Source organism: Rhizobium sp. G187 (assembly GCF_051549525.1).
GTDB lineage: Bacteria > Pseudomonadota > Alphaproteobacteria > Rhizobiales > Rhizobiaceae > Allorhizobium.
The window spans coordinates 115,344-341,112 of sequence record NZ_JBPUGM010000003.1; the positions used below are offsets into that span (position 1 = coordinate 115,344).

At 61.1% G+C, this 225,769-nt stretch carries 214 protein-coding genes (2 of these 214 only partly in view); 107 read left to right on the forward strand and 107 right to left on the reverse strand.

What is annotated here, in order from left to right; all coding sequences use genetic code 11:
• The 4 genes from ACSV9I_RS09750 to ACSV9I_RS09765 form a co-directional block, all read left to right on the forward strand.
• Positions 1-3,639: the 3' end of a peroxidase family protein gene (locus ACSV9I_RS09750; protein WP_438328666.1), read on the forward strand. It extends 5,217 nt beyond the left edge of the window; 3,639 of the gene's 8,856 nt are visible here — the last part of the coding sequence; its start codon lies beyond the left edge, outside the window; the stop codon is at positions 3,637-3,639.
• Between the two features lie 78 nt (positions 3,640-3,717).
• Positions 3,718-5,436 (forward strand): type I secretion system permease/ATPase, encoded by a 1,719-nt coding sequence (locus ACSV9I_RS09755; RefSeq protein WP_438328667.1) that lies wholly within the window; start codon positions 3,718-3,720, stop codon positions 5,434-5,436.
• 12 nt (positions 5,437-5,448) lie between these two features.
• On the forward strand, positions 5,449-7,554 hold the full coding sequence (locus ACSV9I_RS09760; RefSeq protein ID WP_438328668.1) for a calcium-binding protein: 2,106 nt from the start codon (positions 5,449-5,451) through the stop codon (positions 7,552-7,554).
• Positions 7,555-7,598: 44 nt separating this feature from the next.
• Positions 7,599-8,903, forward strand: a complete 1,305-nt coding sequence (locus ACSV9I_RS09765) for an HlyD family type I secretion periplasmic adaptor subunit (RefSeq protein WP_438328669.1) — start codon at positions 7,599-7,601, stop codon at positions 8,901-8,903.
• Between the two features lie 60 nt (positions 8,904-8,963).
• Here ACSV9I_RS09765 and nikR read toward each other — a convergent pair whose 3' ends face one another.
• Positions 8,964-9,380, reverse strand: coding sequence for a nickel-responsive transcriptional regulator NikR (gene nikR, locus ACSV9I_RS09770; protein WP_438328670.1), 417 nt, complete (start codon positions 9,378-9,380; stop codon positions 8,964-8,966).
• Between the two features lie 114 nt (positions 9,381-9,494).
• Here nikR and ACSV9I_RS09775 point away from each other — a divergent pair, with 114 nt between their 5' ends.
• The 5 genes from ACSV9I_RS09775 to ACSV9I_RS09795 are packed head-to-tail and all read left to right on the forward strand — an operon-like array spanning position 9,495 to position 14,330.
• On the forward strand, positions 9,495-11,072 hold the full coding sequence (locus ACSV9I_RS09775) for an ABC transporter substrate-binding protein (RefSeq protein WP_438328671.1): 1,578 nt from the start codon (positions 9,495-9,497) through the stop codon (positions 11,070-11,072).
• On the forward strand, positions 11,065-12,072 hold the full coding sequence (locus ACSV9I_RS09780; RefSeq protein WP_438328672.1) for an ABC transporter permease: 1,008 nt from the start codon (positions 11,065-11,067) through the stop codon (positions 12,070-12,072). The genes ACSV9I_RS09775 and ACSV9I_RS09780 overlap by 8 nt, the downstream gene beginning before the upstream one ends.
• A complete protein-coding gene (locus ACSV9I_RS09785) occupies positions 12,069-12,932 on the forward strand; it encodes an ABC transporter permease (protein WP_438328673.1) in 864 nt (287 codons plus the stop codon). The genes ACSV9I_RS09780 and ACSV9I_RS09785 overlap by 4 nt, the downstream gene beginning before the upstream one ends.
• Positions 12,932-13,741: an ATP-binding cassette domain-containing protein gene (locus tag ACSV9I_RS09790; RefSeq protein WP_438328674.1), complete on the forward strand. Its 810-nt coding sequence runs from the start codon at positions 12,932-12,934 to the stop codon at positions 13,739-13,741. Before ACSV9I_RS09785 ends, ACSV9I_RS09790 begins: the two co-directional genes overlap by 1 nt.
• Positions 13,725-14,330, forward strand: a complete 606-nt coding sequence (locus ACSV9I_RS09795) for an ATP-binding cassette domain-containing protein (RefSeq protein WP_438328675.1) — start codon at positions 13,725-13,727, stop codon at positions 14,328-14,330. The genes ACSV9I_RS09790 and ACSV9I_RS09795 overlap by 17 nt, the downstream gene beginning before the upstream one ends.
• 25 nt (positions 14,331-14,355) lie before the next feature.
• Here the strand turns inward: ACSV9I_RS09795 and ACSV9I_RS09800 are convergent, their stop codons facing one another.
• Positions 14,356-15,372, reverse strand: a complete 1,017-nt coding sequence (locus ACSV9I_RS09800; RefSeq protein WP_438328676.1) for a LacI family DNA-binding transcriptional regulator — start codon at positions 15,370-15,372, stop codon at positions 14,356-14,358.
• 145 nt (positions 15,373-15,517) lie between these two features.
• Here ACSV9I_RS09800 and ACSV9I_RS09805 point away from each other — a divergent pair, with 145 nt between their 5' ends.
• The 6 genes from ACSV9I_RS09805 (at position 15,518) to ACSV9I_RS09830 (ending at position 21,703) form a co-directional block, all read left to right on the forward strand.
• Positions 15,518-16,561, forward strand: coding sequence for a Gfo/Idh/MocA family protein (locus ACSV9I_RS09805; protein ID WP_438328677.1), 1,044 nt, complete (start codon positions 15,518-15,520; stop codon positions 16,559-16,561).
• A gap of 5 nt (positions 16,562-16,566) precedes the next feature.
• Entirely contained in the window at positions 16,567-17,469 is a 903-nt protein-coding gene (locus ACSV9I_RS09810; RefSeq protein ID WP_438328678.1) for a sugar phosphate isomerase/epimerase family protein, read from the forward strand.
• A 60-nt stretch (positions 17,470-17,529) separates the two neighbouring features.
• Entirely contained in the window at positions 17,530-18,765 is a 1,236-nt protein-coding gene (locus ACSV9I_RS09815) for an ABC transporter substrate-binding protein (RefSeq protein ID WP_438328679.1), read from the forward strand.
• A 138-nt stretch (positions 18,766-18,903) separates the two neighbouring features.
• Positions 18,904-19,806 carry a carbohydrate ABC transporter permease gene (locus ACSV9I_RS09820; RefSeq protein ID WP_438328680.1) on the forward strand — a complete coding sequence of 301 codons (903 nt, stop codon included), beginning with the start codon at positions 18,904-18,906 and terminating at the stop codon, positions 19,804-19,806.
• Entirely contained in the window at positions 19,803-20,630 is an 828-nt protein-coding gene (locus tag ACSV9I_RS09825) for a carbohydrate ABC transporter permease (RefSeq protein WP_438328681.1), read from the forward strand. The genes ACSV9I_RS09820 and ACSV9I_RS09825 overlap by 4 nt, the downstream gene beginning before the upstream one ends.
• A complete protein-coding gene (locus ACSV9I_RS09830) occupies positions 20,627-21,703 on the forward strand; it encodes an ABC transporter ATP-binding protein (RefSeq protein ID WP_438328682.1) in 1,077 nt (358 codons plus the stop codon). Before ACSV9I_RS09825 ends, ACSV9I_RS09830 begins: the two co-directional genes overlap by 4 nt.
• Before the next feature lie 9 nt (positions 21,704-21,712).
• Here ACSV9I_RS09830 and ACSV9I_RS09835 read toward each other — a convergent pair whose 3' ends face one another.
• From ACSV9I_RS09835 to ACSV9I_RS09855, 5 genes are all read right to left on the reverse strand, one after another.
• Entirely contained in the window at positions 21,713-22,627 is a 915-nt protein-coding gene (locus ACSV9I_RS09835; protein ID WP_438328683.1) for an SMP-30/gluconolactonase/LRE family protein, read from the reverse strand.
• A gap of 157 nt (positions 22,628-22,784) precedes the next feature.
• Positions 22,785-25,985: an efflux RND transporter permease subunit gene (locus ACSV9I_RS09840; RefSeq protein ID WP_438329129.1), complete on the reverse strand. Its 3,201-nt coding sequence runs from the start codon at positions 25,983-25,985 to the stop codon at positions 22,785-22,787.
• A 47-nt stretch (positions 25,986-26,032) separates the two neighbouring features.
• The gene (locus ACSV9I_RS09845) at positions 26,033-27,007 is read right to left on the reverse strand and encodes an efflux RND transporter periplasmic adaptor subunit (RefSeq protein WP_438328685.1); all 975 of its coding nucleotides are present in this window, start codon (positions 27,005-27,007) and stop codon (positions 26,033-26,035) included.
• Positions 27,008-27,021: 14 nt separating this feature from the next.
• Positions 27,022-27,222 (reverse strand): YgaP family membrane protein, encoded by a 201-nt coding sequence (locus ACSV9I_RS09850; RefSeq protein ID WP_054156884.1) that lies wholly within the window; start codon positions 27,220-27,222, stop codon positions 27,022-27,024.
• 124 nt (positions 27,223-27,346) lie between these two features.
• The gene (locus ACSV9I_RS09855; RefSeq protein WP_054156885.1) at positions 27,347-27,664 is read right to left on the reverse strand and encodes an ArsR/SmtB family transcription factor; all 318 of its coding nucleotides are present in this window, start codon (positions 27,662-27,664) and stop codon (positions 27,347-27,349) included.
• A 128-nt stretch (positions 27,665-27,792) separates the two neighbouring features.
• Between ACSV9I_RS09855 and ACSV9I_RS09860 the strand changes: the two genes are divergently transcribed.
• The 4 genes from ACSV9I_RS09860 to ACSV9I_RS09875 all read left to right on the forward strand — a co-directional run bounded on the left by ACSV9I_RS09860 (position 27,793) and on the right by ACSV9I_RS09875 (position 30,174).
• On the forward strand, positions 27,793-28,125 hold the full coding sequence (locus tag ACSV9I_RS09860) for a TIGR01244 family sulfur transferase (RefSeq protein WP_438328686.1): 333 nt from the start codon (positions 27,793-27,795) through the stop codon (positions 28,123-28,125).
• 89 nt (positions 28,126-28,214) lie between these two features.
• Positions 28,215-29,138, forward strand: coding sequence for a MarR family transcriptional regulator (locus tag ACSV9I_RS09865; protein ID WP_438328687.1), 924 nt, complete (start codon positions 28,215-28,217; stop codon positions 29,136-29,138).
• Positions 29,139-29,288: 150 nt separating this feature from the next.
• Positions 29,289-29,759, forward strand: a complete 471-nt coding sequence (locus ACSV9I_RS09870) for a chemotaxis protein CheW (protein ID WP_054156888.1) — start codon at positions 29,289-29,291, stop codon at positions 29,757-29,759.
• Positions 29,760-29,940: 181 nt separating this feature from the next.
• Complete coding sequence (locus ACSV9I_RS09875; RefSeq protein ID WP_082352397.1) at positions 29,941-30,174, forward strand: hypothetical protein; 234 nt, start codon at positions 29,941-29,943, stop codon at positions 30,172-30,174.
• 11 nt (positions 30,175-30,185) lie between these two features.
• Here ACSV9I_RS09875 and ACSV9I_RS09880 read toward each other — a convergent pair whose 3' ends face one another.
• The 19 genes from ACSV9I_RS09880 to ACSV9I_RS09970 all read right to left on the reverse strand — a co-directional run bounded on the left by ACSV9I_RS09880 (position 30,186) and on the right by ACSV9I_RS09970 (position 52,938).
• Positions 30,186-31,274: an alginate lyase family protein gene (locus ACSV9I_RS09880; protein WP_245281379.1), complete on the reverse strand. Its 1,089-nt coding sequence runs from the start codon at positions 31,272-31,274 to the stop codon at positions 30,186-30,188.
• Between the two features lie 3 nt (positions 31,275-31,277).
• The gene (locus ACSV9I_RS09885) at positions 31,278-34,022 is read right to left on the reverse strand and encodes a tetratricopeptide repeat protein (protein WP_438328688.1); all 2,745 of its coding nucleotides are present in this window, start codon (positions 34,020-34,022) and stop codon (positions 31,278-31,280) included.
• Between the two features lie 29 nt (positions 34,023-34,051).
• Positions 34,052-34,687 (reverse strand): alginate O-acetyltransferase AlgF, encoded by a 636-nt coding sequence (locus ACSV9I_RS09890; RefSeq protein ID WP_438328690.1) that lies wholly within the window; start codon positions 34,685-34,687, stop codon positions 34,052-34,054.
• Positions 34,684-36,054 carry an alginate O-acetyltransferase AlgX-related protein gene (locus ACSV9I_RS09895; protein WP_438328691.1) on the reverse strand — a complete coding sequence of 457 codons (1,371 nt, stop codon included), beginning with the start codon at positions 36,052-36,054 and terminating at the stop codon, positions 34,684-34,686. Before ACSV9I_RS09895 ends, ACSV9I_RS09890 begins: the two co-directional genes overlap by 4 nt.
• Positions 36,051-36,836: a hypothetical protein gene (locus tag ACSV9I_RS09900; RefSeq protein WP_438328692.1), complete on the reverse strand. Its 786-nt coding sequence runs from the start codon at positions 36,834-36,836 to the stop codon at positions 36,051-36,053. The genes ACSV9I_RS09895 and ACSV9I_RS09900 overlap by 4 nt, the downstream gene beginning before the upstream one ends.
• Complete coding sequence (locus tag ACSV9I_RS09905) at positions 36,829-37,959, reverse strand: alginate O-acetyltransferase (RefSeq protein ID WP_438328694.1); 1,131 nt, start codon at positions 37,957-37,959, stop codon at positions 36,829-36,831. Before ACSV9I_RS09905 ends, ACSV9I_RS09900 begins: the two co-directional genes overlap by 8 nt.
• Before the next feature lie 13 nt (positions 37,960-37,972).
• Positions 37,973-39,421, reverse strand: a complete 1,449-nt coding sequence (locus ACSV9I_RS09910; RefSeq protein WP_438328696.1) for an MBOAT family O-acyltransferase — start codon at positions 39,419-39,421, stop codon at positions 37,973-37,975.
• Positions 39,422-39,425: 4 nt separating this feature from the next.
• Complete coding sequence (locus ACSV9I_RS09915) at positions 39,426-40,937, reverse strand: right-handed parallel beta-helix repeat-containing protein (RefSeq protein ID WP_438328697.1); 1,512 nt, start codon at positions 40,935-40,937, stop codon at positions 39,426-39,428.
• Positions 40,938-40,946: 9 nt separating this feature from the next.
• Complete coding sequence (locus ACSV9I_RS09920; protein WP_438328698.1) at positions 40,947-42,362, reverse strand: mannose-1-phosphate guanylyltransferase; 1,416 nt, start codon at positions 42,360-42,362, stop codon at positions 40,947-40,949.
• 56 nt (positions 42,363-42,418) lie between these two features.
• The gene (locus tag ACSV9I_RS09925) at positions 42,419-43,540 is read right to left on the reverse strand and encodes a pilus assembly protein PilZ (protein ID WP_438328700.1); all 1,122 of its coding nucleotides are present in this window, start codon (positions 43,538-43,540) and stop codon (positions 42,419-42,421) included.
• A gap of 21 nt (positions 43,541-43,561) precedes the next feature.
• On the reverse strand, positions 43,562-45,040 hold the full coding sequence (locus ACSV9I_RS09930; protein WP_054156899.1) for a glycosyltransferase: 1,479 nt from the start codon (positions 45,038-45,040) through the stop codon (positions 43,562-43,564).
• An 11-nt stretch (positions 45,041-45,051) separates the two neighbouring features.
• Positions 45,052-46,371: a nucleotide sugar dehydrogenase gene (locus tag ACSV9I_RS09935; RefSeq protein ID WP_438328702.1), complete on the reverse strand. Its 1,320-nt coding sequence runs from the start codon at positions 46,369-46,371 to the stop codon at positions 45,052-45,054.
• Between the two features lie 241 nt (positions 46,372-46,612).
• Entirely contained in the window at positions 46,613-47,257 is a 645-nt protein-coding gene (locus ACSV9I_RS09940; protein ID WP_438328703.1) for a response regulator transcription factor, read from the reverse strand.
• A 410-nt stretch (positions 47,258-47,667) separates the two neighbouring features.
• Positions 47,668-48,399 carry an AAA family ATPase gene (locus ACSV9I_RS09945; protein WP_438328704.1) on the reverse strand — a complete coding sequence of 244 codons (732 nt, stop codon included), beginning with the start codon at positions 48,397-48,399 and terminating at the stop codon, positions 47,668-47,670.
• 157 nt (positions 48,400-48,556) lie between these two features.
• Positions 48,557-49,039, reverse strand: coding sequence for a GNAT family N-acetyltransferase (locus ACSV9I_RS09950; RefSeq protein WP_438328705.1), 483 nt, complete (start codon positions 49,037-49,039; stop codon positions 48,557-48,559).
• A 3-nt stretch (positions 49,040-49,042) separates the two neighbouring features.
• Complete coding sequence (locus tag ACSV9I_RS09955) at positions 49,043-49,966, reverse strand: ROK family protein (RefSeq protein ID WP_438328706.1); 924 nt, start codon at positions 49,964-49,966, stop codon at positions 49,043-49,045.
• Positions 49,963-51,147, reverse strand: a complete 1,185-nt coding sequence (gene nagA, locus ACSV9I_RS09960) for an N-acetylglucosamine-6-phosphate deacetylase (protein WP_438328707.1) — start codon at positions 51,145-51,147, stop codon at positions 49,963-49,965. The genes ACSV9I_RS09955 and nagA overlap by 4 nt, the downstream gene beginning before the upstream one ends.
• Entirely contained in the window at positions 51,144-52,166 is a 1,023-nt protein-coding gene (locus tag ACSV9I_RS09965; RefSeq protein WP_438328709.1) for an SIS domain-containing protein, read from the reverse strand. The genes nagA and ACSV9I_RS09965 overlap by 4 nt, the downstream gene beginning before the upstream one ends.
• A gap of 10 nt (positions 52,167-52,176) precedes the next feature.
• Positions 52,177-52,938, reverse strand: coding sequence for a GntR family transcriptional regulator (locus ACSV9I_RS09970; RefSeq protein WP_054156907.1), 762 nt, complete (start codon positions 52,936-52,938; stop codon positions 52,177-52,179).
• Positions 52,939-52,941: 3 nt separating this feature from the next.
• On the opposite strand from ACSV9I_RS09970, the gene ACSV9I_RS09975 reads away from it, so the two are divergent.
• The 7 genes from ACSV9I_RS09975 to ACSV9I_RS10005 all read left to right on the forward strand — a co-directional run bounded on the left by ACSV9I_RS09975 (position 52,942) and on the right by ACSV9I_RS10005 (position 59,872).
• Positions 52,942-53,304 (forward strand): hypothetical protein, encoded by a 363-nt coding sequence (locus tag ACSV9I_RS09975; protein ID WP_438328710.1) that lies wholly within the window; start codon positions 52,942-52,944, stop codon positions 53,302-53,304.
• 111 nt (positions 53,305-53,415) lie between these two features.
• Positions 53,416-54,600 carry a Gfo/Idh/MocA family protein gene (locus ACSV9I_RS09980; RefSeq protein WP_438328712.1) on the forward strand — a complete coding sequence of 395 codons (1,185 nt, stop codon included), beginning with the start codon at positions 53,416-53,418 and terminating at the stop codon, positions 54,598-54,600.
• Positions 54,601-54,609: 9 nt separating this feature from the next.
• Positions 54,610-55,494, forward strand: a complete 885-nt coding sequence (locus ACSV9I_RS09985; RefSeq protein WP_054156909.1) for a carbohydrate ABC transporter permease — start codon at positions 54,610-54,612, stop codon at positions 55,492-55,494.
• Positions 55,491-56,351, forward strand: a complete 861-nt coding sequence (locus tag ACSV9I_RS09990) for a carbohydrate ABC transporter permease (protein WP_054156910.1) — start codon at positions 55,491-55,493, stop codon at positions 56,349-56,351. Before ACSV9I_RS09985 ends, ACSV9I_RS09990 begins: the two co-directional genes overlap by 4 nt.
• A 62-nt stretch (positions 56,352-56,413) precedes the next feature.
• Positions 56,414-57,634, forward strand: coding sequence for an ABC transporter substrate-binding protein (locus ACSV9I_RS09995; RefSeq protein ID WP_438328713.1), 1,221 nt, complete (start codon positions 56,414-56,416; stop codon positions 57,632-57,634).
• A 100-nt stretch (positions 57,635-57,734) separates the two neighbouring features.
• Positions 57,735-58,865, forward strand: coding sequence for an ABC transporter ATP-binding protein (locus tag ACSV9I_RS10000; protein WP_054156912.1), 1,131 nt, complete (start codon positions 57,735-57,737; stop codon positions 58,863-58,865).
• Between the two features lie 218 nt (positions 58,866-59,083).
• Positions 59,084-59,872 carry a hypothetical protein gene (locus tag ACSV9I_RS10005; RefSeq protein ID WP_438328714.1) on the forward strand — a complete coding sequence of 263 codons (789 nt, stop codon included), beginning with the start codon at positions 59,084-59,086 and terminating at the stop codon, positions 59,870-59,872.
• 35 nt (positions 59,873-59,907) lie between these two features.
• Here ACSV9I_RS10005 and ACSV9I_RS10010 read toward each other — a convergent pair whose 3' ends face one another.
• The 3 genes from ACSV9I_RS10010 to ACSV9I_RS10020 are packed head-to-tail and all read right to left on the reverse strand — an operon-like array spanning position 59,908 to position 63,007.
• On the reverse strand, positions 59,908-60,999 hold the full coding sequence (locus ACSV9I_RS10010; RefSeq protein WP_438328716.1) for a D-TA family PLP-dependent enzyme: 1,092 nt from the start codon (positions 60,997-60,999) through the stop codon (positions 59,908-59,910).
• Positions 60,999-62,480, reverse strand: a complete 1,482-nt coding sequence (locus ACSV9I_RS10015) for a M81 family metallopeptidase (protein WP_438328717.1) — start codon at positions 62,478-62,480, stop codon at positions 60,999-61,001. The genes ACSV9I_RS10010 and ACSV9I_RS10015 overlap by 1 nt, the downstream gene beginning before the upstream one ends.
• Before the next feature lie 35 nt (positions 62,481-62,515).
• Positions 62,516-63,007, reverse strand: coding sequence for a hypothetical protein (locus tag ACSV9I_RS10020; RefSeq protein ID WP_438328719.1), 492 nt, complete (start codon positions 63,005-63,007; stop codon positions 62,516-62,518).
• A gap of 112 nt (positions 63,008-63,119) precedes the next feature.
• On the opposite strand from ACSV9I_RS10020, the gene ACSV9I_RS10025 reads away from it, so the two are divergent.
• The 7 genes from ACSV9I_RS10025 (at position 63,120) to ACSV9I_RS10055 (ending at position 70,792) form a co-directional block, all read left to right on the forward strand.
• Complete coding sequence (locus ACSV9I_RS10025) at positions 63,120-63,506, forward strand: RidA family protein (RefSeq protein ID WP_054156917.1); 387 nt, start codon at positions 63,120-63,122, stop codon at positions 63,504-63,506.
• A 13-nt stretch (positions 63,507-63,519) separates the two neighbouring features.
• Positions 63,520-64,386, forward strand: coding sequence for a MurR/RpiR family transcriptional regulator (locus ACSV9I_RS10030; protein ID WP_054156918.1), 867 nt, complete (start codon positions 63,520-63,522; stop codon positions 64,384-64,386).
• 48 nt (positions 64,387-64,434) lie between these two features.
• The gene (locus ACSV9I_RS10035) at positions 64,435-65,208 is read left to right on the forward strand and encodes an SDR family oxidoreductase (protein WP_438328721.1); all 774 of its coding nucleotides are present in this window, start codon (positions 64,435-64,437) and stop codon (positions 65,206-65,208) included.
• A gap of 24 nt (positions 65,209-65,232) precedes the next feature.
• Positions 65,233-67,164: a beta-N-acetylhexosaminidase gene (locus ACSV9I_RS10040; protein ID WP_438328722.1), complete on the forward strand. Its 1,932-nt coding sequence runs from the start codon at positions 65,233-65,235 to the stop codon at positions 67,162-67,164.
• Between the two features lie 10 nt (positions 67,165-67,174).
• The gene (locus tag ACSV9I_RS10045) at positions 67,175-68,617 is read left to right on the forward strand and encodes a M81 family metallopeptidase (protein ID WP_438328723.1); all 1,443 of its coding nucleotides are present in this window, start codon (positions 67,175-67,177) and stop codon (positions 68,615-68,617) included.
• 163 nt (positions 68,618-68,780) lie between these two features.
• Positions 68,781-70,049 carry an MFS transporter gene (locus ACSV9I_RS10050; protein ID WP_438328724.1) on the forward strand — a complete coding sequence of 423 codons (1,269 nt, stop codon included), beginning with the start codon at positions 68,781-68,783 and terminating at the stop codon, positions 70,047-70,049.
• Positions 70,046-70,792: a copper homeostasis protein CutC gene (locus ACSV9I_RS10055; protein ID WP_438328725.1), complete on the forward strand. Its 747-nt coding sequence runs from the start codon at positions 70,046-70,048 to the stop codon at positions 70,790-70,792. The genes ACSV9I_RS10050 and ACSV9I_RS10055 overlap by 4 nt, the downstream gene beginning before the upstream one ends.
• Here the strand turns inward: ACSV9I_RS10055 and ACSV9I_RS10060 are convergent.
• Positions 70,779-72,791, reverse strand: coding sequence for a putative bifunctional diguanylate cyclase/phosphodiesterase (locus tag ACSV9I_RS10060; RefSeq protein ID WP_438328726.1), 2,013 nt, complete (start codon positions 72,789-72,791; stop codon positions 70,779-70,781). The two genes, ACSV9I_RS10055 and ACSV9I_RS10060, sit on opposite strands and share 14 nt — an antisense overlap.
• A 169-nt stretch (positions 72,792-72,960) precedes the next feature.
• On the opposite strand from ACSV9I_RS10060, the gene ACSV9I_RS10065 reads away from it, so the two are divergent.
• The gene (locus ACSV9I_RS10065; RefSeq protein ID WP_438328727.1) at positions 72,961-73,554 is read left to right on the forward strand and encodes a DUF922 domain-containing Zn-dependent protease; all 594 of its coding nucleotides are present in this window, start codon (positions 72,961-72,963) and stop codon (positions 73,552-73,554) included.
• A 39-nt stretch (positions 73,555-73,593) separates the two neighbouring features.
• Here the strand turns inward: ACSV9I_RS10065 and pcaF are convergent, their stop codons facing one another.
• Genes pcaF through ACSV9I_RS10080 form a run of 3 tightly spaced genes read right to left on the reverse strand, consistent with a single transcriptional unit; the run spans position 73,594 to position 76,217 of the window.
• A complete protein-coding gene (gene pcaF / locus ACSV9I_RS10070; RefSeq protein WP_438328728.1) occupies positions 73,594-74,799 on the reverse strand; it encodes a 3-oxoadipyl-CoA thiolase in 1,206 nt (401 codons plus the stop codon).
• Between the two features lie 12 nt (positions 74,800-74,811).
• Entirely contained in the window at positions 74,812-75,513 is a 702-nt protein-coding gene (locus ACSV9I_RS10075) for a 3-oxoacid CoA-transferase subunit B (protein ID WP_054156925.1), read from the reverse strand.
• On the reverse strand, positions 75,510-76,217 hold the full coding sequence (locus ACSV9I_RS10080) for a 3-oxoacid CoA-transferase subunit A (protein ID WP_438328729.1): 708 nt from the start codon (positions 76,215-76,217) through the stop codon (positions 75,510-75,512). Before ACSV9I_RS10080 ends, ACSV9I_RS10075 begins: the two co-directional genes overlap by 4 nt.
• Positions 76,218-76,353: 136 nt before the next feature.
• Here ACSV9I_RS10080 and ACSV9I_RS10085 point away from each other — a divergent pair, with 136 nt between their 5' ends.
• Complete coding sequence (locus ACSV9I_RS10085) at positions 76,354-77,109, forward strand: IclR family transcriptional regulator domain-containing protein (RefSeq protein WP_438328731.1); 756 nt, start codon at positions 76,354-76,356, stop codon at positions 77,107-77,109.
• 3 nt (positions 77,110-77,112) lie between these two features.
• On the opposite strand, the gene pcaQ is transcribed toward ACSV9I_RS10085, so the two are convergent.
• A complete protein-coding gene (gene pcaQ, locus ACSV9I_RS10090) occupies positions 77,113-78,036 on the reverse strand; it encodes a pca operon transcription factor PcaQ (RefSeq protein ID WP_438328733.1) in 924 nt (307 codons plus the stop codon).
• 96 nt (positions 78,037-78,132) lie between these two features.
• On the opposite strand from pcaQ, the gene pcaD reads away from it, so the two are divergent.
• From pcaD to ACSV9I_RS10115, 5 genes are read left to right on the forward strand one after another with little or no spacing between them, the layout of a single operon-like run.
• Complete coding sequence (gene pcaD, locus ACSV9I_RS10095) at positions 78,133-78,945, forward strand: 3-oxoadipate enol-lactonase (RefSeq protein ID WP_438328735.1); 813 nt, start codon at positions 78,133-78,135, stop codon at positions 78,943-78,945.
• Entirely contained in the window at positions 78,938-79,357 is a 420-nt protein-coding gene (pcaC, locus tag ACSV9I_RS10100; RefSeq protein ID WP_438328736.1) for a 4-carboxymuconolactone decarboxylase, read from the forward strand. Before pcaD ends, pcaC begins: the two co-directional genes overlap by 8 nt.
• Complete coding sequence (gene pcaH / locus ACSV9I_RS10105; RefSeq protein ID WP_438328738.1) at positions 79,350-80,099, forward strand: protocatechuate 3,4-dioxygenase subunit beta; 750 nt, start codon at positions 79,350-79,352, stop codon at positions 80,097-80,099. Before pcaC ends, pcaH begins: the two co-directional genes overlap by 8 nt.
• On the forward strand, positions 80,099-80,713 hold the full coding sequence (gene pcaG, locus ACSV9I_RS10110; RefSeq protein WP_438328739.1) for a protocatechuate 3,4-dioxygenase subunit alpha: 615 nt from the start codon (positions 80,099-80,101) through the stop codon (positions 80,711-80,713). The genes pcaH and pcaG overlap by 1 nt, the downstream gene beginning before the upstream one ends.
• Before the next feature lie 19 nt (positions 80,714-80,732).
• The gene (locus tag ACSV9I_RS10115) at positions 80,733-81,794 is read left to right on the forward strand and encodes a 3-carboxy-cis,cis-muconate cycloisomerase (RefSeq protein ID WP_438328741.1); all 1,062 of its coding nucleotides are present in this window, start codon (positions 80,733-80,735) and stop codon (positions 81,792-81,794) included.
• On the opposite strand, the gene ACSV9I_RS10120 is transcribed toward ACSV9I_RS10115, so the two are convergent.
• From ACSV9I_RS10120 to ACSV9I_RS10130, 3 genes are all read right to left on the reverse strand, one after another.
• Positions 81,795-81,989 (reverse strand): zf-HC2 domain-containing protein, encoded by a 195-nt coding sequence (locus ACSV9I_RS10120; RefSeq protein WP_438328742.1) that lies wholly within the window; start codon positions 81,987-81,989, stop codon positions 81,795-81,797. It lies immediately after the preceding gene.
• A gap of 2 nt (positions 81,990-81,991) precedes the next feature.
• Positions 81,992-82,618 (reverse strand): sigma-70 family RNA polymerase sigma factor, encoded by a 627-nt coding sequence (locus tag ACSV9I_RS10125; RefSeq protein WP_438328743.1) that lies wholly within the window; start codon positions 82,616-82,618, stop codon positions 81,992-81,994.
• 184 nt (positions 82,619-82,802) lie between these two features.
• On the reverse strand, positions 82,803-83,792 hold the full coding sequence (locus ACSV9I_RS10130) for an NAD(P)/FAD-dependent oxidoreductase (protein WP_438328744.1): 990 nt from the start codon (positions 83,790-83,792) through the stop codon (positions 82,803-82,805).
• A gap of 208 nt (positions 83,793-84,000) precedes the next feature.
• Between ACSV9I_RS10130 and ACSV9I_RS10135 the strand changes: the two genes are divergently transcribed.
• Positions 84,001-86,538: a methyl-accepting chemotaxis protein gene (locus ACSV9I_RS10135; RefSeq protein WP_438328745.1), complete on the forward strand. Its 2,538-nt coding sequence runs from the start codon at positions 84,001-84,003 to the stop codon at positions 86,536-86,538.
• Between the two features lie 26 nt (positions 86,539-86,564).
• Here the strand turns inward: ACSV9I_RS10135 and ACSV9I_RS10140 are convergent, their stop codons facing one another.
• From ACSV9I_RS10140 to ACSV9I_RS10150, 3 genes are read right to left on the reverse strand one after another with little or no spacing between them, the layout of a single operon-like run.
• On the reverse strand, positions 86,565-87,677 hold the full coding sequence (locus ACSV9I_RS10140; protein WP_438328747.1) for an ABC transporter substrate-binding protein: 1,113 nt from the start codon (positions 87,675-87,677) through the stop codon (positions 86,565-86,567).
• Positions 87,674-89,065: a sensor histidine kinase gene (locus tag ACSV9I_RS10145; protein WP_438328749.1), complete on the reverse strand. Its 1,392-nt coding sequence runs from the start codon at positions 89,063-89,065 to the stop codon at positions 87,674-87,676. The genes ACSV9I_RS10140 and ACSV9I_RS10145 overlap by 4 nt, the downstream gene beginning before the upstream one ends.
• Positions 89,052-89,729, reverse strand: coding sequence for a response regulator transcription factor (locus ACSV9I_RS10150; RefSeq protein ID WP_054156938.1), 678 nt, complete (start codon positions 89,727-89,729; stop codon positions 89,052-89,054). The genes ACSV9I_RS10145 and ACSV9I_RS10150 overlap by 14 nt, the downstream gene beginning before the upstream one ends.
• Positions 89,730-90,003: 274 nt before the next feature.
• Here ACSV9I_RS10150 and ACSV9I_RS10155 point away from each other — a divergent pair, with 274 nt between their 5' ends.
• The 4 genes from ACSV9I_RS10155 (at position 90,004) to ACSV9I_RS10170 (ending at position 94,274) form a co-directional block, all read left to right on the forward strand.
• Complete coding sequence (locus ACSV9I_RS10155; protein ID WP_245281382.1) at positions 90,004-90,978, forward strand: Bug family tripartite tricarboxylate transporter substrate binding protein; 975 nt, start codon at positions 90,004-90,006, stop codon at positions 90,976-90,978.
• A 105-nt stretch (positions 90,979-91,083) separates the two neighbouring features.
• The gene (locus ACSV9I_RS10160) at positions 91,084-91,602 is read left to right on the forward strand and encodes a tripartite tricarboxylate transporter TctB family protein (protein WP_438328751.1); all 519 of its coding nucleotides are present in this window, start codon (positions 91,084-91,086) and stop codon (positions 91,600-91,602) included.
• 30 nt (positions 91,603-91,632) lie between these two features.
• Positions 91,633-93,147 carry a tripartite tricarboxylate transporter permease gene (locus ACSV9I_RS10165; protein ID WP_438328752.1) on the forward strand — a complete coding sequence of 505 codons (1,515 nt, stop codon included), beginning with the start codon at positions 91,633-91,635 and terminating at the stop codon, positions 93,145-93,147.
• A gap of 200 nt (positions 93,148-93,347) precedes the next feature.
• The gene (locus tag ACSV9I_RS10170; protein ID WP_438328753.1) at positions 93,348-94,274 is read left to right on the forward strand and encodes an ATP-grasp fold amidoligase family protein; all 927 of its coding nucleotides are present in this window, start codon (positions 93,348-93,350) and stop codon (positions 94,272-94,274) included.
• Positions 94,275-94,290: 16 nt separating this feature from the next.
• Here ACSV9I_RS10170 and ACSV9I_RS10175 read toward each other — a convergent pair whose 3' ends face one another.
• On the reverse strand, positions 94,291-94,524 hold the full coding sequence (locus tag ACSV9I_RS10175) for a hypothetical protein (RefSeq protein WP_054156941.1): 234 nt from the start codon (positions 94,522-94,524) through the stop codon (positions 94,291-94,293).
• A gap of 291 nt (positions 94,525-94,815) precedes the next feature.
• Between ACSV9I_RS10175 and treY the strand changes: the two genes are divergently transcribed.
• A complete protein-coding gene (gene treY / locus ACSV9I_RS10180) occupies positions 94,816-97,461 on the forward strand; it encodes a malto-oligosyltrehalose synthase (protein ID WP_438328754.1) in 2,646 nt (881 codons plus the stop codon).
• 60 nt (positions 97,462-97,521) lie between these two features.
• Here the strand turns inward: treY and ACSV9I_RS10185 are convergent, their stop codons facing one another.
• From ACSV9I_RS10185 to ACSV9I_RS10195, 3 genes are all read right to left on the reverse strand, one after another.
• Positions 97,522-97,821 (reverse strand): DUF982 domain-containing protein, encoded by a 300-nt coding sequence (locus ACSV9I_RS10185; protein WP_438328755.1) that lies wholly within the window; start codon positions 97,819-97,821, stop codon positions 97,522-97,524.
• 73 nt (positions 97,822-97,894) lie between these two features.
• Positions 97,895-98,755: a PfkB family carbohydrate kinase gene (locus tag ACSV9I_RS10190; RefSeq protein ID WP_438328756.1), complete on the reverse strand. Its 861-nt coding sequence runs from the start codon at positions 98,753-98,755 to the stop codon at positions 97,895-97,897.
• Positions 98,752-99,780, reverse strand: coding sequence for a substrate-binding domain-containing protein (locus ACSV9I_RS10195; protein WP_438328757.1), 1,029 nt, complete (start codon positions 99,778-99,780; stop codon positions 98,752-98,754). The genes ACSV9I_RS10190 and ACSV9I_RS10195 overlap by 4 nt, the downstream gene beginning before the upstream one ends.
• A 344-nt stretch (positions 99,781-100,124) precedes the next feature.
• Between ACSV9I_RS10195 and ACSV9I_RS10200 the strand changes: the two genes are divergently transcribed.
• Positions 100,125-100,910, forward strand: coding sequence for a ThuA domain-containing protein (locus ACSV9I_RS10200; protein ID WP_438328758.1), 786 nt, complete (start codon positions 100,125-100,127; stop codon positions 100,908-100,910).
• Positions 100,907-101,965 (forward strand): Gfo/Idh/MocA family protein, encoded by a 1,059-nt coding sequence (locus tag ACSV9I_RS10205; protein WP_438328759.1) that lies wholly within the window; start codon positions 100,907-100,909, stop codon positions 101,963-101,965. The genes ACSV9I_RS10200 and ACSV9I_RS10205 overlap by 4 nt, the downstream gene beginning before the upstream one ends.
• 107 nt (positions 101,966-102,072) lie before the next feature.
• On the opposite strand, the gene iolG is transcribed toward ACSV9I_RS10205, so the two are convergent.
• A complete protein-coding gene (gene iolG, locus ACSV9I_RS10210; RefSeq protein ID WP_438328761.1) occupies positions 102,073-103,068 on the reverse strand; it encodes an inositol 2-dehydrogenase in 996 nt (331 codons plus the stop codon).
• A gap of 174 nt (positions 103,069-103,242) precedes the next feature.
• Between iolG and ACSV9I_RS10215 the strand changes: the two genes are divergently transcribed.
• The 7 genes from ACSV9I_RS10215 to ACSV9I_RS10245 all read left to right on the forward strand — a co-directional run bounded on the left by ACSV9I_RS10215 (position 103,243) and on the right by ACSV9I_RS10245 (position 110,703).
• Positions 103,243-104,061 carry a MurR/RpiR family transcriptional regulator gene (locus tag ACSV9I_RS10215; protein WP_438328762.1) on the forward strand — a complete coding sequence of 273 codons (819 nt, stop codon included), beginning with the start codon at positions 103,243-103,245 and terminating at the stop codon, positions 104,059-104,061.
• Between the two features lie 120 nt (positions 104,062-104,181).
• A complete protein-coding gene (locus ACSV9I_RS10220) occupies positions 104,182-106,122 on the forward strand; it encodes a bifunctional 5-dehydro-2-deoxygluconokinase/5-dehydro-2-deoxyphosphogluconate aldolase (RefSeq protein WP_438328763.1) in 1,941 nt (646 codons plus the stop codon).
• Positions 106,119-107,939: a 3D-(3,5/4)-trihydroxycyclohexane-1,2-dione acylhydrolase (decyclizing) gene (gene iolD, locus ACSV9I_RS10225; protein WP_438328764.1), complete on the forward strand. Its 1,821-nt coding sequence runs from the start codon at positions 106,119-106,121 to the stop codon at positions 107,937-107,939. Before ACSV9I_RS10220 ends, iolD begins: the two co-directional genes overlap by 4 nt.
• A 2-nt stretch (positions 107,940-107,941) precedes the next feature.
• Positions 107,942-108,835 (forward strand): myo-inosose-2 dehydratase, encoded by an 894-nt coding sequence (gene iolE / locus ACSV9I_RS10230; protein WP_438328765.1) that lies wholly within the window; start codon positions 107,942-107,944, stop codon positions 108,833-108,835.
• A 104-nt stretch (positions 108,836-108,939) separates the two neighbouring features.
• Entirely contained in the window at positions 108,940-109,206 is a 267-nt protein-coding gene (locus tag ACSV9I_RS10235; RefSeq protein ID WP_438328766.1) for a hypothetical protein, read from the forward strand.
• Positions 109,207-109,230: 24 nt separating this feature from the next.
• Complete coding sequence (iolB, locus tag ACSV9I_RS10240) at positions 109,231-110,040, forward strand: 5-deoxy-glucuronate isomerase (protein WP_438328767.1); 810 nt, start codon at positions 109,231-109,233, stop codon at positions 110,038-110,040.
• 132 nt (positions 110,041-110,172) lie between these two features.
• Complete coding sequence (locus ACSV9I_RS10245; RefSeq protein WP_054156955.1) at positions 110,173-110,703, forward strand: DUF3833 family protein; 531 nt, start codon at positions 110,173-110,175, stop codon at positions 110,701-110,703.
• A 3-nt stretch (positions 110,704-110,706) separates the two neighbouring features.
• On the opposite strand, the gene ACSV9I_RS10250 is transcribed toward ACSV9I_RS10245, so the two are convergent.
• Genes ACSV9I_RS10250 through ACSV9I_RS10260 form a run of 3 tightly spaced genes read right to left on the reverse strand, consistent with a single transcriptional unit; the run spans position 110,707 to position 114,107 of the window.
• Positions 110,707-111,924: a TIGR03862 family flavoprotein gene (locus tag ACSV9I_RS10250; RefSeq protein WP_438328768.1), complete on the reverse strand. Its 1,218-nt coding sequence runs from the start codon at positions 111,922-111,924 to the stop codon at positions 110,707-110,709.
• Between the two features lie 6 nt (positions 111,925-111,930).
• Positions 111,931-113,106, reverse strand: coding sequence for an aminotransferase (locus ACSV9I_RS10255; RefSeq protein ID WP_438328769.1), 1,176 nt, complete (start codon positions 113,104-113,106; stop codon positions 111,931-111,933).
• Between the two features lie 17 nt (positions 113,107-113,123).
• Positions 113,124-114,107: a LysR substrate-binding domain-containing protein gene (locus tag ACSV9I_RS10260; protein ID WP_438328770.1), complete on the reverse strand. Its 984-nt coding sequence runs from the start codon at positions 114,105-114,107 to the stop codon at positions 113,124-113,126.
• Between the two features lie 163 nt (positions 114,108-114,270).
• Between ACSV9I_RS10260 and speB the strand changes: the two genes are divergently transcribed.
• The 7 genes from speB to ACSV9I_RS10295 all read left to right on the forward strand — a co-directional run bounded on the left by speB (position 114,271) and on the right by ACSV9I_RS10295 (position 120,090).
• Positions 114,271-115,326: an agmatinase gene (gene speB, locus ACSV9I_RS10265; RefSeq protein ID WP_054157373.1), complete on the forward strand. Its 1,056-nt coding sequence runs from the start codon at positions 114,271-114,273 to the stop codon at positions 115,324-115,326.
• A gap of 80 nt (positions 115,327-115,406) precedes the next feature.
• Positions 115,407-116,495, forward strand: coding sequence for an ABC transporter substrate-binding protein (locus tag ACSV9I_RS10270; RefSeq protein WP_438328771.1), 1,089 nt, complete (start codon positions 115,407-115,409; stop codon positions 116,493-116,495).
• Positions 116,496-116,705: 210 nt separating this feature from the next.
• Positions 116,706-116,951 carry a type II toxin-antitoxin system Phd/YefM family antitoxin gene (locus ACSV9I_RS10275; RefSeq protein ID WP_438328772.1) on the forward strand — a complete coding sequence of 82 codons (246 nt, stop codon included), beginning with the start codon at positions 116,706-116,708 and terminating at the stop codon, positions 116,949-116,951.
• Positions 116,948-117,382: a type II toxin-antitoxin system VapC family toxin gene (locus ACSV9I_RS10280; protein WP_438328773.1), complete on the forward strand. Its 435-nt coding sequence runs from the start codon at positions 116,948-116,950 to the stop codon at positions 117,380-117,382. Before ACSV9I_RS10275 ends, ACSV9I_RS10280 begins: the two co-directional genes overlap by 4 nt.
• 25 nt (positions 117,383-117,407) lie before the next feature.
• A complete protein-coding gene (locus ACSV9I_RS10285) occupies positions 117,408-118,442 on the forward strand; it encodes an ABC transporter ATP-binding protein (protein ID WP_438328774.1) in 1,035 nt (344 codons plus the stop codon).
• A complete protein-coding gene (locus ACSV9I_RS10290) occupies positions 118,439-119,293 on the forward strand; it encodes an ABC transporter permease (protein ID WP_438328775.1) in 855 nt (284 codons plus the stop codon). Before ACSV9I_RS10285 ends, ACSV9I_RS10290 begins: the two co-directional genes overlap by 4 nt.
• Positions 119,290-120,090: an ABC transporter permease gene (locus ACSV9I_RS10295; protein WP_438328776.1), complete on the forward strand. Its 801-nt coding sequence runs from the start codon at positions 119,290-119,292 to the stop codon at positions 120,088-120,090. The genes ACSV9I_RS10290 and ACSV9I_RS10295 overlap by 4 nt, the downstream gene beginning before the upstream one ends.
• 9 nt (positions 120,091-120,099) lie before the next feature.
• On the opposite strand, the gene ACSV9I_RS10300 is transcribed toward ACSV9I_RS10295, so the two are convergent.
• Positions 120,100-121,695, reverse strand: coding sequence for a GMC family oxidoreductase (locus tag ACSV9I_RS10300; RefSeq protein WP_438328778.1), 1,596 nt, complete (start codon positions 121,693-121,695; stop codon positions 120,100-120,102).
• 23 nt (positions 121,696-121,718) lie between these two features.
• Positions 121,719-123,854 (reverse strand): methylmalonyl-CoA mutase, encoded by a 2,136-nt coding sequence (scpA, locus tag ACSV9I_RS10305; RefSeq protein ID WP_438328779.1) that lies wholly within the window; start codon positions 123,852-123,854, stop codon positions 121,719-121,721.
• A 112-nt stretch (positions 123,855-123,966) separates the two neighbouring features.
• Here scpA and ACSV9I_RS10310 point away from each other — a divergent pair, with 112 nt between their 5' ends.
• Together ACSV9I_RS10310 and ACSV9I_RS10315 are read left to right on the forward strand one after the other, a co-directional pair.
• A complete protein-coding gene (locus tag ACSV9I_RS10310; RefSeq protein ID WP_438328781.1) occupies positions 123,967-124,236 on the forward strand; it encodes a ribbon-helix-helix domain-containing protein in 270 nt (89 codons plus the stop codon).
• Positions 124,226-124,570, forward strand: a complete 345-nt coding sequence (locus ACSV9I_RS10315; protein ID WP_438328782.1) for a type II toxin-antitoxin system RelE/ParE family toxin — start codon at positions 124,226-124,228, stop codon at positions 124,568-124,570. Before ACSV9I_RS10310 ends, ACSV9I_RS10315 begins: the two co-directional genes overlap by 11 nt.
• A 104-nt stretch (positions 124,571-124,674) precedes the next feature.
• Here ACSV9I_RS10315 and ACSV9I_RS10320 read toward each other — a convergent pair whose 3' ends face one another.
• From ACSV9I_RS10320 to ACSV9I_RS10350, 7 genes are all read right to left on the reverse strand, one after another.
• A complete protein-coding gene (locus ACSV9I_RS10320) occupies positions 124,675-125,073 on the reverse strand; it encodes a hypothetical protein (protein WP_438328783.1) in 399 nt (132 codons plus the stop codon).
• A gap of 4 nt (positions 125,074-125,077) precedes the next feature.
• Entirely contained in the window at positions 125,078-127,102 is a 2,025-nt protein-coding gene (locus ACSV9I_RS10325) for an acetyl-CoA carboxylase biotin carboxylase subunit (protein WP_438328784.1), read from the reverse strand.
• Between the two features lie 5 nt (positions 127,103-127,107).
• Positions 127,108-127,608 carry a DUF4160 domain-containing protein gene (locus ACSV9I_RS10330; protein WP_438328785.1) on the reverse strand — a complete coding sequence of 167 codons (501 nt, stop codon included), beginning with the start codon at positions 127,606-127,608 and terminating at the stop codon, positions 127,108-127,110.
• 5 nt (positions 127,609-127,613) lie between these two features.
• Positions 127,614-128,027, reverse strand: coding sequence for a hypothetical protein (locus ACSV9I_RS10335; protein WP_438328786.1), 414 nt, complete (start codon positions 128,025-128,027; stop codon positions 127,614-127,616).
• A 4-nt stretch (positions 128,028-128,031) separates the two neighbouring features.
• On the reverse strand, positions 128,032-128,409 hold the full coding sequence (locus ACSV9I_RS10340) for a hypothetical protein (protein ID WP_054156969.1): 378 nt from the start codon (positions 128,407-128,409) through the stop codon (positions 128,032-128,034).
• Between the two features lie 11 nt (positions 128,410-128,420).
• On the reverse strand, positions 128,421-129,332 hold the full coding sequence (gene yghU / locus ACSV9I_RS10345; RefSeq protein ID WP_438328788.1) for a glutathione-dependent disulfide-bond oxidoreductase: 912 nt from the start codon (positions 129,330-129,332) through the stop codon (positions 128,421-128,423).
• Between the two features lie 90 nt (positions 129,333-129,422).
• A complete protein-coding gene (locus ACSV9I_RS10350; protein ID WP_438328790.1) occupies positions 129,423-130,955 on the reverse strand; it encodes an acyl-CoA carboxylase subunit beta in 1,533 nt (510 codons plus the stop codon).
• 134 nt (positions 130,956-131,089) lie between these two features.
• Between ACSV9I_RS10350 and ACSV9I_RS10355 the strand changes: the two genes are divergently transcribed.
• From ACSV9I_RS10355 to ACSV9I_RS10365, 3 genes are all read left to right on the forward strand, one after another.
• Positions 131,090-132,499 carry a helix-turn-helix domain-containing protein gene (locus ACSV9I_RS10355; protein ID WP_438328792.1) on the forward strand — a complete coding sequence of 470 codons (1,410 nt, stop codon included), beginning with the start codon at positions 131,090-131,092 and terminating at the stop codon, positions 132,497-132,499.
• A 181-nt stretch (positions 132,500-132,680) separates the two neighbouring features.
• The gene (locus tag ACSV9I_RS10360; protein ID WP_438328794.1) at positions 132,681-132,905 is read left to right on the forward strand and encodes an antitoxin MazE-like protein; all 225 of its coding nucleotides are present in this window, start codon (positions 132,681-132,683) and stop codon (positions 132,903-132,905) included.
• Positions 132,902-133,228, forward strand: a complete 327-nt coding sequence (locus ACSV9I_RS10365) for a type II toxin-antitoxin system PemK/MazF family toxin (protein WP_298463870.1) — start codon at positions 132,902-132,904, stop codon at positions 133,226-133,228. The genes ACSV9I_RS10360 and ACSV9I_RS10365 overlap by 4 nt, the downstream gene beginning before the upstream one ends.
• A 49-nt stretch (positions 133,229-133,277) precedes the next feature.
• Here the strand turns inward: ACSV9I_RS10365 and ACSV9I_RS10370 are convergent, their stop codons facing one another.
• The 5 genes from ACSV9I_RS10370 to ACSV9I_RS10390 form a co-directional block, all read right to left on the reverse strand.
• On the reverse strand, positions 133,278-134,351 hold the full coding sequence (locus ACSV9I_RS10370) for an enoyl-CoA hydratase/isomerase family protein (RefSeq protein ID WP_438328797.1): 1,074 nt from the start codon (positions 134,349-134,351) through the stop codon (positions 133,278-133,280).
• 283 nt (positions 134,352-134,634) lie between these two features.
• Positions 134,635-135,591 carry a D-2-hydroxyacid dehydrogenase gene (locus ACSV9I_RS10375; protein WP_438328798.1) on the reverse strand — a complete coding sequence of 319 codons (957 nt, stop codon included), beginning with the start codon at positions 135,589-135,591 and terminating at the stop codon, positions 134,635-134,637.
• Positions 135,592-135,651: 60 nt separating this feature from the next.
• The gene (locus ACSV9I_RS10380; RefSeq protein ID WP_438329130.1) at positions 135,652-136,278 is read right to left on the reverse strand and encodes a glutathione S-transferase family protein; all 627 of its coding nucleotides are present in this window, start codon (positions 136,276-136,278) and stop codon (positions 135,652-135,654) included.
• Positions 136,278-136,946, reverse strand: coding sequence for a Rieske 2Fe-2S domain-containing protein (locus ACSV9I_RS10385; RefSeq protein WP_438328799.1), 669 nt, complete (start codon positions 136,944-136,946; stop codon positions 136,278-136,280). Before ACSV9I_RS10385 ends, ACSV9I_RS10380 begins: the two co-directional genes overlap by 1 nt.
• Positions 136,943-137,224: a hypothetical protein gene (locus ACSV9I_RS10390; protein WP_438328801.1), complete on the reverse strand. Its 282-nt coding sequence runs from the start codon at positions 137,222-137,224 to the stop codon at positions 136,943-136,945. Before ACSV9I_RS10390 ends, ACSV9I_RS10385 begins: the two co-directional genes overlap by 4 nt.
• A gap of 116 nt (positions 137,225-137,340) precedes the next feature.
• On the opposite strand from ACSV9I_RS10390, the gene ACSV9I_RS10395 reads away from it, so the two are divergent.
• Positions 137,341-138,195, forward strand: a complete 855-nt coding sequence (locus ACSV9I_RS10395) for an aromatic ring-hydroxylating dioxygenase subunit alpha (protein ID WP_438328802.1) — start codon at positions 137,341-137,343, stop codon at positions 138,193-138,195.
• Between the two features lie 63 nt (positions 138,196-138,258).
• On the opposite strand, the gene ACSV9I_RS10400 is transcribed toward ACSV9I_RS10395, so the two are convergent.
• Positions 138,259-138,456, reverse strand: a complete 198-nt coding sequence (locus tag ACSV9I_RS10400) for a CsbD family protein (protein WP_054156980.1) — start codon at positions 138,454-138,456, stop codon at positions 138,259-138,261.
• A 251-nt stretch (positions 138,457-138,707) separates the two neighbouring features.
• On the opposite strand from ACSV9I_RS10400, the gene ACSV9I_RS10405 reads away from it, so the two are divergent.
• Together ACSV9I_RS10405 and ACSV9I_RS10410 are read left to right on the forward strand one after the other, a co-directional pair.
• On the forward strand, positions 138,708-139,061 hold the full coding sequence (locus ACSV9I_RS10405) for a DUF883 family protein (RefSeq protein WP_438328803.1): 354 nt from the start codon (positions 138,708-138,710) through the stop codon (positions 139,059-139,061).
• Between the two features lie 2 nt (positions 139,062-139,063).
• Positions 139,064-139,513: a hypothetical protein gene (locus ACSV9I_RS10410; RefSeq protein ID WP_438328804.1), complete on the forward strand. Its 450-nt coding sequence runs from the start codon at positions 139,064-139,066 to the stop codon at positions 139,511-139,513.
• A gap of 66 nt (positions 139,514-139,579) precedes the next feature.
• Here the strand turns inward: ACSV9I_RS10410 and ACSV9I_RS10415 are convergent, their stop codons facing one another.
• On the reverse strand, positions 139,580-139,930 hold the full coding sequence (locus ACSV9I_RS10415; protein WP_438328805.1) for a NepR family anti-sigma factor: 351 nt from the start codon (positions 139,928-139,930) through the stop codon (positions 139,580-139,582).
• On the opposite strand from ACSV9I_RS10415, the gene ACSV9I_RS10420 reads away from it, so the two are divergent.
• The 4 genes from ACSV9I_RS10420 to ACSV9I_RS10435 all read left to right on the forward strand — a co-directional run bounded on the left by ACSV9I_RS10420 (position 139,929) and on the right by ACSV9I_RS10435 (position 143,417).
• Complete coding sequence (locus tag ACSV9I_RS10420; protein ID WP_054156982.1) at positions 139,929-140,723, forward strand: response regulator; 795 nt, start codon at positions 139,929-139,931, stop codon at positions 140,721-140,723. The genes ACSV9I_RS10415 and ACSV9I_RS10420 overlap by 2 nt on opposite strands.
• Before the next feature lie 161 nt (positions 140,724-140,884).
• On the forward strand, positions 140,885-141,799 hold the full coding sequence (locus ACSV9I_RS10425) for a sensor histidine kinase (RefSeq protein ID WP_245281383.1): 915 nt from the start codon (positions 140,885-140,887) through the stop codon (positions 141,797-141,799).
• Between the two features lie 95 nt (positions 141,800-141,894).
• Positions 141,895-142,974 (forward strand): zinc-binding metallopeptidase family protein, encoded by a 1,080-nt coding sequence (locus ACSV9I_RS10430; protein WP_438328806.1) that lies wholly within the window; start codon positions 141,895-141,897, stop codon positions 142,972-142,974.
• Positions 142,975-143,063: 89 nt separating this feature from the next.
• Positions 143,064-143,417 carry a hypothetical protein gene (locus tag ACSV9I_RS10435; RefSeq protein ID WP_438328807.1) on the forward strand — a complete coding sequence of 118 codons (354 nt, stop codon included), beginning with the start codon at positions 143,064-143,066 and terminating at the stop codon, positions 143,415-143,417.
• Between the two features lie 194 nt (positions 143,418-143,611).
• On the opposite strand, the gene ACSV9I_RS10440 is transcribed toward ACSV9I_RS10435, so the two are convergent.
• Complete coding sequence (locus tag ACSV9I_RS10440) at positions 143,612-143,776, reverse strand: DUF1328 domain-containing protein (RefSeq protein ID WP_082352403.1); 165 nt, start codon at positions 143,774-143,776, stop codon at positions 143,612-143,614.
• Between the two features lie 198 nt (positions 143,777-143,974).
• On the opposite strand from ACSV9I_RS10440, the gene ACSV9I_RS10445 reads away from it, so the two are divergent.
• Complete coding sequence (locus tag ACSV9I_RS10445; protein WP_438328808.1) at positions 143,975-144,151, forward strand: NepR family anti-sigma factor; 177 nt, start codon at positions 143,975-143,977, stop codon at positions 144,149-144,151.
• Complete coding sequence (locus tag ACSV9I_RS10450; protein ID WP_054156987.1) at positions 144,148-144,714, forward strand: RNA polymerase sigma factor; 567 nt, start codon at positions 144,148-144,150, stop codon at positions 144,712-144,714. The genes ACSV9I_RS10445 and ACSV9I_RS10450 overlap by 4 nt, the downstream gene beginning before the upstream one ends.
• On the opposite strand, the gene ACSV9I_RS10455 is transcribed toward ACSV9I_RS10450, so the two are convergent.
• The gene (locus ACSV9I_RS10455; RefSeq protein WP_438328809.1) at positions 144,715-145,092 is read right to left on the reverse strand and encodes a hypothetical protein; all 378 of its coding nucleotides are present in this window, start codon (positions 145,090-145,092) and stop codon (positions 144,715-144,717) included.
• A 122-nt stretch (positions 145,093-145,214) separates the two neighbouring features.
• Here ACSV9I_RS10455 and ACSV9I_RS10460 point away from each other — a divergent pair, with 122 nt between their 5' ends.
• Positions 145,215-145,970, forward strand: a complete 756-nt coding sequence (locus tag ACSV9I_RS10460) for a Crp/Fnr family transcriptional regulator (protein WP_054156989.1) — start codon at positions 145,215-145,217, stop codon at positions 145,968-145,970.
• A gap of 92 nt (positions 145,971-146,062) precedes the next feature.
• On the opposite strand, the gene ACSV9I_RS10465 is transcribed toward ACSV9I_RS10460, so the two are convergent.
• The gene (locus ACSV9I_RS10465) at positions 146,063-146,227 is read right to left on the reverse strand and encodes a DUF1328 domain-containing protein (RefSeq protein ID WP_438328811.1); all 165 of its coding nucleotides are present in this window, start codon (positions 146,225-146,227) and stop codon (positions 146,063-146,065) included.
• 262 nt (positions 146,228-146,489) lie between these two features.
• Between ACSV9I_RS10465 and ACSV9I_RS10470 the strand changes: the two genes are divergently transcribed.
• The 3 genes from ACSV9I_RS10470 (at position 146,490) to ACSV9I_RS10480 (ending at position 149,959) form a co-directional block, all read left to right on the forward strand.
• Positions 146,490-148,061, forward strand: a complete 1,572-nt coding sequence (locus ACSV9I_RS10470) for a Re/Si-specific NAD(P)(+) transhydrogenase subunit alpha (protein WP_438329131.1) — start codon at positions 146,490-146,492, stop codon at positions 148,059-148,061.
• A 19-nt stretch (positions 148,062-148,080) separates the two neighbouring features.
• Complete coding sequence (locus ACSV9I_RS10475) at positions 148,081-149,580, forward strand: NAD(P)(+) transhydrogenase (Re/Si-specific) subunit beta (protein WP_438328813.1); 1,500 nt, start codon at positions 148,081-148,083, stop codon at positions 149,578-149,580.
• Between the two features lie 88 nt (positions 149,581-149,668).
• Positions 149,669-149,959 carry a hypothetical protein gene (locus ACSV9I_RS10480; protein WP_438328814.1) on the forward strand — a complete coding sequence of 97 codons (291 nt, stop codon included), beginning with the start codon at positions 149,669-149,671 and terminating at the stop codon, positions 149,957-149,959.
• Here ACSV9I_RS10480 and ACSV9I_RS10485 read toward each other — a convergent pair.
• On the reverse strand, positions 149,943-150,785 hold the full coding sequence (locus tag ACSV9I_RS10485) for a fumarylacetoacetate hydrolase family protein (protein ID WP_054156991.1): 843 nt from the start codon (positions 150,783-150,785) through the stop codon (positions 149,943-149,945). The two genes, ACSV9I_RS10480 and ACSV9I_RS10485, sit on opposite strands and share 17 nt — an antisense overlap.
• 94 nt (positions 150,786-150,879) lie before the next feature.
• Positions 150,880-151,614 carry an SDR family oxidoreductase gene (locus ACSV9I_RS10490; protein ID WP_082352406.1) on the reverse strand — a complete coding sequence of 245 codons (735 nt, stop codon included), beginning with the start codon at positions 151,612-151,614 and terminating at the stop codon, positions 150,880-150,882.
• A 188-nt stretch (positions 151,615-151,802) separates the two neighbouring features.
• On the opposite strand from ACSV9I_RS10490, the gene ACSV9I_RS10495 reads away from it, so the two are divergent.
• Positions 151,803-152,609, forward strand: a complete 807-nt coding sequence (locus tag ACSV9I_RS10495; protein WP_438328815.1) for an IclR family transcriptional regulator — start codon at positions 151,803-151,805, stop codon at positions 152,607-152,609.
• Between the two features lie 36 nt (positions 152,610-152,645).
• A complete protein-coding gene (locus tag ACSV9I_RS10500; protein WP_438328816.1) occupies positions 152,646-153,485 on the forward strand; it encodes an amidohydrolase family protein in 840 nt (279 codons plus the stop codon).
• Here ACSV9I_RS10500 and ACSV9I_RS10505 read toward each other — a convergent pair.
• The 7 genes from ACSV9I_RS10505 to ACSV9I_RS10535 form a co-directional block, all read right to left on the reverse strand.
• Positions 153,482-154,162, reverse strand: coding sequence for a TetR/AcrR family transcriptional regulator (locus ACSV9I_RS10505; protein ID WP_438328817.1), 681 nt, complete (start codon positions 154,160-154,162; stop codon positions 153,482-153,484). The two genes, ACSV9I_RS10500 and ACSV9I_RS10505, sit on opposite strands and share 4 nt — an antisense overlap.
• Positions 154,159-155,835, reverse strand: a complete 1,677-nt coding sequence (locus tag ACSV9I_RS10510) for an amidohydrolase (RefSeq protein WP_438328818.1) — start codon at positions 155,833-155,835, stop codon at positions 154,159-154,161. The genes ACSV9I_RS10505 and ACSV9I_RS10510 overlap by 4 nt, the downstream gene beginning before the upstream one ends.
• Positions 155,836-155,845: 10 nt before the next feature.
• Positions 155,846-157,516, reverse strand: coding sequence for an amidohydrolase (locus ACSV9I_RS10515; protein ID WP_438328819.1), 1,671 nt, complete (start codon positions 157,514-157,516; stop codon positions 155,846-155,848).
• Between the two features lie 145 nt (positions 157,517-157,661).
• Positions 157,662-158,702, reverse strand: a complete 1,041-nt coding sequence (locus ACSV9I_RS10520; protein WP_438328820.1) for an extracellular solute-binding protein — start codon at positions 158,700-158,702, stop codon at positions 157,662-157,664.
• 29 nt (positions 158,703-158,731) lie between these two features.
• Positions 158,732-159,532 carry an ABC transporter permease gene (locus ACSV9I_RS10525; protein ID WP_438328821.1) on the reverse strand — a complete coding sequence of 267 codons (801 nt, stop codon included), beginning with the start codon at positions 159,530-159,532 and terminating at the stop codon, positions 158,732-158,734.
• Positions 159,525-160,448: an ABC transporter permease gene (locus ACSV9I_RS10530; protein WP_438328822.1), complete on the reverse strand. Its 924-nt coding sequence runs from the start codon at positions 160,446-160,448 to the stop codon at positions 159,525-159,527. The genes ACSV9I_RS10525 and ACSV9I_RS10530 overlap by 8 nt, the downstream gene beginning before the upstream one ends.
• Positions 160,449-160,450: 2 nt before the next feature.
• Positions 160,451-161,548, reverse strand: a complete 1,098-nt coding sequence (locus ACSV9I_RS10535; RefSeq protein ID WP_438328823.1) for an ABC transporter ATP-binding protein — start codon at positions 161,546-161,548, stop codon at positions 160,451-160,453.
• 435 nt (positions 161,549-161,983) lie between these two features.
• On the opposite strand from ACSV9I_RS10535, the gene ACSV9I_RS10540 reads away from it, so the two are divergent.
• Positions 161,984-163,411: an amidase gene (locus ACSV9I_RS10540; protein ID WP_438328824.1), complete on the forward strand. Its 1,428-nt coding sequence runs from the start codon at positions 161,984-161,986 to the stop codon at positions 163,409-163,411.
• 112 nt (positions 163,412-163,523) lie between these two features.
• Complete coding sequence (locus ACSV9I_RS10545) at positions 163,524-164,576, forward strand: dipeptidase (RefSeq protein ID WP_438328825.1); 1,053 nt, start codon at positions 163,524-163,526, stop codon at positions 164,574-164,576.
• 25 nt (positions 164,577-164,601) lie between these two features.
• Here ACSV9I_RS10545 and ACSV9I_RS10550 read toward each other — a convergent pair whose 3' ends face one another.
• From ACSV9I_RS10550 to ACSV9I_RS10570, 5 genes are all read right to left on the reverse strand, one after another.
• Complete coding sequence (locus ACSV9I_RS10550; protein WP_438328826.1) at positions 164,602-165,795, reverse strand: alpha-D-ribose 1-methylphosphonate 5-triphosphate diphosphatase; 1,194 nt, start codon at positions 165,793-165,795, stop codon at positions 164,602-164,604.
• 89 nt (positions 165,796-165,884) lie between these two features.
• Complete coding sequence (locus tag ACSV9I_RS10555) at positions 165,885-167,063, reverse strand: acetate/propionate family kinase (RefSeq protein WP_438328827.1); 1,179 nt, start codon at positions 167,061-167,063, stop codon at positions 165,885-165,887.
• Complete coding sequence (locus ACSV9I_RS10560) at positions 167,060-168,442, reverse strand: bifunctional enoyl-CoA hydratase/phosphate acetyltransferase (protein ID WP_438328828.1); 1,383 nt, start codon at positions 168,440-168,442, stop codon at positions 167,060-167,062. The genes ACSV9I_RS10555 and ACSV9I_RS10560 overlap by 4 nt, the downstream gene beginning before the upstream one ends.
• Before the next feature lie 353 nt (positions 168,443-168,795).
• A complete protein-coding gene (locus ACSV9I_RS10565) occupies positions 168,796-169,794 on the reverse strand; it encodes a P1 family peptidase (protein WP_438328829.1) in 999 nt (332 codons plus the stop codon).
• Positions 169,795-169,895: 101 nt separating this feature from the next.
• Entirely contained in the window at positions 169,896-170,336 is a 441-nt protein-coding gene (locus ACSV9I_RS10570; RefSeq protein WP_438328830.1) for a hypothetical protein, read from the reverse strand.
• Between the two features lie 244 nt (positions 170,337-170,580).
• On the opposite strand from ACSV9I_RS10570, the gene ACSV9I_RS10575 reads away from it, so the two are divergent.
• Positions 170,581-171,261, forward strand: coding sequence for a phosphatase PAP2 family protein (locus ACSV9I_RS10575; RefSeq protein ID WP_438329132.1), 681 nt, complete (start codon positions 170,581-170,583; stop codon positions 171,259-171,261).
• Positions 171,262-171,300: 39 nt separating this feature from the next.
• Here ACSV9I_RS10575 and ACSV9I_RS10580 read toward each other — a convergent pair whose 3' ends face one another.
• The 3 genes from ACSV9I_RS10580 to ACSV9I_RS10590 all read right to left on the reverse strand — a co-directional run bounded on the left by ACSV9I_RS10580 (position 171,301) and on the right by ACSV9I_RS10590 (position 175,024).
• Positions 171,301-172,239 (reverse strand): ABC transporter permease, encoded by a 939-nt coding sequence (locus ACSV9I_RS10580; protein WP_438328831.1) that lies wholly within the window; start codon positions 172,237-172,239, stop codon positions 171,301-171,303.
• The gene (locus ACSV9I_RS10585; RefSeq protein ID WP_438328833.1) at positions 172,232-173,242 is read right to left on the reverse strand and encodes an ABC transporter permease; all 1,011 of its coding nucleotides are present in this window, start codon (positions 173,240-173,242) and stop codon (positions 172,232-172,234) included. The genes ACSV9I_RS10580 and ACSV9I_RS10585 overlap by 8 nt, the downstream gene beginning before the upstream one ends.
• A 75-nt stretch (positions 173,243-173,317) precedes the next feature.
• The gene (locus ACSV9I_RS10590; protein ID WP_054157382.1) at positions 173,318-175,024 is read right to left on the reverse strand and encodes a peptide ABC transporter substrate-binding protein; all 1,707 of its coding nucleotides are present in this window, start codon (positions 175,022-175,024) and stop codon (positions 173,318-173,320) included.
• Between the two features lie 320 nt (positions 175,025-175,344).
• On the opposite strand from ACSV9I_RS10590, the gene ACSV9I_RS10595 reads away from it, so the two are divergent.
• Positions 175,345-176,508, forward strand: coding sequence for a M20 aminoacylase family protein (locus tag ACSV9I_RS10595; protein ID WP_438328835.1), 1,164 nt, complete (start codon positions 175,345-175,347; stop codon positions 176,506-176,508).
• 44 nt (positions 176,509-176,552) lie between these two features.
• Positions 176,553-178,388 carry an ABC transporter ATP-binding protein gene (locus ACSV9I_RS10600; protein WP_054157009.1) on the forward strand — a complete coding sequence of 612 codons (1,836 nt, stop codon included), beginning with the start codon at positions 176,553-176,555 and terminating at the stop codon, positions 178,386-178,388.
• A gap of 39 nt (positions 178,389-178,427) precedes the next feature.
• Here the strand turns inward: ACSV9I_RS10600 and ACSV9I_RS10605 are convergent, their stop codons facing one another.
• The gene (locus tag ACSV9I_RS10605; protein ID WP_438328837.1) at positions 178,428-178,916 is read right to left on the reverse strand and encodes a hypothetical protein; all 489 of its coding nucleotides are present in this window, start codon (positions 178,914-178,916) and stop codon (positions 178,428-178,430) included.
• Positions 178,917-179,094: 178 nt separating this feature from the next.
• On the opposite strand from ACSV9I_RS10605, the gene ACSV9I_RS10610 reads away from it, so the two are divergent.
• The gene (locus ACSV9I_RS10610; RefSeq protein ID WP_438328838.1) at positions 179,095-179,880 is read left to right on the forward strand and encodes a carbon-nitrogen hydrolase family protein; all 786 of its coding nucleotides are present in this window, start codon (positions 179,095-179,097) and stop codon (positions 179,878-179,880) included.
• Between the two features lie 63 nt (positions 179,881-179,943).
• The gene (locus ACSV9I_RS10615) at positions 179,944-180,672 is read left to right on the forward strand and encodes a sulfate transporter family protein (RefSeq protein ID WP_438328839.1); all 729 of its coding nucleotides are present in this window, start codon (positions 179,944-179,946) and stop codon (positions 180,670-180,672) included.
• Between the two features lie 18 nt (positions 180,673-180,690).
• On the opposite strand, the gene nth is transcribed toward ACSV9I_RS10615, so the two are convergent.
• On the reverse strand, positions 180,691-181,470 hold the full coding sequence (nth, locus tag ACSV9I_RS10620) for an endonuclease III (RefSeq protein ID WP_438328840.1): 780 nt from the start codon (positions 181,468-181,470) through the stop codon (positions 180,691-180,693).
• Between the two features lie 25 nt (positions 181,471-181,495).
• On the opposite strand from nth, the gene ACSV9I_RS10625 reads away from it, so the two are divergent.
• Both ACSV9I_RS10625 and ACSV9I_RS10630 read left to right on the forward strand, forming a co-directional pair.
• Entirely contained in the window at positions 181,496-181,990 is a 495-nt protein-coding gene (locus ACSV9I_RS10625; RefSeq protein ID WP_438328841.1) for a DUF2244 domain-containing protein, read from the forward strand.
• 82 nt (positions 181,991-182,072) lie between these two features.
• A complete protein-coding gene (locus ACSV9I_RS10630; protein ID WP_438328842.1) occupies positions 182,073-182,957 on the forward strand; it encodes a methylated-DNA--[protein]-cysteine S-methyltransferase in 885 nt (294 codons plus the stop codon).
• A gap of 110 nt (positions 182,958-183,067) precedes the next feature.
• Here ACSV9I_RS10630 and ACSV9I_RS10635 read toward each other — a convergent pair whose 3' ends face one another.
• Positions 183,068-183,364 carry a hypothetical protein gene (locus ACSV9I_RS10635; protein WP_438328843.1) on the reverse strand — a complete coding sequence of 99 codons (297 nt, stop codon included), beginning with the start codon at positions 183,362-183,364 and terminating at the stop codon, positions 183,068-183,070.
• Between the two features lie 131 nt (positions 183,365-183,495).
• Positions 183,496-184,479: a sugar-binding transcriptional regulator gene (locus ACSV9I_RS10640; RefSeq protein WP_438328844.1), complete on the reverse strand. Its 984-nt coding sequence runs from the start codon at positions 184,477-184,479 to the stop codon at positions 183,496-183,498.
• 178 nt (positions 184,480-184,657) lie between these two features.
• Here ACSV9I_RS10640 and tal point away from each other — a divergent pair, with 178 nt between their 5' ends.
• Both tal and ACSV9I_RS10650 read left to right on the forward strand, forming a co-directional pair.
• Positions 184,658-185,614 carry a transaldolase gene (gene tal / locus ACSV9I_RS10645; RefSeq protein ID WP_438328846.1) on the forward strand — a complete coding sequence of 319 codons (957 nt, stop codon included), beginning with the start codon at positions 184,658-184,660 and terminating at the stop codon, positions 185,612-185,614.
• Positions 185,615-185,720: 106 nt separating this feature from the next.
• Complete coding sequence (locus tag ACSV9I_RS10650) at positions 185,721-186,113, forward strand: GFA family protein (protein WP_438328847.1); 393 nt, start codon at positions 185,721-185,723, stop codon at positions 186,111-186,113.
• Positions 186,114-186,132: 19 nt separating this feature from the next.
• On the opposite strand, the gene ACSV9I_RS10655 is transcribed toward ACSV9I_RS10650, so the two are convergent.
• The 7 genes from ACSV9I_RS10655 to ACSV9I_RS10685 all read right to left on the reverse strand — a co-directional run bounded on the left by ACSV9I_RS10655 (position 186,133) and on the right by ACSV9I_RS10685 (position 193,430).
• Positions 186,133-186,603 (reverse strand): SH3 domain-containing protein, encoded by a 471-nt coding sequence (locus tag ACSV9I_RS10655; RefSeq protein WP_438328848.1) that lies wholly within the window; start codon positions 186,601-186,603, stop codon positions 186,133-186,135.
• A gap of 153 nt (positions 186,604-186,756) precedes the next feature.
• Positions 186,757-188,181, reverse strand: a complete 1,425-nt coding sequence (locus ACSV9I_RS10660) for a gamma-aminobutyraldehyde dehydrogenase (RefSeq protein WP_054157022.1) — start codon at positions 188,179-188,181, stop codon at positions 186,757-186,759.
• A 66-nt stretch (positions 188,182-188,247) separates the two neighbouring features.
• A complete protein-coding gene (locus tag ACSV9I_RS10665; protein ID WP_438328850.1) occupies positions 188,248-189,063 on the reverse strand; it encodes an ABC transporter permease in 816 nt (271 codons plus the stop codon).
• Positions 189,053-190,003: an ABC transporter permease gene (locus ACSV9I_RS10670; protein WP_438328852.1), complete on the reverse strand. Its 951-nt coding sequence runs from the start codon at positions 190,001-190,003 to the stop codon at positions 189,053-189,055. Before ACSV9I_RS10670 ends, ACSV9I_RS10665 begins: the two co-directional genes overlap by 11 nt.
• The gene (locus ACSV9I_RS10675; protein WP_438328853.1) at positions 190,000-190,989 is read right to left on the reverse strand and encodes an ABC transporter ATP-binding protein; all 990 of its coding nucleotides are present in this window, start codon (positions 190,987-190,989) and stop codon (positions 190,000-190,002) included. Before ACSV9I_RS10675 ends, ACSV9I_RS10670 begins: the two co-directional genes overlap by 4 nt.
• Positions 190,990-191,186: 197 nt before the next feature.
• A complete protein-coding gene (locus ACSV9I_RS10680) occupies positions 191,187-192,344 on the reverse strand; it encodes an ABC transporter substrate-binding protein (RefSeq protein WP_438328855.1) in 1,158 nt (385 codons plus the stop codon).
• A 177-nt stretch (positions 192,345-192,521) separates the two neighbouring features.
• Positions 192,522-193,430: a LysR family transcriptional regulator gene (locus ACSV9I_RS10685; RefSeq protein ID WP_054157026.1), complete on the reverse strand. Its 909-nt coding sequence runs from the start codon at positions 193,428-193,430 to the stop codon at positions 192,522-192,524.
• Positions 193,431-193,614: 184 nt separating this feature from the next.
• Between ACSV9I_RS10685 and ACSV9I_RS10690 the strand changes: the two genes are divergently transcribed.
• Complete coding sequence (locus tag ACSV9I_RS10690) at positions 193,615-194,511, forward strand: DMT family transporter (RefSeq protein WP_438328857.1); 897 nt, start codon at positions 193,615-193,617, stop codon at positions 194,509-194,511.
• 23 nt (positions 194,512-194,534) lie between these two features.
• Here ACSV9I_RS10690 and arsA read toward each other — a convergent pair whose 3' ends face one another.
• The 5 genes from arsA to ACSV9I_RS10715 all read right to left on the reverse strand — a co-directional run bounded on the left by arsA (position 194,535) and on the right by ACSV9I_RS10715 (position 199,995).
• Positions 194,535-196,316: an arsenical pump-driving ATPase gene (arsA, locus tag ACSV9I_RS10695; RefSeq protein ID WP_438328859.1), complete on the reverse strand. Its 1,782-nt coding sequence runs from the start codon at positions 196,314-196,316 to the stop codon at positions 194,535-194,537.
• A gap of 140 nt (positions 196,317-196,456) precedes the next feature.
• A complete protein-coding gene (locus ACSV9I_RS10700; protein WP_438328860.1) occupies positions 196,457-197,317 on the reverse strand; it encodes a metal ABC transporter permease in 861 nt (286 codons plus the stop codon).
• The gene (locus ACSV9I_RS10705; protein WP_438328861.1) at positions 197,314-198,234 is read right to left on the reverse strand and encodes a metal ABC transporter permease; all 921 of its coding nucleotides are present in this window, start codon (positions 198,232-198,234) and stop codon (positions 197,314-197,316) included. Before ACSV9I_RS10705 ends, ACSV9I_RS10700 begins: the two co-directional genes overlap by 4 nt.
• Positions 198,215-199,108 (reverse strand): manganese/iron ABC transporter ATP-binding protein, encoded by an 894-nt coding sequence (locus tag ACSV9I_RS10710; RefSeq protein WP_438329133.1) that lies wholly within the window; start codon positions 199,106-199,108, stop codon positions 198,215-198,217. The genes ACSV9I_RS10705 and ACSV9I_RS10710 overlap by 20 nt, the downstream gene beginning before the upstream one ends.
• 2 nt (positions 199,109-199,110) lie before the next feature.
• Positions 199,111-199,995, reverse strand: coding sequence for a metal ABC transporter substrate-binding protein (locus tag ACSV9I_RS10715; protein ID WP_156318471.1), 885 nt, complete (start codon positions 199,993-199,995; stop codon positions 199,111-199,113).
• A 211-nt stretch (positions 199,996-200,206) separates the two neighbouring features.
• Between ACSV9I_RS10715 and ACSV9I_RS10720 the strand changes: the two genes are divergently transcribed.
• Positions 200,207-201,838: a hypothetical protein gene (locus ACSV9I_RS10720; protein WP_438328863.1), complete on the forward strand. Its 1,632-nt coding sequence runs from the start codon at positions 200,207-200,209 to the stop codon at positions 201,836-201,838.
• A 75-nt stretch (positions 201,839-201,913) separates the two neighbouring features.
• On the opposite strand, the gene lysS is transcribed toward ACSV9I_RS10720, so the two are convergent.
• The 5 genes from lysS to ACSV9I_RS10745 all read right to left on the reverse strand — a co-directional run bounded on the left by lysS (position 201,914) and on the right by ACSV9I_RS10745 (position 208,927).
• On the reverse strand, positions 201,914-203,410 hold the full coding sequence (gene lysS, locus ACSV9I_RS10725; protein WP_438328864.1) for a lysine--tRNA ligase: 1,497 nt from the start codon (positions 203,408-203,410) through the stop codon (positions 201,914-201,916).
• Between the two features lie 169 nt (positions 203,411-203,579).
• Positions 203,580-205,037 carry a glutamate--tRNA ligase gene (gene gltX, locus ACSV9I_RS10730; RefSeq protein ID WP_438328865.1) on the reverse strand — a complete coding sequence of 486 codons (1,458 nt, stop codon included), beginning with the start codon at positions 205,035-205,037 and terminating at the stop codon, positions 203,580-203,582.
• 445 nt (positions 205,038-205,482) lie between these two features.
• Positions 205,483-207,264 carry an SLC13 family permease gene (locus tag ACSV9I_RS10735; RefSeq protein WP_054157034.1) on the reverse strand — a complete coding sequence of 594 codons (1,782 nt, stop codon included), beginning with the start codon at positions 207,262-207,264 and terminating at the stop codon, positions 205,483-205,485.
• Positions 207,265-207,409: 145 nt separating this feature from the next.
• The gene (locus tag ACSV9I_RS10740; protein WP_438328866.1) at positions 207,410-208,180 is read right to left on the reverse strand and encodes a TerC family protein; all 771 of its coding nucleotides are present in this window, start codon (positions 208,178-208,180) and stop codon (positions 207,410-207,412) included.
• Positions 208,181-208,288: 108 nt separating this feature from the next.
• Complete coding sequence (locus ACSV9I_RS10745; protein WP_438329134.1) at positions 208,289-208,927, reverse strand: TetR/AcrR family transcriptional regulator C-terminal domain-containing protein; 639 nt, start codon at positions 208,925-208,927, stop codon at positions 208,289-208,291.
• A 212-nt stretch (positions 208,928-209,139) separates the two neighbouring features.
• Here ACSV9I_RS10745 and ACSV9I_RS10750 point away from each other — a divergent pair, with 212 nt between their 5' ends.
• The 7 genes from ACSV9I_RS10750 to ACSV9I_RS10780 all read left to right on the forward strand — a co-directional run bounded on the left by ACSV9I_RS10750 (position 209,140) and on the right by ACSV9I_RS10780 (position 217,822).
• Complete coding sequence (locus ACSV9I_RS10750) at positions 209,140-210,339, forward strand: HlyD family secretion protein (protein ID WP_438328867.1); 1,200 nt, start codon at positions 209,140-209,142, stop codon at positions 210,337-210,339.
• Between the two features lie 34 nt (positions 210,340-210,373).
• Positions 210,374-211,963 (forward strand): DHA2 family efflux MFS transporter permease subunit, encoded by a 1,590-nt coding sequence (locus ACSV9I_RS10755; protein ID WP_438328869.1) that lies wholly within the window; start codon positions 210,374-210,376, stop codon positions 211,961-211,963.
• 98 nt (positions 211,964-212,061) lie between these two features.
• On the forward strand, positions 212,062-212,709 hold the full coding sequence (locus tag ACSV9I_RS10760) for a hypothetical protein (protein ID WP_438328870.1): 648 nt from the start codon (positions 212,062-212,064) through the stop codon (positions 212,707-212,709).
• Positions 212,710-212,829: 120 nt separating this feature from the next.
• Positions 212,830-213,855, forward strand: a complete 1,026-nt coding sequence (locus ACSV9I_RS10765; protein WP_438328871.1) for a LacI family DNA-binding transcriptional regulator — start codon at positions 212,830-212,832, stop codon at positions 213,853-213,855.
• A gap of 27 nt (positions 213,856-213,882) precedes the next feature.
• Positions 213,883-215,337, forward strand: coding sequence for a xylulokinase (gene xylB / locus ACSV9I_RS10770; RefSeq protein WP_438328872.1), 1,455 nt, complete (start codon positions 213,883-213,885; stop codon positions 215,335-215,337).
• 182 nt (positions 215,338-215,519) lie between these two features.
• Entirely contained in the window at positions 215,520-216,830 is a 1,311-nt protein-coding gene (gene xylA / locus ACSV9I_RS10775; RefSeq protein ID WP_054157042.1) for a xylose isomerase, read from the forward strand.
• Positions 216,831-217,282: 452 nt separating this feature from the next.
• A complete protein-coding gene (locus ACSV9I_RS10780; RefSeq protein ID WP_438328873.1) occupies positions 217,283-217,822 on the forward strand; it encodes a hypothetical protein in 540 nt (179 codons plus the stop codon).
• 41 nt (positions 217,823-217,863) lie between these two features.
• Here ACSV9I_RS10780 and greA read toward each other — a convergent pair whose 3' ends face one another.
• Positions 217,864-218,346, reverse strand: coding sequence for a transcription elongation factor GreA (greA, locus tag ACSV9I_RS10785; protein WP_438328874.1), 483 nt, complete (start codon positions 218,344-218,346; stop codon positions 217,864-217,866).
• Between the two features lie 131 nt (positions 218,347-218,477).
• A complete protein-coding gene (locus ACSV9I_RS10790) occupies positions 218,478-219,497 on the reverse strand; it encodes a LacI family DNA-binding transcriptional regulator (protein WP_438328876.1) in 1,020 nt (339 codons plus the stop codon).
• Positions 219,498-219,673: 176 nt separating this feature from the next.
• On the opposite strand from ACSV9I_RS10790, the gene ACSV9I_RS10795 reads away from it, so the two are divergent.
• From ACSV9I_RS10795 to ACSV9I_RS10815, 5 genes are all read left to right on the forward strand, one after another.
• Positions 219,674-221,200: a sugar ABC transporter ATP-binding protein gene (locus ACSV9I_RS10795; protein ID WP_438328877.1), complete on the forward strand. Its 1,527-nt coding sequence runs from the start codon at positions 219,674-219,676 to the stop codon at positions 221,198-221,200.
• 65 nt (positions 221,201-221,265) lie between these two features.
• Complete coding sequence (locus ACSV9I_RS10800; protein WP_054157048.1) at positions 221,266-222,276, forward strand: ABC transporter permease; 1,011 nt, start codon at positions 221,266-221,268, stop codon at positions 222,274-222,276.
• Positions 222,277-222,349: 73 nt separating this feature from the next.
• Complete coding sequence (locus ACSV9I_RS10805) at positions 222,350-223,303, forward strand: substrate-binding domain-containing protein (RefSeq protein WP_054157049.1); 954 nt, start codon at positions 222,350-222,352, stop codon at positions 223,301-223,303.
• Positions 223,304-223,445: 142 nt separating this feature from the next.
• Positions 223,446-224,498, forward strand: coding sequence for a sugar phosphate isomerase/epimerase family protein (locus ACSV9I_RS10810; protein WP_438328879.1), 1,053 nt, complete (start codon positions 223,446-223,448; stop codon positions 224,496-224,498).
• Positions 224,499-224,667: 169 nt separating this feature from the next.
• Positions 224,668-225,769, forward strand: partial view of a Gfo/Idh/MocA family protein gene (locus tag ACSV9I_RS10815; RefSeq protein ID WP_438328881.1) — the 5' portion only. It continues 86 nt past the right edge of the window; 1,102 of the gene's 1,188 nt are visible here — the first part of the coding sequence; the start codon lies at positions 224,668-224,670; its stop codon lies beyond the right edge, outside the window.

A 225,769-nucleotide genomic window follows, 5' to 3' on the forward strand; every position in this document is an offset into this window, starting at 1 on the left:
ACCGAGATCATCATCACCCGTAACGGTACGACCAACGCCAACGTTATCGCGGAACTCGACAATATCGAGGAGATCATCATCAATACCGGTCCCGGCAATGACCAGGTCATTGCAATCGGTAACTTCAATCCGACGAGCCTGAACTTCAATACCATCACGATCGATGGTTCGGAGGGCAACGATACGGCCGATATTTCGGATCTGGCATCTGCACACCGCATCCTGTTCCGCTCGGCCGGTGGCCAAGATACGATCCTTGGAACCCTGCGTGCCCAGGATGTGATCGAGATCCCTGCGGGTGCAAACCCGACGGACTATGCGCTGACGGTCAACGGCAACGGGTCCAAGACGCTCTCGAACGGAACGCACTCGATCACCTTCTCGGGCGACGTGCCGCAGCTTGCGCCGCCGAGCGATCATGGTGGCAGCACCACCGTTCCAATTCTCGGTCCTAGCGGTCCATTCGAATATACGGCCCGCGATATCGAGGGGCTGACCAACCTGATCAAAGGGCTGCCTGCCTATGCAGGGAATGATGATACGGAAGGGGCTGGTGGCGTTCGCGACCTGTCCGGCGCCGGCAACAATCTTGCCAATCCGACCTCTGGCAATGCCGATCAACCCTTCATCCGTCTCACCGATGCCCGTTATGGCGATGGTGTCGTGACTGACGCCCAGAATAACATCATCAATCGGGCGCTAAACCCGATCTTTGATGGGCTTGATGCGCGCGCCATTTCCAACATCCTGGGTGACCAGGAGGACGGACTGCCGAAAGCACCGAACCAGGCCAATATCTTCTTCATGGCCTTTGGCCAGTATTTCGACCACGGGCTGGACTTCCTGCCCAAGGGCGGGGCCGGCAAGGTGATCATCGACGGTGTCGACATTCCCGGACCGACGGCTGCAAACTTCACCGACCTCACGCGTGGCTCGCTTGCCGAGCCACTCCAGTCGGCGACGGATGTTCCTGAGCACATCAACAAGACATCGCCCTTTGTCGATCAGAACCAGGTCTATGGGTCGAATACGATCGTTGGTCAGTTCCTGCGGGAAACGGACGGCCATGGTGGCGTCGGCTCTCATATCCTGATGGGGACCGCTGATCCGTCGGCACCCGGCCAGCACTTGATGTCGACCCTGCGCGAACTGCTGGACCACCACCGCGAAGCGGGCACAGTCTTCAAGGGACCGGGCCTTGGTACGTCTGGTATGACGATCGACCAGTATTACCCCACGCTGTGGAACAGCACGTCGAACAGCTATGACATGACAATTGTCCGGACACTTGCCGGCAACTTCATGGGCTCCAGCCATGCGCTGCTGCTCGATGCCAATCCGATCATCAGCCCGCTCGACCACTATATCGGTGGTGATGGTCGTGCGAACGAGAACTTCACGCTGACCTCGATGCACACCATCTGGGCCCGCAACCACAACTTCCATGTCGAGAAGCTGCTGGACGCCGGTTTTGTCGGGACGGAAGAAGAGCTGTTCCAGGCCGCCAAGATGGTGAACGAGGCCGAGTACCAGCGCGTCGTCTTCACCGAATTCGCCGATGCGCTGATCGGTGGTATCCAGGGTAATGGCGACCACGGGTTCGAGGCCTATAACGAAAATGCGACGGCGAGCATCAGCCATGAATTCGCTGCCGCGGTCTATCGCATCGGCCATTCGCTGATCGGCGACACCGTGACAGTAAAGGGACCGGACGGGCAGAACTACTCGGTCAACCTGTTCGATGCGTTCCTGAATCCAACCAATGACGTGTTCACGCCTGGGCAGCTGCAGCAACTTCAGGCGATGGGCTATAATCCACAGCCCGGATATGAGCAGCTTGGCACAGGGGCGATTCTGTCCGGGATCGTCGAGCAGCCGGCGGAAGATGTTGACTTCAACGTTGTGGATGCCGTTCGGAACGACCTCGTTCGTATCCGCGGCGACCTCTTCGCTTTCAACGTTGCTCGTGGTCGCGATGTTGGTCTCGGTACACTGAATCAGGTCAAGGCGGACCTGAAGGCTTCGACCGATCCCTATGTGAAGTTTGCGGTCGATTTCCTGGAGGCCAATGGCGGTTCGATGAACCCCTATTCGAGCTGGCAGGACTTCAAGCTGCGCAATGGCCTGACCGACGTCGTGCTCGCCCAGTTCATGGCGGCCTATCCAGACCTCGTGTTGCAGGCAGATCAGATCGCTGCTTTCAAGGCTATCAATGGCAACATCGTTGCAGTCCAGGAGGACGGCACCGGGCTGGTCAAGGGGATCGACCGCGTCGACCTGTGGGTCGGTGGTCTGGCTGAAAAGCACTTCAATGGAGGCATGGCCGGTGACACCTTCTGGGTCGTTCTGCATGAGCAGTTCGACCGCCTGCAGGAAGCTGACCGGTTCTACTACACAGAGCGCTTCGACAACTTCGATCTCTATGAGAACTTCATCGATGGCCAGAACTTCGCGGACATCGTCGCTCGCAATACCGGTCTGGCCGGTTTGCCCGAGGATATCTTCTCCTCCGACGTGGAGGACGGCGTTGGCAATGGCGACGGCGAGGGTGAAGGTGAAGACGATGGTGACGGCGATGGCGATGGCCAGACCGACCCTGACGGCGACAACGGCGACGGCGACGGTGATGGAAGTGTCGACGATGGCGACGATGAAGACGACGGCGACACGGACGGTGAAGGGGATGGCGACGGGGACTCTGACGGTGACGGCGATAGCGATGGAGAAGACGATGGCGGCGTCACGCCGACGCCGACACCTGTTCCCGTGGCTGCGCTCACCCTGATCGGCACGGCTGCTGCGGATGCACTCTTGGGGGCATCCGGGGACGACACGATCCTGGGCGGTGCCGGGACCGATGTATTGGCCGGCCAGGGAGGCTCGGACATTCTGCGCGGTGAGGACGGCGACGATGTCGTGACAGGTGGCGACGGCAATGATGTCGTCAATGCGGGTCTCGGCGATGACGAGGTCCATGCCGGGGAAGGTGCGGACATTGTCTTTGGTGGTGCCGGCGCGGACCTGATCTTCGGCGATGGCGGCAATGACGTGATCGAGGGTGGGGCCGGGGATGACCGGGTCTGGGGCGGTGCCGGCGACGACACTGTGATTGCAACGCTGTCGGATGGCAACGACGTCTACTACGGCGAAGCAGGTCGCGACACGCTGGACTATGCGGCGACCAATGCCAACCTGACAGTCGACCTTGGCAATGGCTTCAACCAGCGCGGCTCGGTGAGCGGCGGGACGACGGGCTCCGATACGTTCTACGGTTTCGAGAGTTTCGTCGGCGGTTCGGGTCATGACACGATCATCGCGTCTTCTGCAGTCAATGTTATCGACGGCGGGCTGGGCGACGACGTGTTCAAGTTCTCGTCCGCAGCGGTTGCCAATGGTGACACGGTCTACGGCTTCCAAACCGGCGACCGGATCGACTTCACCGGCATGGGCTCGATGAAGCTCGAGGCAGGCCAGACCATTGATGCGATCGGCGACGTGACCATTACGCATGAGGTGCGCGACGGCGAGGAGTTCACGGTGATCCGCGGCAATACGCAGGGCGACACGGCTTCGGACTTCGAACTCCTGCTGCATGGCCGCCACAACCTGACGGTCAACGACTTCCTCGGCGTTTCCTAAGGGCAGCGAAGACAGACTGTCCGCCCCGGGCGGGGGCGGACAGGAGCAGCGTATCTGGATTACCGATTGGGGCGCGTCATGAGCAAGTCATCGAATTACAAGCTGTCCGGCATCGGTCTTCTGACCGGTTTTGTCTTTGGACTGTCGGGGATCATCAATATCCTGGCGCTGACTGGCGCTTTCTACATGCTGCAGATCTATGACCGGGCGCTGACCAGCGGTAGCGTTCCGACACTGGTCTGGCTCTCGGTCATTGCTCTTGGACTCTACCTGTTCCAGGGCCTGTTTGACATTATCCGCTCGCAGCTTCTGGTACGTTTCGGTGCCAATGTCGATCGGCAGATCGCGCCACTCGTGCATCGCGTGGTGATGGACATGCCGCGCTTCGGCTATTCGACGGCGGAAGCCTCCGAGCGCGGGCGCGATGTCGATACGGTGCGTGGCTTCCTCTCCGGTGCCGGCCCGGTCGCGCTGTTTGACCTGCCGTGGATCCCGGTTTACCTGGTCTTTGTCTGGCTGTTGCATCCCATGCTCGGCATGCTGACGCTTGGTGGTGCCGCCTTCCTCGCCTGTCTGACGATCGCTGCCGAACTTCTTTCGCGTCGCCATGCCAAGGAAATGACGCGGGCCTCGATCCAGCGCAACACGGTTTCGGACAACAATGTCCGCAATGGCGATATCCTCTATTCAATGGGCATGACCGAACGCGCGCTCGACCGTTTCGAAAGCGCCAATCGTCGCCATCTCGATACGCAGACCGCGACCTCTGATATTGCCGGGACCTTTGCCGGGATCTCCAAGGTGCTGCGCATGATGCTGCAGTCGGCAACGCTTGGGCTTGGGGCTTACCTCACGATCCAGGGCGAGATGTCGGCGGGCGCGATCATTGCCTCGTCCATCGTGACGGGTCGCGCGCTTGCCCCCGTCGATCAGGCGATCGCCCAGTGGAAAGGCGTGATCTCGGCGCGCCGCAGTTGGTCGCGCATCAAGGATACGCTGGCCGTGCTCGACAAACCGAAGACGCAGTTCGATCTGCCCGCACCGAGCGAGGGCCTCGTGGTTGAAGGCATGACAACGGTTGCCCCGACGACGGGCACGGTGCTTCTCAGCGATGTCTCGTTCCAGCTCATGGCCGGCCAGGCGCTGGCTCTGATCGGTCCCTCCGGCGGCGGCAAGACCACGCTTGCCCGCTCACTGCTCGGCATCTGGCCGCTGCTGCGCGGTGCGGTGCGGATCGACGGTGCGGATCTGAAGCAGTGGCCAACCCGTTTCTTCACCGAGAATATCGGCTATCTGCCGCAGGACGTGGCGCTGCTCGACGGGACGGTTGCCGACAATATCGCTCGATTCGACCCGGATGCCGATGCCAAGATGATCTTCCGGGCAGCCCGGGCGGCCGGCATCCACGACTTGATCGTGCGGCTTCCGAACGGATACCAGACCCAGATCGGCCCTGGCGGACAGGCACTGTCGGCAGGTCAGCGGCAGCGCATCGCGCTTGCCCGTGCGCTTTACGGCGATCCCTTCCTGATCGTGCTCGACGAGCCGAACTCCAACCTCGATTCCGAGGGCGAGGAAGCGCTGATGAAGGCGATCGTTAAGGTGCGCGAACGTGGCGGTATCGTCGTCATCGTCGCCCATCGCCCCAGTGCCCTTCAGGCGGTCGACATGGTCGGCGTCGTCCAGGGTGGCAAGCTCGTGTCGTTCGGGCCAAAGGAAGACATCATCAAGGTCCCGGCCAACACCTCCGAGAAAAAGATGCGCCCGATGCGGGTTATGCCCATGGCGGCAGAGTGAGGAGGCGGTGCGATGTTCGGTCCGACACTCGACCAAGACGATAGCGTCAAACTCGGCCATGGCGATTTGGCGGCTGCCAAGGCGCCAGCGCGCAAGTTCGATCTGAAGCCCGAGGTTGACAGGGCGCTGGTTTCACCAGGCATATTCTCAGTGCTGGCGATCGGGGTTGGTGCCTATCTTGGGCGCCTGCGCGATGCGGTCAATCCGGCCCCCAACGCTGAGTTGGGCGATCAGGGGAAGGGAACGTCCCCGGAGGAGGACCCGATCCCTGCCGTCGAGGAGGCGCCCCTCGGACCCGGTTTCGATGTCGCGGCCTTTTGGCAGGAGCTGCAGAAGCGTTTCGAGGATGTGGTCGAGCAACTGCCGGCCTCAAGGCGGCTCTATTCGTCGATCCGTTTCAACTCCGAGGACTTCGTCCTGGAGGGGCCCTATGCCAGCCGTCCGTTTCAGGGTGTCTCCATCGATGTCGCGGCCAATGGCTTCCAGTTCTCCGTTCCGCAGGTCGTCTCGCCCCGCAACGGGCTGCCTTTCCTCACTGGCTCCCGCGGCGGTGCATCTGCGAACCCGGGCCCAGCGGAGGGCGGTCCTGATGATACGGACAGCAATGGCGGAGGTGGCACGCCGCCGGGCAATGGTGGCCCAACCACACCCCCTGTGACACCGGTCAACCGCGCCCCCTTGTCCCGTGGACCCGTCTATCTCGGTGCCGGCCTCGTCAACCTCTCCATGCTGCTTGTCTGGGCCGATTTTGCGCGGGCAGCGATCGATCCCGATGGCGACAAGCTGCAAATCTCTGCGATCCGTGCCACGTCTGGGGAGATCCGCACCCATGGCAGCGATGCCTGGATCTACGTGCCGGAACGCGACAAGCTTGGCATGGTGACGCTCACCTTCACGATTGGCGACGGCAAGACGACGATCCAGGGCCAAGCCTTTCTCGATCTTCGCCAACATCCGGACCGCGAGATCAGCGGCACTGACGGCGACGACGTGCTGATCGGCACGCCGGGCAAGGACCTGATCGATGCTGGTGCCGGGGGCGATATCGTTTATGGCCGTGAGAGCGACGATCTCGTGCTCGGTGGTGCGGGCAACGACCTCCTGATCGGCGGCGATGGCCGCGACGTGCTGCATGGCGGCACAGGCGACGACCGGATCTTCGGCGGCAATGGCGATGACGTGCTGTTCGGGGAAGATGGAAACGATGTGCTCTTCGGCGAGGCTGGCCGCGACAGCCTGAACGGTGGCGCGGGTGACGACGTGCTTTCCGGGGGGGACGGGCACGACCGCCTGTTCGGTGAAACCGGCCGCGATGTCTTGTCCGGCGAAGACGGTGACGATGTGCTGGATGGCGGCGCGGATGCCGATACGCTCGGCGGCGGTGCAGGCGCGGATGTCGTGGTGGGCGGCGATGGCGATGACGTCTATGTCGCTGGTATCCTTCCAGTGCTCAGCCTGCGCAGCCTTGGGACTGTTGACCCGGACCCATCCAAACCAGAAGAGGTTGCTCCGGCCGTGGCATCCACCTCCGACGGCGATGACGTGATCCATGGCGGCGAAGGTGCCGACACCTATGATGCGCATTCAGCCGTTGCGGCCCTCTCCATCGACCTTGAGGCCGGTGTGGCAACCGGCGCCGAGATCGGAACTGACCGCCTGACCTCGATCGAGAATGTCGTGGCCGGCGAGGGCAACGACATCATCGCGGCGAGTTCTGCGGTCAATGTGCTTTATGGCGGGAGCGGTGATGATCACTTCGTCTTCGGCTCTGTCGCTTCGATCGACAATAATGGCGATGGCTTTGACGAGATCCGCGACTTCAATGTCGGTGACAAGGTCGATCTGTCACGGCTGGAGCGGGAGCTGGGGCGTCTCTATTTCGACGATGGCGAGACTTCGCTGTCGCTTGACGAAGACGAGCACCGGACGCTGGTCAAGCTCTACAAGAAGATGATCGACGACGACGATGCTGGCCATCATGTGCTGCAGCTTGTCACCGATATCGATGGCGATGCCGATTATGAGATCGTCATTATCAGCGCCCATGATCTCAATGCCGACGATCTGATCCTCACCGCCTTCCATCTTCCCGGCTCTGCCGAGGGGCTGGTGGCCTGAACCTCTTTTTCACCCGAGTAAACTGCGTTTGAATGGAGCATGTCATGACACAGCGGCAACAAGACGGTAGCACCAATGTCTCGCTCTCGGGCACGGGATTGCGCGGGCGGATGATCACGGCCAGCCTGCTCGCGATCCTGCTTGCAGGCGGCATCGGAGGATGGGCGGCGCAGGCGAAATTTGCCGGTGCTGTCATTGCTCAAGGGGAGTTGGCGGTCACCGGTGAAACCAAGCAGGTCCAGCATGTCGACGGCGGCACGGTCGTGGCACTGCCGGTGAAGGTCGGTGATCTCGTACGGCGCGGGGACGTGGTGCTGCGGCTTGATGATACCCAGGTGCGGATCGAGCTCGACATCGTGCGCTCGCAGATCGAGCAGCTCGGTGCCATGCAGGCCCGCCTCGTTGCCGAACGGGACGGGGCAGACGCGCTGTCCTTCGACGGGCTCACGCTGACCCCGGCTGTTGCGCGCGAGGAGCGCAAGCTGTTTGACGAGAACCGCGAGATGCGCGCAAACCAGAAGCAGCAGATCGGAATGCAGATCGCCCAGCTGCGCAATCAGATCGACGGTCTCAAGGAACAGGAAAAGGCGAACCTCGCCGAAAGCGACCTGCTGGGTGAAGAGCTTGCCATGCAGGAAGGCCTGGTTACGAAAGGGCTTGCCAAGGCTTCGGAGCTGCGCGGGCTGAAGCGGCAGATGGTGCGCATCGAAGGCACTGTCGGTGATCTTTTGGCCCGTATCGCTGAAGCCGAAGGCCAGATCAGCGAGCTCAATGTGCGGCTGATGTCGATCGACCAAACCAGCCGCACCGAGCTGCAGAAGGAGATCGTTACCGTCGACGCACGGCTCATCGAGCTTGAGCAGCGCGCCCAGCAGCTCAGCCACCGGCTTGAGCGGACCATCGTCAAGGCGCCTGAGACCGGTTATATCTACGATGTTCAAGCCCATACCATCGGCGGCGTCGTCGCGCCCGGCCAGGTGATCATGGCGATCGTCCCGCAGGACAGTGATCTCAGCGTGCATGTGAAGGTGGCGACCACCGATGTCGACCGCATTTTCGTCGGCCAGGCCGCGCGCATGCGTTTCACCGCATTCAACCGCCAGACCACGCCGGAAATCGTCGGAAAGGTCGACCTCGTCTCTGCCGCCACCATCGTCGATAAGGCAAGCAATCTTCCCTACTACAAGACCAGCGTCGCCTTTTCCCCTGATGATCTCGGAGACCTCGGGACAAAACTCACCCCCGGCATGCCGGTTGAGGTCTACATCGAGACCGAGGAGCGGACGGTTGCTTCCTTCCTCGCAAAGCCCTTCACAGACCAGATCATGAAGGCTTTCAGGGAAGAGTGAGTGCTGGATGATTTCGGGAGCCGGTGGCCGGCTCCCGACAATACTTGCTTCTAGGCAGCATCACTCGTGCGGCGTCGACTGAACGGGGATGAGTTGGACCGAGCCGTGGCGCACCGAACGCTCCGCAGTGACGTGATCGGCGAAATGCTGCACGTCTTCCATGCTGCCCTTCAGGATGCCGACCTCGAGACAGTTCTCGGCGTCGAGATGCACATGCATGCTGGCGATCGTCAGGTCATGGTGATCGTGGAACGTGTTGGTCAGCCGCCGCGAAAGGTCGCGGGCGGCGTGGTCGTAGACATAACTCAAGACGCCGACGCAAGGCTGCCCGGCATTCTCCTCCCGTGTTGCCTGCTGCAGGCCGGCCCGCACGAGGTCGCGGATCGCTTCCGACCGGTTCTGGCCGCCGCGTGCCGCGATCAGCCTGTCGAGATCCTGCATCAGCTCGTTATCGAGCGTAATCGTTATGCGCTGCATTGCCGCTCCCGAGTATGATGTTTCTTTCTAGACATCATACCTTCTCGTGAATATTGTTACGCGCTCTGTCCGATGTGCCAGTGCGCGTCGTCTTTTCGATATAGGTATATTTGCATGACCAAGGCAATTCACCGCGTCGCAGTTGTGATGTCGGTGGCCTTTCTGGCCGTCTCATCGAACGCTTGTGCATCTCCCAAGACGGATCTCGTCCTCGCAATCGGTGGTGAGCCGGACACCGGCTATGATCCGCTCCTCGGCTGGGGGCGATACGGCCATCCGCTGTTTCAGTCGACACTTCTATCCCGCGATGCCGATCTCGCGACAAAGCCCGATCTGGCGACTACATGGACGTTGTCGGAGGATCGCCTTACCTGGACGATCGGCCTCAGGTCCGATGCCCGTTTTTCCGATGGTTCGGCCCTTCGCGCAAAGGACGTCGTCTTCACCTTCACCGAGGCCGCCAAGGCTGGCGGGCCGATCGATCTCACCGTGTTCGATAGCGCGCGTGCGCTTGACGACCACACGGTTCAGATCACGCTGAAGCGGCCATGGATTACGTTTACGGAGAACTTCTACGCGCTCGGCATCGTGCCGGCTGACCAATATGGCGCGGGTTATGCCCGCAAGCCGGTCGGCTCCGGCCCTTATAGGCTCCTGTCCTGGACAGAGGGCGAGCAACTGATCGTCGAGCGAAACCCGAACTATTACGGACCGGCCCCGGCCTTCGAGCGGATCACCTTTGTCTTTACCGACGAGGATACGAGCCTTGCGGCCGCGCGGGCCGGGCAGGTCGACATGGTCTCGGTTCCGGCAACGGCGGCCGATGCGCCACCTGCTGGCTTCCGGCAGCTGACCGTCAAATCCGTCGATAATCGCGGTCTTGCCTTTCCCATGTTGAAAAACGAGGGCAAGACCAATGCAGCAGATGCGCCGCTTGGCAATGCGGTGACATCGGATATTGCCATCCGCCGGGCGATCAATCTTGGCATTGACCGCAAGGTTCTGGTGGATGTGGCTCTGCTCGGGCACGGAACCCCGGCTTTTGGCCCTGCGGATGGACTGTCCTGGTCCAATGCCGAGAGTGCCGTCGCCTTTGATATCGAGGCGGCGAAGACTGTGCTCGATCAGGCGGGCTGGCGTGTCGGAGAGGATGGCATCCGCGCGAAGGACGGCGTGCGCGCTGCTTTCCCGATCAATTACCCCGCATCTGATTCCACACGGCGTGCACTGGCGCAGACGGTAGCAGAGCAGCTGAAGGCACTTGGAATCGAGGCGACGGCGACCGGTAAAAGCTGGGATGAAATCGGGCGGGTGATGCATTCCGAGCCGGTCCTGTTTGGCTGGGGCAGCCATTCGCCGCTGGAGATCTACAATCTTTACCAGTCGGGCCAGGGCGGCATCGACTATTTCAACCCCGGATACTACAGCAATCCGAGGGTTGACCGCCATCTGGCCGCAGCGCAAGGCGCGGAAAGCCTTGAGGCCTCCTTTGCTAACTGGAAGAAGGCGGATTTCGACGGCACGACAGGTTTTGGCCCCAAGGGCGATGCTGCCTGGGCCTGGCTCGTCAATCTCGATCACATCTACTACGTCAATTCCTGCCTCGATATCGGCCCAACCCAGATCCAACCGCATGGCCATGGCTGGCCGATCACCGCGATGATCCAGAACTGGACATGGACCTGTGAGTAGGCGATTCCATCGCCTCGGGCGGACGCGTATCGTTCTGGGCTCCATGCTGCGTCTGGTGCTTGTTCTCACGGCGGTTGCCATTCTTGCCTTCACGCTGGTCAAGCTTTCGCCGATTGATCCGGTGAATGCCTATCTCGGGGCCGATATCGCACGGGTCGGGCCTGAGCAGCGCGCCTTGATCGCGGAAAAATGGGGGCTCGACCAGCCAGCGCCTCTGCAATTGGCCAAATGGTTTGAGAATGTGCTGCGTGGCGATCTCGGATATTCGATGACATTCAATGCACCGGTGAGCGAGGTGTTAGACGCACGCTTCCGCGCTTCGGCGCCGCTGATGGCCCTTGCATGGCTGCTTTCCGGTGTCCTGGGATTTGCGCTTGGCGTCATCGCTGGCGCCTCTGAAGGATCGTGGACAGATAGGGTTATCCGGCTCTATGCCTATGTGCTGGCCTCGACGCCGACTTTCTGGTTGGCGATCCTGCTTCTGACGGTGTTTTCAGTCAGCCTCAATTGGACGCCGGTCTGCTGCGCATCGCCGATTGGGGTCTTGCCCGAGGATGTCACCTGGTTGCAGAGGCTGCATCATCTCATCCTGCCGCTGATGGCGCTGACGGTTCTCGGTGTGGCGCAAGTGGCGCTGCATACAAGGGCCAAGATGGCTGAGATCATGCAGTCGGACTATGCGCTCTATGCCCGGGCGCAAGGGGCTTCACGTTTCGACATTGCGCTTCGGCACGGCGCGCGCAACGCCGCGCTCCCCGCCGTTACCGTGCTCTTCGCCTCGCTTGGCGAACTCTTCGGCGGCTCGATCCTCGCCGAACAGGTCTTTGCCTATCCGGGCCTCGGCAAGGCAACGGTTGAAGCGGGCATTCGGGGGGATGTGCCGCTTCTGCTGGCACTCACCCTTTTCCTCACGAGCTTCGTCTTCTTCGGCAATACGATCGCCGATCTCCTCTATCGCCTCGTCGATCCCCGCATGCAGGCAAGGGAGCCGGTTCGATGAGCACGGCCATGGATCTGCCATCGACGCCACCGGAGCGGTTTCGTGCCGGCAACAGGCTTGCGACGCTGATGGCTGCAGCCGTTGGAATTGCCATGGTGCTGGGTATTGTTCTAGGCTCTCTGGTCCTCGGTGCCCGTGGGATCGACGCGGATTTTTCCGCGCGGCTGCTGGAGCCATCGCTCAGTCATTGGTTTGGGACCGACCAGTTCGGTCATGACATGGCGGCGCGAACGGTGCACGGGTTGAGTGTCAGCTTGTGGATCGGGCTCATCGCTTCGGCGATTTCGGTGCTGATCGCGCTTCTGCTGGCGTTGTTTGCCGTAACCTGCGGTCGCATTGCAGATGCGGTCGTCGCCTTTCTGGTGGATGCCGCGATGGGGCTTCCGCATTTCGTGCTGCTAATCCTGATTTCCTTTGCGCTTGGTGGGGGTACGAGCGCCGTGGTGATTGCGGTTGCCGTTACCCACTGGCCGCGCCTCACGCGCATCCTGCGGGCCGAGATCCTGCAGCTTCGGCAGGCGGATTTCGTGCTTGCGTCGCGCGGTTTCGGCAAATCCTGGTTTTATATCGGGCGGTATCACTTCCTGCCGCATCTCGTGCCGCAACTGATCGTCGGTCTGGTGCTGTTGTTTCCGCATGCCATCCTGCACGAAGCCGGGCTCACCTTTATCGGTTTCGGTCTCGAACCGTCGAAGCCGGCCATCGGTGTTCTGCTCGCGGATTCCCTGCGTTATCTGACCGCCGGAAAATGGTGGTTGGGCCTATTTCCAGGCATTGCCCTTCTTGCCGTCGTCCTCAGTTTCGATGCCATCGGCAATGGTCTGAGGACCGTGTTTGACCCCAGGGCGGAGCAATCCTGATGCTGCTTTCGATTGACGGATTCGGTATTGCCTTCCGACGTTATGACGGTCTGTTGCATCATCGGGTCGTGCCCGCGCTCGAGGCTGTGAGCTTCACCATCGATCGCGGACAGGTGCTCGGCCTGGTTGGAGCGTCGGGAGCAGGAAAGAGCCTCGTCGCGCACGCGCTGTTCGGCATTCTGCCGCCGAATGCCGTGCTTACCGGTAGCATTTCGATTGGTGGGATCGAGATCGGAGCTTTAGGTGCGGAAAAGCTCAACGGGTGTCGCATGGGGCTTGTGCCGCAATCGCCGAGCCACCTCGATCCGCTGGTGCGTTGTGGCCGGCAACTGGCCTGGGCGGCGACCCGGAGCGGGCATGAACTGCCGAAGGCGGCGATCGGGACTCTGCTTGAGAGCTTCGGGCTGGAGGCGGCCGTTGCTCGTCTGTATCCGCACCAGCTGTCCGGCGGGATGGCCCGGCGCTTGATGCTGGCGATGGCGACAGTCGGTGAGCCGGATCTGATCGTGGCAGACGAGCCGACAAGCGGTCTCGATCCGGACAATGCGGCAATTGTTCTGCGCCGTCTGCGGCGGCTCGCGGATGCGGGCAAAGCCGTGCTTCTCATAACGCATGATCTCGCGCATGCACTGCCCTATACCGACCGCGTTGCGCTTCTTCGCGATGGCGGCCTTGTTGGTATCGAGGATGCGCGTGCTTTTTCCGGCGATGGATCGCGGCTCGAGACGCCTTATGCCCGCCACTTGTGGCGTGCCATGCCGCAGAACGAATTCCAGCTTGAGACGGCGGCCTATGCTCGAAGCGCGTGATCTGCACTTTTCCTTCGTACGCGGCCGCGCGCTTCTCGATGGTGCGAGCTTCTGCCTTGCGCCCGGCGAGGTGCTGGGGCTTTCTGGGGCGTCCGGCGGTGGCAAGTCGACGCTTGGTCGTGTTGTTGCGGGTTATCTGGCAGCTGATCGTGGAATGGTGACAGTCGACGGCGCGGAGATGTCGCGCAATCGGGTCGCGGTGCAATATGTGCATCAGTCGTCGATCTTTGCCGTCAATCCGCGCTGGCGCATCGGCCGCGTGCTGGAAGAAGCCTGGGTTCCGGATGAGGCGATGCGGGAGGCGGTTGGGGTCTCACGCCGCTGGTATGACCGGTATCCGCACGAGATTTCCGGTGGCGAGTTGCAGAGGGTCGCCCTGCTTCGGGCGCTTGGACCGCAGACCCGCTATCTGGTAGCTGATGAAATCACGGCGATGCTTGATCCGATCACCCAGGCAGATCTCTGGAGCGTGCTGCGTGACCGCGCACACGCTGGGCTTGGCATTCTCGCGATCAGCCATGATGCCGCCTTACTGGAGCGGGTTTCGTCGCGGCGTGTGGAACTGGTGGATGGCCGGCTGTCGGGGTGATCTCGACTTCACGGAGCGCAGTCTCTCAGTCGCTTTCGCCCTCGATCAGCTCCATCGGCCACAAGCGCCGCCGTTCGGCCTCCGGATAGTGCGCGGCGAAGGCGGGCATGGTCGAGAGCAGCGTTTCGGCGAGTGCCACCCCGAGCAGACGCAGATCCGGGCGGAAGCAGGTCAGCGCCGGATGCAGGAACTGTGCCTGCGGGCTGTGCTGACCGATCACGGCGATATCGCGTCCGGGCGTGAGACCTGCTTCCTGCAGGCCGCGATAGAAGCCGACCACGGTTGCTTCGTTTAGCAGCACGATGGCCGAGGGGCGGGTTTTCGCGGCGATGACTTGGCGCGCGACGTCATAGCCGCCGGCCTCGTTGGGGCTGCAACGCAAGATGTGGGCCGGGTCCAGTTGCAGGCCGCGATCCGATAGCAGCGCCCGGCATTTGTCTTCGAACACATAACCGAGATTGATCTCGCCAAAGGGGCGGCTGATCGCGATGTGGCGATGGCCTTTGTCGATCAGTCGGCTGAGCGCCGCCTCTGCCATGCCCTCGAAGTCCAGGTCATACCAGGGCTGGCCAACATCGGTCTGGCTTCGACCGAGCGTGAGGAAGGGGATCTTTGCCCTGTGCAGCAGCTCGAAGCGCGCATCCTTGTGGCGGGTTGCCGAGAGGATGATGCCATCGGCAAAGCCGCGCGCGACAATGCGTTTCAGATAGGCTTCAGGGTCTTCCTCGGATGAGCAGAGCAGCGCGACGAGGTCGAGATTGTGCTGTGACAGCACGGTCTGCACACCGTCGAAGACGCGCATGAAGAAGCTGTCACCCTCACCGGTGATGTCATGGCCGGTCTGCATCATGAAGCCGATGATGCCCGTCGCCCCCTTGCGGAGCGAGCGACCGGCCTGGTTGGCGACGTAGCCTAGTTTTTCCGCCGCCTCCAGAACGCGCTTGCGCGTTTCGTCGTTGACGTCAGGCTTGCCGTTCAGGGCGCGGGATACCGTCCCGATCGAGATATCGAGATGCTCGGCGAGTTGTCGGATGCCTTTCATCGATTTCCCCCAGCCGATGATCTTCCGTAATCGTTTACGAAATTCTGTTGACACATGCAAAGTCTCGTTCATAGTGCCGTAAACGTTTACGACGTTCGCAGGATGTGCGGAAGAGGAGTTCCGCTCATCCTTTGGGAGGATAGCAGTGACATCAAGAGCCGTTTTATGCGGGTGCGGAGCTATGGCCAAAGGCTGGCTCCGGGCGATCCAGTCGAGCGCCGAAATTCAGGCGGCGGTGACGATCGTTGGCCTTGTCGACATCAACAGCGAAACGGCGGTCGCGCTTGCGGCCGAGTTCGGCCTTGAGAACGTTGTCATCGGGACAAGCCTTGCCGACGTGCTGATCGAAACGCGGGCCGATATGCTGTTCGATGTCGTCATTCCCTCAGCGCGGGCGGAGGTCGTCTCGACCGCCTTGCGCCTCGGCTGCCATGTTCTCTCCGAAAAGCCGCTTGCTGCCTCCCTTGAGGAAGCCAGGGATCTGCTCGCGCTTGCCGCTGCCGCCGGTCGCGTCCATGCCGTCGTGCAGAACCGCCGCTTCATTTCCGGTGTGCGCCGCATGCGGCGCGTGGTCGAGGAAGGGCTGATCGGCGAACTCACGGCCATCCATTGCGACTTCTTCATCGGCCCGCATTTCGGCGGCTTCCGCGAAGCGATGGACAATGTGCTGCTGCTGGACATGGCCATCCACACGTTTGATGCCGCTCGTTTTGTCTCCGGCAAGCTGCCACTCTCGGTCTATTGCGTCGAAACCAATCCGTCCGGCTCCTGGTATGCGCATGGCGCGGCAGCCAACGCTGTGTTTCGGCTCTCGGGAGATGCGGTATTCACCTATCGCGGCTCCTGGTGTGCGGAAGGCCGCCGGACGAGCTGGGAGAGCAATTGGCGACTCGTCGGTTCCAAGGGCATGTTGACCTGGGACGGCGAAGACGCCTTCGAGGCGACGGTCGCTGGCGACGAGCCCGGCCTGTTGCGTGGACACCATGCGCTGGTCGTGCCGGATGCACCTGATGACGAAGAGACCCATGGGCACAAAAGCGTGCTCGTCGACTTCATCCGGGCCGCACAGTCTGGTCGTGCCCCTGAAACGGCGGCCGCCGACAACATTCGAAGCCTTGCCATGGTGTTCGGCGCGATCGAAAGCGCGCGCACCGGGCTTACCGTCGATCTTTCAGCACAAGGATATTGAAGCCCGTGAGCAATCCCGCAAAATCCATTCGCATTGGAACCATGGTCAGCGCCAGTGCCGGCAAGGCAGCTGAGCGGATTAGCCAGATCGCCGATATGGGCTTCGAGAGCTTCGAACCCTTCTTCTGGCAGACGACCAACGGGCAGGATCTCGCCGATCTCGGCAAGCGCTGCGTCGAGGCGATGGGCGACCGTGACATCACGATCTCGACCATCGGTATGTTCGGCAATCCGTTGGAAGAGACCGATATGGATCTTCAGACCCTGCAGGGCTGGAAGGACTGCATCGACAATGCCCATCATTTCGGCGCCACCTGCGTCGCGGGCTTTACCGGCCGCGTCCGTAACCGTCCGCTGACGGATAGTCTGCCGCGTTACCGCGAAATCTGGAGCGAGCTTGCCAAGCGGGCTGCCGATAAAGGCGTCAAGATCGCGTTTGAAAACTGCGCCATGGATGGAAACTGGCAGACCGGCGACTGGAACATCGCCCACAATCCGGACGCCTGGGAACTGATTTTCAACGAGACGCCGGACGAGCATATCGGGCTTGAATGGGAGCCCTGCCACCAGATGGTCTATCTGATCGATCCGATCCCGCAGATCCGCAAATGGGCGCACAAGTTCTTCCATGTCCATGGCAAGGACGCAACCATCCGCTGGGATGTGATCCGCGAACATGGGGTCTTCGGCAAACATCCCTTTGTGCTGATGCGCACGCCCGGCTTCGGCGACACCAACTGGACGGATGTGATTTCCGAGCTTCGGCTCGCCGGCTGGTCCGGTTCGATCGACATCGAAGGCTGGCACGATCCGGTTTATCGCGATGCGCTGGAGATGACCGGCCAGGTCCACGGCCTGAACTATCTGAAGAATTGCCGAGGCGGGGATTTCGTCACCGACCCGCAATGAGACTGCCTGCCGGCTTGGAGGAAGTCGGCGGGATCAATGGTCAACCCCAAGGAGGAGAGCATGTCTATCAAGAATTGCCTGATGGCCGGTGCATTTGCGCTGGCCTCCGTGTCCGGGTTCGCGCTGCAGGCCCATGCACAGGAAGAGGTCACGATCACCATCTGGAGCCTCGACAAGCCCGAGCAGCCGGCCTGGAACCTGGCGCGTGAATTTGACGAGAAGGAGCCGGGCATCAAGGTCGAATACCGGCTGGTGCAGTTCGATGATGTTGTGAGCGAGGCCATGCGCGCCTACTCCACAGGCCAGGCGCCCGACATCATCGCCATCGACAATCCGGAGCATGCGCTCTTTGCCTCGCGTGGCGCTTTCCTTGATATCACCGACATGGTCGCGAAATCCGAGGTGATCAAGCCGGCCAACTATTTCCCCGGTCCGCTCAATTCGGTCACCTGGGACGGCAAGCTCTTCGGCGTGCCGAAGGCCACCAACACGATCGCGCTCTACTACAATGCCGACATGTTCAAGGAAAAGGGTCTTGATCCGGACAAGCCGCCGCAGACCTGGGCGGAGCTCATCGATGCAGCGCGCAAGCTGAACGATCCGGCGAAGAACGTCTATGGTCTCGCTTTCTCCGCCAAGGCCAGCGAAGAGGGCACCTTCCAGTTCCTGCCCTGGGCGCAGATGGGCGGCGGCGGCTATGAGAAGATCAATGCCGATGGTGCGGTCAAGGCGCTCGAAGCCTGGAAGACCATCATGGACGAGAAGCTTGCCTCGCCGGATAGCCTGACGCGCGGCCAGTGGGATTCCACCGGTACCTTCAACTCCGGCAATGCGGCCATGGCGATCTCTGGTCCCTGGGAGCTGAACCGCATGTCCGAGGAAGCAAAGTTCGACTGGCGCGTAGCGCTTCTGCCGGTGCCGCAGGAAGGCGCCGAGCGCTCATCCGCCATGGGTGACTTCAACTACGCGATCTTCTCGAACACCAAGCATCCGGAGGCCGCCTTCAAGGCTCTCGAATACTTCGCCTCGCAGGATAATGTGATGTTCGAGAAATACGGTCAGCTTCCGGCCCGCTCCGACATCACCCTGCCGGCAACCGGCAACGACAAAAAGGATGCCGGTCTGAAGGTCTTCCAGGAGCAGCTGAAATACGCCAAGGCCCGCGGTCCGCACCCGGAATGGCCGAAGATCTCGAAGGCAATCCAGGATGCGATCCAGGCAGCGCTCACCGGCCAGATGACGCCGAAGGAAGCGCTGGACCAGGCGGCTGAAACAATCAGCGCGGTCACCGGCTAAGCCATCCGTCGAGGCGCAGGTGCCGCCCGAAGAGGGTAGCCGTTGCCTCGACCAAACGAACCTCCCGGAAGGCCGCTCTCGTTCCCCAAGCTGCGGGGGCGGCCTGACCGGAGACATAATGCTTCAGCGGAGACTGCGATGCGCAAGATCCTATCCAGCCTGACCGATGGACGCGGCTTCGACATCGCCCTCGTCGCCTTTCCACTCGGCTTCCTGTTTCTCATGGCCGGGCTGCCACTGCTTTACAATGTGCTGATGAGTTTCCAGGAAGTCGACATGTTCTCGCTCGGCACCTTCTTTCGGCCGTTTGTCGGATTGAAGAACTATATCGCCCTGTTTTCCCAGCGCGAAACCTGGCCGATCTTCACCAATACCGCGATCTTCGTCACCGCCTCGATTGCCGGTCAGTTTGCCATCGGCTTTGGCCTTGCACTGTTCTTCTGGACGAATTTTCCCGGCGCTTCCTGGCTGCGCGGTCTCTTTCTCGTCTCCTGGGTCATGCCGGGCCTCGTCGTCGGCGCCATCTGGAACTGGATCCTGTCGGGCGATTTCGGCGTCTTGAACTACTTCCTGCGCGAGAGCGGTATCATCTCCGCCAACATCTTCTGGCGCTCGGACCCGAACTATTCGCTCTGGGCCGTCATCATCGCCAATATCTGGCTCGGGACATCCTTCAACATGATCCTGCTGTCCGTCGGCCTGTCGGGCATTCCGAAGGATCTCTTCGAAGCAGCCGAACTCGATGGTGCCAATGTCTGGCAGCGCTTCTTCACAATCACGCTGCCGATGATGCGCTCGACCATCGGTGCCGTCGTCTCGCTCGGGCTGATTTTCACGCTGCAGCAGTTCGATCTCTTCGCCGCGATCACCGCCGGCGGGCCGAACAATGCCTCGAATGTCGCGCAGTACTGGGCCTGGGACCTTTCATTCAAGCAGTATGACTTTGCGCGTGGGGCGACGATTTCCGTCATCATGATCGTTTTCGTGATGTTTGCCTCCCTCGTCTATGTCCGCTCCACCCGGCAGGAGGTGCGTGGATGAGCGACACTCTCCGCAACAGATTGATGCTGGCCATCGCGCTCGTCCTGGCCGCAATCTATCTCTTTCCCCTCTACTGGATGTATATCACCACGCTCAAAAGCGGGTCGGCGATGTTCGCCACGCCGCCAAGCTTCTGGCCCAGCGAACCGCAGTGGGGCGCCTATCCTTATGTCTGGGAGAGCCGAAACCTCGCCCGCTACATGTGGAATTCGCTGGTCATCGCCTTTGGCGCGGTCGCGCTCATCACGGTGCTCGGCACGGGCTGCGCCTATGTGCTGGCCCGCTATCGCAATGGCTGGGTCGATGTCGGCCTGTTCCTTATTCTCATGCTGCAGGTTCTGCCGGCGTCGCTGATGATCACGCCGATCTTTGTCGGCTTTTCGCAGATCGGCATGCTTGAGATGCCGCGTCTGGCGGTCATCATTGCGATCGCCGCGAAAAGCATGCCCTTCTTTGTCGTGCTTGTCCGAGCGACCTTCATGAGCGTGCCGATGGAACTGGAAGAGGCAGCTTTGGTCGACGGCAATTCGCGCGTCGGGGCCTTCTTCCACATCGTCCTGCCGCTTGCCCGCAACGGCATCCTCGTCTCCGCGATCCTGATCTTCATGCAGGCCTTTGGCGAGTTCGTCTATTCGAAGTCGATCATCCAGGCGGTCGAGTACCAGCCGGCCAGCGTCGGCCTGAATTCCTTCATGGGGCCGAACACCAATGAGTGGAACAACATCATGGCCTTCGCCACGATCTATGTGACCCCCATCCTTGCCGTCTTCGTTCTTCTGCAGCGCCGGATCGTGTCCGGTCTCACGTCTGGAGCCCTTAAATGACCCATCAGATCGAACTCTCCGGCGTCAACAAATACTACGGCGCCTATCACGCGCTGCGCGATATCGACCTCAAGATCCGCAAGGGTTCCTTCGTGGCGCTGGTCGGCCCCTCAGGATGCGGCAAGTCCACGCTCCTGCGTTCGCTGGCAGGTCTTGAAAGCATTTCGACGGGGGATCTTGTGATCGCCGGTCAGACGATGAATGGGGTGCCGCCGCGCAAGCGTGACCTTGCCATGGTTTTCCAGTCCTACGCTCTTTATCCGCATATGACGGTGGAGGAGAACCTCACCTATTCGCTGCGTATTCGCGGCGTGAAGAAGGCCGAAGCGCGCAAGGCGGCGGAAGCGGTGGCGGTGACGACAGGCCTCTCCAATCTGATGCATCGCTATCCGCGCGAGCTTTCCGGCGGTCAGCGACAGCGCGTGGCAATGAGCCGGGCGATCATCCGTAATCCCAAGGCCTTCCTGTTCGACGAGCCTTTGTCGAACCTCGATGCCGCTCTCCGCGTCCATATGCGCAAGGAAATCCGCGCACTGCACGATCGGCTCGGCGCCACCTCGGTCTATGTCACCCATGACCAGGTGGAGGCTATGACCATGGCCGATCATGTCGTCGTCATGCGCCAGGGCGTGATCGAGCAGCAGGGTGCCCCGCTCGACCTCTACGATCGCCCGGTCAACACCTTCGTCGCCGGCTTCATCGGCTCTCCGGCTATGAATTTCATCCCGGCCACGGCCGGTCAGGACGGACGCTCTCTCCAGCTCGATCTGGGTGGGCCGCAGACGATCCGGCTCGACCGTCCAGTGCCGGCCGTCGAACGTCTGACACTTGGCCTGCGTCCCGAGCATCTGCGGCTGGTGCCGGAGAGCGAGGCCATGCTGAGGGTACCGGTCGGGATGATCGAAAGCACGGGATCAACGACCTACATCACCTCTGCAACTGATCCTGAGGTCAATGTCGTCGTTGGGGAACGCCAGATGTTGCGTCAGGGAGACATGATCGGCATCGCCTTTGATCCGGCCCATCTGCACCTCTTCGATGATGCCACAGGCAACCGGATCGAGCCCGTTTGAGGGCAGCAATCAGGGGCGCTGCGCGCCAGTGGTTGCCGTGTAGATCGCATAGAGCGAGGTCGATGCGGTCATGAACAGCCGGTTGCGGCGTGGGCCGCCGAAGGTCAGGTTGGACACCGCCTGCGGCACCAGGATCTTGCCGAGAAGGCGGCCGTCTGGCGCAAAGCAATGCACGCCATCGGCAGCGCTCGACCAGAGGTTTCCTTCTGTGTCCGTGCGTATGCCGTCGGGAATGCCCTTATCGATGTCGACAAAGACCCGGCCATTGGCGAGCCGCCTGCCGTCTACCACGTCGAAGACGCGGATGTGGCGGGGGGCTTCCGGTGCATGGCTTGCGCCGGAATCGGCGATGTAGAGCCGCGTTTCGTCGGGTGAAAAGGCAAGGCCATTCGGCTGGAGGAAGTCGTCGACCATGATCTCCAGCGCGCCAGTCTGCACATCGAGGCGGTAGACGTTGCGCGTCGGCTGTTCCTCGGCTGCCTTGTAGCCTTCATAGTCCGAGAGGATGCCGTAGGACGGGTCAGTGAACCATATGGCGCCGTCGGAGTGGACGACCACGTCATTGGGGGAATTCAACCGTTTTCCGTTGTGGCTGTCTGCCAGTGTCGTGATCGTGCCGTCCACTTCCGTGCGGATGATCCGGCGGCCGCCGTGTTCGCAGGACACGAGGCGGCCCTGCCGGTCGCGGGTATTGCCATTGATGAAGTGGGATGGGCTTCGGAACACTGAAACGCCGCTGCCGTCGACATAGCGCAGGACTTGCTGGTTCGGGATGTCGCTGAACAGCAGATGCTGGGCGTCGTCGAACCAGACCGGGCCCTCGGTCCAGCGGCAACCGGTATGCAGCTCTTCCAGTCGGGCACTGGCGACGACCAGATCGCGAAAACCGGGGTCGAAGATTTTGTAAAAGGGATTGTCCGACATGGTCTTTTCCTGCTGACAAGGGCGGGGGCCAGATGCGCCTCGAATTCATAAGCACAGCCAGTCGCAACCACAAGGGCAGGTGGTGAGGCGTATGCACTTGGAGTGATCCCGGCCTCGACCTCCCCCGGTTCAAGGGGAGATGTCGAGGCCGTTGGCGTCAGGTTCTCAGAACCCGATAGATCGCCGGGATGACCAGAACGGTCAGCAGCGTCGAGGAGATCAGGCCGAAGAGCAGCGAGATCGCGAGACCCTGGAAGATCGGATCGGTCAGGATCACGGCGGCACCGATGATGGCGGCAAGCGCCGTCAGCAGGATTGGCTTGAACCGGATGGAGCCGGCTTCGATCAGGACGTCGGTCAGGGTCCTTCCCGAGTGTTCGGCATGGCGGATGAAGTCGACCAGAAGGATCGAGTTGCGCACGATAATGCCGGCGAGCGCGATGAAGCCGATCATCGAAGTTGCCGAGAAGGGCGCGCCGAACAGCCAGTGTCCGCCGAGGATACCGATGAACGTCAGTGGCACCGGGGTCAGGATTACCAGCGGAACCTTGAAGGAGCCGAATTGGGCGACGACGAGGATATAGATGCCGAGAAGCGCGATCATGAAGGCGGCGCCCATGTCGCGGAAGGTCACCCAGGTCACTTCCCATTCGCCGTCCCAGAGCAGGGTCGCCTCGTCTTCGCTGTGGGGTTGGCCGTTGAGCGAGATCACTGGCTTCGGCAAGCCCGTCCAGTCCTGTGCATCAATCGCTTTCTGCACGGCGAGCATGCCGTAAAGCGGTGCCTCGAAGGCGCCGGCAAGTTCCGCCGTCACCATTTCGGCGCTGACGCCGTTGTGGCGGAAGATCGGCAGCGAGGTCTTTTCATCCACCACGCGCACGACGTCGCCAAGCTCGACCACGCCCCGGTCGCCGGGGAGTGTGTTGGCCGGAATTGGCGTTGTCAGAAAGGTCTCGTCGATCACCTTTTCGCCCTTGGCCCGCTCGAGGCGGATCGGGATTGGCGGGCGGCCTTCGCCACGATGGGAGTAGCCGATCGTCTTGCCATTCGACAGGATCGCGATGGTGTCGAAGACATCGCCTTCCTCGACGCGGTAGAATTCGGCGTCATCGGTCGAAACCAGCAGCCGCTTGCGCGGAGCCTCGACGCCATAGGAGTTGTCGACGTCGACGATAAAGGGCACCGACCGGAACGCGGTTTCAACCTTAGCAGCCACTGCGCGGCGGATGTCCGGTGTCGGTCCGTAGATTTCGGCGAGCAGAGTGGCCATGACCGGCGGCCCCGGTGGCGGCTCAACAACTTTGAGGCTGGTGCCGGCCGGGACATCGAGGGTCTTGATCCGCGCGCGGATATCAAGGGCGATGTCATGGCTTGACCGGTCCCGCGCCGATTTGGGGCTCAAGTTAACCGCAACGTCGCCCTGATGGGGGGCGGCACGCATATAGGAATGGCGGACGAGTCCGTTGAAGTTGAAGGGGGCGGCGGTGCCCGCATGGGTCTGGACCGTCATGACCTCCGGCAATTGCAGCGTGATCGCGCCGATTGCCTGGGCAACGGCATCCGTTGCCTCGACCGATGCGCCTTCCGGCAGGTCGATGGTGACCTGCAGCTCCGACTTGTTATCGAAGGGCAGGAGCTTAACGGTGACGTGCTGCGTGTAGAAGAGGGTCAGCGAGCCAAGGGTCAACAGACCGACCAGCAAAAGGAAGGTCCAGCTGCGGGCCTTGGAGGCCAGGATCGGCCCGGCGACGGCTGCATAGCCGCGACCGAGCAGGCCTCCTGCATCATCACCATGACCACTCCCGGCATGGACGGGCGCATTGCCCGAGACTTTCAGCATCAGCCAGGGCGTGACGATCACGGCGACGAAGAAGGAGAAGATCATCGCGGCCGAGGCATTGGCCGGAATGGGACTCATATAGGGACCCATCATGCCTGAGACGAAGAGCATGGGCAGGAGGGCGGCCACGACCGTCAGCGTTGCAACAATCGTCGGGTTACCAACTTCCGCGACGGCTTCGATGGCGCCTCGCTCACGGCTGCGCCCGTCGCCCATGCCCCAGTGCCGGGCAATGTTCTCGATCACGACAATGGCGTCATCGACCAGGATGCCAATCGAAAAGATCAACGCGAACAGCGAGACGCGGTTCAGCGTGTACCCCATCAGCCAGGAGGCAAACAGGGTGAGCAGGATTGTGATTGGAATGACGATGGCAACCACAAGCGCTTCACGGCGACCGATCGCCAACCAGACCAGCGCGATGATCGACACGGTGGCAAGGCCCAGATGATAAAGAAGTTCATTGGCCTTCTCATTGGCCGTTTCCCCATAGTCCCGGGTGACCTCGACCTGGATATCGTCCGGAATGAGTTTGCCCTTCAGCGCTTCGACGCGTTCCAGAACGGTTTCCGCAACGACGACGGCGTTCGAGCCGGCCCGCTTGGCGATGGCGAGCGTTACGGATGGGGTGCGCTCGATCGCATCACCTTCGCGTCTCAGGGTCGAGACCCGAGCCTCGGCCGTGTCGGTCGCAAATTTGATCGAGGCCACATCTCGGACATAAACGGGGCGCCCATCCCGGGTGGTGAGCAGCAGATTGCCGATGGCGAGTGGGGTCGACAGCGTCTCGCCGGCGATCACGTCGATCTGGTTGCCCTGATCGCGAACCTGTCCGGCCGGCATTGCCGTGTTAGCGCCGCCCACCTTTCCGGCCAGCTGCTGCAGGGTAATGCCGTAAAGCGCCAGCTTTTCAGGCTGTGGCGAGACCCGGATGATTTCGCTGGTCTCCCCGACGAGATAGGTCAGGCCGACATTGTTGACCTTGGCGATTTCGTTGCGGACTTCGCGGACGATCCGGGTGATATCATTGGCGCTCACACTGGCAGCTGCGCCGGCATCCGGGGAGAAAGTCAGCGTTACGATGGCCACGTCGTCGATGCCACGCCCGACCACCTTCGGCTCGGCGATGCCGACGGGAATGCGGTCCATATTGGCGCGGACCCGATCATGGACGCGCAGCACGGCGGCATCGGCGGATGTGCCGACGAGGAAGCGTGCGGTGACCATGACCTGGTTGTCCATCGACTGCGAGTAGATGTGCTCGACGTCGTTGATGCTTTTGACGATGGTTTCGAGTGGCTCGGTGATCAGCTTTTCAGCATCGGCGGCGTTGAGGCCGGGTGCCTGAACGATGATGTCCACCATGGGCACGGAGATCTGCGGCTCCTCCTCGCGCGGTAGCGAGATGAGGGCGACGAGGCCGAAGGCGAAGGCCGCGATCAGGAAGAGCGGAGTGAGTGGCGACCTGATGAAGGCGCGGGTGAGGGCGCCGGCAATGCCGAGCTTGCCCTGCGGCATGTCCGTCAAGGGTTCGGTAGTGGTGGCGTTGGTCTTGTCGTCGCGGCTCATGGCGTCACCACGATGTCGCCGGCGGCAAGGCCGGTCAGGATCTCGACCTGTGTTTTTCCGTTGAGCTTGCGTTTCTCGCCGGTGACAACGGTCCGCTGTACGGTCGCCTCACCTTCGCGCAGAGTAAGGAAGTCGACGCCGGCCTTGCTGGTCAGGGCGTTTTCTGGAACCAGCAATGCCTGCCGCGCGCCGATCGGCACGTCCACGGGGACGCGGGCGGCGACATAGCGGGTATCCAGCCCTTGGACTTCGACATCGGCCGTTACCCGCCCACCTTCAATCGAGGGATAAACCTTGGCAAGGCGACCTGTCAGGGCGTCTCCAGCCGTTCCGATGCTGATTGATGCGCCTTCGACAAGACTTGCGGCATGGCGTTCGGGGATGGCCAGACGGAGGAAGAAACCACCACCGGCGATGGTCGCGATCGTTTCGCCGCCCATTACCACCGACTGGCGCGTGACCGGGACCGAGATGATGCGGCCATCGGCCGGAGACAGCACAGCCCCTTCTTTCGCTTGCTGCAGGAGAAGGGAGCGCTGAGCCTCAGCCGCGCCGATCTGGTTTGTCGTGACGTCGCGCTGCGTGCGCAACTGGTCCAGACGTTGGGCTGTGATTGAGCCGCTGCGCAATAGGCGCTCGGCGCGGTCCAGTTCGACATCGACATCCCGCAGCGACGCCTGGAGGCCCAATAGCTGGGCCTCCACGGCCTGGACCTGGAAGTCGATCTTGTCGTCTTTGATCCGGGCTATGATGTCGCCGGCCTTCACCTGATCGCCTTCCGTAACGGCCAACTCGATCACGGTTCCACCGATCCGGGCCCGTGCTGCAACGCTGTTGCGGGGCTGGATCTGGCCGTAGACGGCCTTGGTTTCTGCAATCTCGACCGGAGCCACCACCATTTCGGCTGCATGAGCTGCAGACAAAGCCATGGTGGTCGTGGCGAGGAGCAGCGTGATCAGGGACCTGTTCATCTTGTCTGTGTCCTTCAGAAAGCGCTGCCCGACCGCAGGCCGAGCTTGCGGAAAACAATGGCCGCCGGGCAGAAGCCGGTGAACGCCGACTGGATCAAGTTGAACCCGATAAAAGCGGTGAGCCAGACGAAACCGGGATGAACGAAGTGGGTGAGAAGCAGGGACAGGAAAATCATGACGCCTGCAAAGATGAGGATTGCGCGATCGAGAGACATGGGTTTCTCCTAAACATTCATATCTACGATATTATGTATATATTAGATCCACAAAAGTCAAGCCGCTGGACAACCGCGTCTTCGAAGGGGGGCTGTGGTCGATTACAGTGCTGTCAGGCCGCGCTCAGGCGGCGCATTCACTCGACTGGCAAAAGTTGGCGTATAGCGTGGCGATGACGGCGCGCGCTGGCTCACTTTCGATCCGATACCAGATGGTCTGGCCATCGCGCCGTCCGGAAATGACCTTCTCACGCCGTAAAAGCGCGAGATGCTGCGAGACCGTGCTGTCCCGGATTCCGAGAAATTCTGCCAGCTGGCCGACTGAGTGTTCGCCGTCCGACAGGCGGCAGAGGATCAGCAGGCGATAGCGATTTGACAGCGATTTCAACAGTTCGCTTGCCAGATCAGCGCCAGCCTTCATTGCTTCAGGATCTATCTTCATACATACGAATGTATCGGTGCCTGAACTGATTTTCAAGTCGCCGGGGTCTCTTGAAAAAATATGTGATTAATAGTATATACGAAATAACGTAGATTTATTTCCATTTTCAACCTGGAGGCTGTTTCGTCATGAGCATTCGCAGTATCGATCAGAATTTTCATGTCACGGGACAGCTTTCTCCGAGCCACCTCCAGCAGGTGGCGGAAGCGGGCTACAGGACTGTGGTCTGCATGCGACCTGACAATGAGGGGTTTGAGCAGCCGCGTTTTGAAGACATGGAGAAGGCTGGCTCCGCTCTGGGGATCGAGTTCATCCATATTCCGGTCATCCCGGGCCAGGTTTCGCTTGATCAGGCTCGCAAGCTGAAGGACGTGCTTTCTGCCAAGGATGGTCCAGTGCTGGCTTACTGCGCCTCCGGCCAGCGCTGTGCGGCCGTCTATCAGATGACCGGCCTGGTCTGATGTCTTGCCAAGACTGAATCGCGATATTTCGCACTCGACATAGGGTGCACTTTTCTCCTTCATGCGACACTAGGTTGTCGGAGGAGCGCATGGCGGATCCCAATGCAGTGCCGGACGTTTCTTCGGCGCGATCGCGATTGCTCCATTCAAGTGTCGAGCAGCATGGGGACCATCCTCTCTGGCTTCGCGCTGCACGGTTGATGGACCAGCCGAATTTTTCGCAGGTTGCCTTCGACTATTGCCGCAGCATGACGGGAGCGCAGGCTCATGCGTGGCCGAGCAACAAGATCTTTGCGCAGAAATTTCGCTATATCACCTGCTATACGCTGGTTGCCATGCATGCCCAATATCTGTCCGGGATCGCACCACCGCCCACGATGAAGAGCCTTCAGGCCGCTGTCCCCAGCAGCCCGCGGCAAGTAAGTGAGCTCATCTCGGGCTTGCGGGCCGGTGGCTATGTCCGTGCCGTCCAGAACAACAGGGATCTGCGAACGCTCCGACTTCAGCCATCAGATCTGCTGATTGCGGAAGTCGCGCGCTCGCCGCTTGCATTCCTTGAGGCGGCCGGGCAACTGGACGGGGTCAGCGCTTCCTCGGCGCAGCGATTGCGTCAGGATACGGCGACGCTCGCCCGATGCCTGGCCGTAGCCCAGAGGGCCTTTGTGGAGGCCGATATCTATCTTTCGCCGTTTCGTATCGTCTCTGAGTTTACCGACCATGACAGCGGCTATCTGGTTCTGTGCGCCGTCATCGGCGCCTCTCTCGCCAGTCATGCCGAAGACGGTGCCTGGGATCTACCCCTGACCTACCAGTCCTTGGCCATGCGTTTCCAGGTTTCCCGCCAGCATATCGGCAATCTGTTGAAACGGGCTGCCGAGCGCGACATGTTTTTAATTCGTGCTGGTCGGGTGGACACGATCGACCCGGATCTCGTCTGGGAATTTCAGACTTGGTGCGCAGGACAGATTGCTCTTTACGCGGGCCTTGCGGAGCAAAACCTCGGCAATTCCTAAGGCCCAGCATATCCAGTGGATATGCGTAGTTGTTTTAGAGATTCTTTAATTGCCCGCGGATAGAATCACCGTACCGGTTCAACAGATGGCGGGTGCAGACAGACTGCACCCCACAGAGGGTGAGCGGCTTGCTCACGGGAGAGACTGCGGATGAATTCCCATTCAAATGCTGCGGATGCACTCGAAATCATCGCTTTCCGGCTTCATCAGCAGGAATTCTGCGTGAAGACCACGTCGATCCGCGAAATTCGCGGTTGGGCTCCGGTCACGCCCATTCCGCATTCGCCTTATGAAGTACTGGGCGTCATGAACCTGCGTGGAACGGTCATCCCGATCGTCGATCTCGCGGTCAAGCTCGGCATGCCGGCTGCTCAGGCGACCGAGCGCAGCGCCGTAGTGGTCACCGAGGTCAACGGCATGACGGTTGGTCTTCTGGTAGATGGCGTTTCCGATATCCTTACCGTCGCTGGAAGCACATTGCAGCCTTTGCCTGCGGCAACCGGTTCGAGTGCAGCATTCTCGGATGGTATCATTGCCCACGAGAAGAGCATGATCTGCTTCCTTAGCCTGGAACGCATGTTCGGCGAAGATGATCCGGCCTCCTGGGGCATGGCTGCCTGATGCGAAGGGCGCGGCTGACACTTAGCCGCGCATTTGACTGGTCTCGCTCATCCTTTGTTCAACATGAGCAAAGACAGTCCGGCCCTCGGATGCAACGTTCACGCGAAATTGTGACTCCTTTAAGTCTTTGCCGCCAGAAATGGCGGCAATTCGCTTTTAAAAACGTAGTTTTCGGACCATCATGATCTTGGAGGATCCCGAGGTGCCGCAGCCAAACAATACTACTCTGACGGACGACCTGTTGAGCCGTCTGCAAGACGCCCTTGCCGGAACGCACGGGCGCGCGCTGGAATGGGATTCCGTGAAGGCGCTTGTCTCCCTCGAAGTGTCAGATTGGAAAGAAGATCAAGGCATTGCGCGCGCACCGCGCAATGTGCCGTTGATCGGCCACAAGATCCGCCTTACCTCAGAGTAAGCATCGCCCGCTCAGTTGCTGGCAGAGATGGTGCAGCTTACCTGTCGATTGGCGTAGAGATCGGTGAGATTGCCGCCGAGCTTGGAGTTGGACAGATCCCGGTATGCCGCGAACTGTCGCTCGAACATCTCGTCGCCGGTCAGGGCCACATAGGGCTCCATCCACGCGAGCGCTGACAGGTTCTCCTTGATGCCCGGTTTCACCGTCTGACTGCGACCATTGATCTTCTGGACGATTGTCGGATCCTTGACGGCTCTCACCGAGAACCTCGCCATGGTCGCGAGCTTGTCAAAGTCGGCTCCCCCCTTGCCATAACCCTGGTCACACAGGCGCGCCACCGAGGTCATCAGCGGCGACATGGCGTGAAGCTGGTAGTGCAGGGCATATTGCTTGCGGTTCATTTCCAGCGGCAGACTGCCATTGGCAGACGCACCTTCGATCATTGTGCGGTTGCTAAGGATCGCCCATTCGACGAATTCCCTGTTCTTGGTGAGGTTGCCGACTTCTCCGACGGCAAGGCTTGCCCAGGCGCGAAGATTGTTGCGGCTTGCGCCCTCAGTCGCTTCGTTGTCGAAGAAGTAGACGGTCTCCTTCGCACGACGGCTCAGCCAGTTTTCAATCACCTTCTGCTTGATCTCGAGACCCGGCACCGTGTTGCGGACCTCCGCATAGGCAATGGCAATGCCGCCGATCCGCGAGGGCACCGCCAGCTTGGCATTGAAGGTCCGCATGTCATTCAAGGCATCGGCGGAGGCCCATTTATGCACGGCGTCGATGACGCAGCGCTGATGGGCACGCTTGATGGTCGGATCATCCTTGGCTGACGCGCGGGTGACTTCGCGTGACAGATTCTGGATGAACTTGTCGATCGGCTTCAGGGCTTTGGTGACGGCTGCATCGGACTCCTCGTCGAGATCCGTTCTTGCCTTGGAGGCCGCCTCGTAGCGGCTGCCGAAACCGAGGCTCATGACCGGCTGCGGAACCGTGAAGCACACGTCTGACGCCGCTTCGGCCTCTCGGGTGGCCAAGGGCGTGAGGGACAGGGCGAGGACTGTGCCGAGGACGATGCCGCAGCCTTTTCTGGTCATGGATAGGGGCAAGGATCAGCCCTCCGTTTTTGCGGTGTTGAGCTTCAGGATAGCGGTGGCCGCCGGGTATCCGGCCTTTGCAGCCTCCGCCATCCAGTGTTGTGCCGCATCCAGCCGTGGTTCGGTACCAGAGCCAAAGGCATAGGATTGCGACAGGAGATACATGGCTTCCCCATCGCCCGCTTCGGCGGACTTCTTCAGCCATTCGAAGGCTTGCTCGGCGGATGCCTTGGCATCGGTTTCGCCACGCATCAGCTTGGCCAATTCGCGCATGGCCACCGGCTGTCCGACGGCCGCCGCCTGCTGGTAGAGATCACGAATGTCGATCTGCTGCGAGACGGCCTGGCGGATCTGCGGATCCATTTTGCCAAGCATCACGAGTTTCTGCGGTACATCCTTGATATCGGATATGCGCACCAGTTCGGTGAACATCGCAGAGGCTTTCGCGAGATCGAATTCCGGAGAGGTTTCATCGGCATAGGTGGCAATCAAGCGATAGTATGCGGCAGGTTCGCCGGCATCCTTCGCCTCGGCATAGAGCTTGGAAGCGATCTTGCGGCCTTGCTCGGTCTTCATCGAGGCATAGGTGTCGGCGATCTTCACCTTGCGCCAGCCGTCGTCGCTGGCGATGTTGGCTGCGATTGACAGCCAGCGTTCCGCGTCCTGCTTACGATGTTTCAGTGCATAGTCGGCGAGCGCCATCGTGTCGTCATAGTCGCAACGCTGGGCACTGATGGCGCGCTGGTAGTAGAGGCCCTTTTCCGTCTCATCAGTGCTCTGTTCCGCCAGAAGAAGCTGTGCCGTCATGTCACCCCGTTCCTGCATCACTGGCCGATATGTTGTAACCGGGGACGGGATGCTGGTGTCGTTCGCGTCGATTTCCATCAGCAGCTGGACTGCGCGTCCGGCACCACCCTCGGCGAGAGGCACGAGGATTTCCTTCGCCAAGACCATGCTGTCGTGATCTCCCGCATAGTTCTTCACCAGAAAGTGGGCAAAGCTCAGGCCGGCATCGACGGTGAGTGCATCACTTGTCAGGTGAATGCTGCGGCGCGCCTTGTCGAGCGCACCGCGCTCGACGTTCTGCTTGAATTCGATCAGCATGCCCTCGACCGTCGCGCCGCGTCGCAGCTGCGCGCGCTGGTCCCAGAAGCGAAGAACCTGATCGGAGTAACCGGCCGTTTTCAGGTAGCGCTGGTAAAGCGCAAGGGCGCTTGCACGACCGTAGAGGGCCTGCGTTTGGATGGCCGCGATCAGATAGGGGTCGTTGAGCTCGGGCAGCTTATCGATCTGGTCCGGATCGAGGTCCAGCGTCTTGTTCCCGGCGCCGGCCTCCACATCCCCCCAGTAAGCGGCGGCAGCGAAGTCAGGACCGGAAGGATCGACGCAGAGATGTACTTTCTGCAGCTTTGCGATTGCGTTGATTTCACCGTTGATGTGGATCGCTCGAGCGAGGAGGTCGGTTGCGCGCGTCACCGTGGACGGTTCGAGATCATGTCTCAACAGCAGCTCGGCCAGATCGATACCGCCTTCGATGTCACCGCCTGCCACTGCCTTCTCAAGCAGGCTGCGGACCTCGGGTGAGGGGTTCCAAATGCCGCTCTTGGCCTGAACAAGGCGAGCCAGTCGTGTGAAGGCGAAGGATGGCGGATCCTTCGCTTCCGTCAAACGCCGCAACACGTCTTCATAAGACTGGAGATCGGCGGCCGATGTATCCTTGGTTTCTTCGAGAAGCTGCGCCTGTTTGACGAGGCCTGCCTGGTTGCCCAAATCCTCGGCCTGACGGTAAAGGGCCAATGCCCTGTCCCGGTCACGCGGGACCAGCGCGCCTTCTGCATAGAGGCGTCCCAGTTCGAGAATGGCCGACATGTTACCGCCATCCGCTGCCATGGTGAGGTACTTCACCAGGACGGCATTGTCCTTCTCGACGGTCTCGCTGAGAAGGTTGAGTTCGGCAACCTTCCAGGCTGCAGTGGAATCGCCAAGGTCTGCGGCGAAACGATACCAGGCCTGGGTAAGGTTATAATCCTGCACGACGACGCTGCCGTCTTCATATTCACGGGCGATCCGGCTCATCCGGTCGCAGATACCTTCATCGAGGACGCCAACAAGTGCCCCGAATGCCATGTTGACGGCGAGGTCCGGCTGGATCCGCCAGCCGTCGACCGTCTCACCGTCATTGGTGAGGCGCGCGAGATCGAGGATCGCATCGGCGCTGCCGCCATAGGCAGCTTCCACCTTCAGCTTCAGGCCGCGTGCCCGGTCGGCCTCGATGCCCTTGCCTTCGATCAGGTAATCGGCAAGCGTGTTGAGTGCGCCTGCCGCATGGCCGCCGGCTGCGAGAAGGCTCGCCACCATGCCGTCCTGGCGCACTTTTTCGCTTTCACCCTTGGCCAGCATCAGCTTGACCTGGTCGAACAGTGCCGCCTTGTCATCGTAGTCCGCTTTGACTGTCGGCAACAGGGTGCGGATGCGATTGATCACCGGCTCGAAACGGCGGGCGTCGAGATCGCGCATCCGGTTCATGTCGCGAGTGATCGCATAGACCTTGCGGTCTGGCAGGGCCTTTTGGTCCCAGGCCGTCCATTCCGCGATCATGTCTTCATCGCGAATGCGCGGCGTGCAGCTGCCGGCTTTTGGCAGCTGGATGTTCGGCGGCTGAAAGCGGACATTGATGGGCTCGGCCCGGCCGGGCGCTCCGGTGGCTACCGTCATCACGCCTGCCATCAGCAGCGATTTGGCAATATGTGAAATCGTCATGGGGGTCACCTCCGGAGGCTCAATAGGACTTAGCGGGCGATGGTGCTGGGGACGGCGACGGCGCTGACGTCATTGCCGGTGCCGGTCACGATCACCGTGACGCCGGCGAGGCGCTTGAATTCCACCTTGTCGAGCTTGGCCAGTTCGGCATCGCCTTCGCGGACCACGAGATCGACATTGAGGGGTGCTCTCAGCGCGACTGACTTCGATCCGCCGCTTCCAACGTCGGACAGCGCATCCGCGCCGGCCTGGGGAACGAAGACATCGAGATCGGCGCGTTCAGTCAGGTTGTAGAGGGTTAATGTGGCCTTGGCGGGGTTTTTGGTCATGTCATCCTCAATGGTGACCATTTTCCCATCTGCAAGCACGGCCGAATAGAACTTTCCGGCTTCAGCCGCCACCTTGCCTTCGCCGGTGCCAGCGGAGACCGAGATTTCACCTGGTGCGACGGCAACATAAGGGGAGACGCCCGATTTCAACTGGTCGAATGCGCTGCTGTTGACCGAGGCCGTGGAGGACTTCGGTGCAATCACCCGCACAAAGGCTGAATTGGGATCGAGCGGCTTTTCATAGAGACCGCCATCGTCTGCCATGGTGACTGTCGCAAGGGGAAAAAGGGCGAGGAGGCTCATGGCGGACAGGGTGAGCAGATTCGTCGTCTTCATGATTGTTCTCCAGTCTTGGTTTTGCAGATGGACAAGGATGTCGTTTCGTCGACAGCGGCGTCGAACGAGACGGAGACCTTGCCGAACGAGCCGGCGGGGAAGCCGCCGAGCGAGAGAAAATAGCGGCCGGTGCTGCGCAGACGGTCACCGCGTTCGACCGAGCGCACGCGGTTCTGGCCATCGGTGCCTGTGAATGTGAACTGCGCCTTGCGGCTGATGTCACGGCCGATATCAGCCAACAGTACGTCGCCGGGTGAGAGCTTGATCGATGCGAGATCCGCCTCGACGGTACGATCGTCCTTGCGGGTGGCCGCAACGCTTGTCGTGCACTCACCGCCCGCTGCCGCCAGCACTTCCTGCCAGGGCGCATCGCCGTACTGGCCGAGATTGTTGTAGATCGGGTTTTCCCAGATCAAGAAGCGCGGCCGGCTTTCCTGAAACTCGCGAGAGGTAATGTAAGAGAGGATCGAGCCGAACTGGTTACCACCCGAGATCGAGTAGTTCTCGACCGGCACCCCGGTGCGATATTGCAGGAAGTCGGCGAAGTTGCTGATTGGCTTGTCGGAGTAACTGGTGCCGATCAATGCTGTCGTTGCCTGTTCCGCCGCTCCAAAGATGTCCAGACCGCCACCGCCTGCTGCGGCATCTTCCTGGCGCACGGCGCGATAGGCTTTGGCTGTCACCGGAGGCACATTCTTCAGGCAGTGCTTCTGCAGCAAGTCGCGCATGCTGGACGATTCACGGTCCGGTATGACCTCTTCCATCTCGTAGCGAACGGGGGTGATGTCTTCATAGGCAGGCAGGGTCTTAAGCCTGTCGCCGATTGCCTTTGCCGCGACATCCGCACCGTGTGCAGTCCAGTGGAAGTCGGCCTTGAAGAAAGAATAGTCGCCGGAGGGGCTACGATTGTCGCTGCGCATGGGCGTGGCGATATCGACTGCGACGACGCCCTTCTTCTCCAGTCGTCTGACGACATCGTCATAGACTTGGGATGCGATACCGGCATCGAAGCCGTAAAGCGCTGCACGCTCCGGCACAAGATCGGGATGCACCTGGGACTTGGTGGGCAGCGGGACATAAACGAGCGTGGTTCCATGGGCTGCAAGTGCCTTCGACATTGCGGCCAGACGCTCGACGGTCTGGTCGGTAAAGGCGTGCTGAAGGCGTAGATCCGCAAGGATGCGGAAGAACATGCCGTCCTTGCCTTCGATCATTTGCAGTTCGGCTATGTCTTCGAGAGCATGGCAACCGAAGCCGGAGGGGCCTTCATTGGGCTCTTCAGCGCTGACTGGGACGCTGGACAGGCCGGCCAATACGAGGGCGATGGCAGTGGTCGATACGAGAGCTTGGCTGGGTCGGCAGGTCATTGTTGAACCTCCGCTTGGGGCTGGGTTTGCAGGGTTTGGATCTGCGCAAGGAGATTGTGGGCCGCCGCCTGCATGCCGAGGCTGCCCTTGTCGCGAGCGATCGCCAGATAGCGTCCGGCCTTTTCGCGGTCTTCGGCTGAGGCGTCGGGGTTGGAAAGCAAGGTGATGGCCATTCCGTAAGCGATCTGACCACTCGCGGTGCCGCCGGCTGCGAGCAGTTTTTCGAACCGTTCCGGCTTACTGCCGAAGGGGTGCCCCTTGGTGTAAAGGCCGAGCAGACCGTCGACGGCGAGCGCATTGCCCTTGGCGGCCTGTCGCGTCAGGGCCGCTTCTGCGGCGGCGAGATGAGAGGGCGACAACTGCAGATCCGGTTGCTCCAGGATGCGCAACATGTTGCGCACCGCATAGCCGCGGTTGTCAGTCACGGCGAGGGTGAAGTAATGCAACGCGTGGGTCGCCAGCTCCGGCTTCTGTTTTGCGGATATGCGTTCTGCAAGCCTGAACGCCGCAACTCCATCGCCGCTGTCTGCGAGCCTCTGCAGTGTCGCGTACTCGACGCTCTTGCCGGCGAACATGCGTTCCCTGGCTTCCTGCAGCTCAGGCGGCAAGTGCGAGGCGGCTCCCTGTTTTCCGGACTTCTTGGCCTTGGGCGCATTGGGATCTACCGGCGGTGCATTGCGCTGCTCGAGCCATTTGGCGAAGTGCGGGGGCCGGGCGGCGGCGGGAACCGCCGTCGCCAGGACGAGAGCAGACAGGCAGAGGGTCAGCGTTTGCTTACGCATTGTGGTGCCCGCCCTCCGGTTCGCTGGTTACGCGCTTCCAAAGGGTCTTGGTGCCGAGAAAGCGCACCGGAAACTCCCAGACCACGACGCTTGGCGTGCTTTCGTCGAGCACGCCGCCTTCCAGGAGGTCCAGCATTGGCACGCCGGGACCAAGGCCCTCCTTGGCAACATTGACGACGTCGGTCGAGAGGCTTTCCCTGAGGAAATCGACGAAGGACCAGTTTTCATTGGCGCTGTAGCTGGTACCGACCAGCATGACAGGTGCGCCTGCACTGTCGCCGAAGAGATCTGCGCCCGCGTCCGGGCTCTCGGCCGTCGTGCGATAAATCGGCAGGTTTTCCTGGGTCAGCCCGGCGGCCGGTGCATATTCGGGCGACGTTACGTAGCGGGTGAGATCGCCCCAGATCGAGACCGGGGTCTGCCACTGCGCAGTCACCTGTTGCTGGGGCAGGGTTAGGCCAGCAGCCTGCAGTGTGCTCTGGATGGCGGCGGCGGTCGCCTTGGCTCCATGGGGTGTCCAGTGTGTATCGGATTTGAGGAAGACCGGGTCGAAAGGCTTGGCCTGAACCAGCGCCGTGCGTGTATCCGCGACGGTTAGCCCCTTATCGCGAAGGGCAGCGGAAAAGGCCTCGTAGGCATCCGCCATCGCGCTGCTTTGTAGGCTACCCGGCAGTTCTTCGGCATAGATGTCAGACTTTGCCGGAAGAGGCGCGACGACGAGGGTGATGCCGCGCTCCGCCAGTTGCTTGCGAATGCCGTCGATCCGTTCGACGGCATCCGAGATGTCCGCCTGCGAGACCTTTTTAAACTCTTCTGTGGTGAAGAACCAGTGGTCGTCACCAATGACCACGCCCTTTCGGCCCGCGCCAAGAACCGCGTAGCGGGCGTTTCCGAACACCCCGACGGAGGGCTCCCGATGCGGCAATTCTTTCTTGTAGAGGGCGTCCAGGTCGCGGGTTGCTTCGCCGTCAATCACATAGGACAGCGAAAGGTTCTTGTTTTCGGCCGCGTGTGCATCCGTGGCCGTGGACGAGATCAGCAACGTCGAGTTCGCATAGAGGGTGTAGCCGAAGAAGATCGTTGGGACGAGCAGCGTTGCGGTATGTTGGCGTATCGTGGCCATGTCGTTGCTCCTGTCAAAACTGGAAGTAGAGGAAGGGTGAAGCGGACTGTTCGGAGAGCCGTGCCACGGTCACAACGAGCAGCAGCCCCATGACGAGCGGCAACGTGAGTGACGGCTTGGCGACTGCAGTTCCAGTGCCGTTGAATTCGAGGCCGTGGACCGCCGGCGAGATTTCCGCATCGGCGAACTTCTTGAAGACCGGCTCTGCAAAGACGGCTGCAATCGCGACCATCATGAAGACCAGGTTTTCTCTGGTAACGTTGGCGAGGAACTCGATCCCAGGGGTGACGCCATTCAGGCCGAGCATGCCGCCGTAGATGGTGAAGGCCTCGTGGACATTGGCAGCGCGGAACATGACCCAGCCAATCAGCACCAGGATGAGGGTGAGGGGAATCGCAAGGATGTTCGTTGCGGAAGACTTCGCCCAGCCGGTGTAACGTTCGGCAGCGAGCAGGCCGCCATGCCATGCGCCCCAAAGGACATAGGTCCAGTTTGCACCGTGCCACAGGCCGCCGAGCAACATGACCAGGAAGAGGTTGAGGTAGGTGCGCAGTGGACCTTTGCGGTTGCCGCCAAGCGGAATGTAAAGGTAGTCGCGCAGCCAGGTGGAGAGGCTGATGTGCCAGCGCTGCCAGAAGTCGGTGATCGACCGGCTGAGGTAGGGCATGTTGAAGTTGGCCTTGAAGCGGAAGCCCATCATCAGTGCCAGGCCGATGGCCATGTCGGAATAGCCGGAGAAGTCGAAGTAGAGCTGGAGCATATAGGCGATCGCGCCGAGCCAGGATTCGACCATGGTCGGATTGGCAAGCGAGAACACCTGATCGGCGACCGGTGCCACAGTGTCTGCGATCAGCACCTTCTTGGCGAGGCCGATGGTGAAGATGTAAAGACCCGAGGTGAAGATCGGCAGGGAATGTTCGCGTTTGGCGAACTGGTCGGTAAGGTCACGGAAGCGGAGAACCGGACCGGCAATCATGTGCGGGAAGAGCGCCATGAAGGCAGCAAAGTCGACGAAGCTGCGCGTGGCCGGCGTGTCCTTGCGGTAGACGTCGACGATATAGCCGATGGCGTGGAAGACGTAGAAGGACACGCCGATCGGCAGGATCAGCTGCCAATGGTAGCCGAGTTGATCCGGTGTTGTGCCGAGGAGTGCGGCAAAGCTGTCCATGAAGAAGTTCAGGTATTTGAAGATACCCAGCACGATCAGGCAGCCGGTGACGCCAATGACCAGCGTCGTCTTGGCACGTGCCTGACCTTCCCATCTGTCGATGAGCAGGCCGCAGCCATAGGCCCAAGCCGTCACCGCGATGAACAGCAGAAGATAGTCGGCGCGCCACCAGCAATAGAAGATGTAGGAGCCGATCATGATCGTCCATGATCGCAGTCGCTCCGGAGTGAGATAATAGGCCACTAGGAAAAGCGGCAGGAACAAGAAGATAAAAGTCTCGGATGAAAAGACCATGGTTTCAACTCCGGGGCTCGCAATCGGCGGAGTTTCCCGCGCCGGATGGGTTGATCGTGAAGGTGGGGCCGCTGCCGTCCAGTCTGCCGGCCGAAGCCTGGAGAAGGTGGGCAGTATGGGCAGACAGCTCGCCGTCGAGAATGACGGGGGACTGTCGGGAGAAATCATTGCCGCTCAGCTCGAGCCGGCTGATGGTGGCGCCGTCGATGCCTGAGAGATTGGAAGAGAAGGAATTGTTCGCAAGCTGAAGGCTCGCGCCAGCGCTTTGGTCGAGCACGGAGATTCCCGCGCCGGCATTGCCGACGAGAGAATTGTGCGAAAGCGATAGCCTGTCGCTCGCCCTGACCTTGATGCCGACCTGGGCATTGGTGAGCGCAATGTTTGAGGAAATGTCGACGCAGCGGCCTTCGACGATCGAGATCGCACCGCGGCCGTTGCCGGAGAGGATATTGCCGGCAATCTTGATGTCGTTCACCTCATTGGCAAGAAAGATGCCGGTGCCCCGACTGTCGAGGATGACATTGCCGTTGATGTCGATGTCACTCGACCGGTTCTGGATGTCGATGGCCTGGGCTTTGTGAGTGTTCGTAACCACATTGCCGAGGATCTGGCCCCGGGTGACGCCCTTCAAGGCGATTGCGGGGCCATCCGTTTCATCAAAGCGATTGTCTGCGACTAGAACATCTGCCGTGTTGAAGAAGGATAGGGAGGAGATCCCTGCGAAAATGCTACTGGTCACATGCGAGCGCAGGCGTGCCGGATAGAGCGGGGCACCGCTGATGCTGATGCCGCCGGTGGCGCCAACGCCACCATAGCCGAGATTTGAGAAGCTCGATGACTGCGCTTGAAGGGCACCAGTCCTGACGGTGGTGACGAAGGGGCGGAAGGCATTCAGGCGGGAATTGCGTTCGGCTGTTCCAGAAATTGCTGCGTGATCAAGGGTGATCAGCCCCGAATTCGCAACGAAGGCACCATCCGCTGTCGAGAGCAGCAGGCGGTCACCCTCTGCAAGAACAAGGGCTGCATCCTGCCAGATGACGATCGGTACCCGGACGAGAATGCCGTCGGCACGACGTTCGACTGCGCCGGACTTGAGTTCGCCGGCCCGGTCCGCGAGTTCCTGAAGGCTGATTGAGCCTGCGCTGATGAAGATCGCTTCCGTTTCTGAGCCGGCAATTGCGTTTTCCATGCTGGTGTCGAAACCGGCGCCGGCCTGCAGCCGCAATTGTGCGAGCATGAAGTCGGCGGGGATCATGTCGAGCGTGGCTTTTCCGGCGAGCTGGTCGAGGGCCGACACGGGCCGGTCCTGTGGCAGCACGGCGACTGCAAGCGGACCGACCAGAAGATCCCGTGCATCTGGCAGCCGTGTGTTCGCCGGCTGAAGGCGCCGACCGAGTGCGGTGACGGCATCGGTCAGCTGCGCGACGCTCTGGTCGCCCATCTCGGCAGCATTTGCCTGGAGCGGCATCGAGACCGAAGCCGCCAGGACGACGAGGAGGGGAAGAGCCTTGCGCATGGGATACCCTTAGCTGTTGACCAGTTGGAGGGCGTCGAGGGCGGTTGCGACCGACTTGAAGGCCGCATCGCAGACGACTTCGACGATCTGCATTTCGGATTCGGGGCTGCAGTAGATGACGGCTCCCTCATTGGCTGCGACTTCGAAGGTCTCTCCGATCCGGAGTGGCCTGGTCAGTGTCTCGGTCTTGAGCAGACCGGCGCCTTTGGTCACCGTCATCATGCGATGCAGCGTCTGGTCCTGGGCGACAGGCAACATCATGCCCGGACGCAAGGTCATGCTGCGCAACTCGTAGCCGGGCCCACTCTGGATCCGCTTGACTTCGCCCCAAGCCATCTGGTTGCGCATATGTTGCGACAGTTCGCGGCGCTTGATTGTTTCCAGCTTCTTGACGATCTGCTTGACCTGCTGGGCCTGGTCCCGCGTGGTCACGAGGAGTGCATCGTCCGTATCGACAATGACGACATCGTCGAGACCGACGACAGCGATCAGCTTGTGGGTGGAGCGGACGTAGGAATTGCGGGTATCGATCGAGATGACGTCACCGCTCAGCACATTGCCTTCCTCGTCCTTCTCAGCGATGTGGTGCAGCGCATTCCAGGCGCCGACATCGCTCCATGCGACGGTAAGGGGGGAGATGACGGTGGCTGGCGAGCGTTCGAAGACGATGGATTCCGTCGGCAGGTTGGCGGCCGGCTGCAGGGCTTCTGCAGAGAGGTAAAGCGCGTGGTCGGTCTCAAGTCCGCGTGCGACGGCAAGCGTGACCGCATCAAATGTATGCTCGTCCAGGCGGCGGAATTCCTCGATCAGCACATCGGCCCGGAAGAGGCTGATGCCGGATGCCCAAAACGCGGTGCCAGCCTCGATGAGTGCCATTGCCACGTCCAGCGGAGGCTTCTCAACGAAACGGGAGACCTTTCGGGCGCAAGGCAAGGCCTCGATTTCACCGCCATCGACGATGTAGCCGTAGCCTGTCTCCGGGTATTCCGGCGGTACGCCGAAGAGCACGATGTGGCCTGCCTCTGCCGCCGAACGTGCCGATACGATGTCGGCAGCAAGGTCACCCTTGACGATATGATCCGATGGGATGACGCAGATCAGGGAGGCGGGATCCGTCTTTGCCAGCATCAGCGCTGCGGCAAGTACGGCCGGGCCGGTATTGCGGGAGATCGGTTCAGCGATGATGCGGGCGGGGCAACGGATCTCGTCGAGCTGCTGGAGGACGGTCGCGACATGGGTGCTGCTGACCGAAACAAGCGGATCGGCAAAGCCCGGGGCCCTGTAGCGCTCGACTGTTGCGTGGAAGAAAGTTGTCTCGGAGTTGCCGTCAATACGCTGGAACTGCTTGGGGTGTTCTGTACGCGATAGCGGCCAGAGACGTGTGCCAATGCCTCCGCAGAGGATAAGAGGATGAATGTCCTGCATGACTGCTCCAGTCGGATCTTGAGATTGCGTGTACGGGATCATCTGCTTCGGCCTCCTCAGCCGGCCGCTCCAGAGCGGAACCAGGTGTCGAGTTTCTGGCGGACCGCGAAAATCTGCCGGTTGATGATCCGGACCGTGACCGGGGAACCGATGGCGGCCTTGCCGATTTCGGCCTTGGGCGCGATCAGGGCACGCATATCGCCTTCATTGTTGGCCGATGTCAGCGAACCCGAGCCATCGGCGAGCCAGCCATAGGCGACCATGCCGTCGGCAAAGTGCAGTTCGGCGACATCGCCGGCGACAAGCGCCTTGGCCTGTTCTGCACTGACCACGGCCTCAACAACGGGCGCGCCGTTGGACTTCAGTATTTCCACGACCGGCTCGCCGGCGAGGACGGTGGAGCCCTTGGTGGAGACGGGCAGGACCTGGCAATCGCAGGGCATGGTGATGTTAAGGGTTGTGCCGGAGACGGCCTGCAGCGTGTACAGCACCTCGCCTTCTCGAGCCTCAGGGTTGAGGTAGGAGATCTGGCCGCTTGCGACGGCACGCAGTGGATCGCCGCCGGCCGAGAGCGTGGCGAGCTGGGTGACGTCCTTGGAGAAGATCCGCTGGTAGATCAGGTTGGCAGCGATCCCGGCGAGCGCCAGACTAAGGGCTGCCGTGGCTGCGACCTTCAAGCCACGGCCGATGACGTCGCTCAGTGAACTCTGTGTGCCTGCTCGCTTGCTCGTGCCGGATGCCGAGCGTTCACGCAGGCTGATGATGCCATCGACAGAGGTGATGTCGCCGGCAATGTGGCTGTTCAGGAGGTAGCGGAGCGTCGGCAGGTGTTCGCCGGTCGGATCAAGGAAGGTGAGCCGCAATTCGCCGGTTTCGGCATCGAGGCGGCTGATATGGACGCCGGCATGGAGGGAGATCGCGTAGCCGCCAAAGTCGAAACGCAGAACCGCAATCCGTTCCTTGCCGTCCAGGTCGGGGCTGGAAAGGCCCGAAACATTGGCGGAAACGAGCGACAGGCTGCGACCGCTGAAATGGCGTCCGTCGATCATCGCGGAAAAGGGAATGCTCGTCTGCGGATGCTCGGTGCCATTGTCGAGCATGGGATTGGCCCGCGGATTGGAATGCGTGGCAAACGTGCCTGGAACGGTGTCGCGGGCGGGTTTCGTATCGGTGTCCATGGTCTCTAGTCCTTTTCGCGATCAGATGATGTTGCCGACATAGGCCACGCCGAGGATCAGCCATCCCAGCGCGAGGCAGTGCATGTAAGTGGAGCTGCGAGCGCGCCAGCGCTGGCGGAAGGGGAGGGGAGACCTCCCCGATCCCGCCGTGCTCTGGCGGGTCCATTTTTGCCGGTCGAGGCGGAAGAGGATGAAGCTTTTAACAACGGCGCCGGCGACCTGGCTGAAATAGAGCAAGAAGGGATAGGTGATCGGGAAGCTCTTGCCGCGGAAGGTCATGATCACGGTGCACAGGCTGTAGCGGGTGAACATGACCCAGGCGAAGTAGATGGGCAGGATCCAGGGGCTGACGAACAGTGTGGCCAGCAGAATGCTTGCGGGGCCAGCCAGCGTGGTCCAGATTGATAGCGCCTGATCGAGCAGCGACCACCAGGTGAAGTAACCGATCTGGCGTCCCGGCAGTGACAGCGCACGAGCATTGGTGCGCAACATGTTGCCGAACCAGCGTGTCATCAGCACGGTCGCGGATTCGTAGAAGCCTGGTTTCGGCTGGGTCTCGATCGATACGCTGCACAGGTCCGGCAGGTAGAGCATCTTGTAACCGCGCTGCAGCAGCCAGAACCAGGTGGATTTGTCGTCGCCGGTGAGGAAGTGCACGCGCCCCAGGCGCCAGTGATCGATGAAATCGCTGCGCACCAGTTCGACGAAGCCGGGATCGGTGGCGAGGCTCGCCCTGAAGATCGACATGCGACCGGTCAGGGTCAAAACGCGCTCACTCAGCGACATCGACGACATCATGACGTGACGCTGGGCAAAGCGAAGATCGAACCAGTCGCGGAACAGGCGGCCGCCTTCGGTGTCGCTCATTTCGTCCGTGGTTACGGCGCCGACCTTCGGATCGGTGAAGAAGGGCAGGCTGCGTTCGATAACGTCCGTGGGGACGCAGCTGTCACCATCGACAAAGAGGACGATGTCGTTGCGGCCCGGATTGAGCCTTGCGATCGATTGCAGCGAGGTTGCCAGCGCATCGCGCTTGCCGGTGCCGTCGATCTTGTCGATCTGGACCGATACCTGTGCCTCTCGGCCAGGGTGATCGAGCGCGACGGACGCCCTGACCCGGCGGATAAGTCGGGCGTCCGCCTCGTCGACGATTGACGCCACGATGGTGGCGCCACCGGCAGCACGGTAAGCAGCCTCGAAAATCGAGCGATAGACGCGGGTCGAGATTTCCGGGGCGATCTTGTAGGTGGTCACGAGGAAATAGGCGTGATCCTTGAGGCCGCGTGCTTTGTAGGCATGGGCGGCTGCATCCCGCCGTCTCGGATAGGCGAATCGAAGGTAATAAGCGGCGCGCGCCAGGTTGATGCCGGCCCAGCAATATCGCCAGCCTCCGATCAGCCCGATGGTGACGAGCGTGCCGGAGACGGCATCCACCTTCGCATGCGGTACGCTCAGCGCCAGGACGATCATGGCCAGGATATAGATGACATGGGCCAGCATCAGTTTCTCCTTTACCAGCAGATGCCCTGATAGGATCCAGACGAGCGGATGTCCGGGCGGATCCGAAGCAGGTCGACCATGGGGATCTTGTCGCTCGACTGATCGAGAACCGGCATCGCTTCGGCATAGTGATTGCCGACAAGGATGACGTCCGAATTGTCCATCAGGTCGCCGAGATCACCGACCAGACGGTTCTTGAGGTCGATTTCCGTGTCGTTGCCGCGTCCAGCACCTGTCATGCCCTCGGCATAGGCCTGGTGGACGAAGGGATCGTAGATCTTGAGGTCATAGCCCTTGGCGATCAGCCTGGAGGCAAGGTTGGCAAGCGGGCTCTCGCGCAGATCGTCCGTGCCGGTCTTGAAGGAAATGCCGACCATGCCGATGCTTTGGCCGCCCATCTGGGAAACCATGGTTTCTGCGCGGTCGATCTGGGCTTCGTTGGCTTCCAGCACCGCGTCGAGCAGCGCGCTTTCGACGTGCTTCTCACTGGCCAGATGGCGCAGCGCCCGCACGTCCTTCGGAAGGCAGGAGCCGCCAAAAGCGAAGCCAGGCCGCATGAAGTAAGGCGAGATGTTGACCTTGAGGTCGGAGCACAGGATCTTCATGACCTGCTGGCCATCGACACCGCAGGCCTTGGCAATGTTGCCAATCTCGTTGGCGAAGGTCACCTTGACGGCGCGCCAGGAATTGCTCGTGTACTTGATCATTTCGGCAGTCGCGAGCGGTACCGAATGGCAGGGGCAGGGCAGTCCGGCGTTCAGTTCGTGCAGAACGGCGTCTGTGCGCTCGTCAATCGCGCCGAAGACGATGAGGCCCGGATCGTAATAGTCCTCGATGGCCGTGCTTTCGCGCAGGAATTCCGGGTAGTATCCGACGCCGAAGTCCTTGCCGGCGACGAGGCCAGATGCGGCTTCGAGGGCCGGAATGCAGACTGTGTCCATGCTGCCGGGGACGATCGTCGAGCGGACGACGACGGAATGGAAGGTTCCCTTGGCGGCGATGGCAACGCCGATCGCTTCGCAGGCCTTGGTCACGTAGGTAAGGCCGACCGAACCATCCGGTGCGCTCGGGGTTCCAACGCAGACGAAGGAGACTTCGGTGTTTGCAATCGCTTCGTTGATGTCGAGGGTGGCGCGCAGCTTGCCGCTGGCGACCGTCGTCGCAATAATGGCGTCGAGCCCCTTTTCGACGATCGGTGCGCGTCCCTGGTTGATTGCGTCGACCTTGCCGGGGTCGATATCGACGGCGATCACCTCGTGGCCGTCCTTCGCCAGGCATGCCGCCGCTACGACGCCGACATACCCTATTCCAAACACGCTGATCCTGGCCATACTTCATGCCCTCTCGTTGTCGTCCGTCCCGTTCCGGGCGTCCGATGGTTAACGATTGTTAATCTGGGCTCTAGGATTGGCAGGTGTGGCAATCAGATCAAAGTCAGGAAAAATCGACTCTTGTCAGGATTTTCCTCTCTTTGTTCGAATAATTTTGACGCATTCCTGACATTTTTCGGGATTTTTCAAATAAAAAAGCCGCAACGTTTGTCGCGGCTTTGTCGTAATTATTTATTTTAGTCTAGTGTTGAAGCCATCCTACGCTCATGGCGTAGCTGACAATGTCAGATCTAGATCGGAGATCAAGTTTTTTTGTTGCCCTGTACTTGTATGTCTCGACGGTCTTGGCGCTTAGCTGATTTTCCGCAGCGATCTCTTTCATGGCCTTGCCGAGGGCCACATGCCGCAAAACAAGTTCTTCCTTGAGTGAGAGTTTTCGCTGGTCAGTTTCCGGCGGTTCCATGTTTCGATCCGTTGCGGCCAACACAGTTTCATCAATCACCATGTCACCGGCATGGATACTCTGGATCGCTCTCAAGAGTTTGGGGCTCGCAACGGCTTTCGTGACAACGCCACCATAGCCGCGCCCAAGATAGAATTGTCCGCAACGTAGATCGCGGCAGTCGCAGTAGGCCAAGACCTTCACGCGATCCTTGAGGGTATCAAAATCTAGTCCGCAATCCTTCAGTTTGGTATCGAGGACTTCCGGGTCTGCGACCAGGACGTCGGGTCCAAGTCGCTCGAGCATATCGTTCAGTGTCTGCTCCCGCCGGGAGGGGATTGTCGCCGCCATTCGGCGAGTTGAGTTGATCAGAAAGTTCAGTCCATCGACGAGGACGGGGTTGTTGTCGACGACGAGGACCCTGATCTTGTTAGCGCTTTCCATTGTTGCTCCAATCTGTCGACATTGCCGCAAATCTCCTGATTGGTTTTGAAGTCCAGTGGTCAAAAAGAACCTTCACCGGATATTGGTTCATGTTCTGGGACAACCGTCACAGTGTCAATATGTTGCGTTGCCGCGAAAATGCCCAACGAAATGTTGTCGTGCAGCATGGCTGAAACCACCTCATTTTAGAGGGTCTCTTCAGAACATATTCATGGTTTTCAATCGTTTAATTTTATGGCGCTGCGCACGGAACGGAAATTGACGTGTGTCCTACGTCACAGTCTGTGTGTGCAAATCTGAGACGGATTGCTGAACATTCGCAATTTAAACGGCGGCTCGGTTCTCCAAAAAAGCATGCGGTCGATCGGAGTTGCCGATCGACCGCATGCCGCTGGAGGCGTTGGGTAACGTCAGGCTGCGGCGGCCGTATCGGGCCGGTTTTCTCTGCGCAGGCTCATGCGGGCAGGCTCGACCGCCTGGCTCGCGGGCACAAGTGCCATCACTTCGTCGGCGTAGCGGCTGGCATTGTCGACCGCCTTGTCGAGATTGCTTACCCGCGCGGGGTCGAGCTTGCGCAACAGGCAGTTGAAGTCGAACATTTCGCGGAAGGCCGAGCGTTCGGCGATGGGGGTGTCGAAAACATGGATGTTCTGCTCCGACAGAAGCCGCTTCACGGCCTGCATTGAGCGGGTGGTGATCAACGGATTGACGCGTGAGAGAACGACCGAATGCGGCACGCGAATGCCGGCACTGCGGTCGAGATAGCGGATCAGATCCAGCACATGCGCGCCCCCTTGGGCATCCATGTGGCTTCCCTGTATGGGCACGATCACGTGGTTGGAAAAGCCGACCGCAGAGGCGAGCAGCGAGGACTGGATGCCGGGCATGTCGACGATGACATATTCGAACATCTTGCGCTTTTCGGTCATTGTGCGCTGCAGGGTCGCCGACGAGATGTAGGAATCGACGCTGAGGCCCGGCATGCCTCCCATCTGCTCAACCCAGCGGGCCAGCCAGCGCTGTGGATCGGCATCGAGAACGCAGACGCGGTAGCCGCGATGCAGCAGCTCGCTGGTGAGCAGAACCGCTGCCGTTGTCTTGCCGGCGCCACCCTTGGTGTTTGCAAATGTAATGACCGTCATCGGAAAAATCCTGCTGCGCATTCGAGCTCAAATCGCTCTGCCTGGCACGGTCATGGTGCAAACGAAGAATTAAAAAATATAGTTAACTTTGAATTAGCGTTTCCTATTCGCCGGTCCGATTTCTGGTGTCGGGCTGGTCGGTTATTGTGCAATGAGACTAACCGAGATCCCGCAGAATATGTCTGTAGATGCCGGGCGAGGAGCCCTCGATTTCGATGGCACCAACACTTTTGCGGTAGAACTCGATGGGGCCGGCACCGCCGATGACGGCATAGGCGTAACCCTGGTCCCGCATGTCGATGAGTGTCCGCACCAGGAGTGCCATGCCGATGCCACGGCCACGTGCCTTCTCGTCAACACCGGTCGGACCGAAAAAGCCTCTCATCGTGGCCTCATGGCAAGCGAAGCCGAGCAGGGTCTCACCCTGATGGGCGATGAAGCAGGTTGGCGGCTGCCGGCTGATCGCGACGGTCGCCTCTGAGGCCCAGCCTGCTCCGAAGCGGGGTCTGATCCAGTTGCAGATCGTTTCCAGTTCGGGTGCAAGCGCCCGGCGGATGATGATCCCCGCGTCCTCCAGATTTCGGTCGAGTACCGAATCGGCGGAAAGCTCATAGAGCTTGACCAGCATGTCTGCGGCCATGTCTCAGCTCTCCGTTTTGTCGGCCAAGGCGCCGAGGCCGAAGAGCGCGGCACCGATCAGGCCAGGCTCGACGCGGCAGGCAGCCGGTACGACCAGCGGGCGGTCGAATTTTCGCAGGATACGACGGCGCACCGCGATGTCGATTTCGGAAATCAGCGCCGGCACATTGGACAGCCCGCCACCGACGGGCACGCTCGTCGTTCCTGTCACGTTGACGACGAGCGCCAGCGGATCGGCAATGATGTCGAGATAGACGTCGATGGTTCGGGCCGCGGTCTTGTCCGCCGCTTGCCAGGCGGCAATGATCTCTTCGCTTGTCTGCGTCTCACGGTGCAGTTCGAAATGCAGCTTTTCGAGGCCTCGGGCACTGCAGATCGCATCGATGCAGCCGATCTGGCCGCAGCCGCATTGAAATCGGGGAATGCGGACCGGTGGTGTGCCAGCTTCCGTTTTCTGGATCGGCCCATGGCCCCACTCCCCGGCAAATCCACCGGTGCTGTTGATAAGCTTTCCGTCGATGACCAATCCGCCGCCGACGCCCGTACCGAGAATGACGCCGAAGACGATGCGATGGCCGCGTGCGGCTCCGATCCCGGCTTCGGCGAGTACAAAGCAGTCGGCATCATTGGCAATGAACACGGGTAAGCCGAGGGCGGATTCAAGGTCTGACTGGAGTGTTCTGCCGTGAATGCAGGGAATGTTGGCAACGACGGCTTTCGATGTGTCGGGATCGATGACGCCGGCAATCGAGATTGCGATGCAGTCCGGTGTCCCGCCAGCGTCGGAAACGACTTCGGCCAGCGTTGCAACGAAGGCGTCGAAATCATTGAGGGGCGTGGGCTTACGCGGAAAGGTCTGGATGTCTTCAGCGGTCGTCGCGACCGCGCCCTTGATGGCGGTGCCACCGATATCAAAACAGACGATCATGCGCTGATCCTGTTCAATACTGCTTCTGCCTGATGAATGCGTTCCCCGGCGATCCAAGTCGAGGCGAGCGATAGATCGTCATTCAGCATCACAAAATCGGCGTCGGAACCAGCCGTCAGGCAGCCCTTGCTCGTCGCCCCGATGGCCTGTGCAGGATAGAGCGCGGCCATGCGCAATGCTTCTTCAAGAGGCAGGTCGAGGGTTTCATGAACGAAGCGGACACAGGAATGCATGTCGATATCGGCACCGGCCAGCGTGCCGTCAGCGAGTGTCAGTCGTCCGCCGCTCCGGTAGACGGCGCGGCCGTTGAGATCAAATCCGGTCGAATCGGTGCCAATGGTCGACATGGCATCGGTGACGAGGAAGATGTGGGCAGGGTGCTGCTTTGCCGCCAACGCGATGCGCATCGTGACGGGATCGACATGGAAGCCATCGGCGATCAGGCCGCAATGGAGTGCCGGCGAGGCGAGGGCCGCGCCGACAAGTCCGGGTTCGCGATTGCCAAGCTGGCTCATGGCGTTGAACAAATGGGTGACGAGCGTGGCGCCGGCTTCGACATAGGCGGAAACATCGGTGCAACGGGTGTCGGTGTGACCGAGGCTGACCCGATATCCGGCGGCAACGAGCCTCGCAACCTGGGCCGGCGTGACGCTTTCCGGCGCCACCGTGATCATCGGCAAGCCGAAGCGGCCGGCTTCCGTTTCGAGGTAGCGCAGATCATCCTCTGTCATCGGACGGATCAGGGCTGGATCATGCGTACCCTTGCGGGCGAGCGACAGATGCGGGCCTTCAAGGTGCAGGCCGAGATAGCCGGTGATGGACTTGTCGGCAGCTTCACGGCCCGCACCGATCGCTGTCTTCTTCACGTCCGGAGTGTCGGTGATCAGCGTGATCATCAGAGCCGTCGTTCCGAAACGGGCATGAGCCCGGCAGATCGTTTCAATGCCTTGGACTGTCGGGTCATTGTTGAACAGCACGCCGCCGCCGCCATTGACCTGGAGATCGACATAGCCAGGGGCGATGAGGGCTGTTCCGGTCTCGCGGACGGGGAAACCCGCACCTAAGCGATCGCGCGGCATGATTTCGACCACGCGCCCCGCTTCGACGGTCATGGCAGCATTCGCATGCATGACATGTCCGTCGAAAATGCGGGTGGCGGTGATGGCGTAACGGCCGCTCATTGTGTCTCGGTCACCTTTTTCAGCGCGACGGGCTTGTCCGGATTGAACCCCCGGGCGCGCGACAGGGATTCGATGAAGCCATAATAGGGAACGATCAATGCCAGCGCATCCGTGATCGGGTGCCCTGTCGCAATGAAGGGCAGCTTTTCCCCACCAGTCGCCTTGTCCGAGGTGATGAAGCAGGCTGCGTTGCCCGCTGCCAGTTTCGAGATTGTCTGGGCCACGGAGGCTTCCGCCCGGTCGCGGGCCGCAAAGGCGACGACAGGGAAGTCCCGTCCGACGATGGAAACCGGACCATGCAGGACCTCGGCCGAGGAATAGGCTTCGGCATGCAGTTCGCAGGTTTCCTTACATTTCAAGGCTGCTTCCGCCGCAATCGCCAGCGCCGGGCCACGGCCCAGCATATAGAGGGATTCAGCTTCGCGCAGTGGCTCAAGAAGTGCCGACCAGTCCAGCGCCAGTGCTGATTGCAGATGCTCAGGCAGGGCATCGACCGCCTGAACCAGCGCCTTGTCCTCGCTCCAGGCGGCAATAATGGCCAGGCCCGCGACGATTGAATTGACGAAGGACTTGGTCGCGGCAACGGCAATCTCGGGGCCAGCCATGATGTCGACGGCAAAGTCGGCGGTCTCTGCGAGCGGGGATGCGATCGTATTGACAAGGCTGATGGTGGTTGCGCCGCCTGCACGGGCGCCCCGCGCCATCGCGACGATGTCGGGGCTGGCGCCCGATTGCGAGACGGCGAAGGCTGCCGCATGCCCGAGCTTCAGCGGCGCCTCGTAGATGGAGGCGAGCGAAGGGCCGAGAGAGGCGACGGGCAGGCCGAGTTGCAGTTCCACTGCATATTTGAGGAAGTATGCCGCATGATCCGAGGAGCCGCGCGCAATCGTCACCACTGTCTTCGGATCGGCCTTCTTCAGAGCGTTGGCGCAATCCCGTATCAGGTCGGTTTGGGTATCGAGCAGTCGCGCTGCTGCTGCCGGGATCTCGTCGATCTCCTCGCGCATCTTGGTAGTCATGGTCTCACTTTCAGTTTTCGGGCTTCATGGGCGAGCCGACACCAAGTTCGGCGACGAGGTCGTAGGCATCGCTGCGATAGAGGGCGCGGGACATTTCCATTACGCGGCCGCTTTCGAGATAGGCGATGCGCTGGACCGAGAGGGCGGCCGAGCCTGGCGGCACGCCAAGCAGTTTGGTTTCGTCATCCTTCAGAAGGACGGCCGAGATGCGTTGGTTGGCCCGGACGGGGCGGATACCGGCCTTGAACAGACACAGATACAGTGAATCCTCTATGGCTTCCGGATCGGGCAACAAGTCTTCCGGCAGGCTGGTGCGCTCCAGCGCAATCGGCATGTCATCGGCGGTGCGGAGCCGATCAATGCGGGCAACGCGTGCGCCCCCGACCAGGCCTAGCATCATGGTTTCTTCCGCCGTCGGATAATGGATGCCACGACCGAGCCAGCGCGAGCCCGCCACCATACCGCGCCGCCGCATATCCTCCGTGAAGGAGGTCAGCTGGCTGAGCGGTTGCTGCATACGGGTGACAGGTTTGACGACAAAGGTGCCCGAGCCGCGCCGGCGCACGAGCAGTCCTTCCGCCACCAGTTCGTCTATTGCCTTCCTGACAGTCACGCGGCTGATGTCCGCGGCCTCGGCAATGTCGCGCTCTGCCGGCAGGGCATCGCCATGTTTCAGACGGCCGGAGGCAACCGCCTCTTCGATCATCATGCGCAGCTTCACGTAAAGGGGGCCGCCGCGGGCTGACTGAAGCTTGTCTAGAGGCAAGTTCATGCTGTGGCACTCCTGCCCGGCCATGGTCTGTTCCGTGCAGTCACGCCGTCCTTGGAATGGTTCCGCCGCATGGTTCTGTCCCAATCATTCATGGCCAAAACAATACCAACAGGAGACCTTTTTGCAAATGGTTTTGAGCGTGAGCAACTGTTTTTGGAGTTCAGTAAGAAATATCCTCGTAAATCCAGAGGTTTGCCCCTGTTTTGCCTGATTCTGTCGAGTCTCACCTTTACGATTGGACTGTTTTTGGTATCGTCCATTAACGATTGGACTTTGCACAACGGTGGCCGGCGAACCGTGCCGTACTTCTTGATCCGGGTGGGGCGAGCGGGCTGTCAGTTTGTGCAGGGTTACGATCATCGCTGAGTGTTGTGAAAACCATTTTCATCGAGTCGCGAAATTTCGCAGTTCGTGTTGACGATGACCGGGTTTTGACGCAGTCTGCGAAAAATAATTACGAAGACAGGGGAATGCAGCATGAAGGTCGCCGTAATCGGACTCGGATTCCGTCTGGGATATCTCGGACGCGTGTTCAAGGAGATCGATCCGAGCTTCGAAATCGTCGGTTACGTCGATCCGGCACCGGCCGGCATGGCAACGCTGACGGAGCATGGGATTTCTGCCGGCAAGGTCTATGACACGCCCGAAGCGCTGATTGCGGGCGAAAGCTTCGATCTCTTGATGATCGGCTCGCCCAATCACATGCATCTCGAGCATATCCGCCTCGGCCTCGAGGCCGGTCTCACTGTCTTCACCGAAAAGCCGATCGTTACCAGTATCGAGGAAAGCTATGCGCTGGCCTCTCTGCTCAATACCTACGGCCATGATCGGCTTCTTGTCGGCCTCGTGCTGCGCTATTCGCCACTCTACCGCGATCTGCGCAAGGCGCAGGCGGATGGGCTTCTCGGCAATGTCGTGTCGATTGAGGCGTCAGAGCACATTCAGCCCTATCATGGCGCCTTCTTCATGCGGGACTGGCGCCGTTATGGCCATTATGCCGGTGGCTTCATGCTGGAAAAGTGCTGCCATGACCTCGACCTCTACAATGGCGTGGTCGGCGCGCGGCCGCGCTTCGTCGCAAGCTTCGGCGGTCGCAAGAGCTTCACGCCGGAAAACGCGCCGCAGAACGATGGCATCAATGATCTGGAAGTCTACCACCGCAAGCCAAGCGGCTGGCAGGGCTCCGACAAGGTCTTCGACAGCGATGGCGATATCATCGATTACCAGACCGCGATCGTGGAATACGAGAACGGTGTGTCGATGACCTTCCATACCAATCTCAACGTGCCCGACGAATTCCGCCGCTTCTGCGTGATCGGGTCAAAGGGGATGGCGGAAGGCGATTTCGTTCGCGGCTTCATGGATGTGCACAATGCGCGCACCAATGAGAAGGTCGTCGCCAATACCTACAAGGCGCCCTCGGCACTCTCGCAGCATTATGGAGCCGACGAGCAGATGGCGGAAGACGTCATCGCATTCGTCAAGACTGGTGCTCAGCAGCCAGTTTCGGCCATCGATGCGCTGGAAGCCGGTATTCTGGCGCTTGCCATGGATGAGGCGCGTTTCGGCCGCAAGGTCGTTGACCTGAAGCCGGTCTGGGAGCGGTTCGATGCGTGTCTTCACGGTGCGGATGCCGCGCGATCCCGTGTTCGGCAGGCGTAAGGAGCGACCATGGAAGCTCGCAAAAGCGCGGTTCTTTTCGCCTGGCTGCTGATTGCGCCGGCGGTCCTCTACATCGCGGTCATCGTCGCCTATCCGCTCGTTGAAACCTTCATCCTGTCCTTCACCGATGCGTCGCTGAAGAAGACAACCAACTGGGTTGGTTGGGTGAATTACGAGAAGATTTTCAACGACACCTTCGCGACAGTCATCGTCAGAACCTTCATCTGGACCTTTTTCTCGGTCTCGATCAAGATGATCATCGGGACTTTTGGCGCGGCGATGCTCAACACGGCCGTGCCGGGCCGCACGCTGTTTCGCGTTCTTACCATGCCGCCCTGGATCGTGCCGATGGCGATTGGCATCTTCATGTGGGGCTGGATGTATAATGGCCAGTTCGGCATGATCTCCGGCATGCTGCAGCGGACCGGTCTGGTCGACGGACCCGTTGCCTTCCTGGCCTATGGCTCGACTGCCTTCTGGGCGACGATTTTCACCGATGTGTGGATCGGCGTGCCGATGGTGACGCTCTATATGCTCGCTGCCATGCAGGCGATCCCGCAGGATCTCTATGAGGCTGCATGGACCGATGGCGCCGGCCGCTTCTATCGCTTCCGCCGCATCACCATGCCGCTGATCCTGCCTGCCATGATCACCATGTCGATGCTGTCGCTGATCGCTACCTTCAACTCCTTCGACATCATCTGGATCCTGACGCGCGGCGGACCGAGCGGCGAGACCACGACGATGATCATCGATACCTATCACACCGCGATCGGGTCGAAGAAATACGGGGAGGGGGCTGCGCGTGCCGTGCTGATCTGCATCTTCCTGTCGATCTTCTGCGTCGCCTACTTCCGCGTCACCAGCCGTCTTTCGCAGGAGCATGCCCGATGAGTTACGACAAGACAGCGTTGATCAACCGCTACAAATGGTACGAACTGGTCGGGATTTATGCCGGCATCGGCGTCTTCCTCACCTTTATCCTGGCGCCCTTCGTCGAAGGGTTCCTCGTGTCGCTGAAGCCGCTCAGCCAGCTCTTCTCCTCGCCTTACCGCTTCTTTCCGGAAAACGGTTCATTCGACGCCTATCGCACGATGTGGGTCAGCGTTCCCGGTTTCGCCCGGTATATCTTCAACTCTTTCCTCATCTCGACGATTGCGACGGTCATTGTCCTGACGCTCGTGGTGCCGGCGGCCTATGCTTTTGCCCGCTTCGAGTTCAAGGGACGGGGCCAGCTTTTGGGTGCCTTCCTTGCCGTCAACATGTTCTCGGGCGCCGTGCTTTTGATCCCGCTCTTTCGTCTGATGCGGTCGATGGGCGTGCTCAATACCTATTTCGCCATGATCGTGCCGGGTGTCGCTTTCCTTATTCCATCGGCCATCTGGCTGCTGCGAACCTATATGCTGCGCATCCCGAAGGAGCTGGAAGAGGCGGCCTATGTCGATGGCGCGGGCTATTTCTATACCTTCCGTCGGGTTATTCTGCCGCTTGCCACGCCTGGCATCGCCGTTGTTGCCATCACGACGTTCATTGGCGCCTATGCCCAGCAATTCATCTTTGCGCTGACCTTTAACTCCAAGACCGAATACATGCCGCTGCCGATCGGGCTGTTTGCCTATTTCGGTCGCCAGGAGGTGATCTGGAATGAGTTGATGGCGGCAAGCTTCGTCGGCATTGCGCCAGCGATGATCGTGATCTTCTTCCTGCAACGCTATCTCGTCAGCGGACTGACCGCAGGCGCCGTGAAATAAGCGATGCCAATAAAATTCGGGCCAACCGGACGCTTCAACCTGTCAACAAAGGGGAACTACAGATGACGAAGTCTCTTACCATGCTCGCGGGCTCTTTCGCCCTTCTGGCCAGCTCGGCGCTGACCACACTGGCTGCCGATCAGGAAATCAGCTGGATCTATTGCGGCGATAAGATCGACCCGATCCACGAGAAGTATATTGGCGAATGGGAAGCCAAAAACGCAGGCTGGAAGGTCAAGCCGGAAGTCGTTGGCTGGGAGCAGTGCCAGGACAAGGCAACCACGCTCGCCGTTGCCGGCACGCCGGTCGCCATGGCCTATGTCGGTTCGCGCACGCTGAAGGAATTTGCCCAGAACGAACTGATCGTCGAAGTCCCGATGACCGACGAGGAGAAGGCGTCCTATTATCCTAATATCGTCGATACCGTGACCTTCGATGGCACGCAGTGGGGCGTTCCGGTCGCTTTCTCGACCAAGGCCCTCTACTGGAACAAGGCTCTCTTCAAGCAGGCTGGTCTCGACCCGGAAACTCCCCCGAAGACCTGGGAAGAAGAAATCGCATTTGCCAAGCAGATCAAGGAAAAGACTGGCATTGCCGGTTACGGTCTCCCGGCCAAGACCTTTGACAACACCATGCACCAGTTCATGCACTGGGTTTACACCAACAACGGCAAGGTCATCGACGGCGACAAGATCGTCATCGACAGCCCTGAGGTTCTGGCAGCCCTTCAGGCTTACAAGGACATCACGCCTTACTCCGTCGAAGGTGCGACCGCTTACGAGCAGAACGAAATCCGCGCCATCTTCCTCGACGGCAAGGTCGGCATGATCCAGGCCGGCTCCGGCGCTGCCTACCGCCTCAAGGACACGAAGGTTGAATGGGGTGTCGCGCCGCTGCCGAAGGGCCCATCGGCCAAGGGTGAAGGCACGCTGCTGATCACTGACAGCCTTGCCATCTTCAAGGATTCGGGCGTCGAGGAAAAGGCGATCGAATTCGCCAAGTACATCACCTCGACCGACATCCAGCACGAATATGAGCTGCAGGGAGGCGCTGGCCTCACGCCGCTGCGTCCGGGTGCTGTCGTCGACAAGTTCGTCGCCAACGAGCCCTTCTGGAAGCCGTTCATCGACGGTATCGCCTATGGTGGTCCTGAACCTCTTTTCACGGACTACAAGGGCTTCCAGAACGTCATGATCGAAATGGTCCAGTCTGTCGTGACCGGCAAGGCTGAGCCGGCAGATGCCCTGAAGAAGGCAGCCGCCGACCTCGAGCAGTACAAGTAAGCTCGAGCCAATTCCTCTTCCGCGGGCCGATTCCGGCCCGCGGTCATTAAACGACAGACATTTGGCCGGTTCATTCAACCGGCGTTGGAGACGTGAGCGCGTGGGTCAGCTATTTCTCAACAAGGTGCGCAAGTCCTACGGACATTTCGAGGTCATCAAGGGTGTGAGCCTTGACGTCCGGGACGGCGAGTTCATCGTGTTCGTCGGCCCGTCCGGCTGTGGCAAGTCCACGCTTCTGAGGATGATCGCCGGCCTCGACGACACCACTGATGGTGACATCGTCATCGATGCCGAGCGGGTGAACGACAAACCACCGGTCGAGCGTGGCATCGCCATGGTCTTCCAGTCCTATGCGCTCTATCCGCACATGACGGTGTTCGAGAACATCGCCTTCCCGCTGCGCGTCGAGAAACTTTCTGAAGAGAAGATCCGCGAAAAGGTCGATGGCGTCGCCAAGATCCTGCATCTCGACCAGCGCCTGCAGCAGCGGCCGGGACAGCTGTCCGGCGGCCAGCGCCAGCGTGTGGCGATCGGTCGTGCGATCGTGCGCGAGCCAAAGATCTTCCTGTTCGATGAACCCTTGTCGAACCTCGATGCGGCCCTGCGCGCCGAAATGCGCATCGAGCTCACCAAGCTGCACCGCGATCTCGAAGCGACGATGATCTACGTCACCCATGACCAGATCGAAGCCATGACCATGGCCGACCGGATCGTGGTTCTGAATGCCGGTGATATCGCCCAGGTCGGTGCGCCGCTTGAACTCTATCACAAGCCGCAGAACACCTTCGTTGCCGGCTTCATCGGCAATCCGAAGATGAATTTCGTGCCCGTGACATGCGTCGGGATCGATCCGACGGGCGTCAAGATCAGCTATGATGGCCAGACGGCGATCATCCCGGTCGAGCCGCGCGACGATCTCGTCGGCAAAACGCTGACGCTCGGCATCCGGCCGGAACATACCCGTCTCGGACAGGGCGACATCAATATCGTGGTAACGCCAAGCGTAATCGAGCGCCTGGGCATCAACACGATCGCCTATGCGGCACTTTCAACCGGCGACGCCTATTGCGCGCTTCTGCCAGGATCGGCACCGGTCCAGGCAGAACAGCCGATGACCACGGGCATCATGGCGGCAGACTGCCATCTCTTCGATGCCAATGGGCAGGCTCTGGAGCGCCGCATCGACTGGCGCACGCTTGAACTCCCGGCCTCCGTTACGGCGGCCGGCTAAACCATCCTCCCGGCCAATCCAGCGGCCAGAGCCTTGGTCCGCCTTCGGGCGGACCTTTTTTTGTGGCAAAATTGCAGTCAGAAAATTTCGACTGGACCCCTCAGGGGTGATGTGCACTGTATGGGTGCAATCCATCATGCGATGCAGCTTTTCCTATGGCCCAGCTGTCGCACCGGGAGACGTTTCTAGTTGAAGATTGAAATGGATCTGGAACTGCATTGAAATCACGCGACAGTGCAGCCCTGGCTCGACAAGGCTTCGGCATTCTCATTTTCTGTCTTTTCTTTCTCGGCGTGTTCCTCACAAGTAGCCCATACAAGGCAGGGAGTGAGTACTCACAGGCTCAACTGCGGCAAGCCTTCGACTATGTGCAGGCACTTGGACCGGATACGCAAATTTTCCTGTATCGGAATGGTCAGCCGGAGACCAAAATTCACGCGGATTCCGCTTTTGCAAAGGATGTCGCTGATAGCCTTATCCGTGAAAGACGAGGTCGCTATCGACGGGCATGGGGTACCGAGCATATTTCTATCGTCGCCGTGGACACCTTCTTCACAGCCGATCAGGAAGCGCGACTAAGCCAGCTTCGAGACCTTCCGATGCAGGATTTCATCAAAGAGGACATGCTGGCACTGCCGCGATCCAACCTTGGTTGCCATGCCGCAAGCTTCCAGAAGTTCAACTGGGCCGTCGGCGGCTATGTGCTTGTCGATCTCGGTTATCACCGTGAGCATTCCAGGTCCGCAATTGACTGTGTCCTGGCTGGCTTTGATGCTCTCGATGGATTGCCGCTCAAAAGCAATTCGTTTGATCAGGCTCGTCTGCCCGATATCGATGTAAGGCTCGTCATCGTGGATTACGTGCGCCTCTGCGCCCACCAGGGTATGTCGGATGCGCCTGCGAAAGTGCGTTCAAGGTACGGCATCAGCTCTCTGCCGTCACTTGGCTGTGTCGCGCGAGAACTCTCAATGGCACTCAGCCAAAGGCTGGCACCTTCCTCCAGATAGCGATTGGATGTGCCGAACCGGTCTTGGTCAGGCCTTTACCAGACCAGACCGCGAGCGGCGACCTCTTCCACGCGGGTCACGACGCCATCCTTGTGGAAGGTCATGATGTCGAAGAGGTTGGAGACGACGCAGGTGTGGTTTGGGATGACGCGGACCTTTTCGCCGATCTCGGGGCGGCGGCCGGTGACCTTGGACAGGTCTACGGTGCCGTGTTCTTCGGAGAGACCCGTTATAACGGCATCCGGATAATCGAGAATCAGGCCGAAGTCGGAAAAGCCGAGGAGGTCCGAGGTCAGCGCCTTGGAACCAGCATCGAGGATGGCACGGTCCTCGGTCGGCCGTGAGACCACTGTTGCCAGAATGAACATGGCGCAATCATCGAGGCTGCAATGGCCTGCGCGGACCATGGAGCGGTCATTGTAGATGTAGGTGCCGGCCCGGTGTTCCGTCGCGGATTTGACCTTGTGGGCGGAAAAGAGGCTGGGCGTACCGCCATTCGAAACGATGGGGCAGGGGATGTCGAGGTCCGCCAGCTTCGCGATGGCTGCGCTGAAAAAGGCTTCGACGGCGTCCTCGGTGTCAGCCTTGGGATAGGTGAGCAGGCCGGCGAAGGTGAGCCCCGGGGCGCCGGCGATGGCCTTTGCCAGAGCGGCTGCTGCGTCCGGCGTCTGTACGCCGCAGCGGCCACCGCCTGTATCGCATTCGACCAGTACCGCCAGCGGGCGCTCGCCGGAAAAGGCCTTCGAGAGGCCTGAAACCGTAGTTTCGCTGTCGGCAACCACTTTCAGCCCGGAGATCCGTGCATTGAGCGCGACGAGACGTTCCAGCTTTTCCGGCCCGAGAATGTTGAAGGTGATAAGAATGTCCTCGAAGCCGGCATCGGCGAAGACTTCGGCTTCAGTGATCTTCTGGCAATTGATGCCGCGTGCGCCGGCTTCGACCTGCTCCCTGGCAAGATTCGGGATCTTGTGGGTCTTGATATGCGGCCGGAAGGCAAGGCCATGAGTATTCATGTAAGACTGCACACGCGCGATATTGCCAGCCAGGCGGGCTTCATCAATCATCGGCAGGGGTGTCGACAGGGAAGCAATGTCCTGTCCGATGCGGGGGTGTGGCAGGTTCGTCATCAAGCGGCCTCGTTGCCTTCAGGTGCGTCATGCGGGTTGGCCATGATCGGCCAGATGTCATGCCTGACATGGCGATAGGCCGTTTTCGCGGGATTGTTGGGATAGGGCGTTCCGGCAGCGCAGTAAAGAATCTCCGAGGCGATCTTGGAAAAGGCAGCATAGAAGTGGTTGGTCGACTTGATCACCAGGAGGTGCTTTTCCGTCGGCTCGATGCCGAGCGCCGTAAACAGCGAGGGATCGTAACTCTGGACCCGGACCGAGCTCAGGATGATGTCGATGCCGGCGAGGTGGATATGGGCGGCATCGCCGAAAGGCGCGATGCTGTCGCCAAAGCGCATCTCGGCATTCGGCACGACCTTGACGACCTTGACCAGTCCGTCGACGGGATTTCCCGTTCCGGGCGCTGATTTTGCCCCGAAACGCAAGGGGATCTCCGCCCCTTCGCCGGCTGCCATGCAGATCTGCACGGCAATCGGGTCCCATATCATGCCAATCGCTGCATTGGTTACGCCGCGTCTCAGCATTTCCTCCAGGATGACTGTCGCATCGCCAGCCGTCCCGCCGCCCGGATTGTCCCACATGTCTGCGATGACGACGGGGCCATCGGTGCGCGTAAGGGCCCGATCCAGCGCTTCGCCCTCATCAATCTGCGGCATCATGAACGTGCCACGCTTGGAAAAGAGTTCGAGGCCTAGGTCACGGGCCAGTGCTTCGCCCTTTTCCGGCGTTCCGTTGGTCACGGCAATCGTCTTGGTGCCCATTTCCGGCACGTCGCCTGCCATGAAGCCGTGAATTACGGAGAGTGACAGCACATCCGCATCGTCAGCTTCAATGGCCATAAGCCTGTCAACAAAGCTGCGCATCGGTTCACGCGAAGTGGGGAAAACATCGATCATCCGGCAATCGAAGACGGACATGACCGGATTGACGCGGCCCTCCAGCGTGTCAACGGCAATCCGCCAGAGATCTTCGGCGCGATCAACGAAGTCGGTATGCGGGAATTCCTTGAAGACGACGAAAAAGTCGGCTGCCGCTACGCGTTTTGCAGTCAGATGGCTATGCGGGTCGAGTTCGGCGCAGACGAGGATGTCCGGGCCGACGATTGCGCGGATCCGGGCCAGCAGGTCGCCCTCAGGGTCGATGTAGCCGTCGGCCACCATGGCGCCATGCAGGCCAAGTACGACGGCATTCACCGGCATTGCTGCGCGCAGTTGATCGAGGATCTCGTCGCGCAGCCCCTCATAGGTCTGGCGGTTGACCAGGCCCGCCGGATCCGCCCAGGTCGCCGTCCCCTCGATCAGGGTCCAGCCCTTGTCAGCGCAGACCTTGCGGCCGACGGTGAGCGGGGCCGTGCAGAGCGTCGGCGTGACCGGATGTTGGCCCGGTGCCGCATACAGCGATTCCTCGAAGGCGCGGCGGTCGATGCAGATCGGCGAAAACGTGTTGGTTTCCGTTGCAAGTGCTGCGGTGAAGATGCGCAAAGGCTAAACTCCGGGTGTGGGGAGAGGCGCTGAGATCAGCGCTTGCCCATCGGGTTGGGCAGGTAGCCGGTAAAGCCGGAGATTTTCCAGCGTCCTTCGTGCAGACGGCAGTAATACAGCGTCTGCCAGCGCATCACGTCCACTGTGCCGTCGGCCTTCTTGATGCCGCCGTCGAACTTCTTGCGCACCAGCGCCGTCTCACCAATCACCTCGATTTCCTCCAGGGTCGTCGTGGTGAAAATTGCGCCGCGCGGATCTTCGCCATAGCTCTGCTGGGCAAAGTCTTGCGCCTGCTTCAACCATTCATCGCGATAGGCGGCCAGGTTCGGAAAGGCGAGGGTCCATTTGTCGGCATCCTCTTCGCGATTGCCGCTGATGCCGATGAAGCCATCCTCGACGAAATCGCCTTCCACCATGCTCCAGTCGGCTGCCAGGAAGGCGTCGATGTCACGGGGCACGAGCATCTCCCAGATCGCGTGGCGAGCAGTATCTTCAATTGCAAAAGGATTTTGGAAAGGATCGCGCATTTCGTCCCCGCTTTGAAATTCTTTTCATAGATGTCGATTTTGTCTGGTCAAAATCCGTTTTTTGTGGTCGCTTGTCAACGATCGAAGAAAATAATTTGCATAAGAGGTGTCCATGACGATCAAGCGTTACGGGGCTGAGAAGGCCGGTGCCGGTGGTCAGCGTTTGCCTTTCGCGCGGGCTGTTGAGGCCGATGGCTGGCTGCATGTTTCCGGCCAGGTGGCCATGGAAGACGGCGAAATCATTTCCGGCGGCATCATCGAGCAGACCCACAAGACAATTGCCAATGTCCTCGCCATTCTCGATGAGGCTGGATATGGCGTCGAGCATGTCGTGCGCTGCGGCGTCTGGCTCGACGATCCTCGTGATTTCTGGACGTTCAACAAGATCTACCAGCAGTACTTCGGCGAGCATCCACCGGCGCGCGCCTGCGTGCAGGCCTCGATGATGGTCGATTGCAAGGTCGAGATCGACTGCATAGCCTACAAGCCTTCGAAATAGCAGAGGCAAGGGCATGGATATCTTCGCGCGGTTACAGGAAGAGGCGGGCCAGTTTTCGGCCTCAGAACAACGCATCGCGGATATTCTGCTCAACGCGTTTGACTTCGCGGTCAATGCCTCGATCATCGAGCTTGCCGAGCGTGCGGAAGTCTCGCCACCGACCGTGACGCGCTTCTGCAGACGTCTCGGGTGCCAGAACTTTGCCGATTTCAAGGTCAGTCTGGCACGTACGGCCTATGTCGGCGTGCGCTATCTCAATCCGGAGACGCAGAGCACGGAGCCGGCGGATGTCGCAACTGACGTGATCACCAAGGCGCAGAATGCGATGTTCATGGTCCATCGCGCGCTCGATCCGGTGATCCTCGACAAAGTTGCTGACCGGCTGGCACGGGCCGAAATGGTCTATGCCTTCGGTTCTGGCGGCAATTCCTCGATGATCTCAGGCGAGATCCAGAACCGGCTCTTCCGGCTCGGCTCGCGGGTCACGGCCTCTGCGGATCACAATATGCAACTGATGCTGACAGCCGCAGCCCGCTCGAACGATGTCTTGATCGGCTCGTCCTTTTCCGGGCGGAATGCCGAATTGGTCAACTGCTTCAATCTGGCTCGCGAGAACGGCATCACGACGATCGCGCTTACCCAGAGCGACAGCCCGGTCGCAAGGGCTTCCGAACTGGTTGTGGGCATCGATCTGCCGGAGGGCGAGAACATCTTTCGCCCAACCTCCACGCGCTTTGCCTATCTGGCTGTGGTCGATGTGATCGCCAGCCTTGTTGCCTACCGAAATCGAAAACAGTCGCAGGTCACCCTGCGCCATATCAAGCAGCAACTGGTTGAGCACCGTGACGGCGGCGATGACCGGCAACTTCTGGGAGACTAGTCTGATGCGCCTCATTTCGTCCTCCGAAAAGACCGGGATCTGCGTCTGATGCGCAGCGTGGCGGTTGTAACGGGTGCTGCCGGTGATATCGGGCGGGCGATCGCAAAGCGTCTTGCCGATAGTCATGATATCGTCGTCCTGCTCGACCTTGATGGCGATGCCGCAACCAAGGCTGCAGCGTCGCTTGGAGAGAATGATCGCTTCGTGCCGCTTGCCTGCGATGTCACCAATGAGGACGATCTTGGCCGCGCTGCATCTTCGGTCGCCGCACTGGGTCTCGTCCACACGCTGGTCAACAATGCAGGCGCCGCCCGCGCGGTCTCGCTTGGCGATACCGATGGCGATATCTGGCGTAAGGATAATGCGCTCAATCTGGAGGCACCGTTCCTCTGCTTCCGCGCCTTCGAGGCAGCGCTGAAGGAAAGCCAGGGCTCTCTCGTCAATATTTCTTCCGTCAATGGCATGGCCGTCTTCGGTCATCCTGCCTATAGCGCTGCGAAAGCGGGCCTCATCCATCTCACCAAGCTGATCGCTGTCGAATACGGCAAGTTCGGCATTCGCGCCAATGCGGTGGCACCCGGCACGGTGCGCACGCAGGCCTGGGAGGCGCGGGCGAGCGCCAATCCGCAAGTCTTTGAAGAGGCCAAGCGCTGGTACGCGCTTCGCCGCATCGCGACGGCGCAAGACGTGGCCAATGCCGTCTATTTTCTCGCCAGCGAGCAAGCCGCCGCCATTACCGGCGTGTGCCTACCGGTCGATTGCGGCCTGACGGCCGGCCAAGCCGAGCTTGCCCGCACCTTTTCACAATCCGACAATTATTGATTTTCCAAAGCCGGGAGCATCACCATGGCAACAGCTGTCCAGTTTCGCCTCGAAAACACCTGGGTTCCCGTCGAGGGCGATCCGTGTGGCGCTTTCGTTTTCACGCTCATCAACCTGTCCGATGTGGCAATCGACAATTTCAAACTCGCCTATACGTCTTTGACGCGCGTGAAGGATATCGAAGAGCCGGTCTGCGAGAACGCCACCTTCCTCAAGCGCAATGCGAATTTCCATCAGTTCGCCCCGCCAGCCGGCTTCGTGCTTCAGCCGGGTGCCTCCTGGAGCTTCCGGGTCGGCGGTCTGTGGCGTCCGGCAAAACACAGGACGGATGGCGCGAAGTCTGCCTATCTCACCCTGTCGTCCGGCCAGCATGCCGCAGTCGCAGTGGCCGATCTGATGTTGGGTGGTGGCCACAGCGCGCCGCCGCCAGCGCTCCTGCCGGAGGGCAAGGTCACTGAGCCCTTCGCAATGCTGCCCTGGCCGGCCTCGGTCGCGCTCGTTGCGGGCGAGGGTTTCCCAGTTGCGCTTTATCCCGCTGACGGCGCATCGCTTGTCGAGTTGCGCGCCGTCGAGAATGTGCTGCGGCTGTTCTGCCGCCTCTTCCCGGTCGGTCATGCGCCGCTCTCGCTTGCCAGAGTGCATGAAGGGCGGGCTGTGTCATTGTCCGCAGATGACAGCCTCGGCGCTTCTGCCTATGCGCTCACCTTCGCTGCCGATGAAATTGCGCTCCGCTATGGCGATGTGGCGGGGCTTCAATATGCGCTGACCCTGCTTGCCCAGATGCTGCATGGCGCGCGCACGCAGCCCGATATCTTCCGCTTCCCCGCCTCCGGCACGATTTCCGATGCGCCGCGCTATGATTGGCGGGGCTGCCATCTCGATGTCTCCCGCCAGTTCTATCCGGTCGATGACGTCAAGCGGTTGATCGATATCCTGGCGTGGTTCCGGATGAACACCTTTCACTGGCACCTCTCCGATGACGAGGCCTGGCGTCTAGAAATCAAGGCCTTCCCGCAGCTGACCACGCTGGGCGTGCTTCGGGGACCGGACGAACCACTCCTGCCACAGCTCGGCAATGGCGTTGATCCGGTCGGCGGTTTTTACTCCCAGGAGGATGTGAAGGATATCGTTGCGCATGCCGGTGCGTTGCAGGTCGAGGTGGTTCCAGAGATCGACATTCCCGGCCACAGCACCGCAACGTTGGTCGCACTGCCGGAGCTCGTTGATGGTCAGGAAGCCCCGGACAGCTATCGCTCGGTTCAGGGCTATCCCAACAATGCGCTCAACCCGGCGATCGAATACACCTATGAAGTCCTCGGCAAGGTGTTCGACGAGATGGTCGAACTCTTCCCGTCCAGGCTGATCCATATCGGTGGCGACGAAGTGGCCGCCAATACCTGGATGGCATCGCCGCTGGCCAGGAAGCTGATGGAGAGGCAAGGCATTGAGGGCACATTCGGTCTGCAGAGCTATTTCATGAAGCGCATTCAGGTCATGCTCTCCGAGCGTGGCCGCAAGCTTGCCGGTTGGGACGAGGTGAGCCATGGCGGCGGCGTCGATCCTGAGGGTACTCTCTTGATGGCCTGGCAGAAGCCGGAGGTCGGGCTGGAACTGGCGCGCCAGGGCTATGATGTCGTCATGACACCGGGCCAGGCCTATTATCTCGACATGGTGCAGGACGAAGCCTTCCAGGAACCGGGTGCGAGCTGGGCCGGCACCGTGCCGCCGCAGCATACCTACACCTATGAGGCGGTCGCCGAGTTCCCGCCGGAACTGGCCGCCCGCATGCGCGGTGTTCAGGCCTGCATCTGGTGCGAACACTTTCTGACGCGGGACTATTTCAACCACCTGGTTTTCCCGCGCCTTCCGGCCATTGCAGAAGCCGCGTGGACGCCGAGGGAAAACAAGGACTGGCTGCGCTTCGCCGCCATCGTCCGTTTGAGCCCCCGCTACTGAGGATCGATTCATGACACTTCGCATCGCCGTCGGCGGCATTCATACGGAATGCTCGACCTCATCGCCCGTTCTTATGCAGCCTGAGGATTTTCGCGTGCTGCGGGACGGGGAATTGCTGGGGGCCGAGTATTTCAATTTCCTCGATGCCGAAGGCGTCGAGCATCTGCCGCTCCTTCATGCACGGGCCACGCCCGGCGGCCCTCTGGCGCGCGCCACCTATGAGGGGTTCAAGGCCGAATTCCTTGACCGCCTGAAAGCAGCATTGCCGGTCGATGGTCTCTATCTCGCCATGCATGGCGCGATGAATGTCGAAGGCATGGATGATGCCGAGGGCGACTGGATTGCGGCGGCGCGTACCGTGGTCGGTCCGGATGTGATCGTGGCCGCAAGCTATGATCTGCATGGCAATGTCAGCCAGAGGATTGTTGACCAGCTCGATATCTTCGCCGGTTATCGCACCGCGCCACATATCGATGTACGCGAAACCATGGTGCGCGCTTGGTCGATGCTGGTTCGAGCATTGACGACCGGCGAGCGGCCGGGCGTTGCCTGGGCACCAGTGCCGGTGCTGTTGCCGGGCGAGCGGACCTCGACGGAAGACGAACCGGCCAAGAGCCTCTACCTGAAACTCCCGGAACACGATGCCGTGCCTGGCATCTGGGATGCCAATCTGATGGTCGGTTATGTCTGGGCGGATGAGCCTCGGGCAACCGCCTGTGCCGTCGTCACGGCCGTCGATAAGGCCGCTGCCAACACAGTCGCCGCTGCCATTGCGCAATCCTATTGGGATGCACGCGAAGACTTCCGCTTTGGACCCGTCACCGGTCCGCTCGACGCTATGTTGGAGATCGCGGCCAAGACCGAGACGAGACCGATCATCCTCGCCGACTCCGGGGACAATCCGACCGGCGGCGGCGTCGGCGACCGCGCTGAAGTGCTGGCTGCTCTTATTCGGGAACAGGCCGAGGATGTGCTGATCGCAGGGATCACAGACCGTCCTGCCGTCGACGCCTGCTTTGCTGCGGGTGTGGGCGCTCGCCTCTCGCTCAAGATCGGCGGTGCGCTGGATCCGGCAAGCCCGTCCGTCATCGCCGATGTCGAGGTCGTCAGCCTCGATGCGCCCGGTGCAGATGCCGACAGGCAGGTGGTGGTGCGGATCGGCGGCATCACGCTGGTGCTGGCCGCCAAGCGTCGGCCCTATCACAACATCGCGGATTTCGAGCGTCTTGGTCTTGAGCCAAAGACAGTCAGGCTTCTGGTGGTCAAGTCAGGCTATCTCTCGCCGGAATTGGCGCCCATCGCCAATCCAAACCTCATGGCGCTGACCGACGGCGTGATCAATCAGGATATCGAGAACCAGACGAGCCAAAGGCGGCATCAGCCGACCTATCCCTTCGTCAAGGATTTCGCGTATAGGCCTGTGGTCCATTTCTCTCAGCGATTCCCGGCCTAAGACATCCCGGTGATCAGGGATCACAGGAATGTTTTAGGCTTTTGTTTTGACCGCATTGTCCAGCCGAAGCGATTACGCTTCGGCTGGACATGCTCTTACGCCTTTTCCTCCAAGGAGCCGCCTCCTGCACCCGGTAGCAGCGGCCCCCGTTTCGAGTTCATCGATGTCGTCGACGCTTTCGCTTCTCTTTCGGCATCCGCCCATCCGGGTGAGTGCGCTGGCCATATTCTTCTTCGGTTTCACCGGGGCAGCGACGTCTCCCTATATGTCGCTGATCGGGATCCGGGAGCTTGGGCTGTCCGACGCCTTCTATTCGGCGATCATCTTCACGGCTGCGCTCGTCAATGTCAGCGCCAGCGTCACTGCGGGAATTGTCGCTGACCGTCTTGGGCGTTTCCGGTCTTCGATGATTGCGGCAGCCCTGTTCGGCGTGACTGGCTTCGGCATGGTCTACTTCTTTCCGAAAGCGCCAATCTTCGTTGTCGCAACTCTGATTTTCCTACCGATCTTCGGCGCACTCAACTCGCTGATCTTTGCCCATGTGCGAACCTCTTCGGCAGGCATGCCAGCCCGCGAGTTGATGGCGGTGAACTCTGCCATCCGGGCCGTACTCTCGGCATCCTGGGTATTGGTGCCGGGCCTTGTTGGTATCGTGCTGGCCGGTGCACCCAGCATGTTGCCGGCCTTTCTGCTCGCGAGCCTTGCCTGCTGCATTTGCGTCGTCCTGTTCACCTTTGGTGTGAAGGAGCATGCGCCGGCAATGGGGGGTGCCAAGGGTGTAGACCATTCCTTTCTCCGCTCGCTGGGGCAGATCGCGGCGCCACCGGTGCTGGTCCGGCTGCTTGCCATCGCACTCATTTCGTCCATGCTGCATGTCAATGGCACGGTACTCCCGCTGATTGTCTCCGGGGCGGCCGGTGGCAGTGCCGCGGATGTTGGCGTCATCGTCGGGATCGTTGCCTTTCTCGAGATCATCTTCATCCTGTTCTGGGGATGGGTGGAGGCTCGCACCTCGACGCTGTTCGCCGTCGGTGTTGGTGCGTCGATCTATTGCAGCTACCTCGTCTTTCTCGGATTTGCCGACAGCCGGGTCGACGTCTATGTCTTGACCCTCGTCAGCGGTCTCGGCGCGGCGGCAATCATCGCGGTGCCGATCAGCTATCTACAGAACCTGATCGCCGACCGGGCTGGCCTTGGTAGCTCGTTGATCGCGGTGAATATCTTTGTCAGCGGTGGATTGAGTTCGCTTCTGTTTGCCACGGGCACCAGCCTCAGCGACTATTCGGGCACGGCGCTGATCGGTGCCCTGGCCGGACTGTGCGGGGTTGCCCTCCTCTGGTTCTTAGACGGCTCGGCATCCCGGATGCGGCGCAAGTCTGATGTGGCGCAAGGCGGCGAGCCGCTGGTTACGGGTGAGGGGGAGAATGCATGATGCAGCCACTGCTGGAAATCTGCGTCGATGATGCCGAAGGGCTTCAAGCGGCTGTCCGTGGTGGGGCCGATCGCATCGAACTCTGTTCCGCCCTCGATGCGGGAGGCCTGACCCCTTCGGCTGGGCTGATGCGCCTTGCAGCTCAGCAACCGGTGCCCGTCCATGCGCTGATCCGGCCGCGTTCGGGTGATTTCCACTATCAAGCGCCCGAAATTGACATCATTCTTGATGATATCCGGGCGGCGAAAGAGGCCGGGCTTGCCGGCGTTGTCATCGGGGCTGCCCAGGCCGATGGGCGGCTTGATCGCTCAGTGCTCGAAAGTCTGGTTGATGTGGCATCCGGCATGGATCTGACCCTGCACAGGGCCTTCGATCTCGCCCCCGACCTCTCAGAGGCCCTTAATCTCGCCATTGCGCTTGGCTTCAAGCGGATCCTGACGTCAGGTGGAGCTCGTCATGCCGTTACTGGACATGCCGAATTGTCCAGGATCGCTGCTGAAGCCGGCGGGCGCATATCGATCATGCCGGGTGGCGGTGTGCGGCCGGAGAATGCTGCAGGTTTCCTGTCGATCCCTGGCATTGTCGAACTGCATGCGTCCTGCAGTCAGCCGGTGGCGGTTCCCGCGCGTCTCGTCGAGTTCGGTTTCGAAAATCGCGACAGGCGCCGGACTGACGCCGAAACCGTCCGTCAGTTAAAGCTTGAAATGCGGCGGCTGGCAGGTGCCCCGATTACGATATCCTGACCAGGGGCATTTCGACCGGCGTCTGTGCAAATGTTTCTTCGGCGGTGATCGGTTTGCTGACATAATAGCCTTGGACCGAGCCGACGCCGAGCGTGCGCAGCACCTGCAGTTCCTCCAGCGTCTCCACGCCCTCGGCAATTGCATCGAGTTCCATGTCTGCACTCAGTGCCAGCACGGATTTGACGATCTTGTAGCTCGTCTTGCGCTGGTGAATGTTGCGCACAAAGCTGCCATCGATCTTGATCTTGGTCAGTGGCAGCTTGTGGACGTGGTTGAGGCTGGAGAAGCCCGTGCCGAAGTCGTCCAGCGCGATGCCGGCCCCCAGCTCGCGAAGCAGCTGGATCGAGGCGCTGGCCTGTTCGAAGTCGTGCATGATCGCGGTCTCCGTTACCTCGAAATTGATCCGTGCCGGATTGAAGCCGCTCCTTAAAACGATGGTGACGATCTTCAGGCAATTGTCCGGAGAACTGAGATCATGTGGCGAGAGGTTGAACGAGAGATAGACGTCCTTCGGCCATTTCGCAGCCACTGCCAGGGCCCGCTCCAGGAGGATGCGGGTCATCATCGTAATGCGACCATTGTGTTCGGCGACCGGGATGAATTCCGCTGGAGAGACAGAACCGATGCGCGGGCTCTGCCAGCGGGCAAGCGCCTCATAGCCGGTGCACCTCAGGTCGCTCGCATGGCTGATTGGCTGGTAGACGAGGTATAGTTCACGCTCCAGGTCGGCCGCGATCATCGCGTCCTCGACGATCTTCTGGCGTGTCAATTCGTCCGCCTGCACCGCGTTGAAAATGACGGATCCGGCCCGGTGGCGGCGTTTGGCCGTATAGAGGGCATAGTCGGCTCGCTCGTAAATTTCCTGGCCCGAACCGCCAACATCCGGATAGATGGCAAAGCCGACCGACGCCGTCACCTGCACAAGGCCGCTGCCGATATTGATTCGATTGGCGATCAGGTCGCAGATCGTCTGGCCCAGCGCTGTGACGCGGGCTTCTGATGCATCACCTTCGAGCAAAAGGGCAAACTCATCGCCGCCAAGGCGATAGACGGTCAGTCTGCTTTCGGTGATGCCGCCGAGGCGCAGGCCGATCTCGGCGAGAACCTTGTCGCCAGCTGCGTGACCATACATGTCGTTGACAGGTTTGAAGCCGTCGAGATCGATCACGCCGACAGCGAGGCGTTCGCCGCTCTGGCGTGCCCGTGCGAAGGCCCGTTCCAGCATCTGGAAGAAGCTGCGACGATTGGCAAGCTGCGTCAGTGTGTCGAGATTGGCAAGGCGCAGGTTCTCGTCGGACAGGGCCTGCATGGCCTTGTTTTGATCCTGAAGCGCTTTCTGCTGCTGCAGAAGCACGTGGCGGGATTCGTTCAAGGTCCGGAAGTCGCGATACTGGTCCAGAAGGATCATGATCATCGGAATGGTGACGAGAATGACATTGATCCCCGTCGCGATGAAGGTCGGTTCGCCTGTCAGGCACATGGCGACGAAGAAGGGGATTGTCACCGTTACCGTCACCATCATGGCGGCGGAGCGCAAATGCATCAGACTGAAGATACAGCCGATGACCGTGATTGCCATGAAGAAGGCGACATGTGCTCTCTGATATGCATCGCCATAGGGCAGGACCGATAGTGCCCAGAGGGTGCAGACCACGGCAATTGGAAAGGACAGGATGTTCGTCGCGCGCAATTGCCGATAGGCCTGCTCTGCAGTCCGGCTGACCTTGCGACTTTTCAACCAGATGAGCGAGCGGGCGAAGAACACCAATACGAGGAATGCCGGGACATAGGTGACCAAGGCTGCAGGTGCCGTACCCTGGTGCGTCCAGGCGAGCGACAGCATATTCGTTCCCAGAATAAAATAGAGCAGCGGGACCTGTTTGGAAAAGGCGCCGAACTGGGCGAGCGTCAGCTCCGGATTGTCATTCGGTACCTTCAACAATCGGATCGCGCTGACCAAGATCCTGCGCATGCGGCCCATCATGGTATCATCCGTCACTCGGACTACACCTCCTGAAAGTGGTAGTTTTACACACTCTACAACAGAAGATCTTAACTTAGCGCAAAGCGTTTTCGCGGGATCTGGCATTACGTGTATGCCCTGTCCTGGTTGCTGCTGCCGCAATTCGCCGCTATGGCAAACCTCCCAGCAACGGAGGCTCCCCCGCGTGATCAAGCAGGCAATTATCTCACTCGTGGCGGCGGCAAGTCTTTTTGGCGGCAATGCCTCGGCTCAAAGCTGGGAGCCGATCGAGAAAATTGAGCATTACTCGATCAAGGGAACGGCTCCGATGGAGCTTTACCAATCGATCGGCGAGCGCGGTCCCAAACTCGGTCTCGGTCGGGTGATTGCGCATACGAGTTTCAAGCTCACCTGGCAGCGGGACTATCAGCAGCAGGGTGCTGATTGCGTGCTGGCAACGGCCAAGCCAAAGCTCATCATCACCTATACCTTGCCGAAACCCGCACAGAAACTGCCGCCCAATGTTCAGGCGAAGTGGGATCGTTTCTATGACGGGATCGCGGCGCATGAAAAGCTGCATGGACAGTTCATGCAGGACCTGACGCAGCAGATTCAGGATGTCTCGATCGGCCTCAGTGCCCAGAATGACCCGGGCTGCAAGAAGGTCCGTGCAGCACTTCAGGCGCAGCTCAAACCGATCTCGGATGCGCATGGCGCACGCCATAGCGAATATGATCAGGTCGAGATGTCACCGGGTGGCGCGGTCCATCAGCTGATCCTGACCTTCCTCAACCCCTGAAGCGAAAAAGGCGCCCCTATGGGGCACCTTGTTGTAATATCAGACCCGTTCAAGGGCGATCGCGATGCCCTGGCCGACGCCGATGCACATGGTGGAGAGCGCATAGCGCCCACCGGTTTCCCTGAGTTCCAGCGCTGCCGTTCCGGCGATGCGGGCGCCCGACATGCCGAGCGGATGACCAAGCGCAATCGCGCCACCGTTGCGGTTGACGCGCGGATCATCGTCGGCGATGCCGAGATCGCGGAGCGTGGCGATCCCTTGGGAGGCAAAGGCTTCGTTCAGTTCGATGACGTCGATCTGCTGCTGCGTCAGGCCTAAGCGGGCGAGCAGTTTCTTCGAGGCCGGGGCAGGGCCGAAGCCCATGATGCGCGGCGGAACGCCCGCGGTCGCACCACCCAAAATGCGGGCGATGGGGGTGAGGCCGTATTTCTTTACGGCAGCTTCCGAAGCGATGATCAGGGCGGCGGCTCCGTCATTGACGCCCGAGGCATTGCCGGCGGTGACGGTGGCGCCGTCCATCTTGTTGACCGGCTTCAGCTTGGCGAGCGCCTCGACCGAGGTTGCGCGCGGGTGCTCGTCACGGTCAACGATGATGGGGTCACCCTTGCGCTGCGGCACGGTGACATCAACGATTTCCTTCGCCAGCCGGCCATTGGCTTGCGCTTCCGCCGCCTTGGCCTGGCTGCGCACGGCAAAGGCATCCTGATCCTCGCGCGAGACCTTGAAATCGATTGCGACGTTATCGCCTGTCTCCGGCATGGAATCGACGCCATACTGCTTCTTCATCAGTGGATTGACGAAGCGCCAGCCGATGGTGGTGTCGTAGATCTCGGCAGTGCGGGAGAAGGCCGTGTCGGCCTTGGGCATGACAAACGGCGCGCGGCTCATGCTTTCGACGCCGCCTGCGATCATCAGTTCTGCCTCACCGGCCTTGATGGCGCGGGCGGCGGTGATGACCGCATCCATGCCGGAGCCGCAGAGGCGGTTGATCGTGGTGCCCGTCACAGAGACCGGAAGGCCGGCCAGCAGCAGTGACATGCGGGCAACGTTGCGGTTGTCTTCGCCGGCCTGGTTGGCGCAGCCGAAGATCACGTCCTCGACGGCTTCCCAATCGATGCCGGCGTGGCGCTCCATCAGTGCCTTCAGCGGCACCGCGCCGAGATCGTCGGCCCGAACGGAGGAGAGCGATCCGCCGAAACGGCCGATCGGCGTGCGGATATAGTCGCAGATAAAGGCTTCGGTCATGAATTCTACTCCTTACAGGGCCGGCACGACGAGGTCGGCGACCGGACCGTCGGTATGCAGCTTGGCGCCGGTCATGGCCTGGAGTTCGTCCATCGACATGGCGGCAAGCTTTTCGCGTACGACAAACTTGCCGTCGACGATGTCGATCACAGCATGGCTCGTATAGACGCGGGTGATGCAGCCGACGCCAGTCAGCGGGAAGCTGCAGCGCTCGACGAGCTTCGGCTTGCCGTCCTTGGTGACATGTTCGGTGATGACGACGACCTGCTTGGCACCGTGTACCAGATCCATGGCGCCGCCGACGGCGGGAACGCCCTTGGAGCCGACCCGCCAGTTGGCGAGGTCACCGTTTTCGGCCACCTGATAGGCGCCGAGGATCGCGACATCGAGATGGCCGCCACGCACCATGGCGAAGCTGTCGGCGTGGTGGAAGAAGGCTGCACCCGGCTTCAGCGTGATCGCTTTCTTGCCGGCATTGATCAAGTCCCAGTCCTCTTCGCCGGCGGCAGGCGCTTCGCCGAAGTTCAGCACGCCATTTTCGGTATGAAAGATCGCTTCACGGCCGGGTGGCTGGAACTTGGCCACCATTTCGGGGAAGCCGATGCCGAGATTCACATAGGCGCCGTCCTCGATGTCTTGGGCCGCGCGCCAGGCGATCTGGGCATTGGAGAGCTTGATATCTTCCCGGGTGTCGATGGCTGGTGCTTCGGTCATGCGTAAACCACTCCGGCGCGGATGAGCTCTTCTTCCTGTTGCGGGTTTTCGACTTCAACGACCCCATCGACAAAGATGCCGGGGGTGATCACCTGTTCGGGGTCGATGCCGCCGGGTGGGACGATCTTGGACACCTGGGCGATGGTCTTGGCAGCGGCCATGCACATCAGGGGATTGAAGTTGCGACCAGCCATCCGGTAGGTCAGGTTGCCGTGGGTGTCGCCATGATGCGCCTTGACGATGGCAAAATCGGCCTTCAGCCAGCGCTCCTGCACGTATTTGCGGCCATCGAACTCCGCAATGACCTTGCCTTCGGCCAGTTCCGTGCCGAAGCCGGTCGGCGTGTAGAAGGCCGGGATGCCGGCGCCGCCTGCGCGGATACGCTCGGCGAGCGTGCCCTGCGGCACCAGTTCCAACTCGATCTGACCGGCGAGGTAGCGGTCGGTAAAGGCGCGGGGATCAGAGGAGCGCGGGAAGGAGCAGATCATCTTTTTGACCATGCCAGCGTCGATCATGGCCGCAATGCCGATACGGCCATTGCCGGCATTGTTGTTGATGACCGTCAGGTTCTTCGGGCCCTTGTCGATGAGCGCGTGAATGAGCTCGATCGGTGCGCCGGAGCCGCCGAAGCCTCCGATCATGACGGTCGCGCCGTCGCCGATGCCGGCCACCGCTTCCGCCAGGTTTGCAATTGTCTTGTCCATGGGAACTCCCGTTTCCTCTGGTTGCGGCCAGCCGCATTGTCACCTCAGACCTAAGCCAAGCGACGGATAGACAGCAAGAGTTTTGTGCGATATGCGATTTTTGTTCGATTATCGCACGGAAGGATCGAGGATGGCGATGGGTGAGCGCGATCTAATGGGGGGCTTTGCCAAGGGCCTCAAGGTCATCGAAGCCTTCGGGCCGGAGCGCCAGAGGCTGAGCATCACCGAGGCGGCGGAGATCAGCGGCCTCGACCGGGCGACTGCGCGGCGTTGTCTGCTGACACTCGCCGATCAGGGATATGCGGATTATGACGGCAAGTTCTTCGCGCTGACGCCCAAGGTCTTGCGGCTCGGCCATGCCTGGCTTTCGGCAACGCCGCTTCCAATCCTGCTGCAGCCCCATCTCGACCAGTTGTCGGAAGCCGTGGGGCATAGCGCATCCGCCTCCGTGCTGGATGGCACGGAGATCGTCTATATCGCCCGCGCATCGCAGAAGCGGGTCATGTCGATCAACCTGATGCCCGGATCCCGCCTGCCTGCCTATAGTGCCTCGATGGGGCGTGTCCTGCTTGCGGCCCTGTCCGACACCGACGTCGCTACCATTCTCGATGCGTCGGTTCTCAAGGCGCATACGGTGCATACGCTGACGGAGAAATCTGCGCTCATGGCGGAGATCGCCCGGGTGCGCAGCCAGGGTTATGCGGTGATCGATCAAGAGTTGGAAATCGGTCTCTGCTCGATCGCCGTGCCTGTTCGCAATGAGCGCGGACGTGTGGTGGCCGCGATCAATGTCGGTGCACCGGCGGCTGTTCTTCCGGCCTCAGAGCTTGGTCTACACTGTCTTGGCCCCATGCAGGCGCTGCAGGCGCGGTTGCGCACCATGCTTGCCTGAGTGTCATGCCGCCGCAGTGTTCCGTGCCACTTCGCGGATTGTGCGCATGAGCAGTGCCAGTGGCATGGAGGGAATGGAGTCCGAACGGACGGTCAAGCCCACCGGTCCCCTGGTTTCGCTGGTGTCGATCGGCAGGGCCTTGAGCTTACCATCGGCAATGTCAGTTGCGACGACACCGGCGGAAATGATCCAGATCGCATCGGTCTGGCGCACGAAGGCGCGACCGAAACTGTCAGAGACGGTCTCGATCTGGGTCGGCAGGCCGGAAATGCCGTTGGCAATCAGGAAGCGCTCGACAAAGGGCCGGATGATCGAGGCGCGTGTCGGCATGAGCACCGGATAGCGGTCCAGGGCGGCGAAGACGCCCGGGCCCTTATCGAGCAAGGGATGGCCGTCGCGGACGCAGAAGATGACCTGCTCCGAATAGAGGTGTTCAAACGAGAACCCCGCCATCTGTTCCGGTGCGGCAAGGCGGCCTACCACGAGATCGAGATCGCCGACCCGCAATTGTTCGAGCAGGACCGCGTTTTCACCTGTGACGATCTTGATCCGGGCCGAGACATCCTCCTTGAGAAAAAGCGTCATGGCCTGTGGCATGATATGCGTCGAGACCGTCGGAAGCGCGCCAATGCGGATGGGCGGTGCATCGGCATGCAGCGCATGCGAGACGCTGTCAAAGCCTTGCCTCAGTGCCGTCAACGCTGCACCGGCATGTTTGAGAAAGGCCTCGCCATAGCGAGTAATGCGGATGCCGCGGCCGTCCCGCTCGAAGACGGCCACGCCGAGCACCTCTTCCAGTTCGCGGATGGTCTTGGTGACCGCCGGCTGGCTGACATGCAGAAGTCCAGCCGCCTTCATTACGCTTTTCTGCCGGGCGACCTCGACGAATGTCTGGAGATGGCGAAACTTAATGCGGTTGTCGATCATTCGATTCCATAACCATTTGGTTAGGTGTAGCGTCCAAAACGTCATTTTACCGAACCAAACAGCATGCGCAATATGTCGCCGAGAGAGGAGCCCGCCGTGCAATTCGTAGATATCAATGGCCTTGCGCTGCATTATCAGATCATCGGCGGACCGGCACATCGCCCGGTGCTGGTGTTCGTCAATTCGCTTGGAACCGATTTTCGGATCTGGCGTGACGTCCTGGTGCGGCTGGCCGGCGACTATCCGCTGCTGGCCTATGACAAGCGTGGCCATGGTCTCTCGGATGTCGGGTCAGCGCCCTACACAATCGACGATCACGTTGATGACCTTGTCGGGCTTCTCGAACATCTGAAGATCGAAAATGCCGTGATCTGCGGCCTTTCCGTCGGTGGTCTGATCGCTCAGGGTCTCTATGCCCGCCGTCCGGATCTCGTCAGGGCACTGGTTCTCTGCGATACGGCCCACAAGATCGGTACGGCCGACGCCTGGAACGCCCGGATCGCCGCCGTCGAGGAGGCGGGGATCGAAAGCATCGCGGATGCCGTGATGGAGCGCTGGTTCACTCCTGGCTTCCGTCAGGCCGACAATCCGGCACTTCCCGGCTATCGCAACATGATGAGCCGACAGCCGGCGAACGGTTATACCGGAACCTGCGCTGCTATTCGCGATGCCGATTTTACGGAGGCAGCGGCCCGAATTGCTGTTCCGACGCTTTGCGTTGTGGGCGATCAGGATGGGGCAACGCCGCCTGATCTGGTGCTGTCGCTTGCCCGGCTCATTCCCTCGGCGCGCTATGAGGTGATCCGCGACGCCGGCCACATTCCCTGCGTCGAGCAGCCCGAAGCGCTGACCGCCGTCATCGAAGCCTTCCTTGCAATGGTCGTCTCTGGAGATGCGCCCCATGGCTGAGAGCCGTCACCCGTCCGAACGCTACCGACAGGGCATGGTGACCCGTCGTTCCGTACTCGGTGATGCCCATGTCGATCGTGCTTCTCAGTCGGCGACCACCTTCGATGCGCCATTTCAGGAGATGATCACCGAGGGTGCGTGGGGGACGGTCTGGTCACGCCCGACCTGGAGCAAGCGCGAGCGGTCCATGGTGACCATTGCGCTTCTGGCGGCACTTGGCCATGACGAGGAGGTTGCCATGCATATCCGGGCGACGGCCAATACGGGGGCCAGCCGCGACGATATCTGCGAAGCGCTGCTGCATGTTGCTGTCTATGCCGGCGTGCCGGCGGCCAACCGGGCCTTCAAGATCGCCAAGACCGAGTTTCAAAAGATGGATGCCGAACCGTCCGGAGGAGGGCGCGATGACTGATCCTTCCAACAACAAGCCTGAAACCGGGGCCTTCTTCGCCCGCGACCGCGACTGGCATCCGCCAGCGTCTACTCCGACCTACAAGACATCCGTGCTGCGATCACCGCAGAAGGCATTGCTGTCGCTCGATGGGACCAAGTCCGAAATCACCGGCCCCGTCTTCGGTCATTCCATGCTGGGCGAACTCGACAACGATCTGATCCACAATTTCGCCAAGCCCGGCGAGAGCGCCATCGGCGAACGGATCATCGTGCATGGCCGTGTACTCGATGAGCGTGGACGACCGGTGCCGGGCGCGCTTCTGGAGTTTTGGCAGGCCAATGCCGGCGGGCGTTATCGCCACAAGAAGGAAAGCTATCTCGCTGCCCTCGACCCCAATTTCGGTGGCTGCGGGCGCACGATCACCGACGAGAATGGCTATTACGCCTTTCGGACAGTGAAGCCGGGTCCATATCCCTGGCCCAACGGCGTCAATGACTGGCGGCCGGCGCATATTCATTTCTCCATCTTCGGACATGGTTTTGCCCAGCGCCTGATCACCCAGATGTATTTCGAGGGCGATCCGATGATCTGGAAATGTCCGATCGTGATGACGATCCCCGACCGAGCGGCCATCGAGCAATTGGTCGCAGCGCTCGATTGGGCGGCGACAATCCCGATGGATGCGCGGGCTTACAAGTTCGACATCATTTTGCGTGGGCGTCGGTCAACGCTGTTTGAAAACCGGATGGAGGGAAACTGATGGTTCAGGGTCTCGACTATCTCAAGGAAAGCCCGTCGCAGACTGCAGGCCCGTACGTGCATATCGGCCTCACGCCGAACTTTGCCGAGATCAAGGGCGTCTATCCCGTCGACCTCGGCACCACCATGGTCAACGACGTGACACTCGGCGAGCGCATCGCCGTGACCGGCCGCGTGATCGATGGTTCCGGCACGCCGCTCAAGGACGCACTCATCGAGATCTGGCAGGCGGATGCCGCTGGCTTTTACAACAGCCCGTCGGAGACGCGTGGCAGTGCGGACCCGAACTTCACCGGCTGGGGGCGCTGCCCCTGTGACCTGACCAGTGGCGAATACCGCTTCGAGACGATCAAACCCGGTCGTGTGCCTTTTCGCGACGGTCGCTTGATGGCGCCACACATCTCGTTCTGGATCGTCGCCCGCGGCATCAATCTCGGCCTCAACACGCGGATGTATTTCGCCGACGAAGAGGCGGCCAATGCCGAAGATCCGGTGCTAGCCCGCATCGAGCACAGGGTTCGCGTGCCAACGCTGATTGCAGAGCCGAACGGTTCGACTTACCACTTCGACATCCACCTGCAGGGGGAGAAGGAAACCGTCTTCTTCGATATCTGACGGCAAAGGCGAGACCCGCATGACCGCATCCGTTTTCGACCATCCCATCCTCTCGGGCCTTCTCGGGGACGAAGTGGTTGCCGCCCAGTTTGCGCTGGCTGCCGAACTCGCAGCGCTGCTTGCGTTTGAGGTGGCGCTGGCGAAAGTCCAGGCCGAAGAGGGGCTGGTGTCGGAGGCTGCTGCGGCGGCGATCGGTGCCTTGCCGGAGCATTTCGTCGCCGACCTTGATGCGGTGAAGCAAGCGGTGGCCAGGGACGGCGTTGTCATTCCGGATCTGGTGCGGCAGTGGCGGGCCTCGCTGGGCGAGCACGGTCCAGAGCTGCATTTCGGCGCGACCAGCCAGGATGCGATCGACACCGGCCTGATGCTTCGGCTGCAGGCCGTCTCGCGGATCCTCGATCAGCGGCTCAGCGCGATCGTTCATGGTCTTGATGATGTGCATGACCGGTTCGGCAGCCATTCACTGATGGGTCGCACCCGGATGCAGGCCGCCATCCCGATCACGGTCGCTGACCGTATCGAAACCTGGAGGCGGCCTTTGGTCGATCTTCGAGGCTCCCTTGCACGCATGGTCGAAACCGGGTTCCCGCTTCAGTTCGGCGGTGCTGCGGGCACATTGGAAAAACTGGGCGACAAGGGGCTTGCCGTCCGCAGCCGGCTGGCGTCGGAGCTCGGCCTTGCCGATCGACCACAATGGCACAGCCAGCGCGGGGTAATCGTCGAGATCGGTGGCCTCCTGTCACAGATCTCAGGCAGCCTTGGAAAACTGGGGCAGGACCTCGCCCTGATGGCCAGCGACGGAACGGCCGCAATTGGCGGCGGCGGTGCTTCCTCGGCCATGCCGCACAAGCGCAATCCGGTGAAGGCGGAGGTGCTGGTTTCGCTTGCCCGTTTCAATGCGGTGCAGATCTCCGGCCTGCATCAGGCGCTGGTTCACGAGCAGGAGCGTTCGGGGGCCGCCTGGACGCTTGAATGGATGATCCTCCCGCAGATGGCGGTTGCAACGGGGGCGGCCACGCGGCTGGCCATCGAGCTTCTCGGTTCAATCGAAGTCTTGGGCGAGAGATTGGGCAACGACTGATCAGTCCTCCGTCGCGGCTGAACTCTGCCGGGCGAAGCGACGGCTGACGCTGCCGATCAGTTTTATCTGGCGGTTGAAGTTCGTGCAGGCGCCGCAGCCAATCAAATGCAGTTTGAGGCCGAGGGATTCGGCCAGAGACAGGCGACGATCCATGCCGTCGGAGGCCAGTTTTGTCGCTTCTTCGCATTTCAGCATGATCAGTTTTCCTTCGGTGCGAACCAGTGACCTTCGAGGCAATTGCGCAAACGCAGGCGCGCGCGATGCATCAACACATGCAGGTTGGTGACGGTTATGCCGACTTCGGCGCAGATCTCGGGCGTTTCCATCTCGACGAATTCTCGCATCATGAAGACGCGGCCCTGATCCGGCGGGAGGTGATCCAGGCAGGCTTCAAAGACCCTCCAGAAATCCTTGCCGAGCAGTTCTTCCTCCGGATTGCCCCAGTCGCATGGCTTGTCTTCCGGTGACCAATGACCCTTGGCGTCGAAGAAGGATCTGTCGTCATCATTATTGTCTTCGCCAAGAGGCATGGCAATGAGAGCAGATTGCCGCCGCTTGTGTCGCAACTGGTCGGCGATCTTGTTGCGCAAAATGGCGAAGACCCAGGTACGAAAGGCGGAGCGACCGGCAAAGGCGTCGGCATTGCGCAAAGCGCCAGCCAGAGCCTCCTGCACTGCATCTTCGGCGAGACTGCGATCGGACAACTGCAAGCTGGCGAACTTCAGCATGCGGTTTCTCAGATCGCTCAAGTAGACGCCATCGGCGAGAAACGCCGCTACGGCTCGGCCATCTGCATAGGCTCCATGTTCGCCTAATTCCCTCATCACCGTTCCCCTGGTCGTGGCGCGGCCTATCGACCGCCTGGCTGCAAGCGTGCAGTTTGCACCAGTTCAGTCGCGTGAGGTTCATCGTTCTTACAGGCGATGCTGAAAAAAACTGAGTGTGGCTGGAACGCCAGATGCGACTTGCCTTGTCATGGGGCTGGTCAGCCCACGCCAAGTGTTATGCTCATCCTCGAAAATGGGGCAGAAGAGCCGTTGCCAGTGCCTCGGCGCTTTCCACGGCCGCCTCTACTCGGTTGCCGCGGCACCAGTCTCCACAGGCGGCAAGCTTCCTTTGGTGATCGAGCAGGTAATCCTGGCCGGCTGTCTCCTCGACATTGGCATAGCGCCAGCGATGCAGGTCGACGAAGGCGGCCTGGGTGAGGTCGCGCCCGAGGAGATGCCCCGCTGCCGCCAGCATGTCGGTGGTCACGGCGCTTCGCTCACGCTCCAAATTGGCCTCGGCCCAGTCGTTGCGGCTGTGGAGCACAAGACTTGTTCCGTTCCTGCCGCGACCCGGCTTGCTTGTGTCGACGGCGATCCAGCTCAGCACGGAGTCCTCGATTCTTGCGGCTTCGAAGCCCGGATCGAAGCTTTCCTCAAGGCCGATCATCAGGGTGAAGCATCCGCTCATTCGGACGCGCTCCAGCGCGGCCTTGCCCGAAAACGCGTCCGGCATCAGTTGCGCTGTCTGCGGCGCGGGCGCGGTTGATATTACCCAGTCGAACCGGCCAAGATCACTGCCCTCGCCATCGCGCAGATGCCAGCCATCCGGGGTGTCGATCAGGCCGCCGACCGTTGCCTCTTTGCGAATTGTCAGCTCCAGTCCAAGTGCATTCGCCAGGCTGTTCATGCCGGGCGTGCCGACATACCGCAGCTGATCGGGACGGTCGTCGGGGAGAAGTCCCCCCTTGGACAGTGTCGGAACGCGTTCGGGCCACGGCGCCACGGCCTCCGACACGCGGGCGTGTTCGATGACGGTCTTGAAGCTTTCAGAGCGGGCTGTGAAGAACTGCGCTCCATGGTCGAAGGCATAGCCCTCGCGCCGCCGATTGGCCATTCGCCCACCAAGCCCGCGGCTCTTTTCAAAGATCCTCACGTCTGCCGAGTTTCCAAGCGCCCGCGCGAGGCTTAAGCCGGCAATACCCGCACCGATGATCGCAAGCCTTTGCCGCATGTGTTTCCCTTTCCGGCATAATTTCAAGAAGGACTACGTCTGTGGAGACGATCCGGATGTGTGCTGACGACAGCGTGGCGCACAGATGATGATAAATCTGCGATCCCTTTATTAAGGGGGAATTAGGTTTGTCGCCCCATTCTCGGATGATTCATGGGAGCAGACGATCCCGGATTCCGTTCGGCATCCGGTATTGAGGAGATTTAGAGTGTTCATCGACCGCATTTTGTCGCGTTTCAGCATTCAGACGAAGGTGCTGATCTTCATCCTTCCCTTCGTGATCAGCATCTCGGCAGTCGGCTTTACAGGGCTTTATGCTTCGGGTTTGCTGCAGGGGCGCATTGAGATCTCGAACAGCGTCCTGCAGTCGCTGAGTGGATTCCGCGACGTGTCGGCCTCGATGACGCGGTTCCTCGCCGAGACGACGCCGGAAGCACGGGATGATCTGACCCGTCAGTTGAAGCAGCAGCAGGATAACTTGAAAGCTACGCTCGCGCAGCTCGGCCCTGAAGCCGGCGGCCGCGCGGAGCTCAACGAAGCCAGCGCTCTGGTCGATACGGTTGTCACGCATGTCGACGAATTGTGGAAGCTGCATGAGGCTGAAGGTGGGCTCATCGGTACACTTCAGGATGGCAATGGGGCTGTCGTCGCCGCACAGGGCCGTGCCACGGCTGCAATGATGAGCACGGAAACCAAGATCCAGTCCGACGATACGATGGCGAAGTCTATGCTCCGCGAGGCGGAAAGCATTCGCAGCACGGGCACGTTCCTCACTGAAACCAATTCTGCCTACACCAAGGCCAAGACGCCGGATGAAAAATTTGAAGTCGTGAAGGGCCGCCTCGGCGAACTCGTCGAGCGTCAGAAGCTGCTGGTCAGCGTCCTTCCGGAGGCCAACAAGTCGGCTGCCAAGACACTCGACAAAATTGCCACGGATCTCAAGGCCTTTATCGACGCCGGGGATCGCTCGGAAGATGCCATCACGGCGGTGACCGGCAATCTGCGCAATTTCACCCAGCTCAATGCTTATCTCGGCCTTGCCGCACAGCAGAAGATGAAGGACGCGACCATCCGTTTCGCCGAGCTGGATGCGCCGCTCGCCAAGGCTCAGACCGTGCTGACAAACGGTCGCCAGATGATCTCTGTCGGCTACTCGCTGCAGATCATGATGGCTCGGTTCCTCTTGGAGCCGACCGACGAGAATCAGGCGCTGCTGCAACAGCAGTTCGCCGCCGCCCGCAAGGCACTCGCATCGCTGGCGGAGGTGGCTGCCGATCAGCCGTCGCTCGTCGCCGTGACACAGGAACTCGAGCGCTCCGTTGCAAGCATGGAGGCGGCAAGCCTGGATCTCGTCAAGGTGAGCAAGGACCGCAAGGCGAGTTTCGAGCAGGCCGGTAACGACCTTAATGTGATCTGGACGAAACTGACCAGCTTCGCCGAGATGCAGAAGGTGAGTGCTGGCGAAGAGCGCCGCGACGCCAATTCGATCTCGATTGGTGCCACGATGCTCGGCATCCTGATCTCGATCTTTGCCGGTATCGGCCTGGTGCTGACCTTCAAGGGGCCGATTGGCCAGATCACCGGTGCCATGCGCCGGCTGGCCGAAGGTGTTCTGGACACAAAGATCAATGGCGAGGCCCGTGTCGACGAAATCGGCGAAATGGCCCGTGCACTTGGCGTGTTCAAGCAGAATGCCCTGTCGAAGATCGAAATCGAAAGCCGCAGCGAGGCCGAACGCGTACAGGCGGAAGACGAACGCCGCCGCAATGACCTCGAGAAGCAGGAGGTTGATCGCCAGATCGACTTCGCCGTCAATGCACTGGCCGCCGGTCTTGGACGTTTGTCTCAGGGTGATATTTCGCAGACAATCGATACACCGTTCCAGGGGCGCCTCGAACAGTTGCGTACGGATTTCAACAGTTCGCTGGAGCGCCTGCAGGATACGCTCACCCATATCCGCTCGAACACCTACATGATCCAGCGGAATGCGGCTGAAATGACCAGTGCTGCGGACCAGCTGGCCAAGCGGACCGAACAGCAGGCGGCTTCGCTGGAGGAGACGGCAGCGGCTGTCGACCAGATCACGGTGACGGTCAAGTCTTCGGCTGAACGGGCTGAGGAAGCCAATCAGATCGTGGCGGAGACCAAGTCTCGGGCCGATACCTCGTCTGTCGTCGTGAAAAGCGCAATCGAGGCCATGGGCCGGATCGAAAACGCGTCCGGCCAGATCGTGCAGATCATCGATGTGATCGATGAAATCGCCTTCCAGACCAATCTTCTTGCTCTCAATGCGGGCATTGAGGCGGCGCGCGCCGGCGAGGCCGGCAAGGGCTTTGCCGTCGTCGCCCAGGAGGTTCGTGAACTTGCTCAGAGGTCTGCGGGTGCCGCCCAGCAGATCAAGGATCTGATCAACAAATCAGGCTCTGAAGTCGCCTCCGGTGCAAAGCTCGTACAGCAGACAGGCGCAGTGCTGGCAGAGATTTCCACCAATATCGTCACCGTTGCCGATCGGGTGGCCGTGATCGCGACGGCGAGCCGCGACCAGTCAATGGGCCTTGCCGAGGTCAATGCCTCCGTCAATGAGATGGATCAGATGACCCAGCGCAATGCGGCCATGGTCGAGGAAACCAATGCCGCGACACGCCAGCTGGCGGATGAAGCCGATGCGCTGATGCAGCTCGTCAACCGCTTCAAACTGGCCGCGCAGACGCAGGCATCCCGGCCGGGCAATGCCCGCGCTGCATGATTGATATTAAGAAGGGATCGATCCGTTTACTGATCGGTCCCTTTTATCGAAGGGCGAAACAGCGCTGCCCAATTTTCGATGAAGCCTTGTCGTGTGGCCCGGTCCTGGGCCGCTAGCAGGGCAGGGCCGATGCGGATCGGCCTGCCAATTCCCGATTCGATCAGCGATGAGGATGGCCCGTCGACGCCTTGTGGCAGAGGCGCCCCCTCGGCAAAGAAGAAGGCCTGCTCCCGGGCAACCTGCTTGCCGCGGGGCGACAGAAGATAATCCAGGAAACGCTGTGCCTCGCCGACATGCGCCGCATGCTGGGGCACCAGTGCGCCGCGTGACAGGATCAAGGTATAGTCCCGCGGAATAAGCACCTTCAGGTCGGAATTGCGTAACGAGGCTGCATAGGCGTAGGAACCGAGAACATTGTATGCGATCCGCAGCTTGCCATTGTTGATCTCGCCCAGCACTTCATTGTTGCAGCATCGCGTCACCACATCGGCGCGGCTGAGGCTTTCAAGCAGCCGGCCGAAGCTTGTCGGTGCCTGCAGGGCATCGTGAAACGCCAGGAGATAACCAACCCCCGAAGCTTCGATGTCATAGGTGCCAATGCGCCCGCGATAGACCTCAGGCTTGGCGCGCAACAGTTCGGCGATTTCAACATGGGAGCGCGGCACGTCTTCGGGGGGCACGCGGCGACTGTCATAGACGATCACAGCCGGCTCGAACGTGAAGCCGAAAACCTCGTCGCGCCAGTTGGCCCAGGCAGGAACGTTTTCTGTTTCAGCCGAACGATGGGTCTGGGCACAGCCGTCATTGGCAAGCTTGACCAGTTGGTCGACGGATGACGACAGGAGCAGGTCACCGAAAGCGTTGCCCATCGCGCAGGCCATTTCCGCCTCGCGAAACAGGTCATTCGTGACGTAGTCGTTAAACTCTACGGTGACATCCGGGGCCATCTGCTGAAAATCCAGGATGAGTGGCCGCATCGCATCTGCATCGGTCGCAGCATTGATTACGAGCCTTACCCGCTCGCTGCCCAGTGCCGGGAGGAGGAGCTGCTCGCCCTCTGCCGCGTGTGTCTGCACTGCAGCAAGGCACAGCATCAGCGATAGCCCAGCGGCGAGGTGTCCTGTCGCTATTGGCTTCATACGATCTCTTCCCTCATCAGCGGCAGTTCAAGCACGACGGCGAAATCGGTCACGTCCGTCTTTTCGCGGAATGACAAGGAGCCGCCGAGTGCGGCAGCCACTTCGGCGGCAATGGCGAAGCCAAGGCCGGAGCTTCCTTCGCCGGATTTTGACGATACGAAACGCTTGGTCACGGTTTGCCAGTCAGCGGGGGCAATCCCCGGCCCATCATCCTCAACTTCGACCTGCGCATAATTGCCCCGGCGCAGGACGCGGACCTCGAGTTTCTGCAGGGTGCCGTGTCGCAGCGAATTGTCGATGATGTTGACGATGGCCTCGCGCAGGCTGAGGCCGTCCCCCAGAATGGTCAAACGTTCGTCGGGCGCCTCGAAGGACACCACCGTATCGGGATCGATGGTGATCGGCACGGCTGCCCGAAATGCCTTGCGGGCGACGTCGGTCAGGTCAAGCGGGGAAAGCTGGACGGAATCGAAGCGATGGATGACCATGGCATGGTTGAGCAATTGCGTGGTGAACCGCGCCAGTTCAGCCGTTCTGCTCTTCACGCGGCTCAGATGCCGGCGGTCGTTTTCAGCCATCGCCTCTTCGTCGATCAGACTGACTTGAGCGGACAGCGCTGTCAGCGGCGTGCGGATCTGATGGGCGCTGTCGGCGATGAAGCGCTGCAGGAGCCTCAGTCTCTCGTCCAACCTTCGCATGAAGTGGTTGATCGAGCCGACGAAGGGCGCGAGTTCACGGGGGACCGAGACGTCGAGTGGAGTAAGGTCTTGGGGGTCGCGTCGGCGCAGGGTGTCGCCTAAGGCATCCAGGGGGCGCAGAGAGTAACGCACGGCAATGATCGTTCCGCCGAGTGCGAGGAGGCTCATCAGCGCGACCAGAAGAAAAGCGCGCGTGGTCAGCTCCGTTGTCAAAGCGTGCCGTGCCTCGACCGTCTGGGCAATCGCGACATGCGCCCAGCCGCCGACGCTCTGGTCTGCCATGGCCCGACTGGTAATCACGAGGCGAACCTCCTGATCGCGATAGGTGATGGTCTGGAAGAGCGGCGTCGCACGCGGTGTGTTGAGATCGGCTTCTTCTGCCAGATCCTCATAGCCGGTCAGGGTTTCGCCATCCGGCAGAACGACGCGGTAGAAGATCTTGTCGCGTGGCGCGAGCCCAAGCAGCTCGAAGGCGCTTGGTGGCAGATTGACCTCGATCTTTCCATCGACCACCGACAGGCTGTCGAGGATCTGGATTGCCGCCCCTTGCAGGAGCCGATCATAGGCCTCATCTGCGGCTGCCTTGGCATAGATCCAGGCCGCCGTCATGAGGATCGCGGCGCCGCCAGCGAGAACCATGGTGACCCGGATAACCAGGCGGGAAAAAAGGGAAGGCTCAGTCCTCTGCATCGGTCACCAGCTGATATCCTATTCCGCGTACCGTGACGATGCGCGCCCTGCCGCCTTCAATCTTCTTGCGCAGCCGACCGACATAGAGCTCAATCGCATTCGGGCCGGCGGCTTCATCAAAGCCGAACAACTGATCAAGCAGTTGCTCCTTGGAAAAGACGCGGCCGGGACGGCTGGCGAAGATTTCGAGAAGTGTCATTTCGCGCCGCTTGAGCTGAACCTCGCGATTGCCGATACGGACTGAACGCTGCGAGCGGTCGAGCAAGATATCGCCGACCGTAATCACATTGGTCGCCTCACCACCGGTGCGGCGGCGCATCAGCACGCGGGCTCGCGCCTCGAGTTCGCGGAAGTCGAAAGGCTTGACCAGATAGTCATCGGCACCGAGATCGAGCGCACCGACCCTGTCGTCGATCTCGGAGCGGGCCGTCAGCACGAGGACAGGCACCGTGTTCCGGCTCTGCCGCAGGCGTTTGAGCACCGAAAAGCCGTCGAGCCCCGGCAGCATGACGTCGAGAATGACGAGATCATATTCGGTGAAGTCGAGGATTTCCGACGCGGCACGGCCATCGGTTTGCCAGTCGACCGTGTGGCCGATGGTCTCGAAGCGACGCGAGATTGCCTCGCCAACATCCAGCGTGTCTTCCACGAGCAATATGCGCATGAGCAGACGCTTACACGGATGCGGGTGCCGATCAAGCGGCTCAGCGCTGCCAAGACGGCTGGTTAATGCCGATCCACACGCGTTTACCGTTTAGACAGTATTATGACAGGTTCGAGGCATAGCTAGATGGTCGACCGGTCGAGGGAGAGAGCTGAACCCGGTCATGAGGGAGGATCCTCACGCCATCGCAGAGCAGCCCGCATGCCCTTTTGTGGCCGTGCGCACTTTTCGTGTCGAGAGGGTTTTCCGGGTGTTTCAAACTCGGGAGAATACAATGATCCATACCATGATGAAGATGCTGGCCGGTGCGGCCGTCGTAACGCTCGTTGCAGGTGGCAGCGCCATGGCCGAGCCGACAAAGCCGGAATGCCTGGCCGGCGCCAAGCCTGGCGGTGGTTTCGACCTGACCTGCCGCCTGGCTGCGAATGCGCTTCTGGCGACCAAGAAGATTTCCGAGCCCATGGCTGTTACCTACATGGAAGGCGGCGTCGGCGCGGTGGCCTACAATCATGTGATCGGCAAGCGCGGCAGCGACGGCAATCTCATCACGGCTGCATCGTCCGGTTCGGCTTTGCTGATCGCCCAGGGTAAGTTTGGTCAGTATGACGAAAACGCCGTACGCTGGCTTGGCGCACTCGGTGCCGACTATGGCGTCATCGTTGTTGCAGCAGACTCGCCCTACAAGTCGATGGCCGAACTCGTTGAAGCCTACAAGGCTGATCCTTCGAGCTTCGCGATTGCCGGCGGTGGCGCCGTCGGTTCGCAGGACTGGATGAAGGGTTCGCTGATTGCCAAGGCTGCGGGCCATGAGCCGAAGGACATGCGCTATGTAGCGCTTGAAGGCGGCGGCGCGGTTCTGACCGCACTCGAAGGCGGCCATGTCAAGATTGGTGCCGGAGATGCGGCCGAAATGGGCAAGCACCATGTGGCCGGCAAGGTCCGCATTCTCGCCGTCATGTCGCCGGATCGCCTGCCGGGCGAACTTGCCGAAATCCCGACAGCCAAGGAAGCTGGCTTCGATATCGAATGGCCGGTCTGGCGCGGTTACTATGTCGGCAAGGATGTCAGCGCCGCCGACTATGACTTCTGGGTCAAGGCCCTCGAAGAGATGAGCAAGACGCCGGAATTCGCCAAGGAACGGCAGGATCGCGGCCTGTTCGAATTCACCCTGATCGGTCAGGCATTCGACGATCGCGTCAAGGCCGATGTGGCGAAGTTCAAGACGTTGGCCAAGGAAGCCGGTCTCTGATGTCACAGGCGATGCCGCTCGTTGGGGTGGCATCGACTATCCCCCGGCCTTAACGCGCCGGGGGGCTGATCCCTCCACCAATGCCGGATCCACAAAGCCGGCCTCATGAATTCGGACCTGCCGCCGATCGATGTCGCGGCAAATGCCGGCTGCTGGGAGCAATACATGTCGGAAAATACCAGAACCCATCACCTTATCGGCCGGATCAGCGCCATCGTCCTGCTTGGTCTTGCCGTCGCCTATGGCATCGGCGGTAGCCGGATCGAATATGCCTTCTCCTCCGATCCGCTTGGACCGCGCTTTGTCCCGGTTATGCTCGCCATCCTGCTCGGCCTGTTCGGGCTGATCTACATGAAGTTTCCAGGATCGGCCGAAAGCTTTCCGACAGGCAAATCGCTTGTGCGCATCCTGGCCATTCCGCTGACCTTGATCATCAGCGTTGCGCTGCTTGAACCACTCGGATTTGCGGCTTCGATCTTCGTTCTGACGGCCGTCACCGGTTGGTTGTTCGGCGCATCGGCCAAACTCTCGATCATTGGCGCAGTTGTTCACGCAGCGCTCTGGTGGTTCATCTTCTCCTTCTTGCTCGAGGTCTATCTGCCGACCGGCGCCATTTTCGGCTGACCGTCGCCCTGACCTGAAAGGACATATCCCATGGATTTCGATTATCTCTGGCAGGGCTTCGGCGTTGCTCTCACCTGGCAAAACCTGCTGATTGGTTTCATCGGCTGCTTTATCGGCACGCTCGTCGGCGCTTTGCCGGCCATCGGCCCGATCAACGGGATCGCGCTTCTGATGCCGATCGCCTATTCGATGGGCCTTCCCGCCGAAAGCACGATGATCCTGCTCGCTTCCGTCTATTGCGGCGCCGAATATGGCGGTCGTATCTCGTCCATTCTGCTCAATGTGCCCGGGGATGCCGGGGCAGTCATGACGGCGATGGACGGCTATCCGATGGCAAAACAGGGCCGGGCCGGCGAAGCGCTGGCGCTTTCCGGGATCGCGTCCTTTGTGGGCGGCATCATCGGGGTCATCGGACTTGCTTTCTTTGCGCCTGTCCTGTCCGGTTTGGCAATCGGTTTCGGTCCGGCTGAATACTTCGTGCTGATGGTCTTCGCCTTTGCAACGCTCGGTTCCATGGTCGGGTCGCAGCCTGTCAAGACGCTGATCGGCTGCACGCTCGGTCTGATGCTGGCGACTGTCGGCCTCGACGCCACCTCGGGCGCCTATCGCTTCACCTTCAATGAGCCGGAACTCGGCGATGGCATCGAGTTTGTCACGCTTGTCATCGGTCTCTTCTCGATCTCGGAAGCCATGCTCATCCTCGAGCACCAGACGAAGGGCGTTACGGTCATCCGCGAACTCGGCCGCATGACGGCGAAGTTCTCCGACGTGATGTTCAGCATGGGTGCGACGATCCGTGGTTCGATCATCGGCTTCATCGTCGGCGTTCTGCCGGGAACCGGTGCCTCGGTTTCGAGTGCCGTGTCCTACACCACCGAAAAGCGCTTTTCCGATACGGAAGGCACCTTCGGCAAGGGTGACGTTCGCGGTCTGGCGGCTCCTGAAGCTGCCAATAACGCAACAGCTGCCGGCGCTTTCGTACCGATGCTGACGCTTGGCGTACCCGGTTCGGGCACGACCGCTGTCATGCTCGGCGCCCTGATGCTCTACAACATCCAGCCGGGTCCGATGCTGCTCGTCGAGCGTCCCGAGATCGTCGGTGGTCTTGTCGCCTCGCTCTTCGTCGGCAACTTCATCCTGCTCGCGCTCAATCTGCCGCTGGTCAATATCTTTGCCCGCGTGCTCACCATGCCGAACTGGATCCTGGTTCCGGGCATCCTCGTACTCTCGGTCATCGGTGTCTATTCCACCCATGCCTCGGTCTTTGCGATCTATCTGATGCTTGCCATCGGTATTGCGGGATGGCTCTTGCGCAAGGCGGGCTTCGACATGGCGCCGATCATCCTTGGCTATGTCCTGGGTGAAGTCATGGAAGTGAACTTGCGCAATGCGCTGGCGATCAGCGGTGGTGACGTTTCCATCCTGTTCCAGAGCAAGATCTCGCTCATCCTCTGGGCGCTTGCCATCCTCGTCGCTTTCCTGCCGCTCATCCTCGGCTGGCGTGCCAAGCGTCGGGCAAAGCTTGCCGCAGAACTCCCGATCTGACCGCGGGGCGGCCCGTTCGGGCCGCCATCTCCGACCGGATCCTCCCAGGAGGCGCCGTGTCCTGCTTCGCAGGCACGGCGTTTTCTGTTTTGGCGCAAAGTGCGCGCCGGTTCGACAATCTTAACGTCGGGATGCGACAAGATCTGGACGACAATAGCTGAGGGCGCAGCCGATCTGGGAGGCCGGTCCGGGAGTTCACGGTGAGCGAACCACGCAAAGAGAGTTTTATCCGATCGGGCTACGAGCAGAGCTCGCTGCTCTCTCTGATGAAACGCATTTTCTGGCGACTGATCGCGCCCTTGCCGGACAGGCCCTATATCGCCTTGAAATTCTGGAGCATGAAGGGTGCATGGCCACGGCTCGACGCGCCTCGAACCTTCAGCGAGAAGGTCCAGTATCGCAAGCTCCACCATCGCAATCCACTCTATGGTAAGCTGGTCGACAAGCTGGCGGTGAAGGAGTTCATCGCCGATCGTATTGGCGCTCAGCATGTCATTCCGACCTATTGGGCCGGCACGAACCTTCATGACGCCGACTGGTCGAAGATCCCGTTGCCCGCCGTGATGAAGCCAAACCACGCGAGCGGCCTCGGGCGGTTTCTGTATACACAGGCGGATGTCGACGCCCTGGTGATCGATGATCCCGGCCCGGCATGGCTCGCAACCGATCATGCGCGCTATAATCGCGAATGGGCCTATTCTCAGGTCGAGCGCAAGATTGTTGTCGAGAAGCTATTGAGCAAAGACGGCGGCGTGCCGTGGGACTATCGCTGCTTCGTGTTCAACGGCGTGGTGTCCCATGTGATCGTCGATACCCGCGTCGATGACCGCGGCTATTCCGCCACCTATTCGCGCTCATGGGAGCGCTTGCCGTTCTATGATCCCGATTATTACGCACCCTATCCGGGCGAGTTGCCGAAGCCTGACACCCTTGACCTGATGGTGTCGTTGGCGGAGCGCCTCGTGCACGATCTGGATTTCGTCCGGGTGGATTTCTTCGACACGGACGAGGGGCTGTTTGTCGGGGAACTAACCCTCTATCCCGGCGGTGGCTTTGAGGCCTTCGAACCGCCGGAATATGACCTCATCCTCGGCAATGCATGGCAGCTTCCGCCAAAGCTGCCATAGCATTGCGAGGCGCGTGTCAGGCGCTGTGGCGCGAAGCCTGAGCCTGCATGCTGCCGATCACCTCCGGAGAGGGAACGGAGAGTGCTTCCATCAGGCAATGCGCAATCGCAGCCCTCAGTGCATAGGTATTGGCGGTGGTTTTCTTGTGATCGAGGCGTTGCGCGGCAACCACAAGATTGGCGCCTTGCTGCATCACGATCTGCTGCGCCCGGACCATGGCCCAGGTCTCGATATCGGTATTGTCCGTCATGTCCGCATCCCCAGCTAAGTCATTTAGCTCGCGAGACTTTCTCGAATCAGCCTCATATCCAACATATTGGAAAATGCGGATCTGTTAAATGAGTGACCAAAAAAGGTCTTGAATAATTCTGGGTAATACTTGCGCTTTTAAAGTTCGCTTGCGTAGCAACTGCCGTCTCTTGAGCGAAATCTGTTCAAATAGAGTAAAGGCGGGGCCGGGCCCTTTGTTCTGGGCGGAAACAAATCGCCGGCTCGGGCGTTTGTCGGTGATATCCGCAACTGCCTTTTCCAAGGAATATCCATGTCAGTTCCTGTCTCGACCTATCGCCTGCAATTTCGCGGGGGTATGGACTTTGAGCGCGCCGCGAGCCTCGTTCCTTACCTGAGGCGACTGGGGATCAGTCATCTCTACGCCTCTCCGATCTTTGCGGCGACGGACGGGTCGACGCATGGCTATGATGTCACCGACGCGAACCTCGTTGATCCGACGCTTGGCGGACGCCAGGGTCTTGAGGCATTGGCTCGCGTCTTGAAAAGCAATGGCATGGGCCTGATCCTCGACATTGTGCCGAACCATATGGCTGCGAGCCTTGAAAACCCGTGGTGGCGCAGCGTGATCGAATGGGGCGAGGCGAGCCCGTTTTCCCATTACTTTGACATAGACTGGAACCGTCGGCTGACCTTGCCATTTCTCGGAGCCTCCTTCGACGATGCGGTGGCGAATGGCGATCTGGCACTTGATCTCGATCGGGAGCGAGGCACTCTTGTTCTGCGTTACATCGACAGTGGCTATCCGCTCCTTCCCGACACGTATCCATTTGCACTCGACGGCTTTCAAACGGGCCTCGCAGCAGAGCTTGCCGCCCTCGGGAAGGCAGCTTCGGCGGATCGCGCGCAAGAGTTTCATGCCGCCGTGTCGGGCTTGTGCGAGAGCCCTGATTTTGAGGTGCTCCAGCAGGCGCTTGCAGAGCGCTCGGCAGACCCTGCATTCCTCATCGCCCTGCACAACCGCCAGCCATGGCAGCTGATAGCCTGGACGGAAGCCGCCAAGGGGCTGAACTACCGACGCTTCTTCGAAATTGCCGGTCTCGTTGGCCTGAGGGTCGAGGATGAGGCTGTTTTTGCGGCGGCCCATCAAGCGGTGCTGGATATGGTGGGCGCCGGCTTGGTTCAGGGCTTGCGGATCGATCACGTCGACGGGCTTGCGGATCCGGCGGCCTATCTCCAGCGTCTGCGGGATGCTGTTGGACGTGACATACCAATCTTCGTTGAGAAAATCCTCGCCCCCGGTGAGGATCTGCCCGCAGCCTGGCCGGTTGAGGGCTCCACCGGATATGAGTTCATCGCAGCCGAAGTGCCGGTTCTGCTCGACAGGGCTGGCTTTCTGGCTATGCGGCAAGGCTATGAGGCGATCTGCGGGACTACGGTCGATGTGGCGACGGAGATGCGCGAGGCCAAGCTTCGCATGGTCCGGGTCAATTTTGCAGGCGAAGTGGATGCGGTCCTTCGTCTTGCATGTGGGCTTCTCGGCTGTGAAGCTGGGCCGCTGCGCAGGGGGCTGGAGGAACTGCTCGTCGCCTTTCCGCGCTATCGAAGCTACGGCACGCAAACGGGTCTATCCGCTGCGGACGGCGAACTTCTCGATGCGGTGCTTGCGGCGGCCGAAAGGGAGCTTTCTGCTGTTGAACGCGAGGCAGCATCCGCCCTGGTGACACTGTTGAAGGGCGATGGCGATGCCAGTGATCCGGTGCGCGCTGCAGAATTGCGGCGGCGTTTTCAGCAATTGACCGGACCGCTGATGGCAAAGGCGCTCGAAGACACACTGTTCTTCCGACATGTGGAATGTCTGGCGCTGAATGAAGTTGGGGGCGAACTGGAGCCACCAATGGCGGGACTTGACCATTTTCATGCCGAGATGACGCGGCGTTCGGAGCGCCAGCCTCACGGTCTTTCGGCATCGTCCACCCACGACACCAAGCGGGGTGAGGATGCGCGGGCACGACTGTTTGCCCTTGCAGAAGATGCGCCCCGATTTGCGACCTTGGTCGAGAAATGGCGCGCCATGAACCGGCCAGCCCTCCGCTCTGTGAATGGCGATGCGGCGCCTGAGCCCCGCCTCGAATGGATGATCTATCAGTCGCTGGTCGGGCATTGGCCCATCAATCTTGCGGCTGATGACCGAGATGGCGTTGCGGCCTTTTGCGACCGCTTTGTCGCTTTCCTCGAAAAATCCATGCGCGAGGCGAAGCTGCGCAGTGACTGGGCCGATGTCAATGAAGACTACGAGAGCGCCGTTGCCGACTACGCGCGGGCTCTTCTCGATCGTCCTGAATTCTTGAAGGATTTTGTCGGTGAAATTCAGCCGATCATGGCTGCGGGTCTGATAAATGGCCTGACCCAAACGGCCATCAAGCTCACAGCACCCGGTATTCCTGATATCTACCAGGGCAGCGAAGTGCTGGATTTCAGCTTTGTCGATCCGGATAACAGGCGCCCGCCAGCGTTCGAGGCGGTGGGAGACTTCGAAGTGGATGCGGTCCCGGTACTGACAGATCCCCATGCCCTTGCAACGGGTCGGGCCAAGCAGGCGCTGATCGCCCGGGGGCTGCGTCTTCGGCATGACGAGCCGCTGCTTTTTAGCGAAGGTACCTATACGCCGCTTCAGGCCGTGGGCGCACGCCAGCAGCATGTCGTCGCCTTCGCGCGCCGTCATGGGGGGTATACCTTGCTCACCATTGCAATCAGGCTTCCCCTGTTGATGCAAACATCATGCGCTGGTCTGGAGGCAAGTGAGTTCTGGGGGGATACGGGCATTGATCTGCCGGATGATCTCGAAACTACCGAGTGGCGCGATGTGTTGACGGGACGCCGGATCGGTCCGGGGTCGAGGCTTTCGCTCCGCGAAGTGCTGGGGCCGCAGCCGGTGGCGCTGCTCGTCGCGCCGTAATCTGACGCCATTCGCTTCGGCGAATGGCGTCCTCTCTTCGTCTCTCAGTTCGTTGAAATTTCAGGCGACCGCGCGGCCGGAAGGGCGAAAGCTTGGCTGGCGGCGCAGGTCATAGCACTGACGCATGCCGGTCTCTTCACCGGCGGCGATAAAGGCTGCGCGGGCAAGTTCCGTGGCGCGTGGGCTGCGAAGCGCTATGCGGCAAAGGCGGATGGCGCGTGCATAGGCGTCGCCACGGCGGGTCGGCCATTCGGCGTCGAGAAAATCAAGGGCATCATAAGCATTGAGAAAGCGTCTGGTCAGGCCGCAAGGCAGTTGTAGTTCGACTGGAACGGTCCAGGTGAAATCAGTATCGGTCATACCATCCTCCGTTAGGCACCCACAAACTCACGGGTGACAGGATCGGTTCCAGGTAGGCCTCAAAAAAGGGGAGTTATGATGTTGATTCTGCGGCAACTATCGGGTCGGCGCCCTGTTCGCGCTGTTCCAGCCATCGTGCTGTGAGGGATGACGCATGGCGCGCCGCCTCGGCAATCTCCATCTCACGAAGGAGGCCGTCGATCAGCGCGCCACTGAAACTGTCGCCGGCGCCGATCGTGTCGCGGACGGAAACCTGCTCGGTGACCGGCACGCGCCGTTCGTGCGCCCCGTCGTAGATCACCATGGCCGCCGGGCCATCTGTCATCACGAGATGGCGCAGGCGTTCGCCAGAGAGCGCATGGGCGAGCTGCCAGATATCCTTGATCGAATGCTCTGGCAGGTCCGCCTTCGAGCCGACCACGACATCTGCCGGGCGTGGCCCCGCATCCCTCAGCGGCAATTGTGAAACGGAAAGCCTCGCCTGCGACAGGGAGGTGATGGCAGCTTCGGGCAGGCGATGGGCGTTGACATAAAAGGCGGCGGCAGAGACAGGCTTATCGAGGACGAAGCTCCGCGACAGGCGGCGCTCGCTTGACAGGATGGTGCGTTCACCTTCCGGGTCGAGCAGGATATCGGCGAAATCGGTCTCGCCCTCGCGTCGGGTGATCAGCGAGGTGTCGAAACCTTCGGCTGCCAGATCTGCGAATGCCTGATCGCCGGCCGCATCGTCCATCAGGTTGGAGATCAGCGTTACCGGATGCCCGAGCTGCAACAGCCGTCGCCCGGTGAAATAGCCACCGCCGCCAAGGCGCGTTTCGCGGCTGTGCCAGGCAATCCGAGCGCCTGAGCGCAGTGTTTCGTTCAGCCGCCAGATGCGGTCGTGGTTGACGTGACCGATCACGACCACCTCGGCTTTGGCGCGTCCGTCAATCATGCGGAAGTTTCCCTGGGTGCTGCGCGGGAGGATTCGCGCAGGATCAGCTCGACTGGCCAGAGTTCGGCAATCTCAGTTGCCTCGCGCCCTTCCAGCATCTGCAAGAGGAGATCGGCGATGCGGTGTCCGGCTGCGCGGATCGAGGACCTCGTCGCCGACAGGGCGGGCGCCATGTTGTCGGCGGTCAGATAGGGAAAAACGTCGTCATGCGCGATGACGGAGACGTCCTTGCCGACGGTGAGGTTCATGGCACGTGCGGCCCTGTAGATGCCGAGCGCCGTCATCATCGAACCGGCGATGAAGGCGGTTGGCCGGGGGTGGTCAGCGAGCCGTGCGCGGGCGATGCGGAAGCCCTGCTCGTCAGTGAATTCCGCGTGGCTGACGAGCCCCGGGTCAAAGGCGATGCCGCGTTCGGCAAGCGCCGTCTGATATCCACGGTCGCGATCGAGCGTGAATGTCAGGCCCTCGCGGCCATTGATCATGACGATGCGGCGATGGCCAAGGTCGAGAAGATGGTCCGTCGAGCGGCGGATCGCGCCTTCATTGTCAATGTCGAGCCAGGCGTGCGGCACATCGGTTTCGGAACGCCCATGCACGATGAAGGGCAGTTTCAGCTGATGGAGCAGGGCAATGCGCGGGTCATTGGGGCGGGGCGAGTGGATGACCACGGCATCGACGCGGCGGCTCTGGGCAAGCCGCCGATAGATCTGCAATTCATCCGTGGTTTCGTGTTCAGCCATCGGCGTCAGCAGGATGTCGATATCACTGCCGCTCAGTCGCTCAGCCATGCCGCTCATGAATTCGGAGAACTGATAGTCGCCAACCTTGGTCATCACCACGCCAATCGCGCCGGCGCGACCCGTCGCCAGCCTGACGGCATTGACGTTCGGGCGATAGCCGAGCCGGGCGGCTTCTTCCGACACCCGCTTGCGCGTGGCTTCGCTGACCTCCGGATAGCCGCTCAAGGCGCGGCTGACGGTGGTCGGCGACAGGCCGATATGCTCTGCGAATTCCTTCAGCTTCATCCGTGGTGCCGTTGCTCTCGCTTCTGGGGTTGGTCTTTTCGCCCCGCTTATCCCATGCGCCCGCGCCAGCTGGCAAGCGTGGGATCCTGTTTGCCAAAGCGGTTGCAATTTTGGTTCAGTTGCATCCCTCATTCCTGATGGTGTTCATGTGCCTGGATGGAGTGGCGTAGCTTGCTGATATTGCGCTGCGACAGTTTCGCCCGGAGCCTCTTCGAGGGTTTGACAGGTCGGTGGTTTTTTGTCAGCTTGCGCCAGCCAAAGCGCTTTCAAATTTGGAAGCGATGGTGCAGTCGCGTGCCGGAGAATGAGCACAGTATGGAAAATCAAAGTCAGGGAGGCGTCAGATGACGATCCGAACGGTTGTCTGGGGAGAGAATATTCACGAGCGGGAAAACGCCGTCGTGCGCGAGATCTATCCCGAGGGTATGCATTCCACGATTGCTGCAGCGCTCAACAAGGGGGAGGGGATCGAAGCCACGACGGCCACCCTGCAGGAGCCGGAGCATGGCCTCTCAGAGGCGCGGCTTGCCGAGACCGATGTGCTGATCTGGTGGGGCCATAAGGCGCATGGCGAAGTCTCCGACGAGATCGTCGAGCGCGTGGCGAAACGGGTCTGGGAAGGCATGGGGCTCATCGTCCTGCATTCCGGCCATTTCTCCAAGCCTTTCAAACGGCTGATGGGCACGCCCTGCGCGCTGAAATGGCGCGAGGCCGGCGAGCGTGAGCGAATCTGGACGGTCAATCCGGGCCATCCCATTGCAGCCGGTATCCCGGAGAATTTCGTACTTGAAAACGAGGAAATGTACGGCGAGTTCTTCTCCGTTCCCGAACCGCTGGAGACGGTGTTCATCTCCTGGTTTGCCGGCGGTGAGATCTTCCGTTCGGGTCTCACTTGGCGTCGCGGTGCGGGCAATATCTTCTATTTCCGTCCCGGCCATGAAACCTATCCGACCTATCACGATGCGACGGTCCAGCAGGTCATCCGCAATGGCGTGAAGTGGGCCTACAATCCGATGCCGCGCTATTCGGCCGTGCATGAGGCGCCGAATGTTCCGGTTGAAGAGGCGCTGGAGCCGATCACGGAGCGCGGTCCGCGCCTGCATCAGGCCGGGGAGGAAGGCTACAAATGAGCACTGCCCCCATTCGTCTTCTGATCCTCGGGACCGGCGGCATGGCAAACAGCCATGCGATGAATTTCTCGACGATATCGGATGTGCAGCTTGTCGCGGCTGTTGATCTCGACCTGGCGACAGTGCGCGGTTTTGCTGCCCGGCATGGCATCCCCAATACCTTCACGTCGCTCGACGAGGCGATTGCCTGGGGTGAATTCGACGCGGTCACCAATGTCACGCCCGACCGTGTGCATCATCCAACCACGCTGAAGCTGATTGCGGCTGGCAAGCATGTGATGTGCGAGAAGCCGCTGGCCGAGAATTATGCCAAGGCCGATGAAATGGCGACGGCGGCGGAAGCGTCGGGGCTCGTCAACATGGTCAACCTGACATACCGCAATGTGGCGCAGGTGCAGAAGGCCCGCCAGCTGGTCCTGGACGGTGAAATCGGCAAGGTTCGCCACATCGAGGCCTCCTATCTGCAGAGCTGGCTCGTCTCCAAGGCCTGGGGCGACTGGGCAACCGAAAGCCAATGGCTGTGGCGGCTGTCCACCAAGCATGGCTCGAACGGCGTGCTGGGCGATGTCGGCATCCACATCCTCGACTTTGCTGGCTTCGGGGCCGCGACCGATATCGACCATGTCTTTGCACGGCTGAAGACCTTCGAGAAGGCGCCGGGCAATCGGATCGGCGAATACGATCTCGATGCCAATGACAGCTTCACCATGACGGCTGAGTTCACCAATGGCGCGATGGGCGTTGTGCATGCCAGTCGTTGGGCCACGGGACACCTGAATGAGCTGCGGCTCCGGGTGCATGGCGACAAGGGCGCCCTGGAGGTCATCCATACGCTTGAGGATTCCTCCCTCAGAGCCTGCCTGCAGGAGGATGTCGAAAAGGCGGTCTGGCGCGAAATCGAGGTCGATCCGGTCGAAACGAACTATCAGAAGTTCATCGCCGCGATTCGTTCGGGCCATATGCAGGAGCCGAGCTTCCGCCACGCGGCAGACCTGCAGAAGATCCTCGATCTGGCCATGCTGACCGAAGTCGAGCGGCGCGAGCTCGCCGTCTGAGGCCATCCTTGCTGGACCTGTAGCGAAACGGAAAACGCCGCCCGAGGAGGTTCGGGCGGCGTTTCCATTCTGCGCCTCCTTGCGGTGGCGCGGGCCTGTGTTTTTGGTCAGTAGGCGATCGTTACGGCTGATTTGTCCTTGGCGGACTTCACGGCAGCGTCGGCCAGCGCCAGGGCGATCAACCCGTCTTCTGCCGAGGGTGCCATCGGCGTGCCATTGTCGAGTGCGTCGATGAAGGCGGAGATTTCAGCCGCATAAGCCGCCGTGTAGCGGGTCATGAAGAAGTCATGCAGCGGCGGGCGAGTGTAACCGTCCTTGCTGGCGACTTCGATCGAGACCGGGCGCTGGTTTTCAGCAGAAACCGAGCCCAGCGAACCGTGGACTTCAATGCGCTGGTCGTAGCCGTAGGAGGCCCTGCGCGAGTTGGAGATGATCGCCTGGCGGCCACTCTTCGTCGTCAGGATCAGCGAGGCGCTGTCATAGTCACCCAGTTCGCCAATCTTCGGATCCACGAGCACAGAGGCCGAGGCTTGAACGGTCTCGATCTCTTCGCCAAGCAGGAAGCGCGCCATGTCGAAGTCGTGGATGGTCATGTCGCGGAAGATGCCGCCGGAAACCTTGATGTATTCGGCCGGCGGGGCGCCCGGATCGCGGCTGGTGATGGTGACCATCTCGACCTTGCCGATCGTGCCCTTGTCGATTTCCTTGCGGACGGCCTGGAAATGCGGGTCGAAGCGGCGGTTGAAGCCAAGCATGACCTTGCCGCCGACGGCGCGCACCGTTTCGAGGCAGGCCTTGGCGCGGGCAACGTCCAGATCAATCGGCTTTTCGCAGAAGATCGCCTTGCCGGCCTTGGCGAAACGTTCGATCAGGTCGGCATGGGTGTTGGTCGGGGTGCAGATGATGACGGCATCGATGTCCTTGTCGGCTTCGATCTCCTCGATCGTCTTCACCGCGCAGCCTGTCTGGGCCGCAATGGCGTTCGCCGCCTCGGCGAAGGCGTCCGCGACCGCCACGAGCTTGGCGCGCTTGTCCTCCGCGATGGCCTTTGCATGCACCTTGCCGATACGACCTGCGCCGAGAAGCGCCAGTTTCGTGACCATGATCAATCCTCCCTATGCCACCGCCATCGGTGGCCCTCGTTACTGCCGGTCCCAGTTCGGGCCTAGCGACCATTCCATTTCTTGCTGGCAAATGCCGCGATTTGGAATATACGTTCTATTTTGCTAGTCACTGGCAAAGGTGCTGTCAAGTATGGCTGAACACGGGATGACGCGATGAATGATGTTGGCGGGCCACAGACGATCAAGGCCTTCGAGGAGAAATTGCTGGAGGTCTCGACGGCACTGCCGAAGCGCCTGAAACAATGCGCCGACTATGTCGCGGCGAACCGGGATCGCATCGCAGTTTCCACGGTGGCCGAGATGGCAGAAGGGGCAGGCGTCCAGCCGTCGGCCTTCATGCGCTTTTGCCAGATCATGGGCTTTTCCGGCTTTTCCGGCATGCAGAAGCTATTTCGCGAGAGCTATGTTGGCGGCTGGCCGGACTATTCGACACGGCTGGAGCATCTGCGCGAAAAAGCGGAGGGCACGCCATCGGCCCTTTTGGCCGAATTTGTCGAGGCCGGACGGCTTTCGCTTGAAAATCTGGTGAACAGCGTTGATCCCCAGGCCTTGGAAGCCGCCGTTGAGGCCCTGGCCGGTGCGCAGACCATTCACATCATCGGCCTTCGCCGTTCGTTCCCCGTTGCGAGTTATCTGGCCTATGCCTTCGAAAAAATGGGCGTTCCGGCCGTGCTGCACAGCATCGTCGGGCGGCTCGATAATCATCATTCGATCCGGGATGGGGATGCACTGCTTGCGGTGACCTTCTCGCCCTATTCGGCGGAGACCCTGGAGCTCGTGGAGCAGGTATGTGCCCGCGGCATGCCCGTCGTCGCCGTGACCGATACGGTCGTTGGTCCGCTCATGCGCACGGATGCCACCTTGCTTTCGGTTTCGGAAGTCGATTTTGGCGCGTTTCGCTCACTTTCTGCGACGCTTTGCCTCGCCATCACACTGGCAGTCGCGGTGGGTACAAAGCGGCAGGAAGATTGAACATCCGTATTGAAATCCTCAAAAATAGAATTTATAGTCCATTTTGATGATGGCCGTTCCAAATGTTGCGAGCGGTCGCGAGGCGGGGCGGGAGACCTCGTATTGTAGGGAGGAATAGACTTGGCTTCGCTCGATCTGATCACGATCGGTCGTTCATCTGTGGACCTTTACGGGGCTCAGGTTGGTGGACGGCTGGAGGATATGGCCTCCTTTAACAAATATATTGGCGGCTCGCCGACGAACATCGCCGCGGGCACAGCCCGGCTCGGCCTCAAGTCGGCGCTGATCACGCGTGTTGGCGACGAGCATATGGGTCGCTTCATTCGCGAACAGCTGGTCCGCGAAGGGGTCGATGTGCGCGGCGTCAAGACGGACAAGGAGCGCCTAACGGCACTGGTCCTGCTCGGCATTCGCGACGAACACCAGTTTCCGTTGATCTTCTATCGCGAGAACTGTGCTGACATGGCGTTGTCGGAAGACGATATCGACCCGGATTTCGTCGCCGAGGCGCGCTGCGTTTGTGCGACCGGTACACATCTTTCCCATCCGCGCACGGAGCAGGCCGTGCTGAAGGCGCTGGAAATTGCTCGCCAGTCCGGTGGTCTGACCGCGCTCGATATCGACTACCGCCCGAACCTCTGGGGTTTGGCTGGTCATGGCGATGGCGAAAGCCGGTTTGTCGAGTCAGCCAAGGTCACGGCCAAGCTGCAGTCGACGCTCCATCTGTTCAACCTGATCGTCGGTACCGAAGAAGAATTCCATATCGCCGGTGGCTCAACCAATACGATCGAGGCCCTGCGTGCCGTTCGTCAGGTCTCGCCGGCCACGCTGGTCTGCAAACGCGGGCCGATGGGCGCGGTCGTGTTCGAAGATGCCATTCCCGACAGTCTCGATGACGGCCAGACCGGCGAAGGGTTCCCGATCGAGGTGTTCAACGTGCTTGGCGCTGGCGACGGCTTCATGTCCGGTCTGCTGAAGGGCTGGCTGACTGGCGAAGACTGGCCGACGAGCCTCAAATTTGCCAATGCCTGCGGCGCCTTTGCCGTCTCGCGCCACGGCTGCACACCCGCCTATCCAAGCTGGGAAGAGCTGCAATATTTCTTCCGCACCGGGATCAAGAACAAGGCGCTGCGCAAGGACGAGGCGCTGGAGCAGGTGCACTGGTCGACCAACCGCAAGGGTGACTGGTCGACCATGCGGGTTTTCGCCTTTGACCATCGCATGCAGCTTGAAGCCATGGCGAAGGAAGCCGGCGTTTCCGACGACCGGATCGGTGATTTCAAGAACCTCTGCCTCGACGCGGCACTCGGTGTTTCGGCGGGGCAACCGGGTTATGGTCTGCTTTGCGACAGCCGGGTCGGGCGCGATGCGCTTTACCGCGCCGCCGGAACGGGCCTCTGGATCGGACGTCCGGTCGAATGGCCGGGATCGCGGCCCCTGACGCTGGAGCCGGAGATCGGTCCTGATTTCGGCGGGCTGGTCGAGTGGCCGCTCGAACATGTCGTCAAGGTTCTATGCTTCTACCATCCGGACGATACGGCCGAGATGAAAGCGGAGCAGGAAAAGACGGTACAGCGTCTTTTCCATGCGGCACGTCGCAATCGTCTGGAATTCCTGCTGGAGGTCATCCCGTCCAAGGTCGGCGCTTGCGACGACGAGACGACCGCCAAGATCATCGAACGGTTCTACGAAATCGGCGTCTATCCCGACTGGTGGAAGCTGGAGCCGATGAAGACAACGGCGTCCTGGGCCAATGCTTGCGCCGCAATTGAACGCAACGACCAGCATACGCGTGGCATCGTGGTGCTCGGCCTCGACGCACCGCAGGCAGAGCTGGAAGAGAGCTTCCAGCTTGCGGCCGGCTTCGATCTGGTGAAGGGTTTTGCGGTGGGGCGGACGATCTTCGCCGATGCCGCGCGCAAGTGGCTGAGCGGCACCATCAGTGATGCCGAAGCGGTGGAGGATATGGCGGCACGCTACCGGAGCCTCTGTGCCATCTGGGATGAGGCGCGGGCAAAGGCGCAAGCGAGGGCGGTTGCCGCCGAGGGAGAGAGAGCATGAAAACGATCCGGTTGACCGCCGCTCAGGCGATGGTGCGGTACCTCGCCAATCAGTTCAACGAGGATGGCGAGACCTATATCTCGGGTGTCTGGGCGATCTTCGGCCACGGCAATGTGGCCGGCATCGGGGAAGCGCTGCATGGCATTCGCCATGAGCTGCCGACCTATCGCGGCCAGAACGAGCAGTCGATGGCGCATGCGGCAATCGCCTATGCCAAGCAGTTGCGCCGCCGCCGCGCCATGGCGGTGACATCGTCCATCGGCCCGGGCGCACTCAACATGGTGACTGCGGCAGCGCTTGCCCATGTCAACCGTCTGCCGGTTCTGTTCATCCCCGGCGATGTGTTTGCCAATCGCGGCCCCGATCCGGTCCTGCAGCAGATCGAGGATTTCGGCGACGGCACGATGTCGGTGAATGACTGCTTCAAGCCTGTTTCCCGCTACTTCGATCGGATCACCCGCCCGGAACAGTTGCTCACCGCCTTGCCGCGCGCCTTTCGCACGATGACGGATCCTGCCGATTGCGGTCCGGTGACGCTGGCCTTCTGCCAGGATGTGCAGGCAGAAGCCTATGACTATCCTGAGAGTTTCTTTGCAAAGAAGGTCTGGCGCTTTCGCCGTCCGGAACCGGATGTCGGTGAATTCGAGGCGGCCGTCGCGGCACTCAAGGCTGCCAAGAACCCGGTCATCGTGGCCGGTGGCGGTGTGCATTTTTCGGGCGCCACAGAGACACTGAAGGCCTTCGTCGAGAAACATCAGGTCCCCGTCGTCGAGACACAGGCGGGCAAGTCGGCGCTTGCCTGGGATCACAGCCTGAATTTTGGTCCGGTCGGTGTGACCGGGGCGGAGAGCGCCAACATCGTTTCAGAAAACGCCGATCTGGTGATCGGTGTCGGCACGCGTTTCCAGGACTTCACCACCGGTTCCTGGGCGCTGTTCAAGAACCCCAATCGCCGCATCCTGGCGCTCAATGTTCAAGCCTATGACAGCGCCAAGCATGATGCGATCCCGCTGACATCAGATGCAAAGGTCGGTCTCGAAAAGCTCTCGGCGGCGCTTGGCGCGCACGCCTATGCCGCCCCCGATGCGGCCCTCAAGGCCGCGTGGTTCGCCAAGGCCGATGCGGTTACGGATGCGCCACAGGATTCGAATTCACTGCCAACGGACATGCAGGTGATCGGCGCCGTTCAACGCGCCTCGCGCGACAACACCGTCGTCATGTGCGCCGCCGGCACCATGCCGGGCGAACTGCATCAGTTGTGGAAGTCGAAACTGCCGCTTTCCTACCACATGGAATACGGCTTCTCCTGCATGGGCTACGAGGTTGCCGGTGGTCTCGGCATCAAGATGGCGGAGCCTGATCGCGATGTCATCGTCATGGTCGGCGACGGCTCGTACATGATGATGAATTCGGAACTCGCCACCGCCGTCGGCATGGGTGTGAAGATCACGCTCGTGATCACCGATAACAGGGGTTACGGTTGCATCAACCGGCTGCAGATGGGGACCGGTGGCGCCGAGTTTAACAACCTCTATGCGCATTCCAACGTCAATCCGATTGCCATCGATTTCGTTGCCCACACTGCTGCGATGGGCGCACGTTCCACGAAGGTGTCGAGCATTGCGGAACTCGAAGCGGCGCTCGACGCTGCCCGCGAAGCGACTGAAACCACGGTCATCGTCATTGATACCGACCCTTATCCGACGACCGGTGCCGGCGGCTACTGGTGGGATGTCGCGGTGCCGGAAGTCTCGGTCCGCAGCGAAGTGAATGATGCCCGCGCCCGCTATGAGGCAGCTCTCAAGGAAAGAAACTGAACATGATCCTTTTCGGAACCAACCCGATTGCCTGGTCGAACGATGACGATCGCACCCTCGGCGCGCATATCAGCCTCGAACAGTGCCTGGACGAAACCGCCAAGATCGGTTTCGACGGCATCGAGAAGGGCCACAAGCTGCCGACCGACCCGGCGGGTCTCAAGTCGGTGCTTGAGCCGCGCGGCCTGAAGTTCGTCTCCGGCTGGCATTCGCTGAACCTTCTGACCAATACGATCGAGGAAGAAAAGGCCGCCATGCAGCCCTTCCTCGACGTGCTGAAGGCGATGGGCTGCAAGGTCATCATCGTCTGCGAAACCTCCAACGCCATCCATGGCGCAGATGATACGGCACTTGCCGATCGTCCGGTGCTTGCGGAGGCTGACTGGGCGAAGTTTGGCGCGGGCGTCGAGGCGTTGGCCGAATTCTCGGCAGCCCAAGGCATTTCGCTCGTCTACCACCACCACATGGGAACGGTTGTCGAGACCGAGGCCGAGATCGACAAGCTGATGGAGCACACGGGCCCGCATGCCAAGCTGCTGCTCGATACCGGCCATTGCTATTTCGGCGGCGGCAACCCGGAAGCGGTCGCACGCAAGTACATGGGCCGCGTCGGGCATATTCATGCCAAGAACGTGCGTCCGGTGATCGCCGATCAGGTTCGCCAGGAAAAGCTGTCCTTCCTCGAAGGTGTGCGCCGGGGCGTGTTCACGGTTCCCGGTGACAGCGAAGGCGGCGTGAATTTTACGCCGGTGCTGAAGATCGCTGCCGAGCACGGCTATCAGGGCTGGGTGGTCATCGAAGCCGAGCAGGATCCTGACGTGCGCAATCCGTTCGAGTATCAGAGCCTCGGTCTGAAGTCGCTCAAGGGCTTCGCCAAGGACGCCGGCCTGATTTGAATTGCAGCCGGGGCGGGGACTTCTCTCCGCCCCGTGTTTTGACAGCGCACGGATTTGGGCTCTATTGCAGGCGACCCATTCACAAGACTGCCGGGAGCGAAGCCTTGAAATTCCAGATCCTCGATCCGACCCATCCCTTCTTCAAGCCACTCTGGATTCGCATCCTTTGCACCGTTTTTCCACTGGCCTGGGCTGGGGTGGAATTTTCGAACGGGGCCACCGGCTGGGCGATGATCTTTGTAGTTACCGGCCTCTATGCCGGTTACGAATTGCTGTTCATGTATGACCACACAATCAGGAAGGCCGAAGCCAAGGCGGAGGCCGAACGGGTGCGGATTGCTGCCGAAGCCGAAAGGCCTGATGGCGAGTAAGCGCCGAATTTTGGGAGACGAGGAATGACCGATCTGTTGCGCAAGCCTTCGGGCACATCCGGCAAGGTGCATGACATTACGCCCGCGGATGCCGGTTGGGGCTATGTCGGCTTCGGCCTCTACCGTCTGAAGGCGGGCGAAAGCGCTGCCGAGCAGACCGGTGAAACGGAAGTCATTCTGGTGCTTGTCGAGGGCAAGGCTGAGATCTCCGGTGGTGGCAAGAACTTCGGCGCGCTTGGCGACCGCATGTCGGTCTTCGAGAAGACGCCGCCGCATTGCGTTTATGTGCCGGCTGGCAGCGACTGGTCAGCCACGGCGACAACAGACTGCGTGCTGGCAATCTGCACGGCGCCTGCCATGCCAGGTCGCGAGGCGCAGCAGATCGGGCCTGAAGGTATTTCGCTCGTTGATCGCGGCAAGGGTGCCAATACCCGGCATATCTATCCGATTGCCATGGAAGACCGCGATGTTGCCGACAGCCTGCTGGTGACGGAAGTCTTCACGCCGTCAGGCAACTGGTCATCCTATCCGCCGCATCGGCATGACGAGGACAATTTCCCCGAGATGACCTATCTCGAGGAGAGTTATTACCACCGCCTGAACCCCGCCCAGGGCTTCGGTTTCCAGCGCGTCTTCACCGAGGATGGCTCGCTGGACGAGACCATGGCCGTTTCCGATGGTGATGTGGTGCTGGTGCCGAAGGGGCATCATCCCTGCGGCGTGCCGCATGGCTATGAGATGTATTATCTCAACGTCATGGCGGGCCCCTTGCGCAAATGGCGTTTCCAGAACCACCCGGACCACGACTGGATCTATAAGCGCGACAATTCTTGAGCCAGGCGGGTTGAAAAGCACCGTGAAGGCGGTCTTCGCCTTCACGAAAGCGTTTCCCGGGCCAATGCCAGATCCGGCGGGCCATCCTCTCCGTACTAGGTGCACAACTGCGCCAATGATGGAGATGTATCCATGCCAAAGATCAGTTTTGCCCTGGTCGGGCTTGCCCTCAGCCTACTGCCCGCGACCGGACAGGCGGCCGAGAAATTCACCTTTGAAGACTATTTCACCGGTCGAACGGAAGCGGTCGGCTCGTTCCGTGCGATCAATGGCGTGAAGCGCAGCTTCACGGTCGATCTCACCGGAAAGTGGGATGGCAAGACGCTGACGCTGCGCGAAGACTTCGTTTTCGACGACGGGACCAAGGATCGCAAGACCTGGCGGTTCACCAAGACCAGCCCGACCACCTATAGCGGCACCCGCGAAGACGTGATCGGCGAAACCAAGGTGACGCTGAACGGGCCGGTCGCCCGCTTCAATTACCTCGTCTATCTGAGCCCGGAAACGCAGGGCAACAAGGTACATTTCTGGGATAAGATGGTTTTGCGGGAGGATGGCACCGTGCTGAACACGGCATTGGTCACCAAGTTCGGCATTCCGGTTGCCAAGACCACGGTCGAATTCCGCAAGCCGGGGTCGTCGCACAAGACTGCCAGCCGCTGAGGCTCAAGCCTCTCCGGCTGCCAGCCAGCGGTCGATGCCATTGGCGGCAGCTATGCCGGTGGCAAAGCAGGCCGTGAGCAGATAGCCGCCTGTCGGTGCTTCCCAGTCGAGCATCTCGCCAGCGACAAAGGTGCCGGGTCGTGATGTCAGCATGAACTGCGCATCAAGAGCGTCCAAACAAACACCGCCTGCCGTCGAGATTGCCTCGGCAATCGGACGCGGGCGGTGGACTGCGAGCGGTAAAGCCTTGATGAGGTTTGCGAGTGCGCTGGCGTCGAGATGACTGGCCTCCGGGATGACTTCGCGCAGCAGTGCGATCTTTACACCATCGAGATTGGCGGCCTTTTTCAATCGTGTCGAAAGACTCGCCTTGCGATCCTGGCGGGCGAGATCCGTCGCCAGTCTCTCTGCCGTGCGTCCGGGCGTCAGATCAAGCGACAAGGCGGCATGGCCATCCCGGTCAAGCGCATCTCTGAGTGCTGCAGAATGGGCATAGATCAGGCTGCCTTCTATGCCGCCGCGGCTGATGACGAATTCGCCCTGGGTGGTGCCCGCGGCCGATGTGGCTTTTACGGATTTTACCGGTTGGCCGGAAAAGCGGCTGTTGAAATTTTCTGAAAAATCGCAGTCGAAGCCGCAATTGGCGGGGCGCAAGGGGGTAATCGCAATGCCCTCGGCTTCCAGCCATGGAACCCAGGCGGCATCCGAGCCCAGCTTCGGCCAGCTTGCGCCACCAAGTGCCAGCAGCGTCGCATCTGGCGTGACGTGCTTTATCCCTTCCGATGTCTCGAAACGCAGTGCGTTTCCGTCAAATCCGGTCCAGCGATGGCGGGTCAGGATGGTCACGCCCAGATCCTCCAGCCGTTTCAGCCAGGCGCGTAGCAAGGGCGAGGCCTTCATCGCGACTGGAAAGATGCGGCCGGAGGAGCCGACAAAGGTTTCCGTGCCGAGCCCTGCGGCCCAGCTGCGGATCGCGTCCGGCGTCATCAGGTCAAGCACCGGACGCAGCCGATCGTTCGCTGCGCCATAGCGGGTGACAAAGCGGGCATAATCCTCGGCATGGCTAATGTTCAGGCCAGACTTTCCAGCCAGCATGAACTTCCGCCCGACCGTCGGCATGGCGTCGTAGACGGTGACGGCGTGACCCTGTCCGGCCAGATGCTCCGCCGCCATCAGCCCTGCTGGGCCGCCGCCGATGACTGCCACGTTTCGTCGTGCCATGATCCGTCAGCCCATCGAGAAGGTCGAGAGGCGGGCAACAAGACCGGCGATGGTTTCGCTGTCGGCATTGGCGAAGGCGAAGCGCAGATAGTCTTGCTGGTCGTCGCCAAAATAGGCGCCGGGGATGCAGAGCACGCCGGCCTTCTTGGCGAGACGTTCGGCAACTTCTGCCGAATCCTTCCCCGGGAACGGATGTCGGATGAAAGCGAAATAGGCGCCGAGCGAGGCCATGTTCCAGGCCGGAAGTTCAGTCATCACCTGCCTCAGCGTATCGGCGCGCTTGAGGATTTCGATGCGGTTCTGCTCGCGCCAGTCCCTGAGCGCCGGAATGGCCTTGGCGACGGCCGCCTGGGGCGCGCGGGGCGCGCAGATCTGCAGATTGTCCATGACCTTGGCGATTTCCGATACGGCTTTCGGGCCAGCCGTGATCGCGCCCAGCCGATGCCCCGGAATGCAGAAGGATTTCGAGAAGGAATAGAGGAGGATCAGATTGTCCTCCCAGCCGGGGATAGACAGGAGATCATGCGGGCGATCAGTGCCAGGCAGGAAGTCGCGATAGGTCTCGTCCAGGATCAGGAATGCCCCAGCCCGGCGGCAGGCTTCGAAGGCCTGATGCAACAGGGTTGCGGGATAAATCGCGCCAGTCGGGTTGTTCGGCGAGACCAGCGCCACGGCCTTTACGCCTTTGGCCAGTGCGGCCTCGATGCCTTCAATTTCGGGCACAAAGCCAGACGCTGCATCGAGCGGGATCAGTTCACGACGGATGCCGAGCATGGCAAGCGTTGTTTCCTGGTTGAAGTAATAGGGGTCCGTCAGCGCAATTGCATCGCCGTTCCCGGCGATCGCCATGGCAGCCGCCATGAAAGCCTGGTTGCAGCCGGCGGTGATGTGAATATTCTCGGCGCTCACCGCTGCGCCATAAACCTGCGATACCTCGGTGGCATAGGCCTCGCGCAGCGGCGTTTCCCCTTCGATTGGGCCGTAACCCGCATTCGCCCGGGCCGACGCTGCCTCGGCGAGCCAGGCGAAGAGGTCCGGATGCGGGGGGTAGCCGGGAACGGCCTGGCTGAGATCGATCATCGGGCCGGCCGAGCCGCTGTAAGCGCGTGCCCAGGCAAAGACCGAGGGAACAGGCGGGGCGGAAAGCTCGGCAACGAGCGGGTTGAAGCGGGCGGCTGTCATGACGAAATCCTTAGATGTTATTCGCCCTCGTCCACGGGCGAGGTTGTGCTGTTCGTGTTGCGCCGGCGGGGCGATGGCAGGCTACGGCTCCGGCTGGCAGGACGCGGCTGAGCCGCGCGTTCGGCCTCAATCGTCTCGAACATCCAGTCGATGAAGACCTTGGCAATAGGGGCTGCGCGAACATCATTGCGGGCAGCGACATAGAAGGCATCGGGTGCGGGAACCGCGAGATCGAAGGGCATTATCAGCTCGCCGGCAGCGATCAGGCTCGATGCTGTAATGCTGTCACCGAGTGCTACGCCTTGGCCGTGGCGAGCGGCTTCGGTGGAGAGCCGTGCATCGCCCATGAAGTGCTCGCGCGCCTTTGGCATATCCAGTTGGTCGGCTGCGGCGAGCCAGCTGTACCATTCGCGTCCGTCATCGCCATGCAAGAGTACATGCTCGCGCAGGTCCCGGATGGACCGCAGCGGACGGCTATTGAGCAATGTCGGGCTGACGACGGGGAAGAGTTCGAACGTACTCCATAGCCGCGTCCAGCAATCCTTCCAACCGCCGGAGCCGTAAAGGACAGCCACGTCAATATCCGGCGAATAGATCAGGTTGGGCTCATTGCTGGAGGTGAGCGTCAGGCTGATCTCGGGATAGCGGTCAACAAAGGAGCCAAGGCGGGGCACAAGCCAGAGCGAGAGGAGGGCAGGGACGCAGGAAATGCGCAGATTGCCGCTGGTGGACGGCCGGTTCATCAGTGCGGTAGCGGCCGCGATCCCATCAAAAGCCTGAGTGACGGCTGGCAGAAGCAGTGCCCCTTGCGGCGTGAGCTTCAGTCGCTTGCCGCCACGTTCGAAGAGCGCCGTCTTCAGCGTCTCTTCCAGGCTCTTGATCTGGTGCGAAATGGCGCCGTGGGTCACGCTCAGTTCCCGCGCTGCCGCCGAGATCGAGCCACGCCGGGCGGCCGCCTCGAAGGCGCGCAAGGGGTTGAGTGGAGGCAGGCGGCTTGCCATTGAGGACTTTAGCTCCGTGAAAATTTCTCACATCGATTGCTATAACATCGTGAATTGATTTTCCAAGTCCATTGCGGATTAATGCTCGCAATAAAGGCAGACAGGGCGTGTGCTGAAAAAATATACGATGTTTTCGACATCGTTCATGAACTGGGAACGAGACATGACCTTCGACGAAAAGCGTCTGGCGGCGTTGCGCGAGAAATACGGAAACGACAAAGCCGGCGAGATCTTCGACCCGAAGTTCGCCAAAGTCGGCGAAAAGATCTTTTCGAACGGCACTCGGGCTGCCCCTTATGCCGGCGTGCCGACCTTCGTGTCTGCCCCTTATCGTCAGGTGGACCAGCGCAATCCTGACGTCAGCGATCTCGACGTTGCGATTGTCGGCGTTCCCATGGATCTCGGCGTCACCAACCGGCCGGGCTCGCGTTTTGGGCCTCGCGCCTTGCGGGCGATCGATCGCATCGGTCCCTATAACCATGTGCTCGAATGCGCGCCGGTCTTCGATCTCAAGGTTGCCGATATCGGCGACGTACCGTTTTCCAGCCGCTACCGGTTGGAGATGAGCCATGACGATATCGAGGCTTATCACACGAAGCTGGTGAGCCAGGGTGTGCTGCCGCTTTCTGTTGGTGGAGACCATTCGATCACCCATCCGATCATGAAGGCGATTGCGAAGACGCATGGCCCCGTCGGCATGATCCATATCGACGCCCATTGCGACACCGGCGGTGCCTTCGACCAGACGAAGTTCCACCACGGCGGCCCGTTCCGCAATGCGGTGCTCGACGGCGTGCTCGACCCTGTCCGGACGATCCAGATCGGCATTCGCGGACCCGCCGAATATCTCTGGGAATTCTCCTACGAGTCCGGCATGACCGTCATTCATGCCGAGGAGATCAACGGTCTCGGCATTGCCGCCATCATCGAAAAGGCGAAGGCTGTGATCGGCGACGGCCCGACCTATCTCTCCTTCGACATCGACAGTCTCGATCCGAGCGTGGCCCCCGGCACGGGGACACCTGAAGTCGGTGGTCTGACCTCGCGCGAGGCATTGGAACTCATTCGCGGCTTCAAGGGTGTGAACCTTGTTGGCGGCGATGTGGTCGAGGTCGCGCCGCAATATGACGCGAACCACAACACGGCGCATGTCGGCGCACAAATCCTCTTCGAAATCCTCAGCCTGATGGTCTACAGTCCAGCGATCAAGGCACGCTGAGGAAACCCAAGGGGCCGGAATGACCGGCCTGGCATCACAACAAGGGCGAAACGGCCCGATCACAACAAGGGAACAGGACCATGAAAGACATTCTCTCCACTTCCATCAGCCGCCGCAGCGTGCTGGCCGGTTCGGTCGCCGCTGCCGGCGCGCTCGCCATGCCGTCGATCCTGCGCGCCCAGGACAAGTCGATCAAGATCGGCGTCTATGGCGGCTACTTCAAGGATTCGTTCGACAAGAACATCTTCCCTGAGTTCACCAAGGCGACCGGCATTGCCGTTGAGTCCATCGCCGAACCGACCGGTGAGGCCTGGCTCGTGCAGCTCGAGCAGGCCGCCAAGGCCGGTCAGGCGCCGGCCGACCTTTCGATGATGTCGCAGGTTGCGATGCTGAAGGGCCAGGCGACCGAACTCTGGGCGCCGATCGATATGGCGAAGATCAAGAACGCCCCGGGCCTGATCGACCGCTTCGTCAACAAGTACCCGGATGGTCGCGTTGCCGGCGTCGGTGCCGTGGCCTGGTACATCACACTTGTCACCAATACCGATGTCTACAAGGAAGCACCAACCTCCTGGAACGCGCTTTGGGATCCGGCGAATGAGGACAAGCTCGGCCTGCTGGCCCTGGTTTCCAACTCCTTCCTGCTGGAAGTGACGGCCAAGACCCATTTTGGCGGTACCAATGCGCTCGACACCGAAGAGGGCATCCTCAAGGTCCTGGAGAAACTTGCCGAAGTGAAGCCGAATGTCCGTCTCTGGTATCGTGATGAGGCGCAGTTCGAGCAGTCGCTGAAGTCGGGCGAAATTCCGATGGGTCAGTATTACCATGACGTTACGGGCCTTGCCGCTGCCGACGGCCAGCCGGTTCGTTCGACTTTCCCGAAGGAAGGCGGCATTCAGGATTCGGGTTGCTGGGCGCTGTCTCGCGCTTCGACCAAGTCTGAAGAAGCGCATGTGTTCATCGACTACATGTGCCAGCCGTCGATCCAGGCGACCCTGTCGCGCAAGGTCGGTACGGCGCCTACGGTCAAGCGCGAACTGCTTGATCTGACGGCGGAAGAATTCGCGTCCGTTTCCTCGGATATCGAGCCGATCACGCCGCGCTATGACCTCTACCAGACCAAGTCGGACTGGCTGAACCAGAAGTGGACCGAGCTGATCGTCGGTTGATCGTGACGGGGCAGGGTCCTGCCCCTCATCCGCCTGCCGGCACCTTCTCCCCGCACGCGGGGAGAAGGAGATGAGCGGTTCGCTCTGCGCCTACTTCTCCTCTCCCCGCTTGCGGGGAGAGGGTAGGGCGAGGGGCGTTCACGGCAGGATTTTGCGGCATCTTCACGCCCGTGATAGGATCATCGAAGGCATCTCAGCGGAGACAATCTCATGGCAACGGTCAGCGTGCGCGATGTGAATACCGATCTTTCCGAACTGGTGGACGAGGTGATCAAGGGCGGCAGCGTGACGATAACGCGAGATGGCAAGCCCGTGGCGACGCTGGTGGCGGTTGAAAGTGACGAAACGCAGGGCCAATCGCGGAGACCCAATCTGGTCGATTTCCTGAAAACTTTCCCTGAACCCGGAATGGTCTTTGAACGAAATCCTTCGCCGAGCCGGGACGTGGATCTTTGAAGGGATATCTGCTCGATACCAATGCAGTCTCGTTGCTTTACAACGGAAGAGCCTCTGAAGCGTTCGAAGACTGGTTGCGGCAGCGCTTTGGGGAGAAATCTCTTTATTTATCGACGATCACTGTCCTTGAAATACAGAAGGGCGCAACGAAGCTCGAACTGGTCAAGAATGGTAATCCCGCTCGGGCGCGGCAATTGCACCTCTGGCTGCAAAGGCTCATCGAGCATTATGCGGACAGCATTCTGGTCGTTGATACCGAAACGGCGCTTGCCGCCGGAACTCTTGATGGGGCAATGCGTGCACGCGGTCACAACGGCCAGCTCGCTGACATCCTGATCGCCGCAACCGCAAAAACCCACGGCCTCACAGTCGTGACCGCCAATATCCGAGACTTCGAGCCTTTGGGTGTCGATTGTCTCGCACCATTTTGAACAACACTCGTCTGATTGGATGCCTATGTCCGGCCTCGCCCTCAACTCTATCACCAAGCAGTTCGGCCCGTTCACGGCGGTGGACAATGTCGAGCTTTCCGTGCCGCATGGCACTTTCGTCTGCCTGCTTGGCCCCTCCGGCTGTGGCAAGACCACGCTGCTTCGAATGATTGCCGGTCTCGACAGCCCGACAGGCGGCGCGATCGTGCTTGACGGGCAAGACATCACCCAGGTGCCGACGCACAAGCGTGAACTCGGCATGGTCTTCCAGTCGCTGGCGCTTTTTCCGCATCTGACCGTCGGCGAGAACATCGCCTATCCCTTGCGCATCCGTGGCATCGGTCGCGAGGAGCAAGTGAAGCGGGTGGATGAGCTGCTCTCGATGATCCACCTCACCGGCTATGCCGACCGTCCGGTGCACAAGCTCTCCGGCGGCCAGCGCCAGCGCGTGGCGATTGCGCGGGCGCTTGCGATTTCCCCGAAACTCTTCCTGCTCGATGAGCCGCTGTCGGCGCTTGATGCCAAGCTGCGCGAGGCGATGCAGGTGGAGTTGCGCAAACTGCAGCAGCAGCTTGGCATCACGACCATCGTCGTGACCCACGATCAGCGCGAGGCGATGACCATGGCCGATACGGTCGTCGTGATGAGCGGCGGCAAGATCCGCCAGGCGGCAAGCCCCATCGAGATCTATCGCAAGCCGGCCGACCGTTTCGTGGCCGACTTTATCGGCTCGACCAACCTCCTGCCGCTGACGGCGCAGGGCGGTTCCACGCTGGTTCTCGGCCAGACTGTCGCCGGCATATCGGCTCCATCCGGTTCGGCGCAGGCCAGCCTCTCGGTTCGGCCCGAGGACGTCAAGCTCGCAGCCCCCGGCGAAGGCCGGATCACCGGCAAGGTTACCTTCATCCGCGATCTCGGCGGTACGATCGAAACCTTCCTCGATGTATCCGGCACCGAAGTCGTCGCCGTCTCGACGCCACGCGAGCGGCCGGTCGTGACCGTCGGACAGGATGTCGGCATCGTCATCGATCCCGAAACCGCCGTGGTGCTTTCCGCATGAGACGCGAGCCCCCCAAAACCGCGCTCGACTATGCACCGCTCGCCTTTCCGGCGGGCATGCTGATCCTGTTCTTCGTCGTGCCTTTCGCGACGATGATCGCCGTCTCTTTCTTCAAGCGGGATCCGACCGGCTTCTATTCGCCGGATTTCGTCTTCGACAATTATGCCCGGTTTCTCAGCGTCTTCTTCGGTGGCGTGCTCGGCTTTTCGCTGATGCTGGCGATTGCGGTTGCCGTGGTCTGCGTGACGCTGGCGCTACCGTTTACCTATCTGCTGGCGCGCATGTCACGCAAACCGCAGGTGCTGTGGCTGGTCGCGCTCCTCTCCATCCTGTCGCTCTCGGAAGTCATCATCGGCTTTGCCTGGTCAACGCTGTTTTCGCGCACCGCCGGCATCACCAACCTGCTGGTCATGATCGGGCTCATGGAAAAGCCGGTGGCGCTGATGCCGAATTTTGGTGCGGTTCTGACCGGCATGGCCTATCAGGCGCTGCCCTACACGGTGCTGGTACTTTATCCCGCGCTCGTCCGGCTTGATCCAACGCTGACGGAAGCCGCCCGCACGCTCGGCGCTTCGCCGATCAAGGCCTTCTTCACGGTGGTCGTCCCCGCCCTGAGAAACACGCTAATTGCTACGCTGATCATGGTGTTCATCTTTGCGCTTGGCTCTTACCTTCTGCCGCAGATCCTCGGTCGACCCTCGCACTGGACGCTTTCGGTGCTGATTACCGACCAGGCGATCTACCAGTCCAACATGCCGTTCGCCGCCGCCATGGCCGTGTTCCTCGTGCTCGTCACGCTTGGCATGGTGGCGCTGACGCTGCTCATTGGTCGCAAGGGAGAGGCAGCATGAACAAGGCCCTGACCCGTCTCTACTTTACCCTGATCGGCATTTTCCTTGCTGCGCCCATCGTGGTCGTCGCAGGGGTCTCGGTGAATGCCAAGCAGAGCCTGAACTTTCCGCCGCAGGGCTTTGCGCTCTCGTGGTATGGCGCGATCTTCACCGATCCCGGCTGGCGTGCGGCCTTCTTCGCCTCGGTCATCCTGGCGCTTTGTGCGGCGGCTCTTGCGGTCGCCATTGCCCTGCCGCTCGCCTGGTTCCTCTGGCGGCGCCTCGCCCCCTGGGCGCAGGTCTTCCAGCTGCTGGGCATCGCGCCCTTCACGCTGCCGCCGGTCATCACGGCGCTGGGCCTGCTCACCTTCTGGGCCGCGACCGGCTTCTATGGCCAACCCTGGACGGCCGTGATCAGCCACGCGATCTTCTTCGTCACGCTGCCCCTAGTGACGCTGTCGCTCGGTTTCTCGGCGATCGACCGCTCGCTGGTCGAGGCAGCCGCCACCATGGGCGCCGATGACCGGACGATCTTCCGCACCGTCGTGCTGCCGCTCATCGCGCCCTACCTCGTCTCCGGCTATGCCTTCGCCTTCGTGCTCTCGCTCAACGAATACATCGTCGCCTACATGACGGTCGGTTTCGTGATGGAGACGCTGCCGATCAAGATCTTCAATGCGCTGCGTTACGGCTATACGCCGGTCATGGCTTCGGTGACGATCCTGTTCGTGGCCGTGGCCGCCACGGTGTTCGGTCTCGTCGCCCGCTTCGGCGATCTGCCGAAACTGCTCGGGGCGAATGCCGACGACCGCAGCTAATGAATGGCGTCAGCGGTGATCTTCGAGGATCATTGCTGCCGCCTTTTCGGCAATCATCAGGGCCGGGGAGTTGGTGTTGCCCGAGGTGATGGTCGGCATGACCGAGGCATCGGCGATGCGCAGGCCCTTCAGGGCCCGCACCCGCAGGCGCGGATCGACCACGCTGTCCGGATCCGCCCCCATGCGGCAGGTGCCGACGGGATGGAAGATGGTCGTGCCGATGTCGCCGGCGGCTTTCTCCAGATCGGCATCGCTTTCGAGTGCTGATCCCGGCCGATATTCCTCCGGTTGATACCGGGCAAAGGCGGGCTGGGCGGCGATGCGACGCGTCAGCCGGATCGAACGGACGGCGACCTCGCGGTCGCCAGGTGTCGAGAGGTAGTTCGGCGCGATCTTCGGTTGGGCGGCGAAGTCCGGTCCCAATATGTGCACTGAGCCCCGGCTTTCGGGTCTGAGATTGCAGACGCTCGCCGTCATCGCGGGGAAGGGGTGGACGGGGTCGCCGAACTTGTCGAGCGAGACCGGCTGGACATGATATTCGAGGTCGGCGGCTTCCTTGTCCGGGCCGGAGCGGGTGAAGATGCCGAGCTGGCTCGGCGCCATGGACATCGGGCCAGAGCGACGGAGCGCATATTCCAGCCCGATCATCGCCTTGCCGAGGAGGCTCGACGCACGCTCGTTGAGCGTCGGCACGCCCTTGACCTTGAAGACGAGGCGGAGCTGAAGGTGGTCCTGCAGGTTTTCGCCGACGGCTGGCACTTCGCGCACCGTTTCTATCCCGGCATTCTGCAGGACGTCACCGCGGCCAATGCCGGAGAGTTCCAGGATCTGCGGCGAGCCGATCGCGCCGGCTGAGAGCACGACCTCGCGGCGGGCGGCGAAGCGTTTCAGCGCGCCGTCGTGATGCACTTCGGCGCCGGTTACGCGGTCGCCTTCGATGGTCAGCCGCTTCACATGGGCGCGCGTGAGGATCGTCAGGTTCTTCCGGTGACGGATCGGCTTCAGAAATGCCTTCGCCGTGTTCCAGCGGATCCCGGAGCGCTGGTTGACCTCGAAGAAGCCGGAGCCTTCGTTGTCGCCGCGATTGAAGTCGTCCGTTTCCGGGATGCCAGCCTGTTTGGCCGCCTCGCGAAACGCTTCCAGCACATCCCAGCGAAGCCTGGCCTTTTCCACGCGCCATTCGCCGCCTGAACCATGCTTGTCGTCGGCACCCTTGTGGAAGTCTTCGGTCTTTTTGAAGAGCGGCAGCACGTCATCCCAGCCCCAGCCTTCACAGCCCATCTGGCGCCATTGGTCGTAGTCGCGGGCCTGGCCGCGCATATAGATCATGCCGTTGATCGAGGAGCAGCCGCCCAGCACCTTGCCTCTGGGATAGCCGATGGCGCGACCGTTCAGGCCCGGCTCGGCCTCTGTCTTAAAACACCAGTCGGTGCGCGGATTGTTGATGCAGTAGAGATAACCGACCGGAATATGGATCCAGTGATAGTTGTCGCTGCCGCCGGCTTCGAGCAGAAGCACACGCCGAGACGGATCGGCGGAGAGCCGGTTGGCCAGCAGGCAGCCGGCAGTGCCGGCGCCGATGACGATGTAATCGTAGGTCTCCATGCTCCTCCCCGAGCCGTCAGCCTTCAACTGTTTCGCAGGCGCCCCTCCAGCAGGTCAAGCACAGAGCGCGCGGCATCCATGACATTGGTGCCGGGGCCGAAGACGGCGGAGACGCCATGCTCCAGTAGGAAGTCATAATCCTGGCGCGGAATGACGCCACCGACGACGACGATCACGTCGTTGGCACCCTTGGCCTTCAGCGCTTCGACCAGCTGTGGGGCGAGCGTCTTATGGCCGGCCGCAAGCGAGGACATGCCGACGACCTGGACCTTGTTGGCGACGGCGAGATCGGCTGCTTCCTCCGGCGTCTGGAAGAGGGGGCCTGCCACAACATCGAAGCCGATATCGCCGAAGGCCGACGCAATCACCTTGGCGCCGCGATCATGGCCATCCTGCCCGAGCTTGGCGATCAGGATGCGTGGCTTGGCGGCCGCCTTGCCGTAGTCCTTGAGGCGGGTCGACAGCGTCTCCATTTCCGGATCGCCCTCGTAAGCCTTGCCATAGATGTCATGCACGACTTCGGGGACAGCAACGTGATCGCCGAAGACGGCGCGCATGGCGTCCGAAATCTCGCCGACGGTCGCACGGGCACGCGCCGCCTCGACAGCGGCTTCGAGCAGGTTGCCCTCTCCCGTACGGGCGATTTCGGTCAGGCGCGCGAGGGTTTCAGTGACCCGTTTCGGGTCACGCTGGCGCCGCGTCTGCTCGATGCGCTTGACCTGCGACAGACGGACGGCGGTGTTGTCAATTTCGAGGATGTCGATGGGTTCTTCGTTTTCCAGGCGGAACTTGTTGACCCCGACGATCACCTCCTCGCCCCGGTCGACGGCTGCCTGGCGGCGGGTGGCGGCCTCCTCGATCAGGCGCTTCGGCAGGCCGTCATCGACAGCCTTGGTCATGCCGCCCAGGCTTTCGACCTCCTCGATCAGCGCCCAGGCTTTTTCCGCCAATTCGTTGGTCAGGCTCTCGACATAGTAGGAGCCGGCGAGCGGATCGACCACCTTGGTGACACCCGTCTCGTTCTGCAGGATCAGCTGGGTGTTGCGGGCGATGCGGGCGGAGAATTCGGTCGGCAGGGCAATCGCCTCGTCGAAGGAATTTGTATGCAGCGACTGCGTGCCGCCAAGGGCTGCCGACATGGCCTCAAAGGCGGTGCGGATGATATTGTTGTAGGGGTCCTGTTCGGCGAGCGACACGCCCGATGTCTGGCAATGGGTGCGTAGCATCAGGGAGGACGCCTTCTTCGGCTCGAATTCCTGCATGATGCGGGTCCAGAGCAGGCGGGCGGCGCGCAGCTTGGCGGCCTCCATGAAAAAGTTCATGCCGATGGCGAAGAAGAACGACAGCCGGCCGGCGAATTCATCGACATCCATGCCCTTGGCGATGGCTGCACGGACATATTCGCGCCCGTCGGCCAGCGTGAAGGCAAGCTCCTGCACCAGCGTCGCGCCGGCCTCCTGCATGTGATAGCCGGAGATCGAGATCGAATTGAACTTCGGCATCTCCTTCGCCGTGTATTCGATGATGTCGGCGATGATCCGCATCGAGGGTTCGGGCGGATAGATATAGGTGTTGCGGACCATGAACTCCTTGAGGATGTCGTTCTGGATGGTCCCGGACAGTTTTTCGCGTGATACCCCTTGCTCCTCACCCGTAACAATGAAGTTCGCCAGGATCGGGATGACGGCGCCATTCATGGTCATCGACACCGAGATGTCCTGCAGCGGAATCCCGTCGAACAGTATCTTCATGTCCTCGACCGAGTCGATCGCCACACCCGCCTTGCCGACATCGCCCTCGACGCGGGGATGATCCGAGTCATAACCGCGATGGGTGGCAAGATCGAAGGCGACCGAGACTCCCTGCTGGCCGGCGGCAAGCGCCTTGCGGTAGAAGGCATTGCTCTCCTCCGCCGTCGAGAAGCCGGCATATTGCCGGATCGTCCAGGGCCGACCGGCATACATGGTGGCGCGCGGCCCGCGCACGAAGGGGGCAAAGCCTGGCAGGCTGTCGAGATGGCCGATGCCGGCGATGTCGTCTGCCGTATACAGCGGCTTCACCGGAATGCCCTCCGGTGTCTGCCAGACAAGGCTGTCGGCGGGGCGCTTCAATTCCTTCTCGGCAAGCGCCTGCCAGTCGGCAATGGTTTTCTTGGTCATCGATGCGATCCTTATCTGAAGGCTGCGCGGTTCGGCGGTTCGCCGATTGAGGTCAGTTTGACGGAAATTCGGCGTCGGGCTATTCTTGGAAGCTCAACCGGAGCGCCTTGCCATGACTGTAAAAGCCTCTGTCTCGCTCTCGCCCCAGCAGGAAGAATTCGCCCGCAAGCTGGTGGAGGATGGCCATTTTCCAAGCCTTGCCGCCGTCGTCGAGCGAGGGCTGGATCTGGTGCGCGAAGAGACGGAGATGGGGCAGGAGGACGTTGAGGCGTTGAAGGCTCTGCTTCTGCGACGCATGGAAGGTCCGTTCCTGTCGGAAGAAGCGAGCCGGGTGCAGATCGAGGAGATGATCGCCGAAGTGAAGGCGTCCTATGGTCTTTAGGATCGTCCGTTCTCAGGCGAGTACTGAAGATCTGCGGATCATATTCCGGCATCTCATTGATAGTTATGTGGCTCTGGGCGATGACCTCCCACAGGCGATTGATCGCGCGCTGCGGCGCATGGATGGGATTGAGCGCGATCTTCAATCGATAGCTCGCGCGCCCCATCAGGGAACCTTCACTTCTTACCCTGGATTTGAGGGTGTTAGGCATGTAACCAAAAACAAGGTGGTCTTCTATTTTCAGGCCCAGGAGACGCAAAAGGTGCTCCGGCTGCTCGCTGTGTTTTTTGGTGGACAGGATCATCAGCGGCATATGCTGAAGCGTCTGTCCTAGGTGGATTGCGACGGTTGGTGAGCATGCCGCGCGGATACTCCGTTCGATCATCGGCGGCGATTTCATCCTTCGAACTCCGCGATCAAATGGTTCTTGGCTCAGCTTCATCTGGAAACCCAGTCTCTCGCAAGGATCTGGCCGATGAGAAAGTACGCAGCCATGCCGACCAGCATCGCCGTTGAAATCTGCAAGACGCCGTTCTCCGCTAGCCCCCCGAGAAGAGCGACGATCAAGACACCGGCGACCCACAGCGCCGCAACGCGAATTGCTGAAACTCCATCGAAGACTGCCTTCATAACTGTGCCGTAGGCAATGGCTGCCCAAAATCCTTTGATGCCCATGTTCATCACATGCACCCATAGTGGGGCACCTCCCGGCGTCGGTATTCCCGTCAGAAGAAGGAAGCCACCTGCTGTGCCCATCGAATAGATGTCCAGCACCGACATGACGGCCATTGCGGAAAACAAAGCGCCGAAGATGCCGAACTCCTTCTTCAGGCGCATCCGATCACCCCTCGAACTCCATGATCAGCTCGTCCACTGCCAGACTCTGGCCCGGCTTGACGACGATCTTCTTCACGGTGCCGCGGCGTTCGGCCTTGAGGATGTTTTCCATCTTCATCGCCTCGACCGTGGCGAGCGCCTGCCCGGCCTCGACGGTCTCGCCCTCCTTCACCGCGACCCCGGTGATCACACCCGGCATCGGGCAGAGCAGCATTTTCGAGGTATCCGGCGGCAGTTTTTCCGGCATGAGTTTGGCGAGGGCTGCGACGCGCGGGGAGCGGATGCGGGCCGTCACGTCTATGCCGTGCATGCGCAGGCGGATGGCCGGGCCCTTGAGGTCGACCTTGATGATGGTGGGGTCGCCATCGACGAGGATATGGGCGAGCGTCTGGCCCGGTTGCCAGGTCGTGTCGATGCGCAGGCTTTCACCGGTCGCGAACTGCACGATGGTTTCGGTCGGTTCCGAACGAAGAGTGACTGCGTGCCTGATCTCCCCAATCGCAACCACCCAGTCGCGGCCGAGCTTGCGCGGATGGTTTCCGAGCGTGCCGGAAATCTGGGTTGCGCGGCTTTCGCGTCGATAATGGGCAACGGCTGCGAAGGCTGCGAGCAGGTGCTCGGTTGCCGTATCCGGCGCCACACCGGCAAAACCGTCCTTGAATTCCTCGGCGATATAGGCGGTGGTGATCTTGCCGGAGCGGAAACGCTCCTGGCCCATGACAGCCGAGAGGAATGGCAGGTTGTGGCCGATGCCCTCGACCTCGAAGCTGTTCAGCGCCTTGCCCATGGCCTTGATTGCTGCGAGGCGCGCGGTGTCGCCTTCGCCGGGTGCCCAGGTGCAGAGCTTGGCGATCATCGGGTCGTAATACATCGAGATCTCGCCGCCTTCGAAGACGCCGGTGTCGTTGCGCACCACCGTACCATCGGGGCGCTCGCCTTCTTCCGGTGGGTGATAGCGGCTGAGGCGGCCGATCGAAGGCAGGAAGTTGCGATACGGGTCTTCAGCATAGAGTCGGCTTTCGATCGCCCAGCCGTTGAGCTTCACATCGTCCTGGCCGAAGCTGAGTTTTTCGCCCGCAGCAACGCGGATCATCTGCTCGACCAAGTCCAGTCCGGTCACCAGTTCGGTGACGGGATGCTCGACCTGCAGGCGGGTGTTCATCTCGAGGAAGTAGAACTTGTTCTCTTTTCCATCGACGATGAATTCGACGGTACCGGCGGAGTGATAACCGACGGCTTTTGCCAGCGCGACTGCCTGTTCGCCCATGGCCTTGCGGGTGGCGGCATCGAGGAAGGGCGAGGGGGCCTCTTCGATGACCTTCTGGTTCCGCCGCTGGATCGAACATTCGCGCTCGCCGAGATAGAGCGTGTTGCCGTGCTTGTCGCCGAGCACCTGTATTTCGATATGGCGCGGTTCGGTGACGAACTTCTCGATAAAGATGCGGTCGTCACCGAAGGAATTCTTCGCCTCGTTCTTCGACGACTGGAAACCTTCGCGGGCTTCCTCATCGTTCCAGGCGATGCGCATGCCCTTGCCGCCGCCGCCGGCCGAGGCCTTGATCATGACGGGATAGCCGATCTGATCCGAAATCTTCACCGCCTCGTCAGCATCCGCGATCAGGCCCATATGACCAGGTACGGTTGAGACGCCGGCTTCTGCCGCTAGCTTCTTCGACGTGATCTTGTCACCCATGGCCTGGATCGCGCCCACCGGTGGCCCGATGAAGGTGACGCCCGCCTTTTCCAACGCTTCGGCAAATGCGGCGTTTTCCGAAAGGAAGCCATAGCCGGGATGGACCGCATCGGCGCCAGTCTGTCTGATCGCATCGAGGATCTTGTCGATGACGATATAGGACTGGTTCGACGGGGCTGGGCCGATATGCACCGCCTCATCCGCCATCTCGACATGCAGCGCATTGCGGTCAGCATCGGAATAGACGGCAACCGTCTTGATGCCGAGCTTCTTTGCGGTCTTGATGACCCGGCAGGCGATTTCGCCCCGGTTGGCGATGAGGATTTTCTGGATCATTGTTGTCACTCGGCAGCTTGAGCAGGTGGGACGGCGCCGGGAGCGGCACCTCCGATGATGAGCGCCTTGGCGCTGATGTATTCGTCGATCTCTTCCCAGCCGACGGCGTCACCAAAGGGGAGAATTTCACCCTTGGCACGCTGCTCGGGGGAAGCGGAGGCGAGGCGTGGATACCACCAGAGCGGCGCCACGATCCTGCGCCCATCCATCATGTCGAAGATGATGCTGTCATCCGTGACGTCCACGGAGCGAATCTGCAGTTGCCGCTCATCAATGTCCAAAGTGGTCATCCACGCCTCCTCGAAACCCTGCCGGTGTTCCGCGACGACCTTGAGGATCGCATTCACCTCATGGGCCGCGAAGCCTGCGTTGCGGGCGACACCGAGATCCCGCAACCACACTTTCAACTGCTTTCCGTCCTTCAGGACGTGAATATGTGGCGGCTCGCCGATCTCCTTCGAGTAGAAAAGAAAACGATGTCCTTTCCAGAGAAGGAGTGTCGGCATGCCCGCTATTCCCTGACCTTCTTCTTCAAGCCCTTGGCCACGCTCTGCTCGTCCTTCACATCCCCGAACGCATCGGGAAAATTCTTGCGGGCCAGCGGTTCGTTGAGCTTCAGCTTGGCGAAGTAGGATTGCGGATCGAAACCGCGTTCGGCGGCAATCACTTCCCGGCCGAAGAGGCGGCAGAGCCGCTCGCCGTCGAGATTGCCGCGCTCGAAGGGTTCGGTGCCAAAATACTGCCAGAGCGCCTGGACAAAGCCTGAATCGGCCGCCGCGACGGTCTGGTCCATCGTCCGGTGGCGCGGCCAGTTGGTGAGCGGCGTCACCTTCGGGTTCGGCCGGCGGATCGTGTACTGCCACTGCGTGCCGAGGAGGCCTGCCGGAAAACCCTGATGTTTGGGCATGATCGGATCTTTTGCCATGACCTCAGACCTCAAACACGTCTTCGAAGGATTCGGGGAAGTTCTTGCGGGCGACCCGTTCGTCGATCACCAGCATCGCATCATAGGATTGCGGATCGAAGTCCTTCTCGGCCGGCACGACCTCACGGCCGAAAAGGAGGCTCATCCGTGCGGCGTCGAGATTGCCGCGAATGAAGGGCTCGGCCCCGAACTGGTGCCAGAGCGCATGCAGGAAGGCGGCGTCGATCCGGTGTTCCTTGGTGCCCGGCCGCGCCTTGCGCGGCAGGGCCTTGATCGGGGTTACTCCCCGATCATTGGCACGGCGGATGGTGAACTGCACACCGGTTCCCGGCATCCCGGAAGGGAAGCCACGGTGCTTGATCATGTCTGGTGCCTTGGACATTTGCGTCTCCCTTACGCCTCGCTGATCTTGTCCTGCGTCTTCGTCAAGAAGTCGGAGGCATCGTGGCGTTCGTGCAATTGCTCAGCAAGCGGGCCGGAGGTCTTGTTGACCATCACCCCGCGCTTCAGGGCGGGCCGTTCGGCAAGTTGCTTGGCCCAGCGCAGGACGTGGTCGTATTCATGGGTCGACAGGAAGGTGCCGGCATCCGGATAGGAAGTGTCGAGCGCGAGGCGGCCATACCAGGGCCAGATGGCCATGTCGGCGATGGAGTATTCCTTGCCGGCGACGAATTCGTTGTCGGCGAGCTGCCGGTTCAGAACGTCCATCTGACGCTTGGCCTCCATGGCGTAACGATCGATCGCATATTGGATCTTCATTGGCGCGTAGGAGAAGAAGTGGCCGAAGCCGCCACCGACGAAGGGGGCAGATCCCATCTGCCAGAACAGCCAATTCAGAACTTCAGCGCGGGCGCGAGGCTCCGACGGCAGGAAGGCACCGAACTTTTCCGCGAGATAGGTCATGATCGAGGCGGACTCGAACAACCGGATCGGCGCACCGCCATCTTTCGGCGCATGGTCGGCGAGGGCCGGGATCTTCGAATTCGGGTTGATGTCGACAAAGCCTTTGCCGAACTGTTCGCCCTTGCCGATATTGATCAGCCAGGCATCGTATTCCGCACCCTGATGACCGGCTTCAAGCAGCTCCTCAAGCAGGATCGTCACCTTCTGGCCGTTCGGCGTCGCGAGCGAATAGAGCTGCAGCGGATGTTTACCGACTTGGAGTTCAACATCCGTCTGAGCGCCGGCGGTCGGCCGGTTGATGCTGGCGAACTGGCCGCCATTGCCCGGCTCCCAGGTCCAGACCTTGGGCGGGACATAGCCGGCGGGCAGGTTCTTGGCGGGCGGAAATTTTTCGTCGGTCATGAAATCTCTTCCTCTCTCGGTGAAGCGCCTTGGGCACGCTCACGCCTATATAGGCGCTCGGCATCCGGTTTGCCCACACACATCCGCGCGTTAAAGCGGGATCGTATCGTGCTTCTTCCAATGGGTGCCGACCTGCTTGTTCCGAAGGCTCGCAAAGGCGCGGGCGATCCGGCGACGGGAGGAATGCGGCATGATGACCTCGTCGATGAAACCGCGTTCGGCGGCCTTGAAGGGGTTGGCAAAGTTGACTTCGTATTCTTTGGTCCGTGCTGCGATCTTCTCGGCGTCGCCGAGTTCCGAACGGTAGAGGATCTCGGTCGCCCCCTTGGCGCCCATGACGGCGATTTCGGCGGTTGGCCAGGCATAGTTGATATCGGCGCCGATATGCTTGGAGGCCATGACGTCATAGGCGCCGCCATAGGCCTTGCGGGTGATCAGGGTCACCATCGGTACGGTCGCCTGGCTGTATGCGAACAGAAGCTTGGCGCCATGCTTGATGACGCCGCCATATTCCTGGGCGGTGCCGGGCAGGAAGCCAGGCACGTCGACCAGCGTCAGGATCGGGATCGAGAAGGCATCGCAGAAGCGCACGAAGCGGGCGGCCTTGCGCGATGAATCGATGTCGAGGCAGCCGGCGAGCACCATGGGCTGGTTGGCGACGACGCCGACCGTCTGGCCTTCCATGCGGATAAAGCCGGTGATGATGTTCTTCGCAAAGGCTTCCTGGATCTCGAAGAAATCACCTTCGTCGGCGAGCGCATAGATCAGTTCCTTCATGTCATAGGGCTTGTTGGAACTGTCGGGGATCAGCGTGTCCAGCCGCATCTCGATGCGGGCCGGATCGTCATGGAAAGGCCGGACCGGGGGCTTTTCGCGGTTGTTGAGGGGCAGGAAGTCGAAGAGCAGGCGGACCTGTTCCAGCGCCTCGATATCGTTCTCATAGGCGCCGTCTGCCACGGAAGACTTCTTGGTGTGCGTCGAGGCGCCGCCAAGCTCTTCGGCCGTGACGATCTCATTGGTCACGGTCTTCACCACATCGGGGCCGGTGACGAACATGTACGAGCTATCCCGCACCATGAAAATGAAATCGGTCATGGCGGGCGAATAGACGGCACCGCCGGCGCAGGGGCCCATGATCACGGAGATCTGCGGGATGACGCCTGACGCGTCGACATTGCGCTTGAAGACATCGGCATAGCCGGCGAGCGAGGCGACACCTTCCTGAATGCGGGCGCCGCCCGAGTCGTTCAGGCCAATAACAGGTGCGCCGTTCTTCATCGCCATATCCATGATCTTGCAGATCTTCTGGGCATGGGTTTCCGACAGCGAGCCGCCGAGAACGGTGAAATCCTGGGAGAAAACATAGACCTGGCGGCCATTGATCGTGCCCCAGCCGGTGACGACGCCGTCGCCCGGCACCTTTTGGGTCTCCATGCCGAAATCCACGCAGCGATGCGTGACATACATGTCGTATTCTTCGAAGGAGCCTTCGTCGAGCAGGACCTCGATGCGCTCGCGGGCGGTCAGCTTGCCCTTGCCATGCTGGGCGGCAATGCGCTTTTCGCCGCCGCCGAGGCGGGCCTCGTCGCGACGGGCTTCGAGCTGGTCCAGGATCGTCAGCATATGTCCTCCCGAATGGTCTTCTGGCTCTCAAGCCTTGATGTGACACCTATTCCACTGTGCCGCAGAAGAAAACGGTTGAACAGGTGCATCTGTGGATTTATGAATTTGCAAATTGAAAATTGCGAATTTGCGAAATGGCCATCGGGAAACTCTTCATCGGCCGCAAGGTCCGCGACATCCGCCAGGCGAACGGCGCCACCCAGGCGCAGTTTGCCGATATGGTCGGCATTTCCACCAGCTATCTCAACCAGATCGAAAACAACCAGCGCCCCGTCTCGGCCTCGGTGCTTCTGTCGCTGGCGGAAAAATTCGGCATCGACATCACTGAGCTGTCCTCGGGCCAGAACGACCGGTTGATGTCGGCGCTGACGGAGGCGCTCTCCGATCCACTGTTCGAGACCTATTCGCCGAGCCTGCAGGAATTAAAGCTCGTCACCCAGAACGCGCCGGGCTTTGCGCATGCGCTGATCGCCGCGCATCAGGCTTACCGGCGTGGCAACGAGCAGCTGGCGAGCCTCGACGACCGGCTGGGGGCGGCCCCCAGCCAGGAGGTGACGCCTTATGACGAGGTGCGCGACTTCTTCCATTTCGTCGACAATTACATCCATGATCTCGACCTTGCCGCCGAGCAGCTGGCGACGGAGCTGAAGCTCGGGGAGGGGGAGAATTACGCAGCGCTTTCAGGCCATCTCGAAGCGAAACACGGCGTGCGCGTGGTGCGCGGCGAGGCGGGCGACGAGGCGATCCGCCGTTTCGATCCGGTCGGGCGCATCCTGACCGTCAGCCGTTATGCCTCGGCCCCCACCCGCGATTTCCAGATCGCCATCCAGATCGCCCAGCTGGCGGCGGCCACGAAAATCGACCAGGTGCTGAAACAGGCGAATTTCCGCAGTGAAGAGGCGGTCGAGATCTGTCGCATGGGGCTTTACAACTATTTCGCCGGCGCGCTGATCCTGCCCTATCGCAGCTTCCTTACCGCCGCCCGCGACCTGCGCCACGATATCGAACTGCTCGCCGCCCGCTTCGAAGCCTCGCTGGAGCAGGTCTGCCACCGTCTCTCGACGCTGCAGCGACCGGGCCTCAAGGGCGTGCCGATCTTCTTTGCCCGCATCGACCGGGCCGGCAATATCACCAAACGGCACAGTGCGGCCCGCCTGCAATTCGCCCGTTTCGGGGCGGCCTGTCCGCTGTGGAATGCCCATCAGGCCTTCGAGACGCCGGGCCGGATCATTCGCCAGACGGCGGAAACGCCCGATGGCGTGCGCTATCTCTGCATCGCCACGCAAGTGTCAAAAGGCTCCGCCGGCTTCCGCGCCGCCAACCCGCGCTATGCCTTGGCGCTCGGCTGCGAGATCTCCTATGCCGGCGCCTTCGTCTATGCCGACGACCTCGACCTCTCCAACCGCGGCGCCTTCGACCCGATCGGCATTTCCTGCCGCATCTGCGAGCGCGTCAAATGCACGAGCCGCGCCGTGCCGCCGCTGAAACGGAAGCTGGTGGTGGATCATCGGGTGCGGAACCCGATGCCGTATGAGATTGAGTAGGTGCGTGTCTCTGGTTGGGAGCAACCACGTCGTCTGCTACATCCGGCCCGTTGCAAACATCGGCTCTCGGGCAGACAATCTTGGAAATCCTGACATTCGCGCTGTTCGTAACCGCAGCCAAAATCATTAGGTAGCGCGCAACCGACGTGCTAAGGTAGCGCGGGACCTATTGGAGAACGCTATGTCGAGACCTAAGAGCGCCGATGACGGCCTGACCAAGTTTCAACGCTACCGGCAGCAGCAGCAGAACCGGGGCATGAAGCAACTGCGCATTTGGGTGCAAGATCCTCACAGGCCCGAATTTGCCGTCGAAGCCAAGCGGCAAGGTTTGCTTTTGCGCGGCCGTGACGAGGAAGCCGAAGCACTGGATTTCATCGCGGCTGCTACTGAATGGCCAGAACCGTGAAAAGAGGTGATCTCGTCACGGTTTCGGCACAGGGCGATTATGGAAAACCCCGCCCTGCGATCATCATTCAATCTGATTTTCTCAATGCGGCAGATAGCGTGCTGGTCGTTCTGCTCACCAGCACGATCGCTGATGCCCCCCTTTATCGGCTCACCGTCGAGCCAACGGCGGGGAATGGTCTCAAGGTGGTTTCACAGGTCATGGTGGATAAGGTTATGGCCTATCCGCGCGCCAAATGCGGCCCGGTGATCGGTCATCTTTCGAGTGCCGACATGCTGGCTCTCAACAACATGCTTTCGGTGATGATCGGCCTTGCTGACTGACGTCAATGTTTGCCGCACAAATCGGTCACGAACTCCAGCTGCTCCGCCCCTACCCAAACAACCGCTCATCCCGCGCGGCAAAGAACGCCTCAACACTCTCCGGCGCCACATCCTCCAGCGTCGCCGGGAACCATTTCGGGTTCCTGTCCTTGTCGATGATCGCCGCGCGGATGCCTTCGTAGAAGTCGGGGACTTTCACCACCTGGAGGGTGCCAGCGAATTCGCGTTCGAGGCAGGTTTCGAGATCCCTGGAGCGGCGGGCCTCGCGCAGCATCCTCAGCGTCACTTTCAGGCTGGTCGGCGATTTTGCGCTGATAGCGGTGAGTGTTCTGGCGGCGAGGTCGCCCTGTTCCTGTTCGAGGGCGGCGATGATTTCCTCCACCGTGTCGAAGGCGAAGCAGCGGTCGATCATGGTGCGGCCTTCGGAAAAGATGCCGGTCGGGCCGTCCACCGTATAGTCGCGGATGATCGAGGCGATCGTTGCTCCAAGGGCCGGTGCGGGCAAGGCGACGATCCGCTCCAGGAGCTCTGCCACCCGGTCCTGCGGGACATACCAGTCGGCGAAACCTGCGGTGATCGCGTCGGCGCCGTTCACCGCCTCGCCTGATAGCCCCATCCAGGTGCCGAGTTCGCCGGGTGCGCGGGAGAGGAGCCAGGTGGCGCCGATGTCGGGGAAAAAGCCGATGCCGGTTTCGGGCATGGCGAGTTTCGTGGTTTCGGTGACGATGCGGTGGCTGCCATGGCTGGAGACACCGACGCCGCCGCCCATGGTGATGCCGTCCATTACGACGATATAGGGCTTTTTGAAACCGGCGATGCGGGCATTCAGGCGGTATTCGGCCTTGAGGAATTCGGAGGCCTTGCCGTCGCCGGCTTTGCCGCTTTCGTAAAACATCCTGATGTCGCCGCCGGCGCAAAGCCCGCGTTCGCCCTCGCCGGTGACGAGGACCGCCGCGATATCAGGGGCGGCCTCGAAGGCATCGAGCGCCTCGCCGAAGGCGAGGATCATGTCGTGGCTGAGGCTGTTGAGCACACGCGGCCGATTGAGGGCAATCAAGCCGAGCGCGCCCTTTTTCGCCGTCAGGATTTCTTCACCCTGATAGTCCGCCTCCAGATAGCGCATGCCGATCTCCCTCGTCTTTTGAGAGAGTTAGATATGCGTCGGCGCCAAAGGGCAAGGGCTGGGCTGTCGCATAGGGGGCAACGAGGGCTGTCGCGGACTCCCTCTTCTCCCCCGCGGGGAGAAGGTGGCGCAATAGCGCCGGATGAGGGGGCGAAGTGGTAGAGCTGTGCCGGGCGCCCCCTCATCGGCTCGCATACGCTCGGCACTTCTCCGTGCTGGGGCGAAAAGGGAGCCGGACCCGCCGCAGGTATCCATATGCGATAGCCCTGCTGCCTGAGCAGGATCAGGTCACGAGATTGCGCGGGGTCCCTGCGAGAAACAGCTCGATGTTCTCGATCAGCTGGTCGGCCAGTGCCTGGATGGCCTCGCGGCTAGCCCAGGCGACATGCGGCGTGAGGATCACATTGTCGCGGCTGGCGATCCGCATCATCGGGCTGTCGGCGGCGGGTGGTTCGCCATCGGTGACGTCGAAACCTGCGCCTGATATCAGGCCCTTGTCCAGCGCCTGTTCGAGTGCCCTTTCATCGACAAGGCCGCCGCGACCGGTGTTGATCAGCAGGGGCCGTCTCTCCATCAGGCCGAATTCGCGGGCGCCGATCACACCGCGGGTTTCCGGCGTCAGCGGGCAATGCAGGGTGATGACGTCGGATCGGCGCAGCACCTCGTCGAAGGCCGTCTGGCCGGGTTTGAGCTCGGTTTCGCCGCGCCGCCCGGCGGCGAGCACCGTCATGCCGAAGGCCTCGGCGATCTTGCCCACCGACTGGCCAAGCGTGCCATGGCCGATGATGCCGAGCGTCGAGCCGCCGAGGTCAGATATCGGATAGTCGAAATAGCAAAACTGCGCCGCCTGCTGCCAATGGCCTTCGATCACGGATTGCCGATAGGGCAGGATCGAGCGACGCAGCGCCAGCATCAGCGCGAATGTGTGCTCCGGCACCGTGTGCTTGGCATAGTTGCGGATGTTGCAGACGGCGACGCTGCCTGCCTTTGCTGCGGCAAGATCGATGACATCGGTCCCGGTGGCGGCAACGGCGATCAGCTTCAGCCGGGTGGCAGTGGCCAGCGCATCGGCGCGGACCGGTGCTTTGTTGGTGATCACCACGTCTGCCTCACGGATGCGCTCGGCCACCTGATCGGGCCTTGTCCGGGCATGGACGATCAGTGCGTGCGGCATGGCGGGCGGGCGCAGAACCGTTTCCGGCGACAGCGTGTCTCGATCGAGAAAAACGATGCGGATCATGGTGGTCCTCCCTGCTTTGGCTTTGGGCTTGCCGATCTGTTGCCGGCTGGCCCCTGCATGTCAGTGATAGTCGGGAATGCCCGGCATGGTGATGAAGCCGGGCAGGGCGCGGAAGCGGCGCAGCCAGCGGCGAAGGGCGGGATATTCGTCATGGTCGATGCCGACATCGCGGGAGAGGGCAAAGCTCGGCAGGAGGGCCAGATCGGCAAGCGTCGGGCTGTCGCCGACGAACCATTCGGCGCCCTCGATCTGCCGGAGCACCATATGGTCGTCCATGATGCGGAGGGCGTTTCGGGCTCTTTGACGGTCGGTGTCCGATGCGCCTGCGGCCGAAAAGAGAGCGGCCTCGCGCGCGTCGATCGCCGCCTGCAATTCGCGTCCGGCAAAGCCCAGCCATTGTTGCACGCGGCCGAAGTCTGCCGGGTCGACGGGCAGCCATTGCTGGTCGGGTGCATAGGCCCGCACGAGATAGGCGAGGATTGCACTGGTGCCGAAGAGCCTGACGTCACCGTCTTCGAGGGTCGGCAGGGTACCGGTCGGGTTGATCGCCAGCATGGCGGGCATCTGGTGTTCCCGACCGGGCGCCTTGTCGACGGCGACAGTCTCGAAGGGCAGGCCCAGCATGGAGAGAAGGAGGCGAACGCGAAAACCATTCTCGTCGAGGTGATAGTCGTACAGTCTGATCATCACGCGGCCTTCGTCATGTCGGTTTCGAGCCTTGTGCGCAGGGCCGTTGCCCAGATCGCGAGTTCGCGGCGGATTGCGGTGGACGCCTCGCCTGCGACGGTGATGTGAAGTCCCGTCTTCGAGGTGTCGCGGGTCTGCAAGGCAAGGATTGCGGTGGCGTCGTTACCCCGCAAGGTAACCACGTCATTGGCCAAGGGCTCGGCATGCCAGCCTTGCGGTGGTGTGTCGACGACCGCTGCCCGGACGAGGGCGATGGGCTGGTCGAGAAAAAGGCTGCGGACGGGGTGTGCGTGGTCTGGAACGGCGGGCAGCTCGGCCGGGTCGGCGCCTTCGGTTGCCATCCACGCTATGCCGCCTTTTTCAGCCACGGCGAAGGTCGGCACCTTGATTGTCTTCGGCACGTCGAGATCGGGATGGGCGGGGATGTGCCGACACTGGCCGGCCGTATCATAGCGCCAGCCATGATAGAGGCAGGCAATGTGGTCGCCGCGTACGAAGCCGAAGCTCATGCGCATGCCGCGGTGCGGACAGCGATCTTCCCAGACATGCGGCGCGCCTGCCGCGTCACGCCAGACGACGCGCTCTTCGCCGAGAACGCGTGTGCCGGCCGACGTGCCGGGCTCAATCGAGGCGGAGAGGGCGATCGGGATCCAGGGATTGGCGGTCATGATACGGCCTTTTCGGGCAGGTCTTGATCAAGAGAGGTTCGGCTTACGTCGAGCACGATGCAATCATAGGGCCCAAGGCTCGTTGCCATCTCGAAGGCATCGATCAGCGCTTCGGGACCGGAAATTGCCAACCGACAGTGGTCACGGTCGCAGGTCGCGATGTCGAGGAGGAGCGCTAAACGGGCGGCGCGGTGTTCGGCGAAGGAGGTGAAACTGTTGGGCTCGAGGCGCCCGGAAAAGGTGAAGGCGACGGTCGCGCTCTTGGCATGCTCTGTCATCGGATGGGGATCAACGTTGCCCTGCAATTGTGCGCGCTCTATTTTTGGGCAATCTAGCGGCCATGCAGACGGGGTTTCAAGTGGTTTCTCCCCTTGCTCCAGAGGAAAGACGGAAAATGCAGAATAGCGTCGACAGGGCTTCGCTCGACCAGTGGTATGTGCTCGATACGGAGGCTTTCATTCCCGTCGGGCGCTCGCATAACCGCCTTTTGGGCACGGATCTCACCGTGGAGAAGGACGCGGACGGCCAAATCGTGGTTCGGGCGGAGGGTCGCGTCGATCCGCTGCCGCTGCGCCATCGTTTCGGCTTTCTGTGGACGACGCTCGGGTCCCCGGAGCGCGAGATCTTTCCCCTGCCAGAAGCCGATGAGGCGGATCGGCGTTACGTGCCCTGCGGTGTCGTCACCGTCAGGGCGTCGGGTCTGAGGATCGTGGAAAACTTCCTGGACATGGCGCATTTTCCCTTCGTCCATACCGATGTGCTGGGTGCCGAGCCGCATACCGAAGTGATGCAGTATGACGTCGAGATCCGGCGCGAGGAAGACGAGGTCTGGGCAACCAATTGCGAGTTTTTCCAGCCGCAGGCTGCGCTATCCGCCACGAACGGTATTTCGACCAAATACATGTATCGGGTGATGACCCCGTTCACGACGATCCTCTACAAGACCTGTCCGAATGCGGATGACCGCTGGGATGTGATCGGCCTCTTCGTCCAGCCCCTCGATCCGGATCGCTGTCGGGCGCATCCGATCATGTATCTGATCGATGATGTCTCGACGACCACCGAACTCATTCACTTCCAGCAGATGATTTTCCTGCAGGACCGGATCATTCTCGAAAACCAGCGACCGGTGCTCCTGCCGCTCGAACCGCGCAAGGAAATCCCGACGCGGGCGGATGCATCGTCGATTGCCTATCGGCGTTGGCTGAAGGAAAAAGGTGTTACCTATGGAGCGACGACCGCTGCCTGAGGCAGACAGCAAAAAGCCCGGAAGCGGCGGCTTCCGGGCTTTTCCTTGAATGTGCTGACGCGCTTAGTTGCGGGTCATCCAGTCATCGATCTCGCGATCGGCTTCTTCCTGGGTCTTGCCATAGGCGGCCTGGATCTTGCCAGAGAGCTCCTTGCGCTTGCCGGCGATGACGTCGAGATCGTCACCGGTGAGCTTGCCCCACTGGGTCTGGGCCTTGCCCTTGAACTGCTCCCAATTGCCTTCGACTTGATTCCAATTCATGGGTCACTCCCGTGTTTTGTTGTTCATCGAGGCTCGTGTCCTCGGCGGCAATAACGCCTGTTCGGCCCTGGAAGTTCCGCTGAAAAATCGCCTTGGCTATGGCCTGGCGCCCAACCGGAAACCTCATCCCGCGCGAAAAAATGCCGCCACCTTGCACAGGTGTCGAATTCTTCTTTTGCCTCGGAACACTGCGCCTGCTGCGGCGTTGTGGTGGTGAAACCGTATTTTCAGATCAGACAAAGGAGCCCCGCATGGCCCAGATCCCGAACGCCTCGAAGAGCAAGATTGAAGCCGTGGCGGATGAGGCCGCGGATCGCATCGAGGCGGCTGCATCAACCACTCCGGGCGCATCGAGCGAAGACATCCAGGCCGAACTTGAGACCTTGCGCCGTGACATCGCGGCATTGACCCAGACCCTTGCTTCCTATGGCAGCGGCAAGGTTCGGGAAGCCGGTGAAGTGTCTCGCGAGTATGTCGAGAGCGCGCGTGAGACGGTCGCGAACATCGAGCAGGATATCGAGGACTATGTCCACGCCAAGCCGTTCCAGTCGCTGGCGATTGCCGCTGGCGTCGGCTATGTGCTCGCGCTGCTCAGCCGTCGCTGATCATGTTTCCACTGTTCAGACAATTGGGCGTCGTTGCTTTCGGCCGGGTGAAGCCGGCGGCCCGGCGCCTGTCGCGCTCGCTCATTGGCGGCGCGATTGCCGCTGTGTTCGGCATGACCGCCTATGTCGCCCTTCTGGTGGCGCTCGGACTGTACCTGTCTCAGTTCTTTGGTCCGGTGCTGGCAGCCCTCGGGGTGGCGGGGATCACGGCGCTTGCGGCTGGCATTGTCGTCCTCGTCGTGCAGATGATCAATCGGCGTGCCCAACAGCGTCTGGAAGCGCGGCAGAGGGCGGCGCGATCTCGTTTGCCCGATCCAATGACTTTGCAATTGCTGGCCGGGATTCCTGCGCTCATGAAGGGGCGCTCGATCCTGACCACGGCGGCCATCGCTGCCATGGTCTTCGCTGTGGTGAAGTCCCAGGGCGCCGGCTCTCAGGCGGACGATGACTGAGTGGTTGCGATGACTGATGTGCTGGGGCCTTCCCCGGAAAAAGAGCGGCGGGCGTGAGGCCGGCCGTCAGTCCCGAGGCTCGTTCATCTTCCTCTCCGCCTCCTGCAGCCTTTCGAGCAGGTCCAGCAGGTGGTCGGGCGTGCCTTCCTCAACGATGCTGTCATAATAGCCTCGCAACTTCGAGGCGATCAGGGCGTCTGCATTCTTTCGGCCCTCTGTGGACGATTTCGACTTGTCGCTCTTGTCGGCGCCACCGTTCCTCATATCTTTGTCATCCACTGCATTTCTTTTCCCGAAGAGATTATGCGCTGATAAGAAGCGATCGTTGAAAAAAGTTCCAGATCGACGGAACAATTTTTTGATTTGCACGTTTGAGGCCGAGTCCGCACCTATTCCATACTGATTGGAGAATTGCATGTCCCTTACCGCCCGCGTCGCTGTCCACCTGCCTTACCTGAGGCGATATGCTCGCGCTGTTACCGGCTCACAGACTTCCGGTGATGCCTATGTGGCGGCAGTCCTTGAAGCACTCATTGCCGATATCTCCGTTTTCCCGAACGTCGGTGACGACCGGGTAGCGCTTTATCGGCTGTTCGTCGCCATCTATGATTCGACCAAGGTCGAGCTCCCGCCGATCACCTCGCCCTTCGCCTGGGAGAAGCGTGCGCAGGCCAATCTGGCCGCGGTGCCGACGCGCGCCCGCCACGCCTTCCTGCTGATCACTGTGGAAGGTTTCACGGTCGCGGAAGCGGCAAGCGTGCTTGCGGTCAGCGAGGCCGGTTTCAACGCGCTGTTCAACGAGGCGTCTGCTGAAATCTCGCGCCAGGTGGCAACCGATATCATGATCATCGAGGACGAGCCGCTGATCGCGCTCGACATCGAACAGATGGTCGAGGATCTGGGTCACCGGGTCACGGGCATTGCCCGCACGCATGACGAGGCGGTTGATCTCTTCAAGCGCACAAACCCAAAGATGGTGCTTGCCGATATCCAGCTCGCGGATGGCAGCTCGGGTATCGATGCTGTCAACGACATTCTGAAGGTCGACAGCATTCCGGTCATCTTCATTACAGCCTTCCCCGAGCGTCTTCTCACCGGCGAGCGCCCTGAACCGGCCTTCCTGGTGACCAAGCCGTTCAACCCCGACATGGTCAAGGCACTGATCAGCCAGGCTCTGTTTTTCAACGAACGTGTGGCCGAACAGGCTTGATTGAGACGAACGAAAAGAGTTCAGGCGGAGCGGCGCCAGCTGCCCCGACCTGAACCGAATTGCCGATTAAAGGCGGAGCTGGAATATTGGTACATCGGTTGACATGGTTTGAACCTCAGCGCGGCGATCGGCAGCTGCGGGAGTTTTTCATAACCGCCCTGATGGATGTCGGAGCCAGCCTGATCCTCCAGGATAAGGATGGCAGGTACGTTTGCATCACGTCGCTTCCCGCACGCTGGCGGCTGGAACCCGGTGCTGTTCCGAGCGATGAGACCATTTTCGGACCCGAGATCGGCGAACGCCTGGCCGAGATGAAGGCGATGCTGAAGAAATCCGGCGATAAGGCCGAGATCGAGGTGGAATCCACCGACGATACCTTCTTCGAATTCCGCTGCCGGCTGGTGGAAATGAACGATGGCGATCTGCACATGATCACCGTGGTCATTGATCGAACCGAGGATCGGCGCCGCGAACGTTTGTTGCGGGCCTTGCTGCGTGAAGTCAGCCATCGCTCGAAGAACCTGCTCGCCATCATCCAGTCCATTGCATCCCAGACGGCGCGTCATGCCGGAACTCTCGACATGTTCCTCGGAAAGTTCCGCGGCCGTCTGCATGCCCTGTCGCAGAGCCAGGATCTGATCACCGATTCCAGCTGGCGGGGCGCCTATTTCCGCGATCTTTTGAAGCAGCAGGTGGATCGCTATGTTCAGGAGAACGCTGACCTCGTAAAGGTCAGCGGGGACAATGTCCTTCTGACGCCGAATGCGTCTCTGCATATCGGTCTTGCCCTGCACGAACTGGTCGTCAATGCTGTCAGCCATGGCGACTTCCTGCAGCGCCGCATGCCGATCGACGTGTCTTGTCAGAAGTTCGAGACCCCGACTGGGCCGATGGTGAAGATTACCTGGGTCGAGCCTTATGGATCGCCGGGGATTGAAGAAGGCAAGGCTGGGCGTTTCGGCAGTACGGTGCTGGAACGTGTTGTGCCGGCATCCGTTAATGGCGAGGCTCGGCATTTGTTGCAGGATGGCGAGGTTCGTTACGAACTGTCCTTCCCGCTTGAAATCTTCGACTGATTGTTCCCAGTCCAACGTGTTGGCGTGACCCTTGCACCTTCGTGCGGGTGCTCGGCGCGCGAACGCGGGGACTGCATCTTTCCTCTGGGGGGGCCATGCGCCTGTTCAATTGCACGAACTGCTCGAATGTGGTGCATTTCGAAAATACCGGCTGTGTTTCCTGCCATGCCCGACTGGCTTTCAAGCCGTCGGAACTCACCATGGTTGCTCTGGATTCCGGCAATGGCGCGCTTCTGCCCGCCGTCAACGCGCAACCTGTCTTTCCAAAGCGCTGCGTCAACGCAGAGGTCGGTGGCTGCAACTGGCTTGTTGAAGATGATGACGAGACGGGTTTCTGCATTGCCTGTCGGCACAATGTGACAATCCCTGACCTCTCCGTTTCGGAAAATGTCGAGAACTGGCAGAAGATCGAACTCGCCAAGCGGGGACTGTTCTATTCTCTCTTGCGCTTCCGCCTGCCGCTCGTCACTCGACGGCAGGATCCGGAAAACGGCCTGGGTTTTGATTTTCTGGCCGAAGATCCGCAGTCTTCCGATGACGAGCCGATCCTGACGGGCCATGCGGACGGGTTGATCACGCTCAACGTCGTTGAGGCCCATGATGCCGAGCGCGAGGCGCGGCGGGTGGCGCTGGGTGAGCCCTTCCGCACGCTGCTTGGCCATTTCCGGCACGAGATTGCGCATTACTACTGGAATGTCCTCATTCGCGACCGCGATGCCTTCGACGCCTGCCGGGCGGTGTTTGGCGATGAGCGCGCGGATTATGGTGCGGCGCTCAACCGCCATTACCGGGAAGGACCACAGCCGGGATGGGAGCAATCATTCATTTCCGCCTATGCTGCGAGCCATCCGTGGGAAGATTTTGCCGAGACTTTTGCGCATTACTTCCATATCGTCGATGCGCTGGATACGGCCGATGCATTTGGTCTCAGGACCAACCCGGATGTCGAGACGACGGCGGAGAATATTGAGCTCAAGCGCACCTTCGACAGCTATCGGAGCGGGAGCGCACAGACGCTCATCCGTGCCTGGGTGCCGTTGACGCTCGCGATCAATAGCATCAACCGCAGCATGGGGCAGCCGGACCTCTATCCCTTCGTCATGTCCGAGGCTGTCTTCGACAAGCTCGCCTATATTCATCAGCTGATCCGGAGCGAAGCGTCCAGCTCAATGTGACGTCTGCCACAGCGGATTTCGCCAAGACACCCTCTCTGGAACATCGGACAGTTCTTCGCGTTAACACTTGTGTAACGGAGAGAACGACGATGAATAGTATGGCTGCATTGCTGGTTATCGTGGCTTGCCATTCTCAGGATACAAGCTGTCTCGACGAGCCCGTCTCTGTCGTTTCCTACGACAGCGTTACACAGTGCTTCATGGCGCTGCCAAAAGAACTCGATCAAGCGCGGAAATTGACGAATATCGTCTATGGCGATTGCGTTCCTGTGGATGCCGAGCTTGTGGCTGGAAAGTCCATTCGCCAGACCATCAACCCCAATCGGCTGACCGCCTGGGCGTCTCAGGCTGCTGGTGATGATGCGGTCAACCCTCAGGCCATGTTGCCTCTCGCCCAAGACATTCCGATTCCGCTTGACCGCTATGGTTCGCTGCCGAAGTGAGGGATAGCCGGTAGCAGAGGCCCTCCAACGAAGAAGAGCACACGACAACACCTCGATCCGGCAAGGCTGGATCGAGGCATAACACGTATGTCTGGATGAAATCTCGGGTCAGGCTGGCAGCGCTGCTTCCGGCCGCTCAAACTCGTATCTTTACTGGGTGATGGGAGGCGCCGCTGGGGCGCCTCCTTTTGCATTCAGGCGCGACGGAAGAGACGCATCGCGAGCGATACGAGGAAAAGAATGATAAAGACGCCGAAGAGTATCTGCGCAATGCCTGCAGACGTGCCGGCAATGCCGCCGAAGCCAAGTACACCGGCGATCAGTGCGATGACGAGGAAGACGAGAGCGTAATAAAGCATGGTAATTTCTCCTTGATCGATGACTGGACAAACGTCGATCCACCGAGGATTGTTCCATTGTCCACATCTGCGATTTTTGCGCAGCGCCTTAAAAAAAGATCGGGCACCCCCGGAACTTCTGGCCACTTCGGGCATTCACCGCACGAGAGTTGTCCAAACGTGTTGGAACATATGACAGAGCACACCAAGAAAGCGCCGGTGCCAGTAGGCCAGCCAGGCGTTAATGCATTTCATCCGAGCGTGGCGGACCAGTTGCGCAGCTACTATCAGTCCGTCCAGGAAGAAGGCATTCCGGATCGCTTCATGCAGCTTCTCGAAAAGCTGGATGCGGCCGAGCGCTCCAACCAGGCCATCGCGAAGGACGTTGCGCAATGACTGTGGATCAGGAGGCGATCGACCGTTCCTTCAAACGCGATCTTCTGGCAGCGCTGCCAAATCTGCGCGCCTTCGCCGTCTCCCTGACCGGTCGTCACCATGTGGCGGACGATCTGGTGCAGGACACAATCATGAAAGCCTGGGCCAAGCAGGACCATTTCGAGCCGGGCACAAACATGAAGGCCTGGCTGTTCACCATTCTGCGCAACGAATTCTATTCGCAAATGCGCAAGCGTGGCCGCGAGGTCTCCGACACGGATGGTATCTTTACTTCCCAGCTCTCGACCCATCCGCAACAGTATGGATCCCTTGATCTACAGGACTTCAAGCGCGCGCTCGACCAGTTGCCGAGCGATCAGCGCGAGGCGATCGTGCTCGTCGGTGCGTCAGGCTTTGCCTATGAGGAAGCGGCTGAAATCTGCGGCTGCGCAGTGGGCACAATCAAGAGCCGTATCAATCGCGCGCGCAACAAGCTCCAGGAAATCCTGGGTGTGAGTGGCGAGGGCGACTATGGTCCTGATGCCAATAGCTCGGCTGTGATCAAGAAGGCGTTTGCCGGCTGATCATCCGCGGCGCGCGGCAACGCGCGCCGCAGCCTCAGCGAGGGCAGTCGCCAGTTCTTCCTGTACGAGGGGTTTCTGTACGACGAGCTGGGCGGATGCGGCGGGCATTTCCTTGCCAAGTTCGTCGTAGGACGAGAGAAATACCGGGACGGCTCCCGCCGTCTCAATGATCGATGATCGCTCCAGATTGGCGGTCGCTGCCGCTGCGGCCTCGACGATCACGATATCGAAGCGGGTCTTTTCGAGGATCGCGCCAAGACGTGAGAGTGGAACGATCGACACGTCGCAGTGCACGGTTTCTCTCAAGATGCGCTCCACCTCCATCGCGATCAGGTATTGGTTCTCTGCGATCAGCACGTGGAGAGGTGGCGTGGCCATGAACATTCCTTCTTTTGTGCCCGCTTTATGCTGAGGCGAAAGGAGGTGGTCATTTAAAAAAGACATGGAACAACCTCTATTGTTCCATTGGCGAGATTGTGACGCATTTTTGAGGTTAAGCCATGACTGTAGAGCCGCGCCAGAACCCCATTCGCGTCAGCTGCTTTGAATGTCCTTTGCGCCAGCTGCGCAGCTTTCGCCCTTTTTCCGAAGAGGAAGTGGAGTTTGTGGCCCAGTTCAAGCGCGGGGAACTCCTCGCGGATGCCAATTCCACCATTCTCGTCGAGGGTGCGCGCAGCGCGCATCTCTACACGGTCTTGTCCGGCTGGGGTTTTCGCTACAAGATCCTTGAGGACGGGCGCCGGCAAATCCTCAATTACGTCGTGCCGGGTGATATGGTCGGCCTGCAAGGCGCCCTGATGGCAGAGATGCAGCATTCGGTGGAAGCGATGACGCCGATGACGCTCTGCGTGTTCGAGCGTTCCAAGCTCTTTTCGCTCTTCGAGCGCCATGCCGGTCTCGGTTACGACCTAACCTGGCTCGCGGCCCGGGAAGAGGCGATCCTGGATGAGCACCTCCTCAGCATCGGCCGTCGTTCGGCCATCGAAAGGGCGTCCTACCTCCTTGCTTTCCTCTTTGAGCGCGGCATGAATGCCGGGATGCTCGACGATACCAGACGACACATCCCGATCACCCAGATGCATCTCGCCGATACGCTCGGACTGTCAATCGTGCACACCAACAAGACCCTGCGCAAACTGGTCGATCGTGGCCTCATCCTATGGCGTGATCGTGGTTGCGAGGTGATCAACCCGGAAGGCCTGCAGGACCTTGCCGGCTGGACACCCGGAGAGCCGCGCCTGCGACCCTTCATCTGATCCGCGCCCGCCAACCGAAAACTATGATGTATCAATGTAAAAAGGCCCGCTTTGGCATCGGGCCTTTTCTTGCGTCAAGAAGCGTAAGTCGTTCAGGCGACGATCAGAACGCCGGTAAACAGCGCGATGATCATGACGACAAGCACGATGAAGATCAGGATCTTCGCAATGCCCGCCGAGGCGCCAGCCACACCGCGAAATCCGAAAAGGCTCGCCACGGCGGCGATCAGGAGGAAGATCAAAATCCATTGCAGCATCGGTCGTCTCCAGTTTGTTCCTTGTTCCGCGAGGCAAACTTTTGCGGAGCCTCGTTGTTCCCTGCTGCTTGGCGTGTAGCGTTGTGCGTTGCAGCAAAAATCGTTTTAAGGCGAGAAGCCGAAGGGTAAAACCGTCACATGGCGGGTTTGCCGGGCTAGACAGCGCAGCGCACATCTGCTCGTGTCCGCGTCGGTATGCGTGGTGACGTTAGTCGCCTTGCCCAAGGTTTGATCGTTCGAGCGAGGAGCGAGGGAGATGGGATTGAAGATCGGTTCACCGAGAGAAACGTATGGTGGCGAGGCGCGTGTCGCCATGACGCCAGACAGTGCTCAGCAATTGCAGAAGCTGGGTTATGATTGCCTGATCGAGGCGGGTGCAGGCAAGGCCGCCGGCTTTTCCGATGAGGCCTACAAGGCCGTTGGCGTCACTGTGGTCGATACCGCGGCCGCGCTTTATGATGCCGCCGATATCATCGCCAAGGTCCGGCCGCCGGAAGCCGTCGAAGTCAACCTGCTTTCGCCCTCCAAGACGCTGATATCCTTCTTCTATCCTAGCCAGAACGCAGAATTGCTCGAACAGGCCCGATCGAAGGGCGCCAATGTCATTGCCATGGACATGGTGCCGCGCATTTCGCGCGCACAGAAGATGGACGCCCTGTCGTCGATGGCAAACATCGCCGGTTACCGCGCCGTCATCGAGGCCGGCAACAATTTCGGCCGCTTCTTCACCGGCCAGGTGACGGCTGCCGGCAAGGTGCCACCGGCGAAAGTTCTGGTGATCGGTGCAGGCGTAGCCGGTCTTGCGGCGATCGGCACGGCCACCTCGCTCGGCGCCATCACCTATGCCTTCGACGTGCGCCCTGAGGTTGCCGAGCAGATCGAAAGCATGGGCGCGCAGTTCGTCTATCTGGAATTCGAAGCCACGCAGGATGGTGCCGCAACGGGTGGCTATGCTGCACCGTCTTCGCCGGAGTTCCGCGAAAAGCAGCTCGCCAAGTTCCGCGAACTGGCGCCCGATATCGACATCGTCATCACCACGGCGCTGATCCCGGGCCGGGATGCGCCGACGCTGTGGCTCGCCGACATGGTCGCTGCGATGAAGCCGGGATCCGTCGTCGTTGACCTTGCCGCCGAGCGCGGAGGTAACTGCGACCTCACCGTTGCCGACCAGAAGATCGTGTCGGACAACGGCGTGACCATCGTCGGCTATACGGATTTCCCGAGCCGGATGGCAGCCCAGTCGTCGACGCTCTACGCGACGAACATTCGCCACATGATGACGGACCTGACGCCTGCCAAGGATGGTGTCGTCGTTCACAACATGGAAGACGACGTCATTCGCGGCGCGACCATCACCAAGGGCGGCGAGATCACCTATCCGCCACCGCCGCCGAAGATCCAGGCGATCGCCGCTGCCAAGCCCAAGGAAAAGGTCAAGGAGCTGACGCCTGAAGAAAAGCGGGCGCAGGAAATCGCCGCCTTCAAGACGCAGACCCGTAATCAGGTGGGCATGCTCGCCGGTGGTGGTGCGCTGATCCTGCTCGCCGGCCTTTATGCGCCGGCCAGCTTCATGAGCCATTTCATCGTCTTCGTGCTTGCCTGCTTCGTCGGCTTCCAGGTCATCTGGAATGTCAGCCATTCGCTGCACACGCCGCTGATGGCAATCACCAATGCGATTTCCTCGATCATCATCCTGGGCGCCCTGATGCAGATCGGGTCAGGCAACTTCCTGGTGATCCTGCTTGCAGGTCTTTCCATCCTGATGGCCGGCATCAATATCGTCGGCGGTTTCATGGTGACACGGCGCATGCTCGCCATGTTCCAGAAGTCTTGAGCTAGGGGGGGACACACACATGGACTACGGATTCACAACAGCGGCCTATGTCGTCGCAGCCGTTCTCTTCATCCTGTCGCTCGGCGGTCTCTCCGGCCAGGAAAGCGCCAAGCGCGCCGTCTGGTACGGCATCGTCGGCATGGGGCTTGCGGTCGTTGCGACGATCTACGGCCCCGGTGCCGGCAACTGGGTCATCTCGGCAATCATGATCGCCATCGGCGGCGGCATTGGCTGGGTTGTCGCCCAGCGCGTGCAGATGACCGAGATGCCGCAACTGGTTGCCGCCATGCATTCGCTGGTTGGTCTCGCCGCCGTCTTCATCGGCTTCAACGCCGAAATCGAGATGTGGCGCATTGCCAGCACGCTGAGCGAGGCCGGTCTTGCGACCTGCGATCCGCTGAGTGCGGTTGCCTGTGCGGCTCAGGCTGGGAAGGCAGCGCTGTTTGGCGATTTCACCGGCTTTGCCCTGAAGATTGCCGAAAAGACGGCAGCAGAAATCGCGGTCTTGAAGATCGAAGTCTTCCTCGGCGTCTTCATCGGTGCGGTTACCTTCACCGGTTCGGTTGTTGCCTATGGCAAGCTTGCCGGCAAGGTGGACGGCAAGGCAACGAAGCTTCCGGGCGGTCATCTGCTCAACGCGGCTGCGGCCTTGGGCTCGCTGATCCTGCTGGTTCTCTACTTCCAGGGTGCCGGCAGCTGGACGCTGATCCTGATGACGCTCTTGGCGCTCTTCATCGGCTATCACCTGATCATGGGCATCGGCGGTGCCGACATGCCGGTCGTCGTCTCGATGCTGAACAGCTATTCCGGCTGGGCAGCCGCTGCCATCGGCTTCTCGCTGTCGAACGATCTCCTGATCGTCGTCGGCGCGCTCGTCGGCTCTTCGGGTGCCATCCTCTCCTACATCATGTGTAAGGCGATGAACCGCAGCTTCGTCTCGGTCATCCTCGGCGGCTTCGGTGGCGCAACCGGGCCGCAGATGGAAGTCACGGGCGAGCAGATCGCGATTGATGGCGATGGTGTTGCAAATGCGCTCAATGATGCCGACAGCATCGTCATCGTGCCGGGTTATGGCATGGCGGTCGCGCAGGCGCAGCAGTCGGTTTCGGAACTCACCCGCAAGCTGCGCGCTGCCGGCAAGACGGTGCGCTTCGCCATCCATCCGGTCGCGGGTCGCCTGCCGGGCCACATGAACGTGCTGCTCGCGGAAGCCAAGGTGCCGTACGACATCGTTCTGGAAATGGACGAGATCAACGAGGACTTCCCCGAGACCGACGTCGTCATCGTCATCGGCTCGAACGACATCGTCAACCCGGCCGCCCAGGAAGACCCGAATTCGCCGATCGCCGGCATGCCGGTTCTGGAAGTCTGGAAGGCAAAGCAGGTGTTCGTCTCCAAACGCGGCCAGGGCACCGGCTATTCCGGCATCGAAAACCCGCTGTTCTACAAGGAGAATACGCGGATGTTCTATGGTGACGCGAAGAAGTCGATCGACAGCATTCTGCCGCTGATCAGGTAAGGCGGGATAGATATTAACATGGAAAGCCGGGTGGGAACGCCCGGCTTTTTTGTTCGATCAGGTGTCTCCGTTTTGATACGTTGCCGGGATGAAGCTGCTCCAATGGTTTGGTAGTAGCAAGGCCGATGGTCGTGCGTTTCCCGATGACGCCCGGATCGATGCCGGCTGGCAGTTGAAACTGGTTCAACGCGGCGAAGATCCTGATGACTGGAAGCCGATGCCGACGATTGGCCCCGGTGTCCGAGAAATCTGGATTCGGCATATCGGAGACTGGACCAGCTGGTCTGTGAACCACTTGCCTGAATTCCCAAACGAAAACCCCGCCACATGGGCGGGGTCAACAACGGTCCGATTGGCTTACCTCAAACATCCGCCTTGAACGTCTGCTTCTGCGTGCCGAGCCCCTCGATGCCGAGCTCGACCACGTCGCCGGCCTTCAGGAACTGCGGCGGCTTCATTCCAAGGCCGACGCCCGGAGGAGTGCCGGTGGAGATGACATCGCCGGGATGCAGGCTCATGAACTGCGAGAGATAGGAGACGAGGTGGGCGACGCCGTAGACCATGGTCTTGGACGAGCCGTCCTGCATCATCTTACCGTTCACCGAGAGCCACATCTTGAGGTTCTGCGGATCGGCGATTTCATCCTTGGTGACGAGCCAGGGGCCGATCGGGCCGAAGGTGTCGCAGGACTTGCCCTTGGTCCACTGGCCTGCGCGCTCGGTCTGGAAGGCGCGTTCGGAGACGTCGTGGGAGACGCAATAGCCAGCGACATAGTCCATTGCATCGGCTTCCGAGACATACTTGGCGGTCTTGCCGATGACGACGCCGAGTTCGACTTCCCAGTCGGTCTTTTCCGAGGTGCGCGGGATGAGCACGTCATCGTTGGGGCCGCAGATGGCCGAGGTCGCCTTCATGAAGATGACAGGCTCCGGCGGGACCGCTGCACCTGTCTCGGCGGCGTGGTCGGAGTAGTTGAGGCCGATGCAGATGAATTTGCCGGTCCCGGCGACGCAGGCGCCGATGCGGTCGGCGGCGATTTCCGGCAGCGAGGCGAGATCCAGGGCGGCGATCTTGGCCAGGCCTTCCGGCGAAATCGCAGCGCCGCCGATGTCGGTGACATGGGCGGAGAGGTCGCGGATCTTGCCGTCCTTGTCGACAATGGCGGGCTTTTCCTGCCCGAGTGGGCCAACGCGCATCAGTTTCATAGTCGTCGTCCTTTCAAAACGCGCGGCAGAGCCGCTCAGTGTGCGTATTCGCAATGCCGGACGGACAGCCGCCTGACACCTTTCCTGGCATTCCCTAGATGGTCCAGCCGCCGTCGATGGCGAAGGCCTGGCCCGAGGTATAGGTGGCGCCGGCAATGTAGACGGCGAGATCGGCGATTTCTTCTGGCGTGCCGAGCCGTCCCATGGGCTGGCGGGCGATGAAGGCGGCGCGGGCGGCATCGTAGTCCCCTTGGGCGCGCATGCGGTCCTGCAGCGACGGGCTTTCCACTGTGCCGGGGCAGATGGCGTTACAACGAATGCCTTGTGTCACGTAGTCGGCGGCGACGGATTTCGTCAGCCCGATCACGGCTGCCTTTGTCACCGTATAGGCAAAGCGGTTGGGGACGCCCTTTATCGAGCTCGCCACCGAAGCCATGTTGATGATCGAGCCATCGCCGCGCTCCAGCATGGCCGGAAGAACGGCGCGGATGGTGCGGATCATGGCGCGGACATTGAGGTCGAAAGCGAAGTCGAGATCCTTGTCGGCCATGTCCAGCACGGTTCCGGCATGAACCACGCCGGCGCAGTTGAACAGGACATCGAAGGGACCGGTTTCGGCAACAACTGCGCTCACGGCCTCTTCGTTCAGGACGTCGAGAATGCGTGTGGTGATATTCGGCTCGCCCTCCAGCGACGCCAAGGCCTCCGTGTTGATGTCGGTCGCGACCACGGTCGCACCGGCCCGCGCGAAGGCGATGGCGCTTGCGCGGCCAATGCCCTGGCCGGCCGCCGTTACCAGCACATGCTTGTCTTTCATCGGCAGGTTCATAATCACTCCTCTTCCCGCGGCTCTGTCCGGTCATCGCGTTGGCGCGCTGCGGTCGAAAACACGGCCGGTCTCCTCCCGTCGCCGTTCAACCCTTGCATAAAGGGTCGCACAATGCGAGCATCATTCATATGCAAAACATTTATTCATAAACGTCAAGGTCGCTTGCAGCCTTTCGAGGAGGGAATTGGGTGAGTGAGGCAGATCAGGATCGCTACCGTGCGCCGGCGCTCGACAAGGGGCTTGATATTCTCGAGCTTCTCGCCGGTGTCGATGGCGGGTTGAGCCAAGCCGAGATCGCCAAGCGCCTCGACCGCAGTCCTAATGAATTCTACCGGATGCTCGACCGGCTGGTGAAACGTGGATACGTCGCGCGGCTGGAGGGCGATCTCTACGCACTGACGCTGAAGATATTCGGCCTTGCGCAGATGCATGCGCCGACCCGTCGTCTTGCCTCTCTCGCCATGCCGCTGATGCGGGAACTCGGCGAGGCAACGCGTCAGGCAAACCACATCGTCGTTTATGATCGGGGCCATCCGGTGGTCATCGCGCAATTGGAGGCGCCCGGCTACTGGGGCATTTCGATCCGGATCGGCTCGCGCATGGGCCTGTTCGACACCGGATCGGGGCATGTGCTGCTCGCCTTTCGCCATCCCGACCTGCGCGAGATGATGGTGGCTGAACATGTGGCAAGCGGCGGCCCGGAGGGGCGCATGACGGATGCATTCCGCGCCCGGCTCGTCCAGATCGCGGCGCGTGGCTACGAAATGATGCCGAGCGCGCAGACGGCCGGCGTGGTCAATCTCTCCGCGCCAATCACCAGCGCCGATGGTCAGGCGATTGCCGCACTGACCGTTCCCTACATCACACTGATCAATACGCCCGGTGCCCCTGACATCAACGCCACGATCAGCGCACTTACAGAGACGGCACGGCGGATCTCGGCGCTTGCCGGCGGCGGCATGGCTGGCGGTGAAGAGGCCTATGCCTCGTTATGACGACTTGATTTCGCATGCGCCTTGGGAGGGGCCACCATGATCATCGATACCCACCTGCACCTGATCTATCGCGACCGGCTGCGCTATCCTTGGCTTCAGTCTGTGCCCGCGCTCGATGCCGATTTCACCTGGGAGCGCTATTCTCGTGAAGCGCGGCGGCTCGGCATATCCTCTGTTCTCCACATGGAGGTGGATGTCGATCCCGCCGATATGGCTGCCGAGACGGATATGGTCGCAGCCGTATCCCGTGAGCCGGGCAGTCTTATCCGTGGCGTGATCGCTGCGTGCCGGCCCGAAGATCCGGGCTTTGCCGCTTATCTGGAGGGGCAGCGCGCCAATCCCTTCGTCAAGGGATTTCGCCGGGTCTTGCATGTAGTGCCCGACGATATCTCCGAGGGCGCTCTGTTTCGGGAGAATATCAGGCGGCTGTCGGGAACGGGCCTGACCTTCGATCTCTGCATGCTGCCGCACCAGATCGACAAGGCAATGGCGCTGGTCGATCTTGCTCCTGATGTGACCTTCATCCTCGATCATTGCGGCGTGCCGGATATCAAGGGCCGTGGCTACGAGATCTGGAGCCAAGGCGTGGCGGAGATCGCCAAACGTCGCAACATCCTTGTGAAGATCTCTGGCGTGCCGGCCTATGGCGATCTTGAGACCTGGACGCTGGAGGATCTCAAGCCCTATTTCGAGCATGTGATTGCCGCCTTCGGTTTTGATCGCGCGATTTGGGGCTCCGACTGGCCGGTCTGCACTCTGGGTGGCGGGCTCTCCACCTGGGTCGCGACCACGCAGGCCCTGTTGCATGGCGCGACGGTGGTGGAAAAGGAGATGCTCTTCTCCAGCAATGCGAAGCGGCTCTGGGGTCTCGGTTAAGGGGCCTTGTCGCGCTCTGCCAGAAGGCGGCGCAGGTAGCCGCGCGTGGCTGCGATCAGGGCCTCAATGTCGTCGTTGGAGGATGAGAGGTCCTGTAGAGCATAGCTTTGCAGGATGATGCCGTCGATGCCGATCAGCATCTGGCGGGCGACGGCACGGCCGATCCGACGCAGATCCTCGTCCTCAACGTCGACGAAGACGAGGTGGCCATAGAAGTCGATATAGGCATTGTACTGCCGCGCCGCGAGCCATTCCGAGCCCTTGGTGCGCAGGGCGTAGAGCGTCAGTTCGGTCTGGGCGAGCTGCTTGTCGCGGGTGCGCTGGATGTAGCGCCAACTGGCGCGGATCAAGGCCTCGATCCTGTCCTCCGGCGCTTCCGGCAAGGCTTCGTCCTGCCGATAAGCCGTGTCCATGTCGTCGATCAGGTCTTCGAGCACGGCGAGGAGCAGGTTTTCCTTGCTGTCGAAATAGTAGTGCAGCGTGGCAAGCTTGACGCCTGCCGACGCGGCGATGCGCCGTGTGGTCAGCGCCTCCATGCCGCCTACCTCCAGCGCTTCGCGGGCGCCCTTGATGATGCGGAGGCGAGTTTCCAGTCCTTTGCGCGTCGCCCCCGGCGGACGGCCGCGTGCCGGCTCGGCGCTCGGCCCTCGATCCGGTCGCGGCGGCGTTTCGCTCATTGTCTTCCTCCGGCATCGAAGGTGATGCGGCCGTCGCAGATCGTCAGAACAGGCGAAAGGGCTGCGATATCGGCGTGGGTCTGGTTTTCAAGGTTTCCGGACAATAGCACGACATCGGCAAGATAGCCCGGCTTCAGCACGCCTTTGCGATCCTCCATGTATTCGACCCAGGCGCTGGTGCGGGTATAGGCGGCGAGTGTTTCGCCCAGGCTCAAGCGTTGGTCAGGCACATTTTCGGCCCAGGGCTGGCGTGTCATGGCGTCGGCGATGCAGCTCAGCGGCGGGAGCGGCGAGACGGGCCAGTCGGTGGCGAAGACGATCGTTGCGCCTGCATCCACCAGCGTTTTCCAGGCAAAGGCATGCGGCCAGCGCTCAGGGCCGATATAGGTGAGATAGGGTTCAAGCGGCAGGCCGGCGGACCCCGGCGGATGGGTGGGCTGCATCGAGGCCGCGGTGGCTGTCTCGGCAAAGCGCCCGATATCGTCGGGATGGACCACCTCGATATGTTCGATGCGGTTGCGCAAGTCCTTTCGACCATTGGCGTTGATCGAAGCCTCGTAACCGTCCAGAACCATGCGCACTGCGCCATCGCCGATCGCATGCACGGCAACAGGCAGGCCAAGACGGTTTGCTTCGGTCGCAACCGCATTGAAGGCTTCGGCCGAAAACAGCGGCTCGCCCTTCCAGCCCGGCTTGTGAGCATAGTCATCGACAAAGACGGCGGTCTCGCCTTCGGTTACGCCGTCCATGAACAGCTTGACGAAGTCGCAGCGGAGCTTGTCCGTGTCGAAGCGCGCCTTCCAGGCGGCGGCCTTTTCCTCAAGGTCAGAGAGCGGCATGAAATTCTTCATGTGATAGGGCATGCGCACTCTCACCGGCAGTCCATCCGTCTTCTCGATCTCTTCGAGCATTTCCAGCTGGTAGAGGCTGCCGTCCATGTTCTGGATCGAGGTGATGCCGAGCGAGGCGCAATAGGCAAGGCCGCGCTTGAGGATGGCGATGTCGCCGGCCCGTTCTTGCGGCGTCACATGATCGGGATCGCCCCCGGTGCCGACGCCGAGGCCTTCGCGACCGCCGGTCACGCTCATGGCCGACACAGGACGGATGGCATTGCTTTCGCGCAACTCGCCGTTTGCCAGTCCATCCTCGCCTATGACAATCTCATTGCCGATGCCGACATCGCGGCCTTTCAGGATGCCTGCCTTTTCCAGCGCAATCGTGTTGGCCCAGGCCGTGTGGCGGTCGGGGGCGACCATCAGGAAGGGCCGGTCGGCGATGATGCGGTCGAGATGATGACGGGTCACGCGTTCGGTCTCGGACAGGATGGTATAGTCTGCCGTCTGCGCGACGAGCAGCGGCAGGTCGGGGTTGTCAGCCGCATAGTCCAACACCGCCTTCGCCAGCGCATCGAAACCTTTCACGCCGAAAAGCGAGAGCTCGCCCAGCGCCACGGAGCCGCCGAAGATGTGCATATGGGCTTCGTTGAACCCGGGCAGCACGGTCGCGCCATCGGCATCGTGGAGACGGGTCTCGGCACCGGCAAGCGCCAACACCGCGTCATTGCCGCCGACGGCGAGGATCCGGTTACCGCAAAGCGCGATTGCCTCGGCGCGCGGATGAGCATCATCCATGGTCAGGATGCGGGCATTATGGATGATGAGATCGGCGGTCATGCTGCTGTCCTCAGGCCTGATGTGTGATGCGACCGTCGCAGATCGTGACGGCGGCGCGCACAGTGTCCATGATCTCTTGGGGGGCGACGGTTTCGATATCGGTCGTCAGGATCACCACGTCGGCGAGGAAGCCGGATTTCAGTTTGCCCTTGCGATCCTCCATGAACTCCACCCAGGCGCCGATCGCGGTATAGGCTTCAAGCGCCTCCGATAGCGTGAAGCGCTGGTCGGGCAGGCCTTCCTTCCAGGGCTTGCGGGTCAATGCATCCTGGATGCACTGGAAAGGCGAGACTGGAGAGACGGGCCAGTCCGAGGCGAAGACGACAGGCGCGCCGGCATTTTTCAGCGTGCGCCAGGCATAGGCATAGTCCCAGCGGTCCTCACCGATCTTTGCCGTTGTCGGCTCTGCCGGAAAGCAGGTGCCGCCGGGATAGTGCACAGGCTGTACGGAAGCGACGATACCGAGTTCGGCAAAGCGCGCAATGTCGTCCGGGTGGATGAGCTCGATATGCTCTATGCGGTGGCGATTGTCTCCCTTGCCATTCGCCGTCACGGCCGCTTCGTATCCATCAAGCGTCTGACGCACGGCGGCACTGCCGATGGCATGGACCGCGACCTGCAGCCCAAGAGCATCGGCCTTTGTGGCGATGGCGTTGAAGGCTTGCGGCGTGAAAAGCGGCTCATAGGTATAGCCTGGCCGGTCGCCATAGCCGTCCAGCATATAGGCTGTCTGGCTGTCGAGCACGCCATCCATGAAGACCTTGACGAAATCGCCGCGCAGCATGTCGGTGGCGAATTCCGCCTTCCAGGCGGCTGCCTTGTCGAGGTCATCGAGGGGCATGAAATTCTTCATGTGATAGGGAATGCGAATGCGGCAGGAGAGTTCGCCGGACAGCTCCAGGTCGCGCATCAAGCGAAGCTGGTAGTGATTTCCGTCGAAGTTCTGGATCGAGGTGACGCCCCAGCTGGCGCAGTAGTCGAGACCGGCCTTCAGGATTGAGCGGTCGAGGGCATATTGCTCCGGCGTCACATGATCCGGATCCATGCCGGTCACCATGCCAAGCTCCTCGCGGCCGCCGGTCGAAGCAAGCGCGGCGACAGGGCCGAAGGCATTGCCTTCGCGCAGTTCGCCGTTGGCGAGGCCGTCAGGACCCATGACAATCTCGTTGCCGATGCCGACGTCCTTGCCGTGGAGGAGCCCCGCCTGTGTGAGCGCCATCGTGTTCGCCCAGGCTGTGTGGTGGTCAGGCGCAAACATCATGAAGGGGCGGTCGGGCAGGATCGCATCCAGATGGTGGCGGGTGCAGGGTTCGGTCAGCGAAATGATCGAATAGTCGGCGGAAAAGCCCATGAGCAGCGGCTCGTCCGGGTTCATCTGGGCATAGTCGAGGATCGCGGACCTCAGTGCCTCAACACCCTGGATGCCGTGCAGGTTCAACTGGCGCAGCGACACCGAGCCCGGGAAGATATGCATATGCGCTTCGTTGAAGCCGGGCATTACGGTCGCCCCACCGGCATCGATCACTTTGGTTGCGGGCGCGGCGAGGGCGCCTATTTCGGCATTGGTCCCGACGGCCAGAATGCGGTTGCCAACAAGGGCGACGGCCTCCGCCCTCGGACTTGCAGGGTCCATGGTCAGCACGCGGCCATTGGTGATGATGATGTCTGCGGTCTCGGCCATGGCGGTTTCCTCAAATCTCGGGTCTTCCGGGCGCTCGGCGCGGAAGCAGTCGACACGCTCCGGTCGGACGAACGACGCGGATCTCCGCAAGGCGGAAGGGAGTTCCCCTCCCGCCCTGTCACAGGTCTGTTTGTCTGGGGCGTGCTTACTTCTGCACTTCGGTCCAGATCTTGGTGTAAAGCTCCTGCACGGCCGGCTCGCAGGTCAGCAGGAACTGGCCGGCGCTCTCCAGTTCGGCGGGGATCACCAGCTCCGGTGCGCCTTGCATCTCCTTGGCCATGAACTGCTCGGAGCCCTTGATGCCATTGGCATATTTGGCGAAGTTGGAAATCATCGCCGCGTTTTCCGGGTCCATGATGAAGTTCATGAACAGCTTGGCATTGTCGGCGTTCTTGGCGTCCTTCAGGATTGCGACGCTGTCCATGAAGATCGGGTAGCCTTCTTTCGGATAGCCGAACTTGATGTCCGCGTTCTTCTCGCGGGCGCGCATGATGGCGCCATTCCAGTAGTAGACGCCCGAATAATCGCCGGCCGGCAGCTTCTCGGTGACGCTGTAGTCCATGGCCAGCCACTTGCTCTTGGCTTCGACCAGCTTGTCACGCACCTTGCGCAGCACGTCCTTGTCGGTGGTGCACCAGTCGCCGCCAACATATTTGATCGTGGCGAACAGCACGTCGTTCATCTCAGGCGTCACGTTCAACTTGCCGACCAGTTCGGCCGGCGGGTCGAGGAAGATGGCCGAGGTGTTGATGTCGCCGCCATAGACCTTGGTGTTGACGCCGATGCCGGTCACGCCCCACTGCCACGGAACCGAGTAGTGACGGCCCGGATCCCATTCAACATCGACCCAGCGCGGATCGACATTCTTGAAGTTCTCCATCTGGTCGGGGCGGGCTTCGAGCAGCAGGCCTTCGCTGATCCAGATCGGCAGGTAATTGGCCGAGGGTACGACGATGTCGAAGCCATGGCCGCCGGCACGGACCTTGGCGAGTGCCGTGTCATTGGAATCGTAGTCGGTGATCGTCACCTTGACGTCGAACTGCTGTTCGAACTTCTTGATCATATCCGGGCTGGTATAATCACCCCAGTTGTAGATGTTGAGTTCGCCGGCGGCCGAGGCCGAGCCTGCAAGGGCCAGCACCGAGAGCGCCGCGAGCGCCGTGGTCGTCATCCATTTTTTATGCATTGTCCGTTCCTCTCTGTTTTTGACAGTCGTTATTGTTTGCGTCTGTTGATGAAGAAGAAGATCACGACGAGGATCGTCGAGAGCACAAGGAAGATGGTCGCGATGGCATTGATCTCTGGCGTCGTCTCGCGACGGATCTGGCCGAGCATGTAGGTAGGCAGGGTGTCCTGGCCGCCCGATTTGACGAATTCCGTAATCACCACGTCATCGAGGGAAATCACGAGCGACAGCATGAAGCCTGCGATGATGGCGGGGCGCAGCAGTGGCAGCGTGACATGGCGGAAGGCCTGCCATGGCGTGGCGTAGAGATCGGCGGCAGCGCGCTCGAGCGTCAGGTCCATGCTTTCGAGCCTTGCCCGGATCGGCAGATAGGCAAAGGGCAGGCAAAACGCCGTATGAGCGGCGATCAGGAAGCCGAGGCCGGAATAGCCGGTCCAGACCTTGATGCGGGAAAAGACGATTAGCAGGGCCACCGCGGTGACGATTTCCGGCACCATCAGCGGCTGGTTGATCAGCGCATATTTGAAGGTCAGGCCGCGATAGGGCCTTGTGCGTGTCATCGCGAGGGCCGCCATGGTGGCGGCGATGGTGGCGATGGTGGCAGCCCAGAAGGCGATGACGAGCGAGCGGATCGCGGCATCCTGGACGGCTTCGTTCTGCGAGGCGGAGACGAACCAGCGCAGGGAAAACCCTTCCCAGACCGAGAGCGAGTCGGCGCCGTTGAAGGAATAGGCAACAAGGGTCGCCATCGGCAGATAGAGCGCAAAGAAGGTGATCAGGGCAATGACGCCGAAGCCTGGCTGCGAGCGGATGTCGAATTGACTACGCATGACCGGCCCCCGTGCGTGAGGCGTTCCGGACGTAGATCAGCAGCGCCACCATCACCAGCGCCATCAGCGTGATCGACATCGCGGCACCGAGCGGCCAGTTGCGTCCGGCCCCGAACTGCAGCTCGATCAGGTTGCCGAGCATCATGTTCTTGCCGCCGCCGAGCACGCGCGGAATGACATAGGCGCCGAGCGAGGGAATGAAGACGAGGATGGAACCGGCGATCAGGCCGGGTTTTACCAGCGGGATGACGATCCGCCAGAGGACTTGCAGGCGGTTGGCGTAGAGATCGTAGCCGGCTTCGACAAGCCGGAAATCCAGCTTTTCGATCGAGGCATAGAGCGGCAGAACCATCAGCGGCAGGTAGATATAGGTCATGCCGAGCAGGTTGGCGGTATCGGTGTACATGATCTGCAGCGGGCTATCGATCACCCCGAGCCAGATCAGCACATTGTTCAGGATGCCTTCGTTGCGGATGACCTGCTGCATGGCGAAAGTGCGGATCAGAAGGTTGGTCCAGAAGGGGATGGTGACAAGGAAGACCCAGATCTCACGCGTCTTTGGTGGCCGCGTCGCGATGAAATAGGCCGTGGGAAAGCCAAGTGCGAGGGTGAGCAGGGTCGTGAAGAAAGAGAGCTTGATCGAGCGCCAGATGATCGACAGATGTGCATCGGCCAGCCCCAACGTATCGTCGAAGATATCACGCTGGAAGAAGACGGAGATCCAGCCTTCCGTCGAGAAGGTGCCGAACTTTACATCGCCATAGGCGCCCTTCTCGAAGAAGGAATAGACCAGCATGACGAAGAGCGGGCCGACGGCCGCCACAAACACGATTATCAAGGCGGGCAGGCTGAGAAGCCAGCGGTTGCGGATATCCCGGCTTTCGGCGCTGGCTGCTGCTTTCTGGGCGCCATCCATGGTTAGCCTCCCAGGATCTGTGCGGCGGCGGGGCGGAGCTTGATACCGATGCGTTCACCCTTGGCGTGGCTAACGGCGCCTGCGCGACTGTTCTGCTCGCGCACGATGAAGGCCGTGCCGTCATCAAGCGTCAGATGGTAATGGGTGTCGGTGCCGAAATAGATCGCGTCGGAGAGGACACCGTCGAAGTTTCCGCTGCCCGCGGACGTCAGCGCGGCATGTTCCGGGCGGATCACGATCGTGACCTTGCTGTCATCAGGCCGGCCGATGGGAAGCGAGGCCTCGATCTCGGCACCGTTGGCAAGGCGCACGCTCGCCGTCTCGTCGCGTATGGCAAGGATCTCGGCCTCGATGAAATTGCTCTCGCCGATGAAGTCGGCCACGAAGCGGTCAGCCGGCCGATCGTAGATTTCGCGCGCCGTGCCGACCTGGCGAAGCTCGCCATTCGACATGACCGCGATGCGGTCGGACATGGTCAGCGCTTCTTCCTGATCATGGGTGACGAAGATGAAGGTGATGCCAGTTTCAGACTGCACGCGCTTCAACTCGATCTGCATTTCCTTGCGGAGCTTATAGTCAAGGGCGGAGAGCGGTTCGTCGAGCAGGAGGACCTTGGGCTTCGGTGCCAGTGCCCGGGCCAGTGCCACGCGCTGCTGCTGGCCACCGGAGATCTGGCTGACCTGGCGGTCGCGCATCTTTGTCATGTGGACGAGATCAAGCATTTCCTCGACCCGCGCCTTGATCTCGGCTGCCGGCTTGCCGAGCATCTTCAGCCCGAAGCCGATGTTTTCGGCGACGGTCATGTGGGGAAAGAGGGCATAGCTCTGGAAAACGGTGTTCACCGGCCGCTTGAAAGGCGGCAGGGGTGCGATGTCTTCGCCATGCAGCAGGATTTCGCCTGTTGTCGGGAAGTCGAAGCCGGCGATCAACCGGAGCAGTGTGGTCTTGCCGCAACCGGAAGGGCCGAGGAGGGTGAAGAACTCGTTTTCCCGGATCGCGAGGAAGATCTTGTCGAGCGCGGTGACCTTATCACTTCCCGCTCCGTAGATGCGGCTTACGCCGCGAATTTCGATGGCTGCCTTTTCGGATGCGGAACTCAAGCGATGCCCCCTGGCGTTCGGGTTATGCGTGATGCGGGCGATACGGGTTCGTCGTCGAACGGGCGGAGGCCCTTTGCGGTCTCGCCCCTTCCTTCACGCAAATCACGTGCCAGCTGTCTTGCATTGCAGGCGTCTCCCGGTTGGATGGAGCCTTGCCCGCCACGTTGCGGGTAAACAGGCCCCGATCACTGCTTGTCCGGCTGTTCCCTTGGTTCCGGTGATGCGCAGCCAGACCTTTGGCGCACCCCATTTTTTGGCATGTTGCCTCCAATTTGGTCGTTTGACCATTTTTATTTTCAAGGCCTGCACCGATTTCTCTGACGCATGGCTGGGCTGCACAACCGGCGTGGCCGTGCGGTTGACAGGCCAACGGCCTCGTCCCATCGTGGGTTGCGCGAGATGCGTCCAGTCCAGCCCCGACGACCGGAGTTTCTGTTGACCGATCCGACTTTCCTGTCCGCCTCTTCCCTTGCCACTGCGCTTCAAACCGGCGCCCTCAAGGCAGAGGCGGTGATGGTCGCCTATCTCGAGCGGATTGGCCGTCTGAATGCCGGTGTCAATGCCCTGGTCAGCCTGCGGCAGGCAGAGGAGGTTCTGGACGAGGCGCGGCGCATGGATCGTGCCCGTGACGAGGGGCAAGTGCTCGGTCCCCTGCATGGCGTGCCGATCGCGATCAAGGATCTCAGCGAGGTGAAGGGCATACCCTGTACTTACGGCTCGACCTTGTTCCATGACTATGTGCCTGACTACGACGACATTCAGGTCGAGCGCATGCGTCGGGCCGGTGCGATCATCATCGGCAAAACCAATACGCCGGAATGGGGCTTTGGCTCCCACACCTACAATCCGGTGTTTGGGGCCACCCGAAATCCCTGGGATCTTAGCCGTTCGGCCGGCGGCTCCAGTGGCGGGGCGGCGGCAGCGCTTGCAGCCCGGCTCCTGCCGCTGGCCGATGGCAGCGACATGATGGGATCGCTCCGCAATCCGGCCGCCTTCAACAATGTTGTCGGCTTTCGCCCGAGTTTTGGCCGAGTCCCCACGCTTCCGGGACGCGATGCCTATCTCAATCAGCTCTCGACGATCGGCCCGATGGGGCGTAGCGTCGAGGATGTGGTGATGCTGCTCAATGTGCAGGCAGGCTACGATCCACGCGACCCCGCCTCGATCGACAGTCCGCGATTTGCACTCGACCCGGCTGTAGCGGAGAAGGGCGGGCGGATTGGCTGGCTCGGTGACTATCGTGGTCATCTTCCGTTCGAGCCCGGCGTGCTTTCGCTCTCCGAGCGCGCGCTCAAGGTGTTTTCCGGGCTTGGCTTCAAGGTGGAAGCGGCGATGCCGGATTTCGACATGGAGCGGCTGTGGTGGGCCTGGACGACGCTGCGCAGCTTCTTCACCGCTGGCAGCATGCGCGACCTTTATGAGGACCCGAGCCGGCGCGGCCATCTGAAGCCGGAGATCCTGTATGAGGTTCGCGCAGGCCTGCGGATCACGGCTGCCGAGGTCTATGAGGCGTCAGCTGTCAGGACTGCCTGGTATCAGGCGCTGCAGACCCTGTTCCAGACCCATGACTTTCTCGTGGCGCCGTCTGCCCAGGTGTTCCCCTTCGAGGTCGATATCCCCTGGCCGCGCATGATTGCCGGGCGTTCGATGGACACATACCATCGCTGGATGGAAGTGGTGATCGGCGCCAGCATGGCGGGCCTGCCAGTTGCAGCGCTGCCGGCCGGGTTCTCGCCTGAAGGCCTGCCGAATGGTTTTCAGCTGATCGGCCCGCCACGGGCGGACCAGAAGGTCCTGTCGCTTGCCGCTGCGTATGAGGGAGCGACGGACTTTCTCAAGCGTGTCCCGCCGCTATTTGCCTGATGCCTTTTGTCCCCTTGAGTTCGCCCAGATTCTGGTTCTAGTCTCTGATCATCGCTGCGTTGCCGAGGCGAGGGCATCGGCAGATCTCATTTTGCATACGGAATAATCTTTCATGGATATGGTCTTCGACGGTCACAACGATCTTCTCCTGCGCCTGTGGCGGGAGCGGCAGGAGGGCGGCAATCCGCTGCAGGACTTCATCAAGGGCACGTCTGCCGGCCATATCGATGCGCCACGGGCAAAGCGAGGCGGGCTCGCCGGTGGCTTGTGCGCGATCTACATTCCCTCACCGCATGACTTCAGCCTGAAGGAGCCGGATGCGGACGGGCATTATGCCACCCCACTCGATCCGCCACTCGACCGGCACTCCTCGCTCGACATTGCGCTCGGCATGGCGGCGCTCGCACATCAGCTGGAACAGGCCGGCGGCTGGCTGCTTTGCCGCAGCACGTCCGAGATCCGGGCTGCAATGGCGGAGGGTGTTTTCGCCGCTGTCCTTCACATGGAAGGTTGCGAGGCGATCGACGCGGATCTCGACGCACTGGATGTGTTCTACGCCGCCGGCCTTCGCTCACTCGGCCCGGTCTGGAGCCGGAACAATATCTTCGGTCACGGCGTGCCGTTCGCTTATCCCAGCTCGCCGGATACGGGACCTGGGCTGACGGATGCGGGCGTGGCGTTGGTCAAGGCCTGCAACAAGCTGGGCATCCTGATCGATCTCGCCCATATCACCGAGAAGGGCTTCTGGGATGTGGCGCGCATCAGCGATCAGCCGTTGATCGCCAGTCATTCCAATGTGCATGCCTTGACCCCTGTCGCGCGCAACCTGACTGACCGCCAGCTTGACGCCATCCGCGAGAGCCGGGGTCTCGTCGGACTCAACTATGCCGTGACCATGCTGCGCGCCGACGGGCGGGACAATCCGGATACGCCACTGTCTGACATGGTGCGCCATCTCGACCGCCTGGTCGAGCGCGTCGGAATCGACTGCGTGGCGCTCGGTTCGGACTTTGACGGGGCCACCATCCCGAATGCGATTGCCGATGCGGCAGGCAATCAACGCCTGCTCTTGACACTCCGGGACCATGGTTACGATCAGGATGCGCTCGACAAGATTTGCCGTGAAAACTGGCTGAGGGTGCTGGCCTCCGCCTGGCACGAATAGACGCGCCAGACCTCTGGCCTCTGGCTCAGGCGACCCGTGAGCCTGAGCGCCATGCGGCTTTCACAAAGGGATGGCTGTCTGCAAGATCGACGCGGATGACGTCGGCCTTGAGGCCGGTCTCGATGGCGCCGCGATCGGCAAGGCCACCGGCAAGCGCCGGATTGCGGGTGACCATGGCGATCGCCGTTGGCAGATCGAAGTTAAGACCCGGAGCGGCCGCGATCATGAACGCGGCGTCCAGCATCGAGCGCGGCACATAGTCGGATGCCAGGATATCAACCAGCCTTTCCACCAGCAGATCGCGCACGGCGATATTGCCGGACTGGGAACCGCCGCGCACGAGATTGGGGGCGCCAGCCACGATCTGCATGCCGCCGTCTCGAGCGGCCCGGGCTGCTTCCATTGAACAGGGAAATTCGGAGATCGTCACGCCTTCGGCCAGACCCTCCGCGATATGGGCAATGTCCGTATCGTCATGGCTCATCAGCGGCAGCCCGCGTGACGTCGCGAGGGCGATTACGTCCGGCCGTGTGGTCGCGGCGAAATGGCTCTTTTCGGCCACCAGATCCTTGATTTTCTCGCGCACGCGTTCCGGGCTTTCGCCGGTCGACTTGGCGGCGCGGGCCACATAGGCCGCGATGTCGCGGCTCTGGCGGATGCCGGGCAGGTGCTCCATGACCGAAATGACCCGCACGATCTCGCGATCGATGTTTGCCGCCGTCAGCGCTGGCGTTGCGGGATCGGTGAGCTCGCAGCGCAGATGGACGAGATGCTCGGCGCGCAACATGCCGGACGCTTGCGCTTGTTCAAGGGCTGCGATCATCGGCCCCAGGATTTCCGCACGTTCGGGATTGTCGGTGGTGGCACCAACGCAGAGGCTGTCGAAGACGGTGGTCACACCGCCGCCGATGATCTGGGCGTCGTGAGCCAAGGCTGCGCGCATGAAATCCCAGCGCACATGGGCACGGGGATAGAGGTGCTTCTCGAAATGGTCGGTGTGGATGTCGACGAGGCCAGGCAGGAGATAGTCGCCAGCCAGGTCGAGCGCGCCGGGGACCCTCGACGCGCCTTCATGGATCTCGGCGATCTTTCCGTCTTCGATTACCACCGAGCCATGCAAGACATGGGTGGGGAGAACCACGCGAGCATTGGAAAGGATGAGGGCGTTGGCGCGCGCGGGTTCAAAAATCTCGCCCGCAGCATTCGTCTGTCTCAGCATCGTCACACCTCCGGTCCGCTTGTCGATGCTGCGTCTCTAGGCGGGTTTCATGACGCTTTGGTGTCACCTGCGCTCAGAACCGCATGGGCTCAGCCGACCAGTGCCTGGCAGTCATCGGCGATCACCTGTTCCTCGTCGGTCGCGATGACACGGATGACGATACGGCTCTCCGGGGTGGAAATCACCGGATCATTTCGGCCATTCGCCGCGTCATCCAGAACGGCTCCGAGGAACTGCAGCCGCTCGACGACGGCGCTTCGGATCGCCGGCTGGTTTTCTCCGATGCCAGCGGTGAAGACCAGCGTATCCAGCCCACCGAGCGAGGCTGCCAGCCGCGCCACTTCGCCGGCGATGCGGAAGGTGAAGACGTCGAGGGCTTCGCGGGCTGCCGGTGCGGCTGTCTCCAGCAGGACGCGGCTATCGGCGCTGATGCCGCCGGAGAGGCCCAGCAATCCGGACTGCCGATAGATCATCTCCTCGACCTGTTTTGCAGTCAGGCCATGCGCGTCCATCAGGTGGAAGAGGACACCCGGATCAATAGCGCCGGAGCGGGTGGCCATGGGCACGCCATCAATGGTGGAAAAGCCCATGGAGGTGTCGAGGCTAAAGCCGTTTTCCATCGCGCAGAGACTGGCGCCGGATCCCAGATGGGCAACGATAGCGCGGCCGCCCAACCGTTGCGGTTCCAGTGTCTTCAGTGCTCCGGCGATATAGGCATAGGACAGGCCGTGGAAACCGTAGCGTTTGACGCCCTTGTCGAACCAGTCCCGTGGGATCGCGAAACGCCTGATCACATCGGCTTGCGTGCGATGGAAGGCGGTGTCGAAGGAGGCGGTCTGGGGCAGGCCAGGTTTGAGTTCGGCAATGGCGCGGATCAGCCGCAGGTTTTGTGGCTGATGCAGCGGCGCCAATGTCACCAGGCTTTCAATGCCCTTGAGGCTTGCGCTGTCGATGCCAACGGCTTCGCCAAACAGGTCGCCGCCATGAACAACGCGGTGGCCGACCGCCGAGACGGCCTCGAGGTCGTAGTGTTCGCCGAGCCAGTCGAAGACCTCTTCCAGCACGTCATGCAGAAGGTCATCGGTTCTGGCTTCTAGGGGCACGTCGAAGACGGTGGGGCCTTCGACCAGGTGGAAGGTCAGCGGTTCGGCGCGAAAATCGATGACGCCCTTGCCGATGCGCCTTGCCCCATCCGTCTTTCGGGCAAAGATGCCGATCTTGACCGTGGACGAACCGGCATTGAAGGTAAGCAGCAATTTTTGGCTCATTTGATCTGGCCCTGCGCTGCCAAGCGCTTCGCGGCCACGAGTTTGGCAAGGGCTGCCGAGGCGATGCGGACACGCAGGCTGTCCGAGCGGCTCGTGAGGATGACGGGCACGCGCGCGCCAAGCACAAGGCCTGCCGCATCGGCATTGGCGAAATAGAGGAGCTGCTTGGCCAGCATGTTGCCGGCCTCGAGATCGGGCACCAACAGGATATCGGCGTCGCCCGCAACGGGCGAGATGATGCCCTTGGTCCGGGCGGCCTCCATCGAGATCGCATTGTCGAAGGCGAGCGGGCCGTCGACCTTGGCGCCCTTGATCTGACCGCGGGCTGCCATGACGGTCAAGGCTGCTGCCTCGAGCGTGGCCGGCATCTTGTCATTGACCGTTTCGACGGCTGCGAGCACCGCGACCTTGGGCTCTGCCACGCCCAGCATATGCATGAGATCCACGGCGTTCTGGCAGATGTCGCGTTTCTGGTCGAGGGTCGGCGCGATGTTGATCGCCGCGTCCGTCACCACGAGCAGCTTGGAATAGGCGGGCACATCCATGACATAGACATGGCTGACGCGACGCTCGGTCCGCAGGCCCGATCCGCTGCCGACGACCGCGCCCAGGATTTCGTCGGAATGCAGGCTGCCCTTCATCACCGAGCCGACCTTGCCGGCCACGGCGAGTTCCACCGCCATGGCCGCTGCCGCGTGGCTGTGTTCGGCATGCACAATCTCGAAGCCGTCGATCGAGATACCGGCGGCCGCGGCAGCCGCCCTGATTTTTGCTTCCGGACCGATCAGGATCGGATCGAGCAGCCCTTCGTCACGGATCTCGACTGCGGCCTCGATGACGTCAGGCGAGCAGGGATGGACAAGGGCGGTGCGGACCATGGGCAGGCTGCGGGCCTCGGCCACGATGGCGTCGAAGCGGTCGTGGCGCTGCAGGGAGACGCCCGGCGCGGCGTTTTCCGACCAGCTGATCCGCTCCTGGGGTGCGCGCACCCTGGCGCGGCCGACCAGCACTGGCTCACCCTGCTGGTTGACGCAGCGCGTGTCGAAGATCAGCGTATGGCCGTCGCTCTCCTTGGTCATCAGCGTCACGGTCGCGGTAATCCGGTCGCCGGTTGCGATATCCTTCCAGAATTCGAGATCCTGACCGAGATAGACAGTGCCGGGGCCCGGAAGCCGCGTATCGAGCACGGCGGAAATCATGCCGGCCGGGATCAGCGACTGGCCAAGGGGCACTGGATTGTGATCGCCGGAAAGGGCGGCGAAAAGTTCGATATCATCGGGCCCGATGATGCGCGTCAGGCTGGCGGAATCGCCGAGCTTCAGTTCATCGAAGGTGCGGTTGGTGAGGACAGGTCTTTCCATGTCGCTTTCGTCTTCCATGTCGGATCGTCCTCCCACGATCTGTTCATCCTGCGACTGGTCTGCTTCAGAGGCACGACCAATCTTGGTGGGCAATCTCTGTGGTGAAGCATGGGCTGTCCTTGACTTGGGTCAAGGAGCGATGGGACGAAAGTATTGGGCTGGCCCTTTGTGGAGAATGGCAGGGTACTGTGCGTGTCATGCCCTCATGCCCTCATGCCCTCATGCCGAGGTGACCTTGGCCGGCAAGTGCCTCGAAGCCGCCACCCGCATTGCGCGGTCGGCAGAGGGCGAGGCGGCACGGGGTCGGCTTGTGGTCTGCGTCCTTCGAGGCCCGGCATAGTCGGGCACCTCGGGTTGAGGGTGAGAAGACGTCACCCCCACCTGTCACGCCAGGCCGGCAGCGCATCCGGATAAGGCAAGGCCACCGCCTCGAACACTCCGCGCGCAATTGCCCGCGCTGTTACAAGTGTCGCCAGATGGCAGAGTTCCATCAGATCGGCGGCACCATTGCTCGCACGCTTGCCCGTCGAGGCGGCAAACATCGTGTCGCCATCGGAGGGCAAGTGGGTAGGCAGCACGGCGCGGGCCAGGCCGTCATGGGCGCAAAGCGACAGCCGGTGCGTTTCCGCCTTGGAGAGTGTGCAATCGGTCACCACCGCGCCGATGGTCGTCGCCGTCAGTCGCAGACCCTTTATGCGCATGGCGCGGTCTTCGGCGCTTACGTGGCTCGGTTGGCCAAGGCCGCCGAATTCCTGCTTTTCCTCAAAGCTGGCTGCCCAGAACTGCGGGCCGTCGCCAATGACCACCGAGCCCATGGCATTGACGGCCACCAGCGCTGCGACCGTGTGCCCGGTCGAGGAAACGGCGCTGGCCGAGCCCAGGCCGCCCTTGAAATTTGCCGTCGTGGCGCCTGTTCCCGCCCCGATGGTGCCGAGCGGGAAAGCGCCTGTGGCTGCGTTCCGATACGCTTCATAACCGAGATCGCGATAGGGTGCATGCAGGCCCCAGTCCTTGTTGCCACCGTTCAACAGATCCATCAGGATCGCCTGCGGCACGATCGGTACGCGCACTGGCCCGACGGCAAAGCCCCGTCCCGCAGCCCTCAGCCCCGATTGCACCCCGCCTGCGGCATCCAGCCCGAAGGCCGAGCCGCCCGAGAGCACGAAGGCGTCGACCTGCTGCACCGTCATCGATGGGTCAAGCAGGCCTGTATCGCGTCCACCCGGTGCGCCACCCAGCACGGTGCCGGATGCGGTTGCCGGTTCATCGAAGACGATCACCGTGACGCCCGAGCCGAGGACCAGATCCGTGGCATGGCCAACGGAGAGGCCCTCGACATCTGTCAGGAGGTTCAGAGCGGCGTGAGGCATGCGGTGTGTCTCCCAAAGGATTGCGCGGGGAGAGTGAAGGGGCAAAGAGCCGGTGGCAAGAGGTCTTTGAGCAAGCCCCAAGGAGGCGTTTTGTCACTCGCTTATTCGATGGATCTTTGGACTAAGCAGGATGCAAACTTGTCGCTTATCAGGGAGTTGACATAAGCAAGCGCTGCTGCAGCTTCCTTCTCATTCAATCTCGCCGCCAGAGGACGAAGGTGATCCTGAATGATAGCAATCGCCCGTTTGCGGGCCTTTTGTTTGTCGACATTTTCCATTCGGAGCGTGAATAACTCAATCACCAGCCGGGCAACCATTCGATCAATTTCACGTGCGGCGCTCGGCCGGGGTGCCGGGTTTTGGGAGCAGACCGGAATAAGGCTGCTGATCCTGTTCAATGTGGCCTCTGGACGAGCGTGATAGTCCGCCAGCACTTTTTCGTTGGCCGCGAATGCGTCGTTTCCAGTGAATTGTGCTCGAAGTATCGAATTCACGACGCTGCCTGCGATAACTGCAATCACGATAGTGATGAATGTCTTCATGTTTTGCTCCCTCCCGATGGGCTTAACGAGGTCGCGTGAAGATAGTATTTCGTTCTAAATATCAATTTTTGCGTTCATTTTGTTCTGGAGTCGGCTTCTTTTCCGGAGGGAACAACGCGCCGCCTTTGCGGATTGACGCGCCGTCGGTGCGACACCATCTGAAGCATTGCCCGATCTGTTTCAACGAAAGACCTTGACCTTGACCGAGGAAAACCAGCACCGGCTCCTCCGCCCCCTCGAGCCTCTGAGGACACGCTTTACGCGCTATGTTTCCGGCACCGAATATCGTGTCTGGCTCACCGCGCTTGTGGCCGCCCTCTTCGCCTATGGCCTTTTTGCCCTGACCGACGAGATCCTCGAAGGCGAGACGCGGGCTTTTGATGAGAGCGTGCTTCTGATGCTGCGCGATGCCTCGGATGTCGGCCTGCCGATTGGCCCTGCATGGCTGACCAAGGTGGTGACGGACATTACGGCGCTTGGTGGGATCACGGTCCTGTCGCTGCTGACGTCGCTCGTCGTCGTCTACCTGATCCTGCGCCGATCCTACCGAACCGCAATCTTCGTCACCGTCTCCATCCTCGGCGGCTGGGCCGTGAGCAGTGCGATGAAGATCGGTATTGCGAGACCCCGACCGGAGGTCGTGCAGCACCTCGTCGAAGTGACGGACCTCTCCTTCCCGAGCGGCCATGCCATGCTGTCCGCCATCACCTATCTGACGCTCGGCGCACTGCTCTCGCGCCTCGAAGACCGCCGCCTGCTGCGCTACTTCTTCCCGCTTGTCGCCGTTTTCCTCACCCTGATCATCGGCCTCAGCCGGATCTATCTCGGCGTGCACTATCCGACTGACGTGCTGGGCGGCTGGGCCGCTGGCACGGTCTGGGCCTGTGGCAGCTGGTTTGCAGCACGGTGGTTTCTGGGGCGGTGAGGGACGCTTTCCCTCACCTCCCTCATCTCCCTCATCTCCTCAATGCTTCACTGCCTTCGGGTCCAGTGCATCCCTGATCGCATCGCCGATGTAATTCACGCTCAACACCGTCAGCGAGATCGCCAGACCCGGCCAGAGGACGCGGGATGGGTTGATCTGCAGGAAGTTGGCGCCGTCGAAGAGGAGGCGGCCCCAGGTGGGGAAGTCGGGCGGGAAGCCAAGACCGAGGAAGGAGAGGGCGGATTCGGTGATGATGGCGGTGGCGATGCCGAGTGTGGCCGAGACCATGATCGAGGACATCACATTGGGCAGGATGTGCTTGAGGATGATGCGATATTCGCGCATGCCGCTCGATTTGGCCGCCAGGATGAATTCCTGGCTCTTGATCGCCAGAACATCGCCGCGGACGATGCGGGCGGTGTGCATCCAGCTGGTGATGCCGATGACGAAGACGATCAGGATGAAGATACCGGTCTCGGGCCCGAAGGCCGCCCGCAGCGTGTCGCGAAAGAGCATGATGATGACAAGCAGCAGCGGCAGGAGCGGCAGCGCGAGGAACAGGTCGGTCATGCGCATCAGCGGGCCGTCGAGCTTGCGGGAATAGCCAGAGAGCACGCCGATGAGAGTGCCGACGAGCAGCGCTAAGGCCATTGCGGTCATGCCGACAGCGAGCGAGATCTGGCCGCCGGCAAGCACTTGAGCAAGCATGTCCTTGCCAAGATTGTCCGTGCCAAACGGATGCAGGAGCGACGGGCCCTGGTTCTTCGCCTTGATGTCGATCTTGTTCGGGTCGATCGTATGGATATACGGGCCGATGAAGACCGCCAGAAGAATGAAGATGAAGACGATGAGGCCAGCCACACCGCCCTTGTGGGCGCGGAATTGTCGCCAGAGCTGAGACCAGAAGCCACCGCCCTTGCTCTTCGTCTGGGGGGCGGGTGCGGCCGTTGCGGAGGGAGACAGTGTGGCGTCACTCATAGCGGATCCTCGGATCGAGTATGCCGTAGAGAACGTCGGCAATCAGGTTGAACAGCACGATCAGGATCGCGAAGATGAAGGTCAGCGTTTGGACGAGCGGGATGTCGGCGCCCTGGATCGCGGTGATCAGCAGCTGGCCGAGCCCGTTCACCCGGAGCACCTGCTCGGTGATAATGGCACCGGAGAAGATGGTGGGCACGCCGAGCGCAATCACAGTGACCACCGGGATCAGGCTGTTGCGCAGCACATGCACGAGGAGCACGATCTTTTCCTTCACGCCCTTGGCACGCGCCGTGCGCACATAATCCATGTGGAGGTTGTCGAGCATGGAAGCCCGGACGAAGCGGCTGATCTGCGAAACGTTGTACAGCGTCAGCACCAGCACGGGCAGGAACATCTGCTTCACCTGGAGGAGAAAGGTTCCCCAGCTGTCGACCACCAGCGTCGTGTCATAGATCGACGGGAACCACTGCAGCCAGGAGGAAAATACGACGATCAGGAGCACGCCGGTGAAGAAGGTCGGCACCGAATAGCCGACCATCGAAACGAAGGTGCCGATCTGGTCAAAGAGCGAATATTGCCGATAGGCGGAGATGACGCCGATCGGGATCGCCAGCAGCACACCGAAGAGATAGGACAGGCCTACCACCCAGAGCGTCTGGGGCAGGCGCTGGACGATGAGGTCGACCACGGGGCTGCGGGTTGCCCAGGACAGAACCCGCATGCGCTCTCCGGTGCCGATGGTGAGCCCGGTCAATTGTTCGAAGATGTTGAGCGGTTCGTTGATGAAGAACTGCTGCAGCCATTTCATGTAGCGGATGAAGAAGGGCTGATCGAGGCCCATGGCCAGCCGGATCTGTTCACGCACTTCAGGCGGAATGGTCAGTGGCAGGTCGCTCAAGGGATCGCCCGGGGACAGGTCGAGCAGGGCAAAGATAATGAAACTGATGGCCAGTAGCGTCGGCACTGCGAACAGCAGTCGCCGGACGGTGAAGGTAAACATCGATGGGTCTCCAGACTGTCGGCGAAGAGGCTGTGGCTGGAGCCGCCGCAAGTGACGGACCCAGCCACGGTGGCATTACTTCGCGCGCGACCAGTCGGCGACGTTCCAGAGCTCCGAGTCCCAGGCGTTCATCTTGACGCCCAGCAGCGTGTTGTTGACAGCCGAGGGCTGGCCACGATGGATAAGCGGAATCTGGGCGACATCGTTGGAGAGCATGTCGTTCAGCTTCTTGGCAATGACGGCGCGATCTTCCAGCTTGCCGGTCTTGCCGAGTTCCTTCACGAGCGCATCATATTCCGGGTTGCAATAGCGGACGATGTTCTCCCCCTGCCAGCCGGTGGCCGGGCTCGGGATCTTGTCGCACATCCAGCCGGCCATGTACTTCTCCGGGTCGGTGCCGTCGAAGTTGTTGGTGTACATCTGAATGTCGGCCATGAACTTCTGGAAGGTGTCCGGAGAGGCCGGATCGCCACCGAAGAAGACGGAGGCCGAGATGTTGCGCAGTTCGACGGAGACGCCGATCTGGCTCCACATGTCCTTGACCAGCGCCTGGGTGCCCTGGCGAACGGAGTTGGTCGAGGTCTGGTAGAGGAAGGAGAGCTTGACGCCATCCTTTTCGCGGATGCCATCCGAGCCCATCTTCCAGCCGGCATCGTCGAGCAGCTTGTTGGCGCCTTCGACGTCCTGCTTCAGGCACCAGTCGACGGCGGTCGAGACATAGATGTCCGGAGCGGGCAGGATGTTGCAGGTTGGCTGACCGTTCGGGCCATAGCCGGCTTCATCGATGATCTCGCGGTCAATGGCGATCGAGAGCGCGCGGCGCACAGCCGGATCAGACAGCGCCGGATGCGGGCCTGCTTCCTTGGTCGAACGCTTGTCGCCGAGCGAGGGGTCGACGCCGTAGGGGTTGATGTCGATACGTTCGACCTGAGTGCCGAAGGCGACTTCGATCTTGCCCTTGCCGGCAGCCATCATCTGCTCGAGGATTTCAGGTTCGACCTGCATGTTCCAGGCATAGTCGAATTCGCCGGTCTCGAGAACCGAGCGGGCTGCAGACGCAGCGTCACCGCCACCCTTCAGGGTGACCGAGGCGAAAGCCGGCTTGGCCGCATCACGATAATTGCTGTTGGCTTCGAAGGTCACGACGTCGTTCGGCTTGAACTCCTTGACGACGAAGGGGCCGGTGCCAATCGGGCCAAAGTTGGCTGAGGTGCATTCCGGCGCCTTGATGCCGAGGCAATCCTTGAACTGGGCCGCCTGGATGATCGGGGCCTGTGCGCCGACAAAGGCGCTGTAGGGATAGGGCTTGGGATCGGCAAAGGAGACCTTGATGGTGGAGGCGTCGATGGCCTCGACATTGGTCACGCCTTCGAAATAAGCCCCTTGCGCGCAGCCGCCGTCCGGCGCCGTGCAATATTTCCAGGTGAAGATTGCGTCTTCGGCTGTTACGGCGGAGCCGTCGGACCACTTCAGGTCGGGCTTCAGCTTCCAGGTGATGCTCTTCAGGTCGGCTGCGACGCCACCGTTCTCGACGGTCGGAATTTCGGCGGCGAGCATGGGCACCAGCGCGCCGGTTTCGTCATAGCGGGCCAGCGGTTCGATGACCATGGACGCCGCGTAGACTTCCTTGGTGCCACCCGAAAGATACGGGTTCATCGTCGAAACGGCCTGCCAGAAGATGATCTTCAGATCGCCGTCCGTGCCGCGTTCGGCCATGGCCGGCGCGCCCGACAGGGCGAAGGCGGCTGCCGAGGCCGCCAGCATCAGTGTGCGTGTCTTCATCAGCTCATTCCCCATTTATTATTGTTTGGAGCACGGTGTCGTTTTATCCACCGGAGCGAGATGTGGCCAGCGGATGCACCAAATGTCAACCACCTATCATCTTGGTATTATTCAAATTTTTTGAGAAAATGCAGGGGTGAAGCGTGCGCGCTGCGCGCCCCGGACAAAGGCGTGCTCTGTCGGGCTGTCTAAAATTTGGGCCATGTAAGCATGAGCCCAATTTTGATGCAACAGCGAAAATTGCGGGTTGCCAAAGTGTGAATTCGCGGAAACAGTATGCCCCAAATCCTGCGGGGAACAACGACAAAAAGAGGTCCTTTATGCCAGTGATCAATCGTGCCAGCGAGCTGCAGCCGGAGGTCGCCGAATGGCGGCGGCATATCCACCAGCATCCGGAACTGCTGTTCGATGTGCATGCCACAGCCGCCTTCGTTGCGGACAAGCTGAAGGAGTTCGGCTGTGACGTGGTGAAGACCGGCATCGGCCGCACGGGCGTCGTCGGCGTCATCAAGGGCAGCCGTGGTGAGGGTCCGGTCGTCGGGTTCCGCGCCGACATGGATGCCCTGCCGATCCATGAAATGTCGGGCAAGGCCTGGGCGTCGAAGACCCCCGGCAAGATGCATGCCTGCGGTCACGATGGGCATACGGCCATGCTGCTCGGTGCAGCCAAGCATCTGGCCGAGACGCGCAATTTCAAGGGCTCGATCGCGGTCATTTTCCAGCCGGCGGAAGAGGGTGGCGGTGGCGCCCGGGAAATGGTCGCCGACGGCATGATGGAAGAGTTCGCCATCTCGGAAGTTTATGGCATGCACAATCATCCGGGCATGGCCGTCGGCACCTTTGCCACCCGCAAGGGCTCGGTGATGGCGGCGGCCGACCAGTTCGACATCGAGATCCACGGCCGCAGCGGCCACGCGGCGCAGCCACACAAGAGTGTTGATCCGGTGCTGGCCTCGGCGCAGGTCGTCGTTGCCCTGCAGTCGATCGCAGCGCGCGAAACCGATCCTTTGAAGTCGGTGGTCGTCACCGTCACCAAGATCCATGGCGGCGACGCCTATAACGTCATCCCGGATGGCGTGAAGCTTTCGGGCACGGTGCGCACGCTGCTGCCGGAGCTGCGCGACATGGCAGAGACCCGGATCAACGAGATTGCCACCGGTGTGGCTATGGCGATGGGAGCAAGGGCCACCGTCTCCTATCATCGCGGCTATCCCGTAACCTTCAATCACGCGGCCGAAACCGAATTTGCGCTTGACGTCATGCGAAAGGTCGCCGGACCTCAGGCTGTCAGCGACGAATTCCCGCCTGCCATGGGTGCTGAGGATTTCTCTTATATGCTGGAGGCGCGGCCGGGCTCCTTCGTCTTCATCGGCAATGGCGAGACGGCCAACCTGCACAACTCGGCCTATGACTTCAACGACGAGGCGATCCCCTATGGCATCAGCTACTGGGTGACGCTTGCGGAGACGGCACTCGCAGCCTGACATTTCAACCAGATCTCGACGACATAAAAACAGGGGAACGGGATATGGCAGCGGTGGAACAGGGAAAAGAGACGAGCGCGGCACCAGTGCTCTCGGTGCGTAACCTAACGACCTCCTTCCGCATCGGGACAGAGTGGCGATCGGTCGTGCGGGGCATGAACCTCGATATCGCGCCACGCGAAACGGTGGCGATCGTCGGGGAATCGGGATCGGGCAAAAGCGTTACCTCGCTCTCGATCATGCGGCTTCTGTCGGAGACGACCAGCCGTATCGAGGGCAGCGTCAAGCTCGAGGGACGTGAACTCCTGACACTCGACCGCGAGCAGATGCGGCAGGTGCGCGGCAACCAGATCTCGATGATCTTCCAGGAGCCGATGACCTCGCTCAACCCGATCTTCCCGATCGGCAAGCAGATCGCGGAAGCCATCACCTGCCACCGCGACATCCCGGCGGCGGACGCGAAGGCGGAGGTCTTGCGACTGCTTGACCGTGTGCGAATCCCCAACGCGAAGAACCGCTTCGACGAATATCCGCACCAGTTTTCCGGCGGCATGCGCCAGCGCGTGATGATTGCCATGGCGCTTGCCTCCCGGCCCAAGCTCCTGATCGCGGATGAGCCGACGACCGCGCTCGACGTCACCATCCAGGGCCAGATCCTCGACCTGATCAAGACGCTGCAGGACGAAGAGGGCATGGCGGTTCTGTTCATCACCCATGACATGGGCGTGGTGGCGGAAGTCTCCGACCGCACCGTGGTCATGTTCCGCGGCGAGGCAGTGGAAACCGGCACGACCGACGACATTTTCAACCGCGGTCAGCATCCCTATACGCGGGCGCTTCTATCAGCCGTGCCCAAGCTCGGCTCGATGGGCGGACGCGACAATCCGATGCGGTTTCCGGTCATCGATATCAAGACAGGCGAAACGCTTGTTGCAGAGGCAGAAACCGCGCCGCCGCAAAAGGGCAATCAGCCGCTTCTGGAGGTCAAGAACCTTACCACTCGCTTTGATATCCGCTCAGGGCTGCTGGGCCGCAGGAGCGGTGCCGTGCATGCGGTCGAAAACGTGTCCTTCGACCTTCGCCCCGGCGAAACGCTTTCGCTGGTCGGCGAATCCGGTTGCGGCAAGTCGACGACCGGGCGTTCGATCACGCGGCTGGTCAATCCGACATCCGGTCAGATCTCGGTGGATGGCTATGATGTGCGCCGGCTCGACGAGGCTTCGTTGCGGCGCATGCGTCGAAGCATCCAGATGGTTTTCCAGGACCCTTTTGCCAGCCTGGACCCGCGCATGAGCGTCGGCCAAGCGGTGATGGAGCCCTTCATCGAACACCAACTGGGCACAAAGGCGCAGGCGCGCGACAAGGCGGCCGACCTGCTCGAACGGGTCGGTCTCAGCGCCGAGTTCATGTCACGCTATCCGCATGAGTTCTCCGGCGGCCAGCGGCAGCGTGTGGCGATCGCTCGATCCCTCATGCTCGACCCGAAGATCATCGTTGCGGACGAGGCCGTGTCGGCACTCGACGTCTCGATCAAGGCGCAGGTTTGCAATCTGCTGCTCGAATTGCAGCAGAGCCTCAACCTCGCCTATCTGTTCATCAGCCACGACATGGCCGTGGTGGAGCGTGTGAGCCATCGTGTGGCGGTCATGTATCTCGGCGAGATCGTGGAGATTGGACCGCGTCAGGCGGTGTTCGACAATCCGCAGCATCCGTATACCAAAAAGCTGATGGCGGCAGTGCCGGTGCCGGATCCCGCACGTCGCAAGCTCAAACGCAATCTTGCGACCGACGAGATCAAGAGCCCGATCCGCCCGCTCGGTTATGAGCCGCCTGTGCGAAAGTATCGCGAAGTGGCCGAGGGGCATCTGGTTCAGATGTGAATGTCGCCCGCTGGCTCAGATTGGGGGGCGCTCGGCCCCTCAACTGGAAGGCGGTTGACCGAACCCGACGAGCGTCACATGGGCGCTCCACTCGTATTTCGTCGCGTCGATGATTTCGGGGCGGGGGTGGGCAAAGGCGTGGAAGAGTAACGCGTAGCACCGGGTGACCGTATCGCCGGGCGCGATGACCTGTTCGTCGCGCAGGAAGCCACGATAGGCGATATCCGTTTTCCCCAGTGGTCGTCCAAGCAGGTCGAATGACAGGCGGTTTACCGTCTGGTCTGAGGTGTTGGTGAAGGTTGCGGCAATCGGCCGATCCGGGGTGGCGCATGTCTTGTTGTTGGCAGCGACGCTGACCGTCACGGCGGTCATCTCAGCGCGTTGAAGCCGGGATTGGCCGTCGCTGAAAAACCAGACGATTGCGCCGATCACGGCAATCACTGCGGCGACCCCGATCGCCAGGGGGCTCCTTTTCAAAAGCAAGGCAGCCAGCAGGACGGCAATGGTTGCCGCGGCGATCCAGACCATTACGGCCATTCCAGGCAGGACATAGATTTCATACACCCAAGATAAGGTCCGCTGCGGGAAAGGCAACGGAGATCCGCAACCGTCGTCTTCGCCTTGTGCCTTGGAGTTGCCGCTTGCCTCGACCCTTGAAGCAGTTCTAACCTGCCAACACCCGTTCACAAGGTCGACAGGTGTTGAAATGCTCATTTCGCTTTACCAGATGCAGCCGCTTTCCGGCGATGTTCCCGGCAATATCGGAAAGATCGCAAGGGCTGCGATGGCCGCTGCCGAAATGGGGGCTGATCTTCTGGTGACGCCTGAACTCGGGATTAGCGGTTATGCCCAGGGTGCCGGGTTTGCATCGCTTGCCGAAGGGCGGGATGGGCCGATCATGGAGGCCTTGCGCGAGATCGCCGCAGACTGCGGACTGGCCATCTGCGCCGGATTTCCGGAGCGGGACGGCGCCCATGTTTACAATTCCTCGGTTCTGGTCCGGCCGGATGGAAGCGCTGAATTCTATCGCAAGAGCCATCTCTACGGCGAAGGGGAGCGGGCAGCCTTCACGCCCGGCTCAGAGCCGCCGCAGGTGTTCGACCTCAACGGTATCAAGACCGGCATGCTGATCTGCTACGATGTCGAGTTTCCGGAAAATGTGCGGACACTGGCCCTTGCGGGCGCCGAACTGGTCCTTGTTCCGACCGCCTTGCCGCAGGGGCTGATCAGCCGGCGCGTTGCCGATATCGTGGTGCCGGCACGGGCCTTCGAAAACGGGGTCTTTCTGGTCTATGCCGATCTCTGCGGGACGGAAAACGAACTCTCCTATGGCGGCCGATCCGTGATTCTCGGGCCTGATGGCGACGAGCTTGCACGGGCCGGCATGATGGAAACGCTGCTTGTCGCCGAGGTCAACCCGGCCGCCTATGACGAGGCACGGGCGCAAAATCCCTATCTCACCGATCGGCGGCCGGGGCTTTATCGTCTGTGATGCGCTCGCATTGCAGCGGTGGATGCGTGGCACTACATCAGGCGAAAGCCGAAGGAGCCCCTGATGATCTTTGATGCCGCGCTCATGTCCCTGCGCAATCTCTTTGCCCCGGAAACGAGATCTGCCTTCTGGAAGACACTCGGGCTCACCATCCTGGTTTTGATCGGACTGTGGTTTGGTCTGCGCGAAAGCTTCATGGCCTTCATCATGCCGACCGTCGAAGGCTTCATTCCGGAGCTTCCGGCCTGGGCCGGCTGGCTGACATTGGTCTTCGGGATCCTGGCCAGCATCGGCCTTGCGCTTGGTCTGGCACTTCTGCTTTCGCCCGTGACGGCGATTGTGGCCGGTCTCTTTCTCGACGATGTCGCTGAAGTGGTCGAGAAGCGCGACTATCCGAACGACCCGCCGGGCAAGGCCATGCCGATGGGGGAGGCGATCATTGCCTCGATCAAGTTCTTCGGCGTTGTGATCATCGGCAATCTCATCGCGCTGATGCTGCTGTTCATCCCCGGCATCAACATCATCGCCTTTTTCCTGGTCAACGGCTATCTGCTGGGCCGCGAATTCTTCGAGTTTGCCGCCATGCGTTTGCGCAGTGTCGAAGATGCCAAGCGTTACCGGGCCAAGCATTCGAGCACCGTTTTTCTTGCCGGTCTCGTGATTGCCGGCTTCCTCGCCGTGCCGATCCTCAACCTTTTGACGCCGCTTTTTGCAGCCGGGCTTATGGTGCATCTGCACAAGGCGCTTAGCCGCCGGGATGTGGGCGTGGGAGCCATCGCGGTCAGTCGTTGACGGCCGCGTGGGCTGCCATCATTCACTGACGCCGATCATCTGCTGAGGCAGCTCGACCAGCGGGGCTGGCACATCGACGGTCTTTTCCGGCGATTTACAGATATCGGCAATCACGCAGCGCTCACATTCGGGCTTGCGCGCCTTGCAACAGTAACGGCCATGCAGGATCAGCCAGTGATGGGCATGGAAGAGATACTGCTTCGGGACAATCCGCATCAGGGTGTCCTCGATCTCGTCCGGTGTCTTGCCCGGCGCGAGCTTGATGCGGTTGCCGATCCGGAGGATATGCGTATCGACTGCCATGGTCGGGATGCCGAAGGCCATGGACATCACGACATTCGCTGTCTTCCGCCCAACACCGGGGAGCGTGACCAGCTCCTCGCGGGTGCGCGGTACGACGCTTCCGAAGTCATCGACCAGTTTCTGGGAAAGCGCGATGACGTTCTTCGCCTTGTTGCGAAAAAGCCCGATGGTCTTGATGTATTCCCGGACCTTTTCCTCGCCCAAAGCCAGCATTTTTTCGGGCGTATCGGCCACCTTGAAGAGGGCGCGGGTCGCCTTATTTACGCCGGCGTCGGTTGCCTGGGCAGAAAGCGCCACGGCGACGACAAGCGTAAACGGGTTGACGTGCTCCAGCTCGCCTTTGGGCTCCGGCCTTTGGATCGAGAAGCGGCGGAAAATCTCTTCCAGCTCGGCCTTCGAATAAGCGGTGCGACGGCGTGCCGCTGGCTTGCGGCGGGCCATTGGATTTGACTTTTTCAAAGTTTGGGCGCTGGATTTCGGCTTCTGATCAGTCATGGAAAACCTATAGTCGGGCAGGGCAATGGAAGGCAATCTCGAGCAGGCGGCGGACCAGCCGATTTTCGCAGCGGAACTGACGCCCTACCGGTCGCTGGGGCGAAAAGGCTACCGGGTGCTGTTCGCGATTACCGGTACGGTCTGCCTTGTCCATGCGCTTTTCTTCATGGCGACGGGTGCCTGGCCAATCGGACTGTTTTTCGGGCTTGATTTCCTGCTCCTCTACGGTGCTTTCTGGCTGAATTATCGCGCGGCCCGTGCCCGCGAAGAGGTTGTCGTCTCGCGCACCAGTCTGTCGATCCGCAAGTTCACGCCGGCAGGGCGTATGACGGAGCATCGGTTCAAGACGCTCTGGGCGCGCTTCTTCGTCAAGCGGCACGAGGAGTTCGGCATTACCTCAATGACTGTTGCCGGCGAGGGGCGGATCACCGATGTCGGCTCGTTCCTCAATCCGGATGACCGGGAAAGCTTTTCCAAGGCCTTCAAGGGTGCACTGGCGACCGCCAAGCAACGGATCTGATCTGGGCTGACACCCACTGCAAGAAACGGGTGGTATCAGGCCTGAGCCTGTGGTGAAGTCCTCACGAGAAGAGGATTTCGCCATGACACTTGCCCAGCAGATCGACCTGTCCCGCGGGACCGACATCACGCCTGAGGGCTCGGATTACGAGACCGTGCGGCAGGTGATCGAAATGCTGACGCTCGACTACCAGAGCCAGCCGTCACTGGATGATATTGCCGAACGGCTCGGGCAGTCTCCGACACAATTGCAGAAGACGTTTACCCGCTGGGCGGGCCTTTCACCTAAGGCCTTCCTGCAGGCGGTCACGCTCGATCATGCCAAGCGCTTGCTCGGTCGCGAGGAACTGCCGCTGCTCGAGACATCACTCGAACTCGGTCTTTCCGGCCCCGGCCGCTTGCATGATCTCTTTGTCACGCATGAAGCGATGAGCCCGGGTGAATGGAAGGCACGCGGTGCTGGGCTCACGATCCGCTATGGCTATCACCCATCGCCCTTTGGGCTTTCGCTGGTCATGATCACCGATCGCGGGCTGGCGGGCCTCGCCTTTGCGGAAACGGGTGGCGAGGCCGCCTGTTTCGATGACATGGCGCGCCGCTGGCCAAATGCCAAATACGTCGAGGATAGCGAGGCAACCGCATCCTATGCGGCCCGCGTCTTCCATCCCGAACGCTGGTCGGCAGAGGAGCCCTTGCGCGTGGTGCTGATCGGCTCGGACTTCCAGATCCGCGTCTGGCAAAGCCTCCTGGAGATCCCGCTCGGCCGGGCCGTCACCTATTCTGATATCGCCCAGAAAATCGGCCAGCCAACCGCAAGCCGTGCCGTGGGCGCCGCCGTCGGACGCAACCCGATCTCGTTTGTCGTGCCGTGCCACCGGGCGCTCGGCAAGAGTGGTGCCTTGACGGGGTATCATTGGGGGCTGACCCGCAAGCGGGCGATGTTGGGCTGGGAGGCCGGGAAAACCTAGGTACTCCCGGCCGCACTGGTTCGGATTGAACTCAACTTTTCAATGTGGGGCTGGCGCAATTGGCTTGCAGGTCTCTATGGGAGAAGAGCTCACAAGCGCCATCCCCCGCTTTAAACGCCAATAGCGATAAAGGAAAAGCTTCGGTCGCCGTGATTTCCGGCGGCGTCTCCCGTGATGGCGGTAGCTCCATTCTTGTTGAGGAATGGGAATACAACGTTATCAATCGGATTTTCGTTCAGGCCTTGATACAGGACCTGCGAGCCGACCATCGCCGGGGTTACGGTGAAATCATCGTTGAACTGGATTTGATACTGCCCGTTAGCAGTGCGGCTTACGGCAAAATCGCCGCTGCCGCTTAGGATTGTTCCATTTGCATTGACGGTACCCCAGATAGTGCGAATTGTCATCTCAATACCTCCTGATTGCAGATGTCGAAATTGCACTCTATGGTTATATCAGAGGGCGCAAAAATACAACCTAAAGAACATGTATCGAGAATCGCCATTTTTGGTTGTATTTATCGGGGCGCTGCCCGAGTTCAGCCCCACTCCACCAGCCTCAACAACTCCCGTGCTGCCGCCTCATCCGTGATCAGCGTATTGCCGCTGATCCGGCGCATGGTGGCGCGGATTGCCCTGGCGCGATGCGCGCCGCCAGACGCAATCACGATGTGTTGTGCCTTTTTCAGCGTATCCAGATCGATCGCCATCGCCCGTTCATTGATCGGGTGTGCAACCGGATTTCCGTCTTCGTCGATGAAGTTGAACATGGTGTCGCAAACGCATCCTGCGTCCACCAGTTCTGTCAGCGTTTCATGGCTGATGAAGCCTTCCGACAGCGAGGTGGAGTGCGGGCCGATATCGCCGCAGGACACGACCGCGAGGTCGAGGTTTTCGGCGAGGTCATAAAGCGTCTTCAACCCGCATTGCTCGATCAGCGCCTTCTTCGTTGCAAGGCTGTCGACCATCAGCGGTGCAAGGAACATGTAGCATTCGGCGCCAAGCTGGCTTGCCAGTCGCCAGGTATAGTCGATCGGGTTGGTCTGGTGGACGGCGACAATGCCGCCGAGCAGGGACACCACCTTGCAGTTTTCCCGCCGCGGCGGGCGGAAGGCTGACAGCGAGGCGGTCATGGTGCGGCCCCAGCCGACACCAATCGTCATGTCGTCGGTGATTGCCTCTGTCAGGAACTGGCCAAGCGCCAGACCGACGGCCTTGGCGATGGCGTCGGCGTCCATCTTTTCCGGCGAGGGCACGACGATGGCTTCGTCGAGGCCGTAGGCTTTCTCAAGCCGGATCGCGAGATCGATGCTATCGGCCATGCCTTCGCTGATCCAGATCTGCACTTCGGCGCGCTTGCGAGCCTCCTCAAGCATGCGGATCACCGTCTGCCGGCTGACCCCCAGCCTGTCAGCCACGTCTTTCTGCGTCAGGCCCTCGTTGTAATAGAGCCATGCGGCGCGGATACGGAGTGAACCGGCATCCGTAAGCGTCGTGTGATGATCGCGTCTGAGCTTCGCCAAGATTTCTCTCGAATTGTGGAACTTCCGAGCCTCACTATCCGTTCTCATGATACTTATGTCAAATTGGAAGAACAGATGTCTTGACTTTGCCACCTTCGGATGGCGATAGTCTGGCCAAGCACGATCGGCCGCTCGGGCCGCTCGGCAACCTGTTTTCGTCCAGCCGAAGGATCTCGCGATGACCTCGAAACTCGAACAGCTTCGTTCCATGACGACCGTGGTCGCCGATACCGGCGATATCGAGGCCGTTGCCCGCCTGAAGCCGGTCGATTGCACCACCAATCCCTCGATCGTTTTGAAGGCGCTCGGCACCGATGCCTTCAAGGATGCCTTCCAGGAAGCCATCACCTGGGGCAAGGCCAAGGGCGGCCAGGATGATGCCGTGATCGGCGCGATTGCCGACCGCATGGCGATTTCCGTCGGTGCAGCCCTCGCAGCGCTTGTTCCGGGCCGTGTCTCGACCGAAGTGGATGCCGACCTGTCCTTCGACACCAAGGCCTCGATCGAAAAGGCGCATCAGATCATTGCCGGCTACAAGGAGCGCGGCATTGAGAAGGATCGCATCCTGATCAAGCTCGCCTCGACCTGGGAAGGCATTCGCGCTGCCGAAGTGCTGCAGAAGGAAGGCATCGACTGCAATCTGACGCTGCTCTTCTCCAAGGCCCAGGCCATTGCCTGCGCCGAAGCCAAGGTCTTCCTCATCTCGCCCTTCGTCGGCCGTATCCTCGACTGGTACAAGAAGTCGACCGGTGAGGACTACACTTCCGAGACCGATCCGGGCGTCGTCTCGGTTCGTTCGATCTACAACTATTACAAGGCAAACGGCATCGGCACGATCGTCATGGGCGCCTCCTTCCGCAATGCCGGCGAAATCGAAGCACTGGCCGGTTGCGACCGCCTGACCATCAGCCCGCAGCTGCTCGACGAGCTGAACGCTGCTGAAGGCACGCTCACCCGCGCGCTGTCGCCCGATAGCGTCAAGGCCGAGCCGCATGTCTCGCTCGACGAAAAGGCTTTCCGCTGGGCGATGAACGAAGATGCCATGGCGACCGAAAAGCTCGCCGAAGGCATTCGCGGCTTCGCCAAGGATCTGGGCACGCTGCGCGGCCAGATCGCCAAGGCGTTGGCTGCCTGATCGTCGGGGAACCGATCCCTCAATTTGGAGTTTGGAAATGGCCCTAGCAAAAGCTAGGGCCATTTTTGTTTCGCTAGGCTGTTCGCCTATCTGAGGGAGGAAAGAGATGGCGATCATTACGGGTGGGTGCGCCTGCGGCAAGGTGCGGTTCGAGGCCGAAGGCGAGCCGGACCGCGTCGGCATTTGCCATTGCCTCGACTGCCGGAAGTATCACGGTGCCCTTTTTTACGCCGCGGCGATCTATCGGGATAATCAGGTGAGGATTACTGGTGAAGCCCAGATGTATGACGGGCGCTTCTTCTGTCCTGTCTGCGGCTCGCGTGTCTTCAATCGCAGCGGAGATGAGGTCGAGCTTCATGTCGGCTCATTCGACGATATTAACGTGTTGCAGCCGAGTTACGAGCTCTGGACGATCCGGCGGGAAAGCTGGATGCCTGAATTTCCGGTTGCCGAGCGCTATGATCGGGATCGGCCTGCCGAGGGGCAAGGGGAGGATTGAGCATTCAGGAACGTGTCGTTCACGGACGTCGTGGCCGCTCAAATGGATCGATCACGATGACCGGATCGGTCGGTGCATTCCGATCCGCTTCTGGTGGGGCGAAGCCCGGTTCTTCCAGCAAGAACCGACCATCCACCCAGCCTGAGATGCGTGGGCGGGTGACGGTGGCGATGCGGCACCAGTAGCCACCACGGCTGTCCTTGCAGGAGAGGCGTTCGATTGGGGTGCCATCTTCGAGCGCGTGGATGACGCGAAAATTGGGGCCGGCTCCCGTATGGACAGAAAGCTGTGTGCCGGGTGGTAAGCCGCGGACATGCCAGAGATAGGTATCCATCATCTGACTGCCGCCATCGAGGGTCGGGGCGGGGATGACTTGCGGCTGTTGGGCTTGTGCCGGGGTGGGGAGCAGTTGGGTTGTGCAGAAAAGTGCGGCAGCCGCGAGGACGGTCTTGCCGCTCTTGTGTCTCAAGTCTTTCCGATCGCGGCGCATCTCGTTCTCCTCATTCCGCATCATGATAGGGAGGAGCGAGGCCCGTTGCCACTGGTTTGGTCCGTCAGGGTAAACGGGGAAGGGATCGCCTTGCTCGTCCCCGGGTTAAACCCCGGGGACGAGGATAGCGTTCGTTCGATGCCCGCATTGTTATCAATGCGCGATCATCACATGACGCACCGTCGTGTAATCTTCCAGCGCGTAGATCGACATGTCCTTGCCATAGCCGGATTGCTTCATGCCGCCATGGGGCATTTCGTTGCAGAGCATGAAGTGGGTGTTGATCCAGGTGCAGCCGTAGCGAAGTTTGGCGGCGGTCTGCATGGCGCGGGAGATGTCCTTGGTCCAGACCGAGGAGGCAAGGCCGTAGTCGCTGTCGTTCGCCCAGGTGACCGCCTGGTCTGCGTCTGAGAAGCGGGTGACGGAGACGACCGGGCCGAAGACTTCGCGGCGGACGATTTCGTCGTCCTGCGTTGCACCGGCAATGACGGTCGGCGTGTAGAAGAAGCCCTTGTCCGAGCCGATCTTGCCGCCGGTGACGACTTCCATGTGCTTGTGTTCGGCGGCGCGCGTTACGAAGCTTTCGACGCGGTCTCGCTGGCGCTTGGAGATCAGCGGACCGATCTCGTTTTCCGCGTCATCGGCCTGGTTGAATTTGATGGTCGATACGGCGCTTGCGAGATCGGCGACGAAACGGTCGTAGATCTTGTCAGCCGCATAGATGCGGCAGGCGGCGGTGCAATCCTGGCCGGCATTGTAATAACCGAAGGTGCGGATGGCGGCGACGACCGCGTCGATATCGGCGTCATCGTGGATGATGACGGGCGCCTTGCCGCCGAGTTCCAGGTGCGTGCGCTTCACCGTCTTCGCAGCGGCGGTCATCACCTTCTTGCCCGTGGCGATGTCGCCGGTGATCGACAGCATCTGGATCTTCGGATTGTTGATCAGCGCGTTGCCGACGCTTTCACCGCGGCCGAGCACGACATTGACCACGCCCTCGGGCAGGATCTCGGCCATGACCTTGGCGAGTTTCAGCGCCGTCAGCGGCGTCTGTTCGGAGGGCTTGAAGACGATGGTGTTGCCGCCGGCCAGCGCCGGTGCCAGCTTCCAGGCCATCATCATCAGCGGATAGTTCCACGGCGCAATCGAGCCGATGACGCCGACGGCGTCGCGGCGGATCATCGAGGTGAAGCCCGGCAGATATTCGCCCGAGACCGGCGCCTGCAGCGTGCGGATCGCACCGGCAAAGAAGCGGTAGCAATCGACGATCGCCGGGATTTCATCGTTCAAAACGGCATTGATCGGCTTGCCGCAGTTCAGGCTTTCAAGGGCGGCGAAGCCGGCGGCATCCTTTTCGATCGCATCGGCAATGGCGAGCAGATAGCCGGCGCGCTGGCCGGGGGTGGTCTGCGACCAGGAGGCAAAAGCGCCTTCGGCAGCGTCAACGGCTTGTTCGACCTGGGCGAGCGAGGCTTCCGGTAGGTCGATAATGACCTCGCCCGTCTTCGGATTGAGGATTTTCTCGTCCGTCTCTGTTCCGGCTTCGAAGCTTGCGCCGATCAGCATCTGGGTGTCCATGTCGTTCTCCCTTTTATCAGACTTCATTTGGGACGGCGCCCGTTTAGAAGAGGCGGTGCCGGTTGTTCATTTGCCACTGCCGGCGATCTGGTCGGTATCGCGGGTCAGGTAATAGGCCGCCAGGATTGGCAGGAAGGTGACGATGACCACGACCATTGCGACGACATTTGTAACCGGGCGCTGGCGGGGGCGGATCAGTTCTTCGAGCATCCATATGGGCAGGGTCGTCTGCTGACCGGCAGTAAATGTGGTGACGATGACTTCGTCAAACGACAGTGCAAAGGCGAGCATGCCGCCGGCGAGCAAGGCTGTTGCAATGTTCGGCAGGATGACGTGCCGGAAGGTCTGGAAGCCATCGGCGCCAAGATCCATCGAGGCCTCGATCAGCGAGCCGGAGGTGCGGCGGAAGCGGGCGACAGCGTTGTTATAGACGACGACGACGCAGAAGGTGGCGTGCCCGAGTATGATCGTCCAGACCGAAAACGGGATATCCGCCAACGAAAAAGCCGAGCGCAGCGCAATACCGGTGATGATGCCGGGCAGCGCGATCGGCAGGATGACGAGCAGCGAGATCACCTCCCGGCCGAAGAATTTTGTCCGGGCGACGGCAGCGGCGGCAAGTGTGCCGAGCACAAGCGCGATGACGGTGGCGATGCTCGCGACCTTGACCGAAAGGCCAAGCGCTTCCCAGATGTCGGGGCGGTTCCAGGCGACGGCGAACCATTTCATCGTGAAGCCCGGCGGCGGCCACTGGAAGCTCTTTTCCTCCGTGGTGAAGGCATAGACGAAGATCAGCAGAATCGGCAGATGCAGGAAGGCGAGGCCGGCGCCGGCGGCGATCTTGAGCGACAGGCCTGAGGATTGGGAGCGGTCAGAGCGCATCGAAGGCCCCCATGCGTTTGGCGATGGTCAGATAAATGCCCATGATGACGATCGGCACAACCGAGAAAGCGGCGGCGAGCGGGATATTGCCCGCCGTGCCCTGCTGGGCATAGACGGCCTGGCCGATGAAGAGCCGTGAGGTGCCGACGATCTGCGGGATAATGTAATCGCCCATGGTCAGCGAGAAGGTGAAGATCGAGCCGGCGACAATGCCGGGGAGCGCCAGGGGGAAAAGCACATGGCGGAAGGTCTGGCGCGGATCAGCACCCAGATCGCCCGAGGCTTCGATCAGGTTGCCGGGCACGCGTTCCAGCGCTGCCTGGGTGGGCAGGATCATGAAGGGTAGCCAGACATAGACGAAGACGATGAAGGTGCCGAGATAGCTGATCGACAGCGAATTGCCGCCGATGACGGGGATGGCGAGAATGCCGTCGAGCAGCCATGTCAGGTGCAGTTTTTCGAAGATCCAGGTCAGGATGCCTTCCTTGGCAAGGATCAGCTTCCAGGCATAGACTTTGACCAGATAGCTCGACCAGAGCGGCAGCATGATGCCGAGATAGAAGATGGCCTTCCATTTTCCCTTGGCGTGGCGGGCGGCATAATAGGCGATCGGGAAGGCAATGACGGCAGAGGCGAGGGTAACGGCAGCCGACATCAGCAGCGTGCGCAGGATGATGTCGAAATTCGCCGGTTGCAGCAGCTGGCCATAGGTTGCGAGCGTGAATTCGTAGGTGATCAGGCCTGAGAATTCGTCGATCGAGAAGAAGCTCTGCAGGAGCAGCGCCACCAGCGAGCCGACATAGACGATGCCAAGCCAGAGCAGGGGCGGCACCAGCATCAGAACCAGCAGCAGGTTGGGCCTCCGCCAGAACAAATCCGAGAGCCGCCCCATTAGGCCCTGACGGCCAGGGGTGATCGCCGATGCGGAGACCGCCGTCATGCGCCGGCCTCCATGTAATGCGGGTCAGACGCCAACCACCCAATGCGGATGCTTTCGCCGGTCTGCGGTGCGGTCTGGCCGGCGGGCAGCGACACGGTGAGTGCTGCAACGGCCGTTTCGACAAAGAGCTTGGTCGAGGCGCCGAGGAAGCTCGCGGAGCGAACAGTCGCCTCCACGCCGCCTTCCGAGACGATGCGGATGGCTTCCGGACGCAGGCTCGTCCAGCGGGCTTCGCCGCCCAGCAGTTTCATGGCGTCTGGTGCGATCACATTGGAAGAGCCGACAAAATCGGCGACGAAGCGGGTGCGGGGGCGGTTGTAGATTTCGTGCGGCGTGCCGGCCTGAACGATCTTGCCGTCGTTGAAGACGGCGACGCGGTCGGCCATGGAGAGCGCCTCGCCCTGGTCATGGGTGACGAAAACGAAGGTAATGCCGAGCGCGCGCTGCAGGCTCTTCAGCTCCTCCTGCATCTGTTCGCGCAGCTTCAGATCGAGGGCACCGAGCGGTTCATCGAGCAGAAGGACCTTGGGCTTGTTGACAAGCGCCCGGGCGAGCGCCACGCGCTGGCGCTGTCCGCCGGAAAGCTGGCCGGGCTTGCGCGCGCCGTAGCCGGGCAGCTTGACCATTTCCAGCGCCTTTTCGGCTTCGCGATGTCGTTCGGCCTTTGCTACGCCCTTGACCATCAAGCCATAGGCGACGTTGTCGAGGATGTTCAGATGCGGGAAGAGGGCGTAGTCTTGGAACACCGTGTTGACGTTGCGGCGATAGGGCGGCACGCCCTCGGCCGTTTCACCGAAGATCTCGATATGGCCATCGGTCGGCTGTTCGAAGCCGGCGATGAGGCGCAGACACGTCGTCTTGCCGGAGCCCGACGGGCCGAGCATGGCAAAGAACTCGCCCGGGGCGACCGTCAGGTCGACGCTGTCGACGGCTTTGACGCTGCCAAAATGGCGCGAGACCTTCGTGAAGGAGACGGCTGCGGTCATCAAGGACTCCAGATTTGCATTATGGCCCCTCATCCGCCTGCCGGCACCTTCTCCCCGCAGGCGGGGAGAAGGGCACAACTCCGCCGGCCTCGCAGAGCGTCGGCTGGCAATGATGTGAGCGGTGTTTCGGGGCAAGTCCCCTCTCCCCGTTCACGGGGAGAGGGTTAGGGTGAGGGGCTCGCGCCCCGTTTGAGAGCTTACCGTCCGCCGATTACACCGATGTAGTCGGAGACCCAGCGGTGATAGGGCACGCATTCGCCCTGGCTTTCGCATTTGGAGACCGGGGTCTTCCAGAACTTGATCTTGTCGAAGTTTTCGTAGCCATTGGTCTTGCAGCCCTCGTCGCCGAGAAGCGCATTGCCCTTGCAGGCGGCTGGAACGGACGGCACCGTGCCGAACCAGGCCGAGACATCACCCTGGACCTTGGGCGAGAGCGAATGCTCCATCCACATGTACGCGCAATTCGGATGCTCGCTGTCGACATGCAGCATGGTGGTGTCAGCCCAGCCGGTGACGCCTTCCTTCGGGAAGACAGACGCGACTGGCTGATCGGCCTTCAAGAGGTTGGCCTGGAAGGGCCAGGAGCCGGAGGCGACAACGCCTTCATTCTTGAAGTCGTCGATCTGGATCATCGCGTCATGCCAGTAGCGGCCAACCAGCTTGCGCTGGCCACGCAGCAGCTCAAGCGCTGCCTTGTACTGGTCCTCGTTCAGCTCGTACGGATCCTTGATGCCGAGTTCCGGCTTGTGGGTCATCAGGTAGAGGGCGGCGTCCGCCACATAGATCGGGCCGTCATAGGCCTGGACGCGGCCGCTGTTCGACTTGCCGTCGGGCAGCGTCATTTCCTCGAACACCACGTTCCAGCTATCCGGCGCCTTCTCGCCAAAGGCCTTGGTATTGTACATCAGCACGTTCGGACCCCAGACATAAGGGGTGCCATAATGGACGCCGTCCTTGGTGTGCCAGGGGGCGTTCTGCAGGCGCTCGTCGATCGTACTCCAGGACGGGATGAGGGCGGTATTGATCGGCTGAACGCGCTTGCCGGCCACGAGGCGCAGCGAGGCGTCGCCCGAGGCGGTGACGAGGTCGAAGCCGCCTTCGTTCATCAGGGCGACCATTTCATCCGAGGTGGCAGCGGTCTTCACAGTGACCATGCAGCCGGTCTTCTTCTCGAATTCGGTGACCCAGTCGTAATTCTTGTCGGTTTCGCCGCGCTCGATATAGCCGGCCCAGGCAACGATCGAGACGGCACCTTCGCCCGGTCCCAGGGCCTGAAGCGGTTCCTGGGCAAGCGATACAGTGGTCATGCTGAGGACGGAAGCAAGGGCTGTGCAGGATTTCAGAAAGGTCTTCATCGCGACGTCTCCCGGTTGTGAGTGGCCGCTTGTGCGGCTCAATGTTCCCGCCGTGAAGGTTGCCGCGAATGTGCCGCATTCGCAAATTCATTCGTCAGAATGGTGGTATCGGTTTTTCCGATAGGTGAGGGTCTGCGAGGTCGGGAGGATGAGGGGCAAATCATCAGCAGGGTGTCCTTATCGCACCCTGCCACTGCGGCTCGCCTCGGCGATCCCGACAAAATCCCGCGCCGCTTGCGGCAGGCTGGAGCCCTTGCGCCAGACCATGCCGACCTGCACCACAGGCAGCGCGCCGGAGACGTCGCGGCTTTCGATGCGGTCGCCTTCCAGCGACCAGGGCCGATAGACGAGGTCGGGAAGCAGGGCTACGCCGGCGCCTGTTGCCACGAGGCTGCGGACGGCTTCCACGGAGCGGGTGCGGAAGGCGACATGGGGGCGGGCACCGAGCGCCGAGAGGAGTTTTCCGGTATTCTCCTCGATTTCATCCACCGTCAGCATGATCAGTGGTTCCTTGGTGATATCAGCAATCGAGATGATGTCGGCGGAGACGAGCGGATGGCCAATCGGCAGCCAGAGGCGGTAGGGCGAGGTTTCGAGGATTTCCGCCTGCAGGGCCATGCGGTCGCGGAGGTTGGAGATAACCATGACGGCCACGTCCAGCTCGCCGCCGATCAGCAGATGTTCAAGATAGGAGCCATTATCCTCCAGCGCCGATACCTCGACATCGGGGCATGCGCGGCGATAGCGGGCAAGAAGGTCGGACAGCACATAGCCCGCGACGAGCGAGGTGACACCGATATTGAGCGTTCCGCCGGTGTTGCTCTTGGTGTCGGCAAAGACATTTCGCGCATCTGAGACGGTGGCGAGGATCTTCGTGGCGTGGCGCAGGAACTGGTGGCCGTTATGGGTGACCGATAGCCCGCGAGGGTGGCGCTCGAAGAGCGTTACGCCAAGATCGCCCTCCAGTTCCTTGATCGCCTCGGTCACCGAAGACTGGGAGATCGACAGGTTCTGGGCAGCGCGGGTGACGGAGCCCTGCTCGGCGACGGCGACGAAATATTGCAACTGACGGAATGTGAATGCCATGCGCTACTGAAGCATGGCGGCTCGGGGCGCGGCAAGCCATCTTAAAGCCAAGACATTGTCAGGTTGCATGGCAGCTGTGAATTTGCGGACTAGGAAATCGGCGTCAGGGGTGTAGGATCGGTATGCCCGCGCCGTCGGTTGATCCACGGAACCTTGCCCCGAACAAAAGCATCCATCCGCCCCCATGAAATCGACGCCGCTCGGCTATACCTTCACCTTTCTCGCCTTCTCGGTCTTTGCCATCCAGGATGGCATTTCCAAACATCTCGGCGCCAGCTATTCGCCGGTGCAGGTAGCCATGGTTCGGTACTGGGCCTTCGTGGCCTTCGCCGTATTTCTCGCCATGCGCTCCTCGGGTGGCCTGACGCAGGCGGTGAACACTAAGCGCCCCTTTCTGCAGATTCTGCGGGGACTTATTCTCTTTTCGCAGATCCTGATCTCGATCGTTGCCTTCACCAAGGTGGGCCTTGCCCAGAGCCAGGCGATTTTTGCCGCCGGACCGATCTTCGTGGCGCTTCTGTCCATGCCGATCCTCGGCGAAAAGGTCGGCTGGCGGCGCTGGACTGCGATCGTCGCCGGTCTTGTCGGTGTCGTGATCATGCTGTCGCCCAGCGGCGGTGGCTTCAACACCTATATCTGGCTGCCGCTGATCTGCGCCGTGCTCGGCGCGGTCTATGGCATTGCGACCCGGCTGGTCAGCCGTGACGACCAGCCATCGACCAGCTTCTTCTATCTCGCCATTGTCGGATTCATGGGGGCGAGTGTGCTTGGGCCGTTCTTCTGGGTGCCGTTCACGCCGGGCGACTGGGCCTGGATGGGCGGGCTCTGCTGCACCGGCATTGTCGGGCACTTCGCCTTGATCCGGGCCTATGAAAATCTGGATGCCGTGATCGTTCAGCCAATTTCCTACTGGCAACTCGTGCTCGGCGCGGTAATTGCCGTCAGCGTCTTCGGCGAAGTCCTGCGCTGGAATACGGTGCTCGGTGCGGTGATTGTCGTGGGTGCCGGCCTGTTCACGGTCTGGCGGGAATGGGTTGTCTCCCGCCGCGTACGTCGGGCCGAGGAAGAAGCCCGGGTATAAGGCCTTGCCTCTCCCTGCTGTTATCAATGTTGCGGCGTTTGCCGCTGCTGGACGAGCTCAAGCAGGGCCGGCAGTCCGACCGGCGCCACGGCGCGGAAATCCAGGCCATAGAGGCGGTGGGCAAAATCCCGTTTTACGCGCTCGATCTGGGCCATCTCGCCCTTGATGCGGGCGCGTAGGAGCGGGTCGCGTGTGCCGGTGATGGCCATCGACTTGTTCACCACCCAGCCATAGGGTTCGATTTTCGCGCGGCGCAGATCCTCCTGCAGGGCGGCGGCCTCCGAAACGGGCGTCGTCTCGGCCAAGGTCACCAGCAGAACACGGGTATAGGCGGGGTCCTGAAGGCGCATCAGCGGGGTCACCATGCGGCCGGGTGCAGCGTCATCCATGTGGCGCGTCATCTGACGGTGATAGGCACCTGTTGCGTCGAGCAGCAGCAGCGTGTGGCCGGTCGGCGCCGTATCGATGACGACGAAGCTCGAGCGCGCCTCGCCGACGACACGGGAAAAGGCGTGGAAAACGGCGACTTCCTCGGTGCAGGGGGAGGCGAGATCCTCGCGCAGCAGATCCTTTTCGTCCTGATCGAGATCACGCCCCTTGGTCGACAGGATTTTCTCGATATAGCGCGCCGTCTCGGCTTCAGGGTCGATGCGGTCAACAGTCAGGCCCGGCATTGCGTCTCCACCGACCACGAAGGACAGATGTGCTGCCGGATCGGTCGTCGTCAGGTGTACGGTATGACCGCGTGCTGCGAGGCCGACTGCGACAGCGGCGGCAATCGTGGTTTTGCCGACCCCGCCCTTACCCATGATCATGACAAGGCCTTTGTCGCCTTCGGCAATGTCGTCCACCAGTGTTGAAAGCTGCGGGAGATCGGTAATGGTGATCGACATGTCTGCGTCTGCTGCGACCAACGCCGCGTCGGGCGAGAACAGGCCTCGAAGGGCGGAGAGCCCGATCATGTCAAAGGATTTGAGCGGCACCTCGTCACGGGGAAGTGCGGCAAGCGATGGCGGCAGATCGGCGAGGGCTGCCGTCTGTTCTGCGGCGAAAGCGACCGCCACCCGATCGGCCGGGTCCGAGGGCGTGAAGCGGCCGTTGACTGCGAGCATCTGGTTCGAGAGTCCAAGCTCGGCCAGTTCGCCAGCCGTGCGTGCGGCTTCGCGGATAGCGCCCCGCTCGGCCCTGGTCACGAGAACGATGGTGGTGCGGGCCGGATCGCCCAGGCATTGCAGGGCATCGCGAAACCGATCTTCCTGCATCTTCAGGCCGGAATGGGGCCCAAGGCAGGAGGCGCCGCGTTGATTGGCTTCGAGAAAGCCCGTCCAGGCTTTCGGCAGGCTCAATAGCCGCAGCGTATGGCCGGTCGGGGCGGTGTCGAAGATGATGTGATCGAAGAGCGGATTGTCATCGGCCAGCAGGCCGACAAAGGCATCGAAGGCCGCGATCTCGGTGGTGCAGGCACCCGACAACTGCTCCCGAACGGTGGCCTTTTCCGTTTCCGTGGCCGCCGGCCCCATCTGGTCGAGCACGCGCGCCCGGTATTCCTCGGCCGCGGTTTCGGGATCTATGTTCATCGCCGAGAGGCCGGGCACGCCCGGTACCGGGGTGGGCTCGGTGTCGAGCGCCACGCCGAGCATTTCATCGAGATTGGATGCAGGATCCGTGCTGACCAGCAGGATTTTCAAGCCCTTGTCGGCAAGCGCGATGGCGGTTGCGCAACTGAGCGAAGTCTTGCCGACCCCGCCTTTGCCGGTGAAGAACAGATGGCGACTTGGCGTTTCCAGCAATCTCATGGATGTCATGCCCTGTGTGCTCCTCGCTCATTGCGTGAACCGCAGCATAGCGCAGGCTGAGGCAGATCACTTGATCCACGACAAGGGGCGACGCAGGGCTTGCGCCTCGGGTCGACCGACGGGTTTGGGGAGGTATCCGGGGTGGCGGCTTAACCGTCGATCTCCGATACCGGCATCTGGCGCTCGTGCCTTGCCGTCCAGACAGTGCGCAGAAAGGCGAGGATGAACATGGTGCTCATGATCAAAACGATGGTTGGGGCCGGGGCGCTGTCCAGGAAGAAGCTTACATAGATGCCGGACAGTGAGGCCGTGACGGCAACAGTGACGGCGGCGACCAGCATGGTGGCAAATCGCCGTGTAAGCAGGAAGGCAATCGCGCCGGGGGCAACCAGCATGGCGACCGAGAGAATGATGCCGACCGCCTTCAACGCGCCAACGACGAGCAGGGACAAAACCGCGAGCTGACCGTAATGCAGCAGGCGCACCGAAAGGCCGATGGCCTGGGCGTGCTGCGGATCAAAGGCATGCGCCAGCAGGTCCTTGCGCAGGACGACGAGGAAGAGCGTGGAGAAGAGGGCAATCAGGCCCGTCTCGATCAGGTCTGACGGCAGGATGCCAAGCATGTCGCCGAAAAGGATGTGGTCGAGGTGGACGGAGCTTTTGACCTGCACATAGAGCACAAGACCGAGGCCGAACATGCCGGAGAAGACGATGCCGAGAACCGTGTCTTCCTTGATGCGGCTGTTTTCCTTGATGAAGCCGGTGAGCAGCGCGCAGGCGAGGCCGGCAATAAAGGCGCCAATGGCAAGCGGTATGCCGGCAATGTAGGCCATGACTATGCCGGGCAGCACCGCATGGGAAACGGCATCGCCCATCAGTGACCAGCCCTTCAGCACCAGCAGGCAGGAGAGCAGCGCCATGGGCACGGCGATCATCAGCGTCACCACGAAAGCGGACTGCATGAAGGGCAGCTGGAACGGCAGGAGCGCGAGTTCAAGGGTTTCGCTCATGCGGGGCGCTCTTCTGCAAGGCCCTGCGGCGCGATGCTTTTGATGGCGGTGGTGGTGTGTGGGACCGGCTCGAGCGCTTCACGGGCGCGGCTGCGGGCGGCCAGCATGCCGTGTTTGGGCGCGAACAGGAAGGCGGCCAGGAAGATCACGGTCTGCAGCACGACGATGATGCCGCCGGTTGCACCATCGAGGAAGTAGCTTGCATAGGCGCCGACGAAGCTGGTGCCGGCACCGATGCTCAGTGCCATGAGGATCAGTCGCTGGAAACGGTCGGTCAAGAGATAGGCGGTGGCGCCGGGCGTCACGACCATGGCAATGACGAGGAAGGCGCCAACCGTCTGCATGGCTGCGACCGTGGAGGCGGCGAGCAGTGTGAAGAAGATCACCTTCAGCCGCTCAGGCTTGAGGCCGATCGACCGGGCGTGGTTCTCATCGAAGAAGGTGACCATCAGGTCCTTCCACTTGAGCGTTAGAACGAGAAGGCTCACGCCACCGATCAGGACGAGCTGCAGTGTATCGGCGGGCGTAATAGCGAGGATATTGCCAAGCACAATGGTCTTGATGTCGATCGAGACAGGCGAGATCGACACCATGAAGAGGCCAAGACCGAAGAACGAGGTGAAGATCAAGCCGATGATCGCATCTTCCTTGAGCTTGGTGCGCTGGTTGAGGAAGAGGATGGCAAGGGCTGCCATGCCGCCGGAGAGGAAGGCGCCAAAGGCGAAGGGGAGGCCGAGCATGTAGGCGCCGGCGACGCCGGGCACGATGGCATGGGACAGTGCGTCGCCGATCAACGACCAGCCCTTCAGCATGAGATAGGCAGAGAGAAAGCCGCAGACGCCGCCTACCAGTGCGCTGACCAGGATGGCATTGCGCATGTAGTCATAAGTGAAGGGCTCAAGAAGCGTCGCGAGCATTGTTCACTCCGGGCTTCGGTGTGCCGTAGATAACGAAGGGGCGTTCGTCGTCGGTGATCACGGTGACTTCGCGGCCGTCTTCGTCGTCATGCAGATCGCGGCCAGCCAGCACGAAATGGCGGAGCGCGCCGCCAAACGCGGTCTTCAGGTTGTCTTCGGTAAAGGTGTCTTGCGTCGTGCCGGATGCGATGACGGTTCCCTTGACGAAGATGGTGCGATCACAAAAGTCCGGAACGCTGCCGAGATTGTGGGTCGAGACCAGCATGACGCGGCCTTCGGCGCGCAGGTCCTTCATCAGGCTGATGATCTGTTCTTCGGTCGTGACGTCGACGCCGGTAAAGGGTTCGTCGAGCAGGATGACCTGGCCTTCCTGGGCGAGCGCGCGGGCGAGGAAGACACGCTTGCGCTGGCCGCCGGAGAGTTCGCCGATCTGGCGCTTGCGATAGTCCGACATGCCGACGCGGGTAAGCGCTTCATCGACAAGCTGGTGATCGTGCTTTGAGGGAATGCGCAGGAAATTCATGTGGCCGTAGCGGCCCATCATCACCACGTCCTCGACCAGCACCGGGAAATTCCAGTCGACCTCTTCGGCCTGCGGTACATAGGCGATCAGGTTCCGGCGCAGCGCCTCGCGCACGTTCATGCCGAGAACGCGGATCTCGCCCGAGGCGACCGGAACGAAGCCCATGATCGCCTTGAAGAGAGTGGATTTGCCGGCGCCGTTGACACCGACAAGGGCCGTGATGGTGCCGGTCGGGATGGCGAAGCTTGCATGGCGCAATGCCGTGTGGCCGTTGCGATAGGTGACCGTGACGTCGTTCGCCGTGATGCCTTGCGGTGCCTGGCGGGGTGACCTTCGATCGCGCGATCCCATGATCATCCGGCGAGACCCTTCGCAATGGTGGAGACGGTAACCTTGAGGAGGTCGATATAGGTCGGGACCGGGCCGCTCTCGTCGCTCAGCGAGTCGACATAGAGCACGCCGCCATAGGCTGCACCGGTTTCTGCCGCTACCTGTCTTGCCGGTTTGTCGGAGACCGTGCTTTCGGAGAAGACGGCCGGGATCTTGTTCTCGACCACCGCATCGACCACCGCCTTGACCTGCTGCGGCGTGCCCTGACTGTCGGCATTGATCGGCCAGAGATAGAGTTCCTTGAGGCCGAGATCGCGGGCCAGATAGGAGAAGGCGCCTTCGCTGGTGACGAGATAACGCCGGTCTTCCGGCAGGGCTGCGATCTCTGCCTTCAAGGGATCGATCTCCGCCCTGATCTTCAGCGTATAGGTGCGGGCATTGGCTTCGTAGACGGCGATATTGGCCGGGTCGATTTCAATCAGTGCCTTGCGGATGTTGTCGACATAGATGAGGGCGTTTTCCGGCGACATCCAGGCATGCGGGTTGGGTTTGCCCTCGTAGTCCCCGCCGGAAATGTCGATCGGCTCTACGCCATCGCTGACCGTCACATTGGGCACGTCGCCGAGATTGGCGAGGAATTTTTCGAACCAGACTTCCAGATTGAGACCGTTCCACAGAACGAGATCGGCATCGCGGGCCTTCAGGATATCGCGCGGGGTTGGCTGGTAGCCGTGGATCTCGGCACCGGGCTTGGTGATGCTCTCGACCGTGGCTGCGTCACCCGCGACGTTGCGGGCGATGTCGGCGATCACCGTGAAGGTCGTTACGATCTTCGGCTTCTCGTCGGCAAGTGCCGCTCCGGGAAGGAGCAGGGCAAGCGCCAGTAGTCGGCCGAGCTTCGAAATCATGGTTCATCCCATTCTTGCAACTCATTCGCATTAAAACTTATAGCGCGGTCGGCGTTTGTCAACGCTCTTGCGAATGATTTGCAAAAACAAGCGAAAGCCTTGCCGTTTCATAATGGGAAGATGGGCTTAAGGGTTCTGCAAGGAGACTGGCATATGGTGACGGTCAGTATTGCGTCAACAGTCGGGACAGTGTCATGGCGGAGTTCGAAGCGTGAGGATTCCAAAGCCTCACCTGTCACGCAAAGTCGTGCTGATCGCAGGAGCCGCGCTTGTCATGTGCGGCGGCACGGGTGCTGCTGCCGTGTTCATCGGCGCAGACCAACTCCTCGGCCCATCCTATGCAGAGCTGAACGGATTTGCCTGCACCGAAGTGCAAACCGTCGAAATCCAGAAAAAGGATCGTTTCTGGATCCGCAAATATGTCACCACAGACGAGCCGAGTGATGGTCTCGGACGGATCAAGACAGCGCTCCGCGTCGCCAAGGCGGTGCAGGAAGCAAAGAAGGCTGACCTGGTGCAGGTGGTGGTGCTGGATGTGAACGGGCCGACCAGCCGGGCGCTGATCCGTGGCCGATCTGTCGGTGCGGATGTGATCTATGTGCCGGATCCGAGCCGCGTACCCGAGGAGGCGTCCGCACGGGTGCTGACCGCACGCTACATTGATGGGACTGCTGCTGCAAACGGTCAGTTTTTTGGCGAGCGTTTCGAAATGCCGGACGCCGATATCCAGGCGCTCATGGCAAAACTGGATGACTCAACGGATTGTCTGAAACCCGAGGTCGAAGTCCCCGAGGGCGGAGACCATGGTGCGGCTGCCGAGGGCCATGGTGAAAAGGCTCCTGCCGAAGGCCATGGCGAGGCGCCGGCCGATGGTCATGGCGAAGCGCCAGCTGAAGGTCACGGCGAAGCGCCGGCGGATGCGCATGGCGAAGCGCCTGCCGAAGGCCATGGCGAAGAGACACCCGTTGCCGAGCACGGCACGACGGAGAGCAAGGGCTGGATGGCCACCGTCATGGGCATGGTCGGGCTGGGCGGTGACGAAGCCCCGGCTGCCGACCATGCGGCAACACCTGTTGACGGCCATGCGGCACCCGCTGCGGACGGTCATGCTGCGGCCCCCGCAGAAGGCCACGGGGATGCGCCTGCGGAAGATCATGCGGCAGCACCGGCTGACGGCCATGCGGCAGCCGCTGCGGAAGGGCACGCGTCGGCCCCCGCAGAAGGCCACGGGGATGCGCCTGCCAAAGATCACGCCGCAGCACCGGCTGATGACCACGCTGCTGCACCCGCTGAGCAACATGCGGAGGCACCAGCGAAGGAAGATGGCGCGACGCCTGCTGATGATCACGCTCGGGCCATGGCCGAGACTCCTGTTGATGGCCATGGCGATGTGGCGTCCGAGGAACAGGCAAAGGCTCCAGCCGACGATCATGCCGCTGCCCCCGTCGAGGATCATGCCGCCGCGCCGGCAGAGACTACGGCAGCCCCTGCCGAGGACAAGGGTTGGTTCGACGGCTTGAAGAGCATGGTGGGTCTTGGCGGTGGCGATGAGCCGTCAGAGCCTGAGGCAGCAAAGGCGGAAGACGCGACTTCCGAGGATGCCGGCCCGGCGACGGCGCCGAACCAGGGCGATGACTGGCTGGCCAAGATGCGGGCAGCCCCGATCGAAGGCGGTGCCGCGGATGGGGCCGAGACGACAAGCCATGGTGCGGCTGCAAACTCCGGTACGGACGCCAAGCCAGCGGCTGCGGGAAGCGGCCCGGATGCACCCGCCGAAGACGAGGCCATCCTGCCGCCCAAGGCGCAGCCGAAGACGGATGAGCACGCCAAGGCGGATCACTGAATTCTCGAAATCAAAAAAAAAAGGGCGGCCATCGCAGGATGGCCGCCCTTTTTCGTTTGTTGAACCTGCGCTCGCTCAATCGTTGCGATTGCGGCGCGCCGGGAAAAGGATGATGTCGCGGATCGACGGGGCGTTGGTCAACAGCATGACGAGGCGGTCGACGCCGATGCCGAGGCCGCCGGCGGGCGGCATTCCCTGGTCGATGGCGTCGAGGAACTCGTCGTCAAGCTGCTTGTCCTTTTCGCCGCGCGAATGGGCCTGTTCGAGCTGCTCGACCATGCGCTTGCGCTGCTCTTCCGGATCATTGAGTTCGGAGAAGGCGTTGCCGACTTCCCAGGCGTTGCAATAGGTCTCGAAACGCTCGACGAGGCGCGGCTCGCCCGGCACTTCCTTGGCAAAGGGCGAGATGTCCTTCGGGAAATGCGTAACGTGTGACGGCTGGATCAGCGTGCCCTCGACCTTTTCTTCGAAGATGAAGGCAAGGCATTCGCCCCAGGTCCAGTCCTTTTCGACGGCAAAGCCGGCGGCCTTGGCGGCGGCACGGGCTTCTTCGTCGGTCTTCATCGCGAGGAAATCGATGCCGGTTGCTTCCTTGACGGCATCAGGCATGGGCACGCGCTTGAACGGGCCCTTGAAGGAGATTTCCTTGTCGCCGAAGGTGATGTCCGTCGTGCCGTGGATCGAGACGGCAAGCGTCTCGAACATGCGTTCGACGAGGCCCATGATGTCCTCGTAGTCGGCATAGGCCCAGTAGCATTCCAGCATGGTGAATTCGGGGTTGTGGCGGGTCGACACACCTTCGTTGCGGAAGTTGCGGTTGACCTCGAACACCTTGTCGGCAAGCCCTGAGACCAGCGTGCGCTTCAAGAACAGTTCCGGCGCGATGCGCAGATACATATCCATCTTCAGCGTGTTGTGGTGTGTCTTGAAGGGCTCGGCTGTCGCGCCGCCATAGACGGTCTGCAGCATCGGCGTTTCGACTTCGAGGAAGCCTTCGGCCTCCATGAAGCGGCGAATGCCGGAGACGATCTTCGAGCGCTGCTGGAAGCGGAGCTTGGATTCCTCGTTGGTGAGAATGTCGAGGTGGCGCTTGCGGTAGCGTAGCTCGATGTCGGCAAGACCATGATACTTCTCCGGCATGGGGAGAAGCGTCTTGGTGAGCATGGTGATTTCATGGGCGTTGATGGTGAGCTCACCACGTTTGGTGCGACGGACCTGGCCCTTGACGCCGATAATGTCCCCGAGGTCGATCATCGGCAAAAGCGCGCGGGCTTCTTCCGGGGTCGTGTCCTTATGGGAGAAGATCTGGATCTTCCCCGAGGCATCATGGATATCCATGAACATGCCGGAATTGCGCGAGGAATAGACGCGACCTGCGACAGTGATGATGTCTTCCGACGTCTCGTCCAGTTCCAGACCCGCGTACTTCTCGGCGAATTCCGCGTTGGTCATCGTGCGGTGGAAATGCGCCGGATAGACGTCGCCCACGGTTTCGCGCAGCAGCGCAAGCTTCTGGCGGCGGACCTCTGTCGGGTCGGAGGAGAGGGCGGTTTCGGTCTTCTGTTCGGTCATCGTGTGAATGCCTCTTGCGGCTGTGTTCGTTTCAGTTCGCCGGTGCGGCTGGCTCGGTCAACCCTCCTCCTTGTGGGGAGGGTCGGAGCGAAGCGACGGGGAGGGGAGGCGTCTTGCTCGGGGCAAAAACCCCTCCCCAACCCCTCCCCACAAGGGGGAGGGGCTACCCTCAGTTCTGCGCACCCGCCATCGCGGTCAGCACCTGGATCGCAATCTTCAGCCGCTGGCGCACGACCGAGCGGCCGAGGAGCGCCATCGAGTCAAACAGCGGCAGCGAGCGCTGGCTGCCGGAGACGGCGACGAAGAGGGGCGGGGTGACAACGCGCAGCTTCTTGTTCAGGCGTTCGGAGATCGCGCGGAGTTCTTCCTCGATGGTCGTGACGTTCCATTCAAGGATCTTTTCGAGATCCGCCTGGACGGTGGTGACGATTTCGAGCGTCTCGGCCGGGCTGGTTTTTAGGCCGCCAAAGGAGGCGGGCGAAAGACCAACGTCGTTGGCAAGCAGGAAGCCGGCGAGCGGCGGGACTTCGCCGAGCTTGGTGACGCGGCTCTGGGCGAGTTTCAGGCCTTCGACGAGACGGTCATTCTCCATCGACCAGTCGAGCACGCGGGCGACGAAGTCTTCCGGTGTCAGCTTCTCGCGCAGCCAGCGGCCGTTCAGCCAGTCGAGCTTCTGGATGTCGAAGATCGCGCCGGCCTTGGACAGGTTGTCGGGGTCGAACTTTGCGATGAGCTCTTCCATAGACAGCAGCTCTTCGCCTTCGGCGATCTGGATGAAGAACAGGCCGAGGAAGTTCATCAGGGCTTCCGGCAAATAGCCGAGGGCCGAGTAGTAGGAGATCGAGGTCGGGTTCTTGCGCTTCGACAGCTTCGACTTGTCGTGGTTGCGCATCAGCGACAGGTGCATGAAGACTGGCGGTTCAAGGCCGAGATGCCTGTAGATGAGGATGTGCTTCGGCACGGAGGCCAGCCACTCTTCGCCACGGGCGACGTGGGTGATCTTCATCATGTGGTCGTCGACGACGTTGGCCATGTGATAGGTCGGCATGCCGTCGGCCTTCAAGAGGACCTGCATGTCGACGCTTTCCCACGGGATCGAGACATCGCCATAGACGCCGTCGTGGAAATCGCAGGAACCTTCTGTCGGTACCTTCAGGCGAATGACATGCGGCTCACCGGCGGCCACGCGGGTGGTGACTTCCTCGGCCTTCAGGTGCAGGCAGTGACCGTCATAGCCCGGCGGCTTGCCGGCCGCGCGCTGTGCCTCGCGCATGCTTTCCAGGCGTGCGGGCGTGCAGAAGCAGTGGAAGGCACCGCCATTGTCGAGCATCTTGTCGACGAAGGGGCGGTAGAGATCCTTGCGCTCGGACTGGCGGTACGGGCCGTAGGGGCCGCCGACATCTGGGCCTTCCGACCAGGTGAGGCCGGTCCATTTCAGGGCGTCCAGCACCTTCTGTTCGAATTCGGCCGTCGAGCGCGTCGCGTCGGTGTCCTCGATGCGCAGAATGAACTCGCCGCCGAATTTCTTCGCGAAGAGGTAGTTGAACAGCGCGATATAGGCGGTGCCGACATGGGGCTCGCCGGTCGGGGAAGGTGCGATGCGGACGCGGACGCCGGAATTGGTCATGGAACTCAGCTCGTGGTGCGTGCGGGGACCCGGCGGATGCCCGGTCTTCAAAGGGGATGCGAAGGATGCGTTTGGCGGTGGGGCAGGCTGATCTTTGCCAGTGCCCATGCCTCTTCCGCCGGCTGGCCTTAGGCCATATTCAGGCGATTGCGTCAAGGAAAACCGAGGCAAACAGGTTGCTGCCGCCACCGGCCTGCCTCTGGCTCTAAAAAAAACACGAGGTGGCATGGAACCAGAGGCCATGGCGCTCGTTTCTTAGCCAGAACGCAGGTCGTGCCAACCGGACGCGACGGGATCAAGGGGAACAGGGAGATTTTTCCGGTTTCTCTCCCTGGCCAACGAATTGGCAGACGAGCCCCTCAACCGTCCGACCTGTGTTCGTCCCCAAGTCCCCGCCCCTGGAACCTGCGCCCGCCGGCGCAGGTTCTTTTTTGCGTTCGGGATTCTATTGCACCGGCCAGACGTAAAGCAGTGCTGGAACGGCCACCAGCAGGACCATGAAGGAGAGGGGCAGGCCAAGCCGTGGATAGTCGGAAAACTTGTAGCCGCCCGGACCCATGACCAGCGTGTTGCACTGATGACCAATCGGAGTGAGGAAGTCGCAACCGGCGCCGATGGCAACTGCCATGAGGAAGGCCTCCGGCTTATAGCCGAGGCCGGTTGCAAAGCTTGCCGCAATCGGCGCCATCACGAGGACGGTCGCTGCATTGTTCAGGAAGGGCGTGACAGCCATGGCCGTGACCAGGATCAGCGCCACTGTTCCCCAGGCTGGCATGCCGGACGCCGCCACATTCAGCCAGCCGGCGATGACGTCGCTGCCGCCGGTCGTGCGCAGCGTATCTGCGACCGGGATAAGGGCGGCCAGCATGACGAGGATCGGGCCGTCGACCGCGCGGTAGACCTCACTCACCGGAATGACGCCAAAGGCGACCATGGCCAGGGCTGCGGCGAAGAAGGCGATGGCGACCGGTGCGAGGCCGACCGCCGTCGCACCCATGGCGATGACGAGAATGGCAAGCGGGATCAGGACATTGCGCGATGTGCCGAGCAGGATTTCCCGCTCCGCCAATGGCAGGCAGCCAAGTTCGGTCAGGATGGACGGCATTTGCTGGCGCAGACCCTGCAGAAGCACGACATCGCCGGAGCGCAGCGTGATCGCGCCAAGACGTTCGCGCATGCGCTTGCCTTGGCGGCTGACCGCCAGGAGATTGACGCCATAGGTGTGGACAAGGGACAGTTCCTTGGCTGTCTGACCAATCAGCGGCGATCCGCGTCCGACCACGGCTTCGACCGAGGAGAGGTCGCCGCGCTTGCGCCGGTCCGGGCCGCTTTTGCCTGTTCCCTCGTTGCCGAGCGACAGATTGGCCTGGGACACAATTCTGTCGAGGCCTTCAGAAGGACCTTCCAGAAGGATGGTGTCGTCTTCCTGCAGGATGATATCGGGGAAGGGCGAGAGCCGCGTGTCTCCGCGCAGGATGGCCGTTGCGGTCACCTCGCCCTGTGTCAGTTGCAGCAAGGCGTTGAGCGGCTTTCCGACAAAAGCCGACTGGCCGGGGATGCGAGCCTCGGTGGTAAAGTTCGAGCTTTCCAGCGCCTCCTGCAGTGAGGGATTCTGATTTTCGCGCCGGGGCACCAGCCAATAGAAGAAGATCAGAAAGGCAATGCCGCCGACCGTCAGAAGGCCCCCCACGGGGGTGAAGTCAAACATCGTGAAGGATTGGCCCGTCATTTCCTGGCGGAGCCGGGAGACCGCAATATTGGGCGAGGTGCCGATCTGTGTCATCAGGCCACCGAGCAGGGCAGAAAAGGCCATCGGCATCAGAAAAACAGAAACCGGCACGCTGGACTTGCGGGCAAAGCGGAAGGCCACTGGCATCATGATTGCCAGAGCCCCGATGTTCTTGATGAAGGCGGAGAGGACGGCGACTGAAACCAGCAGCAGCAGCATCTGGCCGTGGAGGGAGCTCAGGGCAGGGAAGAACCGCTTGATCGCCAGGTCGACCACGCCGGAGCGGGCAACACCGGCTGATACAACAAGGGCGCTGCCGACAATGATAACAAGATCGTCGGAGAAGCCGGCAAAGGCATCTTTCGGCGTGACGAGGCCAAGCGCGACCGATGCGATCAGCGCGCCGCAGGCGATGACGTCATATCGCAGCTTCTCCCAGAGGAATGCCGCCATCATCACGGCAATGAGACTGAAGGAGAGTATCTGCTCGTATGTCATGGTGCCCCGGCGTTGGTGACGCGTTGGGTGAAGGACTAGAACCTGCCTCCAATTCAGGCAAGAGCAAAGGGTTCCCAAGATGTTACTGTGCGAAAAAAAATCGGCCCGCCGAAGCGGGCCGATCATAGTGCCATATGAGATGCGCTCAGTGGAGCGATGATGCAGTGGCTTTGGCGACGGCGCGGTTGCGCTCGCGTTTGCGTCGGGCAAACATATTGAGGACCTCGACCAGTGCCGAGAAGGCCATAGCGGCGTAAATGTACCCCTTGGGCACATGGAAGCCCATGCCTTCGGCAATCAGGGTCGTGCCGATCATCAGGAGGAAGGCCAGCGCCAGCATCACGATGGTGGGGTTCTTTTCGATGAAATTGGCGAGCGGTGTCGCTGCGACAAGCATCACGGTAACGGCAGCGAGAACCGCTATTACCATGATCGGAAGATGGGGCGTCATGCCAACGGCGGTGATGATGCTGTCGATGGAGAAGACGAGGTCGAGCAGCAGGATCTGGCCAATCGCGCTGGCAAAGGTCGTGGAGGCGGAGGAGGCGATGAAATCCTCTTCCTGGTCGACCGGGTCGACATTGTGGTGGATTTCCTTGGTGGCCTTCCAGACCAGGAACAGGCCGCCGGCAATCAGGATCATGTCCTTCCAGGAGAAGCCGTGACCAAAGAGCTCAAACACCGGCGTTGTCAGCTGGACGATCCAGGCGACCGTTCCGAGCAGCGCAAGGCGCATGCCGAGTGCCAGGCCGATGCCGATGCGGCGTGCCTTTTCGCGCATTTCGGCAGGCAGCTTGTTTGTCAGGATCGAAATGAAGATGAGGTTGTCGATGCCGAGCACGACTTCCATGACCACGAGGGTCAGAAGGGCGACCCAGGCGGCGGGATCCTGAAGGAGGACGGTGATCTGTTCCATGAATGACTTCCGAGCGAGAAAAGGGCCGGACAGACATGGTGCAGGACTTGGCATTTGACAAGATGTCGCAACGCCTTCGTGCCGTTATCGCTTGGTCTGCTCGGTCGCTCAGATAGCTCGGTCGCGGCGACCATAGGCTGCCAGAAACACCGCCAGGCCGCTTTCGATGACGCGAGCAATCTCGTCGTCGGATGGCCGCTGCTCGTAATCGTTGAACAGAGAGCCTTTGAAGAAGGAGCCCGCCGTCAACTCGATGAACTGGCTGGCTGCCAGCGAGGTATCGTCAATATAGAAGACGCCTGCTTCGACATGCTTGTCGAGATAGTTCTTCAACACCGATCTGGCATTTGTCGGAGAGCCGGCGAAGAAGCGCTGACAGAGCGTTGGCATGCGGTCGACAACCCCGAGCAGGATGCGCATGGCGGGGATCATCTCGCTATCAAAGATCTGGCGTGCGAAGGCGTGGCCGAAGCGGCGCAGCCCCTCGATCGGTTCCGGGCTTTGAGCAAGGAGTTCACGGATGCTTTCGGCGAAGAGGCCCTTGGCGCGTTCAATCAGGGCGGCGAAAAGCTCTTCCTTGCTCTGGAAGTAGACGTAGATCGTACCCTTGGACACGCCAGCTTCGCGCGTCACGTCGTTCATGCTGGCGGCGTCATAACCCATCTTCATGAAGACACGCTTGGCGCCATCGAGGATCTGGCCACGTTTCACCGGATCCGCACCGGCGGCAAAGCGGCCGGCAATCATCCGGGCGCATGGGTCTTTTGCGTCCGCCGACGGCTCCTGCGCCGCACCTACTTCGCTCTTCAATTCTTGCATCGTTAACCGTTCATCTGGTGAATGCACGTGTTGCCCGATCTTCATCGATCTACCTCTTGATATGGACGAGAAAACCTTTTATGTCAATCGAACCGAACGGTTTAGTTCGATTAACAATTCTCTTACTCCCGGTCCCAGACATGTCCGCCACGCAAAGATCCACCGCCCTTCGTTCGAACTCCGCACCCGTCGAGGCTGACGAAGCCGTGTCGGAGACAGGTCGGGAACCGGGAAGCCCATCCGAAGTCGCAGGCCCTGAAGCCCTTGTTGCTCCGGCCGCGAAGAAGCGCCGCAGCCCTGTCCTCCCGGTAATTGCCCTGGCGCTTCTCGGCGCCGCCGGTTGGTATGGTTATGGCTGGTGGACCGAAGGTCGCTTCATGGTGTCTACCGAAGATGCCTATATCCAGGGCGACATCGCGATCATTTCGCCGAAGGTCTCCGGCTATGTTGCTAAAGTGGATGTGAAGAGCAACCAGGCTGTGCGGGCTGGCGATCCGCTGGTAACGCTGGATGGCGGCGACTATCAGATTGCGTTCGATCAGGCCGAAGCCAATCGTCGGAGTGCAGAGCTCGCGGTCAGCCGTATCGATGCCCAGATCATTGGTGGCGATGCGAGCGTTGCTCAGGCCAAGGCGCAACTCGGCGCCTTGCAGGCAGCCGTCCGTGGTGCTGAAATCAATGCTAAGCGCGCCAGTGACCTCGCGTCGAAGTCGGTTGGCACGACGGCTGATCTCGACAATGCCTCGGTCGTGCTGGAACAGGCCAAGGCCAATCTCGTTGCCGGAGAGGCGGCTGTCGCGTCGTCGGAAGCCAATCTGTCGCTGCTGAAAGCACAGCGCGATGAGGCGCTGAACAGCATCAAGGTTGCTGCACTGGCGGTCGACAAGGCAAAACGGGACCTCGATTTCACAGTCCTCAAGGCCCCATACGACGGTATCGTCGGCAATCTTTCGGTACAGACCGGCGACCTCGTCTCGGCCGGCAAGCGACTTGCCGCGCTGGTGCCGACGAGCGAGCTTTTCATCGAGGCCAATTTCAAGGAAACCCAGATTGCGCATCTGGAGCCGGGTTCCAAGGTCAATATCCATGTCGACGCTTATGGCGATCAGCCGCTTGAGGGCACCGTGACCTCCATCGCGCCTGCTTCGGGTGCCGTCTTCTCGATGCTGCCGGCAGAAAACGCGACAGGCAACTTCACCAAGGTCGTGCAGCGGGTTCCGGTCCGCATCGCGCTGCCTAAGGAGGCTTTGGCTGAAGGTCACTTGCGCGCAGGTCTGAGTGTCATCGTCGATGTTGACATGCGCACTGCACCGGCTGCGCAGGCGCTGGCTGCCAAGTAACGTCGGGTCGATCAGCTTTCGAAAGGGCCGTGTCATGGCCGCAGCAACAGCACAGGGTGCCGTTCCCGCATCCGGGTTCGGCGCGGAAGAACGCATGGATCCGAAGCGCCTCGTCGCCTTTCTGGCGATGGTCTTCGGCATGTTCATGTCTATCCTCGATATTCAGATCGTTTCGGCTTCGCTGTCCGAGATCCAGGCCGGCCTTGGAGCCGGTTCGGACGAGATCGCCTGGGTGCAGACGTCCTACCTGATCGCCGAAGTCATCATGATCCCACTGTCGGGCGTTCTTGCCCGCATCCTGTCGACGCGGGTTCTTTTCACCTTCTGTGCGGCCGGTTTCACCCTGGCCAGCGCCCTGTGCGCGACGGCGACGAATATCGAGCAGATGATCGTCTACCGTGCGATCCAGGGCTTTATCGGCGGCGGCATGATCCCCTCCGTCTTTGCGGCCGCCTTCACCATCTTCCCGCCCTCTAAGCGCAATATCGTCTCGCCGATGGTGGGACTTGTGGCCACGCTTGCACCAACGGTTGGCCCCACGATCGGCGGCTATATCAGCCATGCCATGTCCTGGCATTGGCTGTTCCTGATCAACGTCATTCCTGGCGTCCTTGTTGCGGCTGCCGCCTGGAGCCTGATCGACTTCGACAAGCCCGACCTGAAGCTTCTGAAGAAGTTCGACTGGTGGGGGCTTGTCGCGATGGCGATCTTCCTCGGTACGATGGAATTTGTGCTTGAAGAGGGCAATAACAAGGACTGGTTCAACGACCATCATATCGTCATGGGCACGGTGGCCATGGTGGTGGGCGGCGCGATCTTCTTCTGGCGCGTGTTCAGAGTGGAGTTGCCGGTCGTTGATTTGCGAGCCTTCTCCAATGCCAATTTTGCGTTCGGCTCGCTGTTTTCCTTCGTGATGGGGGTCGGGCTCTATGGTCTGACCTACCTCTACCCACTTTATCTTGGGCGTATCCGCGGTTACGACTCGCTGATGATCGGGGAGACCATGTTCGTCTCTGGCGCAGCAATGTTCATCACCGCTCCGATTGCCGGCATCCTGTCGAGCAAACTCGATCCGCGCGTGATGATGATGATCGGCTTCGGCGGTTTCGCCATCGGTACTTATATGATGACCGGGATCACGGCCGACTGGGACTTCTACGAATTGCTGGTGCCGCAGATCCTGCGTGGCTGCTCGTTGATGATCTGCATGGTGCCGATCAACAATTTGGCGCTTGGCACTCTGCCGCCCGAGCGCATGAAGAACGCGTCCGGCCTGTTCAATCTGACGCGCAACCTTGGCGGCGCGGTAGGGCTCGCAATCATCAATACCATGCTGACCCAGCGCTCGGACGATCACTATGCAAGGCTCTCCGAGCAGCTTCACTGGGGCAACCAGTCGGCGCTCGACTGGCTTGCCAGCGTTGGCGCGAACTATGACGGTTATGGGCTGGACGGGACGGCAGTCGCGGTTCAGAAGCTGTCCGGTGTTGCCACCCAGCAGGCGTGGCTCCTGTCCTTCATCGACGTGTTCCTGACGCTTACCGTGCTCTTCGGTGCTCTCGTGGTGCTTGCCATGCTGTTGCAGAAGCCGAAGTCCGCAGCGCCGGCGGGTGCCGGTCACTGAGGTTGTGCCCGGATTTACGATTCTCGTTTTTGGTGTAGTATTTCTCGTGTGCAACCTCGGCAATCCTGCCGGGGTTGGTTGGCACGAGGAGCACGCAAATGAACGAGCAAATCGCAGCGCAGGCCCTGGCAGATTTTGTCAGCCGCTATTCCGGCATTCATATCGAATCCACGTCGTCAACCCCGGTGAACTACAGTGGCGTTCTCTACAATGTGGACGGCAGCACCCCTGATCCAAAGATCGACGGTGCGACCTGGAAACAGTTGTTGATCAACTATGGCATCAACAGCACCTGCTATGTGACGTCTCCGCTGCCGGGTGGCAGCACGAGCCATCCGCAATTCAGCGTCGGCGGCCATATGACGGCGAACGCCGACGGTTCCGTGCCCACGGGCGGGTCCTGCTACCTGATGCCGCTATGCTATTGGCATAACAGCACGTCGAACAATGGTGTGGCCTTCCAGCATACCAATACCTATATGCTGCAACTCTCCGGATATATGCAGGGCGAACTTGCGGCCACCTTCCTCGCACGCATGCCGGGGGACGCACCCTTGCGGATAGTGGGCGCTGACGGCAACCAGTTGACGATCCAGCCCGCCGACGGGCCAGGCCTCTCGGCGATGAAAACGCCGGGCGTGACCGATGAGCCTCAGCTCGCTCTTCCGCCTCACTACATCGTATTCCGGCAGGTCGAAGAGGCGGGGCGCATGCGTTATGTGATCGAAGAAGTCGCTCTGCCGTAGCTCTTCCTTGCTCACCGTAAAGCGGCGATTGCAGGGTCTTCGACAAATTCTGAGGTACGTACATCGGAATCTGATTTACGTACCTCATTCTCTGGTGTAGGACAGGCGCCGGAGGAGAGCATGAAACCCACAGTCCACGATATCGCCACTCGCGCGGGCGTCAGCCTTGCCACGGTCGACCGCGTGTTGAACCGGCGTCCGGGTGTGAGTGCTTCGACGCGTGGCAAGGTTGACCAGGCGGTCATGGAGCTGGGTTTCGTGCGCGATGTGGCGGCGGCGAACCTTGCCAAAGGGCGCGTTTATCCGCTGACCTTCATCATTCCCTTCAACGACAATTCCTTCATGCGCGGTTTGCGCGCGACGCTTGAGGAGGCCCGGGACAGGGCTGCCGTTGAGCGGATCGCGATCCGGCTCATTGATGTGCCAGCCTTCGATGCGCCGGCGCTCGCTCAGGCGCTCGATCAGGCGGCGGCGGAAAATCCCGCCGGCATTGCCTTCGTCGCCGTCGATGCGCCGGAGGTGGCGATGGCTGCCCAGCGTGCCGTTACAGCCGGCATCCCGCTCGTCACGCTTGTTTCTGATCTGTCCGGCACGCTGCGGGATCACTATGCCGGCATCGACAATGCCGCTGCCGGGCGGACGGCCGCGAGCCTGATCGGACGCTTCCTCAGCGGGCGCCGCGGCACGGTCGCTGTTCTCGCCGGGTCTATGCTGGTCCGCGACCATCGTGAACGCTGCGATGCCTTTGCCAAGGTGATGACGGATGATTTTCCCGGCTTCGGACTGCTGCCGGTGCTGGAGGGGCGTGACGATCCGGCAACGGTCGAGGCCATCGTTGGAGATCTCTTTGCGCAACGCGACGACATTGTCGGGCTCTACAGTCTGGGGGCCGGCAATCGCGGGCTTGTCCGGGCGCTCGCGAAGCTTGCACCTGCCGACCGGCCGGTGGTGATCGCGCATGAGTTGACCGAGACGACGCGCGAGGCTCTGCACAGCGGGCTGATCGATGCCGTGCTCAACCAGGATGCGGGCCATGAAGTGCGCAGCGCCATTCGCGTGCTGAAGGCGAAGGCCGATGGGCTTCCGGTGGTCACGGCCCAGGAGCGCATTCGTATCGACATATTCTTGAAGGACAATCTGCCCTGAAGGCAGAGGCAATGAGGAGGCTACCCCATGTATCTCGGACTGGATCTCGGCACGTCGAGTGTCAAGGCGATGCTGATCGATGGCGACCAGCGGGTGGTTGGCGTCGGCCATGCGGCCCTTACCGTGCAGCGGCCACATCCGGGCTGGTCGGAGCAGGCGCCTGGTGACTGGCTGACCGCGACGGAAGAAGCCGTTGCGGCGCTGAAGGCAGCACATTCGAAGGAGTTGGCGGCGGTGAAGGGTATTGGCCTATCCGGCCACATGCATGGTGCAACGCTGATCGACGCGGCCGATCAGGTGCTGCGCCCTTGCATCCTGTGGAATGACACGCGCTCCCATGCCGAGGCAGCGAGCCTCGATGCCGATCCACGTTTTCGGGCACTGACCGGCAATATCGTCTTTCCCGGGTTTACCGCGCCGAAGGTTGCCTGGGTGAAGAACAACGAGCCTGACGTCTTTGTCCGGGTGCACAAGGTGCTGCTGCCCAAGGATTTCCTCAGGCTCTGGCTGACGGGGGAGTATCTCTCCGACATGTCGGATTCGGCCGGCACCAGCTGGCTCGATACCGGCAAGCGTGCCTGGTCGCCGGCACTGCTGGAAGCCACGGGCCTGACCGTCGAGCAGATGCCGGGTCTCGTCGAAGGTACGGATCGCGCCGGCACTTTGCGCGCGGAACTGGCGGCGAAGTGGGGGCTGGGCGCTGATGTTGTCGTCGCCGGCGGGGCAGGTGACAATGCAGCCTCTGCCTGCGGTATGGGGACGGTTGCCGAAGGTCAGGCTTTCGTGTCGCTCGGCACATCTGGCGTGCTGTTCGCAGCCAACGCCTCCTACCTTCCGAAGCCGGAAAGTGCAGTCCACGCCTTCTGCCATGCTCTTCCGAAGACCTGGCATCAGATGGGCGTCATCCTCTCGGCCACCGATGCGCTGAACTGGCATTCGGGCGTCACCGGCAAGTCGGCCGGCGATCTCACGGCCGAACTCGGCGACACCTTGAAGGCGCCATCAGGCGTGACCTTCCTGCCGTATCTTTCGGGCGAGCGCACACCGCATAATGACGCCAAGATCCGCGGCGCCTTTATCGGGCTTGGCCATGAGAGCTATCGCGCCGTGCTCACCCAGGCCGTGCTCGAGGGCGTCACCTTTGCCATTCGGGACAGCCTGGAAGCATTGAAATCCGCTGGCACGAAGATCAACCGCGTGACGGCGATCGGCGGCGGATCGCGCTCGCGCTACTGGCTGTCGTCCATCGCAACCGCACTCGATATGCCCGTCGACATTCCAGCTGACGGTGATTTCGGGGCTGCCTTCGGGGCCGCACGGCTTGGGCTGATTGCGGCAACCGGGGCTGATCCGCTTTCGGTCTGCACGGCGCCGAAGACGGCTGAGACGGTCGAGCCGGTCAAGGCGCTGACTGGGGCCTACGAGACGGCCTATGGCCGCTACCGGGCGCTTTATCCGGCGATCCGTTCGCTGGGCGGCTGAACCCCTCATCCCCGGCGCAACAAGGTTGCGCCTGACCTGCCGGCACCTTCTCCCCGCTGGGGAGAAGAGAGGAGCGGCAAGCGCCGACATTCTCCTCTCCCCAGCGGGGAGAGGGCAGGGTGAGGGGGAGCCCCACCACTGCCATCACAATTTATCGCATACACACCAAGGAGGAGTATCCCATGAGCACAGGTTTTTTCGGCAATATCCAGAAGATCAAATATGAAGGCCCGGACAGCACCAATCCTCTGGCCTTCCGTCACTACAATCCGGACGAAGTTGTCCTCGGCAAGCGCATGGAAGACCATCTGCGCTTTGCGATTGCCTATTGGCACACCTTTGTCTGGCCGGGCACTGACCCGTTCGGCGGCAACACGTTTGAGCGTCCCTGGTTTGAGGATACGATGGCTGCGGCGAAGCTGAAGGCCGATGTCGCCTTCGAATTCTTCCAGTTGCTCGGCACGCCCTACTACTGCTTCCACGACGCCGATGTTCGCCCTGAGGGCAACAGCTTTGCCGAGAACACCAAGAATCTCAACGAGATCGTCGACTACTTCGCGAAGAAGCAGGAAGAGACGGGCGTCAAGCTGCTCTGGGGCACGGCGAACATGTTCTCGCATCGCCGCTACATGTCGGGTGCGGCCACCAATCCGGATCCTGACGTCTTCGCCTTTGCGGCCGCGACCGTGAAGACCTGCCTGGATGCGACGCAGAAGCTCGGCGGCGAAAACTATGTGCTCTGGGGCGGCCGCGAAGGCTATGAGACGCTGCTCAATACCGATCTTTCTCGCGAACTCGACCAGATGGGCCGCTTCCTCAATCTCGTCGTCGAATACAAGCACAAGATCGGCTTCAAGGGCGCAATCCTGATCGAGCCGAAGCCGCAGGAACCGTCGAAGCACCAGTATGACTACGACGTCGCGACGGTCTATGGCTTCCTGAAGCGCTACGGCCTTGAAAAGGAAGTGAAAGTGAACATCGAGCAGGGCCATGCGATCCTTGCCGGTCACAGCTTCGAGCACGAGCTGGCGCTTGCCAATGCGCTCGGCATCTTCGGTTCGATCGACATGAACCGCAACGACTACCAGTCCGGCTGGGATACCGACCAGTTCCCGAACAATGTGCCGGAAATGGCGCTGGCCTATTACCAGGTTCTGCAGGCCGGTGGCTTCACGACGGGCGGCACCAACTTCGACGCCAAGCTGCGCCGCCAGTCACTCGACGCCGAAGACCTGCTGATCGGCCATATCGGCGGCATGGACTGCTGCGCCCGCGGCCTGAAGGCGGCGGCGAAAATGGTGGAAGACAAGGCGCTTTCCGGCCCGCTCAACAGCCGTTATGCCGGCTGGGACAAGGCCGAGAACCAGAAGATGCTGCGCGGCGAGGAAAGCCTCGATGCGATCGCCGCTCGCGTCGAAGCCCAGAACGTCAACCCGAAGCCGGTTTCCGGCAAGCAGGAGCTGCTGGAGAACGTGGTCAACCGCTACGTTTGATCGGCCGCTCAACGGTTCAAGGCCGGGGCGCGAAAGCGTCCCGGCTTTTTTATCGTCGGGGTTTTCAGCCGAGGGCCGCGGTGTGCGACGCGTAGCCATGCATTCGAATTCCGTCGGCATCGGTCGCAAGAAGCTATCGAAATCTCATGATATTTCTTTCCGGATTGTCACGGATCACAGCACTCGCTTCCGCCAGATTGCCGTCTATTCCAGCTTTTGATACACTTATTGCGAGAAATTTTGGATGAGGTCAGTGGCCGTCAGCCGTCACCCCTCAAAGGGTTCCGAATTCTCCGACCGGTTCGGTTTCTGCTGCTTTCGCGGTTGATGTATCGATCCCTTGGGTTCAAAGCGGCTCTAGTCCGCCGGCAACTGCCGTGGGGCAAGCCAGAGCCATCGCGTGTTGACTGCATCCAAAAGCTGTAAATTGATTTCTGCGAGGATATCTCACGATGAAAGTCATGATTGCCTTGATGAGCTCACTCCTTGGTGCGGCGCTTTCCGCGCCAGCCGCCCGGGCGCAAGAAGATTGTATCGTCGGCTCCTGGAAAACCGACGGAAACGGTATGGCCGAATGGATGCGCGAAAAGCTGCCTGCCAATGTTCGGATGCCGGTTGTCGAACGGACCGGATATGTGACATTCCAGCCCGATGGACGCTTTGCCGCTGCGGCCTCGCTGGCTGCCAGCCTGGAAACCGATGATGCTGTGATCACCGGTGGGGATACGTCCGGCCTGGGATATTCTGGCACCGGCACATGGCAGATGACCGCCGAGGGCAAGCTGCAGCTCTCCACCTCTGCCGAGGTCCACGGAAATCAGGTCACCGTCCACAGTTCAGGCGGGTCGAATTCGGTCCCCGTTCCTCCCATGACACCGGGTGGGCCGATGCTCTACGACGTGAGTTGCGACGGCGATCACATGGAAACGCGCATGACCATCCGTGGCGCCGGCGCCCCAATTGTACAGCGATATCTGCGGGTCCGAAGCTGAGCGCATTGGACCGGCGTTACGGTTGTCAAGCCGTCGGGTCTTCACTCGATCGCGGTGATCTCCAACTCCTGATCGCCGACGCTCACCACGTCACCCACCGCCTTGCCCATCAGGCGGGCGGCGACCGGCGAGACAAACGAGATCGAGCCGGTCTTCGGATCGGCTTCATCCTCGCCGACAATGCGGTAGGTCTGCACGCGACCATCGTCGCGTTCAAAGGTGACTTTGCTGCCGAAGGCAACGACGGCGTTGCTATCGGGGGCAGGGATCACCTGGGCGGTGCGCAGGCGTTCGGTCAGATAACGCAAGTCGCGATAGGGGACGGCCGACTGCCGGCGGCGCTCGTTGACATCCTCGACGGTCTGGGCGGCGAGATAGGCGATGCGTGCTTCCTCTGCCTCGGCCTCCAGCCGTTTCAGGCCATCCGCGGTGACGAGGTTGGGATGCTGCGAGATCGGGCGGTCCGGCAGATGGAGTTCCGCTGCGGTTTCCGAACTCTCTTCCTTGGTGAAAGCTACGCTCACAATAGTCTCCGATAGCGATGTCTGGTGGCGCCAGCGGGCGTCACGGGTTGTTCCCAACATAATAGGATGATCCGACACTAACGGCCAAGTCTGAGGATAGGTCCACTCCGCATCTTCTCGACGCTCGGTCCTTATCGCCTCGCGGGACCTGCCACCGAGCCGCGCACGATGAGATCCGGCATCAGCAGGATCTCATCCCGCTCCGTCGGACGCTCTGACAGCTGCTGGATCAGCAGGGCCATGGCCTGCTTTCCGATGGCGGTGCGGGGCTGGCGGATCGTGGTCAGTGCCGGATTAACATAGGTGGCCTGGGGTACGTCATCGAAGCCGATGACGGAGAAATCGTGCGGCAGGTTATAGCCGCGGGCGGTGAGGCCGCTGAGCACGCCGACGGCGGTGGCATCGTTGACGCACATGAAGGCGGTGGGCAGGGTGTCGCGGACGAAGAGTTGCTCGACGGCGAGGCGGCCGCTTTCAATCGTTCCGTCGCCTTCCAGCACGAAGCGGTTTGCCGGCGGAATGCGGGCGGCGTCCAGGGCTTTGTCGAATCCCTGGCGGCGGCGCTGGTGGCCGAGCCTTGTCTTGCTGTCGCCGATGAAGGCGATGGAGCGGTGGCCGGCGGAGAGCAGGTGTTCGGCGGCCTTGCGCGCACCGGCGACATCATCGACGCCGACATAGGAGATCTTCGAGCCGAAGACCGGCTCGAACACGGCGACCGACGGTGGCAGGCGGGTGCCGAGCACCTGATGGCCAAAGGGTTCGTGGCCGGTGAAGAGCACGAGGCCGGTGGCCTGGCCAGAGCTCAAGAATTTCAGATATTCCAGCCCACGTTCCGGGTCGTTCTGGGTATGGCCGATCAACACGCCGTAGCCATGGGCGCGGGCCTCGTTTTCAAGGCCGATCAGCGTCGAGGAAAAGTTCGGATCACCGATATCGGGTGCGAGAATGAGGATCATGTTCGACCGGCCCATGCGCAGCGAGCGCGCCATGGCATTGGTCGTGTAGCCGGTGATGGCGATGGCCTGGTTGACGCGCTGGCGGGTCGACTTGGCGACCTTGTCCGGCGTGTGGATCGCGCGGCTCACCGTTGCGATCGATACTTCGGCAAGACGTGCGACATCCTCGATCGTCGCTGGTGCTGAATTCTGCACGCGGCTTCATCCCCCTATCCGCATGGAATCGTTGGAGACCTTACCTATCCTATTGCGCCTGCGAAAGACGGTGGGGTGCAAAATCTCCCCATGATTGACTAATGTAAACCTTTACATCATCCATGTAAAGGTTTACACAAAGGGCATAGCGGTTGAGGAGCCGCCGGGAGGATCGCATGACATTGGCTGGGGACGAGGCGCGGACACCCGTGCTCGTGGCGGAGCGTATTTCGAAATCTTTTGGCGAGGTCCAGGTCCTGTTCAGCGTCGATTTCGATGTGCTGCCAGGCGAGGTTCACGCGCTGATGGGCGAAAATGGTGCCGGTAAATCGACGCTTGTGAAGATACTCTCAGGCTTCGAGCAGGCGACCGCCGGTCGCATTCTGTTGGACGGCGAGCCGGTGACGCTGCCGGCCAATGGCTCGGCGGAAGCGCTGGGCATCGTGCTCATCCACCAGGAATTCAATCTCGCCGATCATCTGACCGTCACCGAGAGCCTGTTTCTCGGACGCGAAGTCACGCGTTTCGGCATGCTCGACCGCAAGGTGATGCGGGCCGAGGCGCGCCGGGTGCTGGATCAGCTGGGCTCGCATATCGATGAAAATGCGCTTATCAGCTCGCTGGCAGTTGCCGACAAGCAGATGGTTGAAATTGCCAAGGCGATCAGCCGCAAGGCGCGGATCGTCTTCATGGATGAGCCGACGGCGGTGCTGTCCCGCGAGGAAACGGAAGTTCTGTTCGACCAGGTACGCAAGCTGCGCGCCGGCGGCACCAGCTTCGTCTTCGTGTCCCATAAGCTGGACGAGGTGATGGAACTGACCGACCGCGTGACGGTGCTGCGCGACGGGCAATGGGTGAAGACGGCGCCGACCTCGGCGCTCGATGGTGAGGCGATTGCCCAACTGATGGTGGGGCGCGAATTGTCCAGCCTCTACCCGAGCAAACATGAGCCCAATGTCGATGAGGAGATCGTGCTGTCGGTCAAGGATCTCTCGACCGGTTTCGTCAAACACGTGAGCTTCGAGCTGAAGCGCGGCGAAGTGCTGGGTTTCTCAGGCCTGATCGGCTCTGGCCGGACGGAGCTGATGGAGGCGGTCGCGGGTTTAAGGCCGAGGCTGTCTGGCGAGGTGCGGCTCAAGGGCATGGTGCTTGATGCAGCCGATTTCCGCGAGGCCAATCGGCGCGGGCTCGCCTATATGACCAAGGATCGCAAGGGCAAGGGGCTGTTGCTTGGCGAGGGCATGACGGCGAACCTGACCCTGCAATCCATGGAAAATCACGTTCGCCACGGCTATCTCGACCCCACCAGCGAGGCGAAAGCCATGGCACGCGCCAAGCGCCGCTTCGATATCCGCGTTCGCGACGACAAGGTCCGGGTCGGGCGCATGTCGGGCGGCAATCAGCAGAAGCTGCTGCTCGCCAAGATCATGGAAGTCGAACCTGACGTGATCATCATCGACGAGCCGACACGCGGCATCGATGTCGGCACCAAGCAGCAGATCTATCATTTCATCACAGCCCTTGCCCGAGAGGGGCGCTCGATCATCGTCATCTCCTCTGAGATGCCTGAGGTCATCGGTCTCTGCACGCGGGTCGCCGTGATGCGCGAAGGCCGGTTGGTCGGCATGCTTGAGGGTGAGGAGATCTCCGAGCAGGTGATCATGCGCTATGCCGCCGGCCTGAAACGGCAGATGGCAAGTTGAACAACGGAATTTGAGGGACGGAGTAGCCCCAGGCACAAGGGGCATCCGGGAGGAGACGGGACCATATGACTGCCGAGACTGATACGACACCGGAAAGCCGCAGCCGCCGCAGCTGGCGTGATGTGGATCTGCGGGCCGTCGCCCCCTTTGCCGCATTGCTGATCCTGCTGATCGTCGGCGCGCTGGTGAACCCCAATTTCATCGGGCTCAACAATCTGGCCAATGTGGCGACGCGCTCCGCCTTCATCGCGATCATTGCCGTCGGGGCGACCTTCGTCATCTCGTCAGGAGACCTCGATCTTTCGGTCGGCTCGATGGTGGCCTTTGTCGCCAGCCTCATGATCCTGTTCATGAATTCGGGCGTGATTGCCGATCCGACCCTGATGATTGCGGCAGCCATGGCGCTTGCCATCATCATTGGTTCGCTGTGCGGGCTTGCCAATGGTCTGATCACCACCGTCGGCAAGATCGAACCCTTCATCGCCACACTTGGCACGATGGGCATCTATCGCGGTTTGACCACCTGGCTTTCCCAGGGCGGTGCGATCACGCTTAGCGATCCGGCGCAGCAGGAAGTCTATCGTCCCGTCTATTTCGGCTCGATCCTCGGTCTGCCCGTACCGATCGTCATCATCCTCGTGGTAACAGCGATCGCTGCCGTCATTCTCTATCGCACCCGCTATGGCCGCCATGTCGTCGCCGTCGGGTCGAACCGCGATGTGGCGCGTTATTCCGGCATTGCTGTCGACCGGGTGCGGACCATCGCCTTTGTCATCCAGGGGCTATGCGTCGCCATTGCTGTGCTCCTCTACGTGCCGCGCCTCGGCTCCACCTCGGCCACCACGGGCATCCTTTGGGAGTTGCAGGCGATTACGGCCGTCGTTGTCGGCGGCACGGCGTTGAAAGGCGGGGCGGGCCGTGTCTGGGGCACGATCTGTGGCGCCTTCATCCTCGAGCTTGTCGGCAACATCATGCTGCTGTCCAACTTCATCTCCGAATATCTGATCGGCGCCATTCAGGGCACGATCATCATCATCGCGATGCTCGTTCAGCGGTCGCTGGCGCGCAAGGCGTAACGAAACGGCCGGGCAGAGGAGGGTCGCCCGGTCCGTTCATCAGTCGACCCTTTGTCACTTTGGGAGGAAACCAATGCACAAGAAACTGTTGGGTCTCGCTGTCGCGATGACGGCGCTGACCTCGATCTTCACGGCGGCCCAGGCGCAGGAGACGAAGACCATCGGCGTCTCCATTCCCGCTGCCGACCACGGCTGGACCGCCGGCGTCGTCTATCATGCCAACCGCGTTGCCGAACTCCTGATGAAGGAGCATCCGGGCCTTAACGTCATCGTCAAGACCTCGGCTGATCCTGCCACCCAGGCCAATGCCGTGCAGGACCTGGAAATCCAGGGCATCGACGCGCTCGTCATCCTGCCGACCGATCCGGACCCGCTGGTCAACGCGATGAAGGAAGTGAAGAACAAGGGTCACTTCGTCACCATCGTCGACCGTGCGCCATCTGTGAACGACAATACGGTGCGTGATCTCTATGTCGCCGGCAACAACCCGGCGCTCGGCAAGGTTGCCGGCGAATACATTGCCAAGACCTCGCCGGATGCGGAAGTCGTCATCATCCGCGGCCTGCCGATCCCGATCGACCAGCAGCGCCAGGACGGCTTTGATGAGGGGATCAAGGGCTCCAACGTCAAGGTTCTCGATCGCCAGTTCGGCAACTGGAATCGCGACGATGCCTTCAAGGTCATGCAGGATTACCTGACCAAATATCCGAAGATCGATGTGGTCTGGTGCCAGGATGACGACATGGCTGTCGGCGTGCTGCAGGCGATCGAACAGGCCGGTCGTACCGATATCCAGTACATCATTGGTGGTGCGGGCTCGAAGGACATGATCAAGAAGGTCCAGGATGGCGACAAGATGGTGCCGGTCAACGTGCTCTATCCGCCATCAATGGTCGGCACTGCCATGGAGCTCACGGCTGCAGCCATCTATGACAGCGTTCCGGTTCATGGCACCTATACGCTCGACGCCACGCTGATCACGCCCGAAAACGCGAAGAATTACTACTTCCCGGATTCGCCGTTCTGATCCAACCACATCGCAAAGACTGCTCTGCCCGGGTTATCCCGGGCAGATGTTTGAAGGGCTGCATCATAGCGGTTGTATCGAAAATCCATCTCCTGTAATCGTTTACGGAAACGTTGCAGGAAATACTCAGGGAGGAGATTTCATGAAGACGATCAAGGGGCCGGCGATTTTTCTCGGTCAGTTCGCGGGCGATGCCGCACCCTTCAACACCTGGGATGGAATTACGAAATGGGCGGCCGAGAAGGGCTATCTGGGCGTACAGGTGCCTACCTGGGCCGGCCAGCTGATCGACCTTAAAAAGGCTGCAGACTCCAAGGATTATTGCGACGAACTTGCCGGCGTGGCGCGGGCAAATGGCGTCGAGATCACCGAACTTTCCACCCATTTGCAGGGCCAGCTGGTCGCCGTTCATCCGGCCTATGACGAAGCCTTTGACGGCTTTGCCGCACCCGAAGTGCGCGGCAATCCGAAGGCGCGGCAGGAATGGGCCGTGAGCCAAGTCAAATACGCGTTGAAGGCGTCGCGCAACCTCGGCATCAAGGCGCATGCGACCTTTTCCGGTGCACTGGCCTGGCCCTACATTTATCCGTGGCCGCAGCGTCCGGCCGGCCTGGTCGAGACTGCTTTCGACGAGTTGGCGCGCCGCTGGCTGCCGATCCTCGACTATGCCGAGGAGCAGGGCGTCGATGTTTGCTACGAGATCCATCCAGGCGAAGATCTGCATGATGGCGTCACCTTCGAGATGTTCCTCGAGCGGGTGAAGAACCATAGCAGAGCCAACATGCTCTACGACCCCTCGCACTATGTGCTGCAGTGCCTCGACTATCTCGACAACATCGACATCTACAAGGACCGGATCAAGATGTTCCACGTCAAGGACGCGGAATTCAACCCGACCGGCCGGCAGGGCGTCTATGGCGGCTACCAGGGCTGGGTCAACAGGGCAGGGCGCTTCCGCTCGCTCGGTGATGGACAGGTCGATTTCGGTGCGATTTTCTCGAAGATGGCAGCCAATGATTTCGACGGCTGGGCTGTTGTCGAGTGGGAATGCGCATTGAAACATCCGGAAGACGGCGCCCGCGAAGGGGCGGAATTCGTCAAGGCGCATATCATCCGCGTGACCGAACATGCCTTCGACGACTTCGCCGCCGGCGGCACGGATGATGCGGCGAACCGGCGGATGCTGGGGCTTTAATCAGCAGTTATTCCCCTCCCCAACCCCTCCCCACAAGGGGAGGGGCTTTGCCGCCGCCCCATCCCGTATGCCACAGGGAGGGACAGTTGCGGTGATCGCTCTCCCCCCTTGTGGGGGAGATGGCGGCAGCCAGAGGGGGTCTTCAAGGATAGCAAGGGAGAAACACATTATGGCGATTGAAGCGAGCAAATCGGAACACCGCGCGGCAAAAATCCGTCTGGGCATGGTCGGCGGCGGGCAGGGGGCGTTTATCGGTGCCGTACACCGCATGGCCGCCCGGCTTGACGATCAGTATGATCTGGTCGCGGGCGCGCTGTCGTCGACGGCGGAGAAGTCGCTGGCTTCGGGGCGCGATCTCGGCCTTGATCCGGAGCGTTGCTATGGCTCGTTTCAGGAGATGGCTGACAAGGAATCGGCGCGGCCCGATGGGATCGAGGCGGTGTCGATCGTGACGCCGAACCATGTGCATTTTGCCGCCGCCAAGGCCTTTCTCGAAAAGGGCATCCATGTCATCTGCGACAAGCCGCTGACCTCGAACCTGGAGGATGCAAAGGCGCTGAAAGAAGTGGCCGATAAGGCGAAGGCGCTTTTCATCCTGACGCATAACTATACCGGCTATCCGATGGTCCGCCATGCCCGCGAACTGGTGGCATCGGGTGATCTCGGTGACATCAGGCTGGTCAACATGGAATATCCGCAGGACTGGCTGGCCGAACCGGTTGAGCAGACCGGGGCGAAACAGGCCGTCTGGCGCACCGACCCGGCACAATCCGGCGTCGGCGGTTCGACCGGCGATATCGGGACGCATGCCTATAACCTCGGCAGTTTCATTTCCGGCCTTGAACTGGACGAACTGGCGGCTGATGTACACACCTTCGTCGAAGGCCGTCGTCTGGATGACAACGCCCATGTGATGCTGCGGTTCAAAGCCAAGGGCAGCGAAATGCCGGCCAAGGGCATGCTCTGGTGCAGCCAGGTGGCGACTGGCCATGAAAACGGGCTGAAGGTGCGGGTCTATGGCACCAAGGCTGGCATCGAATGGACGCAGGCCGATCCGAACTATCTCTGGTTCACCCGTCTTGGCGAGCCGAAGCAGTTGATCACCCGTGGTGGCGCTGGGGCGAACTCTGCTGCTGCCCGTGTGACCCGCATCCCGTCCGGACATCCTGAAGGGTATCTCGAAGCCTTTGCGACGATCTATACCGAGGCGGCTCACGCCATCCATGCGGCGCGCACGGGGGCTGCCGTGGATCCGGCTGTGGTTTATCCGA

Coding starts and splice junctions, on each gene's coding strand:
- ACSV9I_RS10160 (WP_438328751.1), top strand. CDS start 91,084: ATGAATTCGGACCTGCCGCCGATCGATGTCGCGGCAAATGCCGGCTGC.
- ACSV9I_RS10805 (WP_054157049.1), top strand. CDS start 222,350: ATGCACAAGAAACTGTTGGGTCTCGCTGTCGCGATGACGGCGCTGACC.
- ACSV9I_RS10140 (WP_438328747.1), bottom strand. CDS start 87,677: ATGAAGCCAATAGCGACAGGACACCTCGCCGCTGGGCTATCGCTGATG.
- ACSV9I_RS10625 (WP_438328841.1), top strand. CDS start 181,496: ATGGAAGGCAATCTCGAGCAGGCGGCGGACCAGCCGATTTTCGCAGCG.
- ACSV9I_RS10490 (WP_082352406.1), bottom strand. CDS start 151,614: ATGAACCTGCCGATGAAAGACAAGCATGTGCTGGTAACGGCGGCCGGC.
- ACSV9I_RS10325 (WP_438328784.1), bottom strand. CDS start 127,102: ATGATCCAGAAAATCCTCATCGCCAACCGGGGCGAAATCGCCTGCCGG.
- ACSV9I_RS10755 (WP_438328869.1), top strand. CDS start 210,374: ATGGCCGCAGCAACAGCACAGGGTGCCGTTCCCGCATCCGGGTTCGGC.
- ACSV9I_RS10115 (WP_438328741.1), top strand. CDS start 80,733: ATGACCGCATCCGTTTTCGACCATCCCATCCTCTCGGGCCTTCTCGGG.
- ACSV9I_RS10735 (WP_054157034.1), bottom strand. CDS start 207,264: ATGACATACGAGCAGATACTCTCCTTCAGTCTCATTGCCGTGATGATG.
- ACSV9I_RS10295 (WP_438328776.1), top strand. CDS start 119,290: ATGAACAAGGCCCTGACCCGTCTCTACTTTACCCTGATCGGCATTTTC.
- ACSV9I_RS10360 (WP_438328794.1), top strand. CDS start 132,681: ATGTCGAGACCTAAGAGCGCCGATGACGGCCTGACCAAGTTTCAACGC.
- ACSV9I_RS09890 (WP_438328690.1), bottom strand. CDS start 34,687: ATGAAGACGACGAATCTGCTCACCCTGTCCGCCATGAGCCTCCTCGCC.
- ACSV9I_RS10080 (WP_438328729.1), bottom strand. CDS start 76,217: ATGGACAAGACAATTGCAAACCTGGCGGAAGCGGTGGCCGGCATCGGC.
- ACSV9I_RS09800 (WP_438328676.1), bottom strand. CDS start 15,372: ATGAAAGGCATCCGACAACTCGCCGAGCATCTCGATATCTCGATCGGG.
- ACSV9I_RS09945 (WP_438328704.1), bottom strand. CDS start 48,399: ATGACGGTCATTACATTTGCAAACACCAAGGGTGGCGCCGGCAAGACA.
- ACSV9I_RS10205 (WP_438328759.1), top strand. CDS start 100,907: ATGAGCACTGCCCCCATTCGTCTTCTGATCCTCGGGACCGGCGGCATG.
- ACSV9I_RS10480 (WP_438328814.1), top strand. CDS start 149,669: ATGAAGCTGCTCCAATGGTTTGGTAGTAGCAAGGCCGATGGTCGTGCG.
- ACSV9I_RS10550 (WP_438328826.1), bottom strand. CDS start 165,795: ATGCTGAGACAGACGAATGCTGCGGGCGAGATTTTTGAACCCGCGCGC.
- iolE (WP_438328765.1), top strand. CDS start 107,942: ATGATCCTTTTCGGAACCAACCCGATTGCCTGGTCGAACGATGACGAT.
- ACSV9I_RS10500 (WP_438328816.1), top strand. CDS start 152,646: ATGATCATCGATACCCACCTGCACCTGATCTATCGCGACCGGCTGCGC.
- pcaC (WP_438328736.1), top strand. CDS start 78,938: ATGGCTGAGAGCCGTCACCCGTCCGAACGCTACCGACAGGGCATGGTG.
- ACSV9I_RS10010 (WP_438328716.1), bottom strand. CDS start 60,999: ATGACGAACCTGCCACACCCCCGCATCGGACAGGACATTGCTTCCCTG.
- ACSV9I_RS09885 (WP_438328688.1), bottom strand. CDS start 34,022: ATGACGATTTCACATATTGCCAAATCGCTGCTGATGGCAGGCGTGATG.
- xylA (WP_054157042.1), top strand. CDS start 215,520: ATGAGCACAGGTTTTTTCGGCAATATCCAGAAGATCAAATATGAAGGC.
- nth (WP_438328840.1), bottom strand. CDS start 181,470: ATGACTGATCAGAAGCCGAAATCCAGCGCCCAAACTTTGAAAAAGTCA.
- ACSV9I_RS09985 (WP_054156909.1), top strand. CDS start 54,610: ATGGAAGCTCGCAAAAGCGCGGTTCTTTTCGCCTGGCTGCTGATTGCG.
- speB (WP_054157373.1), top strand. CDS start 114,271: ATGACCTTCGACGAAAAGCGTCTGGCGGCGTTGCGCGAGAAATACGGA.
- ACSV9I_RS10655 (WP_438328848.1), bottom strand. CDS start 186,603: ATGCGCCGCGATCGGAAAGACTTGAGACACAAGAGCGGCAAGACCGTC.
- ACSV9I_RS09995 (WP_438328713.1), top strand. CDS start 56,414: ATGACGAAGTCTCTTACCATGCTCGCGGGCTCTTTCGCCCTTCTGGCC.
- ACSV9I_RS09870 (WP_054156888.1), top strand. CDS start 29,289: ATGAATTCCCATTCAAATGCTGCGGATGCACTCGAAATCATCGCTTTC.
- ACSV9I_RS09980 (WP_438328712.1), top strand. CDS start 53,416: ATGAAGGTCGCCGTAATCGGACTCGGATTCCGTCTGGGATATCTCGGA.
- ACSV9I_RS10615 (WP_438328839.1), top strand. CDS start 179,944: ATGATCTTTGATGCCGCGCTCATGTCCCTGCGCAATCTCTTTGCCCCG.
- ACSV9I_RS09795 (WP_438328675.1), top strand. CDS start 13,725: ATGCTCGAAGCGCGTGATCTGCACTTTTCCTTCGTACGCGGCCGCGCG.
- ACSV9I_RS10580 (WP_438328831.1), bottom strand. CDS start 172,239: ATGAGTGACGCCACACTGTCTCCCTCCGCAACGGCCGCACCCGCCCCC.
- ACSV9I_RS10635 (WP_438328843.1), bottom strand. CDS start 183,364: ATGACAATTCGCACTATCTGGGGTACCGTCAATGCAAATGGAACAATC.
- ACSV9I_RS10475 (WP_438328813.1), top strand. CDS start 148,081: ATGGACTACGGATTCACAACAGCGGCCTATGTCGTCGCAGCCGTTCTC.
- ACSV9I_RS10750 (WP_438328867.1), top strand. CDS start 209,140: ATGTCCGCCACGCAAAGATCCACCGCCCTTCGTTCGAACTCCGCACCC.
- ACSV9I_RS10055 (WP_438328725.1), top strand. CDS start 70,046: ATGATGCAGCCACTGCTGGAAATCTGCGTCGATGATGCCGAAGGGCTT.
- ACSV9I_RS10560 (WP_438328828.1), bottom strand. CDS start 168,442: ATGGAAGACGAAAGCGACATGGAAAGACCTGTCCTCACCAACCGCACC.
- ACSV9I_RS09990 (WP_054156910.1), top strand. CDS start 55,491: ATGAGTTACGACAAGACAGCGTTGATCAACCGCTACAAATGGTACGAA.
- ACSV9I_RS10525 (WP_438328821.1), bottom strand. CDS start 159,532: ATGCGTAGTCAATTCGACATCCGCTCGCAGCCAGGCTTCGGCGTCATT.
- ACSV9I_RS10415 (WP_438328805.1), bottom strand. CDS start 139,930: ATGCAATTCTCCAATCAGTATGGAATAGGTGCGGACTCGGCCTCAAAC.
- ACSV9I_RS10715 (WP_156318471.1), bottom strand. CDS start 199,995: ATGATTTCGAAGCTCGGCCGACTACTGGCGCTTGCCCTGCTCCTTCCC.
- ACSV9I_RS10600 (WP_054157009.1), top strand. CDS start 176,553: ATGGCAGCGGTGGAACAGGGAAAAGAGACGAGCGCGGCACCAGTGCTC.
- ACSV9I_RS09920 (WP_438328698.1), bottom strand. CDS start 42,362: ATGCAGGACATTCATCCTCTTATCCTCTGCGGAGGCATTGGCACACGT.
- yghU (WP_438328788.1), bottom strand. CDS start 129,332: ATGACCGACGAAAAATTTCCGCCCGCCAAGAACCTGCCCGCCGGCTAT.
- ACSV9I_RS10690 (WP_438328857.1), top strand. CDS start 193,615: ATGAAATCGACGCCGCTCGGCTATACCTTCACCTTTCTCGCCTTCTCG.
- ACSV9I_RS10370 (WP_438328797.1), bottom strand. CDS start 134,351: ATGCGCTATCTGGAGGCGGACTATCAGGGTGAAGAAATCCTGACGGCG.
- ACSV9I_RS09930 (WP_054156899.1), bottom strand. CDS start 45,040: ATGCTGGCCCATGTCATCTATATCCTGGCCATGATCGTCCTGGCGCTG.
- ACSV9I_RS09820 (WP_438328680.1), top strand. CDS start 18,904: ATGCGCAAGATCCTATCCAGCCTGACCGATGGACGCGGCTTCGACATC.
- ACSV9I_RS10030 (WP_054156918.1), top strand. CDS start 63,520: ATGGATATCTTCGCGCGGTTACAGGAAGAGGCGGGCCAGTTTTCGGCC.
- ACSV9I_RS09900 (WP_438328692.1), bottom strand. CDS start 36,836: ATGCGTAAGCAAACGCTGACCCTCTGCCTGTCTGCTCTCGTCCTGGCG.
- ACSV9I_RS10780 (WP_438328873.1), top strand. CDS start 217,283: ATGAAAGTCATGATTGCCTTGATGAGCTCACTCCTTGGTGCGGCGCTT.
- ACSV9I_RS10595 (WP_438328835.1), top strand. CDS start 175,345: ATGCCAGTGATCAATCGTGCCAGCGAGCTGCAGCCGGAGGTCGCCGAA.
- scpA (WP_438328779.1), bottom strand. CDS start 123,854: ATGACCAAGAAAACCATTGCCGACTGGCAGGCGCTTGCCGAGAAGGAA.
- ACSV9I_RS10255 (WP_438328769.1), bottom strand. CDS start 113,106: ATGACAGCCGCCCGCTTCAACCCGCTCGTTGCCGAGCTTTCCGCCCCG.
- ACSV9I_RS10510 (WP_438328818.1), bottom strand. CDS start 155,835: ATGACCGCCGATCTCATCATCCATAATGCCCGCATCCTGACCATGGAT.
- ACSV9I_RS10570 (WP_438328830.1), bottom strand. CDS start 170,336: ATGAAGACATTCATCACTATCGTGATTGCAGTTATCGCAGGCAGCGTC.
- ACSV9I_RS10395 (WP_438328802.1), top strand. CDS start 137,341: ATGCAGAATAGCGTCGACAGGGCTTCGCTCGACCAGTGGTATGTGCTC.
- nagA (WP_438328707.1), bottom strand. CDS start 51,147: ATGAGCGGCCGTTACGCCATCACCGCCACCCGCATTTTCGACGGACAT.
- ACSV9I_RS10585 (WP_438328833.1), bottom strand. CDS start 173,242: ATGTTTACCTTCACCGTCCGGCGACTGCTGTTCGCAGTGCCGACGCTA.
- ACSV9I_RS10485 (WP_054156991.1), bottom strand. CDS start 150,785: ATGAAACTGATGCGCGTTGGCCCACTCGGGCAGGAAAAGCCCGCCATT.
- ACSV9I_RS10555 (WP_438328827.1), bottom strand. CDS start 167,063: ATGAGCCAAAAATTGCTGCTTACCTTCAATGCCGGTTCGTCCACGGTC.
- ACSV9I_RS10680 (WP_438328855.1), bottom strand. CDS start 192,344: ATGAAGACCTTTCTGAAATCCTGCACAGCCCTTGCTTCCGTCCTCAGC.
- ACSV9I_RS09855 (WP_054156885.1), bottom strand. CDS start 27,664: ATGAAGATAGATCCTGAAGCAATGAAGGCTGGCGCTGATCTGGCAAGC.
- ACSV9I_RS10025 (WP_054156917.1), top strand. CDS start 63,120: ATGACGATCAAGCGTTACGGGGCTGAGAAGGCCGGTGCCGGTGGTCAG.
- ACSV9I_RS09925 (WP_438328700.1), bottom strand. CDS start 43,540: ATGGACACCGATACGAAACCCGCCCGCGACACCGTTCCAGGCACGTTT.
- ACSV9I_RS10155 (WP_245281382.1), top strand. CDS start 90,004: ATGATCCATACCATGATGAAGATGCTGGCCGGTGCGGCCGTCGTAACG.
- ACSV9I_RS09860 (WP_438328686.1), top strand. CDS start 27,793: ATGAGCATTCGCAGTATCGATCAGAATTTTCATGTCACGGGACAGCTT.
- ACSV9I_RS10675 (WP_438328853.1), bottom strand. CDS start 190,989: ATGACCGCAGCCGTCTCCTTCACGAAGGTCTCGCGCCATTTTGGCAGC.
- ACSV9I_RS09965 (WP_438328709.1), bottom strand. CDS start 52,166: ATGACTACCAAGATGCGCGAGGAGATCGACGAGATCCCGGCAGCAGCA.
- ACSV9I_RS09865 (WP_438328687.1), top strand. CDS start 28,215: ATGGCGGATCCCAATGCAGTGCCGGACGTTTCTTCGGCGCGATCGCGA.
- ACSV9I_RS10215 (WP_438328762.1), top strand. CDS start 103,243: ATGAATGATGTTGGCGGGCCACAGACGATCAAGGCCTTCGAGGAGAAA.
- ACSV9I_RS10435 (WP_438328807.1), top strand. CDS start 143,064: ATGAATAGTATGGCTGCATTGCTGGTTATCGTGGCTTGCCATTCTCAG.
- ACSV9I_RS09835 (WP_438328683.1), bottom strand. CDS start 22,627: ATGTCGGACAATCCCTTTTACAAAATCTTCGACCCCGGTTTTCGCGAT.
- ACSV9I_RS09875 (WP_082352397.1), top strand. CDS start 29,941: ATGATCTTGGAGGATCCCGAGGTGCCGCAGCCAAACAATACTACTCTG.
- ACSV9I_RS10260 (WP_438328770.1), bottom strand. CDS start 114,107: ATGGCAAGCCGCCTGCCTCCACTCAACCCCTTGCGCGCCTTCGAGGCG.
- ACSV9I_RS10355 (WP_438328792.1), top strand. CDS start 131,090: ATGGCCATCGGGAAACTCTTCATCGGCCGCAAGGTCCGCGACATCCGC.
- ACSV9I_RS10290 (WP_438328775.1), top strand. CDS start 118,439: ATGAGACGCGAGCCCCCCAAAACCGCGCTCGACTATGCACCGCTCGCC.
- ACSV9I_RS10515 (WP_438328819.1), bottom strand. CDS start 157,516: ATGGCCGAGACCGCAGACATCATCATCACCAATGGCCGCGTGCTGACC.
- ACSV9I_RS10565 (WP_438328829.1), bottom strand. CDS start 169,794: ATGCCTCACGCCGCTCTGAACCTCCTGACAGATGTCGAGGGCCTCTCC.
- nikR (WP_438328670.1), bottom strand. CDS start 9,380: ATGCAGCGCATAACGATTACGCTCGATAACGAGCTGATGCAGGATCTC.
- ACSV9I_RS10310 (WP_438328781.1), top strand. CDS start 123,967: ATGACTGTAAAAGCCTCTGTCTCGCTCTCGCCCCAGCAGGAAGAATTC.
- ACSV9I_RS10700 (WP_438328860.1), bottom strand. CDS start 197,317: ATGAGCGAAACCCTTGAACTCGCGCTCCTGCCGTTCCAGCTGCCCTTC.
- ACSV9I_RS10200 (WP_438328758.1), top strand. CDS start 100,125: ATGACGATCCGAACGGTTGTCTGGGGAGAGAATATTCACGAGCGGGAA.
- ACSV9I_RS10450 (WP_054156987.1), top strand. CDS start 144,148: ATGACTGTGGATCAGGAGGCGATCGACCGTTCCTTCAAACGCGATCTT.
- lysS (WP_438328864.1), bottom strand. CDS start 203,410: ATGACCGAACAGAAGACCGAAACCGCCCTCTCCTCCGACCCGACAGAG.
- ACSV9I_RS09830 (WP_438328682.1), top strand. CDS start 20,627: ATGACCCATCAGATCGAACTCTCCGGCGTCAACAAATACTACGGCGCC.
- ACSV9I_RS10795 (WP_438328877.1), top strand. CDS start 219,674: ATGACATTGGCTGGGGACGAGGCGCGGACACCCGTGCTCGTGGCGGAG.
- ACSV9I_RS10385 (WP_438328799.1), bottom strand. CDS start 136,946: ATGACCGCCAATCCCTGGATCCCGATCGCCCTCTCCGCCTCGATTGAG.
- ACSV9I_RS10810 (WP_438328879.1), top strand. CDS start 223,446: ATGAAGACGATCAAGGGGCCGGCGATTTTTCTCGGTCAGTTCGCGGGC.
- pcaG (WP_438328739.1), top strand. CDS start 80,099: ATGGTTCAGGGTCTCGACTATCTCAAGGAAAGCCCGTCGCAGACTGCA.
- ACSV9I_RS09970 (WP_054156907.1), bottom strand. CDS start 52,938: ATGAACTTGCCTCTAGACAAGCTTCAGTCAGCCCGCGGCGGCCCCCTT.
- ACSV9I_RS10270 (WP_438328771.1), top strand. CDS start 115,407: ATGAAAGACATTCTCTCCACTTCCATCAGCCGCCGCAGCGTGCTGGCC.
- ACSV9I_RS10430 (WP_438328806.1), top strand. CDS start 141,895: ATGCGCCTGTTCAATTGCACGAACTGCTCGAATGTGGTGCATTTCGAA.
- ACSV9I_RS09850 (WP_054156884.1), bottom strand. CDS start 27,222: ATGTCTCTCGATCGCGCAATCCTCATCTTTGCAGGCGTCATGATTTTC.
- treY (WP_438328754.1), top strand. CDS start 94,816: ATGTCAGTTCCTGTCTCGACCTATCGCCTGCAATTTCGCGGGGGTATG.
- ACSV9I_RS09775 (WP_438328671.1), top strand. CDS start 9,495: ATGACCAAGGCAATTCACCGCGTCGCAGTTGTGATGTCGGTGGCCTTT.
- ACSV9I_RS10120 (WP_438328742.1), bottom strand. CDS start 81,989: ATGCTGAAATGCGAAGAAGCGACAAAACTGGCCTCCGACGGCATGGAT.
- ACSV9I_RS10285 (WP_438328774.1), top strand. CDS start 117,408: ATGTCCGGCCTCGCCCTCAACTCTATCACCAAGCAGTTCGGCCCGTTC.
- ACSV9I_RS10710 (WP_438329133.1), bottom strand. CDS start 199,108: ATGGGATCGCGCGATCGAAGGTCACCCCGCCAGGCACCGCAAGGCATC.
- ACSV9I_RS10800 (WP_054157048.1), top strand. CDS start 221,266: ATGACTGCCGAGACTGATACGACACCGGAAAGCCGCAGCCGCCGCAGC.
- ACSV9I_RS10685 (WP_054157026.1), bottom strand. CDS start 193,430: ATGGCATTCACATTCCGTCAGTTGCAATATTTCGTCGCCGTCGCCGAG.
- ACSV9I_RS10610 (WP_438328838.1), top strand. CDS start 179,095: ATGCTCATTTCGCTTTACCAGATGCAGCCGCTTTCCGGCGATGTTCCC.
- ACSV9I_RS10380 (WP_438329130.1), bottom strand. CDS start 136,278: ATGATCAGACTGTACGACTATCACCTCGACGAGAATGGTTTTCGCGTT.
- ACSV9I_RS09845 (WP_438328685.1), bottom strand. CDS start 27,007: ATGAACAGGTCCCTGATCACGCTGCTCCTCGCCACGACCACCATGGCT.
- ACSV9I_RS10340 (WP_054156969.1), bottom strand. CDS start 128,409: ATGTCCAAGGCACCAGACATGATCAAGCACCGTGGCTTCCCTTCCGGG.
- ACSV9I_RS10425 (WP_245281383.1), top strand. CDS start 140,885: ATGGATGTCGGAGCCAGCCTGATCCTCCAGGATAAGGATGGCAGGTAC.
- ACSV9I_RS10460 (WP_054156989.1), top strand. CDS start 145,215: ATGACTGTAGAGCCGCGCCAGAACCCCATTCGCGTCAGCTGCTTTGAA.
- ACSV9I_RS10020 (WP_438328719.1), bottom strand. CDS start 63,007: ATGCGCGATCCTTTCCAAAATCCTTTTGCAATTGAAGATACTGCTCGC.
- ACSV9I_RS10165 (WP_438328752.1), top strand. CDS start 91,633: ATGGATTTCGATTATCTCTGGCAGGGCTTCGGCGTTGCTCTCACCTGG.
- pcaF (WP_438328728.1), bottom strand. CDS start 74,799: ATGACCGAAGCCTTTATCTGCGACTATATCCGCACGCCGATCGGCCGT.
- ACSV9I_RS10320 (WP_438328783.1), bottom strand. CDS start 125,073: ATGCGCCTGAAGAAGGAGTTCGGCATCTTCGGCGCTTTGTTTTCCGCA.
- ACSV9I_RS10275 (WP_438328772.1), top strand. CDS start 116,706: ATGGCAACGGTCAGCGTGCGCGATGTGAATACCGATCTTTCCGAACTG.
- ACSV9I_RS10350 (WP_438328790.1), bottom strand. CDS start 130,955: ATGCTGACGATCCTGGACCAGCTCGAAGCCCGTCGCGACGAGGCCCGC.
- ACSV9I_RS09765 (WP_438328669.1), top strand. CDS start 7,599: ATGACACAGCGGCAACAAGACGGTAGCACCAATGTCTCGCTCTCGGGC.
- ACSV9I_RS09790 (WP_438328674.1), top strand. CDS start 12,932: ATGCTGCTTTCGATTGACGGATTCGGTATTGCCTTCCGACGTTATGAC.
- ACSV9I_RS09940 (WP_438328703.1), bottom strand. CDS start 47,257: ATGGAAAGCGCTAACAAGATCAGGGTCCTCGTCGTCGACAACAACCCC.
- ACSV9I_RS09910 (WP_438328696.1), bottom strand. CDS start 39,421: ATGGTCTTTTCATCCGAGACTTTTATCTTCTTGTTCCTGCCGCTTTTC.
- ACSV9I_RS10130 (WP_438328744.1), bottom strand. CDS start 83,792: ATGCGGCAAAGGCTTGCGATCATCGGTGCGGGTATTGCCGGCTTAAGC.
- iolD (WP_438328764.1), top strand. CDS start 106,119: ATGAAAACGATCCGGTTGACCGCCGCTCAGGCGATGGTGCGGTACCTC.
- arsA (WP_438328859.1), bottom strand. CDS start 196,316: ATGACATCCATGAGATTGCTGGAAACGCCAAGTCGCCATCTGTTCTTC.
- ACSV9I_RS10455 (WP_438328809.1), bottom strand. CDS start 145,092: ATGGCCACGCCACCTCTCCACGTGCTGATCGCAGAGAACCAATACCTG.
- ACSV9I_RS10050 (WP_438328724.1), top strand. CDS start 68,781: ATGTCGTCGACGCTTTCGCTTCTCTTTCGGCATCCGCCCATCCGGGTG.
- pcaH (WP_438328738.1), top strand. CDS start 79,350: ATGACTGATCCTTCCAACAACAAGCCTGAAACCGGGGCCTTCTTCGCC.
- ACSV9I_RS10505 (WP_438328817.1), bottom strand. CDS start 154,162: ATGAGCGAAACGCCGCCGCGACCGGATCGAGGGCCGAGCGCCGAGCCG.
- ACSV9I_RS10300 (WP_438328778.1), bottom strand. CDS start 121,695: ATGGAGACCTACGATTACATCGTCATCGGCGCCGGCACTGCCGGCTGC.
- ACSV9I_RS09785 (WP_438328673.1), top strand. CDS start 12,069: ATGAGCACGGCCATGGATCTGCCATCGACGCCACCGGAGCGGTTTCGT.
- ACSV9I_RS10175 (WP_054156941.1), bottom strand. CDS start 94,524: ATGACGGACAATACCGATATCGAGACCTGGGCCATGGTCCGGGCGCAG.
- ACSV9I_RS09935 (WP_438328702.1), bottom strand. CDS start 46,371: ATGGCCAGGATCAGCGTGTTTGGAATAGGGTATGTCGGCGTCGTAGCG.
- ACSV9I_RS09755 (WP_438328667.1), top strand. CDS start 3,718: ATGAGCAAGTCATCGAATTACAAGCTGTCCGGCATCGGTCTTCTGACC.
- ACSV9I_RS09840 (WP_438329129.1), bottom strand. CDS start 25,985: ATGCCGCAGGGCAAGCTCGGCATTGCCGGCGCCCTCACCCGCGCCTTC.
- ACSV9I_RS10465 (WP_438328811.1), bottom strand. CDS start 146,227: ATGCTGCAATGGATTTTGATCTTCCTCCTGATCGCCGCCGTGGCGAGC.
- ACSV9I_RS09760 (WP_438328668.1), top strand. CDS start 5,449: ATGTTCGGTCCGACACTCGACCAAGACGATAGCGTCAAACTCGGCCAT.
- ACSV9I_RS10400 (WP_054156980.1), bottom strand. CDS start 138,456: ATGAATTGGAATCAAGTCGAAGGCAATTGGGAGCAGTTCAAGGGCAAG.
- ACSV9I_RS10650 (WP_438328847.1), top strand. CDS start 185,721: ATGGCGATCATTACGGGTGGGTGCGCCTGCGGCAAGGTGCGGTTCGAG.
- ACSV9I_RS10040 (WP_438328722.1), top strand. CDS start 65,233: ATGGCAACAGCTGTCCAGTTTCGCCTCGAAAACACCTGGGTTCCCGTC.
- ACSV9I_RS10335 (WP_438328786.1), bottom strand. CDS start 128,027: ATGGCAAAAGATCCGATCATGCCCAAACATCAGGGTTTTCCGGCAGGC.
- ACSV9I_RS10045 (WP_438328723.1), top strand. CDS start 67,175: ATGACACTTCGCATCGCCGTCGGCGGCATTCATACGGAATGCTCGACC.
- ACSV9I_RS10390 (WP_438328801.1), bottom strand. CDS start 137,224: ATGACAGAGCATGCCAAGAGCGCGACCGTCGCCTTCACCTTTTCCGGG.
- ACSV9I_RS10440 (WP_082352403.1), bottom strand. CDS start 143,776: ATGCTTTATTACGCTCTCGTCTTCCTCGTCATCGCACTGATCGCCGGT.
- ACSV9I_RS09950 (WP_438328705.1), bottom strand. CDS start 49,039: ATGGCCGCAGACATGCTGGTCAAGCTCTATGAGCTTTCCGCCGATTCG.
- iolG (WP_438328761.1), bottom strand. CDS start 103,068: ATGGTCACGAAACTGGCGCTTCTCGGCGCAGGTCGTATCGGCAAGGTG.
- iolB (WP_438328767.1), top strand. CDS start 109,231: ATGACCGATCTGTTGCGCAAGCCTTCGGGCACATCCGGCAAGGTGCAT.
- ACSV9I_RS10075 (WP_054156925.1), bottom strand. CDS start 75,513: ATGACCGAAGCACCAGCCATCGACACCCGGGAAGATATCAAGCTCTCC.
- ACSV9I_RS10765 (WP_438328871.1), top strand. CDS start 212,830: ATGAAACCCACAGTCCACGATATCGCCACTCGCGCGGGCGTCAGCCTT.
- ACSV9I_RS10660 (WP_054157022.1), bottom strand. CDS start 188,181: ATGGACACCCAGATGCTGATCGGCGCAAGCTTCGAAGCCGGAACAGAG.
- ACSV9I_RS10185 (WP_438328755.1), bottom strand. CDS start 97,821: ATGACCGATACTGATTTCACCTGGACCGTTCCAGTCGAACTACAACTG.
- ACSV9I_RS10145 (WP_438328749.1), bottom strand. CDS start 89,065: ATGCAGAGGACTGAGCCTTCCCTTTTTTCCCGCCTGGTTATCCGGGTC.
- ACSV9I_RS10760 (WP_438328870.1), top strand. CDS start 212,062: ATGAACGAGCAAATCGCAGCGCAGGCCCTGGCAGATTTTGTCAGCCGC.
- ACSV9I_RS10520 (WP_438328820.1), bottom strand. CDS start 158,702: ATGCATAAAAAATGGATGACGACCACGGCGCTCGCGGCGCTCTCGGTG.
- gltX (WP_438328865.1), bottom strand. CDS start 205,037: ATGACCAATTCCGGCGTCCGCGTCCGCATCGCACCTTCCCCGACCGGC.
- ACSV9I_RS10375 (WP_438328798.1), bottom strand. CDS start 135,591: ATGATCCGCATCGTTTTTCTCGATCGAGACACGCTGTCGCCGGAAACG.
- xylB (WP_438328872.1), top strand. CDS start 213,883: ATGTATCTCGGACTGGATCTCGGCACGTCGAGTGTCAAGGCGATGCTG.
- tal (WP_438328846.1), top strand. CDS start 184,658: ATGACCTCGAAACTCGAACAGCTTCGTTCCATGACGACCGTGGTCGCC.
- ACSV9I_RS10630 (WP_438328842.1), top strand. CDS start 182,073: ATGACACTTGCCCAGCAGATCGACCTGTCCCGCGGGACCGACATCACG.
- ACSV9I_RS09955 (WP_438328706.1), bottom strand. CDS start 49,966: ATGATCGTCTGTTTTGATATCGGTGGCACCGCCATCAAGGGCGCGGTC.
- ACSV9I_RS10330 (WP_438328785.1), bottom strand. CDS start 127,608: ATGCCGACACTCCTTCTCTGGAAAGGACATCGTTTTCTTTTCTACTCG.
- ACSV9I_RS10530 (WP_438328822.1), bottom strand. CDS start 160,448: ATGGATGGCGCCCAGAAAGCAGCAGCCAGCGCCGAAAGCCGGGATATC.
- ACSV9I_RS10410 (WP_438328804.1), top strand. CDS start 139,064: ATGTTTCCACTGTTCAGACAATTGGGCGTCGTTGCTTTCGGCCGGGTG.
- ACSV9I_RS10670 (WP_438328852.1), bottom strand. CDS start 190,003: ATGACGGCGGTCTCCGCATCGGCGATCACCCCTGGCCGTCAGGGCCTA.
- ACSV9I_RS10665 (WP_438328850.1), bottom strand. CDS start 189,063: ATGCGCTCTGACCGCTCCCAATCCTCAGGCCTGTCGCTCAAGATCGCC.
- ACSV9I_RS09825 (WP_438328681.1), top strand. CDS start 19,803: ATGAGCGACACTCTCCGCAACAGATTGATGCTGGCCATCGCGCTCGTC.
- ACSV9I_RS10250 (WP_438328768.1), bottom strand. CDS start 111,924: ATGGCACGACGAAACGTGGCAGTCATCGGCGGCGGCCCAGCAGGGCTG.
- ACSV9I_RS10195 (WP_438328757.1), bottom strand. CDS start 99,780: ATGAAGCTGAAGGAATTCGCAGAGCATATCGGCCTGTCGCCGACCACC.
- ACSV9I_RS10605 (WP_438328837.1), bottom strand. CDS start 178,916: ATGGTCTGGATCGCCGCGGCAACCATTGCCGTCCTGCTGGCTGCCTTG.
- ACSV9I_RS10315 (WP_438328782.1), top strand. CDS start 124,226: ATGGTCTTTAGGATCGTCCGTTCTCAGGCGAGTACTGAAGATCTGCGG.
- pcaQ (WP_438328733.1), bottom strand. CDS start 78,036: ATGATCGACAACCGCATTAAGTTTCGCCATCTCCAGACATTCGTCGAG.
- ACSV9I_RS10085 (WP_438328731.1), top strand. CDS start 76,354: ATGGGTGAGCGCGATCTAATGGGGGGCTTTGCCAAGGGCCTCAAGGTC.
- ACSV9I_RS09915 (WP_438328697.1), bottom strand. CDS start 40,937: ATGCGCAAGGCTCTTCCCCTCCTCGTCGTCCTGGCGGCTTCGGTCTCG.
- ACSV9I_RS10405 (WP_438328803.1), top strand. CDS start 138,708: ATGGCCCAGATCCCGAACGCCTCGAAGAGCAAGATTGAAGCCGTGGCG.
- ACSV9I_RS10190 (WP_438328756.1), bottom strand. CDS start 98,755: ATGATTGACGGACGCGCCAAAGCCGAGGTGGTCGTGATCGGTCACGTC.
- ACSV9I_RS10545 (WP_438328825.1), top strand. CDS start 163,524: ATGGATATGGTCTTCGACGGTCACAACGATCTTCTCCTGCGCCTGTGG.
- ACSV9I_RS10420 (WP_054156982.1), top strand. CDS start 139,929: ATGTCCCTTACCGCCCGCGTCGCTGTCCACCTGCCTTACCTGAGGCGA.
- ACSV9I_RS10745 (WP_438329134.1), bottom strand. CDS start 208,927: ATGATTGCCGGCCGCTTTGCCGCCGGTGCGGATCCGGTGAAACGTGGC.
- ACSV9I_RS10740 (WP_438328866.1), bottom strand. CDS start 208,180: ATGGAACAGATCACCGTCCTCCTTCAGGATCCCGCCGCCTGGGTCGCC.
- ACSV9I_RS10150 (WP_054156938.1), bottom strand. CDS start 89,729: ATGCGCATATTGCTCGTGGAAGACACGCTGGATGTTGGCGAGGCAATC.
- ACSV9I_RS10705 (WP_438328861.1), bottom strand. CDS start 198,234: ATGCTCGCGACGCTTCTTGAGCCCTTCACTTATGACTACATGCGCAAT.
- ACSV9I_RS09905 (WP_438328694.1), bottom strand. CDS start 37,959: ATGGCCACGATACGCCAACATACCGCAACGCTGCTCGTCCCAACGATC.
- ACSV9I_RS10245 (WP_054156955.1), top strand. CDS start 110,173: ATGCCAAAGATCAGTTTTGCCCTGGTCGGGCTTGCCCTCAGCCTACTG.
- ACSV9I_RS10125 (WP_438328743.1), bottom strand. CDS start 82,618: ATGAGGGAATTAGGCGAACATGGAGCCTATGCAGATGGCCGAGCCGTA.
- ACSV9I_RS09895 (WP_438328691.1), bottom strand. CDS start 36,054: ATGACCTGCCGACCCAGCCAAGCTCTCGTATCGACCACTGCCATCGCC.
- ACSV9I_RS10590 (WP_054157382.1), bottom strand. CDS start 175,024: ATGAAGACACGCACACTGATGCTGGCGGCCTCGGCAGCCGCCTTCGCC.
- ACSV9I_RS10035 (WP_438328721.1), top strand. CDS start 64,435: ATGCGCAGCGTGGCGGTTGTAACGGGTGCTGCCGGTGATATCGGGCGG.
- ACSV9I_RS09815 (WP_438328679.1), top strand. CDS start 17,530: ATGTCTATCAAGAATTGCCTGATGGCCGGTGCATTTGCGCTGGCCTCC.